Source organism: Gluconacetobacter tumulisoli, assembly GCF_014174155.1.
Classification (GTDB): domain Bacteria; phylum Pseudomonadota; class Alphaproteobacteria; order Acetobacterales; family Acetobacteraceae; genus Gluconacetobacter; species Gluconacetobacter tumulisoli.
In genome coordinates this window covers 57,672-284,539 of sequence record NZ_JABEQM010000004.1, presented here as the reverse complement: position 1 = coordinate 284,539, position 226,868 = coordinate 57,672, and the positions used below count along the sequence as shown (strand labels likewise).

General features: G+C 67.2%; 208 protein-coding genes, 3 tRNA genes, 3 pseudogenes and 1 riboswitch (2 of these 215 cut by a window edge). Of the genes and pseudogenes, 142 read left to right on the top strand and 72 right to left on the bottom strand.

The window, feature by feature from the left end; genetic code table 11:
- Both glyS and HLH28_RS07320 read right to left on the bottom strand, forming a co-directional pair.
- Nucleotides 1-1,315, bottom strand: partial view of a glycine--tRNA ligase subunit beta gene (gene glyS, locus HLH28_RS07325; RefSeq protein ID WP_182956792.1) — the 5' portion only. It extends 746 nt beyond the left edge of the window; 1,315 of the gene's 2,061 nt are visible here — the first part of the coding sequence; the start codon lies at nt 1,313-1,315; its stop codon lies beyond the left edge, outside the window.
- Between the two features lie 5 nt (nt 1,316-1,320).
- Entirely contained in the window at nt 1,321-2,214 is an 894-nt protein-coding gene (locus HLH28_RS07320) for a glycine--tRNA ligase subunit alpha (protein ID WP_182956789.1), read from the bottom strand.
- Between the two features lie 204 nt (nt 2,215-2,418).
- On the opposite strand from HLH28_RS07320, the gene HLH28_RS07315 reads away from it, so the two are divergent.
- The 4 genes from HLH28_RS07315 (at nt 2,419) to HLH28_RS07300 (ending at nt 5,244) form a co-directional block, all read left to right on the top strand.
- Nucleotides 2,419-3,153 carry a DUF2076 domain-containing protein gene (locus HLH28_RS07315; RefSeq protein ID WP_182956786.1) on the top strand — a complete coding sequence of 245 codons (735 nt, stop codon included), beginning with the start codon at nt 2,419-2,421 and terminating at the stop codon, nt 3,151-3,153.
- 308 nt (nt 3,154-3,461) lie between these two features.
- Nucleotides 3,462-3,821 carry a YidB family protein gene (locus HLH28_RS07310; RefSeq protein ID WP_182956781.1) on the top strand — a complete coding sequence of 120 codons (360 nt, stop codon included), beginning with the start codon at nt 3,462-3,464 and terminating at the stop codon, nt 3,819-3,821.
- Between the two features lie 202 nt (nt 3,822-4,023).
- Nucleotides 4,024-4,833: a transglutaminase-like domain-containing protein gene (locus HLH28_RS07305; protein WP_182956779.1), complete on the top strand. Its 810-nt coding sequence runs from the start codon at nt 4,024-4,026 to the stop codon at nt 4,831-4,833.
- A gap of 204 nt (nt 4,834-5,037) precedes the next feature.
- On the top strand, nt 5,038-5,244 hold the full coding sequence (locus HLH28_RS07300) for a cold-shock protein (protein ID WP_182944745.1): 207 nt from the start codon (nt 5,038-5,040) through the stop codon (nt 5,242-5,244).
- 75 nt (nt 5,245-5,319) lie between these two features.
- Here the strand turns inward: HLH28_RS07300 and HLH28_RS07295 are convergent.
- Nucleotides 5,320-6,226, bottom strand: a pseudogene (locus tag HLH28_RS07295) (LysR family transcriptional regulator).
- A gap of 130 nt (nt 6,227-6,356) precedes the next feature.
- On the opposite strand from HLH28_RS07295, the gene HLH28_RS07290 reads away from it, so the two are divergent.
- Nucleotides 6,357-7,397, top strand: a complete 1,041-nt coding sequence (locus HLH28_RS07290) for an aromatic ring-hydroxylating oxygenase subunit alpha (protein WP_182956776.1) — start codon at nt 6,357-6,359, stop codon at nt 7,395-7,397.
- A 7-nt stretch (nt 7,398-7,404) separates the two neighbouring features.
- Nucleotides 7,405-8,361 carry a PDR/VanB family oxidoreductase gene (locus HLH28_RS07285; RefSeq protein WP_182956773.1) on the top strand — a complete coding sequence of 319 codons (957 nt, stop codon included), beginning with the start codon at nt 7,405-7,407 and terminating at the stop codon, nt 8,359-8,361.
- Nucleotides 8,362-8,550: 189 nt separating this feature from the next.
- Here HLH28_RS07285 and HLH28_RS07280 read toward each other — a convergent pair.
- The 5 genes from HLH28_RS07280 to ssb all read right to left on the bottom strand — a co-directional run bounded on the left by HLH28_RS07280 (nt 8,551) and on the right by ssb (nt 13,244).
- Nucleotides 8,551-8,626: transfer RNA gene (locus tag HLH28_RS07280), tRNA-Lys, on the bottom strand.
- Between the two features lie 62 nt (nt 8,627-8,688).
- A complete protein-coding gene (locus HLH28_RS07275; RefSeq protein ID WP_182956770.1) occupies nt 8,689-9,174 on the bottom strand; it encodes a peptidylprolyl isomerase in 486 nt (161 codons plus the stop codon).
- A gap of 58 nt (nt 9,175-9,232) precedes the next feature.
- Complete coding sequence (gene coaD / locus HLH28_RS07270) at nt 9,233-9,742, bottom strand: pantetheine-phosphate adenylyltransferase (RefSeq protein WP_182956767.1); 510 nt, start codon at nt 9,740-9,742, stop codon at nt 9,233-9,235.
- Nucleotides 9,735-12,536, bottom strand: coding sequence for a DNA gyrase subunit A (gyrA, locus tag HLH28_RS07265; RefSeq protein ID WP_182956764.1), 2,802 nt, complete (start codon nt 12,534-12,536; stop codon nt 9,735-9,737). Before gyrA ends, coaD begins: the two co-directional genes overlap by 8 nt.
- 171 nt (nt 12,537-12,707) lie before the next feature.
- Nucleotides 12,708-13,244, bottom strand: coding sequence for a single-stranded DNA-binding protein (gene ssb / locus HLH28_RS07260; RefSeq protein ID WP_182956761.1), 537 nt, complete (start codon nt 13,242-13,244; stop codon nt 12,708-12,710).
- Nucleotides 13,245-13,540: 296 nt separating this feature from the next.
- Here ssb and uvrA point away from each other — a divergent pair, with 296 nt between their 5' ends.
- From uvrA to speE, 3 genes are all read left to right on the top strand, one after another.
- Nucleotides 13,541-16,462, top strand: coding sequence for an excinuclease ABC subunit UvrA (uvrA, locus tag HLH28_RS07255; RefSeq protein ID WP_182956758.1), 2,922 nt, complete (start codon nt 13,541-13,543; stop codon nt 16,460-16,462).
- A gap of 200 nt (nt 16,463-16,662) precedes the next feature.
- Nucleotides 16,663-17,124, top strand: coding sequence for an adenosylmethionine decarboxylase (gene speD, locus HLH28_RS07250; RefSeq protein ID WP_182956754.1), 462 nt, complete (start codon nt 16,663-16,665; stop codon nt 17,122-17,124).
- 95 nt (nt 17,125-17,219) lie between these two features.
- Nucleotides 17,220-18,092 (top strand): polyamine aminopropyltransferase, encoded by an 873-nt coding sequence (gene speE / locus HLH28_RS07245; RefSeq protein ID WP_182956751.1) that lies wholly within the window; start codon nt 17,220-17,222, stop codon nt 18,090-18,092.
- Between the two features lie 63 nt (nt 18,093-18,155).
- Here speE and HLH28_RS07240 read toward each other — a convergent pair whose 3' ends face one another.
- On the bottom strand, nt 18,156-18,467 hold the full coding sequence (locus HLH28_RS07240; RefSeq protein WP_182956748.1) for a putative quinol monooxygenase: 312 nt from the start codon (nt 18,465-18,467) through the stop codon (nt 18,156-18,158).
- A 149-nt stretch (nt 18,468-18,616) separates the two neighbouring features.
- Nucleotides 18,617-18,704: riboswitch (glycine riboswitch) on the top strand.
- Nucleotides 18,705-18,881: 177 nt separating this feature from the next.
- Here HLH28_RS07240 and gcvT point away from each other — a divergent pair.
- The 9 genes from gcvT to HLH28_RS07195 all read left to right on the top strand — a co-directional run bounded on the left by gcvT (nt 18,882) and on the right by HLH28_RS07195 (nt 28,348).
- Entirely contained in the window at nt 18,882-20,015 is a 1,134-nt protein-coding gene (gene gcvT, locus HLH28_RS07235) for a glycine cleavage system aminomethyltransferase GcvT (RefSeq protein ID WP_182956745.1), read from the top strand.
- A gap of 23 nt (nt 20,016-20,038) precedes the next feature.
- Nucleotides 20,039-20,404 (top strand): glycine cleavage system protein GcvH, encoded by a 366-nt coding sequence (gcvH, locus tag HLH28_RS07230; protein ID WP_182956741.1) that lies wholly within the window; start codon nt 20,039-20,041, stop codon nt 20,402-20,404.
- 37 nt (nt 20,405-20,441) lie between these two features.
- Nucleotides 20,442-23,324, top strand: a complete 2,883-nt coding sequence (gene gcvP, locus HLH28_RS07225) for an aminomethyl-transferring glycine dehydrogenase (protein ID WP_338029675.1) — start codon at nt 20,442-20,444, stop codon at nt 23,322-23,324.
- Nucleotides 23,325-23,535: 211 nt separating this feature from the next.
- Nucleotides 23,536-24,813: an FAD-dependent oxidoreductase gene (locus tag HLH28_RS07220; RefSeq protein ID WP_182956734.1), complete on the top strand. Its 1,278-nt coding sequence runs from the start codon at nt 23,536-23,538 to the stop codon at nt 24,811-24,813.
- 226 nt (nt 24,814-25,039) lie between these two features.
- Nucleotides 25,040-25,234 carry a hypothetical protein gene (locus HLH28_RS07215; protein ID WP_182956731.1) on the top strand — a complete coding sequence of 65 codons (195 nt, stop codon included), beginning with the start codon at nt 25,040-25,042 and terminating at the stop codon, nt 25,232-25,234.
- Nucleotides 25,235-25,325: 91 nt separating this feature from the next.
- Nucleotides 25,326-26,360, top strand: a complete 1,035-nt coding sequence (locus HLH28_RS07210; RefSeq protein ID WP_246395743.1) for an ABC transporter substrate-binding protein — start codon at nt 25,326-25,328, stop codon at nt 26,358-26,360.
- A gap of 2 nt (nt 26,361-26,362) precedes the next feature.
- Nucleotides 26,363-27,379 carry a FecCD family ABC transporter permease gene (locus HLH28_RS07205; RefSeq protein WP_338029679.1) on the top strand — a complete coding sequence of 339 codons (1,017 nt, stop codon included), beginning with the start codon at nt 26,363-26,365 and terminating at the stop codon, nt 27,377-27,379.
- On the top strand, nt 27,367-28,098 hold the full coding sequence (locus HLH28_RS07200; RefSeq protein ID WP_182956728.1) for an ABC transporter ATP-binding protein: 732 nt from the start codon (nt 27,367-27,369) through the stop codon (nt 28,096-28,098). The genes HLH28_RS07205 and HLH28_RS07200 overlap by 13 nt, the downstream gene beginning before the upstream one ends.
- Before the next feature lie 55 nt (nt 28,099-28,153).
- Nucleotides 28,154-28,348, top strand: a complete 195-nt coding sequence (locus HLH28_RS07195) for a hypothetical protein (protein ID WP_182956724.1) — start codon at nt 28,154-28,156, stop codon at nt 28,346-28,348.
- A 124-nt stretch (nt 28,349-28,472) separates the two neighbouring features.
- Here the strand turns inward: HLH28_RS07195 and HLH28_RS07190 are convergent, their stop codons facing one another.
- The 3 genes from HLH28_RS07190 to HLH28_RS07180 form a co-directional block, all read right to left on the bottom strand.
- Complete coding sequence (locus HLH28_RS07190) at nt 28,473-28,835, bottom strand: hypothetical protein (protein WP_408869824.1); 363 nt, start codon at nt 28,833-28,835, stop codon at nt 28,473-28,475.
- A gap of 115 nt (nt 28,836-28,950) precedes the next feature.
- Complete coding sequence (locus HLH28_RS07185) at nt 28,951-30,813, bottom strand: hypothetical protein (RefSeq protein ID WP_182956720.1); 1,863 nt, start codon at nt 30,811-30,813, stop codon at nt 28,951-28,953.
- Nucleotides 30,814-30,948: 135 nt separating this feature from the next.
- Entirely contained in the window at nt 30,949-31,614 is a 666-nt protein-coding gene (locus HLH28_RS07180; protein WP_182956717.1) for a class I SAM-dependent methyltransferase, read from the bottom strand.
- A 128-nt stretch (nt 31,615-31,742) separates the two neighbouring features.
- Between HLH28_RS07180 and HLH28_RS07175 the strand changes: the two genes are divergently transcribed.
- From HLH28_RS07175 to ftsY, 4 genes are read left to right on the top strand one after another with little or no spacing between them, the layout of a single operon-like run.
- Complete coding sequence (locus HLH28_RS07175; protein WP_182956713.1) at nt 31,743-32,144, top strand: VOC family protein; 402 nt, start codon at nt 31,743-31,745, stop codon at nt 32,142-32,144.
- Between the two features lie 56 nt (nt 32,145-32,200).
- The gene (dapF, locus tag HLH28_RS07170) at nt 32,201-33,025 is read left to right on the top strand and encodes a diaminopimelate epimerase (protein WP_182956711.1); all 825 of its coding nucleotides are present in this window, start codon (nt 32,201-32,203) and stop codon (nt 33,023-33,025) included.
- Nucleotides 33,022-34,266, top strand: coding sequence for a tRNA (N(6)-L-threonylcarbamoyladenosine(37)-C(2))-methylthiotransferase MtaB (mtaB, locus tag HLH28_RS07165; protein WP_182956708.1), 1,245 nt, complete (start codon nt 33,022-33,024; stop codon nt 34,264-34,266). Before dapF ends, mtaB begins: the two co-directional genes overlap by 4 nt.
- A gap of 1 nt (nt 34,267) precedes the next feature.
- Nucleotides 34,268-35,245, top strand: a complete 978-nt coding sequence (gene ftsY, locus HLH28_RS07160) for a signal recognition particle-docking protein FtsY (protein WP_182956705.1) — start codon at nt 34,268-34,270, stop codon at nt 35,243-35,245.
- Nucleotides 35,246-35,428: 183 nt separating this feature from the next.
- On the opposite strand, the gene HLH28_RS07155 is transcribed toward ftsY, so the two are convergent.
- From HLH28_RS07155 to HLH28_RS07145, 3 genes are read right to left on the bottom strand one after another with little or no spacing between them, the layout of a single operon-like run.
- Nucleotides 35,429-36,652 carry a phosphoglycerate kinase gene (locus HLH28_RS07155; protein ID WP_182956702.1) on the bottom strand — a complete coding sequence of 408 codons (1,224 nt, stop codon included), beginning with the start codon at nt 36,650-36,652 and terminating at the stop codon, nt 35,429-35,431.
- Nucleotides 36,652-37,671 carry a type I glyceraldehyde-3-phosphate dehydrogenase gene (gene gap, locus HLH28_RS07150; protein ID WP_182956699.1) on the bottom strand — a complete coding sequence of 340 codons (1,020 nt, stop codon included), beginning with the start codon at nt 37,669-37,671 and terminating at the stop codon, nt 36,652-36,654. The genes HLH28_RS07155 and gap overlap by 1 nt, the downstream gene beginning before the upstream one ends.
- A gap of 22 nt (nt 37,672-37,693) precedes the next feature.
- Nucleotides 37,694-39,817, bottom strand: coding sequence for a transketolase-like TK C-terminal-containing protein (locus tag HLH28_RS07145; protein WP_182956695.1), 2,124 nt, complete (start codon nt 39,815-39,817; stop codon nt 37,694-37,696).
- A 148-nt stretch (nt 39,818-39,965) separates the two neighbouring features.
- Between HLH28_RS07145 and HLH28_RS07140 the strand changes: the two genes are divergently transcribed.
- Together HLH28_RS07140 and hemA are read left to right on the top strand one after the other, a co-directional pair.
- A complete protein-coding gene (locus HLH28_RS07140; RefSeq protein WP_182956692.1) occupies nt 39,966-40,430 on the top strand; it encodes a hypothetical protein in 465 nt (154 codons plus the stop codon).
- A gap of 110 nt (nt 40,431-40,540) precedes the next feature.
- Nucleotides 40,541-41,800 (top strand): 5-aminolevulinate synthase, encoded by a 1,260-nt coding sequence (hemA, locus tag HLH28_RS07135; RefSeq protein WP_182956687.1) that lies wholly within the window; start codon nt 40,541-40,543, stop codon nt 41,798-41,800.
- A 44-nt stretch (nt 41,801-41,844) separates the two neighbouring features.
- Here hemA and HLH28_RS07130 read toward each other — a convergent pair whose 3' ends face one another.
- Complete coding sequence (locus tag HLH28_RS07130; RefSeq protein ID WP_408869828.1) at nt 41,845-42,618, bottom strand: DsbA family protein; 774 nt, start codon at nt 42,616-42,618, stop codon at nt 41,845-41,847.
- A 299-nt stretch (nt 42,619-42,917) separates the two neighbouring features.
- Between HLH28_RS07130 and HLH28_RS07125 the strand changes: the two genes are divergently transcribed.
- The 5 genes from HLH28_RS07125 to coaA all read left to right on the top strand — a co-directional run bounded on the left by HLH28_RS07125 (nt 42,918) and on the right by coaA (nt 48,530).
- Complete coding sequence (locus HLH28_RS07125) at nt 42,918-44,354, top strand: gamma-glutamyltransferase (protein ID WP_246395741.1); 1,437 nt, start codon at nt 42,918-42,920, stop codon at nt 44,352-44,354.
- Nucleotides 44,355-44,471: 117 nt separating this feature from the next.
- Complete coding sequence (gene recA, locus HLH28_RS07120) at nt 44,472-45,527, top strand: recombinase RecA (RefSeq protein ID WP_182956681.1); 1,056 nt, start codon at nt 44,472-44,474, stop codon at nt 45,525-45,527.
- A gap of 12 nt (nt 45,528-45,539) precedes the next feature.
- Nucleotides 45,540-45,986 carry a hypothetical protein gene (locus HLH28_RS07115; protein ID WP_246395739.1) on the top strand — a complete coding sequence of 149 codons (447 nt, stop codon included), beginning with the start codon at nt 45,540-45,542 and terminating at the stop codon, nt 45,984-45,986.
- Between the two features lie 174 nt (nt 45,987-46,160).
- Nucleotides 46,161-47,288, top strand: a complete 1,128-nt coding sequence (locus HLH28_RS07110) for an SMP-30/gluconolactonase/LRE family protein (protein WP_182956678.1) — start codon at nt 46,161-46,163, stop codon at nt 47,286-47,288.
- A 270-nt stretch (nt 47,289-47,558) separates the two neighbouring features.
- On the top strand, nt 47,559-48,530 hold the full coding sequence (coaA, locus tag HLH28_RS07105; protein WP_182956676.1) for a type I pantothenate kinase: 972 nt from the start codon (nt 47,559-47,561) through the stop codon (nt 48,528-48,530).
- Nucleotides 48,531-48,604: 74 nt separating this feature from the next.
- Here coaA and HLH28_RS07100 read toward each other — a convergent pair whose 3' ends face one another.
- Nucleotides 48,605-49,750, bottom strand: a complete 1,146-nt coding sequence (locus HLH28_RS07100; RefSeq protein ID WP_182956673.1) for a lactonase family protein — start codon at nt 49,748-49,750, stop codon at nt 48,605-48,607.
- A gap of 247 nt (nt 49,751-49,997) precedes the next feature.
- The gene (locus tag HLH28_RS07095; protein ID WP_182956670.1) at nt 49,998-53,312 is read right to left on the bottom strand and encodes a glycosyltransferase; all 3,315 of its coding nucleotides are present in this window, start codon (nt 53,310-53,312) and stop codon (nt 49,998-50,000) included.
- Nucleotides 53,313-53,535: 223 nt separating this feature from the next.
- Here HLH28_RS07095 and HLH28_RS07090 point away from each other — a divergent pair, with 223 nt between their 5' ends.
- Nucleotides 53,536-54,645, top strand: coding sequence for an anhydro-N-acetylmuramic acid kinase (locus HLH28_RS07090; protein WP_182956667.1), 1,110 nt, complete (start codon nt 53,536-53,538; stop codon nt 54,643-54,645).
- Nucleotides 54,646-54,684: 39 nt separating this feature from the next.
- Here HLH28_RS07090 and HLH28_RS07085 read toward each other — a convergent pair.
- Nucleotides 54,685-55,258: pseudogene (locus tag HLH28_RS07085) on the bottom strand (ferritin-like domain-containing protein).
- Nucleotides 55,259-55,388: 130 nt separating this feature from the next.
- Between HLH28_RS07085 and HLH28_RS07080 the strand changes: the two are divergent.
- A complete protein-coding gene (locus tag HLH28_RS07080; RefSeq protein ID WP_182956664.1) occupies nt 55,389-56,582 on the top strand; it encodes an MFS transporter in 1,194 nt (397 codons plus the stop codon).
- A gap of 24 nt (nt 56,583-56,606) precedes the next feature.
- Here HLH28_RS07080 and HLH28_RS07075 read toward each other — a convergent pair whose 3' ends face one another.
- On the bottom strand, nt 56,607-57,644 hold the full coding sequence (locus HLH28_RS07075) for a glycosyltransferase family 4 protein (protein ID WP_182956660.1): 1,038 nt from the start codon (nt 57,642-57,644) through the stop codon (nt 56,607-56,609).
- A gap of 272 nt (nt 57,645-57,916) precedes the next feature.
- On the opposite strand from HLH28_RS07075, the gene HLH28_RS07070 reads away from it, so the two are divergent.
- Together HLH28_RS07070 and HLH28_RS07065 are read left to right on the top strand one after the other, a co-directional pair.
- Nucleotides 57,917-59,716 carry an ABC transporter ATP-binding protein gene (locus tag HLH28_RS07070; protein WP_182956916.1) on the top strand — a complete coding sequence of 600 codons (1,800 nt, stop codon included), beginning with the start codon at nt 57,917-57,919 and terminating at the stop codon, nt 59,714-59,716.
- A 77-nt stretch (nt 59,717-59,793) separates the two neighbouring features.
- On the top strand, nt 59,794-60,507 hold the full coding sequence (locus HLH28_RS07065; protein WP_182956657.1) for a GntR family transcriptional regulator: 714 nt from the start codon (nt 59,794-59,796) through the stop codon (nt 60,505-60,507).
- Nucleotides 60,508-60,555: 48 nt separating this feature from the next.
- On the opposite strand, the gene minE is transcribed toward HLH28_RS07065, so the two are convergent.
- The 3 genes from minE to minC form a co-directional block, all read right to left on the bottom strand.
- The gene (minE, locus tag HLH28_RS07060) at nt 60,556-60,864 is read right to left on the bottom strand and encodes a cell division topological specificity factor MinE (RefSeq protein ID WP_182956654.1); all 309 of its coding nucleotides are present in this window, start codon (nt 60,862-60,864) and stop codon (nt 60,556-60,558) included.
- Nucleotides 60,861-61,676, bottom strand: a complete 816-nt coding sequence (minD, locus tag HLH28_RS07055) for a septum site-determining protein MinD (RefSeq protein WP_182956652.1) — start codon at nt 61,674-61,676, stop codon at nt 60,861-60,863. Before minD ends, minE begins: the two co-directional genes overlap by 4 nt.
- A gap of 122 nt (nt 61,677-61,798) precedes the next feature.
- Nucleotides 61,799-62,518 (bottom strand): septum site-determining protein MinC, encoded by a 720-nt coding sequence (gene minC, locus HLH28_RS07050; RefSeq protein ID WP_182956649.1) that lies wholly within the window; start codon nt 62,516-62,518, stop codon nt 61,799-61,801.
- Nucleotides 62,519-62,837: 319 nt separating this feature from the next.
- Between minC and fzlA the strand changes: the two genes are divergently transcribed.
- From fzlA to HLH28_RS07005, 9 genes are all read left to right on the top strand, one after another.
- On the top strand, nt 62,838-63,506 hold the full coding sequence (fzlA, locus tag HLH28_RS07045) for an FtsZ-binding protein FzlA (RefSeq protein WP_182956646.1): 669 nt from the start codon (nt 62,838-62,840) through the stop codon (nt 63,504-63,506).
- Nucleotides 63,507-63,513: 7 nt separating this feature from the next.
- Nucleotides 63,514-64,710: a BaiN/RdsA family NAD(P)/FAD-dependent oxidoreductase gene (locus HLH28_RS07040; RefSeq protein ID WP_338029674.1), complete on the top strand. Its 1,197-nt coding sequence runs from the start codon at nt 63,514-63,516 to the stop codon at nt 64,708-64,710.
- 49 nt (nt 64,711-64,759) lie between these two features.
- Nucleotides 64,760-65,512, top strand: a complete 753-nt coding sequence (locus HLH28_RS07035; RefSeq protein WP_182956641.1) for an SDR family oxidoreductase — start codon at nt 64,760-64,762, stop codon at nt 65,510-65,512.
- 59 nt (nt 65,513-65,571) lie between these two features.
- Nucleotides 65,572-65,823 (top strand): hypothetical protein, encoded by a 252-nt coding sequence (locus tag HLH28_RS07030; protein WP_182956638.1) that lies wholly within the window; start codon nt 65,572-65,574, stop codon nt 65,821-65,823.
- Between the two features lie 75 nt (nt 65,824-65,898).
- The gene (locus HLH28_RS07025) at nt 65,899-67,275 is read left to right on the top strand and encodes a replication-associated recombination protein A (RefSeq protein ID WP_182956636.1); all 1,377 of its coding nucleotides are present in this window, start codon (nt 65,899-65,901) and stop codon (nt 67,273-67,275) included.
- A complete protein-coding gene (locus HLH28_RS07020) occupies nt 67,272-68,249 on the top strand; it encodes an RluA family pseudouridine synthase (protein ID WP_182956633.1) in 978 nt (325 codons plus the stop codon). The genes HLH28_RS07025 and HLH28_RS07020 overlap by 4 nt, the downstream gene beginning before the upstream one ends.
- 312 nt (nt 68,250-68,561) lie before the next feature.
- The gene (locus HLH28_RS07015; protein ID WP_182956630.1) at nt 68,562-71,027 is read left to right on the top strand and encodes an AsmA family protein; all 2,466 of its coding nucleotides are present in this window, start codon (nt 68,562-68,564) and stop codon (nt 71,025-71,027) included.
- Nucleotides 71,024-71,773, top strand: coding sequence for an ATP12 family chaperone protein (locus HLH28_RS07010; RefSeq protein ID WP_182956627.1), 750 nt, complete (start codon nt 71,024-71,026; stop codon nt 71,771-71,773). Before HLH28_RS07015 ends, HLH28_RS07010 begins: the two co-directional genes overlap by 4 nt.
- Before the next feature lie 182 nt (nt 71,774-71,955).
- Nucleotides 71,956-72,141 carry a hypothetical protein gene (locus HLH28_RS07005; protein WP_182956622.1) on the top strand — a complete coding sequence of 62 codons (186 nt, stop codon included), beginning with the start codon at nt 71,956-71,958 and terminating at the stop codon, nt 72,139-72,141.
- A gap of 195 nt (nt 72,142-72,336) precedes the next feature.
- Here HLH28_RS07005 and ispF read toward each other — a convergent pair whose 3' ends face one another.
- Nucleotides 72,337-73,491, bottom strand: a complete 1,155-nt coding sequence (gene ispF / locus HLH28_RS07000) for a 2-C-methyl-D-erythritol 2,4-cyclodiphosphate synthase (protein ID WP_182956619.1) — start codon at nt 73,489-73,491, stop codon at nt 72,337-72,339.
- Nucleotides 73,492-73,713: 222 nt separating this feature from the next.
- On the opposite strand from ispF, the gene dusB reads away from it, so the two are divergent.
- The 10 genes from dusB to ligD (HLH28_RS06950) all read left to right on the top strand — a co-directional run bounded on the left by dusB (nt 73,714) and on the right by ligD (HLH28_RS06950) (nt 87,668).
- Nucleotides 73,714-74,772, top strand: coding sequence for a tRNA dihydrouridine synthase DusB (gene dusB, locus HLH28_RS06995; RefSeq protein WP_182956616.1), 1,059 nt, complete (start codon nt 73,714-73,716; stop codon nt 74,770-74,772).
- Between the two features lie 5 nt (nt 74,773-74,777).
- A complete protein-coding gene (locus HLH28_RS06990; protein ID WP_408869827.1) occupies nt 74,778-75,905 on the top strand; it encodes a two-component system sensor histidine kinase NtrB in 1,128 nt (375 codons plus the stop codon).
- Between the two features lie 113 nt (nt 75,906-76,018).
- Nucleotides 76,019-77,467, top strand: a complete 1,449-nt coding sequence (gene ntrC / locus HLH28_RS06985) for a nitrogen regulation protein NR(I) (protein ID WP_182956613.1) — start codon at nt 76,019-76,021, stop codon at nt 77,465-77,467.
- Nucleotides 77,468-77,490: 23 nt separating this feature from the next.
- Nucleotides 77,491-79,746: a sensor histidine kinase NtrY-like gene (locus HLH28_RS06980; protein ID WP_182956609.1), complete on the top strand. Its 2,256-nt coding sequence runs from the start codon at nt 77,491-77,493 to the stop codon at nt 79,744-79,746.
- Nucleotides 79,736-81,127 (top strand): nitrogen assimilation response regulator NtrX, encoded by a 1,392-nt coding sequence (gene ntrX, locus HLH28_RS06975; protein ID WP_182956606.1) that lies wholly within the window; start codon nt 79,736-79,738, stop codon nt 81,125-81,127. The genes HLH28_RS06980 and ntrX overlap by 11 nt, the downstream gene beginning before the upstream one ends.
- Before the next feature lie 116 nt (nt 81,128-81,243).
- Nucleotides 81,244-81,540: an RNA chaperone Hfq gene (hfq, locus tag HLH28_RS06970; RefSeq protein ID WP_182956603.1), complete on the top strand. Its 297-nt coding sequence runs from the start codon at nt 81,244-81,246 to the stop codon at nt 81,538-81,540.
- 7 nt (nt 81,541-81,547) lie between these two features.
- Nucleotides 81,548-82,834: a GTPase HflX gene (gene hflX / locus HLH28_RS06965; protein WP_182956600.1), complete on the top strand. Its 1,287-nt coding sequence runs from the start codon at nt 81,548-81,550 to the stop codon at nt 82,832-82,834.
- 85 nt (nt 82,835-82,919) lie between these two features.
- Nucleotides 82,920-83,756, top strand: a complete 837-nt coding sequence (locus tag HLH28_RS06960; RefSeq protein WP_182956596.1) for an inositol monophosphatase family protein — start codon at nt 82,920-82,922, stop codon at nt 83,754-83,756.
- 542 nt (nt 83,757-84,298) lie between these two features.
- Nucleotides 84,299-85,141, top strand: coding sequence for a non-homologous end joining protein Ku (ku, locus tag HLH28_RS06955; protein ID WP_182956592.1), 843 nt, complete (start codon nt 84,299-84,301; stop codon nt 85,139-85,141).
- Nucleotides 85,142-85,145: 4 nt separating this feature from the next.
- On the top strand, nt 85,146-87,668 hold the full coding sequence (ligD, locus tag HLH28_RS06950; protein ID WP_182956589.1) for a DNA ligase D: 2,523 nt from the start codon (nt 85,146-85,148) through the stop codon (nt 87,666-87,668).
- Between the two features lie 33 nt (nt 87,669-87,701).
- Here the strand turns inward: ligD (HLH28_RS06950) and ku (HLH28_RS06945) are convergent, their stop codons facing one another.
- The 3 genes from ku (HLH28_RS06945) to mazG all read right to left on the bottom strand — a co-directional run bounded on the left by ku (HLH28_RS06945) (nt 87,702) and on the right by mazG (nt 90,417).
- A complete protein-coding gene (gene ku / locus HLH28_RS06945) occupies nt 87,702-88,502 on the bottom strand; it encodes a non-homologous end joining protein Ku (RefSeq protein WP_182956585.1) in 801 nt (266 codons plus the stop codon).
- 107 nt (nt 88,503-88,609) lie between these two features.
- A complete protein-coding gene (locus HLH28_RS06940; protein ID WP_182956582.1) occupies nt 88,610-89,551 on the bottom strand; it encodes a purple acid phosphatase family protein in 942 nt (313 codons plus the stop codon).
- Between the two features lie 80 nt (nt 89,552-89,631).
- On the bottom strand, nt 89,632-90,417 hold the full coding sequence (gene mazG / locus HLH28_RS06935) for a nucleoside triphosphate pyrophosphohydrolase (RefSeq protein WP_182956579.1): 786 nt from the start codon (nt 90,415-90,417) through the stop codon (nt 89,632-89,634).
- 154 nt (nt 90,418-90,571) lie between these two features.
- On the opposite strand from mazG, the gene argC reads away from it, so the two are divergent.
- The 5 genes from argC (at nt 90,572) to HLH28_RS06910 (ending at nt 95,470) form a co-directional block, all read left to right on the top strand.
- On the top strand, nt 90,572-91,513 hold the full coding sequence (gene argC, locus HLH28_RS06930; RefSeq protein WP_182956576.1) for an N-acetyl-gamma-glutamyl-phosphate reductase: 942 nt from the start codon (nt 90,572-90,574) through the stop codon (nt 91,511-91,513).
- A gap of 47 nt (nt 91,514-91,560) precedes the next feature.
- Nucleotides 91,561-91,644: transfer RNA gene (locus HLH28_RS06925), tRNA-Leu, on the top strand.
- Between the two features lie 17 nt (nt 91,645-91,661).
- A complete protein-coding gene (locus tag HLH28_RS06920) occupies nt 91,662-92,843 on the top strand; it encodes a phosphoserine transaminase (RefSeq protein ID WP_182956908.1) in 1,182 nt (393 codons plus the stop codon).
- Nucleotides 92,844-92,920: 77 nt separating this feature from the next.
- Nucleotides 92,921-94,066 (top strand): ATP phosphoribosyltransferase regulatory subunit, encoded by a 1,146-nt coding sequence (locus HLH28_RS06915; protein WP_182956573.1) that lies wholly within the window; start codon nt 92,921-92,923, stop codon nt 94,064-94,066.
- Between the two features lie 114 nt (nt 94,067-94,180).
- Nucleotides 94,181-95,470, top strand: coding sequence for an adenylosuccinate synthase (locus HLH28_RS06910; RefSeq protein ID WP_182956571.1), 1,290 nt, complete (start codon nt 94,181-94,183; stop codon nt 95,468-95,470).
- A gap of 100 nt (nt 95,471-95,570) precedes the next feature.
- Here HLH28_RS06910 and rpoH read toward each other — a convergent pair whose 3' ends face one another.
- Both rpoH and HLH28_RS06900 read right to left on the bottom strand, forming a co-directional pair.
- The gene (rpoH, locus tag HLH28_RS06905) at nt 95,571-96,458 is read right to left on the bottom strand and encodes an RNA polymerase sigma factor RpoH (protein ID WP_182956568.1); all 888 of its coding nucleotides are present in this window, start codon (nt 96,456-96,458) and stop codon (nt 95,571-95,573) included.
- 251 nt (nt 96,459-96,709) lie between these two features.
- Nucleotides 96,710-97,681: an RluA family pseudouridine synthase gene (locus tag HLH28_RS06900; protein WP_182956565.1), complete on the bottom strand. Its 972-nt coding sequence runs from the start codon at nt 97,679-97,681 to the stop codon at nt 96,710-96,712.
- Nucleotides 97,682-97,729: 48 nt separating this feature from the next.
- On the opposite strand from HLH28_RS06900, the gene HLH28_RS06895 reads away from it, so the two are divergent.
- Both HLH28_RS06895 and HLH28_RS06890 read left to right on the top strand, forming a co-directional pair.
- Nucleotides 97,730-98,080: a hypothetical protein gene (locus HLH28_RS06895; protein WP_182956563.1), complete on the top strand. Its 351-nt coding sequence runs from the start codon at nt 97,730-97,732 to the stop codon at nt 98,078-98,080.
- 216 nt (nt 98,081-98,296) lie between these two features.
- Nucleotides 98,297-98,372: transfer RNA gene (locus tag HLH28_RS06890), tRNA-Glu, on the top strand.
- A 157-nt stretch (nt 98,373-98,529) separates the two neighbouring features.
- Here HLH28_RS06890 and HLH28_RS06885 read toward each other — a convergent pair.
- The gene (locus HLH28_RS06885; RefSeq protein WP_182956560.1) at nt 98,530-99,498 is read right to left on the bottom strand and encodes a glycosyltransferase; all 969 of its coding nucleotides are present in this window, start codon (nt 99,496-99,498) and stop codon (nt 98,530-98,532) included.
- Between the two features lie 187 nt (nt 99,499-99,685).
- Between HLH28_RS06885 and HLH28_RS06880 the strand changes: the two genes are divergently transcribed.
- A complete protein-coding gene (locus HLH28_RS06880) occupies nt 99,686-100,828 on the top strand; it encodes a glycosyltransferase (RefSeq protein WP_182956557.1) in 1,143 nt (380 codons plus the stop codon).
- A gap of 9 nt (nt 100,829-100,837) precedes the next feature.
- Here the strand turns inward: HLH28_RS06880 and HLH28_RS06875 are convergent, their stop codons facing one another.
- The 4 genes from HLH28_RS06875 to HLH28_RS06860 all read right to left on the bottom strand — a co-directional run bounded on the left by HLH28_RS06875 (nt 100,838) and on the right by HLH28_RS06860 (nt 106,505).
- Nucleotides 100,838-102,133, bottom strand: a complete 1,296-nt coding sequence (locus HLH28_RS06875) for a polysaccharide biosynthesis protein (protein WP_182956553.1) — start codon at nt 102,131-102,133, stop codon at nt 100,838-100,840.
- A 117-nt stretch (nt 102,134-102,250) separates the two neighbouring features.
- A complete protein-coding gene (locus tag HLH28_RS06870; RefSeq protein WP_246395772.1) occupies nt 102,251-103,750 on the bottom strand; it encodes an efflux transporter outer membrane subunit in 1,500 nt (499 codons plus the stop codon).
- Nucleotides 103,751-103,814: 64 nt separating this feature from the next.
- Nucleotides 103,815-104,891 carry an HlyD family secretion protein gene (locus HLH28_RS06865; RefSeq protein ID WP_182956547.1) on the bottom strand — a complete coding sequence of 359 codons (1,077 nt, stop codon included), beginning with the start codon at nt 104,889-104,891 and terminating at the stop codon, nt 103,815-103,817.
- A 21-nt stretch (nt 104,892-104,912) separates the two neighbouring features.
- Nucleotides 104,913-106,505, bottom strand: a complete 1,593-nt coding sequence (locus HLH28_RS06860; RefSeq protein ID WP_246395737.1) for an MFS transporter — start codon at nt 106,503-106,505, stop codon at nt 104,913-104,915.
- 220 nt (nt 106,506-106,725) lie between these two features.
- Here HLH28_RS06860 and HLH28_RS06855 point away from each other — a divergent pair, with 220 nt between their 5' ends.
- The 4 genes from HLH28_RS06855 to HLH28_RS06840 all read left to right on the top strand — a co-directional run bounded on the left by HLH28_RS06855 (nt 106,726) and on the right by HLH28_RS06840 (nt 111,720).
- On the top strand, nt 106,726-107,682 hold the full coding sequence (locus tag HLH28_RS06855) for a LysR family transcriptional regulator (RefSeq protein ID WP_182956542.1): 957 nt from the start codon (nt 106,726-106,728) through the stop codon (nt 107,680-107,682).
- A 147-nt stretch (nt 107,683-107,829) separates the two neighbouring features.
- Nucleotides 107,830-109,176, top strand: coding sequence for an MFS transporter (locus tag HLH28_RS06850; protein WP_220789965.1), 1,347 nt, complete (start codon nt 107,830-107,832; stop codon nt 109,174-109,176).
- A gap of 232 nt (nt 109,177-109,408) precedes the next feature.
- Nucleotides 109,409-110,521, top strand: a complete 1,113-nt coding sequence (locus tag HLH28_RS06845) for a TauD/TfdA family dioxygenase (protein ID WP_182956539.1) — start codon at nt 109,409-109,411, stop codon at nt 110,519-110,521.
- A gap of 80 nt (nt 110,522-110,601) precedes the next feature.
- Nucleotides 110,602-111,720 (top strand): site-2 protease family protein, encoded by a 1,119-nt coding sequence (locus HLH28_RS06840; RefSeq protein WP_182956535.1) that lies wholly within the window; start codon nt 110,602-110,604, stop codon nt 111,718-111,720.
- Between the two features lie 17 nt (nt 111,721-111,737).
- Here HLH28_RS06840 and ligD (HLH28_RS06835) read toward each other — a convergent pair whose 3' ends face one another.
- Nucleotides 111,738-112,607: a non-homologous end-joining DNA ligase gene (gene ligD, locus HLH28_RS06835; RefSeq protein ID WP_338029673.1), complete on the bottom strand. Its 870-nt coding sequence runs from the start codon at nt 112,605-112,607 to the stop codon at nt 111,738-111,740.
- 36 nt (nt 112,608-112,643) lie between these two features.
- The gene (locus HLH28_RS06830; protein ID WP_182956532.1) at nt 112,644-114,047 is read right to left on the bottom strand and encodes a GGDEF domain-containing protein; all 1,404 of its coding nucleotides are present in this window, start codon (nt 114,045-114,047) and stop codon (nt 112,644-112,646) included.
- A 351-nt stretch (nt 114,048-114,398) separates the two neighbouring features.
- Here HLH28_RS06830 and HLH28_RS06825 point away from each other — a divergent pair, with 351 nt between their 5' ends.
- The 10 genes from HLH28_RS06825 to HLH28_RS06780 all read left to right on the top strand — a co-directional run bounded on the left by HLH28_RS06825 (nt 114,399) and on the right by HLH28_RS06780 (nt 125,596).
- Entirely contained in the window at nt 114,399-115,760 is a 1,362-nt protein-coding gene (locus HLH28_RS06825; RefSeq protein WP_182956529.1) for an NCS2 family permease, read from the top strand.
- A complete protein-coding gene (locus HLH28_RS06820; RefSeq protein ID WP_182956526.1) occupies nt 115,757-116,425 on the top strand; it encodes a hypothetical protein in 669 nt (222 codons plus the stop codon). Before HLH28_RS06825 ends, HLH28_RS06820 begins: the two co-directional genes overlap by 4 nt.
- Nucleotides 116,426-116,464: 39 nt before the next feature.
- Nucleotides 116,465-116,923, top strand: a complete 459-nt coding sequence (locus HLH28_RS06815; protein ID WP_182956523.1) for a cupin domain-containing protein — start codon at nt 116,465-116,467, stop codon at nt 116,921-116,923.
- On the top strand, nt 116,920-117,567 hold the full coding sequence (locus HLH28_RS06810) for an NUDIX hydrolase N-terminal domain-containing protein (RefSeq protein WP_182956519.1): 648 nt from the start codon (nt 116,920-116,922) through the stop codon (nt 117,565-117,567). The genes HLH28_RS06815 and HLH28_RS06810 overlap by 4 nt, the downstream gene beginning before the upstream one ends.
- 99 nt (nt 117,568-117,666) lie before the next feature.
- Nucleotides 117,667-119,559 (top strand): molecular chaperone HtpG, encoded by a 1,893-nt coding sequence (htpG, locus tag HLH28_RS06805; RefSeq protein WP_182956516.1) that lies wholly within the window; start codon nt 117,667-117,669, stop codon nt 119,557-119,559.
- A gap of 132 nt (nt 119,560-119,691) precedes the next feature.
- Nucleotides 119,692-120,792: an S-methyl-5-thioribose-1-phosphate isomerase gene (mtnA, locus tag HLH28_RS06800; protein ID WP_182956513.1), complete on the top strand. Its 1,101-nt coding sequence runs from the start codon at nt 119,692-119,694 to the stop codon at nt 120,790-120,792.
- Nucleotides 120,793-120,928: 136 nt separating this feature from the next.
- Complete coding sequence (aspS, locus tag HLH28_RS06795; protein ID WP_182956511.1) at nt 120,929-122,728, top strand: aspartate--tRNA ligase; 1,800 nt, start codon at nt 120,929-120,931, stop codon at nt 122,726-122,728.
- A gap of 50 nt (nt 122,729-122,778) precedes the next feature.
- Nucleotides 122,779-123,642, top strand: a complete 864-nt coding sequence (locus tag HLH28_RS06790) for a cell envelope integrity EipB family protein (RefSeq protein WP_246395736.1) — start codon at nt 122,779-122,781, stop codon at nt 123,640-123,642.
- Between the two features lie 41 nt (nt 123,643-123,683).
- On the top strand, nt 123,684-125,087 hold the full coding sequence (locus HLH28_RS06785) for an amino acid permease (RefSeq protein WP_246395735.1): 1,404 nt from the start codon (nt 123,684-123,686) through the stop codon (nt 125,085-125,087).
- 149 nt (nt 125,088-125,236) lie between these two features.
- Nucleotides 125,237-125,596, top strand: coding sequence for a YXWGXW repeat-containing protein (locus tag HLH28_RS06780; protein ID WP_182956508.1), 360 nt, complete (start codon nt 125,237-125,239; stop codon nt 125,594-125,596).
- Between the two features lie 52 nt (nt 125,597-125,648).
- Here the strand turns inward: HLH28_RS06780 and HLH28_RS06775 are convergent, their stop codons facing one another.
- Together HLH28_RS06775 and HLH28_RS06770 are read right to left on the bottom strand one after the other, a co-directional pair.
- Nucleotides 125,649-126,425, bottom strand: coding sequence for an exodeoxyribonuclease III (locus tag HLH28_RS06775; protein ID WP_182956503.1), 777 nt, complete (start codon nt 126,423-126,425; stop codon nt 125,649-125,651).
- On the bottom strand, nt 126,425-126,781 hold the full coding sequence (locus HLH28_RS06770; protein WP_246395734.1) for a HesB/IscA family protein: 357 nt from the start codon (nt 126,779-126,781) through the stop codon (nt 126,425-126,427). The genes HLH28_RS06775 and HLH28_RS06770 overlap by 1 nt, the downstream gene beginning before the upstream one ends.
- Nucleotides 126,782-126,910: 129 nt before the next feature.
- Between HLH28_RS06770 and HLH28_RS06765 the strand changes: the two genes are divergently transcribed.
- From HLH28_RS06765 to serS, 8 genes are all read left to right on the top strand, one after another.
- Nucleotides 126,911-128,068 carry a deoxyguanosinetriphosphate triphosphohydrolase gene (locus HLH28_RS06765; RefSeq protein WP_182956496.1) on the top strand — a complete coding sequence of 386 codons (1,158 nt, stop codon included), beginning with the start codon at nt 126,911-126,913 and terminating at the stop codon, nt 128,066-128,068.
- A gap of 61 nt (nt 128,069-128,129) precedes the next feature.
- Complete coding sequence (gene argS, locus HLH28_RS06760; protein ID WP_182956491.1) at nt 128,130-129,923, top strand: arginine--tRNA ligase; 1,794 nt, start codon at nt 128,130-128,132, stop codon at nt 129,921-129,923.
- Nucleotides 129,920-130,804 (top strand): SPOR domain-containing protein, encoded by an 885-nt coding sequence (locus HLH28_RS06755; RefSeq protein ID WP_182956487.1) that lies wholly within the window; start codon nt 129,920-129,922, stop codon nt 130,802-130,804. The genes argS and HLH28_RS06755 overlap by 4 nt, the downstream gene beginning before the upstream one ends.
- Nucleotides 130,805-130,907: 103 nt before the next feature.
- Nucleotides 130,908-131,708, top strand: a complete 801-nt coding sequence (locus tag HLH28_RS06750; protein WP_182956890.1) for a segregation and condensation protein A — start codon at nt 130,908-130,910, stop codon at nt 131,706-131,708.
- Nucleotides 131,705-132,403 carry an SMC-Scp complex subunit ScpB gene (gene scpB / locus HLH28_RS06745; RefSeq protein WP_246395733.1) on the top strand — a complete coding sequence of 233 codons (699 nt, stop codon included), beginning with the start codon at nt 131,705-131,707 and terminating at the stop codon, nt 132,401-132,403. Before HLH28_RS06750 ends, scpB begins: the two co-directional genes overlap by 4 nt.
- Nucleotides 132,404-132,494: 91 nt before the next feature.
- Nucleotides 132,495-133,085 carry a Sec-independent protein translocase protein TatB gene (gene tatB / locus HLH28_RS06740; RefSeq protein ID WP_182956484.1) on the top strand — a complete coding sequence of 197 codons (591 nt, stop codon included), beginning with the start codon at nt 132,495-132,497 and terminating at the stop codon, nt 133,083-133,085.
- A gap of 12 nt (nt 133,086-133,097) precedes the next feature.
- On the top strand, nt 133,098-133,916 hold the full coding sequence (gene tatC, locus HLH28_RS06735; RefSeq protein WP_182956480.1) for a twin-arginine translocase subunit TatC: 819 nt from the start codon (nt 133,098-133,100) through the stop codon (nt 133,914-133,916).
- Nucleotides 133,916-135,190 (top strand): serine--tRNA ligase, encoded by a 1,275-nt coding sequence (gene serS, locus HLH28_RS06730; RefSeq protein WP_182956477.1) that lies wholly within the window; start codon nt 133,916-133,918, stop codon nt 135,188-135,190. The genes tatC and serS overlap by 1 nt, the downstream gene beginning before the upstream one ends.
- A 4-nt stretch (nt 135,191-135,194) precedes the next feature.
- On the opposite strand, the gene HLH28_RS06725 is transcribed toward serS, so the two are convergent.
- Nucleotides 135,195-137,546, bottom strand: a complete 2,352-nt coding sequence (locus HLH28_RS06725; RefSeq protein ID WP_182956474.1) for a helicase-related protein — start codon at nt 137,544-137,546, stop codon at nt 135,195-135,197.
- Between the two features lie 241 nt (nt 137,547-137,787).
- On the opposite strand from HLH28_RS06725, the gene HLH28_RS06720 reads away from it, so the two are divergent.
- Both HLH28_RS06720 and gorA read left to right on the top strand, forming a co-directional pair.
- Nucleotides 137,788-138,666 carry a ferredoxin--NADP reductase gene (locus HLH28_RS06720; protein ID WP_182956471.1) on the top strand — a complete coding sequence of 293 codons (879 nt, stop codon included), beginning with the start codon at nt 137,788-137,790 and terminating at the stop codon, nt 138,664-138,666.
- A gap of 26 nt (nt 138,667-138,692) precedes the next feature.
- Nucleotides 138,693-140,093 carry a glutathione-disulfide reductase gene (gorA, locus tag HLH28_RS06715; RefSeq protein WP_182956468.1) on the top strand — a complete coding sequence of 467 codons (1,401 nt, stop codon included), beginning with the start codon at nt 138,693-138,695 and terminating at the stop codon, nt 140,091-140,093.
- A gap of 69 nt (nt 140,094-140,162) precedes the next feature.
- Here gorA and HLH28_RS06710 read toward each other — a convergent pair whose 3' ends face one another.
- Nucleotides 140,163-140,540, bottom strand: a complete 378-nt coding sequence (locus HLH28_RS06710) for a hypothetical protein (protein WP_182956887.1) — start codon at nt 140,538-140,540, stop codon at nt 140,163-140,165.
- 327 nt (nt 140,541-140,867) lie between these two features.
- Here HLH28_RS06710 and HLH28_RS06705 point away from each other — a divergent pair, with 327 nt between their 5' ends.
- From HLH28_RS06705 to HLH28_RS06675, 7 genes are all read left to right on the top strand, one after another.
- Nucleotides 140,868-142,283: a class II 3-deoxy-7-phosphoheptulonate synthase gene (locus HLH28_RS06705; RefSeq protein ID WP_182956464.1), complete on the top strand. Its 1,416-nt coding sequence runs from the start codon at nt 140,868-140,870 to the stop codon at nt 142,281-142,283.
- 21 nt (nt 142,284-142,304) lie between these two features.
- Nucleotides 142,305-143,516, top strand: coding sequence for a nicotinate phosphoribosyltransferase (locus tag HLH28_RS06700; protein WP_182956461.1), 1,212 nt, complete (start codon nt 142,305-142,307; stop codon nt 143,514-143,516).
- 16 nt (nt 143,517-143,532) lie between these two features.
- Complete coding sequence (locus HLH28_RS06695; protein ID WP_182956458.1) at nt 143,533-143,901, top strand: hypothetical protein; 369 nt, start codon at nt 143,533-143,535, stop codon at nt 143,899-143,901.
- A gap of 83 nt (nt 143,902-143,984) precedes the next feature.
- A complete protein-coding gene (gene gltX, locus HLH28_RS06690) occupies nt 143,985-145,316 on the top strand; it encodes a glutamate--tRNA ligase (RefSeq protein ID WP_182956455.1) in 1,332 nt (443 codons plus the stop codon).
- Complete coding sequence (arsC, locus tag HLH28_RS06685) at nt 145,313-145,663, top strand: arsenate reductase (glutaredoxin) (RefSeq protein WP_182956451.1); 351 nt, start codon at nt 145,313-145,315, stop codon at nt 145,661-145,663. Before gltX ends, arsC begins: the two co-directional genes overlap by 4 nt.
- An 88-nt stretch (nt 145,664-145,751) precedes the next feature.
- Entirely contained in the window at nt 145,752-146,981 is a 1,230-nt protein-coding gene (locus HLH28_RS06680; protein WP_182956448.1) for a glycosyltransferase, read from the top strand.
- On the top strand, nt 146,978-148,276 hold the full coding sequence (locus HLH28_RS06675; RefSeq protein ID WP_182956445.1) for a condensation domain-containing protein: 1,299 nt from the start codon (nt 146,978-146,980) through the stop codon (nt 148,274-148,276). The genes HLH28_RS06680 and HLH28_RS06675 overlap by 4 nt, the downstream gene beginning before the upstream one ends.
- Nucleotides 148,277-148,326: 50 nt before the next feature.
- Here the strand turns inward: HLH28_RS06675 and HLH28_RS06670 are convergent, their stop codons facing one another.
- Both HLH28_RS06670 and cysS read right to left on the bottom strand, forming a co-directional pair.
- Nucleotides 148,327-149,103: an RNA methyltransferase gene (locus HLH28_RS06670; RefSeq protein ID WP_182956442.1), complete on the bottom strand. Its 777-nt coding sequence runs from the start codon at nt 149,101-149,103 to the stop codon at nt 148,327-148,329.
- Complete coding sequence (gene cysS / locus HLH28_RS06665; protein ID WP_182956438.1) at nt 149,100-150,461, bottom strand: cysteine--tRNA ligase; 1,362 nt, start codon at nt 150,459-150,461, stop codon at nt 149,100-149,102. The genes HLH28_RS06670 and cysS overlap by 4 nt, the downstream gene beginning before the upstream one ends.
- A 147-nt stretch (nt 150,462-150,608) precedes the next feature.
- Between cysS and HLH28_RS06660 the strand changes: the two genes are divergently transcribed.
- A complete protein-coding gene (locus HLH28_RS06660; RefSeq protein ID WP_182956435.1) occupies nt 150,609-152,006 on the top strand; it encodes an MATE family efflux transporter in 1,398 nt (465 codons plus the stop codon).
- Here the strand turns inward: HLH28_RS06660 and HLH28_RS06655 are convergent.
- From HLH28_RS06655 to rpsD, 3 genes are all read right to left on the bottom strand, one after another.
- A complete protein-coding gene (locus tag HLH28_RS06655; protein WP_182956432.1) occupies nt 151,975-152,721 on the bottom strand; it encodes a sulfotransferase family 2 domain-containing protein in 747 nt (248 codons plus the stop codon). The genes HLH28_RS06660 and HLH28_RS06655 overlap by 32 nt on opposite strands.
- Nucleotides 152,722-152,860: 139 nt before the next feature.
- Nucleotides 152,861-154,432: a peptide chain release factor 3 gene (locus tag HLH28_RS06650; protein ID WP_182956429.1), complete on the bottom strand. Its 1,572-nt coding sequence runs from the start codon at nt 154,430-154,432 to the stop codon at nt 152,861-152,863.
- 97 nt (nt 154,433-154,529) lie between these two features.
- Entirely contained in the window at nt 154,530-155,147 is a 618-nt protein-coding gene (rpsD, locus tag HLH28_RS06645) for a 30S ribosomal protein S4 (protein WP_182940289.1), read from the bottom strand.
- 343 nt (nt 155,148-155,490) lie between these two features.
- Here rpsD and HLH28_RS06640 point away from each other — a divergent pair, with 343 nt between their 5' ends.
- A complete protein-coding gene (locus tag HLH28_RS06640) occupies nt 155,491-156,045 on the top strand; it encodes an HdeD family acid-resistance protein (RefSeq protein WP_182956426.1) in 555 nt (184 codons plus the stop codon).
- A gap of 61 nt (nt 156,046-156,106) precedes the next feature.
- Here the strand turns inward: HLH28_RS06640 and HLH28_RS06635 are convergent, their stop codons facing one another.
- Complete coding sequence (locus HLH28_RS06635; RefSeq protein ID WP_246395732.1) at nt 156,107-156,763, bottom strand: NADPH-dependent F420 reductase; 657 nt, start codon at nt 156,761-156,763, stop codon at nt 156,107-156,109.
- Nucleotides 156,764-156,834: 71 nt separating this feature from the next.
- Nucleotides 156,835-157,440 (bottom strand): cupin domain-containing protein, encoded by a 606-nt coding sequence (locus tag HLH28_RS06630; protein ID WP_182956420.1) that lies wholly within the window; start codon nt 157,438-157,440, stop codon nt 156,835-156,837.
- A 214-nt stretch (nt 157,441-157,654) separates the two neighbouring features.
- Here HLH28_RS06630 and HLH28_RS06625 point away from each other — a divergent pair, with 214 nt between their 5' ends.
- A complete protein-coding gene (locus tag HLH28_RS06625; protein WP_182956417.1) occupies nt 157,655-157,792 on the top strand; it encodes a hypothetical protein in 138 nt (45 codons plus the stop codon).
- Here HLH28_RS06625 and HLH28_RS06620 read toward each other — a convergent pair whose 3' ends face one another.
- The 5 genes from HLH28_RS06620 to alaS form a co-directional block, all read right to left on the bottom strand.
- On the bottom strand, nt 157,793-158,464 hold the full coding sequence (locus HLH28_RS06620) for an NUDIX hydrolase (RefSeq protein WP_182956414.1): 672 nt from the start codon (nt 158,462-158,464) through the stop codon (nt 157,793-157,795). It lies immediately after the preceding gene.
- Nucleotides 158,465-158,489: 25 nt separating this feature from the next.
- A complete protein-coding gene (locus HLH28_RS06615; RefSeq protein WP_182956411.1) occupies nt 158,490-159,452 on the bottom strand; it encodes an aldo/keto reductase in 963 nt (320 codons plus the stop codon).
- Nucleotides 159,453-159,530: 78 nt separating this feature from the next.
- Entirely contained in the window at nt 159,531-160,406 is an 876-nt protein-coding gene (locus HLH28_RS06610) for an endonuclease/exonuclease/phosphatase family protein (RefSeq protein WP_408869823.1), read from the bottom strand.
- Between the two features lie 12 nt (nt 160,407-160,418).
- The gene (locus tag HLH28_RS06605) at nt 160,419-161,114 is read right to left on the bottom strand and encodes a carbonic anhydrase (RefSeq protein WP_182956409.1); all 696 of its coding nucleotides are present in this window, start codon (nt 161,112-161,114) and stop codon (nt 160,419-160,421) included.
- Nucleotides 161,115-161,338: 224 nt separating this feature from the next.
- Nucleotides 161,339-163,990: an alanine--tRNA ligase gene (gene alaS / locus HLH28_RS06600; protein ID WP_182956406.1), complete on the bottom strand. Its 2,652-nt coding sequence runs from the start codon at nt 163,988-163,990 to the stop codon at nt 161,339-161,341.
- 159 nt (nt 163,991-164,149) lie between these two features.
- Between alaS and tenA the strand changes: the two genes are divergently transcribed.
- Complete coding sequence (gene tenA / locus HLH28_RS06595; RefSeq protein ID WP_182956403.1) at nt 164,150-164,854, top strand: thiaminase II; 705 nt, start codon at nt 164,150-164,152, stop codon at nt 164,852-164,854.
- Here the strand turns inward: tenA and HLH28_RS06590 are convergent.
- From HLH28_RS06590 to aroB, 3 genes are all read right to left on the bottom strand, one after another.
- Entirely contained in the window at nt 164,770-165,333 is a 564-nt protein-coding gene (locus HLH28_RS06590; RefSeq protein WP_182956400.1) for a GtrA family protein, read from the bottom strand. The two genes, tenA and HLH28_RS06590, sit on opposite strands and share 85 nt — an antisense overlap.
- Before the next feature lie 189 nt (nt 165,334-165,522).
- Nucleotides 165,523-166,647, bottom strand: coding sequence for an OmpA family protein (locus HLH28_RS06585; protein ID WP_182956397.1), 1,125 nt, complete (start codon nt 166,645-166,647; stop codon nt 165,523-165,525).
- Between the two features lie 311 nt (nt 166,648-166,958).
- Complete coding sequence (gene aroB, locus HLH28_RS06580; RefSeq protein ID WP_182956394.1) at nt 166,959-168,719, bottom strand: 3-dehydroquinate synthase; 1,761 nt, start codon at nt 168,717-168,719, stop codon at nt 166,959-166,961.
- A gap of 104 nt (nt 168,720-168,823) precedes the next feature.
- Here aroB and HLH28_RS06575 point away from each other — a divergent pair, with 104 nt between their 5' ends.
- The 3 genes from HLH28_RS06575 (at nt 168,824) to HLH28_RS06565 (ending at nt 170,929) form a co-directional block, all read left to right on the top strand.
- On the top strand, nt 168,824-168,967 hold the full coding sequence (locus HLH28_RS06575) for a hypothetical protein (protein WP_182956391.1): 144 nt from the start codon (nt 168,824-168,826) through the stop codon (nt 168,965-168,967).
- Entirely contained in the window at nt 168,964-169,890 is a 927-nt protein-coding gene (locus HLH28_RS06570) for a tyrosine recombinase (RefSeq protein ID WP_182956388.1), read from the top strand. Before HLH28_RS06575 ends, HLH28_RS06570 begins: the two co-directional genes overlap by 4 nt.
- Before the next feature lie 82 nt (nt 169,891-169,972).
- Complete coding sequence (locus HLH28_RS06565; RefSeq protein ID WP_182956880.1) at nt 169,973-170,929, top strand: acetyl-CoA carboxylase carboxyltransferase subunit alpha; 957 nt, start codon at nt 169,973-169,975, stop codon at nt 170,927-170,929.
- A 163-nt stretch (nt 170,930-171,092) separates the two neighbouring features.
- Here HLH28_RS06565 and HLH28_RS06560 read toward each other — a convergent pair whose 3' ends face one another.
- Nucleotides 171,093-171,848, bottom strand: a complete 756-nt coding sequence (locus HLH28_RS06560) for a competence/damage-inducible protein A (protein ID WP_182956384.1) — start codon at nt 171,846-171,848, stop codon at nt 171,093-171,095.
- Between the two features lie 74 nt (nt 171,849-171,922).
- Here HLH28_RS06560 and HLH28_RS06555 point away from each other — a divergent pair, with 74 nt between their 5' ends.
- On the top strand, nt 171,923-172,831 hold the full coding sequence (locus tag HLH28_RS06555) for an SMP-30/gluconolactonase/LRE family protein (RefSeq protein ID WP_182956877.1): 909 nt from the start codon (nt 171,923-171,925) through the stop codon (nt 172,829-172,831).
- 38 nt (nt 172,832-172,869) lie between these two features.
- Here the strand turns inward: HLH28_RS06555 and mutT are convergent, their stop codons facing one another.
- The 3 genes from mutT to HLH28_RS06540 form a co-directional block, all read right to left on the bottom strand.
- Complete coding sequence (gene mutT / locus HLH28_RS18235) at nt 172,870-173,883, bottom strand: 8-oxo-dGTP diphosphatase MutT (protein ID WP_182956381.1); 1,014 nt, start codon at nt 173,881-173,883, stop codon at nt 172,870-172,872.
- Between the two features lie 16 nt (nt 173,884-173,899).
- On the bottom strand, nt 173,900-174,985 hold the full coding sequence (locus tag HLH28_RS06545; protein ID WP_182956378.1) for an aromatic ring-hydroxylating oxygenase subunit alpha: 1,086 nt from the start codon (nt 174,983-174,985) through the stop codon (nt 173,900-173,902).
- Between the two features lie 266 nt (nt 174,986-175,251).
- Nucleotides 175,252-176,124 (bottom strand): ATP-binding protein, encoded by an 873-nt coding sequence (locus HLH28_RS06540; protein ID WP_182956374.1) that lies wholly within the window; start codon nt 176,122-176,124, stop codon nt 175,252-175,254.
- Between the two features lie 147 nt (nt 176,125-176,271).
- Here HLH28_RS06540 and yajC point away from each other — a divergent pair, with 147 nt between their 5' ends.
- The 7 genes from yajC to HLH28_RS06505 all read left to right on the top strand — a co-directional run bounded on the left by yajC (nt 176,272) and on the right by HLH28_RS06505 (nt 182,784).
- Nucleotides 176,272-176,652, top strand: coding sequence for a preprotein translocase subunit YajC (gene yajC / locus HLH28_RS06535; RefSeq protein ID WP_182956371.1), 381 nt, complete (start codon nt 176,272-176,274; stop codon nt 176,650-176,652).
- Between the two features lie 201 nt (nt 176,653-176,853).
- A complete protein-coding gene (locus HLH28_RS06530) occupies nt 176,854-177,639 on the top strand; it encodes an IclR family transcriptional regulator (RefSeq protein WP_182956368.1) in 786 nt (261 codons plus the stop codon).
- Complete coding sequence (locus tag HLH28_RS06525; RefSeq protein WP_182956365.1) at nt 177,623-178,639, top strand: 2-dehydro-3-deoxygalactonokinase; 1,017 nt, start codon at nt 177,623-177,625, stop codon at nt 178,637-178,639. Before HLH28_RS06530 ends, HLH28_RS06525 begins: the two co-directional genes overlap by 17 nt.
- The gene (locus tag HLH28_RS06520) at nt 178,636-179,262 is read left to right on the top strand and encodes a 2-dehydro-3-deoxy-6-phosphogalactonate aldolase (protein WP_182956362.1); all 627 of its coding nucleotides are present in this window, start codon (nt 178,636-178,638) and stop codon (nt 179,260-179,262) included. The genes HLH28_RS06525 and HLH28_RS06520 overlap by 4 nt, the downstream gene beginning before the upstream one ends.
- Before the next feature lie 40 nt (nt 179,263-179,302).
- Nucleotides 179,303-180,451 carry a galactonate dehydratase gene (gene dgoD / locus HLH28_RS06515; protein ID WP_182956358.1) on the top strand — a complete coding sequence of 383 codons (1,149 nt, stop codon included), beginning with the start codon at nt 179,303-179,305 and terminating at the stop codon, nt 180,449-180,451.
- Nucleotides 180,445-181,233 (top strand): SDR family NAD(P)-dependent oxidoreductase, encoded by a 789-nt coding sequence (locus HLH28_RS06510; RefSeq protein ID WP_182956355.1) that lies wholly within the window; start codon nt 180,445-180,447, stop codon nt 181,231-181,233. Before dgoD ends, HLH28_RS06510 begins: the two co-directional genes overlap by 7 nt.
- A gap of 150 nt (nt 181,234-181,383) precedes the next feature.
- The gene (locus HLH28_RS06505) at nt 181,384-182,784 is read left to right on the top strand and encodes a sugar porter family MFS transporter (protein ID WP_246395731.1); all 1,401 of its coding nucleotides are present in this window, start codon (nt 181,384-181,386) and stop codon (nt 182,782-182,784) included.
- Nucleotides 182,785-182,790: 6 nt separating this feature from the next.
- Here the strand turns inward: HLH28_RS06505 and HLH28_RS17890 are convergent.
- Nucleotides 182,791-183,072 (bottom strand): annotated as a pseudogene (locus HLH28_RS17890) (GNAT family N-acetyltransferase); the annotation flags it as partial.
- 304 nt (nt 183,073-183,376) lie between these two features.
- Complete coding sequence (locus tag HLH28_RS06495; protein WP_182956350.1) at nt 183,377-183,985, bottom strand: superoxide dismutase; 609 nt, start codon at nt 183,983-183,985, stop codon at nt 183,377-183,379.
- 133 nt (nt 183,986-184,118) lie between these two features.
- Between HLH28_RS06495 and HLH28_RS06490 the strand changes: the two genes are divergently transcribed.
- A complete protein-coding gene (locus HLH28_RS06490; protein ID WP_182956347.1) occupies nt 184,119-184,997 on the top strand; it encodes a phytoene/squalene synthase family protein in 879 nt (292 codons plus the stop codon).
- Between the two features lie 60 nt (nt 184,998-185,057).
- Here HLH28_RS06490 and HLH28_RS06485 read toward each other — a convergent pair whose 3' ends face one another.
- Complete coding sequence (locus tag HLH28_RS06485; protein WP_182956344.1) at nt 185,058-185,933, bottom strand: NAD(P)-dependent oxidoreductase; 876 nt, start codon at nt 185,931-185,933, stop codon at nt 185,058-185,060.
- Nucleotides 185,934-186,059: 126 nt separating this feature from the next.
- Here HLH28_RS06485 and msrP point away from each other — a divergent pair, with 126 nt between their 5' ends.
- The 4 genes from msrP (at nt 186,060) to HLH28_RS06465 (ending at nt 190,708) form a co-directional block, all read left to right on the top strand.
- On the top strand, nt 186,060-187,019 hold the full coding sequence (gene msrP, locus HLH28_RS06480; protein WP_182956341.1) for a protein-methionine-sulfoxide reductase catalytic subunit MsrP: 960 nt from the start codon (nt 186,060-186,062) through the stop codon (nt 187,017-187,019).
- 2 nt (nt 187,020-187,021) lie between these two features.
- Nucleotides 187,022-187,663, top strand: coding sequence for a protein-methionine-sulfoxide reductase heme-binding subunit MsrQ (msrQ, locus tag HLH28_RS06475; RefSeq protein ID WP_182956338.1), 642 nt, complete (start codon nt 187,022-187,024; stop codon nt 187,661-187,663).
- A gap of 70 nt (nt 187,664-187,733) precedes the next feature.
- Nucleotides 187,734-188,663 (top strand): bifunctional enoyl-CoA hydratase/phosphate acetyltransferase, encoded by a 930-nt coding sequence (locus HLH28_RS06470; protein ID WP_182956334.1) that lies wholly within the window; start codon nt 187,734-187,736, stop codon nt 188,661-188,663.
- A 548-nt stretch (nt 188,664-189,211) separates the two neighbouring features.
- A complete protein-coding gene (locus tag HLH28_RS06465) occupies nt 189,212-190,708 on the top strand; it encodes a malate:quinone oxidoreductase (RefSeq protein WP_182956331.1) in 1,497 nt (498 codons plus the stop codon).
- Nucleotides 190,709-190,881: 173 nt separating this feature from the next.
- On the opposite strand, the gene HLH28_RS06460 is transcribed toward HLH28_RS06465, so the two are convergent.
- Entirely contained in the window at nt 190,882-191,493 is a 612-nt protein-coding gene (locus tag HLH28_RS06460) for a LabA-like NYN domain-containing protein (protein WP_182956327.1), read from the bottom strand.
- 240 nt (nt 191,494-191,733) lie between these two features.
- On the opposite strand from HLH28_RS06460, the gene folK reads away from it, so the two are divergent.
- The 20 genes from folK to gloA all read left to right on the top strand — a co-directional run bounded on the left by folK (nt 191,734) and on the right by gloA (nt 211,269).
- Complete coding sequence (gene folK / locus HLH28_RS06455; RefSeq protein WP_182956324.1) at nt 191,734-192,231, top strand: 2-amino-4-hydroxy-6-hydroxymethyldihydropteridine diphosphokinase; 498 nt, start codon at nt 191,734-191,736, stop codon at nt 192,229-192,231.
- A 94-nt stretch (nt 192,232-192,325) separates the two neighbouring features.
- The gene (gene rpoZ, locus HLH28_RS06450) at nt 192,326-192,721 is read left to right on the top strand and encodes a DNA-directed RNA polymerase subunit omega (RefSeq protein ID WP_182956321.1); all 396 of its coding nucleotides are present in this window, start codon (nt 192,326-192,328) and stop codon (nt 192,719-192,721) included.
- 130 nt (nt 192,722-192,851) lie between these two features.
- On the top strand, nt 192,852-195,107 hold the full coding sequence (locus HLH28_RS06445) for a RelA/SpoT family protein (protein WP_408869826.1): 2,256 nt from the start codon (nt 192,852-192,854) through the stop codon (nt 195,105-195,107).
- Between the two features lie 34 nt (nt 195,108-195,141).
- The gene (gene acpS / locus HLH28_RS06440; protein ID WP_182956318.1) at nt 195,142-195,549 is read left to right on the top strand and encodes a holo-ACP synthase; all 408 of its coding nucleotides are present in this window, start codon (nt 195,142-195,144) and stop codon (nt 195,547-195,549) included.
- A 133-nt stretch (nt 195,550-195,682) separates the two neighbouring features.
- Nucleotides 195,683-196,495 (top strand): signal peptidase I, encoded by an 813-nt coding sequence (lepB, locus tag HLH28_RS06435; RefSeq protein WP_182956315.1) that lies wholly within the window; start codon nt 195,683-195,685, stop codon nt 196,493-196,495.
- The gene (rnc, locus tag HLH28_RS06430) at nt 196,492-197,232 is read left to right on the top strand and encodes a ribonuclease III (protein ID WP_182956311.1); all 741 of its coding nucleotides are present in this window, start codon (nt 196,492-196,494) and stop codon (nt 197,230-197,232) included. Before lepB ends, rnc begins: the two co-directional genes overlap by 4 nt.
- Nucleotides 197,233-197,303: 71 nt before the next feature.
- Nucleotides 197,304-198,197 carry a GTPase Era gene (gene era, locus HLH28_RS06425; protein ID WP_182956308.1) on the top strand — a complete coding sequence of 298 codons (894 nt, stop codon included), beginning with the start codon at nt 197,304-197,306 and terminating at the stop codon, nt 198,195-198,197.
- Between the two features lie 130 nt (nt 198,198-198,327).
- Nucleotides 198,328-199,068, top strand: a complete 741-nt coding sequence (gene pyrH, locus HLH28_RS06420; protein ID WP_182956305.1) for a UMP kinase — start codon at nt 198,328-198,330, stop codon at nt 199,066-199,068.
- A 78-nt stretch (nt 199,069-199,146) separates the two neighbouring features.
- On the top strand, nt 199,147-199,713 hold the full coding sequence (gene frr, locus HLH28_RS06415; RefSeq protein WP_182956302.1) for a ribosome recycling factor: 567 nt from the start codon (nt 199,147-199,149) through the stop codon (nt 199,711-199,713).
- A gap of 142 nt (nt 199,714-199,855) precedes the next feature.
- Nucleotides 199,856-200,533 (top strand): polyprenyl diphosphate synthase, encoded by a 678-nt coding sequence (gene uppS / locus HLH28_RS06410; protein WP_246395758.1) that lies wholly within the window; start codon nt 199,856-199,858, stop codon nt 200,531-200,533.
- Nucleotides 200,514-201,449, top strand: a complete 936-nt coding sequence (locus HLH28_RS06405) for a phosphatidate cytidylyltransferase (protein ID WP_338029678.1) — start codon at nt 200,514-200,516, stop codon at nt 201,447-201,449. The genes uppS and HLH28_RS06405 overlap by 20 nt, the downstream gene beginning before the upstream one ends.
- A gap of 36 nt (nt 201,450-201,485) precedes the next feature.
- The gene (gene dxr / locus HLH28_RS06400; RefSeq protein WP_182956296.1) at nt 201,486-202,643 is read left to right on the top strand and encodes a 1-deoxy-D-xylulose-5-phosphate reductoisomerase; all 1,158 of its coding nucleotides are present in this window, start codon (nt 201,486-201,488) and stop codon (nt 202,641-202,643) included.
- Between the two features lie 49 nt (nt 202,644-202,692).
- Entirely contained in the window at nt 202,693-203,796 is a 1,104-nt protein-coding gene (gene rseP, locus HLH28_RS06395) for an RIP metalloprotease RseP (protein WP_182956292.1), read from the top strand.
- Between the two features lie 256 nt (nt 203,797-204,052).
- Nucleotides 204,053-206,383, top strand: a complete 2,331-nt coding sequence (gene bamA / locus HLH28_RS06390) for an outer membrane protein assembly factor BamA (protein ID WP_408869822.1) — start codon at nt 204,053-204,055, stop codon at nt 206,381-206,383.
- A gap of 7 nt (nt 206,384-206,390) precedes the next feature.
- Entirely contained in the window at nt 206,391-207,281 is an 891-nt protein-coding gene (locus HLH28_RS06385; RefSeq protein ID WP_182956285.1) for an OmpH family outer membrane protein, read from the top strand.
- A 15-nt stretch (nt 207,282-207,296) separates the two neighbouring features.
- The gene (lpxD, locus tag HLH28_RS06380) at nt 207,297-208,370 is read left to right on the top strand and encodes a UDP-3-O-(3-hydroxymyristoyl)glucosamine N-acyltransferase (protein ID WP_182956282.1); all 1,074 of its coding nucleotides are present in this window, start codon (nt 207,297-207,299) and stop codon (nt 208,368-208,370) included.
- Between the two features lie 92 nt (nt 208,371-208,462).
- On the top strand, nt 208,463-208,948 hold the full coding sequence (fabZ, locus tag HLH28_RS06375; RefSeq protein WP_182956279.1) for a 3-hydroxyacyl-ACP dehydratase FabZ: 486 nt from the start codon (nt 208,463-208,465) through the stop codon (nt 208,946-208,948).
- 96 nt (nt 208,949-209,044) lie between these two features.
- Complete coding sequence (gene lpxA, locus HLH28_RS06370) at nt 209,045-209,917, top strand: acyl-ACP--UDP-N-acetylglucosamine O-acyltransferase (protein WP_246395729.1); 873 nt, start codon at nt 209,045-209,047, stop codon at nt 209,915-209,917.
- Nucleotides 209,918-209,927: 10 nt separating this feature from the next.
- Nucleotides 209,928-210,824, top strand: a complete 897-nt coding sequence (locus HLH28_RS06365) for an LpxI family protein (RefSeq protein WP_182956274.1) — start codon at nt 209,928-209,930, stop codon at nt 210,822-210,824.
- 55 nt (nt 210,825-210,879) lie between these two features.
- Complete coding sequence (gene gloA / locus HLH28_RS06360; RefSeq protein ID WP_182956271.1) at nt 210,880-211,269, top strand: lactoylglutathione lyase; 390 nt, start codon at nt 210,880-210,882, stop codon at nt 211,267-211,269.
- Nucleotides 211,270-211,280: 11 nt separating this feature from the next.
- Here the strand turns inward: gloA and HLH28_RS06355 are convergent, their stop codons facing one another.
- Nucleotides 211,281-211,511 carry a hypothetical protein gene (locus tag HLH28_RS06355; RefSeq protein WP_182956958.1) on the bottom strand — a complete coding sequence of 77 codons (231 nt, stop codon included), beginning with the start codon at nt 211,509-211,511 and terminating at the stop codon, nt 211,281-211,283.
- A 202-nt stretch (nt 211,512-211,713) separates the two neighbouring features.
- Between HLH28_RS06355 and rpmH the strand changes: the two genes are divergently transcribed.
- The 9 genes from rpmH (at nt 211,714) to HLH28_RS06310 (ending at nt 218,766) form a co-directional block, all read left to right on the top strand.
- Complete coding sequence (rpmH, locus tag HLH28_RS06350) at nt 211,714-211,848, top strand: 50S ribosomal protein L34 (RefSeq protein WP_012553083.1); 135 nt, start codon at nt 211,714-211,716, stop codon at nt 211,846-211,848.
- Between the two features lie 65 nt (nt 211,849-211,913).
- Complete coding sequence (rnpA, locus tag HLH28_RS06345; RefSeq protein WP_182956268.1) at nt 211,914-212,264, top strand: ribonuclease P protein component; 351 nt, start codon at nt 211,914-211,916, stop codon at nt 212,262-212,264.
- Nucleotides 212,261-212,533 (top strand): membrane protein insertion efficiency factor YidD, encoded by a 273-nt coding sequence (yidD, locus tag HLH28_RS06340; protein WP_182956265.1) that lies wholly within the window; start codon nt 212,261-212,263, stop codon nt 212,531-212,533. The genes rnpA and yidD overlap by 4 nt, the downstream gene beginning before the upstream one ends.
- A 21-nt stretch (nt 212,534-212,554) precedes the next feature.
- A complete protein-coding gene (gene yidC, locus HLH28_RS06335; protein WP_182956262.1) occupies nt 212,555-214,321 on the top strand; it encodes a membrane protein insertase YidC in 1,767 nt (588 codons plus the stop codon).
- 12 nt (nt 214,322-214,333) lie between these two features.
- Complete coding sequence (yihA, locus tag HLH28_RS06330) at nt 214,334-215,005, top strand: ribosome biogenesis GTP-binding protein YihA/YsxC (protein WP_182956259.1); 672 nt, start codon at nt 214,334-214,336, stop codon at nt 215,003-215,005.
- 58 nt (nt 215,006-215,063) lie between these two features.
- Nucleotides 215,064-215,969 (top strand): acetylglutamate kinase, encoded by a 906-nt coding sequence (argB, locus tag HLH28_RS06325; protein WP_182956256.1) that lies wholly within the window; start codon nt 215,064-215,066, stop codon nt 215,967-215,969.
- 156 nt (nt 215,970-216,125) lie between these two features.
- Nucleotides 216,126-216,974 carry a 2,3,4,5-tetrahydropyridine-2,6-dicarboxylate N-succinyltransferase gene (gene dapD, locus HLH28_RS06320; RefSeq protein WP_182956253.1) on the top strand — a complete coding sequence of 283 codons (849 nt, stop codon included), beginning with the start codon at nt 216,126-216,128 and terminating at the stop codon, nt 216,972-216,974.
- Between the two features lie 11 nt (nt 216,975-216,985).
- Complete coding sequence (dapE, locus tag HLH28_RS06315) at nt 216,986-218,131, top strand: succinyl-diaminopimelate desuccinylase (RefSeq protein WP_182956250.1); 1,146 nt, start codon at nt 216,986-216,988, stop codon at nt 218,129-218,131.
- Between the two features lie 62 nt (nt 218,132-218,193).
- Complete coding sequence (locus tag HLH28_RS06310) at nt 218,194-218,766, top strand: hypothetical protein (RefSeq protein WP_246395728.1); 573 nt, start codon at nt 218,194-218,196, stop codon at nt 218,764-218,766.
- 85 nt (nt 218,767-218,851) lie between these two features.
- Here the strand turns inward: HLH28_RS06310 and truA are convergent, their stop codons facing one another.
- The 3 genes from truA to def are packed head-to-tail and all read right to left on the bottom strand — an operon-like array spanning nt 218,852 to nt 221,113.
- Nucleotides 218,852-219,619, bottom strand: coding sequence for a tRNA pseudouridine(38-40) synthase TruA (gene truA, locus HLH28_RS06305; protein WP_182956863.1), 768 nt, complete (start codon nt 219,617-219,619; stop codon nt 218,852-218,854).
- A gap of 14 nt (nt 219,620-219,633) precedes the next feature.
- Nucleotides 219,634-220,557 carry a methionyl-tRNA formyltransferase gene (fmt, locus tag HLH28_RS06300; protein ID WP_182956247.1) on the bottom strand — a complete coding sequence of 308 codons (924 nt, stop codon included), beginning with the start codon at nt 220,555-220,557 and terminating at the stop codon, nt 219,634-219,636.
- Between the two features lie 16 nt (nt 220,558-220,573).
- Complete coding sequence (def, locus tag HLH28_RS06295; RefSeq protein ID WP_182956244.1) at nt 220,574-221,113, bottom strand: peptide deformylase; 540 nt, start codon at nt 221,111-221,113, stop codon at nt 220,574-220,576.
- A gap of 185 nt (nt 221,114-221,298) precedes the next feature.
- On the opposite strand from def, the gene HLH28_RS06290 reads away from it, so the two are divergent.
- Entirely contained in the window at nt 221,299-221,787 is a 489-nt protein-coding gene (locus HLH28_RS06290) for an Hsp20 family protein (RefSeq protein WP_182956241.1), read from the top strand.
- A gap of 98 nt (nt 221,788-221,885) precedes the next feature.
- A complete protein-coding gene (locus HLH28_RS06285; RefSeq protein WP_182940351.1) occupies nt 221,886-222,149 on the top strand; it encodes a DUF1150 family protein in 264 nt (87 codons plus the stop codon).
- 96 nt (nt 222,150-222,245) lie between these two features.
- Here the strand turns inward: HLH28_RS06285 and hpf are convergent, their stop codons facing one another.
- The 5 genes from hpf to lptC form a co-directional block, all read right to left on the bottom strand.
- Complete coding sequence (hpf, locus tag HLH28_RS06280; protein ID WP_182956238.1) at nt 222,246-222,833, bottom strand: ribosome hibernation-promoting factor, HPF/YfiA family; 588 nt, start codon at nt 222,831-222,833, stop codon at nt 222,246-222,248.
- Nucleotides 222,834-222,917: 84 nt separating this feature from the next.
- Nucleotides 222,918-224,369: an RNA polymerase factor sigma-54 gene (gene rpoN / locus HLH28_RS06275; protein ID WP_182956235.1), complete on the bottom strand. Its 1,452-nt coding sequence runs from the start codon at nt 224,367-224,369 to the stop codon at nt 222,918-222,920.
- Between the two features lie 11 nt (nt 224,370-224,380).
- Entirely contained in the window at nt 224,381-225,178 is a 798-nt protein-coding gene (lptB, locus tag HLH28_RS06270) for an LPS export ABC transporter ATP-binding protein (protein ID WP_182956232.1), read from the bottom strand.
- Nucleotides 225,175-226,155 (bottom strand): LptA/OstA family protein, encoded by a 981-nt coding sequence (locus HLH28_RS06265; protein WP_182956229.1) that lies wholly within the window; start codon nt 226,153-226,155, stop codon nt 225,175-225,177. Before HLH28_RS06265 ends, lptB begins: the two co-directional genes overlap by 4 nt.
- A protein-coding gene (gene lptC, locus HLH28_RS06260; protein WP_182956226.1) for an LPS export ABC transporter periplasmic protein LptC crosses the window boundary here: on the bottom strand, nt 226,152-226,868 show its 3' portion. It continues 69 nt past the right edge of the window; only the last 717 of its 786 coding nucleotides appear in the window; its start codon lies off the right edge, out of view; its stop codon occupies nt 226,152-226,154. Before lptC ends, HLH28_RS06265 begins: the two co-directional genes overlap by 4 nt.

Sequence of the window (226,868 nt, the reverse complement as noted above, 5' to 3'; positions counted from 1 at the left end):
GGGCCGTTGGCACGCCGTCGGTCTGGCCGCGCGGCATGTAATGCTCGGCCACCGCATTGGCGACGTCGGCGGCTTCGCCGTCATGCCGGGCGTAGTAGGCCCCCATCACCCCCTGCAATTCGGGGAATTCGCCGACCATGCCGGTGGTCAGGTCGGCCTTGGCCAGCAGGGCCGCGCGTTCCGCCTGCGCCGGGTCCGCGCCTACCATCGGGGCCAGCAGGCCCGCCAGGCGGATGATACGCGCCACCCGTGCGCCCTGGCTGCCCAGGGCGGCATGGAAGGTGACGGCGTCCAGCGCCGGCACGCGGCTGGCCAGCGTGCGCGACCGGTCCAGGTCCCAGAAATGGCGTGCATCGGCGAAGCGGGCGCGCAGTACCCGTTCATTCCCCGCGATCGTCAGCGCGCCGCCGTCCGCCGGCAGCAGGTTGGCGACGAAGGCGAAGCGCGGGGCGGCGCTGCCGTCGTCGTTGCGCAGCGCGAAATAGCGCTGGTTGACGCGCATCGACACCTGCATGACCTCGGCCGGCAGGTCCATGAACGCGGCGTCGATGCGGCCCAGGAAGGGCACCGGCCATTCGGTCAGGCCCGCGACCTCGTCCACCAGGCCGGGGTCGGCCGCGACGCTCAGCCCTTCTTCGGCGGCCAGGCGTGCGACGCCCTCGGCGATCAGCGTCCGGCGTTCGGCGGCATCGGCCAGCACCTGCCGATCGCGCAGGCCCGCCTGCCATGCGGCGGCATTTTCGGGCGCGAAGGGGGCAGGGGCGGTAAAGCGATGGCCTTCGCTGAGCCGGTCGGCACGCAGGCCGTGGCCGTTATCCTCGCCCTCGGCCAGGGTGAAATCGACGATCTGCCCGTCCAACAGGCATAGGATGCGGCGCAGCGGCCGGACCCAGGTGAAGGCGCTCCCCTGGCCCCAGCGCATGGATTTGGGCCATGGAAAGCGGCGCAGCAGCGGCGGCAGGATCTCGGCGATGCGGGTCGCGGCCTCGACGGGCGGCAACGTGCGGTTCAGCACCCAGAATCCACCCTCCAGCACCAGATCGTCCCGTGTCACGCCGTGCTTGCGGGTGAAGCCGTCCAGCGCCCTGTCCGGCGCGCCCTCGCGCGGGCCGCGTTCGGCGATCGTGGTGCCCGGCACCATGGCGTCCAGCGTCAGCGTCAGGGCGATGCGGCGCGGGCCGGAAAAACCAGTGGCGGCGCACGGGTTCAGGGGCGCCAGGGCCTCGCCGACCAGGCGGACCAAATCCTCGGCCGCGCGGGTCTGCATGCGCGCGGGAATTTCTTCCGAGAGGAGTTCGAGCAGAAGTTCGGGCATGGTCCTTATTCCTCGCCCGCCAGCCACGCTTCGCAGCAGCGTTTCGCCAGCGTGCGCACGCGCCCGATATAGGAGGCGCGTTCGCTGACGCTGATGACGCCGCGCGCGTCCAGCAGGTTGAACAGATGGCTGGCCTTCAGGCACTGGTCGTAGGCGGGCTGGGCGATCCCGTGTTCCACCAGCGCGATGGCCTCGCGTTCGGCGTCGATGAAATGGCGGTGCAGCATGTCGGTGTCCGCCAGCTCGAAATTATGGCGCGAATAATCGCGCTCGGCGCGCAGGAAGACGTCACCGTAGATCAGGCCCTGCCCGTTGAAATCGAGGTCGTAGACATTCTCGATCCCCTGCACGTACATCGCCAGCCGTTCCAGCCCGTAGGTCAGTTCGGTCGACGGCAGGACGGTCGGGATGCCGCCCACCTGCTGGAAATAGGTGAACTGCGTCACCTCCATCCCGTCGCACCAGACCTCCCAGCCCAGGCCCCAGGCCCCGATGGTCGGGTTTTCCCAATCGTCCTCGACGAAGCGGATATCGTGTTCCATCGGGTCGATGCCGATGGCGCGATAGCTGTCCAGCAGCAGCTTCTGGCTCTCCTCCGGCGTCGGCTTCAGCAGCACCTGGTACTGGTAGTAATGCTGGAGCCGGTTCGGATTCTCGCCATAGCGTCCGTCGGACGGACGGCGGCAGGGCTGGACGTACGCCGCCTTCCACGGACGCGCGCCTAGGGCGCGCAGCGTGGTGTGGGGGGACAACGTCCCGGCGCCGACCTCGGTATCGTAGGGTTGCAGGATCGCGCAGCCCTGTTCCGACCAGAATTGATGCAGCTTCAGGATCAGCGCCTGAAACGACAGGGGGCGCGTGGCGCGGGAGATGGAACAGGGCGCTGGGGCCGGGACCATGGAAAGGATGCTCCGGTAGGCGGATAGGGAAGACATGCCGGCCGGCGGCATGCGCAAGGCGGGCGCACCATACAGGCATGGCGCCGCGATCGGAAGGCGGCGCCCGCGCGGACGTCGGGATCATTCCGACGGGCGGGCTTGCGGAATTCATGCCCGCACGCCACATCCATGGTTGGTTACCTTGTCGGAGACAGGACGGAAACGATGAATACCGAGGAACGCGACCTGATCACGAAGTTCGTTGCCCGTGTCGGCGGCGCGCCGCAGGGGGGATTCGGCAGCGTGCCCGCGACGACGCCCAACCTGCCGCCGATCGATCCGGAGGCCGACCAGTATATCGCGCAGATGTACCAGCAATATCCCGAGGCCCGGTATCGCGTCACTCAGATGGCGGTGGTGCAGGAGGCGGCCTTGGTCGCGGCGCAGAATCGCATCCAGCAGTTGCAGTGGCAATTGCAGCAGGCGCAACAGGCCTTGCAGGCGCAGCAGACGCAGCAGCGGCCTGCCGGCGGCGGATTGTTCGGCGGCCTGTTCGGCGGCGGCCAGCGTCCGCAGGGCGCCCCGCCGCCCGGCTGGGGCGGGCAGCAGGCGGCTCCGCCGCCGCCCCAGCCTGCCTATCCGCAGGGCATGCAGCCGGGCATGTTTCCGGCGCGCGGCAGCGGCTTCCTGGGATCGGCGCTGACCACGGCGGCCGGTGTCGCGGGCGGCATGATGGTGGGCAACGCGCTGACCGACCTGTTCAGCGGGCATCATGACGCAGGCTTCGGCGGGGGTTTTGGCGGTGGTGAAACCGTCGTCAACAACAATTACGGTGGGGCACCGTCGGCCGATCCGTTCGGCGGCGCGGGAACGGATGTCGATCCCGGGTTCGACGCCGGTGGCGACGGCGGGGGCGGCTTCGGTGGTGACTGGGGCGGTGGCGGGGACGACAATTTCTGATTTCCTCGGCGCGCCGGAAGACGGAAGGGCGGTCCTGCGGGCCGCCCTTTTTCGTTGGGGGCAGCAGGCGTCACACATTGCCGTGAGGCGCCATATGACCAATTGATGTGTCTAATGAATGAGTGTTATTCAGAACTCGGCCACCAAGGCCAATTCCTCTGTGTCGTCTCATCCGCGGGAAACCGGGACCTTCGGGTCCCGGTTTTTCCGTTTTTGAATGCCGCACACGTTGGTGATCCGTGGGAACGAAACCTGGTCCCGCACGCTTAATGGACTGTTCCGCAATGCCACATTGATGGAGGCGAACGATGTCGATCACCAATTCAGCGACCAGCCTGGGCGATTTCCTGACCGGTGCGAAATACGATCATTCCGGCCTGGTCAGTGCGATCCACGAATATCTCGACAATATCCGGCGCGAAAGCGGCCTGAACGGCTTTGCCGAACGGGCGGCGGCGGCGGGGTATGGCGATATCGTCGCCCGGTGGAAGGCAGACGACAAGGCCGGTCCGATGACCGAGGACATGGTCCGGCGCCTGATCGCCCAGCCGGACCTGGATTGGTTCGCCGAGCAGACGGGCCTGTCGGGGCCGGCCGTGGTGCAGATCCTGGCACGTCAGCTTCCGATTGTGATCTACAAGCGCGCCCACGCCGTCAGCCCGCACTGAGGCCAGCCGGCACGGCGCCTGGCGGCGGCGGGCGAGCGATCCGCCATAGCCGTGCGCGGTGCGGCGTGGCAGGGTAGGGCCGTTCGGATCGTTTCTGATCGGTTCGGATTTTCTGGCGGGGTGCCCAGCGCACGTCGCCGTCAGCCCCCGGACGGATCGTGTGGCTGTCGTCGCGCCCCGTCCGGACACCGGGGAGAGAGGCATGCTGATACGCGCCGGCTACGATATCGCACTGACGGTTCAATCCCCCACGCCATTGGTACTGATGCTGGAGGTTCATCCGGATCGGGAACCCGATCTGATGACGCCGCAGATCCCGGTGTTCGATCCGCCCGTGCCGGCGCAGCGCTATCTCGACGGCTTCGGCAATCGCTGCACGCGGGTGATCGCACCCGGCGGGACGTTGCGGACGACCATGTCCTTCCTGATCGCCGACAGCGGCCTACCCGACCGGCAGATGCCCATGGCGCGCGAGGTGCCGGTCGGAGACCTGCCGACCGATTGCCTGGTCTTCCTGCTGGGCAGTCGCTATTGCGAGACCGACCTGCTTTCGCAGACCGCGTGGTCCCTGTTCGGCCATCTCCTGCCGGGCTGGAGCCGGGTGCAGGCGATCGTCGATTTCGTGCATCATCACATTCGTTTCGACTACGGCCTGGCCCGGGCGACGCGCTCGGCGTACGAGGCCTATAACGAGCGCGTGGGCGTATGCCGCGATTTCGCGCATCTGGCGGTGACGCTGTGTCGCTGCATGAATATCCCGGCGCGGTATTGCACCGGTTATCTGGGCGATATCGGGATTCCGCCGGTTGACGATCCGATGGATTTTTCCGCGTGGTTCGAGGTCTGGCTGGACGGGCAGTGGTTCACCTTCGACGCGCGTCACAATAAGCCACGGATCGGCCGGATCGTCATGGCGCGCGGGCGCGACGCCACGGACGTGGCGCTGACGACGTCGTTCGGACCGGCGATCCTGTCCGGATTTACCGTGACGACCTATGAGGAGACGTACTGACGGCGGGCGGGCGATGTCGCTTGCCTTCCATTAAGTTCGTGCATTTCCGGCCGTGAGGATCTATAGACCGCTCTCGGCTGGACTTTTCAGCCACGGGCAAGATTTCATAGTAGCCGCACCCGCGACATTCTGGCGTCTCCGAAAAAAGAAAAGTCTCGATCCCGCGTATTTTCGCGCGGGAGCCGGTTATCAAGGAGACCTGTCATGGCTACAGGCACAGTCAAGTGGTTCAACGCCCAGAAGGGTTTCGGATTTATTCAGCCGACTGACGGCGCGAGCGATGTGTTCGTGCATATCTCGGCGGTCGAGCAGGCCGGGCTGCGCGGTCTGAACGAAGGTCAGACCCTCAGCTACGAACTGGAAACGGGGCGGAGCGGCAAAGTGTCCGCCACCAACCTCCGGGTCGGCTGAGACAAAAAAGGGCACCGTAAGGTGCCCTTTTTCATTGGGGGAATACGGTAGCCGCGAGAGGCATGCCGCCACGCCTTAATAGGCGTGTTCCAGAAAAATCTTCTCTATCTCCAGTATGACGAGACGTGCGGCGCCCGAAATCTGCCGGGAACGATCAAGGCAGAGCGCGAGCGTCAGCGGTGAAAGAGTCCTGTTCGCGATGGGCGTGAAAGCCAGCTCCTGCTTTTTTGACTTCGTCCAGCACATCCAGATAGCTGAGTATGCCGATGCCGACACCCGAGGAAACGAGGGATTTGATCATCTGGATATTGTCGGCTGATGCGACGGCCTGTGGCTTGATGTCGGTTTCGATCTCCAGCAGATCGAGCTGGCGCCGCAGCGCCAACGGGGACGCGGGAACAACCATGGGAAATTCGGCGCAAAGGCTGAATCGCGCCTCCTTTTGCAGGGTGATGGGATGGCCGGGCAGGCTGATGAAGCCCACGGGAAAGGTTGCGTGGGCGTGGACGATCAGTTCCCGGCTGGTCCCCGGGTCGAGCTGAAGGGCAAAATCCGCAGCACCATCCATGAGAAGCGCGCCGATGTCCCTGGTATTGCGGACCAGGACGCGAATGACGATGCCGGGATGCGTCTCGCGCAGTTGCGCCATCAGGTGCGGAATGAAGCCTTTCGTCAGCGCGTCGGGGATCAGCAGGTCGACCTGGCCGCGGCGCAGGCCCTTAAGATCGTCGATTTGCACGCGCAGGTTATCGAGGTCGCGTGTCCACCGTCTTGCCGCGGTCAGGAACAGTTCGCCGGTCGCGGTAAGCCTTAGGCCGGTCGGCAGGCGTTCGAATAACGGCGTCCCCAGTGTCTGTTCGCCCTGCAGCAATTGCCGATCGATCGCTGAGGCGGCGATCCGCAATTCGTCCGACGCCTTGCGGATCGAACCATGGTGCGCCACCGCCATGAAATAGCGGAGGAAACGCGCGAAGACGGGCATATGCGGTGCTCTCTTTTTGCGAACGCATAAAACTGATTTATGATATATCCGAGAACGCATTGACTATGAAATTGTCTGGAGATCCGGGGGCGCCAAGACGCGTCACCGCTTCTTATTCAGGACTCCAGAAATGTCCGAAACGCTCGATAGGCCGGCTGGCCTGCCCAGGAATTGCACCTTCGAGCCTGCCGACTGGCATATATTGGCCCGTCATTGGTACCCTGTCGCCCTGGCGCGGGAGGTCGGGAGCAAGCCGCTCGGCGCGGTGCTGCTGGACGAACCTCTGGTCGTCTATCGGGCGGGCGACGATGTCGTCATCGCCCAGGATCTGTGCCCGCACCGCGGCGTGCCGCTCAGCCTGGGATCGGGCGATGGTCAGACGATCGCCTGCGCGTATCACGGCTTCCGTTTCGGCGCGGACGGACGGTGCGTTCGCGTGCCGGCGCATCCGGACAATGCCATTCCGAAAAAACTGAACCTGCGAACCTATCCGGTGGTCGAGCGCTACGGCCTGGTCTGGACCTGCCTGCGTCCAGAGGGTGACGTGGATATTCCGGCCATGCCGCATTGGGATGAACCGGAATTCCAGCAGATCACCTGTCCCTGGATCGAGATCAACGGATTTGCCGGACGCCAGCTCGAAGGTTTCCTGGACGTCGCCCATTTTGCCTTCGTCCATACGGCCACGTTCGCCGACCCGGACAATCCGGTCGTGCCGCCCTACCTGCCCCGGATGACCGAAAAGGGGTTCGAAGTCGAATATCGCAGCTTCGTCGGGAATTATCCGATTGGCATGACGGACAAGGGGCGGCCCGGCTTCGAGTGGCTGCGCCATTTCCGCACGCATCTGCCGTTTACCGCGACACTGGAAATCCATTTCCCCAATGAGGGACGCCTGGTGATCATGAACGCGGCCGCGCCGGTGTCCGCCCGGGTCACGCGTCTGTTCGCGCCGATCTGCCGGAATTTCGACAAGGACCTGCCGGTTCAGGATGTCTACGACTTCAATCGCCGCGTTTTCGAGGAGGACAAGGCCATCGTGGAATCGCAGAAGCCGGAGTGCCTGCCGCTCGATCCCACGATGGAGGCGCATGTCATGGCCGACCGGAGTTCGATCGCCTACCGCCGTGGCCTGCGAAACATGGGTCTCAGCCGCTTCTTCATCGCGTGAGGCCGCCATGTCGATCGCCATGTTTCCGACCATTGCGTGCGAGATCGCACCCGAAGGGACCGATTGCCTGCGTTTGACCCTGGTTGCGCCGGACGGGAAGCCGCTGCCAGCCTTCTCGCCGGGCGCCCATATCGACGTGCTGACGCCGGCAGGTCTGACGCGGCAATATTCCTTATGCGGTTCGCCGCATGATACGGCCTGGTACGAGATCTGCGTAAAGCGGGAAAGCACTTCACGCGGCGGTTCCCGCTCCCTGCATGAGGGTGTGAAACCGGGCGCGGTACTCATGATTTCGGCGCCACGCAACGCGTTCCCATTGCCTGAGGCATCGCGGCATATCCTGATCGCGGGCGGAATCGGCATCACGCCCCTGATTCCCATGGTCCGTGACCTGAGCGCCCGCGGGCGATCGTTTGCATTCCACTATTATGCCTCCCGCCCCGCAGAAGCGCCGTTCCTGACGGAGTTTCGTGCCGGCGCGTTCGGTCCAGGGGCGAGCCTGCGCGCCAGTTTTGCCGACCATCCGCCGGCCGGCCTTGAGAGCGCCGATCCGGCCGATGCGATCATGCTGTGCGGTCCGACCGGGTTCATGGCGGCCGTGCGAACTCGTGCCCTCTTCCATGGCTGGCGGGCCGAGCAGATCCATTGCGAACATTTCCAGCCGCCTGTCGATCTTCCGGCCCATCAGGGCGGCGACGAAGCTTTCGCGGTCCGGCTGGCCCGCTCGGGTCGCGTCCTCGAAGTCGGGGCGGACGAGAGCATTGCCGAGGCGCTCCTGGCGCAGGGTGTGTCAGTCGATCTGTCCTGCGAGCAGGGCATGTGCGGCGCGTGCCTTATGCCATTGCTGGACGGCGAGGCCGATCATCGCGACAGCGTACAGGGCGATGGGGAGAAGGCACGGAACGTGCAGATCGCCCTATGCTGTTCCCGGGCGAAAAGTGCCTGCCTTGTCCTCGATCTTTAGGGCCCCATGCATCTCGCCGATGAAGGCCTGCCCTGGCTGCGTCTCGGCGGCGACAATTTACCTGCTTGGAATCTTTCCGGTAAATCGTGTTTTACCAGAAATCGACAGGCCACCGATGGCACCCGGGGATCCATTGTCCGGTCCCGTGTCGGTCTGCAAGCTGGTTGCTATTATATGGAATTTTTCGAATGGTGAGCCGGGTGGGACTCGAACCCACGACCATTCGATTAAAAGTCGAATGCTCTACCGGCTGAGCTACCGGCTCACCGAAGCCGCATGTGCGGTGCGGCTTCGGGTAATGGCTTCAGAGGTTCAAGTCAACCTCTATCAGGCCGTGACGGGGCGCATGCTGATGATGCGGTCGGGGTCCTGGACCACGCCGCTCTGGCCGGCGCCGCGCTTGATCTGGTCGATATGCTCCATGCCCTCGATCACCTGGCCGACGATCGTGTACTGACCGTCGAGATGGGGGGAGGGCTCGAACATGATGAAGAACTGGCTGTTCGCGCTGTCCGGGTTCATCGTGCGGGCCATGCCGACCGTGCCGCGCTCGAACTTGGCCGCGCGCGTGAATTCGGCCTTCAGGTCGGGCAAGTGGCTGCCGCTGGTGCCGGTGCCGGTCGGATCGCCGCCCTGCGCCATGAAGCCGTGGATGACGCGGTGGAAGGGCGTGTTGTCATAGAAGCCTTCGGCCGCCAGGGTACGAATCCGCTCGGCGGCCAGGGGGGCCACGTCCGGCCGCAGGCGGATGACGACCCGGCCCGTCTTCAGTTCCAGGGCGATCAGGTCGGCCTTGTTTTCGGTATCAGACATTGTTCATGTTCCAGTGCTAAAGCGTATGGCGCGGCGCGCAACGCCGGACGCCGTGCTGTTATCCCCCAAGCCGCGTCAGTACATGGCGGCGCGTGAACGGGGGAACGAATCCGGCGATGTCGCCACCCATGCGGGCGACTTCCTTCACCAGCCGCGACGAGATGTACTGGCTCCGCTCATTGGCCATCAGGAAGATGGTCTCGATATCCGGGGCCAGGTGATGGTTCATGCCGAACATCTGCATCTCGTAGTCGAAATCCGCCACGACGCGCAAACCGCGCACGATCACCGTGGCGCCCTGGCCGCGTGCGGCATCGATCAGCAGGTTGCCGAACCCGACGACCTCGATCGTCGTGCCCGTGCGCCGGACAGTCTTGCGTACCTCGGTCGTCACGCACAGGACGCGCTCTTCCAGCGACAGCAGAGGCTGCTTGCCGATGTTCTCGGCCACCCCGATCACCAGTCGGTCGACCAGCCGCGCCGCACGTTCGATAATGTCCAGGTGACCGTTGGTCACCGGGTCGAACGTGCCGGGATAGAACCCCGTGCGCGGCCCGGCGTCAGGCATCGGGGGCGTCCGATGCTGCGCCCGGGACGTCGGCGCCGTCGTCACCCTCATCCTCGTCCGATCCGTCATCCATGACCGGGAAAACGCTGGTCACGCTTTCGGTCGTGTCCAGACGGAACAGCGTCACTCCGCTGGCCTGGCGCGACATGACGCGGATCTGGTCCACCGGGACGCGGATCAGGCGGCCAGCGTCGGTGACCAGCATCACGTCCGTGCCGTTGATGACCGGCAGCGTGGCCACGACCTCGTTTCCGCGCTTGCCGGACGTGAAGGTCATGTTCGCGATGCCCTGGCCGCCGCGCCCGGTCACGCGATAATCATAGGCCGACGACCGCCGGCCGAAGCCCGCGTTGCTGACGGTCAGGAGAATTTCCTCCGCGATTTCCAGGTCCGCGAACCGTTCGGCGTCGATGGTCGCATCGGTGGGCACCGCTTCCTCGTCCGAGGCCTCCGCAACGGTGTCCTCGGCGTCCTCGCCGGCCTGCAGCGCCGCGTTTTCCGCACGGCGCCGGGCGTTTGCCATGCGCAGGTAGGACGCGCGTTCCTCGACCGTCGCCTCGACATGGTTCAGGACGCACAGGCTGTTGACCTCATCCCCTTCGGCCAGGCGGATACCGCGCACGCCCGAACTGTCACGCCCGGCGAAGACGCGCAGCGTATCGTCGGTGATCTGGAAGCGGATGCAGCGGGCATTGCGCGTGGCCAGGAACACGTCCTGTCCGTCGCGGCAGGTGGCGACGCCGATCAGGCGGTCGTCCTCGTCCAGCTTCATGGCGATCAGGCCGGATGAGCGGATATTGCGGAAATCGCTCAGCCGGTTGCGCCGTACGTTGCCGGTCGCGGTGGCGAAGACCAGATGCAGATTTTCCCACAGGCTCTCGTCCTGCGGCAGGGGTAGGACTGCGGTGATCGAATCGCCGCCCAGGTCCGGCAGCAAATTGATCAGGGCCCGCCCCTTGGCCGTCGGACTGGCTTCCGGCAGGCGCCAGACCTTCTCGCGATAGGCCTTGCCGCCGGATGAGAAGAACAGGACCCATTGGTGGGTGTGCGCGTTGAACGACCGCACGACGATGTCGTCCCCGCGCCGGCCGGCGGCGGTGCGGCCGCGGCCGCCGCGATTCTGGGCCCGGAAGACATCCAGCGGCGTGCGCTTGATGAAGCCCTCGCGGGTAATGGTCACGACCATCTGTCCGGGTTCGATCAGGCTTTCGTCCGTCTGGTCCCCGGCATAATCCGCGATTTCGGTCATGCGCGGCGATGCCAGTTCGGCGCGGATCGCCGTCAGTTCCTCGCGCATCACCTCCAGACGGCGCGGACGGCTGGCGATGATGTCCAGCAGTTCGTTGATCCGGGTCGCCACATCGGACAGTTCCTGCTGGATCTTCTCGCGCTCCAGCCCGGTCAGGCGCTGCAGGCGCAGTTCCAGGATGCCGCGGGCCTGGGCCTCGGTCAGGTGCACCTTGCCGCCCGAAACGACATTGCCCTCGTCATGGATCAGCGCCAGCAGGGGTTCGACGTCGGCGGCGTCCCACGCGGTGGTCATCAGCGATTCGCGCGCCGTGGCGGCGTCCGGGGCGGCGCGGATCAGCGCGATGACCGCATCGATATTGGCGACCGCGATCACCAGGCCCACCAGCAGGTGGCCCCGGTCGCGCGCCTTGTTCAGGTCGTGGCGCGCCCGGCGCAGGATGACTTCCTCGCGGAAGACCAGGAAGGCCTCCAGGACGTCCTTCAGCCCCATCAGACGCGGCTTGCCGTTATCCAGCGCCAGCATGTTGACGCCGAACGAGGTCTGGAGCTGCGTGAAGCGGTACAGGTGATTCAGCACCACTTCGGGCGTCGCGTCGCGCTTGATCTCGATGACGATGCGCATGCCCGACCGGTCGCTTTCGTCGCGGATGTCGGAAATGCCCTCGATCTGCTTGGCACGCACCAGTTCGGCGATGCGTTCCTGCAGGGTCGATTTGTTCACCTGGTAGGGGATTTCGGTGATGACGATGGCCTGCCGGTCGCGGCGCAGGTCCTCGATCTCGGCACGGGCGCGGATAAGGACGGACCCACGGCCGGTCTCGAACGCGCTGCGGATGCCGGCGCGGCCCAGGATGATGCCGCCGGTCGGGAAATCCGGTCCCGGCACGATCTGCATCAACTCGTCCAGCGTCATGTCCGGCCGGGCGATCAGTGCCAGCGTCGCGTCGATGATTTCGCCGGGATTGTGGGGCGGGATGTTGGTCGCCATGCCGACCGCGATGCCCGACGCCCCGTTGATCAGCAGGTTGGGGAAGGCCGCCGGCAGGATCTTGGGTTCCTGCTCGCTCTCGTCATAGTTCGGCTGGAAATCGACGGTGTCGCGGTCGATATCGTCCAGCAGGAACGACGCCGCCTTGGCCAGCCGGGCCTCGGTGTATCGCATGGCGGCGGGGGAATCGCCGTCGACCGATCCGAAATTGCCCTGTCCGTCGATCAGCTTGACCCGCATCGACCAGAACTGCGCCATCCGGACCATGGCGTCGTAAATCGAGGAATCGCCGTGCGGATGGTATTTACCCATCACGTCACCGACCGCGCGGGCCGACTTGCGATAAGGCTTGTCGTGGGTGAACCCGCTTTCACGCATCGAATAGAGGATGCGCCGATGCACCGGTTTCAGGCCGTCCCGCACGTCCGGCAGGGCGCGGCTGACGATGACCGACATCGCGTAAGCGAGGTAGGAGGAGCGCATTTCCTCCTCGATCGTCACCGGAATCATGTCGGAAGGTGCCGGCGGCTGCGGCGGATCGGGTATTTCGGTCAAGGCATATCCGTCATGTCAAAATCACCCTCGTGTTCCCCGTATCGGCGGACACGGATGGCGGAAAACTGGTGCGGGGCCGATTGCTGGCGCGCGACGCGACCCTAGCACGGCTTGCCGTCGGCAGAGAAATCGCGCGGCCGGCAGGCCGGCCGTCGCGGCGCCGGAAATTGATCAGAACGGAATTTCGTCGTCCAGGTCGCTGCTGCCGCCGTGCGGCGCGTCCCAGCCACCGGACGACGGGCCGCCAGCGGGGGCGCCGCCCTGGCTGCCGCCGCGACCGCCGCCGATCTGGCGCGGGGCGGACGGGGCCGAATAGCCGCCACCACCGCCCATGTCGTCGCCGGCGTCACCGCCGCGGTTGCTGTCCAGCAGCACCAAGTCGCCGCGGAAGCGGTCGACCACGACCTCGGTCGTATAGCGCTCCTGCCCGGACTGGTCCGTCCATTTGCGGGTCTGCAGCGAACCTTCCAGATAGATCTTGCGTCCCTTGCGCAGGAAACGCTCGGCCACGTCGGCGATGCGATCGTTGAAGATGACCACGCGATGCCATTCGGTCCGTTCCCGCCGTTCGCCGGACGCGCGGTCGTTCCACGTGTCGCTGGTCGCAAGCGTCAGGGAGACGATCTTGGCGCCATTCTGGCTGTTCCTGACCTCGGGGTCCTTGCCCAGATTGCCTACGAGAATGACCTTGTTGACGCTACCCGCCATAGTACTTGTCCTGCCGCTGTCCGGTATGGAGTCGCGTCCCGTCGGGTCGCGCCCATGGAATAAAGGCCGTCCGCCCGGATCGGTGCATGGGCGGACGGGGCTGAACCGCCATGGTAACCCAAATGCGTGGCCGAGGATACCTGTCCCTGTCGCGTCATCTGGCGTCCCCGGCGTCGCGACCCGCCGGGTGATGCATTTTTCCGGGGCGGCGGATCTTGGCGGCGGGCGCGGAACAGGTCAGAACAGAGTATGAACAGAACGCGCCGGGCGCGTACGGAAAGCGGAGAGCGGACATCATGGATACCCCATCCAGGCCGGTGCCGGGCGTGCCCACGTCGCAGTCGATCCGGGTGCGCGGGGCGCGGGCGCACAACCTGAAGAACATCGACGTCGATATCCCGCGCGATGCGCTGACGGTCGTGACCGGCCTGTCGGGATCGGGGAAATCGTCCCTGGCCTTCGACACGATCTATGCCGAGGGGCAGCGGCGCTATGTCGAAAGCCTGTCGGCCTATGCGCGGCAGTTCCTGGAACTGATGGGCAAGCCCGACATGGATTCGATCGAAGGCCTGTCGCCGGCGATTTCCATCGAACAGAAGACGACGTCGAAGAACCCGCGTTCCACCGTCGGCACGATCACCGAAATCCATGACTACATGCGCCTGCTGTGGGCGCGGGCCGGCGTGCCCTATTCCCCCGCGACCGGCCTGCCGATCGAGGCGCAGACCGTCAGCCAGATGGTCGATCGCGTCATGGCGCTACCCGAAGGCACGCGCCTGATCCTGCTGGCCCCGGTGATCCGCGACCGCAAGGGCGAATGCCGCAAGGAACTGGCCGAACTGCAGCGCAAGGGCTTTACCCGCGTCAAGGTCGACGGCACCCTCTACGAGATCGCCGAGGTCCCGGACCTGAACCGCAAGCTGCGTCACACGGTCGAGGCCGTGGTGGATCGCGTGGTCGTCAAGCCGGGGCTGGAATCCCGCCTGGCCGACAGTTTCGAGACCGCCCTGGCCCTGTCCGACGGCCTGGTCTACGCCGAGGAGGTCGTGCGCGGCGAAGGCGCCGAGCCGCCGCCGCATATCGTCTTCTCGTCGCGCTTCGCCTGCCCGATCAGCGGCTTCACGCTGGAGGAGATCGAGCCGCGCCTGTTCTCGTTCAACGCCCCGCAGGGCGCGTGTCCGGCCTGCGACGGAATCGGGACCGAGACGTTCTTCGACCCGCATCTGATTGTGCCCGACGAATCGCTGTCGCTGGCAGGGGCGGCGATCGCCCCGTGGCGCAGCAGCCAGAGTCCGTACTACCAGCAGACCCTGGAAAGCCTGGCCGCCCATTACGCGGTGCGGATGGATACGCCCTGGCGCGATCTGCCGCAGGGGGTGCGCGACGTGATCCTGGAGGGCGGCAAGGACGAGGTCACGTTCCTCTATCGCGACGGCAAGCGGTCCTATGGCCTGACCAAGCCGTTCGAGGGCGTGGTGACCAACCTGCGCCGGCGCATGACGGAAACCGACAGCGTCTGGGTGCGCGAGGAACTGTCGCGCTACCAGTCCGACAAGCCGTGCCATGTCTGCCACGGCGCGCGCCTGCGGCCCGAGGCGCTGTCGGTGCGCGTCGCCGGATCGGACATCGCCACGGCGTCGGACCTGCCGATCCGCCGGGCGCTGGACTGGTTCGGCACGGTGGAAGCGACGCTGACGCCCCAGCGGGCCGAAATCGCCCGGCGGATCCTGCGCGAAATCCTCGACCGGCTGCGCTTCCTGGACGATGTCGGGCTGGATTACCTGACGCTGTCGCGCGGATCGGCGACCCTGTCGGGCGGGGAAAGCCAGCGTATCCGGCTGGCCAGCCAGATCGGTTCCGGCCTGACCGGCGTGCTGTACGTGCTCGACGAGCCTTCGATCGGATTGCACCAGCGCGACAACGAACGGCTGCTGGTGACGCTGGACCGGCTGAAACGGCTGGGGAACACGCTGATCGTCGTGGAACATGACGAGGACGCGATCCGCGCCGCCGACTGGCTGATCGACATGGGGCCGGGGGCAGGGGTCAACGGCGGACATGTCGTGGCCATCGGCACCCCGGCCGAGGTCGCTGCGAATCCGGCCAGCCTGACCGGGGATTACCTGTCGGGCCGGCGCCGGATCGCGGTGCCGGCGCAGCGGCGCCCCATCGATCCGGCGCGCACCCTGGTGCTGGAGGGCGCGGCCGGCAACAATCTGAAGGATGTGACCGCGCATTTTCCGCTGGGCACCTTCACCTGCGTGACCGGCGTTTCGGGCGGGGGCAAGTCGACGCTGGTGATCGACACGCTGTACAAGGCGCTGTCGCGGCAATTGATGGGTTCGGGACAGAATCCCGCGCCCTATCGCCGGATCGCGGGGCTGGACCTGCTGGACAAGATCATCGACATCGACCAGTCGCCGATCGGCCGCACGCCGCGCTCCAACCCCGCGACCTATACCGACCTGTTCGCACCGATCCGCGACTGGTTCGCCGAACTGCCGGAAAGCAAGGCCCGGGGCTACAAGCCCGGCCGATTCTCGTTCAACGTCAAGGGCGGACGGTGCGAGGCCTGCCAGGGCGACGGCGTGCTGAAGATCGAGATGCACTTTCTGCCGGACGTGTTCGTGACCTGCGATACCTGCAAGGGCGCGCGCTATAACCGCGAGACGCTGGACGTGAAGTTCCGCGGCAAATCCATCGCTGACGTGCTGGCCATGACGGTGGACGAGGCCCTGCCGTATTTCTCGGCCGTGCCGCGCATCCGCGACCGGCTGGCGATCCTGCAGCAGGTGGGGCTGGGCTATGTGGCACTGGGCCAGCAGGCGACCACCCTGTCGGGCGGCGAGGCGCAGCGCGTCAAGCTGTCCAAGGAACTGGCCCGCCGTGCCACGGGGCGCACCCTGTACATCCTCGATGAACCGACGACAGGCCTGCATACCGAGGATGTGCGCAAGTTGCTGGAGGTGCTGCATGCCCTGGTCGACCAGGGCAACACCGTGGTGGTGATCGAACATAATCTGGAGGTCATCAAGACCGCCGACTGGGTGCTGGACATGGGGCCGGAAGGCGGCGACGGCGGCGGGCGCATCGTTGCCGAGGGCACGCCCGAGGACATCGCCGCCTGCCCGGACAGCCATACCGGGCGCTTCCTGCGGCCCCTGCTGGCAGATGTCGCCCCCGCGCCGAAAAAGCGCGGGCGGCGGGCCCGCGCCTGACGCGGGATCCGGCCCGTCGTGCCCCGGGCGCGGCGGCCGGGTCCGTGTCCCGGATCCGTGTCATGGAAAATACATAAAAATCTTTACCCCCGAACCGCCGAAAACACTTGCGCCAGCAAGGCTGTGGCCTTATCAGCGGCCCCCTTGGCCCAAGGGGGCGATCCCGCCCAACAGGCTGTCTACTGGTTTGGGGGTACGTGATGAACGCACTTGCTCAGCTGGGGATGGTCTCGGAACTCCCGAGCAATAACCAGATGTCCTCTTCTCCTTCCTCCTCCACCGAGGAACGGACGGATTATTTCGTCGAGAAAGACGGGATGAAGTTTGCGGGAACGCATCTTCTCGTCGATCTTTGGGAGGCCCGGAATCTGGATGATCCGGCGCAGATCGACCGCACCCTGTGCGAGGCGGCGGTGACGGCCGGGGCCACGATCCTGCATAGCCATTTCCATCATTTCTCGCCCAACGGCGGGGTGTCGGGCGTCGTCGTGCTGGCCGAGAGCCACATTTCGATCCACACATGGCCCGAACGCGATTTTGCCGCCGTGGATATCTTCATGTGCGGCGCGTGCGATCCGCACCTTGCGATCCCGGTGATGCAGCGTCTGTTCCAGGCGGGCCGGGTGGTCGTCGACGAACAGCGTCGCGGCCGGGTCGGCTGACGGGCCGGGATGGCGCCCACGGACGCCGTCCGCATGACCCCGGGGGCCGGATCCGTCCGGCCTCTTTTTTTATGTACGCGCAGGGAGAACAGGCAATGACCGACGCGTGGATCGGCGAAACCCTCTATGACGGCTGGCAGCAGCGCTTCCGGGTGCGCCAGGAACTGGCACGCACGAAAAGTGCCTTCCAGGATATCGTGGTTTTCGAAAGCGAGACGCACGGCCGCGTCCTCGTCCTGGACGGCGTGATCCAGATTACCGAGGGCGACGAGTTCGTCTACCAGGAGATGCTGACGCACGTGCCCCTGCTGGCGCATGGCGACGCGCGCAGCGTGCTGATCATCGGCGCAGGCGATGGCGGCGTGCTGCGCCGCGTGCTGCAGCATCGCGGCGTAACCCGCGCGGTGATGGTGGAAATCGACGGCGAGGTCATCGACCTGTCCAAGCGTTTCCTACCCGGCATCGCAGGCGATGCGTGGACCGATCCCCGGGCCGAGGTGATCGTCGGCGACGGCATCGATTACGTCGCGCGCGCCGAAACGGCGTCGGTGGATGTGATCATCGTCGACAGCACCGATCCGATCGGCGTGGGTGAGGTCCTGTTCACCGATTCGTTCTACGAACATTGCGCGCGGATCCTGACCCCGAACGGCATCGTCGTGAATCAGTGCGGCGTGCCCTTCATGCAGGCCGATGAACTGCGCGAGACCAGCCTGCGTCGCGCCCGGTTCTTCCCGCATGTCTCGGCCTATGTCGCGGCGGTGCCGACCTATGTCGGCGGATTCATGACCCTGGGTGTCGCGGCGAAGGGCGGGAACCCGGCCGTTCATCCGGTCGAAACGATTCGTGCGCGCGCCGAGGCCGCCGGCATCCTGGGGACCACCGGCTACTGGACGCCGGAAATCCATGCCGGGGCGTTCAACCTGCCGCCCTATATCGCCCGGAACCTGCCGATCGCCGGGGCGTGATCGCGCGCACATGACTGCGGCCGGGGCGCCATTCGTGGCGTCCCGGCCTCCATCTCGTTCCGGTCATCCCAGCGGGGCGTGCCGCGCCAGCATGCGCACCTGGACCTTGCGGATCTTCAGGTCCGCAAGGCCGTCAGCGAAAACCTTGTAATGCGGCGTGGCCAGATGCGCGTCGAATGCCGCCTGGTCGGCATAGATTTCGAACAGGACGACGCGATTCGCCTCGCCGTCGGGCAGAAGCACGTCGAAACGTTCGCATCCGGGTTCATCGGCCACGGAATGCGCGCTGTCATAGGCGCAGATTTCCAGAAATCTGTCGTGGGTTTCGGGCGTCGTCTCGAATTCCGCGATAATGGTCAGGGGGCGTGCGTCCATGGTCGGCATCCTTCGCTGTTCCGGTGACCTGTCCGCCCCAGACTAGCGATATGCCGACATGCGATCCAGCATCGGATGGCCCACACGAAGGGGCGTCGACCGACTGCCGGATCAATTGACTTGATCGCAAGACATGTGCCAAGCATCAGAACGCTGAAGCGGGAGAGACCGGCGAGAGCCGGCGCCGAAGGAGCAACCGCCCCGGAAACTCTCAGGCCAAAGGACCGCTCGGCATGGACTTCTGGAGAGAGGCGCCCTGAGCGTCCGCCGACGGGATAGCGATCTCAGGCACAGCGACAGAAGGGGCATTCGGATCCAATGATGGATTCAGGAGGCTCTGTTCATGTCACGCGGTTCGTCTTTCCGATTTTCCCTCTCCCCGACAGACCGGCCGCTCGCGGCGCGGAGGGACGCATGAACGCGCCCCTGATGCGCACGCCGCTGCATGACCTGCATCTGTCGCTGGGCGCGCGCATGGTGCCCTTCGCAGGGTATGAAATGCCCGTACAGTATCGCGCCGGGGTGATGGCCGAACACCAGCATACCCGCGCCGCCGCCGGCCTGTTCGACGTGTCCCATATGGGGCAGGTCCGCCTGCGCGCCCGCTCGGGCCGGGTCGGGGACGCGGCCCTGGCGCTGGAACGCCTGGTGCCCGCCGACATGCTGTCGCTGAAGCCGGGACGGCAGCGGTATGCGCTGCTGACCGATTCGCAGGGCGGCATCATCGACGATCTGATGGTGTCGCGCCTGGATGACGCGCTGCTGCTGGTCGTCAATGCGGCCTGCAAGGACGGCGATCTGGCGCATATCGCGGCCGGCGTGCAGGACGCCTGCACGGTCGAGGCACTGTCCAACCGCGCGCTGATCGCGCTTCAGGGCCCCACCGCCGGCGCAGTGCTGGCCGGCCTGGCCCCGCGTGCGGCGGACATGCGTTTCATGGACGTGGCGGAATTCGACGTGGCCGGCGTGCCCTGCATCGCCTCGCGCTCGGGCTATACCGGCGAGGACGGGTTCGAACTGGGCATGCCCTCGGACGGCGCGGTCTGCGTGGCCGAGGCGCTGCTGGCGCAGGAGGGCGTCGCCCCGGCGGGCCTGGGCGCGCGCGACAGCCTGCGGCTGGAGGCAGGCCTGTGCCTGTATGGTTCGGATATCGATCTGGGCACGTCGCCCGTCGAGGCCGCGCTGGACTGGTCGATCCAGAAAAGCCGTCGTGCCGGCGGGGCGCGGGCAGGGGGATTCCCCGGCGCCGACGTCGTTCTGGCGCAGTTGCGCGACGGCACGTCCCGTCACCGGGTCGGCATCGCGGTCGATGGCCGCGCGCCGGTGCGCGGCGGGGCGCGCCTGTTCGCCGATGCGGACGGCAGCCTGCCGGTAGGGGCGGTGACCTCGGGCGCGTTCGGACCGACGGTCGGGGCGCCGGTCGCCATGGGCTATGTCGGCGCCGCGCATGCGGCGGCCGGAACCGCCTTGTTCGCGGAACTCCGGGGAAAGTTCGTACCGGTCACGGTGGCGGCGCTGCCGTTCGTGGCGCCGGGATTCAAGCGTTGATCTGATAGGGTGGAGTTGAGACAATGACCGTATATTACACGAAGGATCACGAATGGCTGCGTGTCGAGGGTGACGTCGCGGTCGTCGGCATCACGAACCACGCCGCCGAGGAACTGGGCGAACTGGTGTTCGTCGAGGCCAAGGACGCAGGCACCGAGGTCGCGCAGGGCGACAGTGTCGCGGTCGTCGAATCGGTCAAGGCCGCATCCGACATCTACGCGCCGGTGTCGGGCGAGGTCGTGGGCTTCAACACCGCGCTGGCCGACGACCCGTCGCTGGTGAACCGCGAAGCCGAGGCCGAAGGCTGGATCCTGAAGATGCGGATCGCCGATGCCGGGCAGCTTGCGTCCCTGCTGGACGCCGACGCCTACGCCGCCCTGATCGGTTGATCCGATTGTTCCTGTTCCTGTCGCGGAGAAGATGATCGTGACGTCCACCTTGCTCTGGCAGGATACCCATCCCGCCGCCGATGCGTTCTGCAAGCGTCATGTCGGACCGGATGACCGCGATGTCGCCGCCATGCTCGGCGTGATCGACGCCGGGTCGCTGGACGAACTGATGGCGCAGACGGTGCCGTCCGCCATCCGCCTGCATGGGGATATGGGGCTGGGCGCCGGCGTGTCCGAGCCCGAGGTGCTACGGCGCCTGCGCGCCATCGCCGGGCGCAACCGGGTCATGATTTCGCTGATCGGGCAAGGCTATTACGGCACCGTGCTGCCCGGCGTCATCCAGCGCAACGTGCTGGAAAACCCGGCCTGGTACACCGCCTATACCCCCTACCAGCCGGAAATCAGCCAGGGCCGGCTGGAAGCGCTGCTGAATTTCCAGACCCTGGTCACCGACCTGACGGGCCTGGATGTCGCGAACGCGTCGCTGCTGGATGAGGCAACGGCGGCGGCCGAGGCAATGGCCCTGGCCCGCCGCGTCGCGCGGTCGAAGGCCGACGGATTTTTCGTCGATGCCGACTGCCACCCGCAGACGCTGGCGGTCCTGCGCACGCGGGCCGAGCCGATGGGCTGGCGCATCATCGTCGGCGACCCCGACATCGATCTGGACCCGGACGCGGTCTTCGGCGCGCTGTTCCAGTATCCGGGGACATCGGGACGCATCCGCGATCCGCGCGCCTGGATCGAACGGCTGCACGCGGCCCAGGCCGTGGTGGCGATGGCGGCCGATCCGCTGGCCCTGACGGTGCTGGAATCACCGGGCGCGCTGGGGGCCGACATCGCCGTCGGTTCGATGCAGCGCTACGGCATGCCGATGGGGGCTGGGGGGCCGCATGCCGCCTACATGGCGGTGCGTGACGCCTTCAAGCGCAACATGCCCGGCCGTCTGGTCGGGGTGTCGATCGACAGCCGGGGCGAACCTGCCTATCGCCTGGCGCTGCAGACGCGCGAGCAGCACATCCGGCGCGAAAAGGCGACATCGAACATCTGCACGGCGCAGGTGCTGCCTGCCGTCATTTCATCCATGTACGCGGTCTATCACGGGCCGGACGGGCTGATCGCCATCGCGCGGCGCATCCATCGCCTGACCGCGATCCTGGCGGCGGGACTGCGCGCCCTGTCGGTGCGGGTGGAAACGGATGCGGTGTTCGATACGCTGACGGTCGCGACCGGCGGCGAATCCACGCTGGTCCGCGATCGGGCCGAGGCCGCGGGAATGAATGTGCGCGTCGTGCATGACGGGCGCGTCGGCATCAGCCTGGACGAAACCACCACGCCGGATATCGTGCGGGCGATCTGGCACTGCTTCTGTCCCGACACGCGACGGGTGGAGGAGATGGAGCGCGCTCTGGCCGCGCCGGCCGACCTGCTGCCGCCCGTGCTGCGGCGGACCGGCACTTTCCTGACCCATCCGGTCTTCCACGCCCATCGGTCGGAAACCGACCTGCTGCGCTATCTGCGTCGCCTGTCGGACCGCGACCTGGCGCTGGATCGGTCGATGATCCCGCTGGGGTCGTGCACGATGAAGCTGAACGCGACCGTCGAGATGATGCCGGTGACGTGGCCCGAATTCTGCGACATCCATCCCTTCGCGCCCGCGGCCCAGCAGGTCGGTTACGCCGAGCTGTTCGCGGACCTGGAACGGATGCTGCGCGCCGTCAGCGGCTATGACGCGATATCGCTGCAACCCAATTCAGGCGCGCAGGGCGAATATGCGGGCCTGCTGGCAATCCGCGGCTATCATCGCGCGCGGGGCGAGGGCACGCGCGACATCTGCCTGATCCCGGCCTCGGCGCATGGGACAAACCCGGCCTCGGCGCAGATGGCGGGCATGCGCGTCGTCGTCGTCGCGTGCGACGGACAGGGCAATGTCGATATTGCGGACCTGAAGGCGAAGATCGCCCAGCATGCCGATCGCCTGGCCGCGATCATGATCACCTATCCGTCGACCCATGGCGTGTTCGAAGAATCGGTGGTCGAAATCTGCGACCTGGTGCATGCGTCCGGCGGACAGGTGTATCTGGATGGTGCGAACATGAACGCGCAGGTCGGGCTGTCCCGGCCCGGGGCGTTCGGCGCCGATGTCAGCCATTTCAACCTGCACAAGACGTTCTGCATCCCGCATGGCGGCGGCGGTCCGGGCATGGGGCCGATCGGCGTGGGGGCGCATCTGGCGCCGTTCCTGCCCGGCCGGCCCGAGGAAGGGGGCGCCAATGCGGTGTCGGCGGCGCCGTTCGGATCGGCGGCGGTCCTGCCGATTTCCTGGATCTACATGGTCCTGATGGGGGATGCCGGGCTGCGCCGCGCCACGGAAATCGCGATCCTGAATTCCAACTATGTCGCGACCCGCCTCGCGGGGCATTACCCGGTGCTGTATCGCGGCACGAACGGGCGCGTGGCGCATGAATGCATCATCGACCTGCGCCCCATCAAGGATGCGACGGGGATCACGGTCGACGATATCGCCAAGCGCCTGATCGACCATGGGTTCCATGCGCCGACCGTCAGCTTCCCGGTGGCCGGCACCTTCATGATCGAACCGACCGAGTCCGAGGGCCGACGCGAACTGGACCGGTTCTGCGATGCGATGATCGCGATCCGGGCCGAGATCGCCGAGGTCGAGGCCGGGACCTTGACTGCCGAGCAGAGCCCGCTGCGCCATGCGCCGCACACGGTCCGCGATCTGACCGATCCGGCGTGGGAACGCGCATATGACCGTCAGCGCGGCTGCCTGCCGGGCGATGTGGCGGCGGCGTCGAAATACTGGTCGCCGGTCAATCGCCTGGACAACGCCTATGGCGATCGCAACCTGGTCTGTTCGTGCCCCGACATGGCCAGCTACGAGGAGGTCGTGGCCGTCTGACGTCCCGCCGGGTCACGGTCCTGTGCCCGGCGGGCCTGTGGTCGTGACCTGCGCCGGGGCCTAGGATGATGCCGATCGTCCGGCCACCCGATGACGGGCCGGACAGTCCATTATCCCCGAAGGAGGGAGGACGTCATGATACGGCCTTTTAATGTTCACGAAATTGTGTTCTCTGCCCGGTTGGGTAACCACCAGCACGGAGAATTGCGGGGTGTCTGACAGATTCCGGTTTGTGGTTGTCGGCGGCGGGATCGCCGGCATGGAAATGGCGACTTATCTGGGCAACACGCTCGGCCGTGCCGGCCTGGCGGATGTCACCCTGATCGACAGCAACTTCTTTCACGTCTGGAAGCCCATGCTGCATGAGTTCGCGGCCGGAACCAGCCCGAACGAACGCAACCGGATCAGCTTCCTCGCCCAGGCCAGCCGGAAATCGTTCAAATTCTGGCCCGGCGCCCTGGCGGGCGTGGATCGCGCCGCCCGTGCGGTCGAACTCGCCCCCCTGCAGGACGCGGACGGCAGCATCCTGCTGGATCAGCGCAGCCTGTCCTATGACGCGCTGATCGTGTCGATCGGCAGCCGGGCCAATGATTTCGGCATGCCCGGCATCGCCGAGCACTGCCATTTCATCGACAATCTGACGGAGGCGGACGCCTTCAACGCCGATTTCCGGTCGCTGGTGCTGCAGGCGATCGGCCAGTCCTCCTCGTTGCAGATCGCCATCGTCGGCGGCGGCGCAACCGGGGTCGAACTGGCGGCGGAACTGCACCGGGCGCTGGATCTGTCGGCCAATTACGGGCTGGGCATGGACCGGGCCGACCTGCACGTGACCTTGCTGGAAGCGGGGCCGCGCATCCTGCCGGCCTTCCCCGAGCCGGTGTCCGAGGAATCGCGCCGGCAACTGGAGGCCCTGGGCATCACCGTCCACACCAGCGCGCAGGTGACGGGCGCGGACGCCGACGGCTTTACCTTGGGCGACGGATCGCGGATCGAGGCGAAGCTGAAGGTCTGGGCGGCCGGGGTGAAGGCGCCTGCCGCCACGGCGCTGTTCAGCGACCTGGAACGGTCGCGGTCCGGGCAGCTTATGGTCCGCCCGACATTGCAGACCACGCTGGACGACAGGATCTTCGCGCTGGGGGATTGTTCGTTCATCGCCGACAAGCCGGTGCCGGCGACGGCCCAGGCGGCCCGGCAGCAGGCGCGGCATCTGTCGCGGCAGATGAAGGGCTGGATCGCCGGGGCGCCCATCGCGCCGTTCCGCTATCGCGACCGGGGGGCCGTGGTCTCGCTGGGCGATTACAACGGGTGGGGCACGCTGGGAAAATACCATTTCGGCGGCGGCCCGTTGCGGGGCCTGTCGGCACGCCTGGGCCACGACATGCTGTATCGCCAGCACCAGATGGAAATCTACGGCCCGGTCCGGGCGCTGGCGGCCTGGGGCGCGGACCAGCTGGACGAATTCGTCCGGCCGTCCGTCCGCCTGGACTGACCTGCCGGACAGGGCTGCCCTGACTGAACCTGTGGCGAAGGGCCGCGGACAGGCGTTCTTCGGACGGCTCCGGTCCCTATGGTCCGGGGCCGTTTGTGTCACTAGATTGCGACTGGCGTCGAATAGGCTTGGGCCCGGCGCGGCAAGCGCCCATGTTCCTCCTGCATCCGGATGAGCCCGCCGCGACTCGTGGCAGACAAGAGGGAGGATCCGGGGGAGGCGTGCAATGTTTCACCTCAGGATGGCGGGGGCCGAACGGCACCGCATCATCGTTCCATGGTCCGCCATGGCCTTGCGCCACGACGAACCGGGTTGGATCGACACCCGTGACCGGATCACGGTCGCTCTGATCTGCTGCGGATTGCTGTCGGCGTTCCTGGTCGACATGGCGATCCTGTATTTTTCGATGTTCCGGCCATAGGCCCGGCATCCCCGGCCTGCTTCCTGCCGGCTCTGGTCGCGTATATATCCAATGGGATATAGATCGTTCCGGATAAAGCTGGGAGGACGGGATGAGGGCGCTGTACCGGACGCTGGCGTTGGTGCTGGTCTCGGGACTGGCCGGTGCCATGCCGGGTCGCGGGCAGGCGCGTACGGTCGTGGACATGGCGGGTCATTCCGTGTCGATTCCCGAACGGCCGGGACGGATCGCGGATCTGTGGTTCGCGCATAATACGCTGACGATCATGCTGGGCGCGGTCGACCGGATCGCGGTCACGGACGATTTGCCGTCGGCGCGGCCGTGGATGTACCGCGTGGCACCCGCCCTGGCGCGGGCGGTGCCGATGGCCGGCCCGGTACCGAACGCCGAAACCCTGCTGGGCGCGGGTGTCGATGTCGCGTTTGTCAGCGCCGGATCCCCCGCCGAATTGCCGCTGCGGCGAATCGGCATGCCGGTCGTCGATGCGGGGTTCACCGACGCGGCGTCGATGATCCGGGCCGTGGACCTGACCGCGGATGTCCTGGGCGACGCCCGGTCGCACGACATGGCCCGTCTCTATGAAGCCACCCTGACGGAGGCGATCCGTCGCGTCCGCACCGCGACCGCGCCTGTCGCGATCACGGACCGGCCCCGGATCCTGCATGTCAAATCCCTGGCGCCGCTGACCGTGGATGGCGCCGACACCATCATCGACGACTGGATTACGATCGCGGGCGGCCGCAACGCGGCGGACGGGATCGTGGGCGTCATGCGCCCGGTCTCGATGGAACAGGTCGCGGCCTGGGATCCGGATGTGCTGATCCTGGGGCCCGATGCGGGGACGTTCGATGACGTGCCCCAGGGCAGCGCTTGGTCGGCGCTGCGCGCCGTGCGCACGGGCCGCGTCTATCGCAACCCCGCAGGGGTCTTTCCCTGGGATCGCTATGGCTGCGAATTCCTGCTCCAGATCCTGTGGACGGCGCAGAAGCTCTATCCCGACCGGTTTCGGGATATCGACATGATGTCGGAAACGACACGATTCTATCACATGTTTTTCGGATACGACCTGACGCCGGCCGAGGCCCGGCGCATCCTGTCGGCCCTGCCGCCCGAGGGAGGACAGTGACCATCCGTGTCTGGCGCGACCGGCTGGGGGTGATCCTGCCGCCCGTCCTGCTGGCCGGACTGGCGATCACGTCGTTAAGGATCGGTCGTTATCCGGTCGGCTTCGGCGATATCGCGTCGGTCCTGCTGGACGATGGAACGGGCATGCCGGTGGAGCGCCAGGCGCTGCTGCACACCATCGTGGTGCAGACGAGGCTGCCGCGCATTGCCGGGGCCATCGTCGTCGGTGCGGCCTTGTCGGTGTCGGGCGCCGGATATCAGGCGGTGTTCCGTAATCCGCTGGTGTCGCCGGGGCTGCTGGGCGTTCTGGCGGGGGCCGGATTCGGCGCGGCGCTGGGCATCGTCGGCGATGTCGGCGCGACCGGGGTGCATGTACTGTCGTTCCTGGGGGGCGGGTTGGCCGTGGCCGCCGGCGTGGGGGTGGCGCGCCTGTTCGATGCAGCGTCGATCCTGATGCTGGTGTTCGGCGGGCTGGTCAGTTCGGCCCTGTTCACCGCATTGCTGTCGTTGCTGAAATATGTCGCCGATCCGGAACGGCAATTGCCCGACATCGTATTCTGGCTGCTGGGCAGCCTGACGCAGGTCGACATGTCCGACCTGCTCACGATCTCGGTTCCGGTGCTGGGCGGGATCGTCCTGCTGTCTCTGTGCGGACGCATGCTGGATGCCCTGGCGATGGGCGATGACGAGGCCCGGACCATGGGCGTTCCCGTCGGCGTACTGCGCTATGGCGTCATCGCCGTGGCGACGGTCCTGTCGGCGCTGACCGTGTCGATCGCGGGCATGATCGGCTGGATCGGGCTGATCGTGCCGCATGTCGCGCGCCTGCTGGCGGGACCGCGCAATACGCGGGTCCTGCCGTTGAGCGCCTGCCTCGGCGGGGCGTTCCTGCTGCTGTGCGACGATCTGGCGCGCAGCATCTCGGCCGAGGAAATTCCCGTGGGTCTGATCGCCGACGTGCTGGGGGTGATGGTGTTCGTTTCGGTCCTGCGCCTGGTGCGGCGGGGATGGGCGGCGTGACGGTGCTGTCGATGGACCGGGTCGGGTTTTCCCGTGACGGACAGCCGATCGTGCAGGACGTGTCCTTCGCTGTCGGAGAGGGCGAGATGATTGCCCTGCTGGGTCCGAACGGCGCGGGCAAGACGACGATCCTGCGACTGCTGCTGCGCCTGCTGCGTCCGGACAAGGGCAAGATCCTGCTGGATGGCCGATCTCTGGCCGGGCTGCGGCGGCGGGACCTGGCGTCGCGCATCGCCTATGTTCCGCAGGGCCATGCCGTCATCTTTCCGTACAAGGTCCGGGACGTCGTCGCGCTGGGACGGTTGGCGGACACGATGTTTTCGCCGGTCGCGTCGGCGGCGGATCGCGCGGCGGCCGACGCGGCGATGGGCCACCTGGCGGTCGGCCATCTGGCCGACCGGTCCTATGCGGCATTGTCGGGTGGCGAACGGCAAGGCGTCCTGATCGCGCGCGCGCTGGCCCAGGGCGCGCGCATCCTGGTGCTGGACGAGCCCGAGACCGGACTGGATTACGGCCAGCAGCGACGCCTGTTCGACCTGCTGCGCCATCTGGCGGCCGAGGGATACGCCATCGTCGCCACCACCCACGATCCGTTGCGGGCGGCACGGACATTCGCGCGCGCGATCCTGCTGCGGCAGGGACGGATCATGGATGACGGACCGGCCGTGACGGTCCTGTCCGAACAATCGATCGCGACCCTTTATGATTTCGACGCCTGAGATCAATCCGCGCCAGGAATGACACGCCGGCAGCACGACGGTCGCCGGATCGTACGTGACACTGGACCTCGGCGCACGCCACCCGTTCCGTCGTTACCTGTCCGGTCATGGCCGGATTCGGGTCGTCACGAACCGGAGCTATCGGGCGTCGGTCCACCCCAGCAGCATCAACGAGGGCGGAGCCGCCACCAACAATGCGTTGGTCTGCCTGCCCCGAATCTGTCATTTCACGCTGGAAGTGGATTTTTAAAACGGTCCTGTCGATGGGGCGGCAGCCCCAGGCTCCGGTACGCCAGGCGGCTGGATTTCAAAGGCGTGCCTTTGACGGGACCGAAGGGCCAAGTCCCTTCCGCCGGGCGGCGAGGTCGACCTGCCTACTCGTTGGTGGGCATGTGCAGGGGCTGCACGCGTACGGCCTTGCCGGTGCGATCGTAATAGACGATGGCGTTTCCCAGCCGTTCGGCGTAGCCGTCGGGCGTGCCCTGCTGCGTCCAGAACAGCAGCCGGTTGGCATCCGCCTGCTCCACCACCTTGTCGCCGACGGGGCGATAGCGGAACTGGCTGAAATCCTTATGGGCGCTCGGGATAGGCGGATGGGCCGCCAGCTGATGCATGGACTGGGTCTTCGACCCTTCCTCGTCGTCATCGGCCAGCGCCGGCGTGGCCCAGGCGGCCAGACAGGCGGACAGCATCAGCCAGCGGAGCAACTTGTCCTGCATGACCGTCTTCTCCTCCATGCCATGTTCCGGTCCGTGGGGAACATCCTCCGTTTTGGCGCGCGACGCAACAGACCAGTCTCCATCGCGCGTCGGGGCAGGCATGACGCGCGATGGGGCCTGGGCGGCAACAGCGTTACTGGAAGGGCAGGTAGCGGAAATCGAAGAAGAGCTGGCTGACGCTGGTGGCGGGGTCGCCGCCGATGCCTTTCCAGATCTGGCGGCGCGAATAGGCCAGCTGCGCACCGGCCTCGACCGTCCCGTAGCGACCCTTGAGGAAGCGCCACCATGCGCCGACGGTCATTTCCTCGACCGCGCGGGTATTGGCCGTGCAGTCGAGGGTCGACAATTCGGTCTCGCAACCCGCGTTGGAATAAAGCGGGTTGCCGTAGCCGTAATTGCCGCCGTCGGCCGAGAAATACCGCTTGCCCGAACGCTGCGTCCCGAAATAGCCATAGACGTCGATCAGCGCGTTGGGGTGGGCGATGATCCCCGCCGTGGCCTGGACGCCGGGCAGCGGCGCCGGCCGTCCGCTTGACGACAGGGTCGCATCCGGCAGCAGGACCGAGCCATATCGGTTGATGCCCACCCCGGCCAGGCCGGCCAGGCGGATTTCGACCTTGTGCGGGATGACCGGCAGGATGGCCGATCCGCCGCCGCCGCCCGCAACGGTGGTGTAATTGTGGCCGACCCCGTTCACGACCACCCGGTCGTGGGGGAATCGCACCACGCCCTCGGCCTCGTAATGACCCCAGGAGGGATCCCAGGCGATCTTGCCGATGATGTCCGGCGCGATTTCGTCGGAATAATTGGTGGTGAATTCGGTCAGGCCGGTCCCGTTCGACCCGATCGTGGCGACACCGCCGTTGGGCAGGGTGACCGAACCGTTATTGTTGGCGAATCCCGTCGTATCATACAGCGTCGCCGGGTTTTCGATCGACAGGCCCAGCCACAGCCGGTGCGCCATCAGGTCCTTCACCAGGCGGATCTGCCATTGCCGGGCCCAGGTCTGGCCGACCAGCATCGCGGCATCGATCGTTTCCGGCAGGCTTTCCTGGCGTGCGACGATGCCCGCCCGTCCCGGTGTCAGCAGGCTCCATGCCTGTCCGGCCAGGAAATGGAAATTGTCGCGGGTGTTGTCGTAGGCCATGTACGCCTGCCGCAGGCGCGGGACATAGGCGTTGCTTTCGTACGGGTTCGTCGTTTCGGCACCCGCGCCGAAATCCGTCTCCACGAAGCCGGAAATGGTGGTGAAGGCGTCGATATTGCCCCGCGCCATCAGCGAGAACCGGCTGAAGCGGGCACTGGCCTCGAAGCTGTCCTGATGGAACCGGGATTCGTTCGGATAGGGCATGTCGGCCCAGTAATTGAACGTCCCCGATGCGATATGCCGGTTTTCAAAGATACCGGCCGTATCGAAGAACCCGCCCAGGATGATCGTGACCGGACCGGCATGGAACACACCGTGATCGCCCAGGGCACCGGCGGCCTGCGCGCCCACGGACTCGCGGGGATGGGGGCCGACCCCGTTTTCGGCGACACGGTTGACCATGTCCTCGTCGCGGTGGGCCACCACGGCCGCAAAGGTGGGACGGTCGTCGATAAGCGGCGGCGGAACGTCCATCGGCCCACGGGAGGCATGTCCGGCGCCCTGGGCCGGGTAGCCTTCGGCCAGCCGCGATCCGGGTGCATTCCATCCATGGTGGGGGGGCTTGCCCGGTTCCTGCCTGACGGCCTCGCGCGCCTGCATCGCGTTGCCCGGGCGGGCGGATTGCAGGTGGGCGCGATGCCGCGCCAGTTCCTGCCGCATGGCCAGCAGGTCTTTCTGCAGTTCCATCTGCTGCCGCTGGATGCGGGCGATCTGGTCCTCCATCGCGTCGATGGCTTCGCCTTCGTCCTGCTGCGCGTGGGCGCGGGACACGGGAACCAGGACGGAGCAGCACAATAACAGGAGCGGCAAGCGTCGTTGAATGGAGGGGTAGGCCGCAAAAATCCGCATGTAGGGGGGCAATCCGGTCCGTATTATCATTGATCTCTCGATCAATATGACAAAACATTTCCGGGTTCCGGGGTAAATGATATTTTCTTTTAAATAAGACGGATTTTGATTATTAAGTATATATAAGAATATTACCTAGTCATTTGTTGAATAAATAGATGCGGCACCGGGCTTGCGCGCCGTGACGGCATAGACCGCGTCGAGCCAGGCCGGGTCGTCGACGGGGGGCTGGACTTCCCCGGTATCGATGAAGACGAAGCCCGCGCGGCCCAGCAGGATGGTCAGCAGGCGGGACCGGTCAGCCCCCTCCAGCGCCTGCCACAGTGCCACCGCCTTGCCGGGCAGCAGACGTTCGGCAAAGGTGAAGACGACGATCCCGCCCGGCCGCAGGACGCGGGCCGCCTCCGCCAGGATCTCCAGCGGGCGCCGCAGATAGGGCGCGGCGTCGCACAGGCACACCGCGTCCAGGCTGTCATCGGGCAGAGGCAGGACGGGGTCCTCGTTCAGGTCCTGGACGATCCGCTGCGTCAGGCGCGGATTGGCGTCCAGCGCCGCCGCATCCAGGCCGATCCCGATGACGGCCTCGCACGAGGTATCCGGCGGCAGGTGGCTGTCGTCGCCGGCCATCAGGTCCAGCACCCACGCCCCCTCGGGCAGGACGGTCTGGTAGAGCGCGGTAACGGCGGCCCGCGCCCCGGCATCCATCAGTGCCCCGGGCGGACGGCCGGCATAGAAACGGGCGTCGGGTTCGGTGCTGGCCGTAGTGAACGCGGCGGGATGGAAGCCATGCTGGTCGGTCATCCTCCGCACATGCGACAGACGGGACGGAAAATCCAGCCCGCTCGTCGGAACGGGAAGGCTGCCTCTTTCCCCTTTGCCGCTGCCGGCTATCATCCGCGCCCCTGACGGAGACGCGAAGGAGCAAGACGATGGCGAAACTGATTCATTCCATGATCCGGGTGCGGGACGAGGCCGCATCCCTTGCTTTCTACGAACAGGCGTTCGGCCTGGCGGTCATCGACCGCCTGGCATTCGACAGCTTTACCCTGATCTATCTGGCGAATGCCGAGCAGACGTTTGAACTGGAACTGACGGTCAATCGCGATCGCGACCGCCCTTACGATCTGGGCGACGGCTACGGCCATCTGGCGGTGTCGGTGGCCGATGTGGACGCCGAGCATGCCCGCCTGACGCAGGCGGGCCTGTCGCCGCTGCCGGTCAAGCAATTGACGCTGGGTGAGCGGGTGGTCGGGCGGTTCTTCTTCATCGCCGATCCAGACGGCTACCGGATCGAGGTGCTGCAGCGGGGGGCGCCGGGTCGTTTCCTCTGACCGGCAGGCGCGCGAGAATTCTCGCGCATTCCACGGCCGTGCCGTATAAGGCGCGCATGATGATCCCCTTCTACAAGATGCACGGGCTGGGCAACGATTTCGTCGTCGTGGACGAACGGACGGAACGTTTCGACCTGACACCCGCGCGGATCGCGGCGCTGTCCGATCGTCATCGCGGGATCGGCTGCGACCAGTTCGTCATCCTGCGTCCCGCCTGCCAGACGGGGGCGGACGTGTTCGTCCGCTTTTTCAATGCGGACGGCAGCGAGTCCGCGGCCTGCGGCAATGCTTCGCGCTGCGTCGCGGCCCTGCTGCGCCAGCAGGGGGGCAGTACCGCCCCCGTGTTGCAGACGCGGGCGGGCCTGCTTGCGGCGCGGATCGACGCGGCGGGAGAGGTGACGGTGGATATGGGCCCCCCGGCCCTGGGCTGGCGCGACGTGCCCCTGGCGCGCGACATCGACACGCTGCATCTGCCGATCGAAGGCGACCCGGCCGCCGCGTCGATGGGCAATCCGCACGTGACCTTCTTCCTGGCCGACGTGCCGGGCCTGGACCCGCGTGAGGACGGACCGATGCTGGAGCGTCATCCGCTGTTTCCCGAACGGGCGAATGTCGGCTTCGCCCGCATCCTGTCGCGCGGGGCGCTGCGCCTGCGCGTGTGGGAACGCGGCAGCGGCCTGACCCTGGCCTGCGGGTCCGGGGCATGCGCCACGGTGGTCAATGCCGTGCGTCGCGGACTGGTGGACCGCACCTGCCGGGTGGACATGGATGGCGGGTCGCTGTCGATCACGTGGCGCGAGGCCGACGGGCATGTGCTGATGACCGGCCCGGCCGTCACCAGCTTCGTCGGCACCGTGGATCTGGACGGCTATCCGTCATGAGCAAGCCCGAGATCCTGACCTTCGGCTGCCGCCTGAACACCTACGAGAGCGAGGTGATGCGCGGGCATGCGGCGGGGCTGGACGATGTCGTCATCGTCAATACCTGCGCCGTGACGGCCGAGGCCGAGCGCCAGGCGCGGCAGGCGATCCGTCGCGCCCATCGCGACCGGCCGGACGCCCGGATCGTCGTGACCGGCTGCGCCGCGCAGATCGACCCGGCGCGCTGGTCGGCGCTGCCGGGCGTCACCCGCGTCCTGGGCAATCGCGAAAAGCTGGAGGCGGCAAGCTGGACCTCTGCGGCGATGACGGGTGGCGACGCGGTGTCCGACATCATGGCGGCGACCGAGACCGTCCCGCATCTGGTGACCGAATTCGCCGGCCGGACACGCGCCTTCGTCGAGGTGCAGCAGGGGTGCGACCATCGCTGCACCTTCTGCATCATCCCGTTCGGGCGGGGGCCGTCGCGATCCGTGCCGGTCGGCGCGGTGGTGGAGCAGGTCCGCGCCCTGGTCGCCTCGGGCTATCGTGAAATCGTGCTGACGGGCGTGGACATCACCTCGTGGGGCGGGGACCTGCCGGGGCAGCCGGCACTGGGCCAGCTCTGCCGCCGGGTGCTGGCCCTGGTCCCGGAACTGGAGCGCCTGCGCCTGTCCTCGGTCGATCCGGTGGAAATCGATGACGATCTGTGGCGTCTGCTGGAGCATGAGCGGCGGTTCATGCCCTATCTGCATCTGTCGCTGCAGGCCGGGTCGGACATGGTGCTGAAGCGCATGAAGCGCCGGCACCTGGTGGACGATGTGGTGCGCGTCATCGACCGGGCCCGCACCTGCCGCCCCGACATCGGCATCGGCGCCGACGTGATCGCGGGCTTCCCGACCGAGACTGACGTGCTGTTCGACGAAACCCTGGATTTCGTGCGGTCCCAGCGTCTGCCGTACCTGCATGTCTTCCCCTACAGCGAACGGCCCGGAACCCCCGCGGCCCGCATGCCCGCGGTGGCGGTGGCGCTGCGGAAAGAGCGCGCCGCCCGCCTGCGCGCGGCCGGGCAGGCGGCGGCGGCCGAGTACCATGCCGGACTGCTGGGCCGAACCTTGCGCGTGCTGCTGGAAACCGCGACCAGCGGCCATTCCGAGGAATTCGCGCCGGTGCGGCTGGCCGGCACGCCGGCCGAGGCCGGGCAGATCCTGACCGTGCGGGCGACGGCGGTTGACGAAAACGGGCTGGTGGCGGAAACCCTCTGACATGGCACTCGGTTTTTTATCCCGCCTGAAGGCAGGATTGTCCCGCTCGACGCAGAAGCTCGGCGGCGGCATCGCGGCGGTGTTCACGCGCCGCAAGCTGGACGACGCGGCACTGGAGGAGCTGGAAGATCTGCTGATCTCGGCGGATCTCGGCCCGGCGGTTGCCGCGCGCATCATCGAATCGTTCCGCAGTTCGCGCTTCGGCAAGGAGGTCACGGATGACGAAATCCGCGACGCCCTGTCCACCGAAATCGCGCGGGTGCTGGAACCGGTGGCGGTGCCCTTCGTCCCCGACCCCGCGCGCAAGCCGCATGTGGTGCTGGTCGTCGGTGTCAACGGCACCGGCAAGACGACGACCATCGGCAAGATGGCCCGCTATTACGGCGAGCAGGGACTGCGGGTGATGATGGTGGCGGGCGATACGTTCCGCGCCGCCGCCGTCGAGCAGCTCCAGGTCTGGGGCCAGCGCGTCGGCGTTCCGGTCATCGCCGGGGCGCCGAACGCGGACGCGGCCGGCCTGGCGTTCGAGGCGCTGAAGCGCGCGCAGGCCGAAGGCGCGGACCTGCTGCTGATCGACACCGCCGGCCGCCTGCACAATAAGGGCGCGCTGATGGAGGAACTGGCCAAGATCATCCGCGTCATGCGCAAGTTCGACGAAACCGCGCCCCATTCGGTGCTGCTGGTCCTGGACGCCACGACCGGGCAGAACGCGATCGAGCAGGTGCGGGTGTTCAAGGAACTGGTGAACGTCACGGGGCTGGTGGTGACGAAGCTGGATGGATCCGCACGGGGCGGCATCGTCGTCGCGCTGGCCGATGCGTATGGCCTGCCGGTTCACGCCGTGGGCGTGGGCGAACAGGCGGAAGATCTGCGACCGTTCTCGGCCGAGGCGTTCGCGCGCGGCCTGGTGGGCGATTCGGTGCGCCTGAGCGCGCACGACGAAGCCGCCGGGGGCGAGGGCGAGCAGGGCGAAGTCTGAGATACAAGGTCGGGCGCTGCCCGAACCCGGCAGGGGCCGAGGCCCCTGGGCCCCGATCATGGATTAAATGGCAGGGTTTTCCAAAGGGCCAAGCCTTTGGCGGGATTCAGGGCGGCGTCCTGAGGCATGCCGCCGAAGGGGCGGATCGCGTGTGAATGCGATCCGCCCCCGGTCCCGCATCCGTCAGAGCGGCAGGATACGTTCCGACAGTTCGCCCAGCGCCTGGATGCCGGGCAGCGTCTTGCCTTCCAGCCACTCCAGGAACGCGCCGCCGGCGGTCGAGATATAGGTCATCTGGTCCGCGACCCCGGCATGGCGCAGCGCGGATACGGTGTCGCCGCCGCCCGCGACGCTGGTCAGCTGCCCGGCCTGGGTCCGCCGCGCCACTTCGGCCGCCAGTTCGTTCGTCGCGGTGTCGAAGGGGTGGAGTTCGAACGCGCCCAGCGGCCCGTTCCAGACCAGTGTCTTCAGCCCGATGATCTTTTCGGTCAGCAGCTTGACCGTTTCCGGCCCGGCGTCCAGTACCATTGAATCGGCGGGGATGGCATCGACCGGCACGGTTTTGGTCGGCGGGTCGGCCCGGAATTCGGTCGCCGTCACGGCGTCCACCGGCAGGACGATCTCGCATCCCCGTTCCGTCGCGCGGGCCATGATCGCGCGCGCGGTGTCGTGCATGTCCGCTTCCTGCAGCGACTTGCCGACATCGACCCCCTTCGCCGCGAGGAAGGTATTGGCCATCGCCCCGCCGACGATCAGGACGTCGACCTTGTCCAGCAGGTTGCCGATCAGGTCCAGCTTGGTCGAGATCTTGGCGCCGCCCACGATCGCGCCGACCGGGTGGGCCGGATTTTCCAGCGCGACGTTCAGGGCGTTCAGTTCGGCTTCCATCAGTCGTCCGGCGAAGGATGGCAGGAAGCGGGCCACGCCCTCGGTCGAGGCATGGGCGCGGTGGGCGGCGGAAAACGCGTCATTGACGTAATCGTCCGCCAGGCCGGCCAGCGCCTTCGACAGGTCGGGGTCGTTCTTTTCCTCGCCGGCATGGAAACGCGTGTTTTCCAGCACCAGCACGTCCCCGTCCTTCAGCGCGGCGACGGCGGCCTCGGCCACCGGGCCGATGCAGTCGTCGGCGAACGCCACCGGCCGGCCAAGCGTCTTGCCCAGGGCGGCCGCGATCGGGGCCAGGGACATCTCCGGCACGCGCTTGCCCTTGGGGCGGTCGAAATGGCTGACGACGATGACCCGCGCCCCCTTGTCCGCCAGTTCGCGGATGGTGGGGGCCAGACGCTCGATCCGGGTCAGGTCCGTGATATGCCCGTCGCGCACGGGCACGTTCAGGTCGGCGCGCAGCAGGACCTTGCGTCCTGCCGCGTTCAGCGTGTCGAGCGTCTTGAACGAAAGGCTGGCCATTACAGCGATCCGAAGAGGGCGGCGGTGTCCGACATCCGGTTGGAGAAGCCCCATTCGTTGTCGTACCAGCTGCAGATCCGCACCAGCTTGCCGCCATCGACCAGCGCCGTTTCCGTCGCGTCGAAGGTCGAGGACGCGAGGGTGTGGTTGAAGTCGGTGCTGACCAGCGGTTCGGTGTTGTACGCTAGGATGCCCTTCAGCGGGCCCTCGGACGCGGCCTTCAGCATCGCTGCATTGACTTCCTCGACCGAGGCCGGGGCACGCGCCGGCACGAAATCGAGCGAGACGAGCGAGACGTTGGGCGTCGGTACGCGGATGGCGGTGCCGTCCAGCTTGCCCTTCAGGTGCGGCAGTACCAGGCCGACCGCGCGGGCGGCGCCGGTGGAGGTCGGGATGATGTTCATCGCCGCCGCGCGGGCGCGGCGCGGATCCTTGTGCAGCGTGTCCACCGTGCGCTGGTCACCGGTATAGGAATGGATGGTGACCATGTAGCCGCGTTCGATCCCGAACGTCTCGTCCAGCACCTTGGCGACGGGCGCCAGGCAGTTGGTGGTGCAGGAGGCGTTGGAAATCACGGTCATGTCGCTGGTCAGCGTGTCGTGGTTCACGCCGTAGACGATGGTGGCGTCCACATGCGTCCCGGGGGCCGAGATGATGACCTTGCGCGCGCCGGCCTCGATCAGGTGGGCCGCCTTTTCCTTGGTGGTGAAGCGGCCGGTGCATTCCATGGCCACGTCGACGCCGTCGAAGGGCACCTTGGTCGGGTCGGCCTCGGCCGACACGGCGAGCGTGTAGGTGCGGCCGTTGGCTGCGATGACGATCGAATTGCCTTCGACGCGTACCTCGGCGGGGAAACGGCCGTGGATGCTGTCATAGCTCAGCAGGTGGGCGTTGTCGGCGACGCTGCCCAGATCGTTGATGGCGACGGGCTCCACGTCGGTGCGCCCGCTTTCGATGATTCCGCGCAGGACAAGGCGACCGATGCGGCCGAAACCATTAATCGCGACTTTGACAGCCATTCTATTTCTCTCCCGTGTGAATTCAGCTACGGATCGTCGGCCGTTGTGGGACGGCGCCCCCGGCTAGGGACCGTACGCGGCCGCCTCCAGCTTTCTGCCCGGACGGCGACGGAAAGTCACGTCCCGTCTCATGGACAAGGCGTCGCGCGGTGTCACGGATCCGTTCGGCGGTGATGCCCAGTCGGCGATAGAGTTCGCTGGACGGCGCGGTTTCGCCGAATCCCTCCATGCCGATGAACACGCCGTCGGGGCCCAGCCAGCGGTCCCATCCGAATCCCGACGCGGCCTCGATCCCGATCCGGGGCGCATGCCCCAGCACATGGTCGCGGTATGCCGCGTCCTGCATGCTGAACAATTCCCAGCAGGGCAGCGACACCAGGGCGGCATGGATCCCGTCGCGCACCAGGTGATGCAGGGCCTGCCGGGCGATCGCGACCTCGCTGCCCGTGGCGATCAATGTCACCTGGCGCGGCCCACGTGCCTCCTCCAGGACGTATCCGCCGCGAACGCCGGTGCCACCGGCACCACGCGGGCGGCGGGGACGCGCGTCGGCGGCCCCCGGCGTCCGCGCGTCGTCCGCCAGGACGGGGCAGAGCGTCATCAGGCTGGGCCCCTCGGTTCGGCGCAGCGCCAGTTCCCAGCATTCCATCGTCTCCCTCCGGTCTGCGGGGCGGAATACCGCGACATTGGGCATCGCCCGCAGGCTGGCCAACTGCTCCACCGGCAGCCACCCTGCGCCGTCTGGACCCAGCGCCAGCCCGTCGTCGGTCAGAAGATAGATGACCTGCCGTCGCATCATCGCGGCGAAACGCAGCGCCGGACGCATGCGGTCGACCGCGACGAACGTCGTTGCCCCGCACGGGATCAGGCCGCCATGCAGCGCGATGCCGTTCAGCAGCGCGGCCAGGCCATGCACGCGCGTGCCGCAATCGGGCGCGGCCTCGCCCCGGCGGGCCGCGCCCGTCAGGTCGATGCCCCGGCGGGAGGTCAGGCACAGCAGTTCCGGGATCAGGTCGCGCAGGATGTCCAGTCCCTGCCGCGCGTGCGCCAGCGTCGTATCCGCGGTTTCGCCACCCGAATGGGGGGCGGGCAGCGTCGGCGCACGTGGACGGCTGGCCCGCAGGGGGGCCGGTTGCAGCGTCGCGGTATGCAGGGGCGCGCCCTGCGTCTGCCAAGACCGCACCCAGTCCTCGCGCCAGAAGGCGGGCAGGCGGCCCTGGGTCGTGCGTTCGAATTCCGACCGATGCCGATGCTTGGCCAGGCGGCGCAGCCAGGACCGGCGCGCCGATGCCCCCCGCCGCGCCGTGGGCGCCCACAGCAGGGTCGACAGGTCGCCCTCCAGGCCGGAACCGGTCGTTGCGGGCGGTGCCGCCGGCGTCACGGTGCAGGCGACGATGCAGGGCTTGCGCGCACGCAACGTGGCCGACAGGGCGGCATGGACGGCGTCCGGGTCCTCGGCCGCCACCGTGCGGACCGACCAGCCGGAGGCGGCATAGCGGCCGAGCGTGTCCTCGGCCTCCATCTCGTCCTGGGGGGCGATCTCGAACAGGACGGTAACCCGGTCCAGGGCCATCCGCCCGGCCAGCACCGCGGATTCCAGGGCGACGCCGGTGGACAGTTCCGTCCCGCAGGACAGGACCCAGATCCGGTGATTGACGATCGACCGCCCGAACCGCGCGGCCATGTGCCGTTCGGCCAGCGCCATGCCGACTGCGGCGCCCAGGCCCTGGCCGCTGGGGCCGAACGCCATTTCGACGGCGGGATGGGTGCCGTATTCCACCAGGGCTTCGCCGGGTGCCGCCGTCTGTCCTGCCAGGCGCATCATCGCCTGCAGCAGCAGCCGGTGGCGGGTGGACGACACGACGAAGCGGTCGCGGTCCGGCCAGTCGGCGCAGGCGGGATCGAAACGCAGGAACTGGTTCCACAGGACGCAGGTCGGGGTCGCCATCGCGCTGGCCTGAGCGGCGGCGGCGGGGTCGGGACCGGCCGCGCGGATGAAGGCCTGCACCGCGTCGCGCAGGGCATGGATGGTCAGGGCATTGATGGTCTGGGCCTGGGCGGGCCGTCGCGTGCGTGGCGGGGCGGCATCCGGCGTGGCCCTTCCGTCGGGGGCCGACGGAAGAATGTCGGTCTGGGTGGTTTCCATCCGTCGGCCTGCCTTTCGTCGGTATCGTAATCCGGCCACCGACGACGAAAGAGGTATCCCGATGGCTATAGGAGTGTGGGCGGCGGCCCGCAAGTTGCAGCGTAAACGCTCTTGCCCCGTGCGACGGATGCTGTAACCGTGCGTCGCCATGTCCATCCGTTGTCGTCCCGACCCGATTGTGCTTGCCGCGTCCATGGCGGGCGCCCTGTGCCTGGCGGGATGCGACCTGGTGGACCAGCGGACCTTCGACCCGCATGCCAGCCGCCCCCCCGTGCCGTACGTGCCGCCTGCCCCGCCCGGACGGCCACCCGTTCCGCCGCTGGTCGAGATCCCGGCCGGCACGCCGCCCGGGCAATGGCAGCCGGCCCTGAAAGGGGCGGTGGCGCGGGCGCTGGCGCTGAAGGCCAATGTCCTGTTCCAGGTCAGGGTGCTGGTCCCGGCCGGCCCGACGCCCCAGCAGGAAGGCACAGCCCTTGGCCATCTGGCGGCCACCGACGGGCAGGCGGTCGCTGCGGCGATCGTCTCGGACGGGGCGTCGCCCTCGCAGGTGGAAATAACCGCTATGTCGGATTCGTCGGTGACCGTCGGCGTAATCCGGGTGTATGTGCGATGAACCGAACCGACATCCGCCTGACGGAAGCGGGCGAACCGTAACGGCGACGGCCGTGGGGGCGGGGAATTCTGGAACCCGGTCCCGCGCGGCTGCCGCAGGAGAATTCGAGAGTGGCCAGTATCGACGCAGGCGGACACCCTTTCTACCGGTTCTGCCGAACAGCGCTGGAAGATATCCGCAGGCAGGGCCGTTATCGTCAGTTCACCCCCCTGGCGCGCCAGGCTGACAATTACCCGCTCTATGACCAGGCCGACCCGGTGGTCCAGCCGCCCGAGGGGCGGGAGGTCGTAGTCTGGTCCGCAAACGACTATCTGGGCATGGGTGTCGACCCCGCGGTCGCCGAGGCTGCGATCGCGGCGATCCGCGCGCATGGTGCCGGCGCCGGCGGCACGCGCAACATTGCCGGCACCAGCCCGCTGCACGCGGAACTGGAGGCCGAACTGGCCAGCCTGCACGGCAAGGAGGCCGGGCTTCTGTTCGTTTCGGGCTATGTCTCGAACCAGGCCAGCCTGCAGACCATCCTGACCAGCATGCCCGGCTGGATCTGCTTTTCCGACCGCCAGAACCATGCGTCGATGATCGCCGGCATCAAGGGCGCGCGCGGGTCGTCCTGCGTGATCTTCGAACATAACGACCTGGCGGACCTGGAGGCGAAGCTGGCGGCCGCGCCGAAGGACGCGCCGAAACTGGTCGCGTTCGAAAGCGTCTATTCCATGGACGGCGATATTTCCGATATCGCGGCAACCTGCGCACTGGCGCGGAAATACGGCGCCATGACCTATCTGGACGAGGTCCATGCCGTCGGCCTGTACGGCGCGCAGGGCGGCGGCGTATCGGAACGCGACGGCGTCGCCGATCAGGTCGACATCATCGAAGGGACGCTGGCCAAGGGATTCGGCGTCCATGGCGGCTATGTCACCGGGTCGGTCGAACTGATCGATTATCTGCGATGCGCGGCGTCGGGATTCATCTTCACGACGTCGCTGCCGCCATCGGTCGTGGCGGCAGCGCTGGCCAGTGTCCGGCTGGTCCGCAAGGACGGCTGGCGGCGCGAGAAGATGTTCGAGCGGGTCGAGGCGTTCCGGGCCCGCCTGCGCGCGGCGGGCGTGCCGTTCATGCAGACGCCCAGCCATATCGTGCCGATCCCGGTCGGCGACGCCGACCGGTGTACCGAGATCAGCCGCCGCCTGCTGTCGGAATACGGGCTGTATGCGACGCCGATCAATTACCCGACCGTGCCGCGCGGCACCGAGCGGCTGCGCCTGACGCCCGGCCCGTTCCATACCGACGCGATGATGGACGAGATGGTGGCCGCCCTGGCGACGTTGCTGGATGTTTCGGTGAACCGTAAGGTCCACGCGGCGGCCTGATGGGCGGCCGTGGGGCCGGGGCGGCGGGCCTCCCCGGTCGTGCCTCAGCCCTTGCGGACCTTGGCGATCGCGGCCTTCAAATCGCTCAGTTCGACGGCGCCGGGGATGACGTAGCGGGCATCGAAGATGAAGGTCGGCGTGCCTTCCAGGTTGATCGCCCCGGCCAGTGTCGTATTGGCGCGCAGGGTCGCGGCGACGGTGGACCCGGCCATGTCGGTCGCCAGACGGTCGGGATCCAGCCCGGCCTGCGCCGCCAGGACGCGGATCCGCGCGCTGTCGGGCTTCGCGCTATCCGTCATTACGGCGCGCTGCATGCGGAAATAGGCGTCCTGACCGCCTTGCAGGGACGCGGCGACGATGGCCTGCGCGGCAAGGGTGCTGGCCGGCCCCAGGACCGGTACGATCTTTTCCAGGATACGCACGTTCCGGTCTTCGTGGACCAGGCGGTCCAGGTCAGGCAGGACCTTCCGGCAGTAGGGGCAACGCGGATCATAGAATTCAACCACCGTCGTGCTGCCATGTGGGTCGCCCAGGATGGCGTCCGTGGCGGCGGGCGTGCTCAGCGCCGCCCGGTTCGCCGTCAGGGCGTCGCGGGTCGATGCCTGCTGCTGCGCCTCCGCCCCCGCGCGAAGGGCGGTGATGGCGTCGGCCAGGATGGACGGGTCGGTCTTGAGGGCGGTCCTGACGATGGCCACGATCTCCTGCCGCTGGGCGTCGGTGAAGCTGCCGGCATCGGCGGCCCGGGCGGCCCCGCTGGTGCCCGTCAGCCCTGCCGCCAGCATCGCGGCGGACAGGGCCCATCCCCGCCAGGAGGGCATGCGGGCAGGGGTGGCGGTGGCAAGGCGGGAATGCGGCAAGGATATGCTCCGGTTGGCGGATCGGATGTCCGCCGTCTGTAAAGCAGAACATCCCGGGGCGGAAGGGCGACGTCCCGGCAGGCCCCCTCCCGGGTTGTCACGCCGGAACGCCATGCGGGGATGTCCCGTGTTGCCGCCGTTCCCGAAGACCGCTAATCCCGAAGGGCCCGGTGGTTCGCCTCGGGGCCGGAACGGTGGCTATGGAGAATTTGTGCGTGCGTGAGCGTCCCCTGAATCCCCCTGTCCGCCGATATGGGGCCATGTTGGCGTCGACCGTCCTGGCGGCCGCGCTGGCCGGCTGCGGAACATCGCCGGTCAAGACGGTCAGCACGACGCTGTTCGGCGGAGCGAACTCGCCCTATCTCAGCGGATATATCGGCAATGTGGTGGCAGACGAACCCCAGGCGGCCATGGTCGCACGGGATGTGCTCGCCCGCGGTGGCAATGCCGCCGACGCCGCCGCGGCGTTGGGCATGTCCCTGGCCGTCACCCTGCCGTCGCGGGCGTCGATGGGGGCCGGCGGCGCATGCCTGGCCTACCGTCCGGGCGACACGCAGGGCGGACGGGCCTTCCTGTTCACGCCGGTTGCGGGGGCCACGGCGGCGAATGCGGGGGCGGCAGCCGGGGGCGAACGGGTGGACCGGCCGGCGGCGGTGCCGATGCTGGCGCGTGGCCTCTATCTGATGCACCTGCGCTATGGCAGCGTGGAATTCGGGGAAACCCTGTCCCCGGCGCTGGGCCTTGCGCGGAACGGCATGACCGTCAGCCGGGGCCTGGCGAACGATCTGGCGGCCGTGGAGGCGCCCTTGCTGGCCGATCCCGGTGCGCGGGCGCTGTTCAGCCGCAATGACGGCAGGATCCTGACCGAGGGTGATACGCTGGTTCAATCCCACCTGGCCGGCGTGCTGGAGCAGATCCGCAGCGTGGGCGTGGGCGATTTGTATAATGGCGCACTGGCGGCTTCCTTCGTCGCGGGCAGCCAGGCGGCGGGTGGCGGGCTGGTGTCCGCGGACCTGCGCGGCGCGGTCCCGGCCGAAACGCAGCCGCTGACCGTCATTTCCCGCGGGACAACCGTGGCCTTCCTGCCGCCGCCGGCCGATGGCGGGCTGGGCAGCGCCGTGGCCTATCGCGCCCTGTCCGCCGGCGGGCAGGCCGGGCAGGTGGGGCAGGCGACGGTCGCGGCCTGGCGCGCCCGCGCGGCCGAAGCGCATGATGCCGACGATTTGGTCGCCCAGGCGCAGGCCGTGCTGGAATCCGGAAACGTCCCCGGGGGCGGTACCCTGCCGCATCTGCCGGCCTCGACATCGTTTGCGGTGGTCGACCGCCATGGGGGCGCGGTCGCCTGCGCCCTGACGATGGACAATCTGTTCGGGACCGGTCGCCTGGCCGGCAGCACCGGCATCGTCATCGCGGCGTCGCCCCAGCGCCTGCCGCGCCCGCTGCTGACCGCGGCGATCGCCAGCCAGGGCCGGGGGTTCCGCGCGGCGGTGACCGGGTCCGGGCAGAACGATGCCGCCGATGCGGTGGCGGCGGAACTGCAGCAGGTGCTGGCCGGGCAGGATCCCGGGGCGCGGCCAGTCACGGCCAATGGCCGCATCAACGCGATTTCCTGCCCGAACGGCCTGCCGGGCGGCGAGGGAAGCTGCGTGGGCGGAACCGACGCGCGGGGGTCCGGCCTGGCCGTGGGATCCGAGTGACGGGGCTGCGTGCCGCTTGTGGATGATCATGTTTTGTTCTAGATTTTCGAGGCCGGCCTTGCACACTTGGGATGCACAGGATTCGGATATTCACGGCATTGGAATGGGGTAAGGGCGATGGCGCAGGCACCGGGCATGGACAAGAGCAAGGCGCTTGAGGGCGCCCTGAGCCAGATCGAACGGGCGTTCGGCAAGGGGTCGGTCATGCGCCTGGGGGAACGCCCCAACGAACAGGCCGACGTCATTTCGTCCGGGTCGCTGGGCCTGGATATCGCGTTGGGAATCGGCGGCCTGCCGCGGGGCCGCATCGTCGAGATCTATGGTCCCGAAAGCTCCGGCAAGACGACGCTGGCCCTGCACGCCATCGCCGAGGCACAGAAAAAGGGCGGCACCTGCGCCTTTATCGATGCCGAACATGCGCTGGACCCCGGATATGCGCGCAAGCTGGGTGTCGATGTCGACAATCTGCTGATCAGCCAGCCGGATGCCGGTGAACAGGCGCTGGAGATCGCGGACACCCTGGTGCGTTCCGGGGCGATCGACGTGTTGGTCGTGGACAGCGTGGCGGCCCTGGTGCCGCGGGCGGAACTGGAAGGCGACATGGGCGACAGCCATGTCGGCCTGCATGCGCGCCTGATGAGCCAGGCGCTGCGCAAGCTGACGGGCACGGTGTCGCGGTCCAACACCATGATGATCTTCCTGAACCAGATCCGCCTGAAGATCGGCGTGATGTTCGGCAGTCCGGAAACGACGACGGGCGGCAATGCCCTGAAATTCTATGCCTCGGTCCGGATGGACATCCGGCGGATCGGGTCGATCAAGGACAAGGACGAGGTCGTCGGCAACCAGACCCGGGTGAAGGTCGTCAAGAACAAGATGGCCCCCCCGTTCCGGCAGGTCGAATTCGACATCATGTATGGCGAAGGGATCAGCAAGATGGGCGAACTGGTCGACCTGGGTGTCAAGGCGGGCATCGTCGAGAAATCGGGCGCCTGGTTCTCCTACGACAGCCAGCGGATCGGGCAGGGGCGTGAAAACGCCAAGCAGTTCCTGCGCACCCATCCGGAGATGGCCGCCGATATCGAACGTCGTGTCCGCGAACAGGCCGGTGTGGTCGCCGAGGCGATGCTGGTGGCGCCCGGCGAACAGGATCTGGCCGACGCCGCCGAGTGATCGGGCCTGCGCATGTCCGGTAGAAGACGCTCCGTTCGCACGGGCGCCCTGACGGGCCTGCGCTTCGGCAGCGTCTCCGGGTTCCGTCCGGTCGTGGGGGTGCTGCTTTGCCTGGGGGCCTGCACGGTTCACCGGCCGGATGGGGATTCGATCGACATTCCACCGCCGGGGCTGGCCTCCGCCGCCGGCGATGATGCCGGTGACGCGCCGTCCACCGGCGGGGACAACGGTGCTTCCGGGGGCAGGGGGGCGTCTTCGCCCGGTGCCATGGCGGCGCGGCAGCCGGATTATCAGCCGCTGCCGGATGCGCCGGCGATGCAGCTGATTTCATCCGGATACGATCCCAACGCCAGCGACGACGATGCCGATCAGAAAAATGACGGCAAGCATTATGTCATCCCCGACACGCAGGTCAGCTACGGCCGTCATTCCGGTGGGCAATCGGGATATGGCCATTAGACGGCCATCCCGGGCCATGCCTTCGCAAGGCGACGACGCAGCCCTGCGGGTCTGATCGATCCGGTCCGATCACGACATGTTCGAGGATTGCCGTGCGACGGCGTGACGGTCTTGTTCCTGAGCCGGCCCGGTGTCTATCGTTACGCGACGTAACTGCAGGAAGGCGGAAGCAGCATGATGGGCCGTGCCGTCAGGATTTTCATTCTCGGCAGCCTTGCCGCCGTTTCCTTTGCCCTGCCGTGGCGGGCGTCGGCGGCATCCCCGTCGCCCCCGCCACCGACCCTGCAACTGGTCGCCAGTACGGATACGCACACCTGGAACGGCGTCGCCGTTGCCAATGATGGCCGTATCTTCGTCAATTTTCCAAGCTGGGTCGAACGGACCCCCGGCGTCGCGGTGCTGGATGCCCATGGCGTGCCGGTTCCCTATCCCGGCGTCGGATGGAACAGCTGGTCGCCCGGACAACCGGCGGCGGAGCATTTCGTATCGGTCAATTCACTCTATATCGACCGGGGGGAAAACCATCTGTGGGTCACGGACCCGGCGACGCCGCATTTCGCGGCGATCGTGGAGGGCGGTCCGAAGCTGGTCGAGATTGATCTGGCGACCGACAAGGTGGTCCATGTCTATCATTTCGACGATCATGTCGCGCCGCACGACAGCTATCTGAACGATATCCGCATTGTCGGCCGCCATGTCTTCGTCACTGAATCCGGAACAGGTGCGATCCTGGTGCTGGATCGCGATACGGGCGCCATCCGCCGCCTGCTGGCTGACACTCCCCTGACGAAGGCCGATCCGTCGATCGTGCCGCATGTCGATGGCCGTCCCCTGGTCGGCGCCGACGGCAAGGCGCCCCGGATCAATGCCGATCAGATCGAACTGTCTGCCGATCGCCGCACCTTGTTCTTCATGTCGCCATTCGGTCCCAATTTATATCGGGTCGCGGTATCGGATCTGCTGGATACGGCATTGTCCGAGGCAGAACTGGAACGGCGCGTGCGGGTGGACCGTCATGTCCCCCCTGTCGGGGGCCTGGTCATGGACAGCCACGATACGCTGTACCTGTCCGAGATCGAGACTCACTCCATCCATGCCGAGGATCCGCACGGCCGCACCTTGTGGCGGCTGACCGATCCGCGCCTGGACTGGCCGGACGCCTATTCGATCACACCCGATGGAATGGTGTATCTGGCCGTGGCGCAGGTGGATCGTCTTCCGGCATTTCATGGCGGGACCGACGGCCGGCATCCCCCCTACCTGCTGTTCCGGTTCCATCCCGGCCAGGCCGGTCCGCGATGACGGAGGGCTGACGCATGCCTGCACGATGTACCCCGCCGGTCGACGTGCCAGTCACGTCTATGTCAGCATCCCGGGATTTTATGGCGGTTGGCCGCCATTCGCGCGGCATGCCGACAGCCGGGCCGGCGGGGCCGCCACTGGATTGACGCCCGGGATGGTGTTACGCCGCCTGAGAACGCGAAAATAATACTGGAACGCGCCTTCCGGAGGAACGGAAACATGGCAGGTCAGGCGACACGGGGCGACGGTTTTCCGTCCCGGCGATAGAGAATGGCTTCAGATCCCCCGCACTGGGGCCAGAGCGTGTTCCGTGAGAGTGAGACGGCGGTGCCATATCTGACCTTTTCGCGGTCGGAATGGGCAGCACTGCGTGCGAATGTGCCGCTTTCATTGTCCGAGGACGAGATCGCGGTCCTGCGGGGCCGGAACGAGCCGGTATCGCTGTCCGACATTACCGAGATCTACCTGCCGCTGTCGCGTCTGCTGAACCTGCACGTAACGGCGCTGCGCAGCCTGAACAGCATGGTGGAAAGTGCGTTCCTGGGTTGTCCCCGCATCACGGTGCCGTTCATCATCGGCATCGCCGGCAGCGTCGGCGTGGGCAAGAGCACGTTTGCCCGCTTGCTGCAGGCGGTTCTCTCGCGCTGGCCCGATCATCCTCGGGTCGATTTGGTGACCACCGACGGGTTCCTCCTGCCGACGCGCGAGTTGGAGGAACGCGACCTCATGCAGCGCAAGGGCTTTCCCGAAAGCTACGACCTGCGCCGGATGATCTCTTTCCTGGCGGCGGCGAAGGCAGGGGAACGCCATCTGGAGGTCCCCTATTACTCGCACGACGCCTACGATATCGTGCCGGATCGCTTTCAGGTCGTCGACCGGCCCGACATCCTGATTTTCGAAGGGCTGAACGTGCTGCAGACCGGCAGCGACCGGTCCGCCGTGGCGTCGGATTTCTTCGATTTCTCGATCTATCTCGACGCCGCGACGGCGGATATCGAATCGTGGTACGTGGATCGCTTCCTGCTGCTGCAACGGACGGCATTCCGCAAGCCGACCTCTTATTTCCACCATTACCGTGACCTTCCGCCGGCCGAGGCGGAAGCCGTGGCCCGAAGGATCTGGAGCCGGATCAACCTTCCGAACCTGGAGGCCAATATCCTGCCGACGCGGGAGCGCGCGCGGCTGATCGTGCGCAAGGAACGGTCGCACGCGGTCGGTGAGGTCCGGCTACGCCACCTCTGAAAGGGCGTTGAAAACGCATTTGGCGGCTGCCGGGACAGGGAATCCTGTCCCGGCAGCCGTTGTTCCGGCCTGGATCAGCGTTGCCGCTCGATATCCGCGCCCCCGCCCGGCAGTGGGGCGTCGCCCTTGACCGCAAGCGTGGTGCCATCCCAGGACAGGGTGCGCAACATCCGGTCCATGACCCCCTGGACTAGGATGGACTTGCCGTCCGGTGCGAAGATCAGGCCCTGCGGCCAGAGCGTGCCCGGCGCCTGCGCCAGCTGGGCCAGGTGGCCGTCGGCCAGCGAAAGCACGGTCACGATCCCCCGATCATGATAAAGCGGCGATGTCGGCAGGACGGCGGACCCGTTCTGGGACACGACGGCGACGAAGCGGCCGTCGGGCGAGATATCCAGTCCCTCGGGTGCGTTCGGCACGACGATGCGCTGGATCTCGCGGATCGGCGACGCCGTCAGGTCCAGCACGGACAGGGCACCGGGCAGACCCTCGCCATGGCCCAGGATGCCCATGACGGCGTAATGCCCGTCACGGGTCAGCCGGATGTTCCACGGGCCGGGCTTGATATCGAGCGGCTGCGGATCGACGGTGATCGTGTCGCCGTCGATATGCAGGACGAAGACCTTGTCCCCCTTCCACAGGCTGACCAGCGCACGCTTGCCGTCCGGGGTGATCGCCACGCCGCCGGGAAAGCCGGCCGCCACGGGCAGCGGGATGATCTTCCGGTCGCTGAGCTTGCGTCCGTCGAAACGGAACCAGGTCAGGACGCCCCCCGCGCCATTGGCGACCAGCACGTGCTTCTGGTCCGGCGTGATGCGCAATGTGGTGGTGCCGGGGGCGGACTGGACCTGCTGGATCACGCGGGGCTTCGGCCCGGACAGGTCGACGACGCTGATGCGGTCGTCGGGAACGATCTTGTCATGCGCCGGATCGGCCTTCGTCGCCGAGGAGACCAGCGCGATCTTGCCGTCCGGCGTCAGTTCCAGGCCGGTCGGCGGTCCGACGACGCTGACCGGCACGGCGACGCTGGAGCGGACCGCCCACACCCCGTTGGATCCCTGGTCCAGGACCGACAGCGTATCGGGCTTCAGCGGCTTGGGCAGGACCTGCACCCCGTTTTGCAGGATGGAGTGGGCATCGTTGGCCGAAACGACGGTTTCGGCATGCGCGGCGGTGGCCAGCGCCATCGAGACGCAGAACGTGGACAGGACCCTGAGACGCATTGTTCACCTTGCAGACGTATTTATTTACATTCACCCGAATTGATATCCGACGGACATCGGGAATGAAATTGGGTAAACTTAATTTTATCTGAATAGGATTTCTAGAATTTATATCTTAATGTGAACGCGAAACAAGAAATTATGTAGTATTAATCGGCGTATTTTGTCGAATATTATTTTGAAATTGTCTGTATGACTATTTTGTTCGATCTATATTTTTCTTTGCGGTGATCGAGTAACACGATCATCATCGCATATGTGCCAGAACGCCATTCAGGACGTCGGCAAGTCTGTCCCGGTAGGAATCGGGACCGTTTTCCTGCATCAGGCGACGCAGCGCGCCATTCCGGACGGTCGTCCACAAGGCGGGATCGTCGTGAAGGGCCACGATCGCCGCGGCGAAGGATCGGGGATCGCCGGTGCCGCCGGATACGATCTCCTGCCCATCCGTCCACCCCGTCTGGGTGCACAGCAGATCGGTGGCGACGATGGGCAGGCCGTAGGACGCGGCCTCATGGATCTTGTAGGGCATGCCCCCGGCAAAGCGGGTCGGGGCGACGAAAACCCGATGCTGGTCGTAGAGCGGGGCCGGATCGTCCACCGGCCCCAGGAACCTGACACGGCTGTTGCCGGCAAATGCGCTGAAATGGACCGTGGGGCCGACATGGCCCGCCACCGACAGATGGAACGTCGCCGGCAGCAATGGCAGGACCTGCGTCACGAACCAGTCCAGGCTGTCGTAATTCGGCGATCCCATGTCATGAATGGCGCCGAGGAACAGCATGTCCTTCCGCTCGCTCCAGCGCCTCATGGTTGGCCGGGGCGTGATCATGTGACCCAGGATCGAGATATTTTCGAACCCCGCCTGCCGCGCCAGGTCGGCGTCGTACGCGTTGACCGTGACGATCTGCTGGCAGAAATAGGCACAGGCCAGCTCGGCGCGCAGGGCATCCTGCAAGGGGGGCGGGGGTGGCAGGCCCAGCACGCGCGCGCGCGCGGCGGTGCGGGGGGCGGCGATGCATTCGGTGTCCAGGATGAACCCGTTGACCGGCAGGTCGGCCGATGTCGCGGCCAGCACGGGCAGAAGGCGATCCAGATTATGGGTCCGGCCGACCCATGTCAGGTCGTAGTAGCGCGACCGGCCCCGAACGAAATCGGCCAGCATATCGATGTTGCGGTCGTGCAGGACCTCCACGCTGTCTGGAAAGTCCCGATAAATTCCGGCCAGGCTGGACGGGAACGCGCTGATCGGAAAAATGGTGACGTGGTAACCCAGATCCACCATCACGCGTATGATGTCGTTCGAGCGGACATAGCCCGACCCCAGATGGCGCAGCGGGATCCTGTCTTCGATATACAGGATCCTCCGGCGATCCTGGCGGGTGGTGCGGGCGAACACGGCGTTTTCGTCGTTGCGCGGGTAGCAGTAACGCAGGATATCACGATGTTTCCCGGCGAAGACACGATGGTTGCGGACCATCAGGCCATGGGAAAAGGCGGCGTCCGATGATCCGTATTCAAGGTGGCGGACGACGATCGCCGGATCGTAGACGGTCCGGTATCCGACCTTGCGCATGCGTACGCACAAATCGACTTCTTCGTAATACGCCGGGGAGAACGCGGGGTCGAAACCGCCCATGGCGCGAAGGACATCGCTGCGGACCATCAGGAACGCGCCCGAGCAGTAATCGACATCGCGGACGAAATTCGCCTCTGGAACGCCCGGTTCCCGGTCGCGTAGATATCCGGCCGTCGTTCCGTCGCGCCAGATGATCGAACCCGCTTCTTGCAGAACGCCGTTTGTACGGAACAGTTTTGCGCCGACCGCGCCGATATCGGGCGCCGAGATCAGCCGGCGCAGTGCGCGTTCGATGGCCTGATGCCCCAGCGTCAGGTCGTTGTTCAGGAACAGGGTGGCGGGCGCGGCGACATGGCGCAACGCCGCGTTGCAGGCATCGACATAGCCGATATTCTGCGGAAACCGGATACATGTCGCGCCGGTCAGGAATCGTTCGATATGGATCGTATCGTCGTTCGACCCGGAATCCACGACGATCAGGTCGATATTGCCCGGCCATCCGGCACGCACCGAGGACAGTGCCTGCAATGTCAGCGCGAAATGATTGCGGACCACGACGATCACGCTTATATCCGGGGCGCCGCGAGGCGTGAAATCGATGGGTTCGCGCGCATGCAGAAGGATCGCGTCCCGCGCCGCCTGGCGAAACGCGGCCTTGGTCTGGTCTTCGTCCGGACGCGTGGCCGGCGGGGTGCACTGGTCATGTGGGCCGGTCGCCAGCCAGTGCCGGAAGACGTCCAGGTATCGGCCGGATTCCAGATCGTCGCGAACCGTCGGGGATGCGAGATGCGCCCGCAAATCGACGTCTTCGTGCGGGCGCCGGCATTCGCCCAGCCCGTATTTCAGGAAATGCTCGTAGCCCGAACGGAACATCCCGCGATTCAGCGCATCGTCGACGTCGCCGTGCGCGATCCGGTAATATTGTTCGGAAAACCATGGGCCGGCATGGAAGAGTGTCGGCGTCGGGTTGGCCAGGTAATGATGCAGGGCGCAGGAATAGGATCCGGTGGCAATCTGTGCCCCGACTTCGGGATAGGTTTTCAGATACCAGATCGCATCGAAGCAGATCGAGGTCGTAACCGCCGGCGGGACCCGGGGCAGGCGGCCCATGACATGATGGAACGGCCCGTTTCCTCCGACGGATTGGCCGTCGAAGCCGCCATCCGACACGAAGGCCGGGTCGAACAGCCAATGGCCGGACTTCCCCGCACGATCCCCTTCAGCCAGGTAATGATCATAGCCATTGCGATAGCCGCGCGCGGCGAGGGTCGCCTGACACAGGCCGGGATCACGCTCCAGATAATAGGCCTCATCAAATAGCCAGTGCGGCGATCTTTCGTGAAAACCCGAGCCCAGGTAATGGACGAATCCGCTCGGGACAACGTCGTTCGCAATGGCGTCGGCGATGTCGGGATAACGGGTCCGGTACCAGGACTCGTCGAAGAACCGGTTCGGCGAGTGGCCCAGGCCGATGCCGAAATCCCGAAAATAGGCGGTTACGTCGGCACACCCCAGGAAGGTCATCTGCTCGGCGACGAAGGGATAGGCGGCCAGGTACCAGGCGGGATCGAACCTGTACCAGGCGGGCCGGCGACCCGGGCCGCCGGCGTCATCTTCCCGTTCGGCTCCTTCCCGTTCGGCCGATGCCAGGGCGTGCCGGATGTCCGCCAGGGTGCACCCTGCGCCGGCCGCCCGGACGGCCAGGGCCAGGATCGGCGCCGTGACCGTCGGCGCGACGCGCATGTCGTCAATCGGCAGGACCATGTCGGCCCGGCGCCCGGATCCGGTTTCCACGTCCAGACGGAAATGGTCGACCAGGTAGGTCAGCCGCACTTCCATCGGCTGGGCGCAGGCCCGGGCGAGGCTCCGCGTGGTCGCCTCCGCCACGACCATTCCGGTGCCGTTCGCCAGCAGCAGGCGGGCGATGCCAAGCAGCAGCCCCCCGAGGTCATGGAGCGTATCGGACGGAGAATCGACGTTCATGTTGTCGGAAGCTGGCTTGATATGCGTTTTGTCGCCGATCCGACGCGTGTTTCAGGCCGGCTTTTCAGGGGCATTCGTCTGCATACGGGGAAAATGGCGGGAGGCTCCTGACCGGGCGGGCGAAACGGAAGCCCAGCCTATCGGCGACGTGCTTAATGTTTGGTTATCCATGCCGCTGGGATAGCGTGTCGGCACGATTCGGTACCGGTGACGAGGGGACGGGATGATCAGGGCAATCGGTTTGATGAGCGGCACGGCGTTGGACGGGGTCGATGCCGCCTGCATCGAGACCGACGGCGAGACGATTCGTGCCGCCGGCCCGGCGATCACCATTCCCTATCCGGCGCCCCTGCGCCGCCGCCTGCGGGACATGCTGGACCGTGCCGCCGGCCTGTCGTCCGACGATGCCGACCTGCGCGCGGTCGAACGCGATATGACCCGCCAGCATGTCGAGGCCGTGCGTGCGTTGCGGTGTGACGCGGATCTGGTGGGATTCCATGGCCAAACGATCCTGCATCGGCCGGAAGAAGGGCGGACATGGCAGATCGGGGACGCGGCCCTGCTGTCAGAAGAAACCGGCCTGCCGGTTGTCTACGATTTCCGTAGCGCCGACATGGCGGCCGGCGGCGAGGGCGCGCCGCTGGTCCCCCTGTTCCACGCGGCGCTGACGCGGGAGATTCCCCGGCCGATCGCCATTCTCAATATCGGCGGGGTCGCGAACGTCTCGCTGATCGGCGAGGACGGTGCGCTGGTCGCATGTGACACCGGGCCTGGCAATGCGTTGCTGGACGACTGGGCGCTGCGCCATACCGGCGTTCCATACGACCGCGACGGCATGCTGGCGCGGGCGGGCCAGGTCGACCACGCCGCCCTGGCCCGCCTGATGGGGGATCCGTTCTTCGTGCGGGAAGCGCCGAAATCGCTCGATCGCCTGGCGTTCCACCGGGGGCTGGAGGCGTTATCGGGCCTGTCCGCCGCCGATGGGGCGGCCACGCTTGCGGCCTTTACGGTGTGGGCGGTGGCCAGCCTGCCGCTTCCGTTCCAGCCCCGCCAGTGGCTGGTCTGTGGCGGCGGGCGTCACAATCCGATCCTGATGGAGGGATTGCGGGACCGTCTGGCCGCGCCCGTCACGCCGGTCGAGGTCGTCGGGTGGAACGGCGACGCGCTGGAGGCCCAGTGTTTCGGCTTCCTCGCGGTTCGCAGCATACGCGGCCTGCCCCTGTCCGGCCCGGGGACCACGGGTGCGCGCAGTCCCGTAACGGGCGGGCGGCTGGCGGCGCGCGGCGTGCCGGACGCGGCGATGCGGATGCTGGCCCGGTGGCGGGCCGCCTGACGGCCATCGGCCGGGACGGGACGATCGCCCGCCGGACGGTCAGGACAGGAATGGCCGGCCTTCATGCGCGATCAGCAGGTCGTGCATGTCGGTCGCATGTTCCTCCTCTTCGGCAAGGATTCCCTCCAGCATGATGCGCGTGGTCGGATCCCGGTCGCCGAAGAAGCGGATCAGTTCCTGGTAATGTTCGATGACCAGTCGCTCCGCCACCAGGTTCTGGCGGACCATTTCGACCAGATTTCCGCCGTCGCCATATTCGCTGGCGGCGCGCGTCGCCAACCCTTCGGGGTTGAAGTCGGGGACCCCGCCAAGCTGGTCGATCCGTTTGGCGGCGGCCATCATGTGGGCGCGTTCTTCCTTGGCATGGGTCGCGAATTCCGCCCCGACAGCTTTCGCTGTTGATGCCGGCCACGGCGATCGAATGCATCGTGTAGCGCAGGACGCAGACCAGTTCGGTCGCCACGACGGTCTGCAACAGGTCGATGGTCGTCTGCACGTCGCCTTCATAGGCAGGGGTGACCGCCCCTTTTTCGAGGGATGCCCGGGCGCGGGCGCGCAAGGTCTCCACATCCGTCAAGAATGTATTGTTCGTCGTATCGAACGCTTTTGCCATCGGTGGTGCTCCGGCTGGATCGGGTTTCGATATCGGGTCAACGACCATACGCCATCCGCGGTTGCAGGGGCGGCCGTGGCGTGCGCCTCCGGCTTTTGCCGCGCGCCATCTTGTCGGATACGCTGGGGGAATGAACATGCCGCCGCCCGTCCCGACGCCCTCTGGCCTGGTCATCCGCCTGATCGCGTGCGCGGCCGGCATGGTCGTGGCGAATATCTATTACGCCCAGCCCCTGATCGCGCTGATCGGTCCGGATATCGGGCTGCCGCCCGCCTGGCAGGGCAGCGTCGTCATGCTGACCCAGCTTGGCTATGGATGCGGGATGATCGGCCTGGTGTCCCTGGCCGATATCGTTGAAAATCGTCGGCTGGTGCTGGTCTCGCTGGGCTGCCTGTGCGTGGCCCTGCTGGGCTCGGCGCTGTCGTCGTCGGCCGTCATGTTCCTGGCGATGGCATTCGTCGTCGGAATATTCGCCACCGCGACGCAGGTCCTGGTGCCGCTGGCGTCGCATCTGTCGGCGGAACGCGATCGCGGCCGGGTGGTCGGCACCGTCATGGGCGGGCTGATCGGCGGCATCATGCTGGCTCGTCCGTTTGCCAGCATCCTGGCCGCGCATGCCGGCTGGCATGCGGTGTTCGTGGCATCGTGCGGCATGATGCTGGTCCTGATGGTCGCGCTGGGCCGGAAACTGCCGCGACGCCAGCCGGTTCACGACGGCCTGACATATGGGCATATCCTGGGGTCCCTGGGCGGGCTGCTGGCGCACACGCCGCTGCTGCGTTTGCGGGCATTCTACCAGGGGGCGGCATTCGCGGCGTTCAACATGTTCTGGACGGCGGTGCCGCTGCTGCTGGCTGGCCCGTCGTTCGGCCTGGGCCAGATCGGGATCGCGCTGTTCGCCCTGGCCGGGGCGGGCGGGGCGCTGGCGGCGCCGGTGGCGGGGCGCCTGGCGGACCGGGGATTGACCGACCGGGCCACGACCGGGGCGATGCTGATGATCGCGGGGGCGTTCGCGATGACCGGACTGGCCCTGGCCTGGCGGTCGCTGGTCCTGCTCGCGCTTGCCGCGATCGTGCTGGATGCCGGCGTGCAGACCAACCAGGTTATCAGCATGCGGGCGATCTACATGCTGCGGCCCGAGGTACGGGGCCGGCTGAACGCCCTGTTCATGACCATCGTCTTCCTGTCGGGCGCGGCGGGATCGGTTTCGGCCGCCGCCCTGTTCCACGGGTCAGGCTGGTCCGCCGTCGCCCTGGCGGGCGCCGGCCTGGCGGCGATGGCCCTGGTGCGCCAGGTCATCGCCGGGGAAACCTTCCGCCGCTGACATCCCGTTCCGGACGCCCGCCTTTCAGCGGGCGGCGGCCTTTTGCTCGATCAACATGCGATAGACGTCGAGATAGTCCTCGGCCATGCGCCGGGCGGTGAAGCGTTCCTCGAACCGCTGGCGGATTCGCGTCGAGTTCATCTCCGGCAGGCGGGCGCAGGCGGCGACGGCTTCCTGCTCGTCGTCGACGATCAGGCCGGTCAGGCCGTCTTCCAGCACCTCTGGCACCGATCCGCGCCGGAAGGCCACCACAGGCGTGCCGCAGGCCATGGCTTCGATCATCACCAGGCCGAACGGCTCCGGCCAGTCGATGGGCATCAGCAGCGCCTGGGCACCCGACAGGAAGGCGGGCTTCTGCTGGTCGTTGATCTCGCCGATCAGCTCCACCCCGTCGCCCAGCATCGGCCGGATCTCATGATCGAAATAATCGGCGTCCACCTTGTCGATCTTGGCGGCGATCTTCAGCTTGACGCCCAGCGCGCGGGCGATGCGGATTGCCTTGTCTACGCCTTTTTCCGGGCAGATCCTGCCCAGGAAGGCGAAATAATCGCGCGGTCCGGGCTGCGGCGTCAGCAGCGTCGCCGGCAGGCCGTGCAGCACCGTGCGGACATAATGCGCCTGCGGCAGCGGCAGGCGCTGGTTGTCCGAGATCGAGACGATCGGCACATGGGGGAACGCGGTGAAAACGGGCTGCAATTCCATCAGGTCCAGCCGGCCATGCATGGTGGTCAGCATCGGCGTGGGCTGGCGGCTGAAATGGGTGAAGGGCCAGTAGTCCATATGGAAATGAAGAATGTCGAACTGATCCGTCACCCGCGCCACCTGCTCCATCATCAGCATGTGCGGCGCGATCGGATCGCGGATCGCGGGATCCAGGCGCAACGCCTGCGGCCAGCAGGCGTTGAGGCGGGCGGAGGTCACGCTGTCGCCGCTGGCGAACAGCGTCACGTCATGGCCCATGGCCGTCAGTTCCTCGGTCAGGAAGGACACGACGCGTTCGGTCCCGCCATACAGCTTGGGGGGAACGGCTTCATGGAGGGGCGCGACCTGGGCGATACGCATGGGGCAGTTCACTTCTTTCTTCCGCGTGAAAGGGGCAGGGGATGCTACCGTGCGACCGGGAAACGGCAATTCGATGGCCGCGTGGCCGGGACAGTGATCCGGGTTACTGGTAAACGGGGTTGGAAAGACCCCGTTCCGTCATCAACGAGGCGTCGGCCGGGGTGAAGTCTATCTTTCTTCCCCTTGATCCGGATAGATAACAGGGTCAAGGCGTGGAATTTCCCGACATCCACCATGACGGGACCGGCGGGCAGCAGAGAGGGCAGCCGATTTTGGCGAGCGATATCCAGAGCACCATTTCCGACGACCAACTGGTCCGCTATCTGGACCGGCCGCTGTCCTTTGTCTTTCGGTACGTGCGGCGTCATGCCGGCCAGCATGTCCTGATCTTCCTTTCGGTCGCGGTGGCGGTCGCCTGCACGGTCGGGGCAACCTACGCTACCCGCTTTCTCGTCGATACCATGACCGCTCATACGGCGGGAGACATGGCGGCGGTATGGCGGGCGGTCGCGATTCTGGTGGTCGTGATCGCGTTCGACAATATGTCGTGGCGGGTTGCGGGCTGGTTCGCGACCTATGCGTTCGTCGCGATCACCGGCGATGTCCGTCGCGACCTGTTTCGCTACCTGACGGCGCATTCGGCGTCCTATTTCGCGGACCGGATGCCCGGCGCGATGGCGACGCGCATCTCGACGTCCGCCATCTCGATCTTCACCCTGGAAAACCTGGCGGCGTGGAACGTGCTGCCGCCCTGCCTGAACGTGGCCCTGTCGATCGGGCTGATGGTGACGATCAGCCCGCTGATGGCGGGGGTGATCGTCACGCTGTCGGCCGGCCTGTGCGTCCTGATGTTCCGCATGGCGGCCGGCGGCAGGGGCCTGCACCAGCGCTATGCGTCCGAGGCGTCCCGCGTCGATGGCGAAATGCTGGACATCATAAATAATGTGGCGCTGGTCCGCTCGTTCGGCATGACGCATTACGAACGCCTCCGCCTGGCAGAGACGATGCGCCAGGAAATGGGGGCCCGGGGCACGTCGCTGCGCTACATGGAAAAGCTGCGCCTGGTCCACGCGGTGCTGACGGCGGTCCTGACGGCCGGCCTGCTGGTCTGGGTGGTCATGCTGTGGCACCTGGGGCAGGCCAGCATCGGCGATGTCGTCATGGTCACGAATCTGGGCTTCATGATCTTGCACGGCACCCGTGACTTGGCGGTGGCGCTGGTCGAGACGATCCAGCATATCGCCCGCCTGGACGAAGCGCTGTCGGCCATTCTGGTGCCGCACGAAATGGTCGATTCGCCCGACGCGCGGACGTTTCCCGGCCCGTCGCGGGGCGAGGTGGCATTTCGCGACGTGACGTTCGCCTATCCCGGCGCGCGCCCGGTGCTGGCGCATTTCGAACTGGTGATCGAGGCCGGGTCCCGTGTCGGGCTGGTCGGGCGGTCCGGTTCGGGCAAGAGCACGATCCTGGCCCTGATCCAGCGCCTGCGATACGTGCAGGGAGGCGCCATCGAGATCGACGGGATCGACATCCGCGACCTGGACGAGGACAGCCTGCGATCCAGCATGTCGGTCGTGCCGCAGGACGTGTCGATGCTGCGGCGCTCGATCCTGGAGAATATCCGCTATGGCCGGCCGGACGCGACGGACGACGAAGTCTTCGCCGCCGCCGCCGCCGCCGGTTGCCGTGATTTCATCCAGATGATGCCCGAGGGGTTCCAGACCGAGGTCGGCGACCGGGGCGTGAAGCTGTCGGGCGGCCAGCGCCAGCGCATAGCCATCGCGCGGGCCTTCCTGCGCAACGCACCCATCCTGATCCTGGACGAGGCAACCAGCGCCCTGGACAGCGAGAGCGAGCAGCATGTCCAGGAGGCGCTGGACCGGCTGAAGGTCGGTCGGACGGTGATCGCGGTCGCCCATCGCCTGTCCACCCTGCGCGATTTCGACCGGATCGTCGTCATGGACCAGGGCCGGATCGTGCAGGACGGCCCCGTCGGCGTGCTGGAACGCAGCGAGGGACCGTATCGCGATTTCCTGGAACGTCAGTCCATGATCGTCGAAAGCGCGTTATAGGCCGCGCGCGTCGCGCGCCGTCTTCGGCGGGATATCCTGCCCTGTACAGCTCATAGATCCACAGGCATAGCACACGTATGGCATCAGCAGGCAGGATCCGGCGCGGCCCTCGGTCGGCGGGCGCAGCGAACGAACGGGACGAGGATGGAGGGCGGCGGGCCCTGAGTGTCGACGCCTACAACCACGTCCGTACCGCGCTGATCCGCAGCCGCTATCGCATGGGGCAGAGGCTGGTGCTGCGGCCTTTGGCTGCCGAACTGGGGCTGAGTCCGACCCCGGTGCGCGAGGCATTGCTGCGCCTGGTTTCGGAACAGGCGCTGGAGCTGAACGATCGGAACACGGCCGTGGTGCCCGACATCACGCAGGCGAGCTTCCTGGAAATCCACAATCTGCGCGTCGATCTGGAAAGCCGGCTGGTGCAGGCGGCGGCATTGCGCGCGACCACGGCGGAAATCGACGCATTGAGCACGCTGAACGATTTGTTCCTGGCGGCCTGCGAACGCCATGACGAAGGCAGCATGGCGGCCTGCAACGCCGATTTTCACGCCCTGCTGTCCAACATTGCGGACCTTCCGCTGACGGCCAACATCCTGCGCAGCCTGTGGGCGCGCGTCGGACCGATCTATGCGCTTGCGCGGACGGGGCCGCCGCCGCGCGCGCCGGGCGTGCCCCACCCGCATGACGAATTGCTGGTGGCCCTGCGCGCCCGCAACCCGGAAGAGGCCCGACAGGCGCTGGTGCGCGATTTCGAATATGCGCGCAAATGGATCGAGCCGCTTCTGCCCGTGTGAAAGGCCAGACTCGCTGAATTCGGACAGGAATTCAGCGAGGGATACAGGTCAATCGGCCGCTGCGGCGGTATCGGGGGCCAGGCTGGGCTTTGCGCCCGGCTTGCCCTTCAGTTCGGGAACCTCGATGTCGATTTCCAGCATCGAGACCCCGGCGCCGCGGTCCATCTTCACCTGGACCTTGTCCTGGTCGACGGAAATATGCCGCTTGATGACCTCCAGGATTTCCTCATGCAGCTTGGCCAGCAGGTCGGACTGGCCCTCGCCGGTCGCCCGTTCGTGGGCCAGCAGGATCTGGAGGCGGTCGCGCGCGACCGGGGCGGAGGTCTTGCGTCCGAAGAGGGATGCCAGGAAACTCATGCGACACTCCGCTTGAACAGCCAGTCGAACAGGCCCTTGCGTTCGCTCGGGACGCTGATGTCCAGCTTCTCGCCCTCCAGGCGGCGCACCGCCTCGAAATAGGCGCGGGCCGGGGCACTGCTGGGATTCGACAGGGTGACCGGGGTGCCGAGATTGGATGCCCGCAGCACTTCCTCGCTCTCCGGGACGATGCCCAGCAGCGGGATGGAGAGGATTTCCAGCACGTCCTCGGTCCGCAGCATCTCGCCCCGCGCGGCGCGGGCCGGATCGTAGCGCGTCAGCAGCAGATGCTTGTTGATCTTCTCGCCCTTCTTGGCGCGCTCGGTGGTGCTGTCGAGCATGCCGATGATGCGATCGCTGTCGCGCACCGAAGAGACCTCGGGGTTGGTCACGACCACCGCCTCGTCGGCGTGATACATCGCCAGCTGCGCGCCGCGCTCGATCCCGGCCGGGCTGTCGCAGATGACCCAGTCGAACTTCTCGCGCAGTTCGTCCATCACGCGGGCCACGCCTTCGGGCGTCAGCGCGTCCTTGTCGCGGGTCTGGGAGGCCGGGAGAATGGACAGGGTTTCGACCCGCTTGTCGCGGATCAGCGCCTGGGCCAGCTTGGCGTCGCCCTGCACGACGTTGATAAGGTCGAAAACGACGCGCCGTTCCGCCCCCATGACCAGATCGAGGTTGCGCAGGCCGACGTCGAAATCGACGACGACGACGTTTTTCCCCGTCTGCGCCAGTGCCGCGCCGAGGGCGGCGGTCGATGTCGTCTTGCCGACTCCGCCCTTTCCGGATGTGACAACCAGCACCTTCGCCATACGTCTATATCCTCTGTCTGGATTCGCTGCTCTGCAGCGTCCTGTGTGTGATTCTAGTGGCGGAGTTATGGCGTCCGCAACGGGAAAGCGGAGGCCGCGCCGGGCGCCGCCGGTCCGCCCCGCTAGTCCAGCGCCCGGACGACGATGGTGTCGTCCTCCAGCAGCGCCTGCACCGGCCGGCCGGTCAGGGCCGGATCGATTTCCTCGGCGATCATGTAGTAGCCGTCGATCGCGACGAGTTCCGCCTTCATGACGGTCGCGAAGATCCGCGCCCCGGCCTGCCCGCCCATGCCGGCGATCGCCCGCCCGCGCAAGGTCCCGTAGACATGGACCGACCCGCCGGCCGAGATCTCGGCGCCCGAGGCAACCGATCCGATGACGATCACGTCTCCGTCAGGGTGGAGGATCGACTGGCCGGACCGCACGGGGCGCTCGACGATCAGCGCTCCGGCCGGGACGGCGGGTTGCGGGACGAGGGTGTCGCCGGCCTCCTCTTCCTCCGGGATCGCGACGGCGCCCGATGCCCGGCCGCCCTCGAAGCTGTTGGGCCAGTCCCATCCGGCAAGGGCGGGCCATGACCGGTCGCCGCCCTCGATCCCGATGACTCGCACGCCGCGTTCCAGCAAGGCGGGGTAGAAGCCGGCCAGCCCCTCGGCGTCGGCGGACAGCAGGCCGAGATCGAGGATGATCGGCTTGCCGACGAAAAAGGAGGGCGAGCGGGCGATCTGGGCATCCAGGCCCCGCAACCAGTCGTCCAGCCCGGCCTCGGGTGACAGGACCAGCGCCAGGAAGGAACGGCCGCGGGCTCGGATACGGGGCAGCGGGCGGGAGTCGTCTGACAAGGCGTGACGGACTTTCGGTCTGCGGAGGAAGCGGTCCGTTCCAGCTACCGTGAGATGCCGGCCCTGTCGAGCCAAAGTGGCCGTTTAAGGCTCGGTCCGCAGCGATCGGATCCGTGTTTCCGGTGCGTCTCGGCGGGCGGCCATCAAGGCCGCCCCGCTCCGATACGCGGAAACACATGCCGGGCGTGCCGCGCTGCGCGGCATTCCGATTGGCGGACCGGCTTTTAAACGGCCTCCCATGGGCGCCGGATGGACGAATTCTGCCGCCCGGTGCAGGGACCTCTTGGCGAAGCGGGGGGCGATGCAATAAAGCGATGGGATGCGTATTCTCTATCATCTTCCGCTGTCGCCCGCATGCCGCAAGGTCCGTCTTGTGCTGGGCGAGAAGCGCCTGCCGTTCGAATTGATGATGGAACGGGTGTGGGAGCGTCGTCCCGACTATCTGGCCGCCAATCCGGCGGGAACCGTGCCGTTGCTGGTCGAGGAAAACGGCCTGTCGATCCCCAATTCCTCCGTCATCTGCGAGTATCTGGAGGAAGCCTATCCCGACACCCCGCTGCTGGGCCGCACCCTGGCCGAGCGGGTGGAGGTCCGGCGGCTGGTAGCCTGGTTCGACGAAAAATTCGCCGCCGAGGTCACGCAGAACCTGCTGTACGAAAAGGTGATGAAGCGGATTTCCGGTCGCGGCAACCCCGACGGCAATGCCCTGCGCGCGGGATACGCCAACATCCGTTATCACCTGTCCTATATCGACTGGCTGGCGGAAACGCGGAAATGGCTGGCCGGTGGATCGCTGTCGCTGGCGGATTTCGCGGCGGCGGCGCATTTCTCGTCGCTGGATTTCATCAATGACGTCGACTGGTCCAAGGCCCCGGCGGCCAAGGACTGGTATGCGCGCATCAAGTCCCGGCCGTGCTTCCGGTCGCTGCTGAACGACCGGGTGACGGGAATCGTGCCGCCGGATCATTACGCCGACCTCGATTTCTGATCCGCGCGTGACCCGACCGACGGAAACCGACGTCATCGTCCTTGGCGCCGGGGCGGCGGGGCTGATGGCCGCGCTGACGGCCGGCCAGCAGGGGCGGCGTGTCATCGTGCTGGATCACGCGGCGGAGGCCGGGCGAAAGATCCTGATTTCCGGCGGTGGCCGCTGCAATTTCACCAACCGCGATACCGATGCGGGATGTTTCCTGTCGGGCAATCCGCATTTCGCGAAATCCGCGCTGGCCCGTTTTCGGCCGGCCGACATCCTGGCCCTGATCGAGCGTCACGGCATCGCCTGGCATGAAAAGACGCTGGGCCAGCTGTTCTGCGACGGATCGGCGCGGGCCGTCGTCGAGATGCTGCGCGCGGAATGCGATGCCGGTTCGGTGGACCTGCGCCTGTCGCACCGCATCACCGGGGTGACGAAGGCCGATCGCTTCGCCGTTGCAACCGATCGGGGGACGTTCGATGCCCCGGCGCTGGTGCTGGCGACGGGCGGACTGTCGATCCCGAAGATGGGGGCGACCGGCCTGTCCCACGACATCGCGCGGCAGTTCGGCCTGCGCGTGACGCCGACCGCGCCTGCCCTGGTGCCGCTGACCTTCGATGCGGCAACCGGCGCGTGGATGCGCGACCTGGCCGGGGTGTCGGTGGAGGTCGAGGCCCGATGCGGCCGTGCCCGCTTCCGCGAAGCCATGTTGTTCACCCATCGCGGCCTGTCGGGCCCGGCCATCCTGCAGGCGTCCTCGTACTGGCGGGCCGGGGAGGATTTGTGCCTGGATCTGCTGCCCGGACGCGATGCGGCGGCCCTGCTGCGCGCGGCCAAGCGGCAGCGGTCACGGATAGAAGGGCAGACCATGCTGGGCGCGCTGCTGCCGCAACGCCTTGCGCAGATGCTGGCGGCGCACCACCTGCCTGATGGCCCGGTCGGCGAGATGCCGGATGCGGCGCTGAACCGTCTGGGCCAGCTTCTGTCGCGCTGGATCCTGACGCCCGCGGGAACCGAAGGGTTTGCCAAGGCCGAGGTCACGCGCGGCGGGATCGACACCCGGGACCTGTCCTCCGCCACGATGGAGGCGCGGGGGGTGCCGGGCCTCTATGCGGTGGGCGAGGCCGTGGATGTGACGGGATGGCTCGGCGGTTACAATTTCCAGTGGGCCTGGGCCAGCGGTCACGCGGCGGGGCGGGCGCTCGCAGGCGGGGGCTGATGCCCGGTGGGGCGGCAGGGCCGGACAACGGATATGGAAAGGACACGCCATGTCGACGAACGGGACGGATCGCGTCGCCCTGGTCACGGGCGCCGTGCGGGGCATCGGGCTGGAAACCGCACGGCAACTGGGCCGGTTGGGCATCCATGTGCTGGTCGCGGGCCGAAGGGCCGCCCAGGCGGAAGAGATCGCGGCGCAGTTGCGCGGCGAGGGCCTGTCGGCCGAGGGACTGCTGCTGGACATCGTGGATGACGTTCAGCAGATCGCCGCCAGGGACCATATCGCCGCGACGTTCGGCAGGCTGGACATCCTGGTGAACAATGCCGGCGTCCTGCTGGACAGGGGCGCGGACGGCGAGGTGCCCCCACCATCGGCGACCCCGATGGCGGTGCTGCGCGGGACGTTCGATGTCAACGTGTTTGCGACCGTGCAGGTCACGCAGACCCTGCTGCCGCTGATCCTGAAGGCGCCGGCCGGCCGGATCGTCAACCTATCCAGCATCCTGGGATCGCTGACGCTGCACAGCCACCCGGCCTCGTCGATCTACGGCAAGCTGACCCTGGCCTATGATATGTCCAAGACCGCGCTGAACGCCTTTACGGTGCATCTGGCGCATGAATTGCGGGACACGGCGGTGAAGGTCAATTCCGCCCATCCGGGCTGGGTCCGGACCGGCATGGGGGGCGAGCAGGCGCCGCTGGACGTGGCCGAGGGCGCGCGGACCAGCGTCCGCCTGGCAACCCTGCCTGAAGACGGACCGACGGGCGGCTTCTTCCATCTGGACCAGGAACTTCCCTGGTAGGCAACTGGGCGAACGGCCCGGCCGTTCCTTTTCCACCGCTATCGGGAAGGAGGTTCATCATGGGCGCACATCCGGCGACCCTGCGCCGCGCGGCGGCGCTGCTGCTGATCGGGGGGCTGGCCATCCTGCCCGCGGGATGCCAGGGCGTGGCCCAGGCCTACCAGCCACCGGGGCCGCCCGGCCCGGTGGCCGGGTACGGCTATACCTGCAAGGCGGGGGTATATACCTGCCGACTGCCGTACCAGGCGCCTCTGGGCGCGCCGTGCAGTTGTCCCGGCCTGGGGGCGCCTTCGTACGGAAACGTGCATTAGCGTGTCCGGATTTTCCGTCGGGACGACCGGCATGGTATCTGATGGGCGTCACGGGACACGGATAGGCGCAAGAACATGGCAGGCAGGCACGAGAACGCGGGCGGCGGGGATCTGTTCGGCGATCCCGCGCCGGCAGCGCGGACAACCGGCCACGCACCGCATCGTCGCGGCGGGACCGCCCCGGCACGAACCCAGCCCCTGGCCGACCGGCTGCGTCCGGCGTCGCTGGATGACGTGGTCGGGCAGGACCATCTGCTGGGCCCCGACGGCGCCCTGCGCCGGATGCTGGAACGCGGGTCTCTGGCCAGCCTGATCCTGTGGGGCGGCCCTGGCGTCGGCAAGACGACCATCGCGCGCCTGCTGGCCGATGCGGCGGGATTGCGTTTCATGCAGTTGTCGGCCGTCTTCTCGGGCGTCGCGGACCTGAAACGCGCGTTCGACGACGCCCGTCGCCTGGCTGAAAGCGGCAAGGGGACGCTGCTGTTCGTCGACGAGATCCATCGCTTCAATCGCGCGCAGCAGGACGGCTTCCTACCCGTGGTCGAGGACGGGACCGTCGTGCTGGTGGGTGCGACCACCGAAAATCCATCCTTCGCGCTGAACGGCGCGCTGCTGTCGCGCTGCCAGGTACTGGTGCTGCGCCGGCTGGACGACCCGGCGCTGGAACGCCTGCTGGCCCGGGCCGAGGCCGAATCCGGGCGGACCCTGCCGCTGACACCCGACGGCCGGGCGACCCTGCGCGCCATGGCCGACGGGGACGGGCGGTACCTGCTGAACATGGTGGAACAGGTGCTGGCGGTGCGCACCGACCAGCCGCTGGATGCGCAGGGCCTGTCCGGCCTGCTGGCCCGTCGCGCCGTCCTGTACGACAAGGACCGCGAGGAACATTACAACCTGATTTCCGCGCTGCATAAGTCGTTGCGCGGATCGGACCCGGACGCCGCGCTGTACTGGTTCGCGCGGATGCTGGAAGGCGGCGAGGATCCGCGCTACATCGCCCGCCGCCTGACCCGCTTCGCTGCCGAGGACGTGGGCATGGCCGATCCGCAGGCGCTGCCGCTGGCCGTGGCGGCATGGGAAACGTACGAGCGCCTGGGCTCGCCCGAGGGCGAACTGGCGCTGGCGCAACTGGTGGTCCATCTGGGGACGGCGCCGAAATCGAATGCCGTCTATACCGCCTACAAGGCCGCGCGGCGACTGGCGAAATCGACCGGCAGCCTGATGCCACCGGCCCATATCCTCAATGCGCCGACCAACCTGATGAAGGATCTGGGCTACGGCCGGGGATATGAGTACGACCACGATTCGGACGAAGGATTTTCCGGCCAGAACTATTTTCCCGACGGCATGCGGCGCGAGGCGCTCTATCGTCCGACCGACCGGGGATATGAACGCGACATCGCGCGACGGCTGGACAGTTGGGCCAGACTGCGGGAAAGCCGTGGGTCATGAGTGTTGTGACCCTGACCGTCAGCGAGGACGAGGCCGATATCCGCCTCGATCGCTGGTTCCGCCGCCATTATCCCCACCTGACGCAAGGGGCCCTGCAGAAGCTGTGCCGTACCGGCCAGGTGCGGGTGGACGGCAAGCGTGCCGAGACCTCGACCCGCCTGGCCCCCGGGCAGGCGGTGCGCGTTCCCCCGATCCCCGACGCCAGCCGTCCCGCGCCCGCCCCGCGCAAGGAGCTGGACGAACGCCTGCTGCGCGAGATCCGCGGCATGGTCGTCTATACCGACGACCAGGTGATCGTGCTGAACAAGCCCGCCGGCCTGCCGGTGCAGGGCGGCCCGGGCATCACCCATCATGTCGATGCGATGCTGGACGGGCTGAAGGCGCAGGATGACGATCCGCGTCCCCGGCTGGTGCACCGGATCGACCGCGACACGTCGGGGCTGCTGCTGCTGGCGCGGACGCCGGGCGTGGCGGCGAAGCTGGCCGCGGCGTTCCGGGGCCGGGACGTGAAGAAGACCTACTGGGCGGTCGTCGTCGGACGGCCGTCCCCGGCGTCGGGGGTGATCGACCAGCCCCTGGCCCGGCTGGGGGTCGGCCCCGGGGCGTTGACCGTCGTGGCGTCGCGCAAGGACGATGACGCGGCCTACGCCCTGTCGGAATATGAGGTAATGGATGCCGCCGGCCGCAAGCTGTCCTGGCTGGCCCTGTCGCCGCTGACCGGCCGCACGCATCAGCTGCGCGTGCATTGCGAGGCGCTGGGAACGCCGATTCTGGGCGATCCGAAATATGGCGGCGACGCCGCCCACCCCGAGGGATTCGTCGACCGGCTGCACCTGCACGCCCGCACGCTCGACCTGCCGCATCCGGCGGGCGGACGTCTGGTCGTGTCGGCCGAACTGCCGGCCCATATGCGCGAGACGTTCCGGCAACTGGGATTCAGCCCGGGCGCCACCGCATCGCCCCGGCGGAGCTGAGACCGGCGAGCGCAATGACACGGTGGGGCGAGGCGGGTCGGGCGTTGCCCGATCCCGCCGGCGCCTGGGGCCCTGGACCCCGATCATGGATCAACGGACTGGTTTTCCAGAGGCTACCGGCCTTTGGCGGTTTCAGGGCGAGGCCCTGAGAGGCAGTTTTAAAATGCGCCCTGTTGGCGATCCGACACGCTTTTTCCGCGCTTCGGGGCGGGCGGCCATCAAGGCCGCTTCGCTGCGATGCTTGAAAGATCACGCCGGGCGGCCCGCGGAAGACGGGCATGATTTTTGGGCGCGGCGAACGGAGGGCACGGCATGACACGCACCGGCACGACACGAAGCGGGCGGGGACGGAAATGGCTGCTGCTGTCGGGGGCGGCGCTGGTCGTCGTGGCCGGCGGCGCGGCCCTGGCGGCGCGGCTGCTGATCGATCCCGAGGCCTTGCGGCAGCAGGCGATCGTGGCGGTACGGCACCAGACCGGGCGTGCCCTGCGCCTGGGCGCGATCGATGTGCGGATCATGCCCTATCCTTCGGTCTCGATCCGCGATTTCGGCCTGTCCGACATGGCGGGCGGGGCGCGGGCCGAAATGCTGACCGCGGCCGGGCTCGACGCGCGCGTGGCCCTGCTGCCGCTGCTGCATCACGAAATCCGGCTGGAGGATGTGCACCTGACCCGTCCGGACCTGCTGGTCGAGCGCACGGCGGACGGACGCGCCAACTGGCAGATGACCCCGGGACCGGATACCAGGCCGTCGGGGCCGGCCGGGTCGTCGTCCTCCACGCGCTGGCGGGTGCGGATCGGCAGTGCGCGGGTCCAGGACGCGGTGCTGGCGTGGGACGACCGGCAGGGCCATGCGACGGGCAAGGCCGCGCTGGACCATGTCGTGCTCGACGGGCTGACCGGCAGCGCACCGTCCCTCGACGTGCTGGGCCATCGCGCGGGCGATGGCGGCGCGTCCTTTACCCTGACGGGGCATGTCGGTGCCCTGGCGTCGATGCAGGGCGCGGATGCATGGCCCGTTCATCTGGCGGCGGCGGCCCTGGCCGACGGCAGGGCGACGGGGTCGGTTACCCTGGACGGGACCCTGGCCGATCCGGCGCGGCTGCGCGGATATGACGTGGCGGTGCGGGGCACGGCGGGACGACTGGCCGACCTGGACCGGCTGTTTCCCCATGCCGCCCTGCCGGATGTCCGCGACATCGATCTGTCGGCACAAATCGTCGACATGGCCTCGGGCGACGGCCCGTCGATTCCGGGCCTGCGCATGCTGCACCTGCGGACGGGACCCGCCGATGCCGGACGGCTCGCGGCGGGATTGCGGCTGGTCCACCTGGCAGTCGACGCCCCGACCCCGGCCGACCACGTCGCGGTGCAGGCGGATGGCACCTTCGGCGAGCACGCGTTTCAACTGCACGGCACGCTGGGCACGTTGTCCGAGACACTGGGTGCGTGGCGCAGCCGTATGGCGTCGGGCGTGCCGGTCGACCTCGTGCTCGATTCGGATGGCGGCACCGCGCATCTGGGCGGCAGCCTGGGCGGCGGGCAGTCCGCCCTTGATGTCCACGCCACGGCGGCCCGTCTGGCGTTGCCGGGCGGCCAGGTCTTGGACCGCCTGACGGCCGATACCCACGTGGCCCTGCAAGGCGGCGAGATTGTCCTGCTTTCCGGCCTGCGGCTGGATGCCGCCCAGCTGGTATTGTCCGGCGAGGCACAGTTCGCGCGTCATGGCGGAACAGGGGGCGTGCCCCTGCTGACCGGACGCCTGCATGCGGATCGGCTCGACCTTGATGCCCTGCGGGGCGGGCAACCTGCATCGTCCCCCCCAACGCCGTCTTCAACGCCCACCGGGACGGCGGCGCCTGCCCCCGGACCCGATACCATGCCGGCGGCGGCGGGACCGGACGAAACGATCCTGCCGTTCGACCGCCTGCACCTGCTGGATGCCGATTTCGATCTTTCGGCGGCGCAATTCCGGCTGGGGGGGGACGATTACCATGATGCGCTGGCCCATGTGGTCCTGCGCGGCGGGCGACTGGTCATCGATCCGATGCGGGCCGACGGCGCCGATCGGCACCTGGACGGCCGGCTGAGCATCGATGCGTCGGGGGATGTACCCCGCCTGTCCGGCACGGTGGGATCGCTGGTGCTGCCGGCCGAATGGGCGGCCCTGCGCGTCGGCATTCCCCAAGCCCTGCACGGGCCCGTGCAACTGGTCGGCACGCTGGATGCACAGGGACGCACGCGGGGTGCGTTGCGGGCGTCCCTGACCGGGCATCTGGGCGTATCGCTGGTCAATGGCACCATCGACGGCGCGGCACTCGGGCGGCTGGTCGGGCCGGCGGCGGGGGCCGGGGAAGGGGCATCGGCCGGCCTGCGGTGCCTGGGGATTCACATGGCGCTGGGCGGTGGCCGCGCGACGCTGGATACGATCGGGCTGCAGACCTATCGCCTGTCGGTGACGGGACATGGAACGGTCGGGCTGGCCGGGCAGGACCTGGATCTACATCTGCTGCCGCAGTTGCTGATCGGTTCGACGGGGGCCGCGATGCCGGTCGCGGTGGGCGGGACGTTGCAGGCCCCGCGCACGCGGCTGGATCCTGCCGGGCCGGGCGGGCGATACAGCCTGACCCTCGGCCCGTCCGCGGGCGTTGCCGATCCCTGTCCGGCCACCTTGCAGGCCGCTCGGGAAGGCCAGCCGGGCCCGGCGCCCGGTCCGGCCCCGAAAATGCACGCGCCCAAGGCCCTCGACTTCCTGCGCGGCCTGGGGATTCTGCGATGAGTGCGACAGCGGACAACGGCACGGCCGGTCGCCGCCGGTTCTGGACCGACGCCGAGGCCGTGGTGCTGGAAGACGGATTCGGCATCCGGCTGGACGGCCGGCCGGTCCGCCTGCCCGGCGGGACGGTGCTGCGCGTGGGTAGCCATGCGCTGGCCCGCGCGCTGGCTGACGAATGGCAGGCGGCCGGCGGCGGGAAGGGGGGGCTGTTCACCCCCGCCGACCTGCCCCTGACGCGAATTGCCGGCACGATGCTGGAGCGGATTGCCCCGGATCGGTCGGGAACCGTGAAGACCCTTGCTGGTTATGCGGAAGGAGACCTGCTTTGCTATCGCGTGCGTGCGCCGTCCCTTCTGGTGGCGCGCCAGCGGGCGGAATGGGATCCGTGGCTGGATTGGCTGCGGGCGCGGCATGGAATCGCGCTGGCCGTGACCGAGGGCGTGATGCCGATCGCCCAGCCGGCGGAAGCCATGGCCGGCCTGCGCGCGGTACTGGAGTCGGTTTCCGACGGTGTCCTGGCGGCACTGGGGGTCGCGGTGCCGGCGCTGGGCAGCCTCGTGCTTGGCCTAGCTCTGGCCGAGGGTGCATTGGCCGGCGAACAGGCCACCGCCTGCGCCACGCTGGACGAGCGCACGCAGATGGAATTGTGGGGCCAGGACGCCCAGCAGGCCGAACGCCTGGAGGCTTTGGGACGCGATGTGGAGGAAGCCGCCCTGTTCCTGCGGCTGCTGTCGGCGCCGGGACCCTGAACTCGCGGGCTCGCAGGACGTTACGGGTGGGATTGGCGCATGACGTTCTGCGCAGTCATCGATCCGCCACAAATGGCCGGCAGGTTCGGTTTTGCGTTCCGATACGGAGCCGAACACTTCGTTACAGGGGTTCGGTGTAGAGGAACGCCAAGGAGACATACCGGATAAGGCAGGAGCACATCATGGCCTCGATCGACTGGCGTCCGATATCCGAAACGTCCGGCTTCGCCGAAGCCGGTGGAATGGCGCGTTCGTCGGGACGCAGGCTGCGTCAGCGGGTGGCCCATGTGGTTGCGACCTGCGCTATGGGGGCCTGGGTCCTGCTGGCGGTGGTGCCGGTCGTCGTGGTGATCATGGCAATCGGCTGAGGCCACCTTCAAGGCGGCTGGACCGAGATCCGACGCGCCTTTCCCGGGCTTCGGTGCTCATGGCCGCGAAGGCCGCTTCGCCCCTATGCCCGCAAACACATATCGGGCACGCCGGTGCGCGGCATTCCCATTCCTGCGGCCATGTCCGATTTTAGGACAATTTCTGATTGCCCGGCCCAAAGTCAGGGCCGGGGATCACGGGACCAGAACGGTGGCGCTGGCGGTGCAGGCGATGCCTTCCTCGCGTCCCGTGAAGCCCAGGCGCTCGGACGTCGTCGCCTTGACCGAGATCCGGTCGATCCCGACCTGCAGCAGGTCGGCCAGGCGCTGGCGCATCGCTTCGGAATGCGGGCCGATCTTGGGCCGTTCGCAGATCAGGGTGACGTCGGCATTGACCAGCATGCCCCCGCGCGCCCGGATGCGTTCGCCGGCATGGACCAGGAAGCGCGCGCTGTCGGCGTCCTTCCATTCGTTCTGGCTGGGCGGGAAATGGCGGCCGATGTCGCCTTCGGCCAGCGCGCCGTAGATCGCGTCGCACAGGGCATGGATGCCCACGTCCGCGTCGGAATGACCGGCCAGGCCGCGATCGTACGGCACGGTGATCCCGCACAGGATCAGCGGACGGTTTTCGGCAAAGGCGTGGACATCGTAGCCGACCCCTGTGCGCGGCAGCAATGTCGGGCCGATCAGGCGTTCCAGGCGCACGAGATCCTCCTCGTAAGTCAGCTTGATATTGTCTTCCGCCCCGGCGACCAGCGCCACGTCGTGCCCGGCGGCCTCCAGCAGCGCGGCATCGTCGGTCGCATCCGTCGTGACGGCGCCCCGGTGAAGGTCGCGCAGAAGGGCGAAACGGAACCCCTGGGGCGTCTGGGCGCGGTACAGATCGTCGCGCGGCACGGTGCCGGCGATCACGCCATCGCGCCCCCGCTTGATGGTGTCGGCGACCGGGACGGCAGGAATGGCGCCGGGATGCCGCCCCAGGGCCGCGATCACGCCCCGGGTCACCTCGGCCGGGACATAGGGACGGGCGCCGTCATGGATCAGGACGAGATCGGGACGTTCGGCGGCCGGCAGGCGATCCAGCGCCTCCAGCCCCGCGCGCACGCTGTCCTGCCGGGTCGCGCCGCCGGGGACGGTGGGCAGGACGTCCAGCCCGGCCAGGGCCTCGGCCAGCGACGCGACGTCGCCGACCGGCTGAAGCATGTCGACATGCGGGACAAGGGCGTCCGCCGCATGGCGAATGATGGGCCGGCCGCCGAGCGTCAGATACTGCTTGGCGACTGGGGATGCCGTCGTGGCGCTGTAACGGCGGCCCACGCCCGCGGCAAGAAGGATGGCTGCAACACGCATGGCCGGAGCAATGCGGCGCGGACATCCCGGCGTCAAGCGCCAGAACGGTGTCCGTTTCCCGAATTCTTCATTCCCCCCCCGGCGCGCCGGGCAGCCATCGCGATTGCGTGACGGCGAAAGACCATATATTCTGCTTAAATCCTGAGCATCCATGCTGGATTTTCGCTCATCCCCGGTGCGCCGGGCTCGAAACCGACGACCGAAACGGAAGTAATGCCGACCATGTCGCCAGAGTTGTTGCGTCCTGTCGATCTGGGTGGGGGGGTGGTGCTGCGCACCCCGGTCATCCTTGCCCCGATGTCCGGGGTGACGGACCTGCCGTTCCGCCGGCTGGCCCGACGGCTGGGTGCCGGCCTGGTGGTGTCGGAAATGATCGCGTCATGGGCGATGGTCCGGGAAAACCAGGCGACCCTGCGCATGGCCGAGGTCGCCGACGACGGCCCGAACGCGGTGCAGCTCGCGGGATGCGAGCCCGAGGCGATGGCCCGGGCGGCGCGGATCGCCGTCGATCGCGGCGCCGACATGATCGACATCAATTTCGGTTGCCCGGTGAAGAAGGTCGCCGTGGGCCAGCAGGCCGGATCCGCCCTGATGCGCGACGAGGCGCTGGCCGGTCGCCTGCTGGAGGCCGTGGTGCGCGCGGTGGACGTGCCCGTCACACTGAAGATGCGCATGGGCTGGGACCATGCCAGCCTGAACGCCCCCGTCCTGGCCCGCATCGCCGAGGGGACGGGCATCCGCATGATCACCGTCCATGGTCGCACGCGCCAGCAATTCTACAACGGCACTGCGGACTGGTCGTTCGTCCGGCGGGTAAAGGAGGCGGTGTCGCTGCCGGTCATCGTCAACGGCGATATCCTGACGGTGGACGACGCGCGCCAGGCGCTTGCACTGTCGGGCGCCGACGGGGTGATGATCGGTCGCGGCTGCTACGGCCGGCCATGGTTCCTGGCGCAGGTCGGGCGGGCGCTGACCACCGGCGAGATCGTGCCCGACCCCGACCTGGTGACGGAAAAGGCGATCGTCCTGGAACATTACGACCTGATGCTGACGCATTTCGGCGTCCATCCGGGCCTGCGCCTGGCCCGCAAGCATGTCGCCTGGTACTCCGCCGGGCTGCCCGATTCCGCCGGATTCCGCGCCGCCATCAACCGGGTGGATACGGTCGAGGCGGCGATCGGGATGATCGATGCGTTCTATGACCGGCATATCGCCGCCGGTTCGGCAAGGGAGCGGCGTGGCCCCGCGGCGGGCGGCCGGGAGGCCGCCGAGGCCGCGTGAGTACCATGATCCTGCATCGCGATGACGACGCGCCCGCGCTGGCGGCGCGGGTGGGCATGCCCGACGGCGCGGCGTTGCTGGACGCCCTGCCGATGCCGGTCGTCCTGGTGGGGGCCGGCCATCGCATCCGCTATGTCAACAGCGCGGCCGAACCGTTCTTCGGCGTGTCCAGCCCGCATCTGGTGCAGATGCGCCTGACCGACATCCTGGCTGGCGATCATCCGGTCTTCCTGCTGGTCGAACAGGTCCGGCGCGACGGGGTGACCATCGCGGAGCACGAACTGACGCTGGAAGGGCCCCGGCTGCGCCGTGCGGGCATCACCGTGCAGGGAACGCTGGTGACCGAAGAGCCGGATTCGGTGCTGCTGACGTTCCACGATTCCTCGGCCGCGCGGACGCTGGACCGCCAGCTGACATTCCGCTCGGCCGCGCGCAGCGTATCCGGCATGGCGGCGATCCTGGCGCATGAGGTGAAGAATCCGCTGTCCGGCATCCGGGGGGCGGCGCAGCTTCTGGAAAGTTCGGTGGGGGAGACCGACCGGGAACTGGCGGTCCTGATCCGCGACGAGGCCGACCGGATCCGCGATCTGGTCGAGCGGATGGAAATGTTCAGCGACAAGCCGATCGAGCGTCGGCCGGTGAACATCCATCGGGTGCTGGAACGGGTTCGCCTGCTGGCGCAGCAGGGATTCGCCGCCAATATCCGCATCGTCGAGGAATACGATCCCTCGCTGCCGCCGGTCTGGGGCAACCGGGACCAGCTGGTCCAGGTGCTTCTGAACCTGGTCAAGAACGCGGCCGAGGCCATCGCGTCGGAGGGCGAGGGGACGATCACCCTGGGAACCAGCTATCGTCACGGGGTCCGCCTGGCGGTGCCGGGCATGGAACAGCGGGTGGAATTGCCGTTGGTGGTGTCGGTGCGCGATACCGGGCCGGGCATCCCCGACAGCATCCGCCCCCATCTGTTCGAACCGTTCCTGACGACCAAGGCCGGCGGCAGCGGCCTGGGGCTGGCCTTGGCGGGCAAGATCATCGGGGATCATGGCGGCGTGATCGAAATCGACAGCCAGCCGGGCCGGACCGAGGTACTGCTGCACCTGCCGGTCGTGGCCGAGGGAAAAGACACGACCTGACAACCTATCCGGGCCCTTCCTGTCCCCCGTTCCCGGGCGGGACCATCACAGATGGCGCATGGTCGGAGCTTTCCGTCCGTTCAGGCCGTTTCGACGTAAGAGATTGACCCCGCATGCCGTTGCCGACCGTTCTCGTCGCCGATGACGACCGTTCCATCCGCACCGTCCTGAGCCAGGCTCTGGGACGCGCGGGGTATCAGGTGCGTACCACCGCCAACGCGGCGACCCTGTGGCAATGGGTGGAGGAAGGCGAGGGCGACCTGGTCATCACCGACGTCGTCATGCCCGACGAGAACGGCCTGGACCTGATCCCCCGCATCAAGCGGGCGCGGCCGGACCTGCGCGTCGTGGTCATGAGCGCGCAATCCACGCTGATGACCGCCGTCAAGGCGACGCAACGGGGGGCATTCGAATATCTGCCCAAGCCCTTCGACCTGAAGGAATTGCTGTCGGTGGTCGAACGCGCCCTGGCGTCGCCGGCCAGCGCGCTGCCCAAGGCCCCGCCGCCGGACACGGACGAACGGATGCCGCTGATCGGGCGGTCCATGGCGATGCAGGACATCTACCGGATCATCGCCCGGCTGACGACGTCCGACCTGACGGTCATGATCAATGGCGAGAGCGGGACCGGCAAGGAACTGGTGGCCCGCGCCCTGCATGATTACGGACGGCGGCGCGGCGGCCCGTTCGTGGCCGTCAACATGGCCGCGATCCCGCGCGAACTGATCGAGAGCGAGCTGTTCGGCCACGAACGCGGCGCCTTCACCGGCGCCACCAGCCGCAACCCCGGCCGGTTCGAGCAGGCAGCCGGCGGCAGCCTGTTCCTGGACGAGATCGGGGACATGCCGCCCGAGGCCCAGACGCGCCTGCTGCGCGTCCTGCAGGAAGGCGAATTCACGACGGTCGGCGGCCGCCAGCCGATTCGCGCGAACGTCCGCATCATCGCCGCGACGCATCGCGACCTGCGCCAGGCGATTCGGGCCGGCACGTTCCGCGAGGACCTGTTCTATCGTCTGAATGTCGTACCGATCCGCCTGCCGCCCCTGCGCGAACGGGCCGAGGACATTCCCCTGCTGGCGCGCCATTTCCTCGATTGCAGCCGCGAGGACGGGCTGCCCGCCAAGCTGCTGTCCGACGGGGCGATGGAACGCCTCCAGGCCAGTCGCTGGCCGGGAAACGTGCGGGAACTGGAAAACCTGATGCGTCGGCTGGCGGCGCTGTATCCGCAGGAAACGATCACGGCGGAACTGGTCGATACCGAACTGGCCGAGACCCTGCACGAACAGCCCGGCGATCAGCCCGAAGCGCTGGCGCAGGAACCGCTGGCCGACGCGGTTGCCCGGCATATCCGGCATTTCCTGGCCTCGGGCCAGGACGGCATGCCGCTGCACGACATCTATGACCGCGTGATCGCGGAGGTCGAGCGGCCGTTGATCCAGATGACGCTGGCGGCGACCAGGGGCAACCAGATCAAGGCCGCGGCGATGCTGGGCCTTAATCGCAACACGCTGCGCAAGAAGATCCGGGATCTGGACATTCCGGTGGTGCGGGGGGTCAGCTAGCGTCCATGAGGGCGAGGAATCTCATGCCGCGCTGGCGCGCCCGCAGCCGGGCGACCGGACCGATGCGGCTGCTGCTGGGGGTGCTGGCGCGCCGCGACGTGGCGATCATCCTGGTGGCGCTGGCGCTGTGCTTCGGGGTCGCGACCTTCGTCGTGCTGTCCGGCGGCATGTCGCTGACGCATTATCCGCGCGTGCAGGCGCTGATCTTCCTGCTGAATTTCCTAGTCCTGCTGCTGCTGGCGCTGGCGCTGGCCGAACGCGTCGGCCGGGTGCTGGCCGACCGGCGCAGCGGCCTGGCCGGGGCGCGGCTGCATGTCCGCCTGGTGACGCTGTTCGGCATCGTGGCCGTCGCCCCGACCATCGTGGTGGGGACGTTCGCCGCCGTCTTCTTCCACTACGGCATCCAGATCTGGTTCAGCGACCGGGTGAATACCGCATTGAGCGAGGCATTGCAGGCCTCGCACGGCTATCTTCAGGAACATAACGCCAATATCCGGACCGAGGCGTTCTCGCTCGCCAACTATCTGGCCGGGGCGCAGAACAGCCTTTCGGCGACCGGGTCCGACCTGATGCACGATCCCGAGGCGCTGGACCAGATCCTGGATTCCCAGGCGACCCTGCGCGGCCTGGACGAGGCGGTGATCTACGATCCGCTGACGCATACCATCGTGGCATCAGGCGGGTTGATGAGCCGCACGGGCGACATGCAGGCCTTGCCGCCGCCGTCGGCGACGATGATGGCGCGCACCAACGAGATCGCGATTCTCGATTCACCGGACGAAAAGACGGTGCGCGCGGTGATCTCGCTGGGCGACACGCCGTCGCTGATGCTGGTGATCACCCGGCCGGTGGATCCGGTGATCCTGGACCATATGCACAAGACCGAGCGCGTGGTTGCCGATTACCAGCGGCTGAACCGCAACCGGTCGAAGATCCAGTTCACCTTCGTTCTGATCTTCGCGCTGGTGGCCGTGCTGGTGCTGTCGGCGGCGGTGCTGGTGGGGCTGGTGCTGGCCAACCAGATCGTCCGGCCGCTCGGCCTGCTGATCCTGGCGTCCGAACGGATCAGCGACGGCGACCTGAAGGTCCGCGTGCCCGAGGGCGAGCGCGACGACGAGGTATCGAGCCTGTCGCGGGCCTTCAATCACATGACCGACCAGCTTTCGAGCCAGCGGTCCGAACTGATGGTGGCCTACAGCCAGATCAACGAGCGCCGCCGCTTCACCGAGGCCGTCCTGTCCGGGGTTTCGGCCGGCGTGATCGGCCTGGACGCCCAGCAGGTGATCGAACTGCCGAATCGGGCGGCGGGCGTTCTGTTGCAGAAGGATCTGGCGGCGGCGGTCGGGCGGCATCTGGTCGATGTGGTCCCGGAATTCGGCCCCATGCTGGACGAGACCGCGCGGACCCCCGACCGCGTCTGGACCGGCGAGGTCCAGGTGGGCGCCGGCGCGCGGGCCTGCACCTTGCTGGTGCGGATCGGGGCGGAGGCGCGGGGCGTCTCGCCCGACGGCTACGTCGTGACGTTCGACGACATCACGGCCTTGCAGGCGGCGCAGCGCAAGGCGGCCTGGGCCGATGTCGCGCGTCGCATCGCGCACGAGATCAAGAATCCCCTGACCCCCATCCAGCTCGCCGCCGAGCGTCTGAAGCGGCGCTTCCTGCGCGAAATCACGTCCGATCCCGAAACCTTCGCCCAGTGCGCGGACACCATCGTCCGCCATGTCGGCGACATCGGGCGGATGGTCGATGAATTTTCAGCGTTTGCCCGCATGCCGCAGCCGATCATCCGCCCCGAGGATCTGTCGCGAATCGTGCGCGAGGCCCTGATCCTGCAGCGTGCCGCCCACCCCGAAATCCGTTACGAGACCGAGCTGCCGGACCATGGGCCGGTGGTGTCGTGCGACAGGCGCCTGATCGGTCAGGCCCTGACCAATTTGTTGCAGAATGCGGCTGACGCCATTGCAATGGTTCCAAAAGACGGGGATGCTGCGAAGGTCCCGGTCGGCCCGACGGGGACGGTCCGGATTGTCTTGCACGTCGACGGGACGGCTGCGCACCTCTCGGTGTCCGACGACGGCGTCGGGCTGCCCGAGGAAGACCGGCAGCGACTGACCGAGCCGTATGTGACCCATAAACCGAAAGGAACCGGCCTGGGTCTCGCGATCGTCAAGAAAATTCTGGAAGATCATGGGGGTAGCATCCGTCTGGACGACCGGTCGGACGGTAGGGGAGCGGTTTCGATCTTGATACTGCCTATAAAGGACGACCATGGGGCATGAAATCCTGATCGTCGATGATGAGCCGGATATCCGGCTGCTTATCGAGGGTATTCTTCGGGACGAAGGCTACGAGACCCGTCTGGCGGGGGATTCGGATTCGGCGATCAGCGCGTTTCGGGCCCGCAGACCCTCCCTGGTCATACTCGACGTCTGGCTCCAGGGATCGCGGCTGGACGGGTTGGGCATCCTCCAGGCCATCCAGGGGGAGGAACCGGCCGTCCCCACGATCATGATTTCGGGTCACGGCACGATCGAGACCGCGGTCGCGGCGCTGCAGCACGGCGCGTATGACTTCATCGAAAAACCGTTCCAGTCCGACCGGCTGTTGCTTGTGGTGCGGCGCGCGCTGGAGGCTTCGCGCCTCGCACGGGAAAACGCCGAGCTGCGCCTGCGCGCGGGACCCGAGGCGGTCCTGTTCGGCGACAGTTCGGTGATCGCGGGGGTCCGCAGCCAGATCGAGCGCGTGGCGCCCAGCGGGTCGCGCGTGCTGATCTCCGGCGCCGCCGGGTCGGGCAAGGAGGTCGCAGGCCGCATGATCCACGCCCGGTCCCGCCGGGCGGAGGGGCCGTTCATCGCCCTGAACTGCGCCACCCTGGCCCCGGGACGGTTCGAGGAGGAATTGTTCGGGATCGAGGGCGCGGCCGACGGCGCGGGCCGGCGGACCGGCGTTCTGGAACGCGCCCACGGCGGCACCCTGCTGCTGGACGAGGTCTCGGACATGCCGATCGAGACCCAGGGCAAGATCGTGCGGGCCTTGCAGGACCAGAGCTTCGAACGCGTGGGCGGATCGACGCGGGTGAAGGTCGACGTCCGCGTGCTGGCCGCGACGAATCGGGATCTGCAGGAAGCCATCGCGGCCGGCCGCTTCCGCGAGGATCTGTACTACCGTCTGGCGGTGGTGCCGCTGCGCGTGCCCAGCCTGCGGGAACGGCGCGAGGACATTCCAGGCCTGGCGCGCCTGTTCCTGCATCGCGCGGCGGAAAATGCCGGCCTGCCGCTGCGGGAACTGTCGGGCGACGCCATTGCGGCACTGCAGAGCTACGACTGGCCGGGCAACGCGCGTGAACTGCGCAATCTGATGGAACGGCTTCTGATCATGATGCCGGGCAACGGATCCGACCCGATCCGGGCGGAGATGCTGCCGCCGTCGGTGGGTCAGGGCGCGCCGGCCTTGCTGAAATTTGATCCGGCCGCCGACGTCATGGGACTGCCGCTGCGCGAGGCGCGGGATCTGTTCGAAACCCAGTATCTTCAGGCCCAATTGCTGCGTTTCGGGGGAAATATCAGCCGGACGGCCGGATTTGTCGGGATGGAGCGCAGCGCCCTGCACCGCAAGCTCAAGCAGCTGGGCGTGACGTCGGAGGATCGGGGCGGCGGATGAGGTTTTGCCCCGGGCGTAAGGGCCTGCTAGACAGTGCCGATCAAATACGCACGGCTTGGAACGGGATGGCTATCGCGGCGCCCGGACCCGCCCATAGAAAAAAGTAAGGCCCTACCGTGGCAAAAGAACCGACACAGAATGTTCAGGACGTGTTCCTCAACCATGTCCGACGGTCGAAGACGCCGGTTACCGTTTTTCTCGTCAACGGCGTGAAGCTCCAGGGCATCATCACCTGGTTCGATAATTTCTCCGTGCTGCTGCGTCGCGACGGCCATACGCAGCTTGTCTACAAGCACGCGATCAGCACCGTGATGCCCGCCACCCCGGTGGTCCTGTTCGAACCGTCGCGCGGTGACGATTCGGTCGTGGACCTGGCGGAAAAAGACATGGCGGGTGACAACGATATCCTCTGAGAGCCGCATGGAGCAGTCCGCCACGCGGGCGGCGGTCATCCTGCCGTGGGAACGGCCTGACCGCCAGGACGAGGTCCGAGCCGCCGAAGCCCGGTTGGAAGAGGCGGTGGGCCTTGCCGCGTCGATCGGCCTGGTCATCGTTCGCAAGGCGGTCCTGCTGCTGCGCGCACGGCGCCCGGCCACCCTTCTGGGCAGCGGGCAGCTTGAATCGCTGCGCGTAGCGGTTCAGGAGGATCGAGTCGCCGTCGTCATCATCGATTCGCGCCTGACGCCGGTGCAGCAGCGGAACCTGGAGCGGGCGCTGGGCTGCAAGGTCATCGACCGGACGGCCCTGATCCTGGATATTTTCGGCGAGCGCGCGGCGACGAAGGAAGGATCGCTTCAGGTCGAACTGGCGCATCTGGAATACCAGCGCAGCCGCCTGGTGCGAACCTGGACGCATCTGGAACGCCAGCGCGGCGGTTTCGGATTCCTCGGCGGCCCCGGCGAAACGCAGATCGAGGCCGATCGCCGCATGATCGGCGATCGCATCGTCCGCCTGAAGCGCGAGCTGGAGCAGGTGCGGCGCACCCGCGGGCTGCATCGCGCGGCACGGCGCCGGGTGCCGTTTCCGGTCGTGGCCCTGGTGGGATACACCAACGCGGGAAAATCGACCCTGTTCAATGCCCTGACCGGGGCCGCCGTCTTTGCCCAGGATCAACTGTTCGCCACGCTGGATCCGACGATGCGCGGCATCCGCCTGCCGTCCGGGCGCCGGATCATCCTGTCCGATACCGTGGGATTCATCAGCGACCTGCCGACCGAACTGGTTGCCGCCTTCCGTGCGACGCTGGAGGAAGTGGCCGAGGCCGACATCATCCTGCATGTCCGCGATATCTCCCACCCCGACAGCGCGGCGCAGCGCGCCGATGTCGAGGACGTGCTGGAAGGCATGGCCCGCAGCGGCACGCTGGAGGAGGAATGGCGTGCGCGAGTGGTCGAGGTCCAGAACAAGGCCGATCTGATCGGTGGCCGCGAGGCCGTTCATGCGCGCGAAGGCAGCGTGGTCATTTCCGCCATCACCGGCGAGGGCCTGCCCGAATTGCTGTCGGCAATCGACACGCGCCTGACCGAGGCCATGGAAACCGTGCATTATACGCTTCCGGTAGGCGATGGTGCGCTGCTGGCATGGCTCTACGCCCATGGCGAGATCACCGAACGCCAGGACAGCGAGACCGAAATCATGGTAACCGCCCGCCTGCTGCCGGCCGATCGGGCGCGCTTTGATCTTCAGAATGCGGAGCGCGGCAGGTAGGGCGGCCCTGGCAGGTCGGGCCGCCTGATCGCGCGCCGATCCCCGGGACGGCGGATCCCGGAGTGACGGGAGGCGGAGAATGACGATGACGGTCCCTGTTTCGGTCGATGGCATGCGTACGGTGCTGGAGATCATGCGTGGCGCGGCGTCCCGGCAGATCATGCCGCGCTTCCGGCAACTCGACTCCGCAAGCATTCGGTGCAAGAGCAGCCCGCTGGACGTCGTGACCGACGCCGACGAGGCCGCAGAGCGCGAGATCGCCGCCGCCCTGCGTCACCTGTCGCCCGGCGCGGTGGTGATCGGGGAGGAGGCCGCATGCGCCCGGCCCGACCTGCTGGATGCATTGGGCGCGGCGGACCTGGCCTATGTGATCGATCCGATCGACGGCACCGCGAATTACGCGGCCGGCGTGCCGCTGTTCGGGGTGATGGTGTCGGTGGTGGTCCGGGGCGAGGTCGCGGGTGCGGCGATTCTCGATCCGGTCTGTAACGTGGCGGCCCTGGCCGTGCGGGGCGAGGGGGCGTGGCTGGCCGGTGCCGATGGAGCGGAACGCGCATTGTCGGTGGCCCCGCCCGTGGCGGCCAAGGCGATGTCCGGCAATGCGTCCTGGCGGTACCTGAATCCCGAGATTCGTGACACCGTGACGCACAATCTGCCCCGGGTCATGGGATCGTGGGATTTCCGCTGCGCGGCGCATGAATATCTGATGATCGCGGACGCCAAGTGCCATTTCCTGCTGTTCAACCGCACCCTGCCCTGGGACCATCTGGCGGGGTGGCTGATCCATCGCGAGGCCGGGGGCTATTGCGCGCATTTCGACGGATCGCCCTATCGCGCGACGGACCGCGAGGGCGGCCTGCTCTACGCCCCGGATCGGGACAGCTGGCAGGATCTGTACGACCTGCTGATGGATCGGGGCTGAGCCTCCCTCCCGCACCGTTGTCCCGGCCGGTCTGGCCAATGATTTTCCCCGTGCCTGAGCAACCAATCCCCCTGGCAGGCGTCAGGATTCCCAAGGTCGGGCCTTGTCCGAACCCACCAGAGTCCGAGGCTACGGCCCCCGGGTGATGGATAACGAATTGGTTTCCAAAGGCCTGTGGCCTTTGGCGGGTCTCAGGACAGGGCCCTGAGTGGGAGACTGAATGATGCGTCTGATGACGACGATGCCGAGTGTCGCTCTTTGCCTGGCGCTTGCGGCGCTATCTGTCCCGGCGAATGCCCAGAGCTCGGGTACGGAACCATCGGGCAGCGTGACCGTGCCCCCCGATGCCGGCCATACCACGGGCCCCGATACGTTGGAACGCACGTTGCCCTCTTCGCGACAGCAGGCCGAGCCGGGCCCTGGTTCGACCCCGAACAAGCCTGCGCAGCCATCGCCCAGGAAGCCGGTCGACCGGAAAACCTGTCCCGACGCACGGAAGGACAAATCGGGGCACTGTCCGGGGTAGGGGGTACGTTTGGGTCATGACGCCGCGCGCCAACTGGAAGGGCCTGCTACGGGTTGGTGAACTGGTCTGCCCGGTGGCCCTCTACACGGCTGTCTTGACGTCCGAACGCATTGCCCTGCATATCCTCAATCGTGCCACCGGCCATCGTGTGCAACGGCATTTCGTGGACGAGGAGACCGGCCAGCCGGTGGAGCGGGACGATCAGGTCAAGGGATACGAAATCGGCGTCGGCGACTATGTGATACTGGAACCCGACGAAATCGCCGCCGCCGTGCCCGAAAGCGACAGAATGCTCACGGTGTCGGCGTTCATTGCCTGCCGCGAGATCGACGACATCTATCTCGACCGTTCGTATTACCTCGCGGCCGGACGCGGCGCCGAAACCTCGGACGAGGAAAGCGTCTATCCGCTGATCCGCGACGCGATGCGGGACATGAAGGTGGCGGCGCTGGCGCGGACCGTGCTCTTCCGCCGCCTCCGGACGCTGCTGGTCCGGCCCCATGGGACGGGGCTGATCGCGTCCACCCTTCATTTCGATTATGAGGTCCGCTCGGTGGACGAGGCGTTCCAGGACATTCCGGGGGGCGGGCTGAAGGACGAGATGATCGATCTCGCCCGGCACATCATCGGGACGCGGACGGGACATTTCGATCCGGCGGCGTTCGATGATCGCTACGAAGGCGCGCTGGCCGAACTGGTCCGGGCAAAGAGCGAAGGGCGCAGGATCGAGGCTCCGTCCCGGCCGGCACGCGGCACGGTCGTCGATTTGATGGAGGCCCTGCGGGCGAGCGCGGGACAGAAAACGCCGCCGGGCCGGCCATCCGGCGGACGGTCGGGGGCGCGCCGAAAGGCCGGCTGAATCCATGGCGCTCCAAACTTACCGCAAGAAGCGCGACTTCCGCGTCACGGCAGAGCCCCGGGGAGGGGTGGCTGCGGCGGAAGGGCACCTGTTTGTCGTCCAGAAACATGCGGCGCGCCGTCTGCACTACGATTTCCGCCTGGAAGTGGATGGCGTGCTCAAAAGCTGGGCCGTGACGAAAGGCCCGAGTCTGGTCCCGGCCGAGAAACGTCTTGCCGTGCATGTCGAGGATCATCCCCTGGAATATGGAGATTTCGAAGGGACGATTCCCCAGGGCCAATATGGCGGCGGCACCGTCGAATTGTGGGATCGCGGGACCTGGACCCCTCTTCATGACGTGGCCGAGGGACTGGCGAAAGGTCATCTGGATTTCGACCTGCAGGGCGAAAAACTGCACGGACGATGGCACCTCGTCCGAATGGCGGCCCGGCCGCGTGAGAAGCGGGACAACTGGTTGCTGATCAAGGGGGACGACGAGGCCGCCCGTACGGAGGCGGACCCCGATATTCTCGAGGAACGGCCGGATTCGGTGAAGACCGGCCGGTCCCTCGACGACATCACGGCGGATCGCCCCCCGGCCCGCCGACGGACCAGGACCGCGGCCGGGACCGCATCCCCCAGGCCCGACCCGGCCCTGGCCGAAGGGCCTGGGTCCTTGACCCGGGTCAAGGGCGCCGCAGCCGTGCCGATGCCGCCCTTCGTCGCACCGGCACTGGCGACCCTGGTACCCCGGGCGCCGGGTGGCCGACGCTGGATCCATGAAATCAAGCTCGACGGCTATCGCCTGCTCGCCCGGATCGCGGAACGGCACGTCCAACTGTTGACCCGCAGTGGTCTCGACTGGACGACGCGGTTCGGCCCCGGGGTCATCGACATGCTGTCGGCCCTTCCGCTGGACGACGCCCTGATCGACGGCGAACTGGTGGTGGAGAACGCGAACGGCGTATCCGATTTTTCCGCCCTGCAGGAAGATCTTGCTTCCGATCGGACGGACCGGTTCGTCTTCTATGCGTTCGACCTGCTGCATCTGGACGGGTACGACCTGCGGGGTGCCCCACTGATGGCCCGGAAGGAGATCCTGCGCCGTCTTGTCCCGGCGGAGGACGGCCCGCTGCGGTTCAGCAGCCACTACGACCAGGCGGGCGATCTGGTATTCCACCATGCCTGCCGACTGAGCCTGGAGGGTGTCGTCTCGAAGCTGCGGGATGCGCCTTATCGTTCGGGCCGGGGCAGGGACTGGGTAAAATCGAAATGCTCCGCCCGGCAGGAATTCGTGATCGGTGGCTATGTTCCCTCCACGGTCTCGAAGACGGCGATCGGCTCGCTCGTACTCGGGGTCTACGATGGTGGCGGGCTGCGTCATGTCGGACGGGTCGGAACCGGCTTCACCGCCGCGCTGGCGCGGGATCTGTTCCGCCGGCTGGACCCGGCGGCCGTTGCGAAGAGCCCGTTCGTCGGCAAACTGACCGCCGACGAGGCGCGGGGAGTACGCTATGTGCGTCCCGAACTGGTGGCCGAAATCGAATTCCGGGCATGGACGGCCGACGGACATCTGCGTCACGCGTCCTTCCGCGGCATCCGCGAGGACAAGCCAGCCACCGAGATCGTCCGGGAAGTCGAAACCCCCGACGTCGAGCCCCCGCCGCCGCAACGCCGCATTGTGAACCTGACCCATCCCGACCGGCTGTACTGGCCGGATTCGGGGGTGACGAAGGAAGGGCTGGCCGATTATTACGCCGATGTCTGGCGCTATATCGCCCCCTTCATCGTCGATCGTCCGCTGGCGTTGCTACGCTGCCCGGACGGCATATCGGGCCAGACATTCTTTCAGAAAAATCTCTGGAAAGGGGCCAGCCCCGGGATCGTGGCGCTGGACGACCCCGCCGCCGGCGACGGTGGGAAGCTGATCGGCATTCATGACTTCGACGGGTTGATGGGCCTGGTCCAGGCCGCGACGCTGGAGATCCATCCCTGGGGGGCGTCCTGCCGGGATTGGGAGCGGCCGGATATGATCGTGATGGATCTGGATCCGGGCGAGGACGTACCCTGGACCGCACTGATCGACGCGGCGCAGGAAGTCCGCCGGCGGCTGGAGGCCACCGGCCTGGCGGCTTTCGTCAAAACCTCGGGCGGCAAGGGCCTGCATGTCGTAACACCCCTCGTGCCCCGCGCGGACTGGGCCACGGTCAAGGGTTTCACCAGGGGACTGGCACAGGCCATGGCGTCCGACAGCCCCGACCGTTATGTGGCGACCATCACGAAGGCCCGGCGGCGGGGACGGATCCTGGTCGATTACCTGCGCAACCAGCGTGGCGCGACGGCCGTCGCACCTTATTCGACCCGCGCCCGGCCCGGCGCGCCGGTGTCCATGCCCCTGGCCTGGGACGAACTCGGGCCGGGGATCGGACCGGCGCATTTCACGCTGGCCACGGCCCCGGCGCGCCTGGCCGCCCTGGATGCCGATCCCTGGGAGGGGTTCCGGCAGGACGCCCGGCCGCTGGAGGCCGCGCCGCCCGATACGGACTGAGGCCGCGGCCCAAGGCCGCCGAATGCCCCTGTTCTACCGCCGGCCTTTCGTTTCGGATTCCAGGCTGGCCCGCAGCGCGTCCATGATGTTGACGATCCGGCCCGGGGCGGGGATTTCGACGCGGGATTTTCGCGGCCGCTTGCGGGCCTTTTTCCTGGCTTCGATGATGTCCAGAAGGCGCTCCTGCACCGGATCGGTGACCATCTCCGGCGCCCAAGGGACCTTCTGTCGATCGATCAGTTCCCGGAGCAGTTTCATTTCGGGTCCGTTCCATTCGTCCGTGCCGCCATCCGCGAAATAATCGGCGGCATCGCGGACCTCGTTTCCGAAATGCAGGGTCCACAGCACGATGCCCTTGCCCCGGGCTTCCAGCAGGACGGCCCGTTCCCGGCGATACATCACCAGGCGGGAGATCCCGACCGTGCCGGTCGCCACAAGGGCGGCCTGGATGACCCTGTATGCCTCCTCCCCGATCTCGTCGTCGGGCACCAGGAAATGCGGGGCGTCGTACCAGATCCAGCCGACACTGTCCGCGGGCACGAAGGTTTCGATGTCGATCGTATGCGTGCTGTCCAGCGCGACGGCATCCAGTTCGTCGTCTTCCAGCATCACATAGCCATCCTCGCCCCGCGGATAGCCCATGACCTGCGCGTCATCCTCGACGGGGGCGCCGGTTTGGGCATCGACATACTGGCTCACCAGCCGATGGCCGGTGTTCCGGTTGATCGTGTGGAAGCGAACCTTTTCGCTTTCCGTCGTCGCGGGCGTCATGGCCACCGGGCAGGTGACGAGCGAGAGCTTCAGATACCCTTTCCAGAAAGGTCGCTGCACCATCGCCTGGAGCCCTCGCTTCGGGGAAACCGCATGGGCGGACTTGCCTTGTCACGAACGTGCGCGCCACCTCCCGGTTTCCCGCCCATGCCGCGGTCGGGGGGATGGTGTCAGGCGGTTCGGGGAATCTGCCGCCCGAACAGTCGGTTTCCGGCCAGGCCCACAAAAGCGAAATCGAAGCTGTCGCGCGTCATGGCGACGGTCATGAAACCGTGCTGTTCCGGGGCGGTGAACCCACCGCGTTGCGCGACGCCGACCGGGTCGATCCGGGAACCGGCGCCATTGTTGATGTAATGGATCCCGTCCCTTTCGATATATTGCAGGTTGTGGATGTGGCCGTTCACATAGATCGTGACGCGGTGACGTTTCAGCAAAGGCGGGATCGCGGCGATCAGTTCCGGTTCGTCGAACCGTCCTTCCGCCGTATAGACGGGATGGTGGCCGACCACGATCTTCCAGTCCGCATCCGACGTCGCAAGCCCCTGTTCCAGCCACCGCAACTGCGTGGCGGTATCCTGGCCGTCGATCCGCACCTTGGTGCCGCGATACCGGCTGATGAAGGGGTTGGTATCGATATAGAAGAAATCGGCGGTGCTACCGTCGGCCAGCTGGTCGCGCATGACGTAATAGCGCGCCGGCAGGTACCACCGGCTGTCGACGGCCTGGCCGTATTTCAACTGGGCGTCCACGTCGCCACGATAATCGTGGTTGCCCAGGATGACGCGCCAGCGGGATTTGAGGCTGTCAGCGGTATAGATATCCTCGAACGAGGTGCGCCATTGCGGATCGTCGACCGATGTCACGCCGTCGTCGTAGAAATTATCGCCGACCGACACGGTATAGAGGCTGCCATGGTCCGCCGCGACGCGGCCCATCCGTTCGCCCAGGGCGGTCTGTTCGTAATGGCCCCGCCGTCCCCAATCCCCGATCATGACGAAATTATGCGTCCTGGCACGCGCCGCGGCGGGGATTGTCCGCGCGACAAGACCGGACGCGGCGGCGCCAGCCGCGGTGACCAGCAGCGTCCGGCGGGTCAGAAGAGGGGGCGTCATGTCCGGGGGAGCCTCGTTCGCAAGGGGGAGGGAATCAGAAATCGTCGGGGGAACATATTGTCCCGGCGCGTCGCCGCGTGTCACGGGGCTTCGCGTTCGCGGCGCTTGACCGCCTGCCAGCCGGCTTCCATCTCCGCCAGCGTTGCGTCCGGCAGGGTCCGGCCCTGGCCGGCCAGATCCTGCTCCACGGCGGTGAAGCGGCGGGTGAATTTGGCATTGGCCTGGCGCAGGCAGTCTTCGGGATCGAGGTCCAGCTTGCGTGCCAGCGTCGCCACGGTGAACAGCACGTCGCCCAGTTCATCGGCGATGCGCGCGCGGTCGCCGGAGACGAGTTCGACCTTCAGCTCCGCGATTTCCTCGTCCACCTTGTCGGCGACCTCGGCCGCCGTGGCCCAGTCGAACCCGACCCGGGCGGCCCGGGCCGACAGCTTGCGCGCACGCAGCAGCGCCGGCAGGCCCAGGGGAATGCCGGCCAAGGCGCCGTTGTCCTGCCGGCTCAGCCGTTCCTGCGCCTTGCCGTCTTCCCACTGGCCGGGACGCAGCGGGGTGTCGCCGAACACATGGGGATGGCGGCGGATCATCTTGTCGCCGATCATCGTGGCCACGGTCGCGAAATCGAACCAGCCCGCTTCCTCGGCCATGCGGGCGTGATAGGCGACCTGCAGCAGCAGGTCGCCCAGTTCGTCCGGCAGGGCCGTCCAATCCTCGCGCGCGATGGTGTCGGCGACCTCGTAGGCCTCCTCGATCGCATAAGGGGCGATCGAGGCGAAATCCTGCTCCCGGTCCCAGGGGCAGCCGTCATTCGGGTCGCGCAGGCGGGCCATGATTTCGATCAGGCGCTGAATCGCCTGGGCGGCATCGGACATCGCGGGGGGCTCCGGTCTGGAAGAAGGGAGCTGGCAGGGTAGGGCCAACCGGCCGTTCTGTCATGGCGTTCATCCATGTCTTGGTTCCGCGCGGCCCACGGGATTATAGTCCGCCGCGATCCCGCACGACGGGTCATGCGAGGCGGACGGATCAATGGACGGACAGGCGACGGTTTTCATCGATGGCGAGGCCGGGACGACGGGGCTTGGCATTCGCGAGCGCCTGCGCGGCCTGCCGGTGACGGTCCGATCCATCGCCGCCGAACATCGCAAGGACCCGTCCGCCCGCCGCGACATGATGGAATCGGTGGATATCGTGGTCCTGTGCCTGCCGGACGCCGCGTCGCGCGACGCGGCCGGAATGGTCGAATCCATCGCGCAGGCGGGCGGCCGGGCGCCGCGGATCCTGGATGCCAGCACCGCCTTTCGCGTGGATCCGGATTGGGTCTACGGCTTTCCCGAAATGGGAAACGGGCAGGCGGACGCCATCCGGACGTCGCGCCGGGTTTCCAACCCGGGATGCTATCCGACGGGGGCGATCGGATTGTTGCGGCCGCTGGTCCTGGCCGGGGTAATGTCCCCCGACCATCCCGTCACGATCAACGCCGTCAGCGGCTATAGCGGTGGCGGCCGCACGATGATCGAGGCGCACGAACGCGACGGCGGCCCGGCCTTCGATTTGTACGGCCTGACCCTGGAACATAAGCATGTTCCCGAAATCACGCGGTATTCCGGCCTGTCGCGGGTTCCGGTCTTCGTGCCGTCGGTGGGGCATTTCCCGCAGGGGATGATCGTGTCGATCCCGCTGCATCTGGACATGCTGGCCGACCATCCGACCGGCGCCGATCTGCGGACGGTGCTGGCGGCGTTCTACGCCGAATCCAGCCTGGTCAGCGTCGAGGACGCCGGCCCGGGTCTGGTCGCCGATACGCTGGCGGGCACCGACCGGATGGAACTGCGCGTGCATGCCAACGACGCCCGGCGCCAGGCCGTCCTGACCGCGCGCCTGGACAATCTGGGCAAGGGGGCGTCGGGGGCGGCGATCCAGAATATCGCGCTGATGCTGGGTCTCGCGCCATCGGCAGGACAGGCGTAGCGGCCGATTGCCAGTTTCCCCTGTTTGCTGATAAGCAGTGCCCCCAGGCGAGAGTGACGGAACGGTAGACGTAGTCGGCTCAAAATCGACCGCCGCAAGGCATAGGGGTTCGAGTCCCCTCTCTCGTACCATCAATTCCGGACAGATGATGCTTTCTCTTTCCCCCGACACGATCGCGAAGCCGGGCGTGCGGCCCGGCAATCCCTGCTTTTCCTCCGGCCCCTGCGCCAAGCGCCCGGGCTGGTCGCTGGATGCGCTGTCGGGGGCGCTGCTCGGCCGGTCCCACCGCGCGCCGGACGGACGGGCGCGGCTGAACGAGGTCATCACGCGATCCCGTGCCGTTCTGGGCATGCCCGATGACTGGCGGCTGGGCATCGTTCCCGCCTCCGACACCGGGGCGGTGGAGATGGTGCTGTGGTCGCTGATCGGCGAACGGCCGGTCGACGTGCTGGCGTTCGAAAGCTTTTCCGCGACCTGGGCCGACGACATCATGGCGCAGTTGCGCCCCCCCGGCGCCCGGGTGCTGGCGGCCGGGTACGGCAGCCTGCCCGACCTGGGGCAGGTGGACTGGTCGCACGACGTGGTGCTGGCATGGAACGGCACGACGTCGGGCGTGCGGATCCCTGACGGATCCGCCATCCCGGCGGATCGCGACGGGCTGGTGATCTGCGACGCGACCTCCGCCGCGTTCGCGATGGACCTGCCGTGGGACAAGCTGGATATCGTGACCTGGTCCTGGCAGAAGGTCCTGGGGGGCGAGGCCGCGCACGGCATGTTGGCCCTGTCGCCCCGCGCCGTGCGCCGGCTGGAGGAAACGTCGCCGCCGCGCGCCCTGCCCAAGATTTTCCGCCTGACCTCCAAGGGCAAGCTGATCGAGGGGATCTTCCGCGGCGACACGATCAACACGCCGTCGATGCTGTGCGTCGAGGACGCGCTGGACGGGCTCCGCTGGGCCGAGGCGATCGGCGGCCTGCCGGCACTGATCGCGCGCAGCCAGGCCAACCTGGCGGCCGTGGCGGGCTGGGTCGCGCGGTCGGACTGGGCGGCGTTCCTGGCGCGGAACGCGGCCGAACGGTCAAGTACGTCGATCTGCCTGACCATCGTCGCCCCCTGGTTCCGCGCGCTGGCCGACGCCGACCAGGCAAAGGCGGCCAAGCGGATCGTCGCGGTGCTGGAGGCCGAGGGCGTGGCGCTGGATATCGGCAGCTATCGCGACGCGCCGCCCGGGCTGCGCCTGTGGGGTGGCGCCACGGTCGAAACGGCGGACCTGCAGGCGCTGCTGCCGTGGCTGGATTGGGCCGAGGCCCAGGTTCGCGCCGAATACGCATAATGCCGGGGCCGGCCGATCCGGCCCCGGCCGGCACTGCGGGCATGACGGATGGCCGCGACGATGATATAGGCGCGCGCATGACGGACGATCCGCCTCCCAACCCCGCCCTGCTGCCGGCAGGTTTTGTCGACCTGCTGCCTTCCGACGCCGAGGCCGAGGCCGCCGGCATGGAAGACCTGATGCGGGTCTTCGCGGCCCATGGCTACAGCCGGGTCAAGCCGCCGCTGCTGGAGTTCGAGGACACGCTGCTGTCCGGGTCCGGCGCGGCGGTGGCCGAGCAGGCGTTCCGCCTGATGGATCCTGATACGCGGCGGATGATGGCGCTGCGTCCCGACATCACGCCGCAGATCGCGCGAATCGCGGCCACGCGCCTGGCGGATGCGCCGCGCCCGCTGCGCCTGTCCTATGCCGGGCTGTGCGTCGTGGCCAGCGGGGGGGCGCGGGAAAGCGATCGCCAGATTTCACAGGCGGGAATCGAACTGATCGGCCCGGATTCGCCCGAGGCCGACGCCGAAATCGTCGCCCTGGGCGCGGAAGGGCTGGCGACGCTGGGCGTGCCGGGTGTGTCGTTCGACCTGACGATGCCGCCGCTGGCGCCCGCGCTGATGTCGGAAATCGATTATTCGCCTGCCGAGCGGCTGGCGCTGATGCGCGCGCTGGACCGCAAGGACGCGGCCGCGGTGGCGCGCCTGGCCGGCGGCCTGGCCCCGGTGCTGACCGAATTGCTGCATGCCGCGGGTCCGGCCGATCGCGCGCTGGCAGTGCTGGGGGGGCTGGATTTGCCGCCTGCCGTCCGGCTGCTCAGCGACCGGCTGGCGGCGACGGTGGCGGCGATCACGGCCAGGGTGCCGGATATCCGCCTGACGGTCGATCCGATCGAATTCCGCGGCTGGCAGTATCATACGGGCGTGTGTGTCACCGTCTATGCCCGGGGACAGCATCAGGAACTGGGCCGGGGCGGACGCTACCGGTCGAACGACGACGAACCGGCCTGCGGCCTGACCCTGCGGCCCGAAGCCCTGCTGCGCGCGGCGCCGGCCCGGGCGGGGCGGATTCGGGTCTTCCTGCCGGTGGATGCCGCCCCCGAACTGGGCCGCCGCCTGCGCCAGGACGGGTACGCCACCGTCGATGCGCTGGGCCCGGTGGCCGATCCGGCGGCCGAGGCGCGACGCCTGGGATGCGCGATGCTGGCCCGTGGGGACGGAATCGTGGCGCTCGACTGACGCGCCTGATAAGTCAGGCGGCACGAGGGGGGCTGGTCCCGCCCGGTCCTTTATCCAGTTTACCCGGCGGCCATGATGCACGGCCCGGACGGGCAGCATTTCAAGGAGCACATCATGTCCAACGTCACCGTGATCGGCGCCCAGTGGGGCGACGAGGGGAAGGGCAAGATCGTCGACTGGCTGGCCAGTCGCGCAGACATCGTCGTGCGGTTCCAGGGCGGGCACAACGCCGGCCATACCCTGGTGGTGGGCGACCAGACCTACAAGCTGTCGCTGCTGCCGTCCGGCCTGGTGCGGGGCAAGATGGGCGTGATCGGCAATGGCGTCGTCGTGGACCCCGAGGCCCTGTTGGCCGAAATCGATCGCGTCACCGCACAGGGGCTGGAGGTCACGCCCCGCACGCTGCGCATCGCCGAGAACGTGCCGCTGATCCTGCCGGTGCATGGCGCCATCGACCGCGCGCGCGAGGCCGCGCGCGGCGACCGCAAGATCGGCACGACCGGACGCGGCATCGGCCCGGCCTATGAGGACAAGGTGGCCCGCCGCGCCATCCGCCTGTGCGACCTGGCCGAGCCCGAGACGCTGGACTGGAAGCTGGACGAACTGCTGCTGCACCACAACACGCTGCTGGCGGGCCTGGGGGCGGACACCTTCACCAAGGACGCCCTGCTGGCGCATCTGAACGTGCTGGCGCCACGGGTCCTGCCCTTCATGGACACGGTGTGGGAATTGCTGGACGACAGCAGCCGGGCCGGCCGCAAGATCCTGTTCGAAGGCGCGCAGGCCGTGATGCTGGATGTCGATCACGGCACCTATCCGTTCGTCACCAGTTCCAACACCATCGCCGCCAACGCCGCGACGGGCAGCGGTGTCGGGCCGGGGACGGTCGGTTTCGTGCTGGGGATCGCCAAGGCCTATTCCACCCGCGTGGGCGAGGGGCCGTTCCCCACCGAACTGCATGACGACATGGGCCGCACGCTGGGCGAGCGCGGCCATGAATTCGGCACCGTCACGGGCCGTCCGCGCCGCTGCGGCTGGTTCGACGCCATGCTGGTGCGTCGCGCGGTGCGCGTGGGCGGCGTCAACGGCCTGGCGCTGACCAAGCTGGACGTGCTGGACGGACTTCCTGAACTGCGGATCTGCACGGGATACGAGCTGGACGGCCAGGAGATCCGCCATTTCCCCTCCGCCCCGGCGGCGCAGGCTCGGGTGAAGCCGGTCTATGAGACGCTGGAGGGCTGGAGCGGCACGACCTATGGCGCCCGGTCATGGGCCGACCTGCCGGCCCAGGCGATCAAATACGTCCGCCGGATCGAGGAACTGGTCGAGGCCCCGGTGACCCTGCTGTCCACCAGCCCGGAACGCGACGACACCATCCTGATGCGCGACCCGTTCGAAAACTGAAACCGCGCGGCCGGGCGGAGGGCGAAGGCCCCCGCCCGGCGGCCGCTACAGGCGGCGGCGTCTTCTTCGGACGAGGGGGCGAGACCTCATCCGAAAGGACTTATCCGGCCTGATGGGCCTCGCGATGGGCCTCGACTTCCGCCTTCATGGCGGCCTGGACCTTCTCGAACGCCCGAACCTCGATCTGGCGCACGCGCTCGCGCGAGATGTTGTAGGTGTGGGACAGTTCTTCCAGCGTCGCCGGTTCGTCCTTCAGCCGGCGCTCGGTCAGGATATGGCGCTCGCGGTCGTTGAGCGTCTTCAGCGCATTGTCCAGCAGCGCCTTGCGGCCGCTGAATTCCTCGCTGTCGGCCAGGGTCTGTTCCTGGTTGTCGTGCTCGTCGACCAGCCAATCCTGCCATTCGCCTTCGCTGTCGGCGCGCAGGGGGGCGTTCAGGCTGTGATCCGGCGCCGAAAGGCGACGGTTCATGTTGATGACGTCCTGTTCCGGCACGCCCAGCGACGCGGCGATCTTGTTCACCTGTTCGGGTTGCAGGTCGCCATCGTCGATGGCCTGCATCTGCCCTTTCAGGCGGCGCAGGTTGAAGAACAGCTTCTTCTGGGCGGCGGTCGTGCCCATCTTCACCAGCGACCAGCTATGCAGGATATATTCCTGGATGGCCGCGCGGATCCACCACATCGCATAGGTCGCAAGCCGGAAGCCGCGATCGGGATCGAAGCGGCGGACCGCCTGCATCATTCCGATGTTGCCTTCGCTGATCAGTTCGCCCAGCGGCAGGCCGTAGCCGCGATAGCCCATGGCGATCTTGGCAACCAGGCGCAGATGGGAGGTGACGAGCGCGTGGGCAGCGTTGGTGTCGCCCTTGTCCTTCCAGCTACGGGACAGGCGCTGCTCCTCCTCGGGGGAGAGCATGGGGAATTTACGGATGTCCTGAAGGTACCTTGACAGGTTGGTTTCAGGACCAACATTGAGAACGGAAGAGGCCATGGGATCGGACTCCTTTTCCGGGGGGTGTCATGCTGTCCCCGGGGATGTCCTACGGCACATCCGTCAGAGGGTTTCATGGACCCGCCCCATTGGCGCGTGGATGGACTTCACGTCCCCGCGAGGCACCCCCATCATGGGCCGCATCCTCGCGAGACGTCCATTCCGGCGGTCGCGTCACCCGCCGGACAACTCCCGAACCTAATGACGGGTCGGTTGACCGTCAAGCAAACTCCCCAAAAACTGCCTTAAAACTAAGCAATCTTTTCCAGAAGCGTTTGAAAATCGTCCGGGGGCGGGGTCTCGAACAGCATGGATTCGCCGGTCCCGGGGTGGACGAATCCCAGCCGCGCGGCATGCAGGGCCTGACGGGGAAAATCCAGCGCGGCACGGCGCGCCTCGTCGGGCAGGCCCCGCGACGCGGCAGGAATCCGGCGCAGATAGACCGGATCGCCCAGCAGGGGATGCCCGGCGGTGGAGAAATGCACGCGGATCTGGTGCGTGCGTCCCGTGGCCAGGCGGCATTCCACATAACTGGCCGCCCCATGGAAGGTCTGCAGCGTCCGGTAATGGGTCAGCGCGTGCTTCCCCCCGCCATGGTGAACCACCGACATGCGCTTGCGGTCGCGCCTGTCGCGGCCGATCGCGCCTTCGAACGATCCGGCAGCCGGCGCCAGGATGCCCCATGACAGGGCCAGGTAGGTGCGGTCGATGTCGCGCGCCGCAAAGGCCGCCGACAGGGCGGTATGGGCGCGTTCGGTCTTGGCCACCACCATGACGCCCGATGTGTCCTTGTCCAGCCGGTGCACGATCCCGGGCCGACGTTCTCCCCCTATGCCGGTCAGGCTGTCGCCGCAATGCGCCAGCAGGGCGTTGACCAGGGTCCCGTCCTCGTTGCCGGGGGCGGGGTGGACGACCAGACCCGCGGGCTTGTCCAGAACGATCAGGTCCGAATCCTCGTGCAGGATGACGAACGGGATCGCCTGCGCCACCGGGGTGGCGGGGATTGCCGGCGGTTGCCTTATCTCATAACACATGCCCGCCCGGACCGGGTCGGACGGTTCGCGCAGGGGAACGCCCGCGCGCGACACGTGACCGCCTTCCATCAGTGCCTTGACGCGGGACCGCGACAGCGTGCCGATGGCGTCGGCCAGGAAACGGTCGGTACGCTGGCCGGCGTGCTCGGCGCCGGCGGTCAGGAAAACGGGCTGCGTGTCGTCGGTCATGCGCGGCTCTTAACGGAAAACGACGTCGGTCGGAAACGGAAAGCAATCATGAACGGACAGGGATCGAAGGCGCTTCTGGCGGCCGTCATTTTCATGGGGGTGTTGCTGGCGGTCGGTTCGCTGGTCCTGGTGGGCGTGCTGGTGCACCGCATCTCGCATCCCCGGCATGACGTCGTGGCGTCCGGTGCGACGCCGGCGCCGGTCGTCCCGGCGCCCCCGATGTCGGGCGATTACGGAAATCTCGTCCTGGATGAACCCGCCGGCACCCGCATCACGGGCATGACGCGGCAGGCCGATACGCTGCTGGCGATTTCCCTTTCGGGCGGGGGGGGCGACCGAATCGTCCTGTGGGATCTCCCGCATGGTCGCATTGCCGGGCGCGTGCGCCTGACCCCCTGAGAGTCCGTTCGAAAATACCTTTTACCGGCGACCCGAGCTCGAAAACATGCACCAGGGGCGGTCGAAGGACCGCGCTCGCTCGCCAGCCCCATCTGTAGAAGGGCTCTGAAAACGCTCCCGGAAAACGGCCGGCGAAAAATATCGGTCGGGAGCATTTTCTCGTGTCGGGACGGGTTGCGTCCCGCCGCATGATGACCTAGAAGCTGCCTCGTCCACGTCCCGTTCGTCTAGAGGCCTAGGACACCGCCCTTTCACGGCGGTAACACGGGTTCGAATCCCGTACGGGACGCCATTGATTTTCAATGAAAATCAGGCACAGGCTTTCTCCTGCTCCGGACCGGGGCAGGACAGGGCGCCCTCGGCGGCGCGCCCAGTCAGCCCTGCGGGGATCAGGTTCCTGCTCTTCTCCGTCCGGACCGCAGGCGGCCCGAACGGAGGGCCGGCCGAGGTTACGCCACGTCCGGCAGGTCGCGGATGCACGAACAGACAAGCGCGCTATAGAGCTGGTGATCGCGATGATCGCGCACGTAACGCGGCGTGATCTGCGCGACCCGGGATTTGGTGCGGACCGATGCATACCAGTGCACCACCCGCGTTTCGGGCAGCAGGACATTCTCCGGCTGCACGCTGCGGCTGTTGCAGAAGAGATGTTCGGAAATGACAGGCGGCATCGGATAGAAAACCCGCGGCGGGTATATCGTCAGATCACCCAGCCCGCCCTGGGCAACCAGATGCTGGAGCATGTGCGGGCCCAGTGCGAAGGGGCGCGTCCGACACGTCGGGGGCAACAACGGCATCGCGCGGAGATAGGCCTCGAACAGTGGCGCACGGGCCTCCCCGCCCATCACCGCGTTGTTGAGGCCGAGGGAATAGAAATTCTCGATTCTCCGGAACGCCTTCCAGCCCTGCGGCATCTTGCGCAGCAGCCTGCGCACGACGGACAGGCCCATGTGCCGCACCCGGACGATGGGCGAGCGCGAGGTACGCACGCATTGCGGCCATACGATGAATTCGGTGCCGACGAACTGACGGACCTCCAGCAGGGGTCGGAACGACGCGGTCGTGATCGTATCCAGGTCGAGATAGATGCCGCCCCGCAGATAAAGAATGGCGACCCGCAGCATATCCGCCCGCATCACCGGACTGCCGAGACTGCGATACAGCGCGACCAGTTCGCCATCGATTCCCGTTTCCTGCTCCACCTCGGCCAGGCAGGCGATGGGGTCGAGTCGCGACAACCGCACGCGGGGGGCCTGTTCGAGCGCACGGCGCTCGGGGCCGTCATCCAGCGCGTCGGTGTGATGCAGGATGATCTCGGGCATCTCGCTGCGTTCGGCCGCCGACAGGATAGCGAAGACATAGGCCCAGGGAAGGCTGGTGCCGATCCAGCAGAAATGCACGCGGGAAGGTATGGTCATGACGTCCGGCTTGTGTGGCGGGGACACGCCCCAGGAAGTGGCAACCGTCCAGGCATCACGACCGCCGGCCCCGGGGATGCGAGGGAGACGCGACGAGGCGCCCGGAAGCGGGTGATGGCCGCGACGATCCGGCGGATGCGCTACTATCCCCCCCAGCGGACGGATGTCCACACCAGCAGAGGCTTGCATGCGCGAAATCGTCCTGTTCCGTCAGAACCTGTTCCGGATATCCGAGACGTTCATAACCCAGCAGGCCCAGGCGATGCGCCGGTACGCGCCTCTGTACGTCGGACGGCTACGGTACGGCGACGGGCCGCCGGATGCATCGTCGCGCGTACTGCGCGACCTGTGGCGGCGCGCGGCCATGGCGCGCATCGGCGCGCAGATGCTGACACGCGATCCCGCGCCCTACCTGCGCCTGCTCGGCGACCGCCGGCCGGCCCTGGTCCACGCCCATTTCGGGGTGGACGGGGTCTATGCCCTGCCGCTCGCCCGCAGGCTGGGCGTTCCGCTGGTGACCATGTTCCACGGGTTCGACGCCACCCTGTCGACCGCCGCCTTCCTGGGTTCGCCCGCCTGGATGAATTATCCGCTGTTTCGCCGGACGCTGGCGCGGCAAGGGCAGTTGTTCCTGTGCACGTCCGCCTACATCCGCGCGCGGGTGCTGGCGATGGGTTTTCCGGCGGCGCGGACGCGGGTGCATTATATCGGCGTGGATTGCGGGGCGATCCGGCCACGCGACCCGCAGGAGGAAACGCCGACCATCCTGCATGTCGCGCGCCTGGTGGAAATGAAGGGCACGGAATATCTTCTTCGTGCCTTCGCGATGCTGGCGCCCGTCCATCCGGCGCAGCGGCTGCTGATCATCGGGGACGGGCCGCTGCGCGGCAGGCTGGAGGCGCTGGCCCGTGCGCTGGGCATCGGTGGGCAGGTCACCTTTCTCGGCGCGCAGCCTTATGCGCGGGTGCTGCAGGCGATGCGGGCGGCGACGATGCTGGTACTGCCGAGCGTCTATACGACGACCGGCCGGGTGGAAGGGCTGGGCATGGTCCTGCTGGAGGCCGCGGCGACCGGCGTCCCCGTGGTCGGGTCACGGGTCGGTGGCATCCCCGAAGGCATGGTGGAAGGGGAGACAGGGCTGCTGGCGCCCGAGCGGGATGCCGAGGCCCTGGCCGCGCGGATGCGCGAGGTGCTGGACGACCGCGACAGGCGGGCCGCCATGGGGGCCCGGGCGCGCGCCTTCGTCACCGCGCAGTTCGACCTGCACCGGCAGACGGCGGGCCTGGAGACATTCTACGACGAACTGATCGACAGGGGTGTCGGGGCGTAACGACGCCGGTCAGGTCCGGCCGAGGCGGAAGTAAGGAACCAGCCGGGTCGCCAGCACCAGCCCCTCGGCCAGCAGCGTCGCCAGGCCCGCGCCCTCCACGCCCTGGAAGCGGGCCAGGCCGTACAAGGCGGGCAACGACAGCAGCGTCACGGCAACCCGGCCGACGAAGAGCTGCTGTGCGCGGCCCAGCGAGGTCAGCAGGGGTTCCAGCGGAACGTCCCACAGATCGAGGATCGCCGCCGTCGTCAGCAGCAGCAGCAGCGTCAGGCTGTCGGGCCGATGGATCGCCAGCAGCGTGCGGAACAGCCACGGTCCCACGGTTGCCGCGACGATCAGCGCAAGGATGGAAAAGCCGCCCAGGGCCTGGAAGATGCGGCGTGTCACCCGCCGCAGCGCGGACCAGTCCTTCTGGTCGCGCAGGCGGATCAATTCGGGGTACAGGGCCGGTGTCATCAACTGGGCGGGCTGGGACAGGCCGTCGCAGACCTGCCAGGTTACGTGGTATATGGCGGCGGCTTCCGGCCCGATGGCGGCGCCGATCAGCAGCACGCCCACACGCGTGGCGAGCGTGGCGACGGCCTGGTTGCCGCTGGCCGACAGGGTCAATCGCCAGATTCCCTCCGCCGTGGACAGCCAGCGGGCACCGACGACGCGGAATCCTTCCAGGCTGGGCGTGTGGCGGATGGCGCGCCAGGCCAGGATGTGATCCACCGCGAAGGATGCGAAGGTCGCCGCGTACCAGATCAGCAGAAACGCCGCGATACCCCAGTGCAGGCACAGCCCGAGCAGTGCACCGGTCAGTCGCACCATCCCCAGCGCCACGTTCGCCACCGCCGATTGCCGGAACCGGTTGGTCAGGCGCAACGTGCCGATGGCGCAGTTCGCGTTCATGAACAGGATGGACGTCATGTAGAACAGCGCCATCCCGCCATAGGAAGGCGGCCAGCCGAGCCTGGGACCGAACCAGACCACGCAGGGCACCGCCAGCCCCAGCCCGACCGTGGCCCCCAGCCCGTCCAGCATGAAGCAATGGCGCAGCAGGGCCTGGAACGCGTGCCGCTCGCCCTGCGCGAACAATGCGTTGCCGTAATGCAGCAGCGGCTGCCACGACTGGAAGCGGGTACCTGCCGCGAACGATCCCGCGCAGGCATGGATCAGCAGCAGCGCCCCGTAATCGCCGAGGCCAAGCGCCCGAACGGCCAGCGCGGTACTGGCAAAGCCCAGTATGCCGGCCATCACCTTGCCGCCGAGCAGATATCCGGTATTGCGGAAAATCCGCGCGACCAGGCCTTCGGTATTGCTCACGGGCGAGCCGCGCGCCACGACCTGTCGGTATTTCGCATTTCAATCCTTGCTGAAGGCATCAGTCGCCGTGATACGCTGGCGACCGGGCGGCCACAAGGGCGCCCCGTGCCCCGGGCCCTAACCGTGCCGGAAGGTGGAATCCGGAAGTGTGGCCTGCCAGCCGCCGCCCAGCGCGCGATAGAGGCGCGCCACGGCGGTGGAGATATCGGCGGTGGCCTGCACAAGCTGGCTCTGCGTCGACAGCAGCAGGTTCTGCATCGTCAGCACATTCAGGAAATCCGCCGATCCTTCCGAATATTGTCGCTGGGCGATGTCGACGGCGATACGGTTTTCATCCACCGCCTCGCGCAGGCGGTCGCGCTGGCGCTGTGCGGCCGTGAAATCGGCCATGGCGTCGTCGATCTCATGCCAGGCGTTCAGGACGGTGCGCTGGTACTGGATCGCGGCCTCCTTCTGCTGCGCCTTGCGCAGGCGCAATTGTCCGATCAGCCGTCCACCTTCGAAGATCGGCAGGGTCGCCGTCGGCCCGAACCCGTACTGGCGCGACGCCCAGCTACCCAGTCCGCTGAATTGCAGGGCCTGGATATCCAGGCTACCGGTCAGTGTGATGCGCGGATAGAAATCGGCGATGGCGACGCCGACGCTGGCGGTGGCCAGGTGCAGCCGGTCCTCGGCCGCGCGGATGTCCGGCCGCCGCTGCGCCAGTTCCGAGGGCATGCCCACCGGGATCGTCGCGGGCACCGGCGGAATGTCCCGTGGCGGCCCCAGGCGGGCGGACAACGCGCCCGGCGCCTGCGCGATCAGGAAGCTCAGCGCGTTGATCAGGTGGATTTCCTGGTCGTGCAGGACGGGAAGGCGGGATTCGAAACTGTGATACTGGGCGCGGGAATCCGCGACATCCAGGCGCGTCGACGTGCCCTCGCGAAAGCGCAGTTCCGATAGACGCACGCTGCGGCTGGAGATATCCAGATTCTGCTGCACGATGGCGGTCTGGGCCTGTATGCTGCGCAGCTCGATGTAATCGCGCGCGGTTTCGGCCATCAACGCGACCAGGACGTCGCGGCGCATATCCGCGACGGTGTTCATGGCGGCATCGGCGGCCTCGACCTGGCGACGGACATGGCCCCACAGGTCGACTTCCCATGACGCGTTCAGCCCGTATTGCGGCAGGTTGAAACCCGGTACGCCCGCCTGTCCCGGCAGATAGGTGGGCCCGAAGCCCGGCGTGCCGCTGGCGATCTTGCCAGCCCCTTCCTGTTCCAGCGTTCCCAGCAGGCCCAGCACGCCGTTGGGGCTGGCGCGTTCGCGGGCATAGGATGCGTTGGCCTCGGCGTGCGGGAACTGCGCGGCACCGGCGATGCGCCGTTCGGCCCGGCTTTCGGCGAAGCGGGTGGAGGCGATGCGCAGGTCCAGGTTGGCCGCGACGACCTCCTGCTCCAGGCTCGTCAGGATCGGGTCGCCGTACAGCGTCCACCACCGGGGATCGGCCTCGGCATCGACGGTCCGGCTGGCAGGGGCGGCGTCGTGGCGGCTCCATGTCGCGGGTGCGCCGGCGTCGGGCTTGCGGAAGTCCGGGCCGACCGTGCAGGCGCCCAGCAGCAGGGCCGCCCCGGTCATGACCGGCAGCCCGAACCCGGCGGCGGGGCGCCGGGGGAAAGACCATCTGTTCATGTCCCGGTCCTCAGCGCCACGCATAGCGATCGTCGGTGGCGTGCGGCCCGTCGGCCTTCGATCCGGTATCGATCTCGACCTCGACCGACATGCCGACGCGGACCTTCGCCGCCAGGGGCTGGCCGGGATCGAAGACGACCTTGACGGGAATGCGCTGCACCACCTTGGTGAAATTGCCGGTGGCGTTGTCGGGCTGGATCGCGGCAAAGGCGACACCGCTGGCCGGCGCCAGGCTGTCGACATGGGCGTGCAGCGCCTGGCCGGGGAAGGTGTCGACCCACACGGTCGCGCGCTGGCCGGGCTGCACGTGCGTCAACTGGGTTTCCTGGAAATTGGCCAGCACGTAGGACAATTGCGTCGGCACCACCGCCAGCAGCGCTGTGCCCGGATGCACATAGGCGCCCACGCGCACCCCGCGTTCGCCCACCACGCCATCGACCGGCGCCGGAATGGTGCAGTAGGACAGGTTCAGTTCGGCCTGACGCTGCATGCCCTCGGCGCGGGTCAGGGCGCCCTGCGCGCGGGTGATCTGGGCCTTCAGTACCGCCACCTGCTGGATGGCGGCATCGACGGCGGCCTGGTCGCGCGCGCGCGTCGCGACAGCCTCGCGTTCGTGGGCGTCGGCGCCCTGCTGCTGTTCGATCGTCGCGGCGCCGCCGGCCGACAGGTTGCGATAGCGCCGTTCGTTCTGCTGGGCGAAGGTCAGGGCGGCGTCGTCGGCCAGCACGGTCGCGCGGGCGCTGCTGATCGTGGCGTCCTGGCGGGCCAGTTCGGCCGTCAGGTTGGCGATGTCGCCGCGGGCGATCGCGACATTGCCGCGCGCGATATCCAGTGCCGCGCGGTAATCGTCATCCTCGATATGCGCCAGTTCCTCGCCGCGGCGGACATGTTCGTTATCCTCGGCCGTCACCCGGTCGATACGGCCGGCAATCTTGGGCGCGACGGCGGTGAAATCGGCGGTGACATACGCGTCGTTGGTCGTTTCATGCACGCCGTCGCCCGAGACCAGGCGGTCCCCGGTCCAGGCGAGTCCGACGAGCACGACGGCGGTCCCGCCGGCGATGAGCAGAGGTTTCCGGTAAGGCATCGGTGCAGGATTCCCCAGGCGCTATCGCGCCGGTGCAGTAGTGGAGGGGGCAGGTGCGGAAGGTACGCGGGGCGGGTAGACCCGTTCGGGTAGGATGGCCGTCAGCACCACATAGAAGACGCAGATCCACATCATGATGAAATAGATGTCCGCCAGCGCGAGGACGAGCGACTGTTCATGCAGGTAGGTGTGGAAGATCTGCTGCGCGTTGCGGGCCAGGTGCCCCGCGTCGGGCGAGGTTGCGGCGATCTGCGATCCGATCGGGTCGCCCTGTCCCGCCAGCGCCGTGCGCTGGTTGCCGTTATGGTCCAGCAGCATGACGGAATGATATTGTTCCCGACGCCGCAACAGGATTTCGAACAGGGCGGCAGCCACGGCGTTGGCCATGCCCTTGAGCATGTTGACCATGCCCGAGATGAACGGCCCATCCGCCGGACCCAGCCCCATGGTCGCCAGCACCAGCGTCGGGATCACCACCATGGGCTGTCCGAAGATCTGCAGGACCTGCAGCGCGTAGAAATTGTCCCGCACCCAGTCCGGCGTCAGCCATGTGCCCAGCCAGCAGGCCAGGCCCAGGCACGACATGCCGAACGCCAGGACATAGCGGCAATCGACCGCGCGTATGTTGCACAATGCCGCGGTGACCGGCAGCAGGATCAGTTGCGGCAGCGCGACGACCAGGGCGATCGGCGCCGTCTGGATCGGGCGGTATCCCCGGACCTCCGCCAGGTAGGTCGACGGGATCGCCATCAGGATGCCGCACAGCACCAGGGCCGCGACCAGCGTCAGCATCGACATGGCGATGTTGCGGTTGCCCCAGAACTGGATGCGGAAAAACGGGGTATGATGGAACCATTCATGCACCAGGAAGCCCAGGAACAGCCCCCCGCCCCAGAAGGTCAGGTGCGTGATCAGTGGCGAGCGGAACCAGTCCAGCCGGTCGCCCTGATACAGGACGGTGACCACGCAGCAGATCGCCGGCACGCCCAGCAGGAAGCCCTTCCAGTTGAAATTGCGGAAGCGCGCCAGGCCGTGCGGGTCGCGGGGCAGGCCGTAGGCCATCATCCCGATGGCCACGGCGCACAGGGGCAGGGCTTCCCAATACAGCCAGCGCCAGCCGACATGCTCGAACCACAGCGCCTCCAGCGGACCGCCCAGGTTGGGGCCGAAGGTCGCGCTCATGGCATAAGCGCCGATGCCGAAGACGCGGATCTGCGCCGGCAGGTATTTCAGCATCACCGTCATCAGGATTGGCGGCAGGCAGCCGGCACTCAGCCCCTGGGCCGCGCGCAGCAGGCACAGCGACAGCATGTCGGGCATGAAGGGGGCCGGGATGGCCAGCAGGCCCAGCGCCGCCGTCATGAAGATCGCGAACCGGTAGATCGAGAACGTGACGTAGAACCACGGGGTGAACGCCATCGCCGCGATGTTGAACGCCTCGTAGACCGAAATGAACCAGGTGCCTTCGTCGCGGCCGATATGCATGGCCCCGCGGATGTCCGACAGCCCGATCTCGGTAATATGCTCGTTGAATCCCGCGATGTGCACCGCCAGCAGCACGCCCAGCAGGCCGATCGCGGTCCGCATCCCGAACGGCGGAATATAGGACGGCATCGATGGGGCCGCCGAAACGGATATGGCCGGCGGGGATGGTGCGTCGGAAAGTGGGGGATGGGTGTCCATGGATCGGGGCTCTGCGATTGGAGGGGGATTTTCCTCGCGGCGGGCCATGAGCCGGAACCCACAATATCTCGAATGGATGATTTCGGTTTCCGGATAGGTCGGGCATGATGATTTCATTCCCCGAGATTCCGAATCCGGAAGGACAGGACCGTTGGCCCGGCAGTACGACCTCGATCTCCTGCGCTATCTCCATGTGCTGGTCGAGGAACAGAGCGTGTCCGCTGCCGCCCGGCGGATGAACGTCAGCGAACCGACCATGAGCCGTCAGCTCGGCAAGTTGCGCGAGACGTTCGGCGACCCGATCCTGGTGCAGTCGGGCCGCCGGATGGTGGCGACGTCCTATGCCGCGCGCATCCGCGAACGGGTCCAGAGGCTGGTGCACGATGCCGATCGCCTGCACGAAGACCGCGAAACGCTCGATTTCACGAACCTGGCGCCGCGTTTCACCATTCGTGCGAATGATCTGTTCGTCGGCGGGTTCGCGGCCGAACTGACCAACCTGCTGCGGGCGGACTGTCCGAACTGCGACGTCCGGTTCTCGCCGGAAAATGACGAACATGTCGGCGACGCCCTGCGCGGCGAGACGATCGATCTGTATATCGGCGCGACGGACGAGATGCGGCCGGAAATCCGGCGCCAGACCCTGTTCACCATGTCGATCCGCGGGCTGGTCCGGCGCGGCCATCCCATCCTGTCCGAAGGGGTCACGCCCGAAAGCCTGGTGCGCTACGACCACATCGGCATCTCGCGCAGGGGGGTGCGGACCGGCCCGATCGACACGATCCTGGAGGAACAGTACGGCCTCAGGCGCCGCGTCGTCCTGGTGGTGCCGACCTATTACGCGATGATCGAGAGCATCCGCGAGACCGACATGATCCTGCCGCTGCCGGATATCGTGATCGACCGCCTGCCGGTAAAACTCATCCGCCTGGTACCTTTCGATTTTCCCTTCGCCCTGCGTCCCGTCGACGCGTTCCAGGCCTGGCATCCCCGCCGGGACGCCGATCCGGTGCATCGCTGGTTGCGGGACGCCGTCTTCCGCGTGACGCGCAGAAAGGCCCGCAGCACGGCGAGACAGAAGGCCTGGGCACGCAGCACCGGCGATTGAGGCGCCGGCGAAACGCGTCCGCCGGTTCGCCGGTCCGACGGCACGGCTGCCGGCAGCCCGACCGGTCGCTATGGCCATTTCTTCCGCGCAATGGCACACTCGTTTCGGTCGCGCAGCGGCCGCGAATGACGCGAGGATATGCATGCGGTGCCGGATTCCGGATTGGTCGTGTCGATGGAGCCCGTGATCACCGTTCCGGGCGACGCCGCCCCGACCCGCGGCGGCGGCGGGTCCGCGACGCAAGGGGACATATCGTTCGGGACGGTGGCGATGGGATGTTCCATCGGTACCTTCATCGAATGGTTCGATTATGCATCGTATGGCTATCTGGCCGAGACGATCGCACGCGTGTTCTTTCCGTCCACCGACCGGCATGCCGGATTGATGGCGACCTATGCGATCTTCGCCCTGTCCTTCGTGCTGCGGCCGGTCGGCGGCGTCATGTGGGGGCATATCGGCGACCGGCTGGGCCGGCGCGTCGCGCTGAGCCTGTCGATCGGTGCGATGTCGGTGGCGACGGCCCTGATTGCGTTACTGCCCGGTTACGGGCGGATCGGGATGGCCGGGCCGGTCGCGCTGCTGGTGCTGCGGATGGTCCAGGGATTTTCCTCGTCGGGGGAATATGCCGGTGCGTCGACCATCCTGATGGAACATGCGCCCCCCGGGAAATGCGGCCTTGCCACGGCCCTGGTCCCGGCCAGCGAGGCACTGGGGCTTCTGACCGGGGCGCTGATGGTCGCGGCACTGTCCGGCGGATTGACGGACACGCAGATGCAGGACTGGGGCTGGCGCATTCCCTTCCTGTTCGGTGCGCCGCTCGGCGTGGTTGCGTGGCTGTTCCGCGGCCGCCTGGCCGAGACGCTGCATGGCGTGGCCGAGGCCGAGCGCCAGGACGTGCCGATCCTGGTCCTGCTGCGCGACTACCGGCCCCATCTTCTGCTGGGGCTGGGGATTTCGGCACTGGATGCGATCGGTTTCTATTTCATCCTGAATTTCATGCCGGTCTTCATCTCGACCGCCGGCGTGCTGTCCAGCCACATGGCGACGGTGGTCCAGACCGTGCTGCTGGCGGCCTTCATCCCGGCGGTCTTCGCCATGGGCGTGCTGTCCGACCGGGTGGGACGACGGCCGATGCTGCTGCTGGCGTCGATCCTGTTCGTGGTGCTGACCATTCCCCTGCTGTGGCTGCTGGGACGCAGCAGCTTCCTGGGCGTCGTCGCCATCGAACTGGCGTTCGGCGGCATGCTGGCGATCAACGAGGGCACGTTGCCCGGTTTCCTGACCGAACTGTTCCCCCGCCATGCGCGCTACAGCGGTTTCGCCCTGGTCTTCAACATCGCCAACGCGGCGCTGGGCGGCACCGCGCCGTTCGTGATGACCTGGATCATGCAGGTCTCGGGCTCGCCGGTCGTGCCCGGGGTGTGGCTGGTCTCGGTGGCGGCGGCCGCGGTGGCCTGCACATTGCTCAGCCGGCGGTTCGCCGCCGTCCGCTGACGGAAAATTCGCTGATGGAAAAAAAGCGGGGCCGGCCGGGAAAGCCTTGCGGCCGCGCCATGCCGTCCCGTATCGTCCGGGGCATGGAATTCCGTATCGCATGCAGGGTCTGGACGGGTCGCATGCGGCGGGTCGGCGTGCGCAAGCCCATGGCATGGTGGCCCCCGCCGGGCCGGTAGGATCGACGTCTTTCCGCCCGTAATGCCATTTCATACCGAACGGACTTTCCGTCATGACATCCGTCGTCCTTACCGAAGGGGCCGAGGCGCTTGCACTGCGCTGGCCCGACGGCAGCGTCGCAACCTGCCCTTATGTCTGGTTGCGCGATAACTGCCCCTCCGTCCTGCATCCCCAGACGCGGGAGAGGATGTTCGACCTGCTGTCCATCCCGTCCGATCCCCGTCCGCGCCACGTCGCCCTGGCCGACGGGCAACTGGTCGTCACCTGGGCCGGCGAGGACCATGTCAGCCGTTTCCCGCTCGACTGGCTGGCGCGGCACCGGCCCGGCATCCGCCCGGCCGATCCGGCCGACATCGCGCGCGTGTCGTGGAAGGGGGATTTCCGGATCCCGCGCCACGACGCGGCGGCAATCCTGTCCGACGACGGGGCGCTGGCGGCATGGATGACCGACCTTGCCCGGTCCGGACTGGCGATCGTGGGCGGCGTCGCCGACAAGGTCGGGGCCGGCAGTACCCTGGCCGAACGGATCGGCTTCCTGCGCCGCACGAATTTCGGCACGACGTTCGAGGTCGTCAGCCGCCCCGATCCGAACAACCTGGCCTATACGGCGGAACATCTGCCGCTGCATACCGACCTGCCGAACCAGGAAATCCCGCCCGGCTTCCAGTTCCTGCATTGCCTGTCCAACGCGGCGGAGGGCGGGCGTTCGCTATTCGCCGACGGGGTCGCCATCGCCGAGGACCTGCGCGCGGCGGATCCCGAAGCCTTCCAGTTGCTCTGTACGGTGCCGATTCCCTTCCGTTTTCACGATGCCGAGGCCGATATCGCCGTCCATCGGCCGGTGCTGACGCTGGATGACGCCGGGGCGGTCTGCGAAATTCGCTACAACGCGCATATCGCGGGGGTGTTCGACATGCCGCCGCAGGTCATGGCGCCCTATTACCGGGCCTATCGGGCCTTCATGACGCGGACGCGGCAGGATCGCTTCGTGCTGTCGCTGAAACTGGCGGCAGGGGACATGGTGTCGTTCGACAATCGCAGAACCCTGCATGGGCGGGAGCGTTTTCATCCCGGCACCGGCTTTCGGCATCTTCACGGATGCTACGTCGATCGGGGCGAGTTCGAAAGCCGCCTGAGGCTGCTGGCCCGCGATCGGGGCGCCTGACCGGCCGGACGAACCCCGGGCATCCCGGCGCGTTTGCGGGATGCCACCCCATGCGGGGCGGCATCCCACCGGAGGACAACATGACGTGGTCAATCCCGTTGGGTCGCGTGTACGGCACCGTCGTGCGCGTACATGTGACGTTCCTGCTCCTGCTGCTGTGGATTGCAGTCATCGATGCCGGGCAGGGCGGCCTGCCCGCGGCGGGGCGAGGCGTGCTGTTCGTCCTTCTGGTCTTCGTCTGCATCGTCATGCATGAATTCGGTCACGTGTTGGCCGCGCGGCGCTTTGGCGTGACGACGCCGGACATCACCCTGCTGCCGATCGGCGGCGTCGCACGCCTGTCGCGCATTCCCGAACAGCCGGGGCAGGAGCTGATCATCGCCCTGGCGGGGCCCGCGGTGACCCTGGTCATCGCGGCGGTCCTGTTCGCGGCGACCGGGACGCGCCCGACCCTGCTGGCCGTCGATACCGGCGGATCGGTCCAGGGGATGATGGGCCGGCTGGCATCGGTCAATCTGTTCCTGCTGCTGTTCAACTTGATTCCGGCCTTTCCCATGGACGGCGGGCGGGCGCTGCGCGCGCTGTTGGGCTATCGCATGGGATTCGTGCGGGCGACCCAGATCGCCGCGTCGGTGGGGCAGGGGTTTGCGTTTCTGCTGGGGTTCCTGGGACTGGTTGCGAACCCGATCCTGCTGTTCATTGCCTTCTTCGTCTATCTGGGCGCTGCTGCCGAGGCCCATACGGTCCAGCTTCGCCAGGTGGCGCAGGGGATGATCGTGGGGGAATCGATGATGACCCGCTTCGAGACCCTGCCGCTGGACGCCAGCCTGGACGACGCGGTACGGGCGCTGATCCGCACGGCCCAGCATGTCTTTCCGGTCGTTGACGGGACGGGGCGGCTGCAGGGGGTCCTGACGCAGGCGACGCTGGTCCAGCGGGCGCAGGTCGATGGTCCCGCCATCGTCGTGGCCGACCTGATGACCCCGGGCATTCCCGCCATCCATCCCTATCAGCCCCTGGGGGACGCCCTGCGCCTGTTGCAGGACGGCAGCCTGCCGGCGGTGGCGGTGACCGACGGCACCGACCGGCTGGTCGGTCTGGTCACCTCCGAGACGATCGGCGAAGTCATGCTGACCCATGGCGTGCGCCGGTCCCGGGGCGCCGCCGGGGCCGGGCGGCCGGGACCGGTGGCCTCGTGACGGGTGGCCGCATGATGTCAGCCCGGCAGTGCGCGTGACGTGGCGTGGAAACCGGCCCAGGGGTCGGAGGCACGCCGCGCCAGGTAGGCCGGCGTATTCATGATCGTGAAATCGCCCGGGACCGCACCCGACGCCAGATCCGACCACGACAGCGGCATGGACACCTGCGCGCCGGGCCGCGCGCGGGGCGAATAGGGGGCGACGGCTGTCGCCGTGCGCTGGTTGCGCAGGTAATCGATCAGGATCCTGCCGTGCCGCCGGGCCTTGCTGATGGTCGAGACATAACGTCCGGGATCGTCATGGGCCATCGCATCGGCCAGTGCGTGCGCGAACGCCCGGACGGCGGCCCAGTCCGCCTGGGGGCGAAGCGGCGCCACCACATGCAGTCCGCGGCCGCCGGATGTCTTGACGAACGCCGCTAGGCCGGCACGGTCCAGCCGGTCCCGGACGTCGACCGCCGCGTCGCATACGGCACTCCAGCCCACGTCGTCGCCGGGGTCGAGGTCCATGACGATGCGATCCGGATGCTCCAGGTCCGCCAGGGGTGCGTTCCAGACGTGGACTTCCAGGACGGCCGAATGGATCAGCTCCACCAGTCCGTCGAGGTCGCTGATCGCGATCAGGGGGCGGCCCGGGTCGCCGGCGGGGTCGACGGCGGATTGGATATGCGGGCGCATGCCCTTCCAGGGGTGGCGCTGGAAGAACGAATCGCCGGTCACGCCGTCGGGACAGCGCAGCACCGTCAGCGGCCGGTCTGTCACATGGGGTTCCATCCAGCGCCAGACCGCGCGGCCGTACTCGGCAAGGTCTCCCTTCGTGACCCGTTCGTCAGGCCAGTACAGGCGATCGGCGTGCGTCGTGTCGTCGGGCATGTCGGACTCCGTCACGATGGCGGTTCCATCGTCCCGGGCAGGGGCGGCCGCCTACAGCGCTGGGACTGACGCTTCGCGGTTTACGCCTGCGACCTCGACGCGGTTCCGTCCGTTTTTCTTGGCCTGGTAAAGGGCGGCGTCGGCGGCCTTCAGCAGATGTTCGTAATCGGGATGGCCGGAATAGAGGGCGCCCCCGATCGACACCGTCACCTGGGTGGTGCTGCCGTCGAGAAGGGTGATGGGCATTTCCTCGATCTGCTGGCGCAGGCGCTCGGCGGTCTGAACCATCTGATTCTGGTCGGTATCGCCCAGAATCAGAAGGAATTCCTCGCCGCCATAGCGGAAGATCATGTCGCTCAGCCGGCTGCTTTCCTCCAGCACCTGGGCCACCGCCCGCAGCACGGAATCGCCTGCGGCATGCCCATGGGCGTCGTTGACGCGCTTGAAATGATCGACATCGAGGAACAGGACGCTCAACGGACGACCGGTCTGGCTGGCGACGCGCAGTTCGTATGCCATGATCGAAGGCAGGAAGCGGCGATTCAACGCGCGGGTCAGCGGGTCTTCGACGTCGTTGCTGCTTCGGCCGCTGCGGAACATGACCTCGAGACTGTTCAGAATCTCGGTCACGCCGGCATGCAGGGCGGACAGGGCCGCAGAAATATCCCGCCCCGCCTGCATGTCGTTGGAAATCGTCGGCAGCAACTGGTCGTCCACGCGCGCGATCAGGTTCGTCAGATGGGCGACGATGTCCGTGCCCTCGAACAGCAGGCCCACCTTGTAGGTGACCCACAGCCCGAATTCCGAACGGGACAGGCGCATCGTCGCAAGGTCTTCCGGCGTCTTCGCGACATAGATCGAACGCAGGACGTTATAGCTCCAGGCCATCAACGTGGCCTTCTGGGCCTCGCCTTCGCGCGACAGGTCCTGGTTCAGGGCGAAGAGGCGGTACGCGGTATCGGTCGAATTCGCCCGCTCCCGATGGCGCCAGTAGGACAGCGAGATCAGGCCCTGCGCCGCCGACAGGGCATTCGCCACATAGATGACGGCGTCGGTGAACTGCTCGTGCGACAGTTCTTCCTCACCCAGATGCTGGATCAGCTTGCGCTGGATCAGCGAGATGCCTTCGGACACCAGATGAAGGGGGATTGCCGCGCGGGCATGGAAGCGGCCGATATGGCGCTGGGCCTCGACCAGGCGGGTGGGGTTCTGCGGAAGCGCGGAAAACAGCTCCGCCAGCCAGCGGGCCAGGGTGCCGCGCAGCCGGTTCGTCGTCTCGGCATCCGCGAGGAAGCGTTGCCCTTCGGGGTGAACGGAAAAATGATCGTAGAACGTCGAGACCAGAAGGGGGCTTAGGCGGTGGACCAGCGCATGGGCGCGCTGGCGCGTAACATCCGAAACGTCCGCGAAGACGTTCTTCAGTTCCGCGTCGCCGTCATGGGCCGAGGGTGTCATGGTTGGTTCCGATCATCCACATTCCGCGGGGAAAACGATCCGGGACACCAGGGACATCCGCGTAAAGTCCGAACGGGCACCACGCTTTCCTGATTCTCCGGCGTGCAGGGGCGCCTCTGCCCGCTGGAAATTCATATACGAAGACAGGCATCAAGTAAAACTTTAGAGAGAATTCTGCCTCGTGTCCGGTCCCGATCGGGATATGGGGAATGCGGTGGCGGACGTCCAGCGGGATTCCGGATCGGTTCCGATACGTCCCTTGCGTCATGTCGGAACCGGTAGGAAAGTCCCGTCGCCGACCGGCGGCATATCGGATGCGCCGGTTCGGGACAATCCGGGGGAATGTGATCGTTGACGCAGCAAGTGGGGCGCCCGGGCGGGTGGATCGACCGCTATTTTCACGTGACGCGACGAGGGTCGACCCTGGGGCGGGAACTGGTCGCGGGACTGACCACGTTCGGGGCCATGGCGTATATCATGATCGTCAATCCGGCGATCATGGCGCTGGCCGGGCTGGGGCGCCACGACATGATCATGACGACGATCGCGGCCGCGGTCTGCGGATCGCTGCTGATGGCGCTGACGGCGAACCTGCCGATCGCGCTGGCCCCGGCCATGAGCAGCAACCTGGTCTTCGCCCAGATCGTGGTGGCGCAGATGGGAATCGCGCCGGCCGTCGCCTTTACCATGGTTCTGATCGGCGGAACGGCCTTCGTCGCCCTGTCGCTGACGCACTGGCGGCAACGGATCGTGCTGGGCTTCCCGGCCCCGGTGCGGAACGGCATCCATTGCGCGATCGGCGCCTTCATCGCCCATATCGGGATGATCAGCGGCGGCCTGGCGGTCAAGGGAGGGCAGGGGTTCAGCTTCGGATCGCTGCATGATCCCGCCGTGCTGCTGTGCCTGGCGGGCGTCGTCCTGGCGGCGGCGCTGCAGATGCTGCGCGTCCCCGCGAGCATGCTGGTGTCGATCGTGGTACTGACCGTCGCCGGATGCTTCGTCCCGACACCGGGTGGCGGCACGGTCACCCGTCTGCCGTCGACGTGGCTGGAATGGCCGCATTATCCGACCGGCATGCTGCTGTCCTTCGATTTCCACGGCTTCCTGTCGCATATCGGGGTCGTCCTGCCGGTGACGTTATATTTCTTCCTGGGCGATTTCTTCGACGCCACGGGAACGATGATGGCGATCACCCGGCGGGCCGGCCTGACGGTCGAGGACGGCCAGCCCGTGCTGGGCCGCGCCGCCTTCGCCGCCGACGGGGCGGCCAGCGTCATCGGGTCGGTTCTGGGGACCTCCACCGTGTCGGCCTATCTGGAATCGCTGGTGGGGGTCGAGGCCGGGGGCCGCACCGGGCTGGTCGGGGTTACGGTGGCGGTGCTGTTCCTGCTGTCGTCCTTCCTGTGGCCCATCATCACCGCCGTGCCGGCGGTGGCGACCGCGCCGGTGCTGATCCTGGTCGGTCTGGGCATGCTGTCGGACATGGGCCGGATGGATCTCTCCGACTCCGGGGGGCTACTGGCGCCGCTGCTGATGATCCTGGTCACGGTCATGACCGGCAACTTCATGGTCAGTCTTGCGCTGGGGCTGCTGCTTTACACCGCGCTGGCGATCGCGGGGCGCCGCTGGGCGGATCTGACGCCGATCCTGCTGTTTCTCGACGTCGTATTCGTCATCTACCTGGTGTTGGCCACCAATATGGGGGACGCATGATCCTGCGGCGCGGACTGGCCCTGCTGCTGCTGACGGCCATGCTGGCATCGGCGGGTGGGGCAGGTGCGGCGGACTGGCCCGACACCGGCGCATCGCGCAAGGAACTCCAGACCCTGATCGACATGCTGGATGACCGGTTGCTGCGTCAGCCCAGCGCCACCCTGACGCTGGAGGAATGGTGCCGCACCCATGATCTGGCGCCCGTCGCCCACGTCGTGGCGCACCGCGTCCGGGGGGTGGAGAAGACGCCGACGCCGATCCAGCGACAGGCCCTGGACGTCGCCGCCCGTGAACAGGTCCGCTATCGCCGGGTGGATTTGACCTGCGGCGACCGGGTGCTGTCGGTCGCCGACAATTGGTACGTGCCCGGGCGCCTGACGCCGGACATGAACGCGGCCCTGGATCACAGCGACGTCGCTTTCGGCCACGCCGTGGCGGCACTGCATTTCACGCGGCGCACGCTGGAAAGCACGCGCCTGTGGTCGCCGCTGCGCGTGAGGCAGGCGGGGGCTCCGGCCCCACGCTCCGGCCCGGGGGTAATCCGGCCGCCGGCGGCGATCCTGCGGCACCGCGCGGTCCTGTATCGCCAGGATGGCGTGCCGTTCAGCGAGGTGGTGGAAACCTATACCGGCGCGATGCTGGACTTTCCGCCGCCGTCGCGCTGACATCCGTTGCCCCCGACCATGAAGAAGGACGATCCCGCCATGACCGGTCCGACCCTGGATTTGCGCGACCCTGGCCTGCCGGCCGGGGCGGTCCGTGACGCGCTGGCGCTGTCCCCGCACCCCGAGGGCGGCTGGTATCGCGAACTGTGGCGCGACAGCCCGCCCGGCGGCGGGCGTGGCGCGGCCACGACCATTCAGTTCCTGCTGACCGAAGGCGAACGGTCGCACTGGCACCGGGTGGACGCCGCCGAGATCTGGTGCTGGCAGGGTGGCACGCCGCTATGCCTGCGCATCGCGGCGGAGGCAGGGATGGAGCGTACGATCGTCCTGGGCCCGCGTCCCGAGGCGGGGGAGGTGCTTCAGGCCGTCGTTCCGGCCCATGCGTGGCAGGCGGCCGAAAGTCTGGGGGGCTGGAGCCTGGTCGGCTGTATCGTGGCCCCGGCCTTCCTGTTCGAGACTTTCGAACTGGCGCCCCCCGGCTGGATACCCGGATCGTGACCGATATACCGACGTCCGGCGAACCGGACTGGCTGGTCTGGACGCGCGAGATCCAGGCCATCGCCCAGACCGGCCTGGCCTTCACGCGCGATCCCTATGACCGGGAACGCTACGAGATGCTGCGGGGCCTGGCCGCCCGCATGCTGGCCGAACGGACTGGCGCCCCGGCGGCATGGATCGAAACCCTGTTCGCCGGCGAGGGCGGATACGCGACGCCCAAGATCGACGTGCGGGCCGCGGTGTTCGACGACTGGCGGCGCATCCTGATGGTGCGTGAGGTTCTGGACGGCGGACGCTGGACGCTGCCCGGTGGCTGGGCGGACGTGAACATCACGCCGGCGGACAGCGCGGTGAAGGAAGTGCGCGAGGAAAGCGGTTACGAGGTCCGCGTGCGCAAGCTGGCGGCGCTGTGGGACCGGACGCGGCAGGGCCACCCGGCCCAGATGTTTTCCTGCGCCAAGCTGTTCTATCTGTGCGACCTGGTGGGCGGCGCCGCCGCGACCAGCCTGGAGACGTCGGAGGTCGGCTGGTTCGCCGAGGACGAGATCCCCGCCGACCTGTCGGTGGGGCGGGTTCTGCCGTCGCAGGTCCGCCGCATGTTCGCCCATGCGCATGCACCATCCCTGCAGACCGATTTCGAATGATGCGCCGGCCCGATCTGCGTGGGTCAGGCCATTGAAATCGTGTCTTTCGTGACACATATCCATCCGACGGTTTTTTTTGCGGAAGGGAGAGACGCATACATGGTCGATCAGGTTGCGGGGCAGGACGGCGCGGCCCCGGCGGGAGAGGAACATGCGTTCAGCGCGGAGGTCGGGCGTCTGCTCGACCTCGTGGTCCATGCCCTGTATTCCGAGCGTGAGATCTTCCTGCGCGAACTGGTTGCCAACGCGGCCGATGCGACGGACCGCCGCAGGTTCGAGGCGCTGACCGATGCCGCCCGCACCCTGCCCGAGGACGCAAAGGTCCGCATCGATCCCGACAAGGACGCCCGTCGCCTGACCATCAGCGATGATGGCGCGGGCATGAGCAAGGACGAACTGGCCCGGAACCTGGGCACGATCGCACGGTCCGGCACCCGCGCGTTCGGCCAGGAACTGGACAGCCGGAAGCCCGAGGACCTGCCCAAGGACCGGCCCAGCCTGATCGGGCAGTTCGGCGTCGGATTCTACGCCGCCTTCATGGTGGCCGACCATGTCGATGTCGTGTCGCGCCGCGCCGGCAGCGACGAGGCCTGGCGCTGGTCCTCGGACGGCAAGGGCGGCTTCACCCTCAGCCCCGCAACGCGCGAGCGGCCGGGCACCGACATCATCCTGCATATCAAGGAAGACGCGGACGAGTTCCTGGATGCCTGGCGCCTGGAAGCGATCGTGCGCAAATGGGCCGACCACATCGTCTGGCCGATCACCATCCGGCGTGATGGCGAGGAGGCGCCGGCCAATGTCGGGACCGCCCTGTGGCGCAAGCCGCGTTCCGAGGTCACCGAAGACCAGCTGAACGATTTCTACCGGCATGTCAGCCACAATTTCGATACGCCTTGGGCGACGCTGCACTGGCACGCCGAAGGCACGATCGATTTCACCGCCCTGCTGTTCATCCCCGGCAGCCGCCCCTTCGAATTCGGCGAGCAGGTGCGCGAGAGCCGCGTGCGCCTGCATGTCCGGCGCATGTTCATCACCGACGATGCCGGCCTGCTGCCGTCGTGGCTGCGTTTCGTGCAGGGCGTGGTGGACACCGAGGATCTGCCTCTTAACGTCTCGCGCGAAATGCTGCAGGCCACCCCGGTCCTGGCCCGCATCCGCAAGGCGGTGACCAACCGCGTGCTGAACGAATTGCGCAACCGGGCGAAGGATGCCGAATCCTATGCCGGGTTCTGGGAGAATTTCGGCCCGGTGCTGAAGGAAGGGGTCTGGGACGATGCGGAATATCGCACCGACCTGGCCGGCCTGGCGCGGTTCCGGTCCAGCGCGGTCGGAGGCTGGACGACGCTGGCCGAATACGTCTCGCGCCTGAAGGACGGGCAAGAGGCGATCTATTACCTGACCGGCGACAATCCCGACACGCTGCCGGCCTCGCCGCAGCTGGAAGGCTTCCGGGCGCGGGGGATCGAGGTGCTGCTGCTGTCCGATCCGGTGGATTCCTTCTGGCCGGAACGCCTGGGCACCTTCGAAGGCAAGGCGCTGCGCAGCGTCAGCCAGGGCCATGCCGACCTGGAGAAATTCCCGACTTCCGACGAGGAAACGGGCCCCCGCGCCGATCTGGACGTCCTGCTTCCGGCGCTGAAGACGGCGCTGGGGGATGCGGTGTCCGACGTGCGGGGAACGAACCGCCTGGTCGGCAGCGCCGTTGTACTGTCGGCGGCGGGGCAGGGGCCCGACCTGCAGCTTCAGCGCCTGCTGCGGCGCAGCGGGCAGGCAGTGCCCGACCTGGCCCCGGTGCTGGAGGTCAATGCCGCACATCCGCTGGTCCGCGACCTGGCGGCCCGCGTGGCGCGTGGCGAATCGGTGACGGATATTGCCCTGATCCTGCTGGACATCGCCCGGATCCAGGATGGCGAAAGCCCGAAGGACCCGGCCGGTTTCGCCAGCCGCCTGACCGCCAGCCTGACGCACGCGTCGGACGCCACCGCGTCCTGATCCGGCGACCGCCCCTGCCGCATGTCGGCGGCGGGGGCGGTGCGGGTCGCGGGACGTGGTTCGGACTTGAAACGTCGGGATGCCGGTGCTTCCTTGCGCCGCTTCCCCCACTCCGCATCGGACTCGCACGCCATGAAGATCGGTAACGTACCCTATCGCAGCGTCTGGGTGGACCAGGATGACGGCTGGTCGATCCATATCTTCGACCAGACCCGCCTGCCGTGGGACCTGGACGTCCTGCGTCTGACGGAGCTGGACCAGGTGGCGCATGCCATCCGCACCATGCAGGTCCGTGGCGCGCCGCTGATCGGCGCGGTGGCGGCCTATGGCCTGGCGCTGGCGTTGCGGGTCGATGCCGCTGACGCGGCGATGGAACGCGACGCGGCGCTGCTGGCCGCGACCCGTCCCACCGCGATCAACCTGCGCTGGGCCATCGAACGCATGCTGGACCGTCTGCGCCCCCTGGCGCCGGCCGAACGCGTCGCCGCCGCCTATGACGAGGCCGGGCGGATCTGCGACGAGGACGCGGCCCAGAACGAATCCATCGGCTGCCACGGCCTGTCCCTGATCGAGGAGATCGCGGCCCGGCGCGGCGAGGGCAAACCGGTCAATATCCTGACCCATTGCAATGCCGGCTGGATCGCCACCGTCGACTGGGGAACGGCGCTGGCGCCGATCTACATGGCCCATGATCGTGGGCTGAACGTCCATGTCTGGGTGGATGAAACCCGGCCGCGCAACCAGGGCGCCGCGCTGACGGCGTGGGAACTGGGCAGCCACGGCGTGCCGCATACGGTCGTGGCGGACAATGCCGGCGGCCATCTGATGCAGCATCATGCCGTCGACCTGGTGATCGTCGGCACCGACCGCGTCACGCGCACGGGCGACGTGGCGAACAAGATCGGCACCTATCTGAAGGCGCTGGCGGCACGCGACAACGGTGTGCCGTTCTGGGTCGCCCTACCGTCGACGACCATCGACTGGCGGGTGCGCGACGGGCTGACCGAGATCCCGATCGAGGAGCGCAGCGGCGCCGAGGTCACGGCGATCACCGGCCGGACCGCGGCCGGCCGGATCGAGACGGTGCACCTGACGCCGCCGGGCAGCCAGGCGGCCAATCCGGCCTTCGACGTCACCCCGGCACGGCTGGTCACCGGCCTGATCACCGAACGCGGCTGCTGCGAGGCGACCGAGGCCGGGCTGGCCGCGCTGTTCCCCGAACACGCGGACTGACGCCGCGCGACGGCCGGGAGGCACGGCAGGGCAGCCCGCCCTTGACAGGGGCGGCCCCGGTCGGCTTCCTCCGCCTTCGACCGGACGGGCGCGCGTCGCCCGTTCCAGCCCGCTTTTGGTGACACAGGACGAGATCATGCATCCCTATCGTACCCATAGCTGCGCCGCCCTTCGGGCCAGCGACGCCGGGCAGACCGCCCGCCTCTCCGGCTGGGTGCACAGCAAGCGCGATCATGGCGGACTGCTGTTCATCGATTTGCGCGATCATTTCGGCATCACCCAGATCGTGATCCCGGCGGGTTCGCCGGTGCTGGAAACCGTCGAGCGCATCCGGGTCGAGAGCGTGCTGACCATCACCGGCGAAGTCGTGCTGCGCGACGGCGCGACGAAGAATCCGAACCTGCCGACCGGCGAGATCGAACTGCGCGCGCAGTCGGTGGATATCCAGTCGGCGGCCGACGTGCTGCCGTTCCAGGTCGCGGGGCATGAGCATTACCCCGAGGATCTGCGCCTGACCTACCGCTACATCGATTTGCGGCGCGACAAGGTCCATCGCAACATGATGCTGCGCGCGCAGGTGATCGCCAGCCTGCGCCGCCGCATGACCGAACAGGGATTCGTGGAATTCCAGACCCCGATCCTGACCGCCTCGTCGCCCGAGGGCGCGCGCGACTTCCTGGTTCCGGCGCGGATGCATCCCGGCAAGTTCTACGCACTGCCCCAGGCGCCGCAGCAGTTCAAGCAGCTGGCCATGGTCGCGGGATTCGACCGGTATTTCCAGATCGCTCCCTGCTTCCGGGACGAGGCCGCGCGTGCAGACCGCTCGCCGGGCGAATTCTACCAGCTTGATTTCGAAATGGCGTTCGCGACCCAGGAAGACGTGTTCGCGACGCTGGAGCCGGTGATGGAAGGCGTGTTCCGCGAATTCGGCGGCGGCCGCACCGTCAGCGCCGCGCCGTTCGAGCGCATTCCCTACGCCACCGCCATGGCGCTGTACGGCAGCGACAAGCCCGACCTGCGCAACCCCCTGCTGCTGAGCGACGTGACCGAGGCGTTCGCCGAGTCCGGATTCGGCCTGTTCGCGAAGATCGTGGCCGGCGGTGGCGAGGTGCGTGCGATTCCCGCGCCCGGCGCGGGCGATCGTCCGCGCGCCTTCTATGACAAGCTGAACGCCTGGGCGCGCGAGGCCGGAGCTGGCGGCCTAGGCTACATCGTCTTCGACGAGGAGGGCGGCAAGGGCCCGATCGCCAAGAACCTGGAACCCGCCCGCGTCGCCGCGATCCGCGAGAAGACGGGCCTGAAGGCGGGCGACGCGGTGTTCTTCGCCGCCGGCAGCGGCGACGATGTCGTGAAATTCTCGGGCCTGGTGCGGACGCGAATCGCGACCGAACTGGACCTGATCGAAAAGGATGCGTTCCGCTTCTGCTGGATCACCGACTTCCCGATGTACGAGCGGAACGAGGAAACCGGCCTGATCGATTTCTCGCACAACCCGTTCTCGATGCCGCAGGGCGGGCTGGAGGCGCTGAACAGCCAGGACCCGCTGACGATCACCGCCTATCAGTACGACATCGTCTGCAACGGCGTGGAACTGTCGTCGGGCGCGATCCGCAACCACCGGCCGGAAGTGATGATCCGCGCCTTCGAGATCGCGGGTTATCCCGAATCCGAGGTCGAGGCCCGGTTCGGCGGCATGCTCAACGCCTTCCGTTACGGCGCGCCGCCGCATGGCGGTTCGGCGCCCGGCGTGGACCGGATGGTCATGCTGCTGGCCGACGAGCCCAATATCCGCGAGGTCATCCTGTTCCCGCTCAACCAGCAGGGCGAGGACCTGATGATGGGCGCGCCGGCCCCCGTTCCGCCGGCACGGCTGAAGGAGCTGTCGCTGGCGCTGGACCTGCCGCGCCCCAAGCCGGGCGCGACGATCAAGGGATAACGGGCTGGCCTGGCGGTTCGGGGTATTGTTTCGTTGCGCGAACCGCCCCGATGCGTTCTGCTGACGCGATGAAATGGTGGTCCATTCCCTTCGGGATCCCGGCGCGGGTCTGCATGGCCGTCGCGGCGGGGCCATGTCTTGCGGCCGGCCTGCTGTCCGGGGGGGCGGCCGCCCATGCGGCGATGCCGCCCGTGGTGCTGGCCGGCCATCACGCGATCTATGACCTGACCCTGGAATCGGTCGGCGGCGGCGATACGGTCGCGGCCAGCGGCACGATGAGTTTTGCCGTGACCGATGCCTGCACCGCCTGGTCGACGCAGCAGAAACTGCGCCTGCAGACGGTCTCGCGTTCCGGGGGGACAACGGACCTGGTGTCCGACTACGCCACGCTGGAAGCCAAGGATGGGCATCATCTGGTCTTCCGCACCGTCCAGACCTCGAACGGCGCGCCGGTCACCCAGGTCGGGGGCGAGGCCACGATGGCGGCCTCGGGCGGTGAAATCCGCTATAGCCAGCCGGCCGGGCGCGTCATGCCGCTGCCGGCCGGGACACTGTTCCCGATGGCGCATACCGCGGCGATCGTCCGCGCCGCAGAGGCCGGCGAGACATCGATCGCGCCACTGCTGTTCGACGGCACCGGGGCCGACGGTCCGCAATATACCTATGTCATGATGATGGGCTGGACGGCACCCCCGTCCGACAGCCCCTTCGCCGCCCTGTCCCGCCTGTCGTCGGGACGGGTGCATGTGGCGTTCTATACGCCGTCGTCGCACGACATGCGCCCCGATTACGCGATCGGTATGCGCTATTTCGCGAACGGTGTTTCGGACCGGCTTGACATGGATTTCGGAGATTTCCGCATGCGAGGAACATTGCGCAGCTTCACCCCCGCCCCGGAGACCCACCGGTGCTGAACGGAGGGTCCGCGCAGGGGGTGGCTTTGGCCCAGGGGGATATGGCCCGGGACGATATGGTGCCGGGTGACGGCGCATCGGATGACGGGGCCGCGACGGGCGCCGGCCTGGCTCATTCGCTGCGCAGCCGCCATGTCTCGATGATCGCGATCGGCGGCATGATCGGCGCGGGCCTGTTCGTGAATACGTCGGTGATGATCCAGGGGGCAGGGCCGCTGGTGCTGCTGTCCTATGTCCTGGCCGGGCTGATCGTCTTCATGGTCATGCGTATGCTAGGCGAAATGGCGATCGACCGTCCGGAAGCGGGGTCGTTCGTGGGCCACGTCCGGCGCGGGCTGGGGGCACGGGCGGCCTTCGTCACCGGCTGGTCGTACTGGCTGTTCTGGGTGGTGGTGGCCTCGGTCGAGGCGAAGGCGGCCGCGCTGATCGTCGCGCCGATGCTGAATTGCCCGCAATTGCCGGTCGCACTTGCGCTGATCGGGGCGATGATGGGCGTCAACATGTTCTCGGTCCGGGGATATGGCGAGTTCGAATTCTGGTTCTCGCTGATGAAGATCACGGCGATCGGGCTGTTTTCCATCATCGCCGGCCTGGCGCTGTTCGGCATGCTCGGCCCGTCCTTCGGCGGCACGGTCGCCCATCTGTGGGACCAGGGCGGTTTCATGCCGCACGGTTTCAGCGCGTCGCTGTCGCTGCTGCCGGCGATCCTGTTCACCTTCGCGGGGGCCGAGATCGCGACCGTCGCGGCGGCGGAAACCGACAATCCGGGACGGAACATCGTCCAGGCGATCCGCACCGTCGTGATCCGCGTCATGCTGTTCTACCTGTGTTCGCTGGGCGTCATCCTGTGCCTGGTGCCCTGGAACCAGATCCAGCCGGGACATTCCCCGTTCCTGGAAGTCCTGCACCGGATCGGCATCCCAGGGGCCGAGGGGGCGATGACGGTCGTGGTGCTGGTCGCCATCGCCTCGTGCCTGAATTCCACGCTTTACGTCACGTCGCGCATCCTGTTCGAGATGGCGGCCCATGGCGACGCCCCGCGCTGGCTGGTCCAGACCGGGCCCAGCGGCACGCCGCGCCGGGCGATTTCGATGGGGGCGGCGGTCGCGGCGCTGCTGACGGTCGTGGCCGCGACCTTCCCCGGCGAGGTCTTCGGCTTTCTGCTGAATGCGTCGGGCGCGGTGATCCTGTTCGATTACCTGATGGTGGTGTTCGCCCATATCAATCTGCGCCATCGGATGCACCGCGCGGGACAGAGCCCGGCCTTTCCCATGCTGCTGTTCCCCTACCTATCCTGGCTGACGGTCGGCGCCATCCTGCTGGTGATGGTCACGATGATGCTGACGCCCGACACCCGGATCCAGATCGAACTGGGGACTGTGACCCTGATGCTGATCCTGGCGCTGGGCATGGTGACGCAGCGTCGCCGGGACGGCGCAGGCTGACCTGTCCGGGGACGGCGCAGACTGACGGAATTGCGTTACACGCAGCCACATTTCGCCATTCCGCCGCCACGATGATCGGCGCACACTGTCATCGACGGTGCGGGACGGAGGTTCGCCCTGTCCCGCCCGCATGCAGGAGGCTTTCTATCATGACGAGGCAAAGTGTCCGCCGCGCCCTTCTGGCGCTGGGCATTGTCGCAGGCACCGGCCTGGCGGGGTACGACATGTCACCCGCCCAGGCCCAGCCCTATCCGGGCGGAAATTACCGCTATGGGCCGAGCCAGCCGGGCTGGGCGCCCCCACCGCCGCCGGCCGCGCGGTACGAGGTCGTGCCGCCCCCACGCGGGCCGGGCTGGGTCTGGCAGCGGGGCGTCTGGGACTGGGGTCGCGGCGGCTATGCCTGGGTGCCGGGGCGTTATGTTCGCTATGGCGGTCGTGGCGGCTGGGGTCCCGGCCGCTGGGAACGCCGCGGACCGCGCTGGGTCTGGATCCGTCCGGGCTGGCGCTGATCGCGCCCGAAACCTGGGCCGACGGTCGGGGATCTCGCGGCGTGAAAACGCCCTACGGGTCCTCGATCGTCACGATCAGGGGCACATGGTCCGACGGCTGGGCCCGCCCGCGTTCGTCGCGGTCCGGCTGGGCGGCCAGCAGCCGCTCGGCCACCCGCGGCGACAGCAGCGCGTGGTCAATCCGCAGCCCTGAATCGCGGGGCCATGCGCCGGCCTGATAATCCCAGAATGTGTAATGCCGCCCATGCGGATGCAGGGCGCGCATCGCGTCCGTCAGGCCCAGCCATACCAGGCGCCGGAATGCGGCGCGGGTTTCGGGGCGCAGCAGGGCGTCGGTCGGCGGCAGGGCCCCGGGCGCGCAATCCTCATCGGTCGGGCAGACATTATAATCCCCGGCCAGGATGAAATCGGTGCCGGCATCCAGCAGGGCGCGCGCATGCAGCGCCAGCGCCTCCATGAAGGCCAGCTTGGCGGCGTAGCCGACGCTGCCGCCCGAATTGCCGTTGGGCAGGTACAGGTTGCCGAACACCAGGCCGGCGGCCCTGACCTCGACATAGCGGGCCTGCGGGTCCTCGTCGTCCAGGAAGGGCAGGCCCCGCGTCGTGACCTCGAAGGGCAGGCGGCTCAGGATCGCGACGCCGTTATAGCTCTTCTGCCCGACGACGACGCTGTCATAGCCCGCTTCGCGAAACGCCTCGGCCGGAAAGGCCGCGCTTTCGCACTTGATTTCCTGCAGGCCGAGCAGATCGGGCTTTTCCCTCTCCAGCCAGTCCAGGACGTGCTGCTGGCGCTGGCGGATGGAATTGACGTTCCAGGAGGCGATTTTCATCAGTCGATGGAAAAACTGGTGCCGCAGCCGCAGGACGAGGTCGCATTGGGGTTGCGTACGGTGAAATGCGCCCCCATCAGCGAATCGGTGAAATGCAGTTCCGCCCCCGCCAGCAGGTCCAGGCTGGCCGGATCGACCAGAACGCGCGCGCGGCCCGCCGGAATCACCGTGTCGTCCGCGCGGGTGTCGGCATCCAGGGCGAAGCTGTACTGGAACCCGTTGCATCCGCCCGCCAGCACCGCCACGCGCAGGCCCTGCGCGCCGGGTCCGTGGGCGCCGGGCTGGGACGCGACGATATCCTCCAGCCGGCTGGCGGCCTGGGGCGAAACGCTGAAACCGGGGGGGGGCATGTCCATTCGGATCACCATCGTCGGTCCCGCCGGGACCAGGGCATGCTGGCCTTGCGGCGCGGGGCGGGTTATCGACGGGGGCGTGCCGGGCCCGTTCAATGCCGGCGCCGCCGCCCGTGCGGGATGGGGATATATATGAGCATCGCACCGTACGCTGTCCAGACCGGCACCGCTCGGGGTCGCCTGTACCCCGAGCCCGAGGCCCCGACCCGCACGCCCTGGCAGCGGGACCGCGACCGCGTCCTGCATTCGGCGGGCTTCCGGACCCTGCAATACAAGACGCAGGTCTTCGTCAATCACGAGGGCGATTTCTTCCGCACGCGCCTGACCCATTCGCTGGAGGTCGCCCAGATCGCCCGTTCGATCGCCCGTCGCCTGGGGGTGGACGAGGACCTGACCGAAACGCTGGCCCTGGCGCACGATCTGGGCCACACGCCCTTCGGCCATGCCGGCGAGGACGCGCTGGCGGCCGCGATGCGCGACTGGGGCGGGTTCGACCACAATACCCAGACCCTGCGCCAGGTGACCAAGCTGGAACGGCGGTATTTCGCGTTCGACGGCCTGAACCTGACGTGGGAGACCCTGGAAGGCCTGGTGAAGCATAACGGGCCGGTCGACCATCCGACGGGCTATGTCGCGGATTACGCGGACCGGCTGGGGCTGGACCTGGGGGAATATGCTCCGGTCGAGGCGCAGGTGGCGGCGATGTCCGACGACATCGCCTATCACGCCCATGATTTGGATGACGGGCTGCGGGCCGGATTGCTGCATCTGTCCGATCTGGTGGACCTGCCGGTCGTGGGCCAGGCCCTGGCCGAGGTCCGGGGCCTTGCCGGGGCCGCCGACCTGGATGTCGACGCCCGCCTGCGGCACGAGACGATCCGGCGGGTCATCAATGCGCTGGCGATGGACCTGACCAACCAGACACGGCGTAATCTGGACCGGCTGGCCCCGGCCTCGGCCGACGACGTGCGCCGCGCGGACGGGCCGGTTGTGGCGTACAGCCCGGCCATGGCCCGCGACAACGGGGCGATCCGAACCTTTCTCTATGCCCGGCTGTATCGCCACTGGCGTGTGAACCGGATGACGCGCAAGGCGCGGATGGCGGTCGAATCGATCTTCGCGATCCTGGCGCAGGACGTGTCCCTGCTGCCCGACGGATGGCGCCAGCAGGCCCAGGCCACCGACCCGACCGGTGCGCGCCGGATCGTGGCGGATTATATAGCCGGGATGACGGATCGATTCGCGATGGAGGAACATCGACGGTTGACGGATCTGTCCGTGCCGGGCTGAAACGCCCAATCATTCTTCGCTCCCGTTCCTTGTTCGTCGGCATTTTGGGAAACCGCATCGCATGTCAGACAGCCTCTTCGTCCGCTATCTCTCGCATGTGCAGGAGGCCGTGCGGCGCATCGTGCCCGACCTGCCGGACGAGGTCGCGGCCCGCGTGGAACTGACGCCCACCCGCGACGCGGCCCACGGCGACATGGCGACCAACGCGGCCCTGCTGGTGGCGAAGATCGCCCGTCGCCGTCCGGCCGAGATCGCGGCCGAACTGGCAGCGGCGCTGGTCGCGGTGCCCGGCATCGCAAGGGCCGAGCCCGCGGGGCCGGGCTTCGTCAACCTGACGCTGGACGCGGGAATCCTGCGGTCGGTCGTGTCGGACGTCCTGCGGGCGGGGGAATCGTACGGCGATGCCGCGATCGGGCAGGGTGTCCGGGTGAATGTCGAATATGTCTCGGCCAATCCGACGGGGCCGATGCATGTCGGCCATTGCCGTGGCGCGGTCGTGGGCGACGCGCTGGCCAACCTGCTGCTGAAGGCCGGGTACGACGTCACCAAGGAATATTACATCAACGACGCCGGCGCGCAGGTCTCGGCCCTCGCCTGGGCGGCCTACTGGCGCTACCTGCAGGCCATCGGCACCCCGATGGACGAGGAGGCGTTCGCTGCCCTGGTCCCCGGCGGCATCCAGTACGGCGGCGACTACCTGGTGCCGGTCGGCCAGGCGTTGGCCGAACTGCACGGCACCGGCCTTGCGGGCGCAGGGGCGGTGGCCGCCCCGGTCGATGTGTGGTTCGCCACCGTGAAATCCTTTACCGTCGCCGAGATGATGCGGATGATCCGCGAAGATCTCGAGGCGCTGGGCGTGCGTCACGACGTCTTCACCAGCGAGGCGCGGATCCTGGCCGACGGCCTGACCGACCGGGCGATCGGCCGCCTGGACGCGCTGGGGCTGCTATATGAAGGCGTTCTGGAACCGCCGAAGGGCAAGCTGCCCGAGGATTGGGAGGCCCGGCCCCAGACCCTGTTCCGTTCGACCGCCTTCGGCGACGACGTCGATCGTCCGCTGCGCAAGTCGGACGGATCGAACACCTATTTCGCCAACGACATCGGCTATCACGACGACAAGATCCGCCGCGGCGCGGACGTTCTGATCGATGTCTGGGGCGCCGATCACGGGGGGTATGTCACCCGGATGAAAGCGGCGGTGCGGGCGCTGGCGGGCGAGGCCGGCAAGCCCGACCTGGACGTTCTTCTGTGCCAGATCGTGCGGATCGTCCGGGATGGCCAGCCGGTGCGCATGTCCAAGCGCGCGGGCACCTTCGTCACCCTGCGCGACCTGATCGACGAGGTCGGGCGCGACGCCGTCCGCTTCACGATGCTGACGCGCAAGGCCGACGCCCAGATGGAATTCGACCTGGACCAGGTGGTGGCCCAGACGCGCGACAATCCGGTCTTCTACGTCCAGTATGCCCATGCGCGCTGCCGCTCGGTCCTGCGCGCGGCGCAGGAGATGCTGGGGACGGACGCGGTCACGCCGGTGGCGCTGGCCGAGGTGCCGCTGGACGGGCTGGAATCGGATGCCGAACTGGCGCTGCTGCGCCGCATGGCCCAGTGGCCGCGCACGATCGAAGGCGCGGCCCAGGCGAAGGAACCGCACCGGATCGCGTTCTATCTCGGCGAACTGGCGGGGGATTTCCATACGCTGTGGAATCGCGGCCGCGATGATGCGACATTGCGATTCCTGCAGGAAGACGATCCGCAGGCCACGCGGACGAAACTGGCGATGGTGGAAGCGACGGCGACGGTGATCCGCTCGGGTCTCTCCGTGCTGGGCGTGGAGCCGGTCGAGGAAATGCGATGACAGATTCGGATCCTTCGGATCGCGATCCTTATGCGGAACGTCTGAGCCGCGCGCGCGAACGCATGAGCGCCGATTACGACGACGAGCCGCCGGCCCGCACCCGTTCCCCGTCGCCCGGCTACAGGGCCACCGGGATCCTGCACGGATTTCTGGGATCCGACCCCGCGACGCGGCGTCTGGCCTATGGCGCGGCAGGGCTGGGCGGTCTGCTGGTGCTGGCCATTGGCGGCTGGGCCCTGATGGGGCATCAGCCGTCCGGCATACCCGTCCTGGGACCGCCCCCCGGGCCGGTGCGTGTCAGGCCGATCGATCCGGGCGGAATGCAGGTTCTCGGCGCGGATGCGCCGACGGGCGATGACGGGGCCGTTGCGCGCCTGGCCCCCGGGCCGGAACAGCCGCGTCCCGACGCGCTGGCCGAACAATATGGGGCTCCGCCGTCCAGCGACACGCCGCCTGCGGCGCCAGGTCCCGCGCCCACCGCGCAGCCCGCGCCTCCGTCGCCGGCGGCGTCCGCCCCGGCAGCGGCGCCGCAGGCACCGGTCGCCGCAACGCCATCCGCCCCCGTCGCGCCGGCGCAGCCGGCCACCCCGGCACCCACCCCGCCTGTCGCGGCCGCTCCGGCCGTGCCGGAGGGTGGGAAATACGGCGTTCAGCTGGCCGCCCTCGATTCGCAGGAGGCCGCGCAGAAGGAATGGGCGCGTCTGGTCCATCAATATCCGGACCTGTTCGCCAGCCGCACCCCGATCGTCGAGCGGACGGAACGCGGCGGCGCGGTCTTCTTCCGCCTGCGCACGCGCGGGTTCGCCAGCATCGCCCAGGCAACGTCGTTCTGCGAACATGTGCGCCTGAACGGCCTGGCCTGCACCCTGGCCGGATTCTGAGGCGACGGCGTTCGTGACGGAAGGGCAGGGAACGGCACAAGGGGCAGGCGGGACCGAGGTATCGGGCGAGGGGCCGGGCCTGCCGGAGGGCCTGACCTCGCCCATGCTGCATCTGGACGGATTCGACGGCCCGCTGGACCTGTTGCTGGACCTCGCCCGCGCGCAGAAAGTCGATCTTGCGCGGATTTCGATCCTGCGTCTGGTCGAACAATACCTGGCGATCGTCGAATCGGCCCGGCGCATCAGGCTGGAACTGGCGGCCGACTGGCTGGTGATGGCGGCGTGGCTGGCCTGGCTGAAGTCGCGGCTGCTGCTGCCGGCCGAGGAAAGCGAGGCGGTCGACGCCGAGGAAGCCGCCGGCCTGCTGCAGGCGCGGCTTCTGGAACTGGCGCGGATCGGGCAGGCGGCGGAATGGTTGGCGGCGCGGCCGCAACTGGGCCGTGACGTCTTCCCCCGTGGCGCGCGTGAGGATCTGACGGAAATCGACCGTTCGGGCCTGGCGCTGGACCTGCCGCAATTGATGGGCGCCTACATGGCGGCGATGCGGCGCACCGCGCGCAAGCGGGTCTACCAGCCACGGCGCCTGCTGTTCTGGACGGTCCAGGATGCGCTGTCGCGGCTGCAGCGTCTGCTGGGCGCGGATACCGTGCCGGGCTGGTGCGACCTGGATGTCTTCCTGCCGCAGGCGGGACCCGGCATCGATGCGGCCGACGAGGCGGAACGCGTGCGGCTGCGCCGGGCGGCGATGGCGGGGACGCTGATCGCGGGGCTGGAAATGGCGCGGAACGGTGCCATCGAACTGCGCCAGGACGAGCAGTTCGGCCGGATCATGCTGCGCCCCAGCGACGCGGCGACCGGTGTCGCCAACGACCGGGACATGGACAGGATGGACGCGGCGGAATGACGGACGATACCCCGAACGTGACCGATCTTTTCCCCGGGGACGAGTCCGCGGCGTCGTCGGCCATCGGCAGCGATGCGGTCCGGCTGGTCGAGGCGCTGATCTTCGCCAGTCCCGATCCGGTTTCCGAACGCGCCATCGCCGACCTGCTGGAGGCCCAGGGCGAGATCCCGGCGGATGTCGAGGACCTGGCCGCGCATGTGCGCGGGGTGATCGACGCGGTCGTGGCGCTGTATGCCGGACGGGGCGTCGCCCCGGTGCTGATCGCGGGCGGCTGGCAGTTCCGCACGGCGGCGGATCTGGCGCCGCGCCTGACCCGGGTCCTGCATCGTCCCCGGCGGCTGGCGCGCGCCACGATGGAAACCCTGGCCATCGTGGCCTATCACCAGCCCTGCACCCGCGCGGAAATCGAGGAAATTCGCGGCGTATCGCTCAGCCAGCAGGTGCTGGACACGCTTCTGGAGGCTGCCCTGATCGTCCCGCGGGGCCGCAAGGAGGTGCCGGGCCGGCCGATCCTGTGGGGGACGTCGCCCGATTTCCTGCGTCATTTCGGGCTGCGCGACCTGCGCGACCTGCCTCGGCGCGAGGAATTGCTGGTCGACGTGCCGGACAATTCGGCCCCGCGTGAACGCGCCGCCCCGGCGCCGATGGCGGACGGCGGCACGGACAGGGCGGTTTCCGACACGCCTTCGCCGTGATAGGTGTCCATCCCGTTTTCGTGTTACCCGACGCCGCCTGACGTCCGCCGTCGCGGGTATCGTCCGGCAGGGCAGGAGGCCCTGGGCCACCATGTTTGATTTCGCCTGGTCTGAAATGGCCCTGATCGGTGTCGTCGGCCTGCTGCTGATCGGACCCAAGGACATGCCGGTGGCGATCCGCACCGTCACCGGCCTGATCAAGAAGGGTCGGAAGCTGGCGGCGGAATTCCAGTCCCATGTGGACGAGATGGTGCGCGACGCCGACCTGACCCAGGCACGCGACCAGATGAACCGCATGCGCCGGTTCAACGTCCGCAACCAGATCATGAAGGCGATCGACGGCGATGGGACGATCCGGCGAACCCTCGACGAATCGCCGCTGGAATCCGCGGGCGAACCGCACCGGACCTCGATTCCCGACAGCACGCCGCTCAACAGCTCGCCCGCCTTCGACCCGGGTGGCCTGCACGAGTACGGCTATGCCACGCCGGTGGCTTCATACGCCGAAACCGCGTTTCCCCCGGTTGCCGACGATGTGCCGCCGCCCGCGCTGCTGCCGCCGTCGGTCGGGCGGCGCCTGGCGGGCGAGCGCGCGCGCCTGCGGCCGCCGGCCTTCCTGCCGCCGGTGCGGGTGATGCATGGCGCGCGACGCGTTTCGGCCACGCATCCGGCCGAAGGCTGAGGCCCGAACGCGATGGACCAACGCAAGCCCGGAGACACGGTTCTGAACGACGATCCGATCAACGACCAGCCGATGCCCCTGCTGGAACATCTGGTCGAGCTGCGCCGCCGCCTGCTGTGGTCGACGGTCACGTTCGCCCTGTGCTTCCTGCTGTGCTACCATTTTTCGGCGCGGATCTACCTGTTCCTGGCCCGTCCGCTGGGTGACCTGATGCGCCAGCAGGGCGAACAGCCGCATCTGATCTATACCGCGCTGTACGAGGCGTTCTTCACCTATATCAAGGTCGCGGTCTTCGGCGCGGCCTTCCTGTCCTTCCCGATGGTGGCGGTGCAGGCGTGGATGTTCGTCGCCCCCGGCCTGTATCGCAGCGAAAAGCGCGCCTTCCTGCCCTTCCTGGTCGCGACGCCGGTGATGTTCGTCCTGGGGGCGGCGCTGGCCTATTATTTCGTCTTCCCCTTCGCCTGGAAATTCTTCCTGTCGTTCCAGACCGCCGACGGGCAGGACGGCCTGCAGATCCAGCTTCAGGCCAAGGTGTCGGAATATCTGGCGCTGGTGATGAAGCTGATCATGGCGTTCGGCGTCGCGTTCGAACTGCCGGTCGTGCTGACCCTGCTGGCGAAGGTGGGGATCGTGACGTCGGCCTCGCTGAAGCGGGTGCGGCGCTATGCCTATGTCGGCGCGTTCGTCGCCGCCGCGATCCTGACGCCGCCGGACGTGATCACCCAGACCGGCCTGGCGGTGCCGCTGATCGGCCTGTACGAAATTTCCATTTTCTGCGCCCGCCTGGTCGAACCCCGGCGGCCGGACGATGATGAAGCGGAGCAAAACTGATGCACGACCTTCGCGCCCTGCGCGCCGATCCTGCCGCCTTCGACGCGGCGCTGGCCCGTCGGGGCGAGGAAGCGGTGGCCGATCGGGTGGTCCGCCTGGACGAGGAACGGCGCTTCGCCGTGACCGCGTTGCAGGAAAAGCAGGCCCGTCGCAAATCCCTGTCCCGCGAAATCGCCACCCTGCGCCGCGCCGGTGACGACACCAGCGAACTGGAGGCCGAGGGCGCGCGCCTGCGCGACGAGATGGAAGGGCTGGAAATCCAGTCCCGCGAGCTTGAGGCCGAAATCCGCGACATCCTGGTCGTGCTGCCGAACCGGCTGGACGCATCGGTGCCGGACGGCGCGGACGAGGCCGGCAATATGGTCGTGCACCAGGTCGGCCAGCGCCGGTATTTCGCCTTCGAACCCCGCGAGCATTATGCGCTGGGCGAGGCGCTGGGCCTGATGGATTTCGACACCGCGTCCAAGCTGTCGGGCGCGCGGTTCGTCGTGCTGCGCGGCGCGCTGGCGCGCATGGAACGCGCGCTGGGCCAGTTCATGCTGGACCTGCACACGCAGGAAAACGGCTACACCGAGACGGTGGTGCCGGTCCTGGTGAACGAGGCGGCGATGTTCGGCACCGACAAGCTGCCGAAGTTCGCCGACCAGTCCTTCCGGACCGAGGACGGGCGGTGGCTGATCCCCACGGCCGAGGTGCCGCTGACGGCCAGCGTGTCCGGCGACATCCTGCCGGCCGCCAGCCTGCCGCGGCGGCTGGTCGCGCTGTCCTCCTGCTTCCGCAGCGAGGCCGGGGCGGCCGGGCGCGACACGCGCGGCATGTTGCGCCAGCATCAGTTCCAGAAGGTGGAGATGGTGTCGATCACCACCGCCGAGGACAGCGACGCCGAGCACGAGCGGATGACGCGCTGCGCCGAAACGGTGCTGGAACGGCTGGACATCCCGTACCGCCGGATGCTGCTGTGCGCCGGCGACACTGGGTTCGGGGCGGCGAAGACCTTCGACCTCGAAGCCTGGCTGCCGGGCCAGCAGGCATGGCGCGAAATCTCCTCCTGCTCCACCACCCGCGATTTCCAGGCGCGGCGGATGAACGCGCGCGTCCGCCCGGCCGACGGCGGGGCGCCGGTGTTCGCCCATACGCTGAACGGGTCGGGCCTGGCCGTCGGCCGGACCCTGATCGCGGTGATGGAAAACTACCAGAACGCAGACGGCAGCATCACCATCCCGCAGGCCCTGCGCCCCTACATGGGCGGGCTGGACGTCGTTCGCGCCGCGTAGGGGCTCAGGATCGCGCGCGGGCGGCGCGGGGGTTTTCGCGGGCGCGGCTGCTCTGCTGGCGCAGGACGTCCTCGATCCAGTCGTTCAGCCGCGCGGTCGCGTCCTCGGCGTCCTCGCGCGCCAGATAGGTGTCGGGGAAGCGCAGGGACAGCCACCGCCAGGCCACCAGCCGCTTGTGGCGCTTCTCGGCGCGTTCCAGTTCCACGCGTTCCGCCCGGTCGGCCGGGGGCAGGCGGCCCGGCCCCGGCGGGACGACAGGCCGCCCGGCGGCATGGTCGGCCGCCCAATGGACCAGGCGCTGGATGCCGTTGTCGCGGTCGTCCACGGGACACATCGCATAAACCCAGCGCTGCGCAAGGCTCAGGCCCGTCACGCCTTCCAGCGCCGTCGCGATGGCGAAGGCCTGTTCCATGTTGGCCAGGCGATAGTTCGGGTCGTCGCGGCGCAGGACCGCGCGGCGGATACGGGCCAGGACGCCGAACAGGCTTTCGGACCCGATTTCGGCGGCGACCGCCTGGATGATGTCGGCGTCCGGCTGCACCTGCGGGCGCAGGTCGGTCAGCTCGGCCGGCGGTGCGGCCAGCATCGTGCGGACGAAGGACGAACTGCCCGCGCCGGCCAGCACGGCGACGATCCCCTGTTCATGCTTGCCGTAGCGTCCGGCGCGGCCTCCGATCTGCTTGACCTCCTGCGCGTTCAGGTCGCGCGTCTGCGTGCCGTCGAACTTGCGCAGGGCGGTGAAGATGACCCGGCGGATCGTCAGGTTCAGGCCCATGCCGATCGCGTCGGTCGCGATCAGGATATCGGCCGCGCCGCTGTTGAAGCGCTGAGCCTCGGCGCGTCGGACCTCGGGGCTCAACGCGCCATAGACCACGGCCACGCGGCGCCCGCGCGCCAGCAGGGCCGCGCGCAGGTCCAGCACCTCGCGCCGGGAAAAGGCGATCAGCGCATCGTGCGGGCGCAGGTCCTGCAGCCGCACCGGGTCGGGGGCGGTCACCAGCGGCCCCTTGCGTTCCAGATGGACCTCGTCCAGCGGGTCGCCGCACAGTTCGGCGATCCGGCGGACCATGGGAATGCAATCCGGCGCACCCAGCACGAACAGGTGCCGCGCCGGCGCGCCCATGATGGCGGCGGTCCAGGCCGCACCCCGGTCGGGGTCGGTCAGCATCTGGGCCTCGTCGATGACGGCGACGTCGACCGGGTTGTGCAGGGGGCACATCTCCACCGTCGCGGCCAGGTGCCGGCTGCCGGGGATGTCGATCCGTTCCTCGCCGGTGGCAAGCGATGTCGGGACGCCGCGCGCGGTCAGCGCCTCGCGGAATTCATGGGCCAGCAGGCGCAGCGGGGCCAGCGCCATGCCGCTCTCGGCGCGGGCCAGGGCGTCCAGCGCGGTATGGGACTTGCCGCTGTTGGTCGGACCGGTAACCAGGGTGATCCGCCGCTTCAGCGCCCGGGCGGTCTTGAAATGCGCGGCATAGCGATCCAGCGCGGCCACGCGGGCGATGACGGCATTGCCGACCTTGCGGGTGCCCGCGTCCGGGACCAGGGGCGCGCCCGGGGCCTGGCCGTCTCCCCGCCAGTGCGGCAGCTGCGTCCGCAGCGCGATCAGTTCGCGCGGGTCGAATTCCCAGCGTTCGGTGCCGTTCTTCTGCGGCACGCGCCGGGCGACCGGCAGGCGGTTTTCCGCGATCCAGCGCAGCGCCTCGTTCTGCGAGCAATGCAGCAGGCGCGGCACCTCGGCGAAGGGGACCAGGCTTGCTTCCCATTCGCGCAGGCGGCGGACTTCCTCGCGACGGCGGGTGCGGGCCGCCTGCTCGATGCTGTCCTGTTCCTGCTTGCGGACATCGGCCGTCCGCCGGACGGATTCGACGAATCCTCCCTCCGGCGCCAGGTCGAAGGCGACGGCGATGGCACGGGACAGGTCCTCGGTCCCGGCGGGGGACAGGACGCGGCCGGTGCCGTCGAACAGGTCGGCGCGGATCGTCTCCAGCACCGCGTCGGGGGTCGCGGCAGTGGCGCGCAGGCGGGCATGGATGACCGGGGCCAGGGCGCGCAGCAGGCGGTCGTCGTCGGGCTGGGGGTCGTCGACGGTGGCGGCCGCGGCCTCGGTATCCGCACGGGTAACCCAGACCTGGCCCTTGCGGCGCGTCAGGTCCATAAGGCGCGATCCCCACGGCTTGCGCCGGATGGCGCACAAGGCCGCGCGGAACGTCGCCTCGTCCACATGGTCCTGTCCCGGCGACAGGGCGCGGGCGACCGTGCGCTCCAGCTTCGGCAGTTCGCGGGTCTCGACGGTCAGGCCGGTCGCCGCGATGGCGGCGTCGACGGCAGTACGGGCGGGTGAATCGGATGTCATATGTGGTATGTGCGCCATCCTGCGCGCGGGAACAATCATCGCGTGCGCGCGCCGCCGGCGGCCAGGCCGGCGGGCACGGGCGACGATATGACCTGTCCCGCGCTCAACCCCCGGATGACGGATTTGTGCTGGCATCGGCGGCTTGGGGCGCTTAAACATCTCTCCCTCTTGCACGAACGGGGCGTCCGCCACGGGTCGTGGCCTTCTGTGAATCCCTGACCTGCCGGGAGAATGCGACGTCATGTCCGATACGTTGACCATGCCAGCCACCGAGACCGTCCCCAGCGGTCTGGAGCCCGTCGCGGGCGAGGCCGGCGTGTATCATCTTGCCGCGCCGACCAAGACCTACGGCCATCTGAACGCCGAAACGGTGCTGACCGTCCATCACTGGACGGACCGGCTGTTCACGTTCACGACCACCCGCGACGCCGGCCTGCGGTTCGAGAACGGCCAGTTCGCGATGATCGGCATCGAGGTCGAGGGCAAGCCCCTGCTGCGCGCCTACAGCATTGCCAGCGCCAATTACGAGGACCAGATGGAATTCCTGTCCATCGCGGTTCCCGACGGCCCGCTGACGTCGCGCCTGCGCCACGTCAAGCCCGGCGACAAGGTCCTGATCGGGCGCAAGCCGACCGGCACGCTGCTGCTGGACAATCTGCGCCCGGGCCGGAACCTGTATTTCCTGTCCACCGGCACCGGCCTCGCCCCGTTCATGAGCCTGATCAAGGACCCGGCGGTGTACGAGCGTTTCGACCGCGTGATCCTGAGCCATACGGTGCGCATTTCCGGCGAACTGGCGTATGCCAACCATATCCGCCACGAACTGCCGCAGCACGAATTCCTGGGCGAGGACGTGTCGGGCAAGCTGTTGTACTACCCCGCCGTGACGCGCGAGCCGTTCGCCGTCACCGACCGGATCACCAAGCTGATCGAATCCGGCAAGATCTTCGCCGACCTGGAGATCCCGGAACTGGATCCGGAGCATGACCGCGTCATGATCTGCGGCTCGCCCGAGATGCTGGCGGATACCGAGGCGATGCTGGTTGCCCGTGGCTTCGACGAGGGCAACAATTCCAACCCCGGCGCCTATGTCGTCGAAAAGGCGTTCGCCGAACGCTGATAGCCCGTGCGGATGGGGATGGCCTGATGGCGTATGATTTCGACCTGTTCGTAATCGGGGCGGGTTCCGGTGGCGTGCGCTGCGCGCGGATCGCCGCCGGGCACGGCGCGCGGGTGGCGGTTGCCGAAAGCCGGCACTGGGGCGGAACCTGCGTCAACCTGGGCTGCGTCCCCAAGAAGCTGATGGTCCAGGCCAGCGAGTACGGCGATCTGGCCGAGGACAGCCACGGGTTCGGTTGGGATACGGCGCGGGGTCATCACGACTGGGCGGCCCTGATCGCCGCCAAGGATCGCGAGATCGCACGGCTGAACGGCATCTATGTCTCGATGCTGGAAAAGACGGACGTGACCCTGTTCACCGGCGCCGCACGGTTCGAGGATCCGCACACCCTGCTGATCGGGCCGGGGCCGCTGGATCCCGAGGCCCCGGTCCGCCGCGTGACGGCCGAACGGATCGTGATCGCCACCGGTTCGACCCCCGACCTGCCGGAGATCGAGGGAATCGGATATGCGATTTCCTCGGACCAGGCATTTCACCTCGAAACCCGGCCGCAGCATGTGTGCATCGTGGGTGGCGGCTATATCGGCATCGAATTCGCGGGCATCTTCCAGGGGCTGGGGTCATCGGTCGACCTGGTATACCGACAGGACCTGCCGCTGCGCGGTTTCGACCAGGACATGCGCGCCGGCATCCGCGACGCCATCGACGCCCGGGGTATCCGCCAGCATGCCGGACGCTCCCCGACGGCGGTCGCTCCCCGGTCCGGGGGTGGCTATGTGGTCCATCTGGACGATGGCGGGCGGATCGCGGCCGATTGCGTGTTCTTCGCCACCGGTCGCCGGCCCAAGATCGACGGGCTGGGTCTGGAACATACCGGCGTCCGCACCACCGGCGGCGGGCGGATCGTCGTCGATGCGACGGGCGAGACCGATGCGCCTGGGATCTACGCCATCGGTGACGTTACCAACCGCGACAACCTGACCCCCGTGGCGATCGCCGAGGGGCACAGCCTGGCCGACCGCCTGTTCGGCAAGGGCCATCCCCGCGACTGGTCGCTGGGGACGACGCCCAAGGCCGTGTTCTTCTCTCCGCCTCTTGCCACCGTGGGACTGACGGAGGAAGAGGCCGCCCGCGACGGCGCGGTGGACATCTATCTCGCGCGATTTACGCCAATGCGTCACACGCTCAGCGGCCGGGCACGGCGCACGATCATGAAGCTGGTGGTCGACCAGCACAGCCAGAAGGTCGTGGGCGCGCACATGATCGGCGACGACGCGCCGGAAATGATGCAGGGCCTGGCCATCGCGGTGACAGCCGGCCTGTCCAAGCACGATTTCGACCGGACCGTGGGCATTCACCCGACCTCGGCCGAGGAATTCGTCACGATGCGCACCCGCACCCGCGTTACCGAACGGCAGACCGACTGAAACCCGCGCGATTGAAAACCGTGTGACCGGGCGGCATCGCCCGGCCGCATCCGGCTCGGCGTCGGGACGTCAGCGCGGCGTGACCCAGCCGTTGCCGGTGGAATCGCCAAGCTGGCCCTGGCCGTAGGGGCCGCTGCCCTGGTACGCGCTGCCGAAGCGCGACAGGTCGCTGCCGGTGACGGCGTCGCGATGCACGTTGGCTTCATGGTCGGGGTCGGGGCCATGATTCAGTTCCATCGACGGCGCGTCCTGGTAGCCGGGCGGCAGGTTCCGGCGGCCCTTGACCGTCATCTGGTCGCCGCTGCGGGCCTCGACCCCTTCTTCGGGACCGGACGAAGGCGCCTGGGCGGTCGTGGTCGAATTGTCTCCCGGCGCCGCCATGGCGGTGCCGCCGACCAGGCAGAGGCCGGCGGCCGCTATCACCAGGCCCGTGCGAAGCATGGCCATCATGCGTAATCCTTCTGTTCGCTTTGCATCCAGCATGTCATGCGCGGCGTCCTGCGTTAAGGCGTCCTGACGCAAATCGTCCATGCACCTTGTGGAAGATATGTCGGCGATCCCATGAAAATGCGAGGCGCGAAACGCACTTTCGGGCCGGCGGGCGCGGGCAGGGGCCGTTCACGCACGATCCCTTTGCGTCGGGTAGGGTTTTTCGACATAAAGGCGGCCCCCTGTATGAAGGTCCGGCCGGCGGGGTGCGGACCAGGGGACAATGGCGGCTGACGGCGGGCAGGACGCCGCAGCCGGACAGCCAGAGGAAATTAGGATCCGACCATGAGTGCGACGCACACACACGACAGCTCTTCCCGGCAGGCCTGGACGCCGGAGAGCTGGCGGTCGTTTCCCATCCGACAGGTGCCGGATTATCCCGACGCGGCGGCGTTGCGCGCGGTCGAGGAACGGCTGCGCCGCTATCCGCCCCTGGTCTTCGCGGGCGAGGCCCGGCGGCTGAAGGCCAACCTGGCGCTGGCGGCCCAGGGCCGCGCGTTCGTCCTGCAGGGCGGGGCGTGCGCCGAAAGCTTCGGCGAATTCACGGCCGACATCGTCCGCGACACGTTCCGCGTGCTGCTGCAGATGGCGGTGGTGCTGACGTTCGGCGCGAAGGTTCCGGTCGTGAAGATCGGCCGCATGGCAGGCCAGTACGCCAAGCCCCGCTCGTCGGACACCGAGACCGTCGGCGGCGTCACGCTGCCGTCCTATCGGGGCGACATCGTCAACGGCCCGGACTTCACCGTCGCGGCACGGATCCCCGACCCGCTGCGCATGGAAACCGGCTATTTCCAGTCGGCGGGGGTGATGAACCTGCTGCGCGCCTTTGCCGGCGGCGGCTATGCCAACCTGCATCAGGTCCATCGCTGGAACCTGGGCTTTGTCGAGCGTTCGCCGCTGGCCAAGCGCTACGGCGTCCTGGCCGAGCGGATCGACGAGACCTTGGCCTTCATGGCCGCGTGCGGCGTGACGGGCGCCACGACGCGCCAGATGGACGAAACCGAATTCTACACCTCGCACGAGGCGCTGCTGCTGCCGTACGAGCAGGCGCTGACCCGGATCGATTCGACGTCGGGCGAATGGTACGACTGCTCGGCCCATTTCGTCTGGATCGGCGATCGCACCCGCCAGCCGGACGGGGCGCATGTCGAATTCCTGCGTGGCGTGCGCAACCCGATCGGCATCAAGGTCGGCCCGACAACCACGATCGCGGATCTGGAACGCCTGCTGGACATCCTCAATCCGCAGGACGAGGCCGGCCGGATCTCGCTGATCTCGCGCATGGGGGCCGAGGGCGTGCAGAAGCACCTGCCACCGCTGCTGCGCCAGGTGATGGCTTCGGGGCGCACGGTCACGTGGTTGTGCGATCCCATGCACGGCAACACGATTTCGACCGTCAACAAGATCAAGACCCGGTCGTTCGAGGCCATTCTGTCCGAGATTCGCGGGTTTTTCGACGTGTTCGAGGCCGAAGGCGCGTTCCCCGGCGGCGTGCATGTCGAGATGACCGGACAGAACGTCACCGAGTGCGTGGGGGGTGCGCACCGCTTGACGGAAGCCGATCTTGGTGAACGCTATGAAACGTTCTGCGATCCCCGCCTGAATGCGGAGCAGTCGCTGGAGATGGCATTCCTGCTGGCCGAGGAACTGACGGCGCGCCTGCGTGGCACACCGGCGACGGAGGGCATGGAGGCCGCATAAGAAAAATCCCACGGAGGAACGATGTCCGCAGCAGATACCGGTGGAGCCTGGCCCGCCGCAGGCGCCTTCGGGCCGACCCAGGCCCTGGATGACGGGACGATCCGGTCGCGGACCGATGCCTATTTCAACCGGACGCGGGACATCGTGACCCGCTTCGGCGACCGGCAGGTGACCTACGCCCTGTTCATCCGCCGTCCGGTCATCTCCGCCCCCCGGCTGATGACCGAATGGCTGGACGGCGTGGCGCGGGAACGCCGGATCACGCTGTCGTACGACATCATGTTCCCCGAGGGCACATGGGCCGGCGCGGGCGAACCTCTGGTCTATATCACCGGGTCCTTCGCCGCCCTTGCGGACCTGGAAACCCTGCTGCTGCAGAAACTGGGACCACCCTGCGTCGCCGCGCACAACGCCTACCAGATGGCGATGGCCCTGCCGCGGGCGCGGTTCATGGCGATGGAGGCCCGTCATTGCGCGGGCTTCGAAATGCAGGAACAGATGGCCTATGCCGCCTCGGTCGGCAGCCGGGCGGCGCAGCGCGAGGGCGCGGTGGGCTTCATCGGCGGCGCGAACGACGCGACGGCGGGGTTCTTCGGCGACGGACGGGGTCTGGGCACCATGCCGCACGCGCTGGTCGGTTATGCCGGCTCCACCCTGCGCGCGGCCGAGATGTTCTATTCGACCTATCCCGAGGCCGACCTGGTGGTCCTAGTCGATTATTTCGGCCGGGAGATCACCGACGCGCTGGAGGTCTGCCGCGCTTTTCCGGACCTGGCCGCCGCCGGGCGGGTCGGCGTCCGGCTGGACACGCATGGGGGGCGGTTCCTGGAAGGGCTGGATCCCCAGCTGTCCTACGCGGCGCTGGAGCGCAACACGCCCGGCACTATCCGGCGCTATCGCTCCGAAACCGAATTGCGCCACCTGGTGGGCACGGGCGTATCGGCTGCCGCCGTCTGGCGCATGCGCGAGGCGCTGGACGAGGCCGGGTTCCCCAAGGTGCGCATCATCGTTTCGTCCGGCTTCAGCGTGGAAAAATGCCTGGCCATGGCGGACGCCCATGCCCCGATCGATCTGGTGGGGACCGGGTCGTTCATCCCCGACCGGTGGTCCGAAACCTACGCCACCGCCGATGTCGTATCCTATGACGGCGACGCACGGGTGAAAATCGGACGCGAATTCCTGCTGCGCAAGGCGCGCGACCGGGTGGTTCCGGTACGCAGCCACGCATCGTGACACGAAAGAGCTGCATTTGACGGAATCCCTTTTTGCGCCCGAGGGCGGTTGGCGGGTCAGGATCCTGGACCTGTCCGGCGGGGCCGAGGACAATATCGTCGAGGAGGTCGGCGGCTTCCCCGACCTGATCCACGCCAATGCCTTCGCCCGCGCCTATGTGCGCGACAGCGTCGAACGCTGCCGCGTCCCCGGGGCGTCGCCCCGCGACGTGCTGTCGGCATGGTTCGCCTTCGGCGAGGACGCCGAGGTGCTCGATTCGGGTGAAAACGGCTGGCGTTCGGCGAACGAGCTGGACGATTTCACCGCCCATGCGGCGTCGGACATGGAACGTGACTGGCGCGCGCTCGACCCCCGCCGCGACCAGGAGGACGAGCCCGAGGAATAGTCCCGCGCCACGTCGGCGATTCCCGCGCCGATGCGGGCGCACATGGCTGGTCTTTCGGGCCGCCCCGACGCATATAAGGCGGCATGAAACTCCGCTTTGCGCCCAGCCCGACGGGCCTGATCCATGTTGGCAATGCCCGGCAGGCGATTGCCAACGCCCTGTTCGCCCGCCGCCACGGCGGCACGTTCCTGCTGCGGATCGACGATACCGATCGCGAGCGTTCGCGTGAGGAATATGTCGAGGCCCTGCGCAGCGACCTCGTCTGGATGGGAATCGGCTGGGATGAATGCGTCCGGCAATCGGACCGACTGGACCGCTACGCGCTGGCGATCGAACGCCTGAAGGCGTCCGGCCGCCTGTATCCGTGTTTCGAGAGCGAGCAGGAACTGGCCGCCAAGCGCGAAGCCCGGATTCGCATGCGCAAGCCCCCGATCTATGACCGGGCGATGCTGCGCATGACGCCGGAACAGCGCGCGCAGGCCGAGGCGAACGGCAAGATTCCGTATTGGCGCTTCCGCCTGTCGGACAGCATCGTGACCTGGAACGACCTGGTGATGGGGCGTTCGCAGGTCAAGCTGACCGCGATCTCCGACCCGGTTCTGGTGCGGGCCGACGGCACGGTGCTGTACACGCTGGCTTCGGTCGTCGACGATATCGAGACCGGCATCACCCATGTGGTCCGCGGCGAGGATCATGTGACGAATACCGGGGTGCAGATCGACATCGCCCAGGCGCTGGGCGCGCGGCCCGACCGCTTCGCGTTCGCACATCTGCCGCTGTTGCTGGACGAGGCCGGGGGCAAGCTGTCGAAGCGTTTCGACGGGCTGTCGATCCGTGCCCTGCGCCAGGACGGGATCGAACCCGAGGCCGTGGTATCCTACCTGGCGCGGCTGGGCAGCGCGGATGATCCGGCCCCGATGTCGATGGACGACCTGGCCGCCGCGTACGACCTCGGCCGCGTGTCGCGGTCCGCGGCGCGGTTCGACATGCGCCAGCTTCTGGCGCTGAACCGCAAGATCATGCACCAGACACCCTTCGAGGCGGTACGTGCCCGCCTGCCCGACGGCGCGACGGAGGCCTTCTGGCTCGCCGTCAGGGGCAATGTCGACATGATTTCCGAACTGCGCCACTGGTGGGACGTCGTCGCGGGCACGATCGTCCCCCCGGTTCTGGACGATGAAAGGGAGTACCTGCTGCAGGCCCTGGCGGCACTGCCCGACGAACCGTGGGACGCGCAAACGTGGAAGGGCTGGACGACGGCCCTGCGCGATGCGACCGGCCGGACCGGCAAGACAGTCTTCCATCCGCTGCGCCTGGCCCTGACCGGCGAGGAGAAGGGGCCGGAGATGCGCGACCTGCTTCCCCTGATGGGTCGTGCGCGCGTGGCCGAACGCCTCCGGATCGCCGCACGGTGAGCGAGGTCACGATCTGGCACAATCCACGCTGCAGCACGTCGCGCAAGGTGCTCGACCTGCTGCGCGCGGAAGGGATCGAGCCGGCGATCGTCTTCTACCTCCAGACGCCGCCGGACCGGGCCACGCTGGCCGATGCGATCGCACGGGCCGGGCTCTCGGTCCGTGACGCGATCCGCACCAGGGAAGCCGCCTATGGGGAACGGGGACTGGACGATCCGGCGCTGGACGACGCGGCGTTGCTGGATGCGATGCTGGCCGAACCGGTCCTGATCAACCGGCCCTTCGTGATGACCCCGAAAGGGGTACGCCTGTGCCGCCCGGTCGAGCGGGTGCGCGACATTCTCTGACGATCCGGCGGGTTCGTTATTTCATTGTTTCCCGCCATGGCGCTGTGCTCATATCGCCTGTGCAATGGGGCGCAAGCGGGCGAAGGCAGTGCGGCAATCCTATCATTTCGTCGTCCTGCCGATCGGTGCGCTGGGCGATTTTCTTCCGGCGGCCGGGCTGGCCCGGGAACTGGCGGCACGGGGACACGATGTCGACCTGATGGCCCAGGCGGCTTTCGCGTCGCACAGGCCGGGTGGTGGTGTCCGCTTCAGGACGTTCGGCCGGCAGGACGACTTCGAACGCGACATCGCCAACATGCGCGTCCTGGACCGGCAGCAGCCGGTTCTCTACGAAGCCCTGATCGCGCCGACCATCCTGCCGCATCGCCAGGCGATCGAAACCGCGATCCGGACGGGAACCAAGCCGGTTGTCGTGCTGTCGGCGGTGCATGCGGTGGGCGCGCTATGGGCTGCCCGGTGCCTGGGGGCGCAGGCGATCGGCATGGTGACCACGCCGCCCTACATGATCGGATACCAGAACCCGAATCCGGTGGCGGACTCCGTGATGCGCGCGGCATTCCGTGGCTGCGGCCTGCGGGACCTGCCGCCGCCTGTCCAGGATAGCGCGCGGTTATTCTGGGGCGACTTCATCATGACCTACGACGCGTTCCTGGAACTGTTCCCGACGTGGCTGGATACCGTGCCGATTCAGCGTGACGCGCGGCATATCCCGGGCACGTTTCCCGGCGGCAGCAGCGACATCGCCGTTCCCGAGGTCGAGGCGTTCGCGCTGGACGGTCCGGCGCCATGGATCTTCTTTCCCGGATCCTCGGGCATGCTCAACGTCGTCTGCCGCGATTTCCGCAGCGTGGTCGCCGAATATGCGCACCTTACCGGCCGGCGTTGCATCCTGATCGACCGGGCGCTGGACGTGCCATTCCAGGCGGTATCGGACAATCTGGTGGCCACTCCCTGCACGGACATGAACCGCCTGCTGCCCCTGGCACGCGGGATCCTGCATCATGGCGGGATCGGCATCATGTCGCAGTCCCTGGCGGCCGGCCTGCCGCAGGTCGTCGTGCCCGTGGGATTCGACCAGCCGGCAAATGCCCAGTGGCTGGAGGACAGGGGCGTCGCCGTCACGACCATGCCGGCCGCCCTGTCCGCGTCGCATCTGGTCGAACTGGTGGCCGAGGCCGAGGCCCTGGCGCCAGGACCGGCGCGGGACCTGGCCCGGCGCCTGAAGCGCGAGGGTGGAACGGGCGGCCTGGTCGATATGCTGCTGGACCGCCTGGACGGTCATGTGCCCGCGTCCGGGATGGAATGGAGCGTGGCGTGACCGATACGGGTGCGGTCGCCCCATCCCACGCCGGGCGTCTTCCTCTGACCATGCGGGACCGTGCCCTGCTGCCGCGCTTCTATACCCGCTTCGGTCCGTCGGGATCGACGCCGCACACCAACCTGGTCTATGGCACGGTGATCCGGGGGGTGGTCGATGTGGACGCCCTGAGGTCCGCCGTCAGCCGGGTGGTCGAGGCCAACCCCGAACTGCGGGCCTTTTATTCCGGTCCCAATGAGGATCCGGCGAAATATTCCGCGTCGTCGGACGTGCCCTTCCATTTCGAGGATTGTCGCGGCGACTGGGTCGCGTTCAAGGCGGCGGTGCGCGCGGCGATCGCGCATCCGTTCAGCCTGACCGATTATCCGCTGATCCGCGTGACGCTGGTACGCCGCGCGCCCGCGCGATTCGTCTTCATCCTGTGCGCCCATCACCTGGCGGTCGACGGGTGGTCGATCGTGATGTTCCTGCGCGCGATCTCCCGGCTGTACCAGGTGGACGCGCCGGCCTCGCGACCGGCCGTCAACGTGCCGGACTATCTGCGCGACCGCCAAGCTTACCTTGAATCCGATGCCGCCAGCGCCGATACCGCCCGGGCGCTGGCATGGCTGGCCCCGGCGGTCCCGGCCCTGCGCCCGACGCAGCCGACGCCGTTTCCATCGCCCGAGGAAGTCCATCGCCTGGTCCGCCTGGACCGGCAGGCCGTCCGGCAGGCGTGCCAGACGCTGGGCCTGAGCGTGACCGACCTGCATCGCGTCCTGTTCGTTCTGGTCCAGCATGCCATCACCGGCCTGGACGAACTGGGCTTCAGCGAAGCCCATCCCAACCGGCCGCCGGAAGGGGCGGGCCTGTACGGCTTCCTGTCCGACGATCATCTGGTCCGCGTGACGATCCGGCCGGGCGACACCGTCCGCGATCTGGTCGATGCCGTGAAGCGGGGATTGGATCACGCCCGGGATTACGCGGGGCTGCCGGCGGCCACGTTGCTGCGGCGGCTGTATGACGGGCCGCCCTTGCCGCGATTCCATTTCAATCCGTTCGGGGTCGGGGCGAACGCATTACGGCTGGGGGGATTGTCCATCCGCCATTTCAAGACGATGAAGGCCTTCGCGCAGACGGACCTGACCTTCGTGTCCCTGAATGCGGATTTCGCCTTCATCGCCATGGCGCGGCCCGAAATCGACGGCTACGACATCGATGCGGTCGCCACCTGCCTGCGACGGGCGCTGGCGATGCTGGCCGACCCTACGCGCCCGCTGTCCCATGGGTTGCTGCGCTCGGGTTGGGCCAGCTGACCGCAGGGTGAAAACGGGGGTGCCTGTCAGGACCTGCCAGGACCGGCGTGTCAGGATTGGCGGGATTTGCGCCCGCGCGCCAGTTCGGTGACCACGCCGTGCAGCGTGCGCAGTTCCTGTTCGGTCACTTCGCCGCGGGTGAAGAAATGGCGCAGGTTGCGGACCATGCCCGCACGTTTCTGTTCGTTGCGCAGGAAACCGCACTCGTCCAAGTCATCGATCAGATGGCGCATGAAATTGTCCAGCTCGCCCTTGGTGGCCACATGGGTTTCATTGGTCATCAGCGTGCGGGGCGGGGTGGCGTCGGCGGCCATCCACCATTCATAGGCCATGATCATGACCGCCTGCGCCAGGTTCAGCGACATGAAGGCTGGATTGAGCGGATAGCGGATCAACGCGTCCGCCCGCGCCATGTCTTCGTTGTCCAGGCCGGCGCGCTCGGGACCGAACAGCAGACCGGTCCGCAATCCGCGTACGCTCGCCTGCCGCAATTCGGCGGCGCCCCCCCGCGCGGTCAGGACGGTCTTGACGATGTGGCGCGGGCGCGGGCAGGTCGCAAGGACATGGTGCAGGTCTGCGATCGCATCGTCGACGGTGTCATGCACCGTGGCGGCTTCCAGGATGCGATCGGCGCCGGACGCCGAACGCCAGGCCCGTTCCTGTGGCCAGCCGTCGCGGGGTGCCACCAGGCGCAGGTGGAACAGGCCGCCATTGGCCATCGCGCGTGCCGTGGTGCCGATATTCTCGGCCATCTGCGGACGAACCAGGATGACGACCGGGCTGTTGCCGATGGGCGCGATGTCGGCGCCCCCGTCACGACCGGTCATGCGCGCCTCCAGGTCGTGCCTGCGGCGCTGTCTTCCAGCACGATGCCCCGCTCGGCCAGCTCGGCGCGGATGGCGTCGGCGCGGGCGAAGTCACGGGCCTTGCGCGCGGCCAGCCGGTCGGCGATCAGCGCGTCGATGGCGGCGGAATCGACGTCCGCACCGGCGCGGAACCAGTCGTCCGGCGTCTGTTGCAGCACACCGATCATCCGGCCGGCCACCCGCAATCCGGTCGCGGCCCCGGTGTCGCCCGCCAGCGCGCGGTCGGCCAGGGCATGCATTTCGGCCAGCACGCGGGGGGTGTTCAGATCGTCGCACAGGGCCGCCAGGACCGGTTCCGGCAACGGGCCCTGCATGTCGGCGGGAACGTCGCCCAGCGCGCGATAGAACCGGTCCAGAGTCTGTTTCGCCTCTGCCAGTCCGGCCCGCGTGAAATTAAGAACCGAGCGGTACTGGGCATGCAGCAGCAGCAGGCGCAGCGCCTCGGCCGGCGTATCGCGCAGCACGTCGCGGACGGTCAGGAAATTGCCCAGCGACTTGGACATCTTTTCCCCGTCCACCAGCAGCATGGCGTTGTGCAGCCAGTGGTTGGCGAAGCGTCCGTGCGGAAAGCAGCACTGGCTCTGCGCCAGTTCGTTCTCGTGATGCGGGAACAGAAGGTCGGATCCGCCGCCATGGATATCGAAACTCTCGCCCAGGTAGCGGTGCGACATCGCCGAGCATTCGATATGCCAGCCGGGGCGGCCGCGTCCCCATGGGCTCTCCCAGCCCGGCAGATCGGGTTCCGAAGGTTTCCACAGCACGAAATCACCGGCCTCGCGCTTGTAGGGGGCGATTTCGACACGGGCGCCGGCCAGCAGATCGTCCGGACTGCGCCCGGATAGCGCGCCATAGGCGGCGAAGCTGTCGACCGCGAACAGGACATGGCCCTGTGCCTCGTAGGCGTGGCCACCGGCGATCAGGCGCCCGATCATGTCCAGCATTTCGCCGATATGATGCGTGGCGCGCGGCTCCACATCCGGCGGCAACATCCCGATCGCGGCCAGGTCCTCGTGAAAATCGCGGATGGTGCGCGCGGTCAGGGCGTCGATCGGCTCGCCGTTCTCGCGGGCGCGGGCATTGATCTTGTCGTCGACGTCGGTGATGTTGCGCACGTAGGTCACGCGCGGGTACAGATGGCGCAGTACCCGCACCAGGATGTCCGCCGTGACCATGGCGCGCAGATTGCCGATATGCGCCAGGTCGTAGACCGTCGGCCCGCAGAAATACACCCGCACATTCCCCGGATCGAGGGGAACGAACGGAACGATCTTGCGGCTTCTGCTGTCGTGCAGGTTGAGGTGCGGCATCGTGTCGGACATGATCGCGCCTAGATGCGACACCGGCGGGGCGGACGCAACACCCTTGTTCGCGCGGTGCGGCGCATTGCGCGGGAAGGGGGCGATTCCCGGTCATCCCTCGGATCGCTCATCTGGCCATCGGGCGCCCGATCTGCTCTGGATGCCGGCATGCATGTCCCGGTATCCCCTCCGTCCGAAATACGCCTGCTGCTGCGCATCGCGGGGCCGATCGCCTTGGCGCAGATCGCCCAGATGGTCATGGGGGTAACGGACAGCGTCCTGCTGGGGGGGCTGGGCGCCGATGCGCTGGCGGTCGGCGGCCTGTCCACCACCCTGTTCTTTACCGTCGTCGCCATGCTGCAGGCGACACTGGGCGCGGGCGGTGTGCTGATCGCCCAGGCGGTCGGACGGGGCGACAGGACGGACATCGCGCCCATCCATACGATGCTGCTGGTGCTGGCGCTGCTGCTGTGCGCGCCCTGCCTGTTCATCCTGGTCCAGGCCGGGCCGTTGCTGCGCCTGATGCATGAACCGGACTCGGTCGTCGGGCCGGTGACGGCGTTCGTGCATATCCTGATGTGGGGGGTGCCGCCGGCGCTGCTGGGAACGGGCGTCGTCAATGTCGTCGTGCCGGCGCTGGACGCGCAGGGGATCCTGCTGCGGGTGATGCCGGTCGTCGCCCTGGCCAACGGCCTGCTGAACGCCGCGCTGATCCATGGCCTGTGGGGCCTGCCGCGCCTGGGCCTGACGGGTTCGGCGCTGGCGACGGTCCTGACGATGTGGGGGGCGGCATTCGTCCTGCTGGTCGCGGTGCATGGACGGCCGCATCTGCGTGGTGTGCTATGGCCATGGCGCATCCGGCCGGGAATGATGCGGCTTCTGCTGCGTCTCGGCCTGCCGATGATGGCGGCGGCGGGGGCCGAGATGATGCTGTTCGAGGTCACGGGCCTGCAGGCCGCCCTGTTCGGCACACACGCCTTGGCGGCGCACCAGGTGGTGCTGAGCCTGACGTCCCTGACATATATGGCGACCATGGCGCTGGGCCAGGCGGCGAATGTCCGTGTCGCCTTCTGGACAGGGGCGGGCCAATCGGCACGTGCGCGACATGCGGCGCGGGTCGCTGTCGGGACGGGCATGGCCGTGATGGGGACGGTGGGCTGCCTGATCTACCTGTTCCGTGCCCGGATCGTGGCCTTCTACCTGGACCCGACCGTCGCCTCCAATCAGGAAAGCGTCGGAATCGCGATGACCGGCCTGCTGGTGGCGGCCATCTTCCAGATCGCGGACGGGACGCAGGCGGTGCTGGGTGGCGTGCTGCGGGGGCGCGGCGACGCGTTCGTCCCGATGATGCTGGCGGTCGTCGGCTACTGGGGGGTGGGCTTCCCCCTGGCGAGCTGGCTGGCGTTCCGCTGGTCGATGGGCATCATCGGGTTATGGAGCGGCATTGCCATCGCCCTGGTCGCGGTGTCGGTCCTGCTGGGGGGACGGGCGGCCTGGTCGCTGGGCGATCGATGGGCAGGCGCCCGGCGTCCCGCTACGTCCGACGTGCCAGCGTCCCGGCCATGAGGTCGTAATCGCATCGGTACAGGTCGCGGATACGCTGTTCCTGTTCGCAGGTCGGGGTCTGCCGCCGGCGGGGGCCTTCGTTCAGGAACGGGAAATGGACGTCCCCAAGGCCCGGGATGAGGCGACCCGCCTGCCCGAGATCGTGCAGGGGGATCAGGTGATCGACCGCCACGCGACCGTCGCGGTCGGTCACGTACCAGGATTGCGGACGAAAGAAATGGTCCATCTGGTAGGGGCTTCGCGCCTGCTCGACATGGGTCAGCGCATCATCCAGCGATTTGAACTTCATATATTGCGCCCGGAACGGGGCGGCGACCTGCCGGTGCTGGCCGCCGCCGCATCGGGCAAAGCCGAAGGCGGAGATGAAACGCTCGACGGGATCACGCAGAATCGCGAAGCTGGGCATGGTGCGGACCAGGTCCGGCGCGGCGTGCAGGTACGAACGAATGCTTTCATGCCGCAGTTCGCGCCCATACAGCGCGACCGAGACCGACGTGCCGGCATTCTTCGGCACATGGATAAACAGGATGCCCCGCTGTCGGATCGCGGCCAGGCGCCGCCTACGCTTGGCGCCGGCCGGCAGGCGCACGCCCAGATCCCCGGCGCGTTCGTGCAGGTCGCCGACCAGACGCAGGCCCAGCGGTCGCACCAGACGCTCGGCGACCCCCTTGGTCGCGCGATCATGCGATACGTAATGTGGCTGGACGATATCCATGTTCGGGGTCCCCGCAACAGCGCCAGTGCGCCGCTTCCAGGACACCCTTACGGCCTGCATTCAGGGTCGAACAACCGGCCAGAGGCGAACGAAACGCTATCTTACCGGCCACTTACACTTCGTTACCCGGGCCGGACCGTTATCGCGTCTCGACGCCAATCTGCTTGATATCGTGGAATGCCAGGTCGGGGTTCATCTCGGTCGTCCGGCGCATCATGAACGCGGAGCTGGCCAGCAGGACCGGATCGCCATCGATGTCGTCGGCCATGGCGGATCGGTTGGCGGCAGCGAACAAATCCAGCTTCGTCCGGTCCCCGGTGACCCAGCGGGCCAGGGAAAAGGGCGTTGATTCGAAACCGATCGCAACGCCGTACTCGCCGCCTAGCCGCGCCTGAAGCACGTCCAGCTGCAGCGTGCCGACAACGCCCACGATCGGCGGCGCGCCGTCTTGCGGACGAAACAGCTGCACTACGCCTTCCTCGGCCAGTTCGGTCAGGGCCTGCCGCAGCTTCTTGGCCTTCATCGCGTCGTCCAGGCGGACGCGGCGCAGGATTTCCGGTGCGAAATACGGCACACCGGTAAAGCGCAGGTCCTCGCCCTCGGTCAGGGTGTCGCCGATGCGCAGCGTGCCGTGGTTGGGAATGCCGACCACGTCGCCGGCGAAGGCTTCCTCGGCCAGCTGCCGGTCGCGGGCGAAGAAGAATTGCGGGGTATGCAGGGCGAACTGCTTGCCGATGCGCACATGCTTCAGCCGCATCCCGCGTTCCAGCCGGCCCGAGCAGATGCGCGCGAACGCCATGCGGTCGCGATGGTTGGGGTCCATGTTGGCCTGGATCTTGAAAACCAGCGCCGTCAGGCCGGTTTCGTCGGCGCGCACGACGCGGCTTTCGGTCGCCTGGTCGCGGGGCGGCGGCCCGAAGGCCACCAGCGCGTCCAGCAGGTCGGTCACGCCGATTTCCTTCATCGCGCTGCCGAAGAAGACGGGGGTCAGATGCCCGGCATTGAAGCTGTCCCGATCGAATTCCGGCAGGGCGGCCTCGGCCAGCTCCAGGTCTTCGCCCAGTTGGACCATGCGCGGGTCGGACTGCTCCAGGGGCGTCGGGACATGCAGGCTGCGCGAACGCAGATCGTAGGTGCCGACGAAATTCGCCGCCCGGCCCACGGGCCATGTCGCCGGTGCGGTGTCCAGTGCCAGCGCCGAGGAAATCTCGTCCAGCAGGGTGAAGGGATCCTGCGCCTCGCGGTCCATCTTGTTGATGAAGGTCACGATGGGAATGTCGCGCAGGCGGCAGATCTCGAACAGCTTGCGCGTCCGGTCCTCGATCCCCTTGGCGGCGTCGATGACCATGACCGCGGAATCGACCGCCGTGAGGGTACGATACGTATCTTCCGAGAAATCCTCGTGGCCCGGCGTGTCCAGCAGGTTGAAGATACAGCCGCCATATTCGAACGTCATGACCGAGGTCACGACCGAAATGCCGCGATCTCGCTCGATGCCCATCCAGTCCGACCGGGTGCGGCGACGTTCGCCCTTGGCGCGGACATTGCCCGCAAGCTGAATGGCGCCGCCCGCCCGCAGGATGCGTTCGGTCAGCGTCGTCTTGCCCGCGTCGGGATGCGAGATGATGGCGAACGTCCGCCGCCGGGCGATCTCCCGGCAGATGGTGGCGGCGAGGGCGGTGGCGGGCTCGGCGTTCACGGGCAGGTCCATTTATACAGCGGTGACGGCGGGGTCCAAAAACACGGACGCCGGGCGCGGAGGGTCTCCCCCGCGCCCGGCGCCACGTTTGTCCGTTTCCGGACCGGGATCAGCGCGAGTAGAACTCGATGACCAGGTTCGGTTCCATCTGGACCGGGTAGGGGACGTCCGACAGCTTCGGCGCGCGCAGGAAGCGGCCCTTCATCTGGCGGTGATCGACTTCCATATATTCCGGAACGTCGCGCTCGCCGCTCTGCGAGGCGTCGAGGATGATGGCGAGCTGCTTGGACTTCTCGCGGACCTCGATCACGTCGTCGTCACGGACGATGTAGGACGGGATGTTCACCTTGCGGCCGTTGACCGTGATATGACCATGGCTGACGAACTGGCGGGCGGCAAACGGCGTCATCGCGAACTTGAGGCGATAGACCACCGCATCCAGCCGGCGCTCCAGCAGGTCGATCAGGTTCTCGGAGGTGTCGCCCTTGCGGCGGACTGCCTCGTCGTAATACTTGCGGAACTGCTTCTCGCTGATGTTGCCGTAGTAGCCCTTCAGCTTCTGCTTGGCCATCAGCTGCACCGAGAAGTCGGACGGCTTCTGCTTGCGGCGCTGGCCATGCTGGCCGGGGCCGTATTCGCGCTTGTTGACCGGGGACTTTGCACGGCCCCACAGGTTCACGCCAAGGCGGCGATTGATTTTGTACTTGCTCTCGAGGCGCTTGCTCATCGCGCGCTGTCTTCCATATTCGACATGACATATGGACGACCCTGGGGCCGCGTCATCGTCATATATTGCACCGGTAGGCCCTGTTCCGCATGAACAGGACGGGCGCGACCCGTATTACCGGCGCCGGGGAGCAACACCCGTGCTGGCACCGGCCGGTTCGTCCACGTTCCCGGCAATGCGGGGGCGTATAGGCGCAAGCAGGCGCGTATGTCAATCGCGGGCCTTCGTTCCCGTCGCGGGTTTCCGCCAGCCGGCATGGCGGATGCGTCGCGAATGCCGATGTCGCCCGGGTCGGTCGTCCCCTATAGTCCGGGCTGTTCATCAAGGGAAACAAGGGGGATCCATGGCCACTCCGTTCACGCAACGCTGGGGATTGTTCGTCCTGCTGGGACTGGTTTCCATCGCGCTGGGCATCGTCGCATGGGTCGATGCGATTTCCGTCACGCTGGCCAGCACAATCATTATCGGCCTCCTGCTGGTCATCGCCGGCGCGGCACAACTGTTCCATGCCTTCGCCGTGCGGGACTGGGGCGGATTTGCCCTGTCGCTGCTGGGCGGGCTGCTCTACATCGCCGGCGGCGTTCTGCTGATGAAGGAACCGGTCAGCGGGTCCATCGTGCTGACGGTATTCGTGTCGGTCTGCCTGATCGTGTCGGGGACCATGCGCATGATTATCGCGGCCCGCCACCGCGAACTGAACGGATGGTGGCTCGTCCTGGGGGGCGGCCTGATCAGCCTGCTGGTCGGGGCGTGCCTGTACCTGACCTTGCCGTGGTCGGGATTGTGGCTGATCGGCACCTTCATCGCGGTGGAACTGATCGCGGCGGGCGTGGGCTGGATCCAGTTCGGCCTGGCCCTGCGGCAGTCGCAAATCCTGTCAGGACCGCCGACGATCTGAAGACCGCCGCCAGAGGCGCGATCGGATCGGCCCGATCGCGCCTTTCTTCTTCAGGCTGCCGTCATGATGGCAGCCCCAGCCGGCGGCGTAATTCCGGGGCCGTCAAATCGGCCTCGAATCCCGGGGCACCGGGCTGGAACAGGCGGGCCGCCGACAGGGGGCCGGCCGCGACGGGATCGAACCCCGCGTCGCGGATCAGGCCCGCGACGATGCGGGTCGCGGCCGGATCGTCACCGGCGAAGGGAATCCCCAGCAGCGGCGGCGTCCGGTGCGCCTCGGCGTCGATCGTGCTCATGTCCTCGGAATTGAAGGCCCTTACGACATGCGCGCCGGGAAAGAAGGACTGGGTGGTGACGCCCGCGCCCTGCTCGCGCGCCTGGCGCGCCACGTCCCCGTCGCGCCACGGGTAGGGATTGCAGGCGTCGATGACGATTTTACCGGCAAGCGCGGCATGCAGCGCGGCGCCGATCGCCGGCAGCGCACCATAGGGAACCGCCAGCAGTACGACGTCCCCGAATCGGGCCGCCTGTTGCGGGGTGCCGGCCTGGGCCAGCGGACCCAGTCCTGTGGCGACCGACCGGGCCCCCGCGATCTCGCGGGCCGAGAACATGACTGGATGTCCCGCCCGGACCCACAGGCCGCCCAGCGTGCTGCCGACATGCCCGGCGCCGATCGTGCCGATCCGCAGGGGGGCGTCGGCGCGTGCTGCGACGGGCATCAAAAGGGCAGACAATCCGCCCAGCAGGGTACGGCGTCGAAGGCGTGAAATCGTATCGGTCATCTCGTCCGTCAGGTCTGGTGCCACAGGGCGGGGAGGGAGCCGTCGGCCCCGGCGACCGGGTCGCTGGCCGGGAAGGGAACATGATTCATGCGCGCCAGGGCGTCGGCCGGCAAGGCGCCGCGCTGCAGGTCGAAATCCTGGCCGGGCGGATAGGCCCCGACCACCAGGAACGCATCGTCGGAGCCCAGATTGCGATGTCCGGTGCCGGCGGGCAGGACAACGACGTCCCCGGCGCTGACGTCGACGATGCGTCCCCCCGGTCCGCCCAGCATCAGACGGGCCGAACCCGAGGCGACGCCCAGGACTTCATGCGCCGTGGAATGATAATGGTGGAAGGTATAGACACCCCATCGCCACCGGGGCGGCCACCCGTTCGCGGTGAAGAGGTCCTCGAACCCCGCCGCCGGGTCATCGGGGCGCAGGGCAACCGCGTTGCGATAGTACAGCACCGGCAGGTGGTCGTTGTTCGGAACCCAGTCATTGCGGGGCAGCATGAAGGATTCGATGTCATGCCCACCGGTTCGGCCGGCGGCATGGACCTGATGACCCGTCAGGGAGAGGCCGATGCCGGCAAGGAAGGTCTGGAAGGCGCGTCGGGATACGGTCACGTCCATTCTCCTGCAACGGCGATGAACAGGGTGCGCAGTATGTCCGCGCGATTTCGACATCAGCCAGTGAAAACCAGTTTAGGATCGTTTCACCTGTGTCAGGGTGGACGATCCGGACACGATCCCGTCACATGGCGGCAGATCGTATTTTCCGGCCTTTTCGTATCGTTCGTCCGAAGGGTATGCAGGAAATGGATATTGAGGATTTTCAGGGGGGCGCATGCCTGAAATCGTGACTCCGCCGCAGCAGGCCCCACTGAGGGACGTGTTTCAGCTGATGGGGGCGGTCCTGTTCGTGATCGTCATGCTGGGCGTCGGCTGGCATGCCGCCCATTATTCGGGCGTCTGGCCGGCCTGATCACATCAGGAACAGGCGTGCGCCGGGCAGCAGGTCCGCCCGCGCCGTCCATTCGGCCTCCCGGCCGCGGGGAACGACGGCGAGCGCGTCGTACTCGCCATTGCCTGTCTCCTTCCAGTGGTGACGGACGTCGGCGAAAGGCAGGTCCGTGCTCAGGCGAATACCGATATCGACGATGCGGGTGCCGGGGTGGCGTACCGCGCGAAAGGGGCCGTGAACCGTCAGCAGGGCGGGTGGCAGGCCCAGTTCTTCCTCGGCTTCCGCCAGGATCTGCCGGTTGAGGTCGACATCGTCCTCGCCCAGGCGGGATTCAACGCTGCCGGCGGGTGGAGTGTGCCAGCATCCTGCCAGATAGGTGCTGCCGGCCTCGCGCCGGCCCAATACCGTGCCGTCGGGGGTGTGCAGTACGCCATTGACCGCCAGGGGGTTCAGCCGCAGCACCTTGAACAGTTCGGGCTGGGTCATCTGGGCGAGGACACGGCGATATTCGCTCCAATGTCCGGCGATGCGCCCGGCCCGTACCTGCTCGGCGGTAAAGACGCGTCCATTGAAGAGGCGGGGCTGCAGGGCCAGGCGCGCTTGCCAGATCGCCTCGATCCGGGCATCGATTTCAGGCGGCAGGGTCGGCATCGGCCGTACGGTCTGCACGGTCAGGCCGGGCAGAAGGGCCACGGACGGCCATCGGACGGGGGGCGCTTCAGACGGCATGGGATGGCAGCACGACCGCGATCGCGTCCAGTTCGGCGGCCGACAGGGGACGGGCAGCGGCGGCGGCATTGGCCAGGACCTGCGCGGGCCGGGTGGCCCCGGCGATGACCGAGCCCACCACGTCGTGGGCCAGCAGCCATCCGAACGCGAGTTCGGTCAGGGTCCGGCCATGCGTTTCGGCGACGACGGCCAGTCCTTCCAGCACTGTCCAGTTCCTGTCGGTCAGGTAGCGGTCGCGCAAATGAGTCCATGCGCCAAGGCGGCTGCCTTCGGGCGGTGGGGTGTCGCGGTGGTATTTGCCGGTCAGCACACCGCTGGCCAGCGGAAAATAGGGCAGCAGGCCCAGCCCGAAATGCCGCATCGCCGGGATCAGGTCGCGCTCGGCATCGCGCGCCAGCAGCGACAGTTCGTCCTGGCAGGAAATGAAACCGGCGACCCCGGCCGCCCGCGCCACGTGCTGCGCATCGGCGACCTGCCAGGCGGGAAAATTGGAACAGCCGGCATACAGGATTTTGCCGTCGCGGATCAAATCGTCCAGCGCGCGCAGCGTTTCCTCGATCGGGGTTGCCGGGTCCGGGGTATGGACCTGGTAGAGATCGATTCGGTCGGTGCACAGGCGCCGCAGGCTGGCCTCGACGGCGTCGCGGATATATCGGCGGGATGCGCCCTGCTTGCGGCCCTCGGCGTCCATCGGCATGCCGAATTTCGTCGCCAGCATGATATCGTTGCGGCGCGGACCCAGGATGGCGCCCAGCGCCTCTTCCGATGCGCCGTAATGGGCTTCACGCCGGCCATAGACATCGGCCACGTCGAACAGGGTGATGCCGCTGTCCAGAGCCTGATGTACCACGGCGCGGGATGCCTCCAGGTCGATGCGGCCGCCCAGATTGTTGCAGCCCAGCCCGACGGCCGAGACGCTCAGGCCGGAACGGCCGAGATGTCGCTGTTCCATCCGATGATGTCCTTTCCGGTCCCGTTCCGTCCCTGCCCACGATAGCTTGCCGGCGTGCGGGACGTCACGGTGCCGACCTTAGGGCATCTCCAGGCGAACCGACACCGGGCAATGGTCGGACAGGTGCCGCGCGCGGGATGGGTCCTGTTCATCATAGGTCAGGACCCGCAGGCTGTCGGTGTGCAGCCAGGTCCGCGCCTGGTTGCCCAGCAGCAGATGGTCGATGAAATACGCGCCGCCCCAGCAGGGGGAGGCCCGTCCCGCCGTCACCAGGGTTAGCGGTCCGTCATCCTGCAGCGCCCGCATGAAGGGATCGGTCGGGGTCAGTTCGCGATTGAAATCGCCCATGACCACGAACGGCACGCCTTCGTCCTGCCGTTCCGTGATCCAGTCGCGCAGGACGGCCATCTGCCGGTCCAGGGTCCGGCAGGCCGGCCGCCGGTCGGCTGGCGGCGCGTCGCGGCACCCGGCCTTCAAATGGACGACCAGGATGCGGAGGATGGCCGTGCCGTCCCCGATCGTGACGTCCACGCCGGCGCGCAAATGGTGTGGCGCATCGGGGGGATAGACGTCCAGTGCCGTCAGGTCGGGGTGGCGCTGGATCGTCAGGCCGGGTGCGACCGCCAGGCCGCTATGCTGCACCACATGGTCGGCGGCCATCACGATCCGGTAGCGCCCCGGCGGGAACAGCCGCGCTGCCAGCGCGGCGGAATCCACTTCCTCGAACCCGACCAGATCCGCGTCCAGACGCGTCGCATAGGCCGCAAGCCGGCGCAGATCCTCATGATCGCGCGGACGCACGTCGCTGGGCAGGGCGGGGTCGCCCGCCGGACGATCGGTCAGCCAGTCCAGGTTCCAGGTTGAGATCTTGATCGTCCGGGACTGGGCCGCCGGAACGGAGCAGAACGCCAGGATCCCCGCACAGAGAAGCCGGGTGCGGAAAAGCCGGCGCACTGTCCGTCCGGATTACGCCGCCGGCGCTGGGGCCTCGGGCGTGTTCTGCAGGCGGGCGATGGCCTCGTCGACATGGATGGTGTGGCGGGTGGTCTCGTCCAGGATAGCGACCTCGCCGCTGGCGATGTCGTAGAACCAGCCCTGGAGGATCAGTTCGTTGCGTGCCAGGGCCGCCGCCACCGCCGGATGCGTGCGCAGATGCGCGATCTGCAGCAGGACGTTCTGCTCGGCCAGGCTCCGCACGGATTCCGGGCCGGCATCGGTGGCCTGCAATGCGCCGGCGACCGCGCGCGCGGCCTCGGCATTGCGCAGCCACGATGCCACGGTGGGCATCCTGCTCAGCTTGGCCGGGTCGTCCAGCAGTGCCTTCATCGCCCCGCAATCGGAATGGCCGCAGACAATGATGTGCGACACGCCCAGCGCCAGAACCGCATATTCGATGGCCGACGACACGCCGCCCAGCATTTCGCCGTAGGCGGGAACGATGTTGCCGATATTGCGCAGGACGAACAGGTCGCCCGGCTGGGTCTGCGTGATCATGCTGGGATTCACGCGGCTGTCGGCACAGGCGATGAACAGCGTGTCCGGGGATTGCTGGCCGGCCAGCCCGGCGAACAGCTCGCGGTTCTGCGGGAAGACCTCGGAATTGAATTTTTCCACGCCCTGCAGAAGCTCGATCAGTGTCGTCTTGGCTTTGGTGTCGGCCATGGGTGTTCCTGTATTCCGAGGTGAAAATCGTGCCCCTTCGACCTCCACGACTGGTGGAGCGACGGCATGATCCGTGTTTTTCAAGACTAGCACGTTAACGGATGTCGGAAATACGAAGTTCCGCCAGATCGGTCGCGGGACATACTATGTCAGTGATGCGACGTGATTTGAAAGGCGGCCGTTACCACCCGCCCCCCCCCGGAAAGAGGGGCGGGGTTGGTGGGTCAGGCCGCGGAGAGCGTGCCGAGGGCGGTGCGAACGGCATCCAGGCCCGCTTCGGCCCGGGCGATGTCGGGGCCGCCGGCCTGCGCCATGTCGCGACGTCCGCCGCCGCCCTTGCCGCCCATGGCGGCGCTGGCCAGGCGGACCAGCTCGACCGCATCCAGGCGATCGGCCAGATCGTCCGTTACCGCCACGACCAGGCTGCCCTTGCCATCGGCAGTGGAGACCAGCGCCACGACGCCGGATCCGACCTGCTTGCGCAGGGCGTCGGCCAGTGGTTTCAGTTCCCGGGCCGGCAGGTCGCCGACATTGCGGGCGATCAGGCCCACGCCGCCGATCGTCTCGGTCGCGGTGGCGCCGTCCCCGCCGCTGGCCAGCTTGCGCTGCAGGTCGGAGACAAGACGTTCCATCGTCTTGCGTTCTTCCAGGATCACCGCCAGTCGCTCCGGCGCCTCGGCCGCCGAGACACGCAGCATCGCGGCCATCTGCTCCAGGCGCTGTTCGGTTGCCACGGCCGCCTGTTCGGCCGCCTTGCCGGTCACGGCCTCGATCCGGCGGATACCGGCGGATACGCCGCCTTCCGACGTGATGCGGAACAGGCCGATATCGCCCGTGCGGCCGACATGGGTGCCGCCGCACAGTTCGATGGACCAGGCGGGACGATCGTCCTCCGGGGCGCCCATGAACACCACGCGGACCTCGTCGCCATATTTTTCGCCGAACAGGGCCATGGCGCCTTGGGCGACGGCCTCCTCCTGCGACATCGGGCGGGTGGTGACCGGGCTGTTCTCGCGGATGCGGGCATTCACCTCGGCCTCGATGTCCGCGATTTCCTCGGGCGTGATCGGCCGGGGCTGGCTGATGTCGAAGCGCAGGCGATCCGGCGCATTCAGGCTGCCCTTCTGCGCGACGTGGGTGCCCAGGCGGCGGCGCAGGGCCTCATGCAGCAGGTGGGTGGCCGAATGATGGGCGCGGATGGCGCTGCGGCGGTCATGGTCCACGGTGGCGGTGACGGCCTGTCCGACGCGGACCGTGCCCTCGACCACCGTGCCGTAATGGATCAGCAGGTCGCCCAGGCGCTTCTGCGTGTCGGTCACGGCGATGCGCAGGCCTGGTGCGGTGATCAGGCCGGTATCGCCCACCTGTCCGCCGCTTTCGCCATAGAACGGCGTCTGGTTCAGCAGCAGCGCGACCTCGGCGCCCGGCCCGGCCTCGGTCACCGACAGGCCGCCGCTGACGATGGCCTGGATCTCGGCGTCCGCCTGTTCGGTGGTGTAGCCAAGGAATTCGCTGGCGCCGAAGCGGTCACGGGGCTCGAACCACACGGTTTCGGTCGCGGTGTCGCCCGAACCGGACCAGGCGGCGCGCGCACGCGCGCGCTGCACCTGCATTGCCTGGTCGAAGCCCGCGACATCGACCGCATGGCTGCTGCCGCGCAGGGCATCCTGCGTCAGGTCCAGCGGGAATCCGAACGTGTCGTACAGCTTGAACGCCACCTCGCCCGGCAGGGGCTGGCCATCGCCCAGATGCGCGGTTTCGTCGGCCAGCAGCGCCAGCCCGCGATCGAGCATCGCCTTGAACCGTTCCTCCTCGCCGCGCATCGTTTCGCGGATCAGGGCCTCGGCCTGCACCAGTTCGGGGTAGGCGGCGCCCATCTGGCGCACCAGCGTGGGCACCAGCTTGTGGAACACCGTTTCGCGGGTACCCATCATGTGCAGGTGGCGCATGGCCCGGCGCATGATGCGACGCAGGACGTAGCCGCGGCCGTCCTTGGCGGGCAGTACGCCGTCGGCGATCAGGAACGAGGTGGAGCGCAGATGGTCGGCGACTACCCGATGGCTGGAGCGGAACGGCCCGTCCGGATCCTGTCCCGTCGCCTCGGCCGAGGCCAGAATCAGCGCGCGGAAGGTATCCGTGTCGTAATTGTCGCGCTTGCCCTGCATGATCGCGGCGAAGCGTTCCAGCCCCATGCCGGTGTCGATCGACGGGCGGGGCAGGGGGGAGCGCACACCCGGCGGATCCTCGAAGAACTGCATGAACACCAGGTTCCAGATCTCGACGAACCGGTCGCCATCCTCGTCGGGCGAGCCAGGGGGGCCGCCGGGAACGTCGGGTCCATGGTCATAGAAGATCTCGGAGCACGGGCCACAGGGGCCGGTGTCGCCCATGCGCCAGAAATTGTCCGATGTTCCGATGCGGATGATCCGATCGTCGGGCAGGCCGGCGATCTTGCGCCACAGGGCCGCGGCTTCCTCGTCGTCGGCATAGACGGTGATCAGAAGCCTGTCGCGCGACAGGCCGAAATTGCGGGTAATCAGCGTCCAGGCATACTCGATCGCCTCGGGCTTGAAATAATCCCCGAATGAGAAATTGCCCATCATCTCGAAGAACGTGTGATGGCGGGCAGTGTAGCCGACGTTGTCCAGGTCGTTATGCTTCCCGCCGGCCCGCACGACCTTCTGCGCGGTCGTGGCGCGCGCATAGGGTCGGGTTTCCTGGCCGGTAAACACGTTCTTGAACTGGACCATTCCCGCATTGGTGAACAGCAGGGTCGGGTCGTTCCGCGGCACAAGAGAGGACGAGGGAACGATCTGATGACCGTTCGCCGCGAAATAGTCGAGAAAAGCCGCGCGGATATCGTTGGTTGTGGACATGGCGGGAGACAGACGATCCTGTAATGGAGGAAATCGGAGACCTCGGTCCCCTTCACCTAGCGCAGGGCGCGCGCCGCAGGAAGAGTAGAGCCGCGCGCGGCGGTCGAATCGGCCGCCCGGCCGGGCGCGCGCCGGTCAAGAATATGGAGGAAGACGATCATGACATGGACGGCGGAACGGCATTGGCCCGTACTGGCACAGGGGCTGGCGGGCCGGCTGCGGCGCGACAGCGCCGGGGACTGGGACCGGTTCATTCATCACCCCTTCGTGCGCAGCCTGGCGGACGGCACCCTGCCGGAGGAGGAGTTCCGGCGCTTCCTGGTGCAGGATTACCTGTATCTGATCCAGTATGCACGCGCCTATGCCCTGGCCATCTACAAGGGCGCCACCCTGGAGGACATGCGCAGCGCCTCGGCCATCGTGACCGGACTGCTGGATACCGAACTGGCGCTGCATATCGCCTATTGCGCGTCGTGGGGCCTGACCGAGGCCGACATGCAGGGCCAGCCGGAATCGCTGGAACTGCTCGCCTATACGCGCTTCATCCTCGATCGGGCACAGACCGGCGACCTGCTGGACCTGATCGTGACGTTGGCGCCGTGCCTGATCGGATATGGCGAGATCGGCGCGCGATTGCATGCCGACCCCGCGACCCGGCGCGAGGGCAATCCCTACTGGCCGTGGATCGCGCTTTATAGCGGTGAAAAATTCACCGGCTTCGTCGAGGCCGGAATCCGCACCCTGGATACGCTGGGCGCGCGTTACGGGGCGGACGCCCGCTATCCGATGCTGCTATCCGAATTTCGCACGTCCGTCAGGCTGGAGGCGGCGTTCTGGCTGGCGGGACAGTCCGGCCCGCTGTGATACGGTGCCAGGTCGGTGGCCTGGTGGCGAAACACCAGGCGCCGGCTGAGGTTGAAATTGGCGAACATCCCCGCAAGCGAGCCTGCCGCCAACGCCAGAAAGGGTATGGCCCGGCACAGCGGCACCGTTACGAACAGGGTAAAGACCGTGCCCCGGTTCAGGGCGAACCCGCAGGAATTCGCCATCAGGAACCGGAACCACTGGACCAGCGTCCCGTCCGCGTGCCGCACGTGGCGGAACGTCCAGTGCCGGTTCATCAGCCAGTTCATCGTCGCGGCGACGAAATAGGCCACCAGCGTCGCCCCCGCCAGCCCCAGGATCGGACGGCTGGCATAGAGCGTCAGGGTATCCCACATCAGGCCGAAGCCACCCACGATTCCGAATTTCAGGAACTGGGCGATGCGCGTTCGCGAATCCGGTGACGCGATCGCGCGGGGCACCGGTTCGCTTGCGACATGGCTGGATGGAGGGTCGGACAAGACGGGAACCCTGCTGATGTGGAACGGAACCGAGAAGCTGCTTTCAGGATGGGTCTGCCGACGATTCGACGCCCGCGCGACATACCCGTTTTCAAACGCAGTCTGTTAACGACACGAGAATTATGGACAAAAAAAGGGGACGCCCGAAGGCATCCCCTTTTTTTCGTTCCCGAACGGGCGCGACGGAGATCAGTGCAGGATGATCTCGACGCGACGGTTCTGCGGCTCGCGGGTGTTGGGACCCGTCGGGACCAGCGGATGCTGCTCGCCATAGCCATGGATGTCGATCGCGTTGGCCGGCACGCCGTCACGGATCAGTTCGGCCTTCACGCTCTGGGCGCGGCGGACGGACAGACCCATGTTGTACTTCTCACCACGCGCGCCCGGATGGGCGGCGGAGTTGTCGGTGTAGCCGTTGACCTCGATGCGGGTCGTCTGGACGTGGGTGGAAGCCTGGGCGGCCTCGGCCACGATTTCACGCGCGCGGGCCGTCAGGTCCGAACGATCCCAGTCGAAGAACACCAGGTAGGTACGGGCCGGCGTCGGGGCGGGCGGCACGACAACCGGGGCCGGCGGCGGCGGCGGCGGGGCCGTGTTGAACGCGTAACGCAGACCCAGGATGAACTGGTGGTTGAAGCGGTCGTCGAAGTTCACGTTGCCCGTGCGACGGCCACCCGCGCCATACGACGTCTGGTTGTAGGAGCCCGAGCTGAACGTCTGGCCGATCATGCGGTACTGGGCCGTGATCTGCAGGCCGGGGACGTTCGGGACGTCATAGGCCGCACCGACGATGCCCTGGTAGGCAAAGCCACCGTTCGTGCCGCCCAGGCGGGTCGTGGCGCCGTTCACGTAGTTCGTGGTGGTCGGGTTGTAATGCTGCCACAGATAACCGGCACCGACACCGACGAACGGCGTGATGGGTACATCCACCCCGAACTGCTTCAGGTCGATGTCGTACAGGACGTTGACAAGCCCGCCATAGGACTGGTCGCTGCCGTTGGTCGAACCGGGCGTGGCGGTGCCGCCACGGTGGTTGATCTGCGAATAGTTGTAGACGCCCTCGACCTCGGCGCGCAGGCCGTTGCCGAAGCCCCAGCCGACGGCGCCGAAGCCGGTGTAGCCGTCATGGTGGCGCAGCGTCGACGAGCTGGACTGTCCAGCCACCGGATCGTTGGAGAAGTGGCCATGCTGGCTCTGCACCAGGTTGTAGCCGGCGCCCAGATCCACATACGGACCAGTAATGATGGTGGCGTTTGCGGCGACAGGTGCAGCTGCCATCAGCGTGGTGGCGAGTAATGCCGTGCGGAGACGCATTATTTTCGTCCTCTTGATCATCCGTTCGAGCGACCGTCAAACCATAGACGGTCAGCCTCAGCGTGATGCTTAACCCCCTATAGATCTTTCGGTTCCGGATTAGGAACCCATCCGTTGGCAGAGCAGCCATTACCATTATGCTGCGTGTTGAAAAAGCAACAGTTTGTTCCGGGACGATTATGGATCGGAAGAGGTCCGTTTCGCCTCCGATACCTCGAAACCCGAACGATTGGGGGAACGAGTATTGCGGAGATGTCGCATGGCGTGAAGTAATGAAGACACATGTGTTCCAGCCGCCACAGGGAGGCGTGCTAAGGAGCACACGATTCCGTGATCAGAACCTCCCGGACAAGGTCGTCGGGGACGTCGCGGCAGGTGAATGCGTGCCCGATCCCGCGGGCCAGGACGAAGGACAGGCGTCCGTCGCGCATCTTCTTGTCCCGCTGCATGTGTCCGATCAATGTTTCGGCCGAAAACACATGTCCAAGGTCGGATATCCGCGCAGGCATGCCCAGCCGGTCCAGATGAGTGGTGATACGGTCGAGGTCGGCCTGGGTACAGAACCCCATGCGGACCGAGGTCAGGAAGGCCAGGCGCAGGCCGATCGATACCGCTTCGCCATGCAGCAGGCGTCCGTCATAGCCCAGCTCGGCCTCCAGCGCGTGACCGAACGTGTGGCCCAGGTTCAGAAGGGCGCGGCCGTCGGACTTCTTTTCCTCGCGTTCGTCATCTCCGACGATTCGGGCCTTGAAGGCGCAGGCCAGGCGGACGGCCTCGGCCTGGGTGTCGGGGTCGCCGTCCAGGACCGCCTGTCCATGGGCCTCGCACCAATCGAACAGGGCGGCGTCGCCGATCAGGCCGGCCTTGACGATTTCTGCATAGCCCGCGCGGATTTCGCGCAGCGGCAGGGTCGCCAGGGCCGACGTATCGGCCAGGACCGCGACGGGCTGGTGGAAAGCACCCAGCAGATTCTTGCCGAACGGGGTATTGATGCCCGTCTTGCCGCCCACGGACGAATCGACCTGCGACAGCAGGGTGGTCGGGATCTGCGCGAACGGCAGACCGCGCAGGGTCGTCGCCGCCGCGAATCCGGCCAGGTCGCCGACCACGCCGCCGCCCAGGGCGATGACCGTGGTTCCGCGTTCCACCGCCAGCTCCAGCAGGGTGTTCGTCACGCGTTCGTATTCCGTAATCGTCTTCGATCCCTCGCCGGGGGGGACGGTGATCGTGTCGGCGTGAATCCCGGCTTCGGCCAGTCCCTCCAGCAGGCGGGGAAGGTGCAGACCCGCGACGGTGTCGTCCGTGACGATCACCACGCGCTTCTGCCGCAGGACGGGGGTCAGAAGCATGCCGGCATGCCGGATAAGGTCCGCACCGATGGTGACGTCGTACTGCCAGCGTTCCAGCCTGACCGGGACGATCCGCGGCTGCTGCGCCAGGGTCAGGGCGCTGATGACGTTGCCGGCGCTTTGGTCCACGTTCTCGTCTCCACAATCCACGATAAGGTCGGCTTCGGCATAGACCGGATGCCGGATTTCCATGAGTCCGGCGAGAATTTCGCGCGGGTTGCCCTGGTTCAGCAGGGGGCGATGGGTGCGCCCCTGCACGCGACGGACCAGGACTGGCAGGTCGCAGCGCAGCCACACCGACGTCGCGTGCTCGCGGATGACGGCGCGGGTGGCGGGGTCCATGAAGGCGCCCCCGCCGGTCGCCAGGACCAGCGGATGACCGTCGAGGATCCGCCGGATGACCCGCTGCTCGCCCTTGCGGAATTCCGCCTCGCCATAATTGGCGAACAGGTCGGCGATGGAGCAGCCGGCCGCGCGCTCGATCTCCACGTCCGCGTCGACGAAAGGCATGCCCAGCCTCTGCGCGACCCTGCGCCCGATCGTCGTCTTGCCGGCCCCCATCAGGCCCACCAGGACGATGCTGCGCCGGGTCGGGCCCTCGGCGCGATGCTGGTCGGCATGTTCCACCGCATCCAGATCAATCGGGAAGAACGGATCATCCCTGCCGTCGAGGGGGGGGGCGGCAGGCAAACGTGGGGCAGGCGGGTCGATCGGGCGTGACATGATCGTCAACCTAACATACAGCGAAGGCGGCAAGCCATGTCGGTTCGTGGACGAATGGTTCCGGCCGCAGGCGGAGAGCGTGTTTCGCGTTATGAGGGGCCGTCATGCAGCGCATCCTATTGGTTCTTCTGGGCGTCGTCGTCCTTGTGATGGCGGGGGGATTCGTCTCCATGGGCGCGTTCCCGCCGCCCGCCCCGGTTCAGCCGGTCCACAAGGACGTTCCGTCGGATCGTTTCGCCCATCCGTGAGCGGCGCGCACGCCGAAGCGTTTCTCGAGATGTTGGCCGCCGAACGGGGCGCCGCGCCGAATACGCTGAAGGCCTATGCGCGGGATCTGGACGATTTCGCCGCGCATGCGCGCCTGGGCGGCCGGGGCATCCATGACGCAGATCCCGGCCTGCTGCGGGATTATATGGCGGGTCTGGCCCGCGGGGGCCTGTCGCCCAGGACCCAGGCCCGGCGCCTGTCCTGCCTGAAGCAGTTTCATCTGTTCCTGGCGCGCGAAGGGGTAAGGCCGGACAATCCGGCCGACCTGCTCGACGCCCCCCGCCTTGCCCCCCCCCTGCCACGTTTCCTGTCCGAATCGGAGGTCGAGGCCCTGTTGGCGGCCTGCGCGCCCGGAACGGATTCGGGAATGCCCGAAGCGCGCCGATGGCTGGTCGCCCGCGCGGCGCTGGAGATGCTCTACGCCTCCGGCCTGCGGATTTCCGAATTGCTGGCCCTGCCGCGTCGCAGTCTGGCGGGGGCGGCGCAGATGCTGCTGGTGCGCGGCAAGGGGGGACGGGAACGAGTCGTGCCGCTGTCCGCCGCCGCCCGCGGAGCGGCCGAGGCGCTGGCCGCCCACGACCGGGCGCTGGGCAGTCCCTACCTGTTTCCCGGCCGCGATCCCCGTCGGCCGCTGACCCGTCAGGGATTCGACCGGATCCTGCACGATGTCGGGCTGCGCGCCGGCCTGGATCCCGAACGGCTGTCGCCCCACGTGCTGCGCCACTCCTTCGCGACGCACATGCTGGCCCGCGGCGCCGACCTGCGGGCGCTGCAGGTCCTGCTGGGCCACGCGGACATCGCGACCACCCAGATCTATACCCATGTGCTGGCCGAACGGTTGCGTCAGGCGATGGAGGCGCACCATCCGCTGGGTCGGGCCGCATCCGGGAAAGAAACGGCGTGATTTATCGGTAAAACCCGTTCCGGGGGGCGCTTTCCCTGCGGAAGGTGCTTGGCAGGAAATGTGGCTGTGCTATCCGCACGGCATGCGCCAGTTTCTAGATTTCGAAAAGTCGGTCGCCGAGCTTGAGAACAAGATCGACGAGCTTCGCAAGATGTCCGGGCCCGACGGAATCAACATCGCCGAGGAAATCGCCCGGCTGACCGACAAGTCGGACAAGCAGCTTCGTGCGGCCTACGCCAAGCTGACCCCATGGCAGAAGGTGCAGGTCGCCCGCCATGCCCAGCGCCCGCACGCGGTGGATTACATCCATGCGCTGGTGAACGATTTCACGCCGCTGGCCGGCGACCGCCTGTTCGCCGAGGACAAGGCCGTGATCGGCGGTATCGGGCGGTTCGGCGACCAACCGGTCGTCGTGATCGGGACCGAGCGCGGCTCGGACCTGGAAACCCGTCTGCAGCATAATTTCGGCATGGCCCGGCCCGAGGGCTATCGCAAGGCCCAGCGCCTGATGAAGCTGGCGGTCCGGTTCGGCATGCCGATCCTGACCTTCATCGACACGTCCGGCGCATGGCCCGGGATCGATGCCGAGGCGCGCGGCCAGGCCGAGGCCATCGCCCGTTCCATCGATGTCTGTCTGTCCGCGCCCGTCCCGGTGATCGCCACCGTGATCGGCGAGGGCGGTTCCGGCGGTGCGGTGGCGCTGGGGGCCGGCGACCGGGTCATGATGCTGGAGCATGCGATCTACTCGGTCATTTCGCCCGAGGCCTGTGCGTCGATCCTGTGGCGCGATCCCAAGCAGGCGACGAGCGCCGCCGATGCGCTGAAGCTGACGGCCCAGGACCTGCTGCAACTGGGCCTGATCGACCGTATCATCCCCGAACCGCTGGGTGGGGCGCAGCGCGATCCGGCGGCGGCGATCCGATCGGTCGGCGATGCGATCGCGGCCGACCTTCCCGCGCTTCTGGCGCGCGAACCCGCCGTGCTGGTCGCCCAGCGGCGGGAGAAATTCCTGGCCATGGGACGCGACGGACTGACCTGAGAGGGTCTGGTTTAAAAATCGCCCTGCTGACGATCCGACGATCGTTGCCTGCGCGTCGGTATCCCCGGCCGAAAAGGCCGCTTCGCGAATTCTTGGTCAACGGAACGAATTTTCGACCAGCTTTCGAGACCGCGCGCGATCTGCCTATCCGGCTGTCCTGCCGTCAGGCGGGCGGCTCGCCCTCGACCGGCGTGAAGCCCAGGGTTTCGATCAGGTCGTGGACCGCGCCGGCTGCCTGGCGTACGATGTCGGGGTCCAGACCCTTGCTTACCAGGGCGACGCCGCGCCGTCCGTCGGGACGGCGGAACGGGTAGGACCCGAGATCGACCTGCCCGTACTGCGACTGGATGTTCGACAGCCCGTCGGCCAGTGTGCCTTCGTACAGGCCCAGCGCGTACCAGCTGATGGACGTGACGGGCGTGCCGCGTTTCAGGCCTGGTGCCAGTTCCTCGAACATCGCGCGCATGATGCGTGGAACACCGGCCATCACATGCACATTGCCGATGCTGAAGCCCGGGGCGACCGACACCGGATTGCGGATCGGCACGGCGCCTTCGGGCAGCGTCGCCATGCGCTGCCGGGCGGCGTTGAATTCGCCGGGGGAAAAATGGGCCTCCAGCAGGCGGAATGATTCGGGATGGATCGTCCATGGCACGCCGAACGCCTCGGCGATGCAAGGCGCGGTAATGTCGTCGTGGGTCGGCCCGATACCGCCGGTGGTAAAGACATGGTCGAACCGCGCCCGGACGTCGCACACGGTATTTATGATGGTATCGCGGATATCGGGGATCACCCGGACTTCCATCAGGGAAATGCCGAGCTCTGCCAGGCGGCGGGCGATATATTGTACGTTCACGTCCTGGGTACGGCCCGAAAGAATTTCGTTGCCGATCACCAGGATGCAGGCTGTCGGGTTCATGAACGGATTCCACATTTGCGCTAGAATCGCATTATGACCCTGAAGGACCGTCCGGGCCAGAGAGGAGAGCCATGATGTTGAAGGGACCGATCTGCGGCGCACCGCGCTGCGTGTGGGATCTGCGCGCCACCTTGGGCGAGGGCCCGGTTTGGGCCGAAGCCGAGCAGGCCCTGTATTTCGTCGATATCGTCGGCCGGGCGATCCATCGCTATCGTCCCGAAAGCGGCGAGACGACAAGCTGGGCCGCGCCCGACCGGCCCGGCTTCCTGGTGCCGTCGAACGACGGCACGTTCCTGTGCGGGCTGAAGGACGGGCTTCACCGTTTCGACCCCGCCAGCGGCCGGTTCAGCCTCGATACGCTGGTCGAACCCGAACTGCCGGGAAACCGGATCAACGACGGACATGTCGATGGTGCCGGCCGCCTGTGGTTCGGCACGATGCACGATGCCGAAACCGACCCGACAGGCTCGCTTTATTCCGTGACGCAAAGGGAAGACGGCCTGCATGTCCATCGCGAGGACGAAGGCTATATCGTCAGCAACGGTCCGGCGCTCTCGCCGGACGGACGGACCTTGTACCACAACCATTCGCCGGCGCAGATCGTCTATGCCTTCGATGTGGGGGCCGGCGGTGCGCTGTCGAATCGTCGTGTCTTCGCCACCCTGGACGATGGCTATCCGGACGGAATCGCGGTCGACAGCGCCGGATTCCTGTGGATCGGCGTATGGGGCGGCGGACGGATCGAGCGACTGGCGCCGGACGGGACGACGCTCGACCCGATTCCGCTGCCGGCGCGGCATGTGACGAAGGTCGCGTTCGGCGGTCCGGATTACCGCACCGTCTTCGTCACGACCGCGCGCAACGGCCTGTCGCTGGACCAGCTCCGGGCCGAACCGCTGACCGGCGGGCTGTTCTCCTTCGGCAGCAGCATTCCCGGGCAGCGGCAGGCGGTCTTTCCCCTGGCCCGATCGATCGTCCTTTAGGGGCGCAGGGGAAGACGCGTTCCGTCGCGTGCCGCCGATCAGATCAGGTCGCGCAGCAGGGGGATCAGCGGCAGGTCGGCCTCGGGCATCGGGTAGTCCGACAGGGCCTCTGCCCGGACCCAGGCCAGGGTCTGCCCCTCGCGCGGGCGGGGCGCGTTCTTCCACCGCCGACAGACATAGACGGGCATCAGAAGGTGGAAATGCCCGTAATCATGCGAAACGAACGTATAGGGCGCAAGGCACGACCGTGCGACGTCCAGCCCCAGTTCCTCGTCCAGTTCGCGGACCAGCGCGGCCTCGGGCGTCTCGCCGGGTTCGACCTTGCCGCCGGGAAACTCCCATAGTCCGGCCATCGGCTTGCCTTCCGGCCGCCGGGCCAGCAGGATCCGGCCGTCGGTATCGATCAACGCCACCGCCGCGACCAGCACGATTTTTTTCTGTCCTGCCGGATCATGATCGGCGGGTTTCGCGGGGGCATCCGCCAACAGGTCGGCACGGGTCGCCTCGAATAGCAGAACCGGATGCTCCCCACCGCGAGAGACGAACTCCTGCCGCCCGGTTCCGGATTCGCGAAAACCGATCCGGCGCAAAACGGCGATCGAGGCCGGATTGTCATGGGCGACCGCTGCCGCCATCCGTTCGATCGGCAGGTTGGCCAGGGCCCATCGCGCGATCCGCCCCACCGTGGTGGTGGCGACCTTGCGATTCCAGTACGGCCGTCCGATCCAGTATCCGACCGTGCCGGATCGCGTCACCGGATCGATCTGCACCCCGATGCAGCCGATCAGCGATTCGGGGGCGTCCGAATCGGGATGGGTGATCGCGAAATGATACGCTGCCCCTCGCCGCGACAGATCCTGGGTCGAGGCGATCCATTCATCCGTCAGGCCGCGCGGATAGGGAAACGGCACCCGACTGAGCATGCGGATGACGCTCCAGTCGTTGACCAGGCGATGCATCGCGCCGGCGTCCGACGGCAGCAACGCCCGCAGCCGATAGGGGCCGGCCTCCAGCGCCGGGGTGGCCCAGCCGCTTTCCATCTCGATCGTCATGCGGGCAGGGCGGGGTTCAGGGTCCGACCCCCGCAGGGATGCCGCAGCGCGCCAGCAATGCGCGCAGATTCTGGATCACCGGGAAGACTTCCTGGTTGTGGTCGCCGCCCAGTTCGTTCCATGCCGCCTGTTCCAGTTCCACGATCTCGCGGTCCTCGCGGAAAATCCGCTCGGTGAACGCGACCAGGAACGGCCACGCGGCATCCAGCAGGCCGGGGATCTTCGGGCGTTTGATCGACAGCAGACCGAATACCCGGTTCGTCAGTTCCTCGGCATCCTGGGGTACGTAGACGATCCACAGGTCCATGACCGGATCCTCGCCCTCGGACTGGATCTTCAGGGTCTGGTAAGGGTACTCGGTGCGGATCGTCATGACGTCGCGATGGGCGTATTTCGCGCTGTTGTCGCGCTTCTGCCCGAACACCAGGGCCTCGCCGATCGGCTGCTTGCCGCCGGTGCGGGCGAAGGTGTAGCGCGCCTCGATCATGCCGGGGCCGCTGTCCTGTCCCAGGAAGCGCGGCTTCATCTGGCCCATCTGCTTCATGTGCATGAACTGATGGTTCATATCCATCAGGTTCTCATGCATGAAGCTGTAATGGCATTTGACGTGCCGGCCGAACCGGCGGGTCTTGTAGGCCGCATTCGCGGTCTGGGCCAGGCGGGGCAGGGGCGTGGACTCGGCCTTCGCAGCGTCGCCGGGGAAGACGAAGATCAGGCCGTCCTGTTCGCGGCAGGGATAGGTCCGCACGCCGTTGGGCAGCTTGCCCTTGCCCAGGTAAGGCACGTCGATGCAGCGTCCCGACCGGCCATAGGCCCAGCCGTGATAGCAGCATTGGACCGACTGCCCAGTCACCTGCCCCTTGCTGAGGGGAACCTGGCGATGGGCGCAGCGGTCTTCCAGTGCGAAGACGTCACCCTCCTTCGGCCGGATCAGCGCGATCGGCTGGCCGGCATAGCGGACGCCGATGGTCTTGCCGGGCTTCAGTTCACGTGACCAGGCCACGGGATACCAGAAATCGGGATTGGAGCGGATCCGGCGGAGGTCCCCTGCGGGGGTCAGTCCGGAAGGAGGCATGCTGTCCGTCGAAAGGATCTGGTTCATCGTCTCTCTTGTATTCAGGCCTTCGCAGCCGTCATGTCGTGGCCTGATGGGCTTGGACCAGCAGACCACAGGCGTCGGGACTGTGTCGACAACACATCGTATTAAAGGGCGATCCCTGTCGATTGCACAATTTTTTCATTTCATTGCTGGACGGGCGTCGCAGGACGGCGGCGCCGGGCCGAAAGTCCTGCCACCATCCAGCTTGAAGGGCCAGCTTGAACGCGGAATGTCCCCGTCGGCCTTGATCCGTATCAATGATCCGCCGGTCACGACCGGGGGGACAACTCGGCGGTCAGGTTCTCGATGAACTGGAAGGCGACGCGGCCGGACCGGCCGCCGCGCGCGACGGACCAGGCATTGGCCCGTTGCGCCAGTTCGGCGTCGTCGACCAGCAGGTGACGCGCGCGGGCATAGGCCCGGACCATGTCCAGGAACACGTCCTGGGGACAGTTATGAAAGCCGATCCACAGTCCGAACCGGTCCGAGAGCGAGACCTTTTCCTCCACCGCCTCGGAGGGGTTGATGGCGGTCGATCGTTCGTTGTCGATCATGTCGCGCGGCATCAGGTGCCGGCGATTCGATGTTGCGTAGAACAGGACGTTGTCCGGCCGGCCGGAAATGCCGCCGTCCAGAACGGATTTCAGCGCCTTGTAATCCGCATCCTCGCTTTCGAAGGACAGATCGTCGCAGAAGACGACGAAACGGCGCGGACTGGTGCGCAGCAGGGCCAGCAGGTCGGGCAGCGTGGCCAGGTCCTCGCGCTGGATCTCGATCAGGACCAGGCGCCCCTGGCCGGGCGGCGCCGGTTGCCCGTCGACCAGGTTGGCGCGCGCATGGGCGGCCTTGACCAGCGACGACTTGCCCATCCCGCGCGCGCCCCACAGCATGGCGTTGTTGGCCGGCAGCCCGCGCGCGAAATGCAGCGTGTTGTCCAGGACCAGCTTGCATTGCATGGCCACGCCCTGCAGGAGGTCGATATCGACATGCGCGACGTGCTGGACCGGGGTCAGGCGGCCCAGGGCGGGATGCCAGACGAAGGCGTCGGCGGCATCCAGGCCCGCCAGCGTGGGGGGCGGGGGCGACAGCCGTTCCAGCGCGGCGGCGATCCGGTCGAGGGCGGGCAGCAGGTCGGAATCCATCGTCGGTCCTGTTCCAAGGCGGTGTCATGGGCCCGGAGCGCGGCGGGCCGATGCGAAAGCGAACCGACGCCTTGACGGGAAACAGGCGAAAACTATGGTCCACCTCCGCAGCCCGCAACCCAATAATGACCGCCGGAACCGCACCACATGACCCTTTTTTCCGACTTCCTGATCACACCGGCCTACGCCCAGACCGCAGGAGGCGAGGGCGGATTTCTGAGCGCCGGCGGACTGATGACGGTCCTGCCCTATGTCGCGATGTTCGTTATCTTCTATTTCATCCTGATCCGGCCGCAGCAGCAGAAGCAGAAGCAGCTTCGCGCCCAGCTTTCGGCCCTGCGACGGGGCGACCGGGTGCTGACGGCCGGCGGGATCATCGCCGTCGTCCAGAAGGTCCGCGACGATTCGAATGAGGTCGAGGTCGAGATCGCACCGAACGTGCGCGTCACCGTCCTGCGCGAGACGATCGGGTCGGTCGTCAGCAGCAGCGCCAAGCCTGCAAACGACACCGGCGCCAAGGCCGGCTGACACCCGTCTCGCCGATCCCGGAGAGTTGATAGACGCCCGGCCACCGCCCGACAGGGACGATGGCCGGGCGTCTTGCGTTCCCGGGCCCGGAAAACGGGCAAAACCCGCGTTGGATGGTTTATAACCCATAATATGGGTTATAGATCCGTATATTGAGTTTTCCATGGATTTCCCCTACCGATCCGGGTGGGAGAGGGATTCATGGATGCCAGGATCGCAAAGCCTGCCGCCCCCAGCGGAACGCAGGCATTGGAACGCGGAATCGCGATCATCGACGCCGTCGATGGCGGCCACCGCACACTGTCCGCCATCGCGGGCGCGACGGGATGCACCCGCAGCACGACCCAGAGAATCGCCAGTTCCCTGGTCCGCCTGGACTGGCTGCGGCTGAATGCGGACGGCACGTATCGCCTGGGCCAGCGCCTGGCGGCACTGGGGGCCCGTGCCCGGGACGACACGTCGCTGGCCGAGCAGGCCAGACCGGTGACCGAACGGCTGGGCGCGGAAACGCGCGACACCGTACATCTGGGCATCCGTTCCGGCGCGGACGTTCTGTATCTGGACAAGATCCCCGGCCAGAGGGGGCTGGAGATGCGCTCGCGGGTCGGGCAACGCATGAACTTGGCCCTGACCGGGATCGGGCGCGCCCTGATGCTGGATCTGGACGAGGTCGAATGGCGCCATCTGTACGACGCCGCCCGGCCCCCGGCGGCCGGAGACGCCGGCTGGCCGGCCTGGCTTGCACGCATGCGGGAATATCGCGCGGCGGACTGCGTCTTTGACCTGGAGGACAACGAGGTGGGAATCCGCTGCGTCGCGGTCCCGGTCCGCGATCGCGGGGGGCGGATCCTGGCGGCGTTGAGCGTCGCCAGCGCCACGCCCTACCTGTCGCCCGAACGGATGCGGACGTTGGCCCCGGTCGTGCGCCGGGCGGCGGACGACCTGTCGATCAGACTGGGAGGAAGCACCCATGTTACGGCGGCATGAGACGGACGAGGCAGTACCCCCCGAAGGCGGGGCGCTGATCGGCATAGATTGGGGAACGTCGTCCCTGCGGGCGTGGCGCATGTCGGCCTCGGGGCTGGTGCTGGATGAGGCGCAGGCCCCCTGGGGCATCCTGAACCTGCCGGACGGCGGATATCCTGCGGCCCTGACGGCGCTGCTGTCCAACTGGCCCGACGCGGCCGGCCTGCCGCTGATCGCCTGCGGCATGGTCGGCAGTGCGAATGGATGGCGGGAGGTCCCGTATGTCGATTGCCCGGCCGACGGTGCATCGCTGGCCCGCGCGCTGGCTCGTCCGGACACGGCGGCCGGCGTTACGGGTGCTCCTGGTATCGTGCCCGGGGTGCGGCAGCGCCATCCGCTGCCCGATGTCATGCGGGGCGAGGAAACGCAGATCGTGGGCGCGCTGGCGCTGCATTCCGGCCTGGCGGCGGATTCGACGCTGATCCTGCCGGGAACCCATTCCAAATGGGCACGCGTGCAGGACGGCCGGATCATGGGGTTCGCGACCGCGATGACGGGCGAATTGTTCGCCGTGCTGTCCCGGCACAGCATCCTGGGCCGCCCGGCGGACGGTGCCCCCGCCGTCACCGAGGACGAGGCCCGCGACGCTTTCCGTCGTGGCGTGCTGGCCGCGGCGGCGTCCCGCCAGGGCGTGGCCCCGCTGCTGTTTTCCGCGCGCGCCCTGTTCCTGGGCGGGGGGATCGGCGCCGCGGCGACGCGGGACTATCTGTCCGGCCTGCTGGTGGGGGACGAAGTTCGGGCGGGCTTGGCCGACCGGCCGGGTGCGCCGCTGACGATACTGGTGGGCGAGGAACGGCTGTGCGGCCTGTATGCCCGCGCGTTCGACATCCTGGGCGCCCCGGTGCCCCAGTCGGTGGGCAATACCGCCCCGGCGGGGCTGTACCAAATCGCCGTGGAGGCCGGCTACGTGGTCCCGGCGACTCAGCCGCCCCCGGGGCGCGAGGAAGGAAGACAGACATGACGACATTCGATGACGCCCTGGCCGGCTGTCCGCTGGTCGCGATCCTGCGCGGCGTGACGCCGGACGAGGTGCTGGCGGTCGGCGACGCGCTGGTCGGGGCCGGATTCCGCATTATCGAGGTACCGATGAACTCGCCGCACCCCCTGCGCAGCATCCGCCTGCTGCAGGACCGGTTCGGCGACAACGTCCTGATCGGCGCGGGCACGGTGACGTCGCCCGACATGGTGGCGCAGGTCGCCGAGACCGGTGGCCGGCTGATCGTCATGCCGCACGGCGATGTCGCGGTCATTCGCGCGGCCCGTGCGGCCGGGCTGTACTGCACCCCCGGCGTGGCCACCCCGACCGAGGGCTTTGCCGCCCTGGCGGCCGGCGCCACGGCGTTGAAGATGTTTCCCGCCGAACAGCTCGGCCCGCCGACATTGGCGGCCTGGCGCAGCGTCTTTCCCGCCGGCACCCGCTTCATCCCCGTGGGCGGGGTGACCCCGGACACCATGGGGCCGTTCCTGGATGCCGGGGCGGCGGGATTCGGCCTGGGATCGGCGCTGTATCGGGCAGGCCGGTCGGCGCGGGAGGTCGGGGTTGCCGCGCGCCAGTTCGTCGATGCCCTGGCGCGCGGGCGATAGCGCCACCGGTTGCAAGAATAAGAACAGGACGGAAACGGTCATGAAGATCACGAAGCTGACGACGTTCCAGGTTCCGCCACGGTGGTTGTTCCTGAAGATAGAAACCGACGAAGGGATCTCCGGCTGGGGCGAACCGGTGGTGGAAGGCCGGGCTGACACGGTCGCCGCCGCCGTCGCGGAACTGGCGGATTACCTGATCGGCAGGGATCCGTTCCAGATCGAGGACCACTGGACGGTCATGTATCGCGGCGGCTTCTATCGCGGCGGCGCGGTGCATATGAGCGCGATCGCCGGCATCGACCAGGCCCTGTGGGACATCAAGGGGCGCGCGTTCAATGTTCCCGTCTACGAATTGCTGGGCGGCCGGTGCCGCGACCGGATCCGCGTCTATTCCTGGATCGGTGGCGACCGGCCGGCCGATACGGCGCGGGCGGTGCGCGCGGTGGTCGATCGCGGCTTCACCGCGATCAAGATGAACGCGACCGAAGAACTGCAATATGTCGACAGCCACGCCAAGATCGACGATGTGATCGCCCGCGTCGCCGCGATCCGCGAGGAAGCCGGTCCGTACCTGGGCATCGGCGTGGATTTCCATGGCCGGGTACACAAGCCGATGGCCAAGGTCCTGGCCAAGGAACTGGAGCCGTTCGACCTGATGTTCATCGAGGAACCGGTCCTGAGCGAGCATCTGGAGGACCTGCCCGAAATCACCAAGCATACCTCCATCCCCATCGCCCTGGGCGAACGCCTGTTTTCGCGGTGGGATTTCAAGCGGGTGCTGGAACAGGGCTGCGTGGATATCATCCAGCCCGATCCGTCGCATTCCGGCGGCATTACCGAAACCCGCAAGATCGCGGCGATGGCCGAGGCCTATGACGTCGCGGTGGCGCTGCATTGTCCGCTGGGGCCGATCGCGCTGGCGGCGAACCTGCAGCTGGACGCGCTCTGCTACAATGCCTTCATCCAGGAGCAGAGCCTGGGCATTCATTACAACAAGACCAACGACCTGCTGGACTATATCGTCGATCCCGACGTTTTCGCCTATCGCGACGGGCATGTGGATATTCCATCGGGCCCCGGCCTGGGGATCGAGATCAACGAGGACTATGTCCGTGCCCGCGCCGCCGAGGGGCATCGATGGCGCAATCCGGTCTGGCGCCATCGTGACGGGTCGTTCGCGGAATGGTGACGCAGTCCTCTGGGGAGGGGGCGATCTTCGCGAGATATCCCAGCCTGTCGGGACGATCCGTCCTGGTGACGGGGGGCGCGACCGGCATCGGCGCGGCGCTGGTGCGCGCCTTTGCCGGGCAGGGCGCGCATGTCGCCTTCCTCGACCTCGATATGTCCGCGGGAACCGCGCTGGCCGAGGATTTGCGCGGCGAAGGGCGGCAGGTCCTGTTCATGCCGTGCGACGTCACCGATATCCGCGCCTTGCGTGAGGCCGTCGATCTGGCGCGTACGGCGCATGGACCGATCGAGATCCTTCTGAACAATGCCGCCAACGATACGCGCCACACGCTGGAGGAAGTCGATCCGGCGATGTGGGACCGGCTGTCCGCCGTCAATATCCGCGCCCAGTTCTTCGCCGCCCAGGCAGTGGCGGGCGACATGCGGGCATTGGGGCGGGGGAGCATCATCTGCCTCGGTTCCATCGGATGGGTGCTGAAAAACAGCGGCTATCCGGTCTATGCGACGGCGAAGGCGGCGGTGCAGGGTCTGGTGAATGCGCTGGCGCGGGAACTGGGCGGGGACAGGATCCGCGTCAACGGGCTGATGCCCGGCTGGGTGATGACCGAACGGCAGAAAAAGCTGTGGCTGACGCCCGAAGGCGAGCGCGATATCGAGCGGGGCCAATGCCTGCCCGGACGGGTGGAACCCGAGGACATCGCCCGCATGGCCCTGTTCCTGGCCGCCGACGACAGCCGCATGTGCACCGGTCAGCATTTCATCGTCGATGGCGGATGGGTATAGGTCTGGCGTCGCCAATATGGCGGTTTTCCGCCAAAGTCGCGGGGGGTTCCGAACTTCGGCCGGTCCGGGCCGTTACAATTGCCCAGGGGGCAAGACAGGGAACGTGACATGGGCGGGTACGGACATGCCGCGACAATGGAGGCCGGCCACATGAGTAAACCGGTGACGGGCCGTGCCCGGCTGGTTGCCGGACTGGCGGCCGTGGCCGGATTGATGTTCGGATTGGATATCGGCGTGATATCGGGCGCGCTGGGCCTGATCGCGCAGGAATTCGACGCGACCCAGCTTCAGCAGGAATGGATCGTGGCGTCGATGATGGTGGGCGCGTCGGCCGGCGTGCTTGTCGCGGCGCGGCTGTCCTTCGTCTGGGGGCGGAAGCGGACGCTGGTGATCGGGGCGGTGCTGTTCGTCGCCGGGTCCGTGCTCTGTGCCCTGTCCGGTTCGATTGGCATGCTGATCGCGGCGCGGGTCGTCCTGGGCCTGGCGATCGGCATTTCGACGTTCACCGCCCCGCTTTATATTTCCGAAATTGCCGATGCGCAGCACCGTGGGGCCATGGTGTCGGTCTATCAGTTGATGATCACCATCGGCATCCTGCTGGCCTTCATCTCGGACGCCCTGTTTTCCTATTTCGATGCCTGGCGATGGATGCTGGGCGTCGTCGCCTTCCCCGGTGTCGTCTACCTGATGGGGGCCGCCTTCCTGCCGGCCAGTCCACGATGGCTGATGATGCGGGGACGCCGGGACGCCGCCCGGCGGGCCTTGCTGGAACTGCGCGGCCAGGCGCGCGGGGTTAGCCGGGAACTGGCCGAAATCGACGCACAGTTGGGCGGTCATACCCGCGGATGGGCCCTGTTTCGCGACAACCGCAATTTTCGCCGATCGGTCTGCCTGGGAATCCTGCTGCAATGCATCCAGCAATTCACCGGCATGAACGTGGTGATGTACTACGCGCCGCGCATCTTCGGGCTGGCCGGGTTCACCGACCACGCCCGCCTGTGGGGCACCGCGTCGGTCGGCGTGGTGAACATGCTGGCGACGTTCCTCGCTATCGGCCTGGTCGATCGCTGGGGGCGGCGGCCGATGCTGGTCTGCGGTCTGCTGGTCATGAGCGCGGGCATGGCGATGCTGGGGGTCATGATCCGCATGGGGGCCGACCCGGGAATGCAGCAGGCCATGGCGGTCGGCGTGCTGCTGTGCTTCGTCGCGGGCTTTGCCTTTTCGGCCGGACCGCTGGTCTGGGTCCTGTGTTCCGAGATCCAGCCGCTGCGGGGCCGGGATTTCGGCCTGGCCTGTTCCACCACCACGAACTGGATCGCCAACATGATCGTCGGTTCGACATTCCTGACGCTGCTGGACCATCTGGGCCAGGCCCAGACATTCTGGCTCTATGCCGTGCTGAATGCGTTTTTCGTCGTCCTGGTGCTGCTGTTCGTGCCGGAGACCAAGGGCCTGAGCCTGGAGCGGATCGAACGGGATCTGATGGCCGGCAGGCGCCTGCGCGATATCGGGCGGGAGAGCATGCCCGTGGGCAGTCGGCCTGGGGCGTGAAGCCCTTCACCGTCCGCCGAGCGTCTTGCGGAAGAATATGACGCGTTCCGTTTCCTGGAACTTCATCGCCTTGTGAAAAAGATGACTGCCTCGATTTTCCAATTCGGCGTCCGACGCCAGTTCGAGGCATCCCAGCGACCGTGCCCAGTCTTCGACCGCCCGGAGCAACAGCGACGCGACGCCGCGCTTGCTTGCGTCATGGCGGACATAGATTCCTTCCAGGAATACGACCGTAGACGTCTCGCAACCATTCACGTAATCACGCCTCAGCGCGGCCTCGGCGAAACCTACGGCGGTGTTTGCCGTGTCCCGGTCGTAAACGCGGCGCCATGTCCGGGTTGGCCCGCCAGGAGGTCGGCGCTGTCCTTCCTATGTGTGGACAGGCTGTCGCCGGGCCATAATTCCCGGCGCAGGCGAACCATTCGTCCAGATCTTCGGAGCGACAGCGCAGAATCTCCATGATCCGATCTTATCGCCGGGGTAGGTGTTCGCAACGGGACGCAAGAAGGCGTACATCAAAAAAACCCGGCCGCGATGGCCGGGTTTCCGATCGTCCGGGCAGTCCGCGTGGCCATGCGGCCGCGCGCGGGCCTCAGGCGGCCTTGAGCTGCGCCTCGGCGAACTCGTAGTTCGCCAGCTTGTCCAGGTAGTTGGTGGTGTAGTCCGGGCGACGGTTGCGGAAATCCAGGTAGTAGGAATGTTCCCACACATCCAGGCCCAGCAGCACCGTGCCCTGGCCCTCGGCCAGAGGGTTGGAACCATTGGCGGTCTTGGTGACCTTCAGCTTGCCGTCGGAAGCGAGGACGAGCCACGCCCAGCCCGAGCCGAACTGCGTCGTCGCGGCGGTCTTGAAGGTGGCCTTGAAGTCGTCGACGCTGCCGAAATCCTCGGTCAGCTTCGCGGCCAGGGCATCGGGGATCGCGCCGCCGGTGGGCGACAGGTTCTGCCAGAACAGGATGTGGTTCCAGTGCTGGCCCGCATTGTTGAACACCGGTGCCGACGCCGCGTCGCCCTTCACCGCCAGGATGATCTCCTCGAGCGACTTGCCCTGCAATTCGGGCTTGGATTCGACGAAGCCGTTCAGTGCCGTGACATACGCTTGGTGGTGCTTGCCGTGGTGCAGCTCCAGCGTTTCCTGGCACATGCCGCGCGCCGCCAGCGCGTTGGTCTGGTACGGAAGAGTGGGCAATTCGAAAGCCATGAACGTTCTCCTTGGAATTGCAGGGGCGGAAACCGCCGCCCGTCCAGAGCTATGGGCGGAGGGGAAATGCGTCAAGTGACGGACGCATGACCGCGTTCTTGTGCGTTCGTCGCGCACGCGGCATGTCGATGCGATGACCAGCCCCCCGACCTGTCCCGTCCCCCGTTCCACGCCCCGCGAAAGCGATGGGCGAGCAGGCGCGTCGGGCCTGTCCGTCTGCGGCGATATCGCCCGGCGGTCCGACCCGGATCGTTTCTTCTGTTCCCTGTTCCTGCCGCCTGTCCTGCGGGAAGACGCGTTCACCGTGATCGCGTTCAATCACGAATCCGTTCGTGCGGTGACGGGAACCCAGTCGCGGTCGGTCGCCGGGCCGCTGGCGGGGATGATCCGCCTGCAATGGTGGCGCGAGATCGTCGAGGGTGCCCCCCATCCCCACGAGGTCGCCGCCCCCCTGCGTGACCTGATCGCACGGGGCCGGGTGGATCGGGGGACCTTGCTGGGCATTCTCGACGCGCGTGAGGCGGAACTGGAAGGGCTGACCGACCGCGACGCCTGGTGCCGGGCGATGCTGTGCGGCGCGGGCGGCGTTCAGCGTGCGATCGCCGAGGCCGCCGGCCTGCAGGACGAGGACGCCCTGAAGGGAATAGCCTTGCGGGGCGCGGCCTTCGGGATGGGTGGATTGCTGCGTCATCTGGATGCGGTACTGCAGGGCGGCCGTTGCCCGTTGCCCGAGGATGCGCTGAACGCGTCAGGCCTGTCGCGCGACGGGGTGCGGGATGGTGTCGATCCGGTGCGCCTGGGGCCGCTGCGTGACCTGGTGCGGCAGGAAGGACTGGCCCTGCTGCGTGCGGGCAGGGCCGCGAACCTGCCCCGCGTGGCGCGGGGCGCGGCCCTGCCCGGGGTGCTGGCGCGGCGCGACCTGGCCCGCGACGCCGGGGCAGGGGGCGACGCGACGCGCGGGGTGGGGGATCGGCTGGCAGTCCTGTGGGCGGCCCTGACCGGGAAGGTCTGAGGGCTGCTTCAAAAATCTGCCTGCAGCGAGAGCGTCTTTTGAAACGGCCTCTGTGGGCGGTCAGGGTGTGTTGGCGACGGTATTTTCCATGACGGCGAACAGCGCCGAGTAATCCTCGTCCGGATGCAGCCGGCGCGTCAGCGACAGAAGCTGCGTGGTGGCCGCCATCGTCGGCAGGGCGGCTTCCATCCGCGCGGCGTCGGTCATCAGCAGCCGCATGTCCTTCTGCATCAGGCGGGTCGGGAATTGCGGGCTGAAATCGCCGACATGCGCGGCCTTCAGCTTGCGCTTGTGGTGCGGCGAGATGACGGCCACCGAATCCAGCGCATCGAACAGCAGGTCACGGTCCAGCCCGGCGGCCAGGCCATAGGTCACGCCCTCCGCCACCGCGGCGAGGCCCGCGCCCATGATGCCGTTGACGATCAGTTTCAGCTTCGACCCGCTGCCGGACGGGCCGGCATGGAGTGTCGCCTTGCCGATGACGTCGAAGATCGGCTGCGCACGGGCCACGTCGGCGGCGGCGCCACCGACCAGCACGACCAGGGCGCCGGCCTCGGCCTCGGGCGTGCTGCCGGATACCGGGGCGTCCAGCGCGGTGATGCCGCGCGCCTTGGCCGCCTCCGCCAGTTGCAGCGATGCCTCGGGCGAGACGGAACTGGTGTTGATCAGAAGGGACCCGGCCTTCATGCCGGCCAGCGCGCCGTCGTCGCCATACATTGATGCGGCCAGCGCCTCGTCATCGGGCACGCAGGCGATGACGGTTCCGGACGCCGCTGCCAGTGCCTGCGCGGTCGGCAGGAAGCGGACGCTGCCGTCCCCGCCCTTGCCGGAGGGGGTATAGGCAACGATCTGGTAGCCGGCGGCGACGAGGTTATGGCCCATCCGGCTGGCCATGGCGCCGAATCCGACGAAGCCGAGGGGTGACAAATCGCTCATGATGCCGATCCTTCCTGTCTTCGGTGTATCGCGCGTACAGTGCAGGACCGGGGTGGCGATGTCACGCCGGGGACGAAGGCGGCGCATCGGGCGTCGGGCCGCGCGGCAGGCAGGGGTTATCGGTTCATGAGCATCTTTCGCTATCCCCGCCCGTCGGCCTCGGAAATCACGCCCCGATCGGCGTGGCTGTCGCGGCGCGGCCTGCTGGCCACCGGCCTGGCCGGGGCGATCGTGCCGCCCGGCCTCATGCGGCCGGCCCCGGCGCGGGCGGCGGCGCTGGCCGCCCGGCCCGACGCCCAATTCGGCGGGGGGCTGACGCCGACCCCGTTCCAGGACGTCACGCACTACAACAATTTCTATGAATTCGGTCTGGAGAAAACCGACCCGGCGGAGCGCTCGGGCGGATTCCATCCGCACCCCTGGACCGTGCGGGTCGACGGGCTGGTCGCAAATCCCCGCACCTACGACATCGACGCGCTGCTGGCCCGCCCGTTGCAGGAACGGCTGTACCGGATGCGTTGTGTCGAGGCCTGGTCGATGGTCATTCCATGGATCGGCTTCCCGCTGGCCGAGTTGCTGAAGGAGGTGGAACCCCTGGGCAGCGCGAAATACGTGGCTTTCGAATCCGTCGTCCGTCCGTCTGAAATGCCGGGCCAGGACGGCGTGCTGCCGGTGCTGGATTGGCCGTACGTGGAAGGATTGCGCCTGGACGAGGCCCTGCATCCCCTCACGATCCTGGCGGTGGGCCTGTATGGCCAGACGCTGCCGAACCAGAACGGCGCGCCGATCCGGCTCGTGGTACCGTGGAAATACGGGTTCAAGGGCGTGAAATCCGTGGTCCGCATCCGCCTGACGGATACCCGGCCGCCGACTTCATGGAATCTTCGCGCCCCGGACGAGTACGGATTCTATGCCAACGTCAATCCCGAGGTCGACCATCCGCGCTGGAGCCAGGCAACCGAGCGGCCGATCGGCGCGCGCGGCGGCTTTTTCGGCGCGGCGCGCAAGCCGACCCTGCCGTTCAACGGCTATGGCGAGCAGGTGGCCTCCCTGTATGCCGGCATGAACCTGCGCCGCGATTTCTGACGATGACGGCGCGGACGGACAGGCGAGACCAGCCGGCCCGCAAATGGCGGTCGTCGGTCGGGATTCTTCGGGTCTTGCTGTATGCCGTGGGGCTGGTCCCGGCGGCGGCGACCTTCGCGATGGGGCTGGCGAACCGGCTGGGCCCCGACCCCGTGAATGTCTTCGAACGCACGCTGGGCCTGTGGGCCATCCGATTCCTGATCCTGTCGCTGTGCGTGACACCCTTGCGTGAACTGACCGGGGTCAGCCTGCTGCGCTATCGGCGGGCGCTGGGATTGCTGGCGTTCTGGTACGCGCTGTTCCATGTCACGGTCTATGTCGGCCTCGACCAGGGGTTCGACGGTGCGGTGCTGCTGGCCGACATCACGCGGCGGCCCTTCGTCATCATGGGGATGGCGGCGTTCCTGATCGTGACGGTTCTGGCCGCCACGTCGAACGCATGGTCCATCCGGCGTCTGGGCCGGCGCTGGCGGGCCGTGCATCGGATGGTCTATCTAGCCGGGCTGTGCGCGGCGGTACATTTCATCCTGTCCTTCAAGCTGCTGCGCGCCGAGCCGTTGCTCTATGCCGTCGTCATGGCGCTGCTGCTGCTCTATCGCCTGCTGCCGGATGCGATCCGGCGTCGGCGCCTCGCACAAAGATGATGCGCGGGGCGGTCGGGGGAACGTGGCATGAGGGTGTGGTCCGTCTTGCAATTCCAGCCCGGTTGTTCCGATGCCGTCCTCACCTGTTTTCGATGAAATGCTTGCCGGCCTCGCTGATGGGCCGCCCGTGCCGGCCGCGGTCGTTCACCCTTGCAGCATCCCCTCGCTGGAGGCCGCCGTGGGGCTGCAGCAAAAGGGGATCGTCCAGCCTGTCCTGGTCGGTCCGGTGGCCGCCATCCGCGATATTGCGCGATCGGCGTCGATCGACCTGTCCGGCTGCAGCCTGATCGAGGCCGGAGACGAACGGACGGCCGCGTCCCGTGGCGCGGCGCTGGCGCGAGAGGGCGCGGTCGGGATCCTGATGAAAGGATCGCTGCATTCCAGCGTGTTCCTGCGCGAAATCGGACATCATGATTCCGGCCTGCGGACGGACCGGCGCATGAGCCATGTCTTCGTCCTGGATGTGCCGTCCTGGCCGCGCCTGCTGCTGCTGACGGACGGGGCGGTGAATATCGCGCCGGACCTGCCGGCGCGGCGGGATATCGTGCAGAACGCGATCGACCTTGCCCATGTGATCGGCATTGCCCGGCCCCGGGTCGCGATCCTGTCGGCGATCGAAACGGTCAATCCCGACCTGCCGTCCACGCTGGATGCCGCCCTCCTGGCCAAGATGGCGGAACGGGGACAGATCTCGGGCGGGGTGGTGGACGGGCCGCTGGCGCTGGACAACGCGCTCAGTATCGAGGCCGCGCACTGCAAGGGCGTGCAGTCGCCGGTCGCAGGACAGGCCGATATCCTGGTCGTTCCGGACCTGGAGGCCGGAAACATGCTGGCCAAGCAGATGATTTTCATGGGCGGAGCCTCGGCCGCCGGCATCGTGCTGGGCGCGCGCGTGCCCGTCGTGCTGACCAGCCGCGCCGATTCGGTGCGTACACGGATCCTGTCCGGCATGCTGGCGGCGACCATGTCCCGGGCGGGCGCGATGCCAGCCGCCCCATAGACGCCACCATGCAGGACGGATGCGATGGCGCAGGGCTCTGGCGCCCGCGGCGTGGTGATGGCACATGATGCTTGGCGATGCGAAAACCGTTTGCCAGCCATGCGTGTCCAGAATGTTTCACAGGGCGTCGGATCGGCAAGAGTTCTTTAAGAAATCGAAGACCTTGAAAGAAAGATACTGAATCTCGGCGGTGCCTCCAATGCTGCCCCTAGATGGGTTCCACTGGCCATGCGACGGTGCGGGAACCGTTTCCCTCGCGGAGAGATGATGCGCCGGAATGGAGATCGGAATGGCATGAGGATGGGGCGTTCCGGCGAACCAGGCAGGGCTGGGAAGGGTATGGCTGTACTGTTCCGTTTTCGGGAAAAGCGGTTGACCCGCATCGATGCTGTTCCGCCAGGTCGGGACGAAGCCCGGACCATCCCCTGCCGGCGGACCATGCCGGACAGGAGAACCATCCCGTCGGGGACCGAAGCCGCCGCCGGGAGTCCGGCTGGCCCGATTGCAGTGACAGACGCCAGCATGCCGATGTCGTTCCGGAGAAGATCATGACCTCGAATACGACCCGAACCGATTCTGCCTATGACGTCGTCCTGATCGGTGGCGGGGTAATGAGCGCGACATTGGGTGCGCTGCTGAAATTACTTCAGCCCGACTGGTCGATCGGCCTGTTCGGGCGCCTAGGCGACGTGGCGCAGGAGAGTTCCAATGCCTGGAACAATGCCGGCACCGGGCATGCGGCGCTGTGCGAACTGAACTACACCCCCGAACGTGCCGACGGCACGATCGATATTTCCAAGGCGGTGGGCGTCAACGAGGCTTTTCAGGTCTCGCGCCAGTTCTGGGCCTATCTGGTCGAAGCCGGGGTAATTGCCTCGCCGCGTGAATTCCTCAATCCCATTCCGCATATGAGCTTCGTCTGGGGCGCCGAGAATGGCGATTACCTCCGTCGTCGCCATGACGCGCTGAAGGACCACCCGCTCTTTGCGGGCATGCGCTTTTCGACCGATCCGGCGCAGTTGAAGCAATGGATGCCGCTGGTGATGGAGGGCCGGACGGCGGGCACCCCGCTGGCCGCCACCTGGATCGCGTCGGGGACCGATGTCAATTTCGGCGCGCTGACGCATCTTCTGGTCCATTTCCTGACGCAGCAATCCGGTTTTGACCTCAAGCTGGGGCATGAGGTCGAGGATCTGACCCGCGATGCGTCCGGTGGCTGGCGCGTGTCGGTCCGCGATCAGTCGACCGGGAACACGATGTCGGTCGGCGCGCGGTTCGTCTTCATCGGCGCGGGTGGCGGGGCGCTGCCGCTGCTGCAGAAGACCGGCATTCCCGAGGCCAGGGGCATCGGCGGGTTTCCGGTCAGCGGCCAGTTCCTGCGCTGCACGAATCCCGACATCGCCGCCCGCCATCATGCCAAGGTCTACGGCAAGGCTTCGGTCGGTGCGCCGCCGATGTCGGTGCCGCATCTCGATACGCGTGTCATCGACGGCAAGGCCGGCCTGCTGTTCGGTCCCTATGCCGGATTCTCGACCAAATTCCTAAAGCAGGGGTCCCTGTGGGACCTGCCGCGTTCGATTCGCATGGACAATATCGGCGCCATGCTGGCCGTGGCACGCGACAACATGGCCCTGACCAAATATTTGATCCAGCAGGTCATGCAATCCAGCCAGGCCCGCCTGGCGGCGCTGCGCGATTTCGTGCCGACCGCACGGGCCGAGGATTGGGAACTGATCGTTGCCGGCCAGCGCGTCCAGGTCATCAAGAAGGATGCGAAGAAGGGGGGCGTGCTTCAGTTCGGGACCGAGGTCATCACCGGTGCGAACGGTTCGGTGGCAGCCCTGCTGGGTGCGTCGCCCGGGGCGTCCACCGCCGTGCCGATCATGCTGACGGTCATCCGCAAATGCTTTGCCGGCGAACTGCCGAGATGGGAACCCAAGCTGAAGGAAATGATCCCCTCGTTCGGCGGGATGCTGGCCGATCGGCCGGAACTCTGCGCCCATGTCCATGACTGGACCACGCGGGTGCTGCAACTGGAAGGCTGAACGCCGCCAAATAGAAGGGGCCGCCTGTCAGTCGGCGTGGCAGGCGATCCCGCGGTGGGCAGCCCGGGGCCGGCGGGTGGCCTGCCAAGGCTGGACTGTCAGATGCAGTTCTCAGAGTGGTATATTGGACGAACCGTGTGATTCGCCCGTAGACTGGCTCCTTGAACCGCCTCTCAGTCGCTGTGGTCGAGTTCGCTCAACTGGTCTGCCGGATGGCGGACGGGATTCTGCTGCTGGCGGACCGTTCTGGATTCGGCCTGCCGGCGGGTGAACTGGGGCGCGATGTCGGCCAGGTCGATGAACTGGTCGGCCTGACGCCGCAAATCGTCGCCGATCAGGGGCGGCGTGGTGCGGACCGAGGAAATGACCGACGTGCGCACGCCCTGCCGCTGAACCGATTCAAGAAGGCGCCGGAAATCCGCATCGCCGCTGAACAGGACCGCATGGTCGATTTTGGAGGCCATCTCCATCATGTCGACCGCGAGTTCGATATCCATGCTGCCCTTGACCCGTCTGCGGCCATTCTGGTCGACGAATTCGCGGGCCGTCTTGGTGACCAGGAAATATCCGTTATAGACCAGCCAGTCTGTCAGCGGTTTAAGCGGAGAATATTCCTCGCTCTCCAAGATCGCCGAATAATAATAGGCGCGGATCACGTGGCATTTGGATCGAAAAAAAGCGAGAAGATTGCGATAATCGACATCGAAGCCCAGGTGACGGGATGCCGAATACAGGCTGGCACCGTCGATGAAGAGGCATACGCGTTCGTTGGGTTGAAAAAACATGCGCCCTGATCCCTGAAACGTCCTGAAGCCCGCATCGCGATGCGCGGCACGTCTGTTACGTAACCGTTTCACCTTTCCGACAGAACGATAAAGGCGTCCGCGCAAAATTGGTATGGCAGAAGTTGCCATGTCCGCAGTTTTATGGCTGAAAAAAATCGAAAAAACAGGGACAAACCGTTCGGCGTCGTGCCTCCGGCGGCTGTTGATGATGTACTGAACCGTACGGAGCCTGGATTAAGGATGATCTTGATTGCAATAGGGGCCAATCTGCCGGGCCCGGCAGGAGAGGGGCCGTTGCACACCTGCCGATGGGCGGTGGAGCAGATCGCCGCGATACCGGGCGTCACTGTCGAAATGATATCCCACTGGTATGAGAGCGCGCCGGTGCCCCCGTCCGGGCAGCCCCCCTACATCAACGGTGTCGTCCGGGCGGCAGGGGCGATTTCGCCCGAAACCCTGCTGGCGGCCCTGCAGGAGATCGAGGCACGGGCCGGGCGGGTGCGCACGGTGGTGAATGCGGCGCGTCCCCTGGACCTGGATATCGTGGCGATGGGGACATGCGTGCGGGCGACGCCGGACCCGATCCTGCCGCACCCCCGTGCGGAGGCGCGGGCGTTCGTTCTCCTGCCCTTGCGCGACGTGGCGCCGGGATGGCGCGACCCGCGTTCGGGCCGGTCGATGGACGAGCTGATAGCGGGCGTCTCCGACCAGGCGATCCACCGCCTTGCATCGTCCTGACGTGGTTCCGGACCGGCCCGAAGCTTGCTTTTTCGGGTCGTGATGGTTAAAGATGGTTTTTTGCAACTGACACTTTATACCGGAGGCTGGCCTCATGGCTCGCGTTACCGTCGAAGACTGCGTTGAACGGGTTCCCAACCGATTCGAGCTCGTTTTGCTCGCGGCGCAGCGCGCACGTAACCTGTCGCGGGGCGAGGAACTGACGGTCGATCGCGACAACGACAAGAACCCTGTCGTCGCCCTGCGCGAGATCGCGGACCAGACCATCGGGCTGGAACAGATCCGCGGTGACCTCGTCCGCTCCCTGGCCCGTGCGCCCGAGCCCGAGCCCGCCGATGAGGAGGTCATGGACCTGATCCCGACCGAGCAGAACATCTTCGGCCTCCAGGACGTCTCCCCCGAGGAGGAAGCCGGCCACGGCGCCGGCATGTCCGCCGAGGAGCTCGAGGCCGCGATCGAGGCCGAACTGGGCGGCCGCGCCCGGCGGTAAGCCCATGGGGCGAAAGGTGGCGGATCCTTCTGGTCCTGGAGATGCTCTCGTCGCCGGTCGGGCGGCGCCCCTTTCGCCTGTGACTCTTCCCGACCTGCCGGTCTCGGCCGATCTCGTCGAGGTCGGCGGAATACTTCCCGACGCTTCGATTTCCACGGGTCCGGCCCCGGACAAGGCGCCCGTTGCCACTCGGGCGATTTCCTGCGACGGCCTGTTGCGCCGGATCCGGACCTATGATCCGGACGCGGACCTGGATCTGATCCGCCGCGCCTTCGATGTCGCGCGGCAGGCCCACGCGGGGCAGGCGCGTGACAACGGCGATCCCTACATCACCCATCCCCTGGCGGTCGCCAGCATCCTCGCCGGCTTCCACCTGGACATGCCATCGATCGCAACAGCCCTGCTGCACGATACGATCGAGGATACCGGCGTCACCCACGAGCGGCTGCGCGTCGAATTCGGACCGACGATAGCAGATCTGGTGGATGGCGTTACCAAGCTGACGCGGCTGGAGCTTCAGTCCGACCGGACCAAGCAGGCGGAAAATTTCCGCAAGCTGGTTCTCGCGATGTCCAAGGACATCCGGGTGCTGATCGTCAAGCTGGCGGACCGGCTGCACAACATGCGGACGCTGCATTATGTGCAGCGCCTGGATCGCCGCCAGCGCATCGCGCGCGAAACCATGGAAATCTATGCGCCCCTGGCCGGGCGCATCGGTATGGACAAGGTCAAGAGCGAACTCCAGGACCTGTCCTTCGTCGAGCTGGAGCCCGAAGCCAGCGCCACGATCCGTGCCCGCCTGAATTACCTGCGCGGGCAGGGCGCGGACGTGATCGAGGAGGTCCGGCGCGAACTGACCCAGCTGTGCCGCGATGCCGGGCTGGGCGAGGTCGAAGTGACAGGGCGGGAAAAATCGCCCTTCTCGATCTGGGAGAAGATGCAGAAGCGCAATGTCGCGTTCGAGCAACTCTCCGACATCATGGCCTTCCGGATCATCGTGCCGACGCGCGAGGCCTGCTATATCGCCCTGGGCGCGGTCCATGCCGCCTATCCGGTCATTGTCGGGCGATTCAAGGATTATATCTCCACGCCCAAGGCCAACGGATATCAGAGCCTGCATACCGGTGTGACCCTGCGTCATCCGCGCAACCAGAAGATCGAAGTGCAGATCCGTACGGCCGAAATGCACGACATCGCCGAGAACGGCGTGGCGTCGCACTGGTTGTACAAGCAGGTCCCGGGCGTCAGCGAGGATGCGGCGCGGGTCGTGACCGGCCTGCGCTGGGTGCAGGACCTGCTGGATATCCTCGAAGATTCGGCGGCTCCGGACGAATTCCTCGAGAACACGAAGCTGGAACTCTATCAGGACCAGGTGTTCTGCTTCACGCCCAAGGGGCAGCTGATTCCCCTGCCGCGCGGGGCCACGCCGGTCGATTTCGCCTATGCGGTGCACAGCCAGGTCGGCGATACCTGCGTGGGGGCGCGGATCAACGGCCGGCTGATGCCGTTGCGGCACGAATTGCAGAACGGCGACCAGGTCGAGATCATGACCGCGCGCGGCGGCACCCCGTCGCCGTCGTGGGAACGTTTCGTCGTCACCGGCAAGGCGCGGGCGCGGATCAGGCGCCATGTCGCCGCCCAGCAGCGCGAGGCGAATATCGATGGCGGCCGCGCGGCCTTGGCCAAGGCCTTCCGGCAGGAAGGGGTCGACGGATCGGAAAAGGTGCTGGAAAGCATTCTGCCCGACCTGAAGCAGGCATCGGTCGAGGATCTGTATGTCGCCGTCGGCAACGGGAATATCGGCCCGCGCGACGTGGTCCACGCGGCCTATCCGGAACTGCGGCAGACACCGCGCGCCCCGCGCATGGTGCCGGGCATTCCCATGCGCGCACCGTCGCGCACCGGCAGCCGGCCCAAGGCCGGCGGCGGCATGGCACTGGCCGGGATCGGCCCCGGAATCGCCGTGCATTTCGCGGGCTGCTGCCACCCCTTGCCGGGGGACCGGATCGTGGGAATCGTCGCCACGGGTAAGGGAATCACCATCCATACGGCCGGATGCCAGACGCTGGAGAGCTTCGCCGCCACGCCGGAACGCTTCATGGATGTCGACTGGGATTACGACCTGATCGGCCGGGGTGCGACGGAACCGCATGTCGGGCGCCTGACCGTCATCGCGGCGAACGAATCCTCGGTGCTGGCAACCCTGACCAACACGGCGTCGAAGCACGACGGAACGGTCGTCAATTTGCGGATCGTCAACCGTCAGCTCGACTTCATGGAGATCCTGGCCGATATCGAGGTCCGCGACCTGCGGCATCTGTCCTCGGTCATCGCATCGCTACGGGCGGCCAACGGCATCATACAGGTGGAGCGTGCGAAGGGATGACGCGCGCCGGATCACCGTTGCCGGAGCGCGGCAGATGCTGATCGGGATCGGTTCCGATCTGTGCGACATCAGGCGGGTCGCGCGCGTGCTGGAACGGCATGGCGAACGATTCCTGCACCGCGTATTCACCGACGCCGAAATCCGTCGCGCCCAGCGGCGTCATGGCGATGCGCGCCTCGGGGCATATGCCAAGCGATGGGCGGCGAAGGAGGCCTGTGCCAAGGCGCTGGGCACAGGCTTCGCGCGCGGGGTTTTTCATCGCGATCTCGGCGTGGACAACCTGCCGGGCGGCCAGCCTGTCATGATCCTGACCGGCGGCGCCCGGATCCGCCTGGACGAACTCGTGCCCGTGGGGCAGCAGGCACGGCTGCTGCTGACGATGACGGACGAATATCCCTACGCCTTCGCTCAGGTCATGATCGAAGCTGGTCCCGCGGCATAGGGTGGGGATAGTATCGGCGGGCCTTGCGCGCTTGACAGGGGAATGTCCCCTCGGCTTCATCCGCGGGCTCTGCCGTCCGGCCCGGTATTCCCTCCGGCCCGGTTCCCCTTATCCGGATTTAGACACCTGACCCATGGATGACCAGCGCAAGACCAATTCCTCCTCCCTGCCGGCGGGGGGCGCCGTGCCGGCCCTGCGGGGGGCGTGGGACCTGATCCGGACCATCCTCGTCGCGGGCGTGCTGGCCGTGGGGGTGCGCACGGTGCTGTTCGAACCGTTCAACATCCCGTCCGGCTCGATGATTCCGACGCTTCAGGTGGGCGATTACCTGTGGGTCGCAAAATACAGCTACGGCTATTCCCATTTCTCGCTGCCGCGATCGCCCGACCTGTTCAGCGGGCGGATCCTGGGGCGGATGCCGCATCGGGGCGACGTCGCAGTGTTCCGTTTTACCAAGGACACGTCCATAGACTATATCAAACGGATCGTGGGCCTGCCGGGCGACCGCATCCAGGTCCGTGACGGCGAGTTGTACCTGAACGACACGCTGGTGCCGCGCGTGGCCGAGGGCGATTACGTGGCGGTGGATGAACATCGCACCAGCATGGAAGGCCAGCGCTACCGCGAGATGCTGCCCGGCAGCGGCGGGCACGGCCCGGTCGCGCACGATATTCTGAAGCTGACGAACGAGGGTTTCCAGAACGATACCCCTGTCTATGTGGTGCCGGCGGGTTATTTCTTCGCCATGGGTGACAACCGCGACGACAGCGCGGACAGCCGCTTCATGGGCGACGATCCGGAGGATCTGGGATTCGTGCCGATGGAAAACCTGATCGGCCAGGCGAAATGGATCTTCCTGTCGGTGGACGCCCGCTATCCGGTATGGGAATTCTGGATGTGGCCGACCGAAATACGCTGGGCCCGCCTGTTCATGGGGGTGAAATGAACGACAGCGCGCCGGATGGCGGTGGCGATCTGCTCTCGGCCGTGCAGGCCCGCATCGGCTATCGCTTTCGCCGGTCCGACCTGCTGCGTGAAGCCCTGACCCATCGTTCGGCGGCCCATCAGCGTAATGGCGGGGTCGCGCGGCGCGCCCGCCAGCCCGCCGCCCGCCGCGGCGTCGGTTCGAACGAACGCCTGGAATTCATCGGCGACCGGGTCCTGGGCCTGCTGATGGCGGAATGGCTGCTGGAACGCTTTCCCGACGAACAGGAAGGTGCGCTGGGGCCGCGCCATGCCCATCTGGTGTCCCGTCCGGTCCTGGCCGGGATTGCCGAGGCGATGGAACTGCCGCAGGCGCTTGACGTGGCCGAGCACGAGGCCCGGGCCGGCGTGCGGCAGATGGCGAACGTCCTGGCCGACGCGGTAGAGGCGATCCTGGGGGCAGTCTATCTGGATGGCGGGCTGGAACCCGCGCGGGGCTTCGTGCGCGGGGCCTGGAACGACGCCATCGTGGCGCAGGCCCAGCCGCCCAAGGATCCCAAGACCGCGTTGCAGGAATGGGTCCTGGCGCGGGGACTGCCCCTGCCGTCCTACCGGACGGTGCAGGTCGACGGTCCGTCGCATGCGCCGCGCTTCGTCATCGCGGTGACGGCGGCCGGCCTGTCGGCCGAAGGTGTGGCCGGCAGCAAGCGCGTGGCCGAAAGCGCCGCCGCCGCCGACCTGCTGCGACAGTTCGGATAACAGACAGTTTTGACGGAAATGGCCCGGGCAGGACGGTTCCACCGGACGCCCCGCCAGAAGGAACAAGTGACATGACAACCCGCTGCGGCTTCGTGGCCATCGTCGGGGCGCCGAACGCCGGAAAATCGACGCTGCTGAACCGGATGGCTGGCGCGAAGCTGTCCATCGTCAGCCCCAAGGCCCAGACGACCCGCTTTCGCGTGCTCGGCATCCTGATGCGCGGGACCAGCCAGATCCTGCTGGTCGACACCCCCGGCATCTTCCAGCCCCGGCGCAAGCTGGACCGCGCGATGGTCGCGGCCGCCTGGACGGGGTCTGAGGACGCGGACATCACCCTGCTTCTGGTCGATGCCCGTCGCGGCGTAACCGAATCGCTTCGCGCGATCGTCGAACAACTGGCGAAGTCGAGGCGCAAGGTCTGGCTGGTGCTGAACAAGACCGACCTGGTGGATCGGCAGGCCCTGCTGCCGCTGACTGCCGAATTGTCGACGCTGTTGCCCGTGGACCATGTCTTCATGGTCAGCGCCCGATCCGGCGACGGTGTCGAGGACCTGCTGAAGGCCCTGGCCGAAGCCCTGCCGCCCGGGCCCTATCTGTATCCAGAGGATGACCTGACGGACCTGCCCGACCGGCTGCTGGCGGCCGAATTGGTACGGGAGCAGATTTTCCTGCAGACACACGAAGAAGTGCCCTATGCCGCGACGGCCGAGACCGAGACCTACCGCGAACAGCCGGACGGATCGGTTCGCATCGAGGTCACGATCTATGTCGCGCGGGCTGGCCACAAGGCAATCCTGATCGGGGAAAAGGGCAGCCGGATCCGGGAGATCGGGGAAAAGGCGCGCAAGGATCTTTCGCGTCTCCTGGGCCGGACGTGCCATCTGTTCCTGAACGTGAAGGAACGCGCAGGCTGGGACGAGGAACGGGCGCGGCTGCGCGCCATCGGCCTGGACGACGCCTCCTGATGCAGGGGGACGGATGGGGCGATCACCGTGCTTGTGACGTGCCCCAACCGGATATAAGAGGGTCTTCACGGGTGAGGTCCCAATCTGGATTTCCCTTGTGTTCATTCATCTTCCTGTTCCCGGGGGCCCCATGACAGATCAAGCACCAGACTCGGCCCTCGGCTATCGGCGCGTCCTGCTGAAGGTGTCGGGCGAGGCCCTGATGGGTGACGGCGCGTACGGCATCGATCCCAACATGGTCGACACCATCGCCGCCGACGTGGCCGAGGTCGCGCGTTCGGGCGTCGAAGTCTGCCTGGTGATCGGCGGCGGCAATATCTTTCGCGGCGTCGCGGCCGCGGCCCGCGGCATGGACCGGGCGCAGGGCGATTATGCGGGCATGCTGGCGACCGTCATCAATGCGCTGATGGTGCAGAACGCCCTGGAACGCCATGGGGTGCCGACCCGCGTGATGTCGGCGATCCACATGTCCTCGGTGGCCGAGCCCTATATCCGCCGCCGGGCGGTGCGTCATATGGAAAAGGGCCGCGTCGTCATCTTCGCCGCCGGGACCGGAAACCCGTTCTTCACCACCGACACGGCCGCCGCCCTGCGGGCCGCGGAAATGGACTGCAACGCCCTGCTGAAGGGAACGCAGGTTGACGGCGTCTATTCGGCGGATCCGCGCAAGGATCCGAACGCGACGCGCTATGACAGGCTGACCTACCTGGATGTCCTGGCCAAGGACCTGCATGTGATGGATGCCGCCGCCATCAGCCTGGCGCGGGAGAATCGCCTGCCGATCGTGGTGTTCAACATTCATGCGCCTGGCGCGTTCCCGCAGGTGATGCGGGGCGAGGGGCTGTTTACCCGAATCGTCGAAGCGGACTGAGCGCGCCGGCAACGCCGGACATCGTGATTGGATTGGGTGGCCGCAGGCGCGTCGCCCGTTGCGTATGGGAGGGCCATTGTGGCTGCTGATCAGAAGACATTGCTGGAGGATTTGACGCGTCGCATGGACGGCGCCTTGGAAAGCCTGCGCCGGGATTTCGCGGGCCTGCGCTCGGGCCGGGCCAGCCCCGCGCTGCTGGAGCCGGTGCGTGTCGAGGCCTATGGCGGCGAGGTGCCGTTGACGCAGGTCGGCTCGATCGCGGTGCCCGAGGCGCGGATGCTGACGGTGCAGGTCTGGGACCGGTCCCTGGTCGGCGCGGTGGAACGGGCGATCCGCGATGGTGGCCTGGGGCTGAACCCGGCGGCGGACGGGCAGACCGTGCGTGTTCCCATCCCGCAGCTGACGGCGGAACGCCGCAGCGAACTGGCCCGCACCGCTGGAAAATATTCCGAAAACGCCAAGATCGCGGTGCGCGGCGTGCGTCGTGACGGCATGGACCAGACGAAGGCGTACGAAAAGAAGACCGAGATCAGCCAGGACGATGTGAAGGTCTGGTCCGAGGCGATCCAGAAGCTGACGGACCAGTATGTGAAGCGGATCGACGAGATGCTCGCGGACAAGGAACGCGAGATCAAGCAGGTCTGACGCGGCCGTGACCGTCAGTTCCCCCCCCGGTCGCCTGACCGGGGATGGCATCCCGGGGGCAAATTCCGTCGCGGGTCCGACCGTTACCGATCTGGATCGCAATCGCATCGCGCGCGTCCTGCCGGCGCATGTGGCGGTGATCATGGATGGGAACGGACGCTGGGCCGCGGCGCGGGGCCTGCCGCGCGTCGCAGGGCATCGCGCGGGGGCCGAGGCCGTTCGCCGGTGTATCCGTGCGGCGATCACGCGCGGGGTCGGCTGCCTGACATTATATGCGTTCTCCTCGGAAAACTGGCGGCGCACGCCCGACGAGGTCGCCGATCTGACGGCGCTGCTGCGGTATTACCTGCGGCACAAGGTCGCCGAACTGTGTCGCGAAGGCGTGCGCATCCGGGTTATCGGCGACCTGTCCCGTTTCGATCCCGACGTGCGGAACGAGGCCCGCCGGGCCGAGGAGCAGACGGCCGGCAATACGACGCTGACCCTGGTACTGGCGCTGTCCTACGGGGGGCGTGCGGACATCGTGCAGGCGGCCCAGCGGCTGGCCTTTGCGGCGCGCAGCGGCGCCATCGACCCTGCCGAACTGGATGAAACCCTGTTCAGCCGGTTCCTGCTGACGGCCGATATTCCCGATCCCGACCTGATCATCCGCACCAGCGGCGAATGTCGCCTGTCGAATTTCCTATTGTGGCAGTCGGCTTATGCGGAACTGATCTTCATCGAGACGCTCTGGCCCGATTTCGACGCGTGTCATTTCGATGCCGCGCTGGAAACATTCGCCCGTCGTGAAAGGCGTTTCGGTGCCCGCCCTGCCGTCTGATCCCGTCGTGGTCCCTCCTCAGTCCCGGCCGGGACGCAATTGGAAGGATCTGCGCGCCCGTCTGGCCTCGGCGGCGGTGCTGGTGCCCGTGGCGGGGCTGTGCGTCTGGGCCGGGGGCATTGCGTATGCGGTCCTGATTCTGTTGGCCATGGCCGGCATGGCGCAGGAATGGGGGCGGCTGTTCGCCCTGTATCCGACGCGCTGGCGCGGCGTGCTGTACCTGCTCTGGCCGCTGGCGACGGGGGCTGCGGCGCTGGGCGGGCACTGGCGCGGGGCGTTCGCGGTGATGGCGGGCGGTTTCGTCTTCGGCCCGGCATTGTGGGCGGGGCAGGTAGTCATCGGATGTGCGGGCGTATCGCTGCTGTGGCTGCGGAACATGACGGTTCCCGGCGCGGGCGTGGTGCTGTTCGTCGTCACCTGCGTCGTCGTCAGCGACAGCGGTGCCTATCTGGTCGGGCGCCTTCTGGGTGGTCCGAAGCTCGCCCCCGCCATTTCGCCGGCCAAGACCTGGTCGGGGTCGATCGGTGGCCTGGTCCTTGCGATGCTGGCCGGAACGGCCGTGTTCGCATTGGTGTCGAGCGGGTTGCCCGGCAGCCGTTGGCCCGACGACTGGTGGCGCGGCATGCTGTTCGGCGGCCTGACCGCCGTCGCCGCCCAGATCGGCGACCTGGCGGAAAGCGCGCTGAAGCGTGCGCGCGGCGTGAAGGATTCCGGCGCGCTGATCCCCGGCCATGGCGGGTTGCTGGACCGGTTCGACGGCCTCCTGGTCGCGGCGCCGGTGGCTGCCTTGCTGTCGCTGGGGGCGGCGGGCGGTGCCGCATTCTGGTATGTGACGCCATCGGGCCTGGTTTCGGCCCTGCTGGCGATTCCAGGGGGGCAGCCCGGACCGGTCGCCACCGGATCGCGCGGGTCTTAGACGCATCGTCGCTTACCGATCAGGGAATAGGAAAGCATGAAGAAAGTCACCGTTCTAGGCAGTACCGGCAGTATCGGCTGCTCCACGGTCGATTTGCTGCGGCAGGCGCCGGAGCGGTTCCAGGTCGCGGCCCTGGTCGGCGGCACCAATGTGGTCCGCCTGGCCGAGCAGGCGCGCGCGCTGGGTGCCGCGCATGCGGTGATCGCCGATGCGGCACGGCTGCCGGAATTGCGGGCCCTGCTGGACGGGACGAATATCGACGTGTCCGGCGGCCGGCAGGCGGTGATCGACGCGGCGGCGCTGCCGGTCGACTGGACCATGGCGGCCATCACCGGCGCCATCGGGCTGGAACCCACCCTGGCCGCCGTCCGCAATGGCGGATCGGTCGCGCTGGCGAACAAGGAGGCGCTGGTCTGCGCCGGCGACGTCATGCTGCGTGCGGTGCGCGACGCGGGGGCGACCCTTCTGCCGGTCGATTCGGAACATAACGCGATCTTCCAGTCCTTGGCCGACCGGCAGGTCGACGGGATCGAGAAGATCGTCCTGACGGCCTCCGGTGGGCCCTTCCGTCGCGCCACCCTGGCCGAAATGGAGAAGGCGACGCCCGAAGCCGCCCTGCGACATCCGACCTGGACGATGGGCGCCAAGATCACCATCGATTCGGCGACGATGTTCAACAAGGGGCTGGAGGTGATCGAAGCCGCGCGGTTGTTCGACCTGACCGAGGACCGGATCGGCGTCGTCGTGCATCCGCAATCGGTGGTGCATGGCATGGTGCAGTACACGGACGGCAGTATCGTGGCGCAGCTCGGCTCGGCCGACATGCGCATTCCCATTGCCCACACGCTGGCCTGGCCCCGTCGCATGGCGACGACGTCGCCCCGCCTGGACCTGGCCGCCCTGGGCCGGATGGATTTCGAAGAGCCCGACGAAGCCCGCTTTCCCGCCCTGCGCCTGGCGCGCGAGTCCTTGCGTGCCGGGGGCGCCGTCCCCACTATCCTTTCCGCGGCGAATGAGATTGCGGTCGAGGCCTTCCTGGCAGGCGCGATCGGTTTCCTCGATATCGCGCGGGTGGTGGAGGACGTGATGCAGGCCATCGGGCATCAGGCGGCCGACACACTGGAGGCCGTGCTGCGATGGGACGAGGAAGCACGCCGCGCCGCCCGGCTGCGCACGGCGTCCCGCGCGGCCTGATCCGCGCCGGATAGGCCGGACGACCATCATCAGGAGATAGCCCGTCATTATGCCCGATCTGATTCGGACCGTTCTTGCCTTTGCCCTGGTACTGGGGGTTCTGGTCTTCATCCATGAACTCGGCCACTATCTTGCCGCGCGCTGGCGCGGGGTGCATGTCGAGGTCTTTTCGATCGGGTTCGGCCGGCCGCTGCTGCGGTGGCATGACAAGGTCGGCACCGAATGGCGCCTGTGCCCGGTTCCCTTGGGCGGATATGTGAAGCCGCACGGCTTCGAGGGGCCCGAGGACGCAACGCCAGAGCAGATGGCGGCGTGGCAGCCGGGCCGCACCTTCCATGACAAGCCCGTGCTGTCCCGCGCCATCGTGATCGTGGCCGGGCCGGTCTTCAATTTCCTGCTGGCCATCGTCCTGTTCGCCGGGCTGTTCGCCGTCAGCGGCCGTCCCGAGATCCGCAACGTGGTGGGTCAGGTGGTCGCCGGCAGTGCGGCCGCGAATGCGGGAATCCGGCCCGACGACGTCATCGTGCGGATCGGCGACCGGGCGGTGGCCAATGTCGCCGACATTCAGTCCCGAATCGCGGCCGAACCAGGGGCGACGACCGCCATTACCGTCCATCGGGCCGGCCGGGATATCGACCTGCCGGTGACGATCGGCGCCGTCACGGATCAGTCTGGCAACCGGAGCGGGCAGCTGGGCGTGATGTTCACCGCCACCGTCGGTCAGCCGCTGTCGTTGCCGCGGGCGATCATCTCGGCGGTGGACGAGACGTGGCACCTGTCGGTCCAGACGCTGGCCGGACTGTGGCAGATGATCACCGGGCAGCACAGCGCCAAGGATCTGGGCGGCCCGCTGCGGATCGCCCAGATGTCCGGGCAGGTTGCCCAGTACGGGGTGGCGAGCCTGGTATCCTTCATGGCGCTGCTGTCGATCAATCTGGGCCTGATCAATCTGTTCCCGATCCCGGTGCTGGATGGTGGGCGGCTGGTTTTCTACGCCCTGGAGGCCATTCTGGGCCGGCCGGTGTCCCGCCGGGTCCGTGATGTCAGTTTCCAGGCCGGTTTTGCGGTGATCGCGGGCCTGTTCCTTTTTTCGACTTTCAATGACCTGTCACATTTCGGTCTGTTTCGGTGGGTCGCTTCCCTGACCGGATGATGCCATCATCGGAACCGCACTAGAGGTGCTTGCGTGACGGGGTGGATTTCGGATACGTCCGCCAAGCGGGTATCATCGACAGCGGGCCATGCCGAATCCATTCGCGCGGGTGTATGTCGAGTCTGCGGAGCGTCTGGTTTGGGGGAAGCCGATTTTGTCGAGTAAACGTTCAGCGCTGCTTGCGTCGGTTTGTCTCGTACCCGTTTTTCTTGCCGGAACCGCCGAGGCGCAGGACGGCCCGAAACCGCGTTCCGGTATGGCCGCACGCCGTGCGGCGCCCGTCCATGCGCCCACCGGCGGCATGATCGAATCCATCGATATCAAGGGCAACGACCGGATCGAGACCAGCACGGTCCTGTCTTACATGGTTGTTCAGCCGGGCGATCCGTTCAATCAGGACCAGCTCGACCGTTCGCTCAAGACCCTGTATGCGACCGGCCTGTTCAAGGACGTGACGCTGCATCGCGCGGGCAATGTCCTGCAGGTGCGCCTGGTCGAAAATCCGATCGTCAACCGAATCGTGTTCGAAGGCAATCACGCGGCCAAGGACGAGGACCTGCGCAAGGTCATCTCGCTGCGGCCCCGCGCCGTGTTCTCGACACAGATCACGGCGGCCGACCGCCAGAAGATCCTGGGCGTGTATGCCGAGAAGGCGCGCTATGCGGCTACGGTGACGCCGCAGATCATCCGCCTGTCCCATAACCGCGTCGACGTGGTCTTCCAGATCAACGAGGCGCAGCAGACGCTGATCAAGAAGATCTCGTTCGTCGGCAACCATGCGTTCAGCGAGGCCCGGCTGGCGCAGGTCGTGTCCTCGAAGGAGACGGCGTGGTACCGGTTCTTCGCCTCGTCCGACGAGTATAATCCCGAACGCATCAGATACGACGCCGAGCTGCTGCGCCGCTTCTACCTGCGCAACGGCTTCGTCGATTTCCAGGTCCGCAATCAGACCGGTGAACTGTCACCCGACCGCAAGTCGTTCTACGTCACCTTCACGATGGAGGAGGGCGCGCGGTACCGTCTGGGCAGGATGAACATCCGTTCGTCGTTGAAGCATGTCAGCGCGGCGTCCCTGCGCAAATATATCGAGCTGTTCGCCCATCAATGGTACGATGGCTCCGCCGTTCAGCATAACGCGACGGACATGGAGGAAATCCTCCAGGCGCACGGCCATCCGTTCGCCATGGTGCGTCCGGAAATCGCGCGGAATCCGGAAAAGCGGATCGTCGACCTGCTGTTCGATGTCAGCGAGGGACCCCGCGTTTATGTCGAACGCATCGACATCAACGGCAATACGATCACCCAGGACAAGGTCATCCGGCGCCAGTTGCCGATGGCCGAGGGCGATCCGTACACCCCGGCCGATCGGAAATATGCCAAGGCGATCCTGCAGGATCTTGGCTTCTTCAGTTCGGTCTCGCTGGACCAGTCCCCGGGATCGGCGCCGGATCGCGTGAACGTTTCGGCCAACGTGGTCGAGAAGCCGACCGGCGAATTCTCGCTGGGTGGCGGCTATTCGACCGACGTCGGCATCCTGGGCAATATCGGCCTGAAGCAGCACAATCTTCTGGGGTCGGGCGTCGACGCCGGCATTTCCGGCACGATGGCCTATTACCAGCGCCAGGCGGATATCTCGGTCAGCGATCCGTATTTTCTGAACCGCAACCTGGTAGCGGGCGTCGATATCTTCGCGATCGAGAACAACTACCAGACCTATCAGAACTATTCCGAGGGACGGTACGGCATCAGCCTGCGCATGGGATATGCCTACAACAACCACCTGTCGCAGTCCTGGAGCTATACGCTGACGGATCGAAACGTCGACAATGCCTACAGCGACGCCTCATGGTACGTTCTGGACCAGACGGGCTGGTCGCTGCTGTCGCAGCTCAGCACCACGCTGACCTATGATACGCGCGACAACCGGATGCAGCCGCACAGCGGGTATGTCGTGCGTCTGGGTGGCGATTTCGCCGGTCTGGGCGGGAATGAGAAATATGTCCGCGGCAAGGTCGACGTGGCCTATTACATTCCGCTCGACGATCTGATGGGCAATCATGACTGGACGGTCGCCTTGACCGGCGGCGCCGGCGAACTGGCGAACTGGGGCGGCGGACGCAGCGACATCATCGACAATTTCTATCTGGGCGGTAATACGCTGCGGGGCTTCCTCGATGGCGGTGCCGGGCCGCGCACCATGGGTATTCCGGCCTATACCTATAACGGCGTGACCTATCCGATGCATTCCCAGGAGGATTTCATCGGTGGCCGGTTCCTCTACACCGCGTCGGCGACGGTGAATTTCCCGATGCCGCTGGGTGCGGACATGGGTATTCGCGGACGCTATTTCGTGGACGCGGGCGGACTGGACGGCCTGCGCGTGAAGAACCGCTATACCTCCCTGAACGACATGCCGCGCTATACCCCGGTCTATGGCGATACGCTGACGCCGCGTGTCAGCACCGGTGTCGGCTTCTCATGGAAAAGCCCGTTCGGCTTGATCAACATCGATCTGGGTATTCCGGTCCTGAAGCAGAAACATGACCGGACCCAGTTGCTCCGCTTTGGCTTCGGCCAGCAATTTTGAGGTGACAATGCTTCGTTCCCGTGGCGTATCCGCGCTGCTCGCTGCCGTTGTGCTGTCCTGCGCCGATCTTGTCTCGACCGGCGCCTTTGCGCAGGCGGCTGGATCGTCGGGTGGAAATGCCGGCTGGTTCGTGCCCAAGACCGCCCAGCCGGCCGCCGGTGGCGGGGCACCGCGTTCCGCCCCCCGCGCTGCGCCGGCGCCCGTGCCGCTGCCCGCGGCGCCCGCCGACAGCGATGAGGCCCAGTCCCAGACTCCGCCTGTCCTGCCGCTGCCGCCGGTTCCGGCTTCGCCCGATATTCCGCGCGGCGTGGCCCCGCCCTCGCCGGTGATCGGGGTTATCAGCGTGCCTGACGTGATGCGTCTGTCCACGGCAGCGCAGGAAGCCGAGCGCGTGCTGGGTGCCCGTCGCGACGAACTGTCCCGCGACGCGCAGAAGGAGCAGGCCGGCTGGCGTGACGAACAGCAGAAGCTGCAGGCCCAGGCCAAGAACATGGCTTCGGACCAGATCCAGCTGCGTGAACGTCATCTGCAGGAGCGCGTGATCGCCGCCCAGCGCGATTTCCGCAACCGCAATCGGATCATCCAGGAAGCGGCCCAGGTCTCTCTGGGCCAGATCGAACGCGAACTGGTGCAGATCATCCGCCAGGTCGCGGCCAGCCGGGGCATGAACCTGGTCCTGCATCGTGAACAGGTGGCCTTGAGCCAGGATGGACTGGACATCACGCAGCAGGTCGCGAACCAGTTGAACACGGTGCTGCCGACGGTATTCATCCCGGCCGCGAACGTCGATCCGGAAGTGCTGGCAAAGTCCGGTACCATGCCGACGACGGCTGATGCCGACCGCCAGCAGGCCGCCCCGGCTGCGGCTGCCCCGCCTGCCGCCGCGCCGCACCGGTAAGCGGCGCGCCTTCTGATGGACAGGCAGGAATCCGCCCTGCCGGGCGACCGGCGGTTTTTCGAGCGGAGCGGGCCGTTTCCGATCCAGGTCCTGGCCGACTGCGCGGGGGCCAGGATCGAGAGCGGGGGCGCCGACGTGGCGGACACTGCCCGGTACGTCGGCATTGCGCCGCTTCAGTCCGCCGGCCCGCAGGAAGTCAGCTTTCTGGACAACCGGCGCTATGCGCCCTTGCTGGAACAGACGAAGGCGGGGGTGGTGATCCTGTCCCCGGCGTTTGTCGACAAGCTGCCACCGGGCACGATCGGGCTGGTGTCGCAGACGCCCTACCTGGCCTGGGCCAGGGTCGCCAGCCTGTTCCACCCGCTGCCGGCGGTCGTGCCGGGCATTCATCCGACGGCCGTCATCGGCGCGGGCACCATCATCGACCCGACGGCGCAGATCGGCCCGTTCGTCGTGCTGGGCGCCGACGTCCAAGTCGGGGCGGGCACCCGTATCGACGCCCATGTCGTCATCGGCGATGGGGTCAGGATCGGCGCCTGGTGCCGGCTGGGAAGCCATGTGTGCGTATCGCATGCCATTCTCGGTGATCGCGTGACCCTGCTGACCGGGGCGCGGATCGGGCAGGAGGGCTTCGGCTTTGCCGTGGGGCCGGATGGCTTCGAGACGGTTCCGCAATTGGGGCGCGTGGTGTTGGAGGACGGGGTGGAGGTCGGCGCCAACTCGACCATCGACCGGGGGTCATCTCAGGATACGGTGATCGGGGCAGGCTCACGCCTCGACAATCTGGTGCAGATTGGCCATAATACGCGCCTTGGACGATGCTGCATCGTGGTGTCCCAGGCAGGGATCTCCGGTTCCACCGAACTGGGTGATTTCGTCACGGTGGCGGCTCAGGCCGGTCTGATCGGCCACATTCGCATTGGTTCCAAGGCCCGGATCGGTGCGCAATGCGGGGTGATGTCGGACGTGGAGGCCGGGGCTGACGTGATCGGCAGCCCCGCAATGCCCTTTCGGGAGTTTTTCCGGAACGTGGCGGTCTTGCGGCGCCTGGCGAAGAAGGCGTCGCAAAACGGGGGGGGAGAGGCCTGAAGCTCCAGGCCCCCGGAATTCAACCGGGACAGGCGGGCGGACGGTCACAGGAATGACGTGCCCCGCTATCCCGAGCAAGATGGTTGGACGACGTGGATAAAGAAGTAGAGGTTCCTCCGGCGGGCGACGGCCCCATCTGCATCGAGGCGATCGATGTCATGCGGATCATGGAGGCGATCCCCCATCGCTATCCGTTCCTGATGATCGACCGGATGGTTGACATCGTCCTCGGCACGTCCGCCGTCGGGATCAAGAACGTCACCGCGACCGAGCCGCATTTCCAGGGGCATTTTCCCGCGCGTCCTGTCATGCCGGGCGTGCTGATCATCGAGGCGATGGCCCAGACGGCGGCGACGCTGGTGGTGCTGACGCTGGGAAAGGCGTTCGAGGGCAAGCTGGTCTATTTCATGACCGTCGACGGGGCGAAGTTCCGACGTCCGGTCGGACCGGGCGACCAGTTGAAGATCCATGTCGAAAAAGAGCGCAGCCGAGGCAACGTCTGGAAATTCAAAGGCGTTGCACGGGTCGACGGCGTGTCGGTGGCCGAGGCCACATTCAGCGCGATGATCATGGGGTAAATGGGCGCGCGGGCTGGCGGGACGATGGATCCCGAGGCCTGCTGACGCCCCATTCCCGGCCCCGGCGGGGCCGAGGCGGTTCTGGGAGAGAACGTATTGACCGATGTGGCAGGATTGGACGCCGGGCTGAGGGCCGCCGAGATTCATCCCTCGTCCATTGTGGCGGACGGGGCGCGGATCGGTCGGGGGGTCAGGATCGGCCCGTGGTGTTCAATCGGACCCGATGTGGTGATCGAGGACGGGGTCCAGCTGATCGCCAATGTCATCATCGACGGCACGACGCGGATCGGACAGGGGGTCGTATGCTATCCCTTCACCACGGTGGGCATGGCGCCGCAGGACCTCAAATATCGGGGTGAACCCACGCGCTGCGTCATCGGGGCGGGGACCGTCATCCGGGAAAACGTGACCATCCACCGCGGCACGGCCACCGGCAGCGGCCTGACCCAGGTCGGCGACAATTGCCTGATCATGGCCAATTCCCATGTCGCGCACGACTGCACCCTGGGAAATGGGGTGATCATCGTGAACAACGTCGTCATGGGCGGGCATGTGACCATCGGCGATCATGCCCGGATCATGGGTTCGGCAGCGCTGCATCAATTCGTGCGGATCGGTCGTGCGGCGCTGGTGGGCGGTGTCTGTGGGGTCGAGGCGGATGTTATTCCCTACGGCAGCGTTCTGGGCAATCGCGCCAGGCTGGTGGGCCTGCACTGGATCTGGTTGAAGCGCAATGGCGTGCAGTCGGACGAGATGCATCGCCTGCGACGGGCGTTCCGTGCGTTGTATCCCCGCAGCATGGACGACGAATCCACGGCATTCAGCCTGCGCCTCGCAGCTGTGCGGGCGGAGTACGGCGGGGATGCCAAGGTGGATGAAATCCTGGCATTCATCGAGGCACCCAGTCGTCGCGGCCTGGTACGCGTTGCCGGAGGCGGTGCGGGGCTGATCGAAAGCGACGGTGTCTAGGCGGCGCTGAATGGCGGCCGGCGGAGACGATGGCGGACGGAGCCGCGAGGGCAGGCCGGTCCTGTCGGGTGATTGCATCGGAATTCTCGCCGGTGGCGGTCCGTTGCCGGGTCAGGTCGCGCGTTCGGTCCAGACGCTGGGCCTGCGCCCGTTTATCATTGGATTCCAGGATTTTGCCGACCCCGCGGTGATCGGCCCATGGCCGCATCGCTATATCCGGCTGGCGGCCGCCGGCGAAATCCTGTCCTGCCTGCGGACCGAGGGCTGCCGCGACCTGGTACTGATCGGCCCGGTCCGGCGGCCGTCCTTTTCCGACCTGCGGCCTGACGCCACCGGCGCGCGGATTCTTGCGCGGATCGGCCGGGCGCTGTTTTCCGGGGATGACGGCCTGCTGGCCGCGATCGTGCGGGTTCTGGGCGAGGAAGGATTTGCGGTCCACGGCGCCCATGAATTCCTCGCCGGTTCGGTCGGGCGGCATGGCGTGATGGGGGACGTGCGTCCTGATTTGGGGGCGGAATCCGATATCCGGCGTGGCCGCATGGTTGTCGAGGCCATCGGGCGCCTGGATATCGGACAGGGATGCGTGGTGCAGGACGGCCTGGTCCTGGCGGTAGAGGCCATGGAAGGCACGGACCGCATGTTGCAGCGCGCGGGCGAGTGTCGCCAGCCCGGTCGCCCTGGGGGCGTCCTGGTCAAAATGCTCAAGCCCGGGCAGGATCGCCGGGCGGATCTTCCGACGATCGGACCGGATACCGTCCAGCGGGCGGCGGCGGTCGGGCTGCGGGGAATTGCCTTCCAGGCCGGCGCGACATTATTGACCGATCCGACGGCCTGCGTGACGGCGGCCGATACCGCCGGCCTGTTCCTGGTCGGCATTTCCGCCGGGGACGGCAAGAAACTGTTTTGACGGCGGAGTCGCACACGATCCATCGTCATATGTTTTTTTGAACGGGAGAATCGAGATGGGTTCATATCTGCACACGATGGTCCGGGTCCGGAATCTCGAAGCCAGCATTGCCTTCTATGCGTTGCTGGGCATGCACGAATTGCGGCGCAAGGAGGTCCCCGAGGGCAAATATACCCTGGTTTTCATCGGGTACGCCGATAACGCGGCGGGGCAGGCGGAAATCGAACTGACTTATAATTGGGGCCAGGACGACGGATATGAAGTCGGTACGGGATTCGGACATTTCGCCGTCGGCGTGCCCGATGTGGCGGGGATGGTCGAGGCCGTTCGTACCGGGGGCGGAAAGGTCACGCGCGAGGCGGGCCCGGTGAAGTTCGGAACCACCGTGATCGCCTTCGTCGAGGATCCGGACGGCTACAAGATTGAACTGATCCAACGGGACTGATCGCTGCCGCGTCAGCCGGGTTCCGGCTGGGGGACAAGGTCCTTCAGCCGTCCGACGGCCTGTTCCACGGCGTTCAGGATGCACTCCGCCGCGTCGCGGACCTGCGGGTCGGGATGGGTGGTCAGCTTGTCGGCCATCAGGACCGCCGGGGACAGCAATCCGCGCACGTCATGCAGCACGCGCCTGGTCCGATGCGCCCCCGCGCTGGATTCGGCGTCGTTCGATTCGGTCTTGTCCGTCATGCGTCACATCCGGCGTCATGCGCGGGAAAGGTAGAATTTGACCGTGTATCATGGCCTGTCATGGCGGGGGTGTCTTCCACGTTGACGCCTTGGGAAACGGGCAGTATAAGGCGCGCCTCAAGTCGGGTGCCGTCAGGTCGCCCGGATATGTCGTGGATTTAGTCCGCGATGAAATTATTGCTGTCAATCGGGGAGTGCCGTCGTGAAGCGCACGTATCAACCGTCTAAGCTGGTCCGCAAGCGCCGTCACGGCTTTCGCGCACGTATGGAAACCGTTGGTGGTCGCAAGGTGATCGCCAATCGTCGCGCCAAGGGCCGCAAGCGCCTGTCCGCCTGATTGTCAGGTCTGTCATGTCCCCGGATCGCGATCCGGGGCATTGATGTTGCAGGGGGCTGCTGACAGTGGCCGACCGGTCCGTCCGTCTCAAGAAACGGTCTGAGTTCCTGCGGGTTGCCGCCCGAGGGCGGAAGGTACCCTCTCCCGGACTTGTGCTCCAGGCCCTGGGCCGGGAAGATTCCGATCCGGCGAGGGTCGGCTTTACCGTGACAAAAAAGGTCGGAAACGCGGTTGTGCGCAATCGGGCGCGCCGTCGCCTGCGCGAGGCCGTGCGCGCCGTGGAGCGGGAAGAACCCCTGCTCGGTGTCGACCTTGTCCTGATCGGTCGCGGCGGCACGGGCGACCGCGCATTTGCCGCGCTGGTCGGCGACCTGCGGCGGGCCTTGCGCAAGGCCGGCGTGCGGGAGGGGGGATGACATCGCCCCGGACCGTCGTGGCCTGGCCGCTGATCGGGGCGATTCGCCTCTATCAGTGGATCTTCCGGCCGGTTCTCGGTCCCAATTGCCGATTCGTCCCGTCCTGCAGCGATTATGCCCTGGAGGCCCTGCGTCGGCATGGCGTCCTGCGTGGCGTGATTCTGGCGGGGTGGCGGATCTTGCGTTGCAATCCGTGGAATATCGGCGGATACGATCCCGTGCCCTCCGGGGAGCGCCCGCGCGCCTCCTGCTGTTCTTCCCATAGATAACGAGAGTCTGGCTGGTCGCTGATGGATACCAAGCGTTTTATCGTGGCGACGCTGCTGTCCGCCCTGGTTCTGGTTGGCTTCGAATATTTCATGCCGAAGCAGAGCCATCAGGAGGTCGCGCAGCAGGCCGGCCGGACCGACCGGCAGACCCCGCCGGCGAATGGCGTCCCCTCGGGCGCACCGCTTGCCGGCCTGAGTTCGCAGCCCGTCGCGGTGCCGTCGCCGCAGGCCGAGACCCGGCTGCCGATCGACGCGCCGAAGGTCAGCGGGTCCATCGACCTGCTCGGCGCGCGCCTGGATGACATGGTTCTCCGCGACTATCACGAGACCGTCCAGAAGGGCAGCCCGCAGGTCCGGATCCTGGAAACCGCGCATGACCCGCAGCCCAATTACGTGGAAATCGGCTGGATGAACCTGCCGGGCGGCCAGGTGCGGGTGCCGGATGCCCAGACGGTATGGAGCAGCGATTCCCCGAAGCTGACCGCCGATCATCCGGTGACGCTGTCCTGGGACAACGGGCAGGGTGTGACGTTCCGGATCGTGGTCTCGATCGACGCCAACTACATGTTCGGAATCGAGCAGCAGGTCAGCAACCAGACCGGCCAGCCGCTGTCGCTCTATCCCTTTGCCCGTGTCGACCGGGCCTATACGCCGACCGAGACCGGTGGCTACCTGGTGCATGAGGGACCGATTTCGGTCATCGACGGGCGGCTTGACGAAAGCTCCTACAAGACGCTGCGCACGGGGGCGACCCCGCCCGGCAATACGTCGTGGAGCAAGCCCGGGCAGGGCGGCTGGGCCGGCATCACCGACAAATACTGGCTGACGGCCGTGATCCCGCAGCAGGACATGGCCGTGACGGGCAGCTACGGCTACCAGGCCAATGGCGGGGCGGGCATCTATCAGGTCGGTTTCATCGCGCAGGCGGCGACGGTAGTGGCGCCCGGTGCGACGTCCACGACCAGCAGCCATGTCTTCGCCGGCGCCAAGGAAGTCAATCTGCTGGAACGCTACGAATCCAGCCTGCACATCCCCGATTTCTGGAAGGCCGTCGATTTCGGATGGTTCGCCTTCCTGACGCGTCCGATCTTCTATGTGCTGGACTGGCTGAATACGCTTCTGGGCAATTTCGGCCTGGCGTTGATGGCGTTCACCCTGCTGGTCAAGGCGCTGTTCTTCCCGCTGGCGACGCGTCAGTTCCGCTCGATGGGCAAGATGCGCCAGCTGCAGCCCAAGGTTAAGGCCCTCCGGGAGCGTTACAAGGACGACCAGATGGCCATGAACCAGCAGATGATGGCGCTGTACAAGGCCGAAGGCGTGAACCCGGCCAGCGGCTGCCTGCCGATGGTGGTGCAGATCCCCGTTTTCTGGTGTCTCTACAAGGATTTGTACATCACCATCGAAATGCGGCACGCGCCGTTCTTCGGCTGGATCCATGACCTGTCTGCACCGGACCTGACCAACCTGTTCAACCTATTCGGCCTGATCCCGTGGGATCCGACGGTATTGTCGCCCTTCCTGCAACTGGGTATCTGGCCGATCCTGTTCGGCGGGACGATGTATGTGCAGCAGAAGCTGAACCCGGCGGCGGTGGACCCCGCGCAGCAGCGCATGTTCCAGCTGATGCCAGTACTGTTTACGTTCTTCATGGCGCGGCAGCCCTCGGGACTGGTCATCTATTATTGCTGGAACAACCTGCTGACGATGGCGCAGCAACTGCTGATCCAGCACCGGATGAAGGGCGAGATCGAGAAGGTCCCCGCCATCCCGGCCGCCGGACGGAAGTGAGCGCCTGACCGCATGTCGGATTTCCAAGCAAGCCCCCGTACGCCCGAGGAACAGGAGGCACTGGTCGAGGCCGGACGCCTGCTGTTCGCCGGTGCCTGCGACTTCGTATTCGGTGCCCAGAAGCTGGAGCAGGTGCCTCCGCCCAACCTGCCGGAGATCGCTTTCGCCGGCCGGTCGAATGTCGGCAAGTCCAGCCTGATCAATGCCCTGACCGGACGGAAGGCGCTGGCCCGCGCGTCGTCCGAGCCCGGACGTACCAAGCAGTTGAATTTCTTCGACTTCCCTGGACGGCTGACCCTGGTGGACATGCCTGGCTATGGGTATGCGAAGGCTGCGAAGGATGTGAAGGAAGACTGGCAGGGCATGATGTTCTCGTTCCTGCGCGGACGGCCGACCCTGCAGCGCGTCATCCTGCTTCTGGATTCGCGGATCGAGGTCAAGGAATCCGACCGCGAGATCATGAAGCTGCTGAACCGCGCGGCGGTGACCTTCCAGATCGTGCTGACCAAGTGCGACGGGCTGAAGCCCGGCCCGCTGGCGGCCAAATGCGCCCAGGCCACCGAACTCGCCCGTCAGCACGCCGCCGCCTTTCCCGACATTATCGCCACCAGCAGCGACAGCGGGCTGGGCATCCCGGAACTGCGCGCCGAACTGGCCGCCCTGGCCCTGCCGCCGGCAGGTTGAGCAGCGGCGCGATCCCCCACAGGGCAAGCCCGATCATGAGGAAGACAGGCACGATCCGATGACCGACATCGCACAGACCGTGAAGGACGCGCAGGAACGGGCCGCCGTTCTGGCCCAGGCGCTTCCCTATCTTCGCCGCTATGCCGGCGACACGCTGGTGGTCAAGTATGGCGGCCATGCCATGGTCGACGATTCGCTGTCGAATGCCTTCGGCCATGATATCGCCCTGCTGAAGCTGGTGGGCGTCAATCCGGTGGTGGTCCATGGCGGCGGCCCGCAGATCAGCGCCATGCTGCAGCGGCTGCAGATCAAATCGACCTTCGTGGACGGCCTCCGCGTCACCGACGCCGCCATGGTCGACGTGATCGAGATGGTCCTGGCCGGCAAGGTGAACAAGCAGGTCGCGGGCCTGATCAACCGGGCCGGGGCGCTGGCCGTCGGGATTTCCGGCAAGGATGGCGGGTTGATCACGGCCCGGCGCCTGCAACGCACGGTCCGTGACGCCGATAGCCAGATCGAGCGGGTCCTTGACCTGGGATTTGTCGGCGAACCGGTCCAGATCGATCCGCGCGTGCTGTACGCGCTATCCGGTTCGGGCCTGATCCCCGTCATCGCCCCGGTAGGCTGCGGCGAGGACGGCGAGACCTACAATATCAATGCCGATACCGCGGCCGGCGCCATCGCCGGGGCCGTGCATGCGACGCGCCTGCTGATGCTGACCGACGTGCCGGGCGTCCTGGACGAAAACGGCACGCTGATCCCCGAATTGACGGCCGAGGAAGCGCGTCGCGGCATTGCCAGCGGCATGATCAGCGGCGGCATGATTCCCAAGGTCGAAACCTGCCTGGAGGCCGTGCGCGCGGGGGCCCGGGCAGCAGTGATCCTGGACGGACGCGTGCCCCATGCCTGCCTGCTGGAACTGTTCACCGAGGCCGGCCCGGGTACCCTGATTCGCGGGGAGTAGGGCCCGATCGCGCGGGGGGACAAGACCGTCGCACGCGCCACGGTGCCCGGCCGAGATGCGTTGACAGTGCGGGGCTTCCTTCGCATGGTCCCGCGACATGATGATAATGCGACGTGGCCGCAAGGCCACCGCCACCACCGACAGGATTGCCAGAAGATGACCGACCAGAGCCTCCAGAGCCGTATCGAGGCCGTGTGGGAGCGGCGCGATACGCTGTCTTCCGCGACGACCGGAGAAGATCGGGAGGTCGTCGAGATCGCGCTGGCGGGGCTGGATGCCGGCGAATTGCGGGTCGCGGCTCCGGGGAGTGCCGGCTGGGTAGTGAACGAATGGCTGAAGAAGGCGGTGCTGCTGTCCTTCCGGCTGAATGACAGCCACCTGATGGCGGGTGGCGGGGCCGGCGCACCGTCCTTCGACAAGGTGCCGCTGAAGTTCGACGGCTGGGATGAGGCGCGCTTCGCCCAGGCCGGCTTCCGTGCCGTTCCGGGCGCCATCGTGCGCCGGTCGGCCTATATCGCGCCCGGCGTGGTGTTGATGCCCAGCTTCGTCAATGCCGGCGCACGTGTCGAAAGCGGCACGATGGTCGACACCTGGGTCACGATCGGAAGCTGCGCGCAGATCGGCCGCAACTGCCATATCAGCGGCGGCGTCGGCATCGGCGGCGTGCTGGAACCCCTGCAGGCCGCGCCGGTGGTCATCGAGGACGATTGCTTCATCGGCGCCCGTTCGGAAGTGGCCGAGGGCGTGATCGTCGAGCGGGGCAGTGTGCTGTCGATGGGGGTGTTCATCGGCGCCTCGACCAAGATTGTCGACCGTGCGACCGGCGAAGTGTTCGTGGGCCGGGTGCCGGCCTATTCGGTCGTCGTCCCCGGCACCCTGCCGCCACGCCAGGCAACGTCCGCCGACGGCGCGCCGCTGCCCGCGCTGGCCTGCGCGGTGATCGTCAAGCGGGTGGACGAGCGCACGCGGTCCAAGACCTCGATCAACGAATTGCTGCGGGATTGACCGGGGCGGCGATGCAGCGGCGCGAGTCCGCCACCCTGCCGCTGGCGCGCGACCTGATCCGCGCGCCATCGGTGACGCCGGATGACGGCGGGGCGATCGGCGTCCTGGCCACGGCCTTGCGGGGGCTGGGCTTCGACATTGTCGATTTGCCGTTTGGCGAAGGTGCCGCGCGCACGCCCAATTTATTTGCCCGGTTGGGCCGGGGTGCCCCCCATCTGTGTTTCGCAGGCCATACCGATGTCGTCCCGGCGGGCGAACACGGCTGGACCAGCGGCCCGTTCGACGCGGCGATCCGCGACGGCCGGTTGTACGGCCGCGGGGCATGCGACATGAAGGGCGGGATTGCCGCCTTCGTCGGTGCGATCGGTCGCTACCTGTCCGACGGGCAGCCCCTGGCGGGGTCGATCAGCCTGCTGATCACCGGGGACGAGGAAGGCCCCGCCACCAACGGCACCGTCCGGGTGCTGGAATGGATGCGCGATAACGGCCAGATCCCCGATTTCTGCCTGGTGGGCGAACCGACCAATCCGGAACGTCTGGGCGACGTCATCAAGATCGGACGCCGCGGCAGCCTGAACGCCCGGATCGTCGTGCCCGGTATCCAGGGACATGTGGCGTACCCCCATCGCGCCGACAATCCTGTCCATCGCCTGCTGGCGATCCTGGCGGAGTTGACAGCCGCGCCTCTGGATGACGGGACCGATTGGTTCGAAGCGTCCAGCCTGCAGGTCACCAGCGTCGATGTGGGCAACCCCGCTACCAACGTGATCCCGGGACGGGCGGAGGCGCGGCTGAACATCCGGTTCAACGATCTGCACACCGGCCAGGGGCTGGCGGACTGGATCGCATCCGTCTGCCGCACCCATGCCCCGACGGCGGAGGCGGATGTCCGGATCAGCGGCGAGGCCTTCCTGACCCAGCCGACCCCGGAAGTCGACATGCTGGTCGCGGCGATTCGCACGGTGACGGGCCGGGAGCCGCGGCTGGACACCGGGGGAGGGACCTCCGACGCCCGCTTCATCAGCCGCTGTTGCCCGGTTGCGGAATTCGGCCTGGTGGGCGCCAGCATGCACAAGGTCGACGAACATGCGTCCGTCACCGACCTCGAGGAACTGACGGACATCTATGCGTCCTTTCTAGAAAGGCTGATGGGATAATGCAGGGACGCAGATTGCCGCAGGGATCGCTGCCCGGCGGGGCCGGAAACATCTTTCGGGGCATGTTGCTTCTGGGCCGGGGACGGCGCGACGGGATGACCTGCTTCGGCGCCACGCCGGATGGCGTGCTGACCGCCCTGGCGCCGCGGATCGCCCTGTGGCTGGTGGGCGGCCTGCTGACCATCGCCCAATCCCCGGGCGGCCTGAGCGGTACCAAGGTCGCATTCTCGCTCTGCCTGGTCCTGGCACCTGCGGTCGTGACCCATTTCCTGGCGCGGCTATGGGGCCGGGAATCCTTGTGGCCCCGATATATCACGGCGGCGTTGTGGTGCGACTGGCTGGTCCTGTTCGTCATGCTGGTCTCGGTCGCATTGCTGGCCGTGATTCTGCCCGCGGGCACGAATGCGCTGAATGCGGCATTGCTGTTGAACGGCATCGTGCTGGGATATAATCTGTGGCTGACATGGTTCGTGGCGCGGGTCGGGCTGGCCCTGGGGGTATGGCGCGCGATCCTGGTCGTGATCGCCGTGGCGTCCGCCGTCCTGGGCCTGGGTGAAATATCGGCCTTGCTGCCGCCGCACTACGCGCCGTGGCAGGATTTCCTGGCCCTGCCGCCTACCCATGGCGTGCGATAAATAAGTCGGGCCTTGCCCGAACCCGCCAGGACCTGAGGCCCTGGACCCCGATCATTCCATCAGATGGGGCCCGGGGGGTATGCGGTCAGGTCGCGAAGGGGTCGGGGTCGTAGCCGACCGCCGTCAGGTACAGCCCGTCGGGCGGCGAGGTCGGCCCGGCCGCCCGGCGATCGCAGGCCGCCAACGCGTCGCCCACCCGCTCGGGCGACCAGCTGCCTTCGCCGACCAGTTTCAGCGTGCCCACCATGTTGCGGACCTGATGGTGCAGGAACGACCGGGCCTCGGCGACGATGATGATGTCTTCGCCCAGTCGCGACACGTCCAGGCGATCCAGCGTGCGGAGGGGGCTCTTGGCCTGGCAGGCGCTGGCGCGGAAGGACGTGAAATCGTGCCGCCCCAGCAGATATCGTGCCGCACGACCCATTGCGTCGGCGTCCAGGGGGCGCTTGACCAGCCAGACCCGTCCGTCATCCAGCGCCGGCCGGCTGCGGCGGTTCAGGATCCGATAGCGATAGGCCCGGCGGACGGCCGAAAACCGGGCGTTCCACGACAAATCGACCGGACAGGCGTCAAGCACCACCACCGGGTGCGGCTTCATGTGAAAATTCAGCGCATCGCGAACAACCGATTTACTCAGCCTCAACGCGGCGGGAAAATCCAGGTGCGCGACCTGGCCGGTGGCGTGCACGCCGGCGTCGGTCCTGCCGGCGGTGATACTGTCGACCGTTCGGCCGGACGCCAGGCGGGACGCACCCTCTTCCAGTACCTGCTGGACCGACAGGCCCGTCTTCTGCCGCTGCCAGCCGACGAAGTCGTGCCCGTCATATTCGATGCGTACGGCCCAGCGCTGGATGGGGGTAGGGTCGTTCACGTGCCAAGCCGCGTACCGATGGGAACGGCCTGGCCGCGCAGAAACGCGTCGGCATCCATCATGCCGCGCCCGGGGCGCTGGATGCGCGTGATCCGCAGCGTGCCCCGTCCGCACGCGATCGCCAGTGCGGTGTCGAGGACCGTGCCGGCGGGGATATCTGCAGGTGCCTCGGCGGTACCCATCTCGGCGGCGCCGATCTTCAGGACGACGCCGTCCAGTGTCGTGAAACTGCCGGGCCAGGGGGTCATGGCGCGGATCTGGCGGTCGATCGCCGCGGCGTCATGATCCCAGGCGACGCGGCCGTCCTCGCGGGTCAGCCGGGCGGCATAGGTCACGCCGTCCTCGGGCTGGGGGTGGGGGGCGATCGACGGATCGGTCAGGGCGGATATGACCAGCCGGGCTCCCATCGCGGCCAGATCGTCATGCAGGCTGGTCGCTGTTGTGCGATCCGTCAGGGCGATATGCTCGGACAGCAGCATGGCGCCGGTGTCCAGGCCTTCGTCCATCTGCATGATGGTCACGCCGCTTTCGCTGTCGCCGGCCAGGATAGCGGCCTGGATCGGGGCGGCCCCGCGCCAGCGCGGCAACAGGCTGGCATGGATGTTCAGGCATCCGCGCCGGGGGGCCTGCAGCATCGCGCCAGGCAGGATCAGCCCATAGGCCGCGACGACTGCCGCATCCAGCTCCAGCGACCTGAAGAATTCATGTTCGGCGACGTTGGTCCGCAGGCGGGTCGGAACCCGTACCGGCAGGCCCAGCGCCTCGGCCGCGTTGTGGACCGGGGAGGGCCGTACAGCCTGGCCGCGCCCCGCCGGCCGGGGCGGCTGGCTGTAGACTGCCGCGATCTCATGCCCCGCTGCATGCAGGGCGGACAAGGCGGGAACGGCGAAATCCGGAGTTCCCATGAAAGCCAGACGCATGCGCACCCCTCCTGCTTCAGCGCTTCTGCCGCTGTTCCTTGGCCAGGCGTCGCATGATCATGTTGCGCTTGAGGGTGGAAAGGTGATCGACGAAGAGGATCCCGTCCAGATGGTCGATCTCATGCTGGATACAGGTGGCCAGCAATCCGTCCGCCTCGATTTCCCGCTCCGCGCCATCGGGCGTGCGAAAGCGGACGCGGACTTTTTCCGGCCTGATGACGTCCGCATACTGGTTCGGCAACGACAGGCACCCTTCCTCGCGCGAGGCGAGAGTTTCGGACTCCGCCACGATCTCGGGGTTGATCAGCACCATCGGGTCGCGCTGCTCCTCCTCGCCCAAGTCGACGATGGCGAAGCGCAGGCCCATGCCGACCTGCGGCGCGGCCAGGCCAATGCCCGGCGCCTGGTACATGGCGGAAAACATGCGCGGCAGGATTTCGCGCAGGGTGGCTGTGTCCTCGGGCCGGACCAGACGCGTCTTCTGGCGCAGGATCGCCTGGGGCGCGACGAGGATGGGCATCGGAATGGCGGCGGCGATGGCATCACGGTCAATCATGCAGGCGATGTAGCGAGAGCATGGCGCCTGCGCCAGTCCGCACATGCGGGAAAATGGCGCGGTGAGCGTCATCCCGGGCGAAAACGACCGCTCCCTTGCGAAAACGACATGGTGTCCCATATCATCGTGCATGCGGGTGCCATGATGGGCCCGTATGATTGTCTCGCTCGGTTGAGGAGGCCTGCGTGTCGGGAAGACTTTTCGCATCCCCCATGTTTCTTGGTTTCGACCATCTGGAACAAATGCTGGAACGCGCGTCCAAGGGAACTTCGGACGGCTATCCGCCCTATAACATCGAACAGATCAGCCCGACGGCGCTGCGGATCACGCTGGCGGTCGCAGGCTTCGTGATGGATGATCTGCAGATCACGCAGGAAGACAACCAGTTGGTGATCCGGGGCCGGCAAACCGACGATTCCCAAGGACGGATCTTCCTGCATCGCGGTATCGCCGCCCGCCAGTTCCAGAAGGCCTTCGTGCTGGCCGAGGGGATCGAGGTCGGCAGCGCCTGGCTTGATAACGGGCTGCTGCATATCGACCTTCTCCGTCCGGAGCCCGAGGTCAGGGTCCGGCGGATCGAGATCACCCAGGGGCGCGGCGGCCTGGGCGTCAGCGAGATCGGCGTGCCCAAGCAGCGCGCCCCGCGTGTGGTGCGCGTGATCGAGGAAGAATGACCGAGCAGAGTGACCGACCGGTCGCGCGGGGTCGCGGCCATAACGGGACGGGGACATCGCCACATGGCGGGATGGTCCGGTCCGGAGGTTCCTAAATCATGAGAATTACGACCCAGAACGGCCGGGTGGTACTGCAACCGGATCAGGCGCAGCTTCCCGGCGACGTCCGTCACCTGACGGACACCCAGCTTCTGTCGCTTGGCGTATCGCGGGTGGCGTATATCAAGGCTGTCGTGATCGAGGGGCAGGATGTCTTCGCCATCCACGCCGCCGACGGCACGCCGATGGCCCTGACCGACGACCAGGATACGGCGATCGAAGCAATCCTGCAGCATGAAATGGTGCCCGCGCTGGTACACTAACGGTTCATGCACTGAGCGGCCTGGTACCCCCGGGGGAGATCTCCCCGGGGCGCCGGCGCGGATTTCTCCGCGTCGACATGGCGGGTTCCGCCGTAATCAGGCGGGGCTGGGGTCCAGCCATCCGATATTACCGTCTTCGCGGCGGTAGATGACGTTGATCTGGTCGCTGGTGCTGTTGCGGAACATCAACAGCGTGCAGGCGGCCAGGTCCAGGCGCATGACCGCCTCGCTGACGCTCAATGTCGCGATTTCGGCGACACGTTCCGCGACGATCGTGGCATGGGGGCCGGTTTCTTCGGCAGTCGTGTCGTCCTGCATCCGGCCGGTATCGGCGGGGCGCAGGATATAGCTGCGCCCGACCTCGGGCGATTTCCGGCGGGGCAGGGCGCGCAGATGGTCGTTCACCCGGCCACGATAGCGCCGTAGCCGGCGTGCCATATGCTCGGCCGCGTCATCGAACGCGCCATGGGCGTCGCCGGCCTCGCCTTCCCCGCGCAGGGTCAGCCCCGGGGCGGCATGAAGATTGATATCGCAGGTGAAAAAAGATCGGGCGCGACTGAACGTGACCTGGGCATCCAGTGCCCGGCCGAAATATTTGTCGGCAAGATGGTCGAGATGGGCAGTGACCCTGTGTTTCAGGGCGTCGGAGAGATCGATCTGCTTTCCAGCGACACTGATCTGCATGTGACATCACTCCTTGCATGGAGGAAGCGTCCAGAGCCGGGGGACCACGCCGGCGGCCATTCTGCCGAGGCCGTCCGTCGGGCGTCAGGCCCTGAAAGCCTTTTCCCGTTTTCTCTGCACTGAGCTCGGTATCTTCAGCGCATCCCGGTATTTGGCCACGGTTCGGCGGGCGATGTCTATTCCTTCGTCACGCAGCAGGTTCACGATTGCATCGTCGGACAGGACGGCGTCCCCCATCTCGGCGGCGACCAGTGCGCGGATGCGATGACGGATGGCCTCGGCGCTGTGGCTGTCGCCGGACAGGCCTGGTATGGCGGTGCTGAAGAAATATTTCAGCTCGAAGATCCCACGCGGCGTGGCGATGTACTTATGGGCGGTCACCCGGCTGACGGTGCTTTCGTGCAGGGCGACGGCATCCGCGATGTTACGCAGGCCCAGCGGGCGCAGATGGCCGACGCCATGTTCCAGGAACGCGTCCTGCCGCCGCATGATCGCCGTCGCCACCCGGATGATCGTGTCCGCCCGCTGCTGCAGCGCGCGCACCAGCCAGTTGGCGCTGGCCAGCCGTTCGTTCAGGAACCTGCGCTCCTCGCGTCCCGCCCGTAGCGTGATCCTGGTGCCCAGCGCCGAATTGACCACCACGCGCGGCGTCGTTTCGGGGTTGAGTTCCAGGAACCAGTCCCCGTCCGGTGCGGGAGACATCAGCACGTCGGGGACGATCGCCGCCGCAGGGGGATGATCGGTATCGCGTCCCGGATAGGGGGACAGCGTCCGCAATTCTGCGATCATGTCGGCCAGGTCGTCGGCATCGACACCGCAGATCGCCTGCAACCGGCGCATGTCGCGGCGTGCCACCAGATCCAGATGCCGCAGCAGCGCGGCCATGGCGGGATCGAGGCGACCGCGTTCGCGCAATTGCGCGGCGAAACACTCGCCCACATCGTGCGCGAACAGACCCGTCGGCTCGAAGCGCATCATCGCCTGGCGAACGCGCTCCACCCGTTCGGAGGTGGTTCCAAGCGACAGGGCCGTCGCTGCGTTCGTGACAGGCAGGCGCCCCGCCTCGTCCAGCAACGTGATGAGATGGGCACCAATCAGCCGGTCCCCCGCATCGAATGGGGACAGGCGCAGCTGTTCGGCCAGCCGGTCGGCCAGCGACGGGGGTGGGCAGGCCAGCATGTTCGGATCACGGCCGGATTGGGGACCGTCATCATGCGCGGGACGAACATCGTACGTTCGGCGACCTTGCATCCGCCAGGAGGCGGAAAAGGCGGCGCCTTCGTCGATCGCGCCGGACGCGAACGGGGCGGATCGGATGCCGGGATGGGAGCCGGTCGCCTGGATAATATCGTCAGGCCCCGACGGATCGTCCGGACGATCGCCGACTTCCAGCAGCGGATTGCGCTCCAGCTCAGTCTCGATGAAGGAGCACGCATCCAGGTTGGACAATTGCAGAAGCAGGATGGCCTGCCGCAATTGCGGCGTCATGACCAGAGACTGGGCCTGCCGCAGCGCCAGCTTGGGGCCGATCGCCATGATACCGGGGATCAGAGAGAGAAGTTTTCCCCGAGATAGACCCGGCGAACATCTTCGTTGGCGACGATTTCTTCCGGGCGGCCTTCCATCAGGACCTGGCCGCTATGCATGATATATGCTCGGTCGATGACTTCCAGCGTCTCGCGCACGTTGTGGTCGGTGATCAGAACGCCGATTCCACGGTCCTTGAGGTGCGATACCAGGTCACGGATTTCGCCCACGGCGATCGGGTCGATGCCGGCCAGCGGCTCATCCAGCAGGATATAGTGCGGCTGGCTGGCCAGGGCCCGGGCGATTTCCAGGCGTCGCCGCTCACCCCCCGAGAGGGCCAGCGATGGGGCCCGCCGCAGGTGAGAGATGCCGAATTCCCCCAGCAGCCCGTCCAGCAGCGCCTCGCGCCGGTCGGGATCGGCTTCCACGACCTCCAGCGCCGCCATGATGTTCTGCTCGACATTCAGGCCGCGAAAGATGCTGGCTTCCTGCGGCAGGTAGCCGATGCCCAGCCGGGCCCGGCGATACATCGGCAGTTGCGTGATGTTGGTGCCGTCCAGCGTAATGGTGCCGGTATCCGGCTGCACCAGTCCGACGATCATGTAGAAGCTGGTGGTCTTGCCTGCGCCGTTGGGGCCCAGCAGGCCGACGGCCTCGCCCCGATGGACCTGGATCGACACGTTCCGGACCACCGGGCGCTTCTTGTACGTCTTGCCGATTCCACTGGCGATCAGGCCAGGCGAGGCGGCTGCCGCATCGTCGGCCTGGGCGGGCAGCGCATGCGCGTCGCCGGCCAGGTCATACGGAATGTCGTTCATCGGCCCGGTCCCCCGGTACTGCCCGCTTCGTTGGGAACGACCAGCCCGCTGACACGCCCGCCGGGCCGTTCGGTCATCGTGGCGATTCCGGTATGCATGTTCACGATTGCGGCGGCTCCGTTGATCTGGTTCTGGCCCCGTGTGATGTGGACATTGCCGACGATCCGCGCAATCCCGGTGTCGGGCACATATACACCCCGGTCGCCGGTCACCGTCTCGGTCTGGGTGCGGACGAAGACGTGACCGAATGCGTTTACTTTTTCCAGCTTGCCCGAGCTGGTCAATGGATCCGATCCGGGTTTCGCCGGCGTGGGGGCTGGGGCAGGGGTTGCCGCCGGCTGTGACGGCGCGCTGTATCCCACCAGCACGTCGGCCCGGATCTGGCGTCCGTCATTGGTGGTGACCAGCGCATCCCCCCGTCCGATCGAGACGCGGGTCTGGGAATAATATTCCATCGAATCCCGCGCTGTCAGCACGTCCTGGGGCGTGACCAGTTTCAGGGCATGGCCCGTCATGACAAGGACCGCCTGGTCGATGTCGTAGATCGCCTTGTCGCCCCAGGCCTGGTCGGTGTCGGTGAAGATGTGGACATGGCCCATGGCCATCAGCCGGTAGACTTCGTTCGACCCGGAATCGGCGCCACCCGGCCCCTGGGCAGCCTGCCCCTGCGCGCCCGGGGCCGGTGGGGGCGTCGCCGAGTCGGACGCGGAGCCTCCGGCGGGGGCCGCCTTCTTGCGGTAGAAGGCGATCAGCCGGTCGCCCGTCACCGTCACATTGCCACGTACCGCCTGCGCCCGGTCATAGGCGGTCACCGTCTGGGCCTTCTGGTCCCAATCGAATCCCCCGGCGGCGGTCACCGTGATCTGCCCGCCATGCGACAGGTCGATCGCCTGGGCCCGCGCCGGACCGGCCGGCAGGACGCAGGCCACGAGGCCGCCGAGCAGGAACGCGGCGGCGACCTTGGGGAGGGCGGTCATCGGGGGGGCTCCGTCGTGGGGGGATGGGCGTGGGCGTCGTCATTCAGGACCAGCCGTCCGGGACCGCGGAACTGGCCGATCCCTTCATGCTGGGACAGCAGGAAGCCCTGGGCGTCCAGGACGCCGAACGGACCTTCGGCATGGACCCATTGGTCGGAGGCGACAATGCCCTGCTTCAGGTTCATGTCGGCGGTGGGGCCGTTCATGATCACGCCATCCGCGCGGTAGAGCACCACGTCGTGCATCAGGTCCAGCAATTGTTCGTGCTGCATGTACACGCCATTATTCGCCCGGATCATGACCCAGTCGGTGGCCGACATCAGGGTGTCGGCGGTCGGACCGGTCAGGTTGATCCGGTCGGAAGAGATCTGCTGGGCCTGTTCGGCGGTGATCATGTAGGGCCGCCCGTGATCGTCCAGGCCGCGATAGGTCGCGCCGAGCATGTTCCCGCTTTCGACATGCAGGCTCTCCATTTCCTGGAGCGCGTTGCGCTGGGCGTTCATCAGGCGGTCGATGGCGGGCCATGCGGCGATCGATCCCAGCAGCACCAGCGCGGTCGCCGGCAGCGCCCATTTCGCCCAGCGCACCAGTTTGCGCCGCCGGGCGATGGTGGTCGGGTCGGGGATGTGGCGGGTCTTGGCCGGCTGCCGATGCAGGGCGCTGCGCTGGCGTGCCATGTCCGCCGCCGATCGGGCGAAATCGTCACGCTGCGG

Excerpts from the sequence above, each read along its gene's own strand:
- HLH28_RS07320 (WP_182956789.1), bottom strand. The coding sequence starts at position 2,214 with ATGGTCCCGGCCCCAGCGCCCTGTTCCATCTCCCGCGCCACGCGCCCC.
- HLH28_RS07315 (WP_182956786.1), top strand. The coding sequence starts at position 2,419 with ATGAATACCGAGGAACGCGACCTGATCACGAAGTTCGTTGCCCGTGTC.
- HLH28_RS07310 (WP_182956781.1), top strand. The coding sequence starts at position 3,462 with ATGTCGATCACCAATTCAGCGACCAGCCTGGGCGATTTCCTGACCGGT.
- HLH28_RS07305 (WP_182956779.1), top strand. The coding sequence starts at position 4,024 with ATGCTGATACGCGCCGGCTACGATATCGCACTGACGGTTCAATCCCCC.
- HLH28_RS07300 (WP_182944745.1), top strand. The coding sequence starts at position 5,038 with ATGGCTACAGGCACAGTCAAGTGGTTCAACGCCCAGAAGGGTTTCGGA.
- HLH28_RS07290 (WP_182956776.1), top strand. The coding sequence starts at position 6,357 with ATGTCCGAAACGCTCGATAGGCCGGCTGGCCTGCCCAGGAATTGCACC.
- HLH28_RS07285 (WP_182956773.1), top strand. The coding sequence starts at position 7,405 with ATGTCGATCGCCATGTTTCCGACCATTGCGTGCGAGATCGCACCCGAA.
- HLH28_RS07275 (WP_182956770.1), bottom strand. The coding sequence starts at position 9,174 with ATGTCTGATACCGAAAACAAGGCCGACCTGATCGCCCTGGAACTGAAG.
- coaD (WP_182956767.1), bottom strand. The coding sequence starts at position 9,742 with ATGCCTGACGCCGGGCCGCGCACGGGGTTCTATCCCGGCACGTTCGAC.
- ssb (WP_182956761.1), bottom strand. The coding sequence starts at position 13,244 with ATGGCGGGTAGCGTCAACAAGGTCATTCTCGTAGGCAATCTGGGCAAG.
- uvrA (WP_182956758.1), top strand. The coding sequence starts at position 13,541 with ATGGATACCCCATCCAGGCCGGTGCCGGGCGTGCCCACGTCGCAGTCG.
- speD (WP_182956754.1), top strand. The coding sequence starts at position 16,663 with ATGAACGCACTTGCTCAGCTGGGGATGGTCTCGGAACTCCCGAGCAAT.
- speE (WP_182956751.1), top strand. The coding sequence starts at position 17,220 with ATGACCGACGCGTGGATCGGCGAAACCCTCTATGACGGCTGGCAGCAG.
- HLH28_RS07240 (WP_182956748.1), bottom strand. The coding sequence starts at position 18,467 with ATGGACGCACGCCCCCTGACCATTATCGCGGAATTCGAGACGACGCCC.
- gcvT (WP_182956745.1), top strand. The coding sequence starts at position 18,882 with ATGAACGCGCCCCTGATGCGCACGCCGCTGCATGACCTGCATCTGTCG.
- gcvH (WP_182956741.1), top strand. The coding sequence starts at position 20,039 with ATGACCGTATATTACACGAAGGATCACGAATGGCTGCGTGTCGAGGGT.
- HLH28_RS07215 (WP_182956731.1), top strand. The coding sequence starts at position 25,040 with ATGTTTCACCTCAGGATGGCGGGGGCCGAACGGCACCGCATCATCGTT.
- HLH28_RS07210 (WP_246395743.1), top strand. The coding sequence starts at position 25,326 with ATGAGGGCGCTGTACCGGACGCTGGCGTTGGTGCTGGTCTCGGGACTG.
- HLH28_RS07200 (WP_182956728.1), top strand. The coding sequence starts at position 27,367 with ATGGGCGGCGTGACGGTGCTGTCGATGGACCGGGTCGGGTTTTCCCGT.
- HLH28_RS07190 (WP_408869824.1), bottom strand. The coding sequence starts at position 28,835 with ATGGAGGAGAAGACGGTCATGCAGGACAAGTTGCTCCGCTGGCTGATG.
- HLH28_RS07185 (WP_182956720.1), bottom strand. The coding sequence starts at position 30,813 with ATGCGGATTTTTGCGGCCTACCCCTCCATTCAACGACGCTTGCCGCTC.
- HLH28_RS07180 (WP_182956717.1), bottom strand. The coding sequence starts at position 31,614 with ATGACCGACCAGCATGGCTTCCATCCCGCCGCGTTCACTACGGCCAGC.
- HLH28_RS07175 (WP_182956713.1), top strand. The coding sequence starts at position 31,743 with ATGGCGAAACTGATTCATTCCATGATCCGGGTGCGGGACGAGGCCGCA.
- dapF (WP_182956711.1), top strand. The coding sequence starts at position 32,201 with ATGATGATCCCCTTCTACAAGATGCACGGGCTGGGCAACGATTTCGTC.
- mtaB (WP_182956708.1), top strand. The coding sequence starts at position 33,022 with ATGAGCAAGCCCGAGATCCTGACCTTCGGCTGCCGCCTGAACACCTAC.
- ftsY (WP_182956705.1), top strand. The coding sequence starts at position 34,268 with ATGGCACTCGGTTTTTTATCCCGCCTGAAGGCAGGATTGTCCCGCTCG.
- HLH28_RS07155 (WP_182956702.1), bottom strand. The coding sequence starts at position 36,652 with ATGGCCAGCCTTTCGTTCAAGACGCTCGACACGCTGAACGCGGCAGGA.
- gap (WP_182956699.1), bottom strand. The coding sequence starts at position 37,671 with ATGGCTGTCAAAGTCGCGATTAATGGTTTCGGCCGCATCGGTCGCCTT.
- HLH28_RS07145 (WP_182956695.1), bottom strand. The coding sequence starts at position 39,817 with ATGGAAACCACCCAGACCGACATTCTTCCGTCGGCCCCCGACGGAAGG.
- HLH28_RS07140 (WP_182956692.1), top strand. The coding sequence starts at position 39,966 with ATGTCCATCCGTTGTCGTCCCGACCCGATTGTGCTTGCCGCGTCCATG.
- HLH28_RS07130 (WP_408869828.1), bottom strand. The coding sequence starts at position 42,618 with ATGCCCTCCTGGCGGGGATGGGCCCTGTCCGCCGCGATGCTGGCGGCA.
- HLH28_RS07125 (WP_246395741.1), top strand. The coding sequence starts at position 42,918 with ATGTTGGCGTCGACCGTCCTGGCGGCCGCGCTGGCCGGCTGCGGAACA.
- recA (WP_182956681.1), top strand. The coding sequence starts at position 44,472 with ATGGCGCAGGCACCGGGCATGGACAAGAGCAAGGCGCTTGAGGGCGCC.
- HLH28_RS07115 (WP_246395739.1), top strand. The coding sequence starts at position 45,540 with ATGTCCGGTAGAAGACGCTCCGTTCGCACGGGCGCCCTGACGGGCCTG.
- HLH28_RS07110 (WP_182956678.1), top strand. The coding sequence starts at position 46,161 with ATGATGGGCCGTGCCGTCAGGATTTTCATTCTCGGCAGCCTTGCCGCC.
- coaA (WP_182956676.1), top strand. The coding sequence starts at position 47,559 with ATGGCTTCAGATCCCCCGCACTGGGGCCAGAGCGTGTTCCGTGAGAGT.
- HLH28_RS07100 (WP_182956673.1), bottom strand. The coding sequence starts at position 49,750 with ATGCGTCTCAGGGTCCTGTCCACGTTCTGCGTCTCGATGGCGCTGGCC.
- HLH28_RS07095 (WP_182956670.1), bottom strand. The coding sequence starts at position 53,312 with ATGAACGTCGATTCTCCGTCCGATACGCTCCATGACCTCGGGGGGCTG.
- HLH28_RS07090 (WP_182956667.1), top strand. The coding sequence starts at position 53,536 with ATGATCAGGGCAATCGGTTTGATGAGCGGCACGGCGTTGGACGGGGTC.
- HLH28_RS07080 (WP_182956664.1), top strand. The coding sequence starts at position 55,389 with ATGAACATGCCGCCGCCCGTCCCGACGCCCTCTGGCCTGGTCATCCGC.
- HLH28_RS07075 (WP_182956660.1), bottom strand. The coding sequence starts at position 57,644 with ATGCGTATCGCCCAGGTCGCGCCCCTCCATGAAGCCGTTCCCCCCAAG.
- HLH28_RS07065 (WP_182956657.1), top strand. The coding sequence starts at position 59,794 with ATGGCATCAGCAGGCAGGATCCGGCGCGGCCCTCGGTCGGCGGGCGCA.
- minE (WP_182956654.1), bottom strand. The coding sequence starts at position 60,864 with ATGAGTTTCCTGGCATCCCTCTTCGGACGCAAGACCTCCGCCCCGGTC.
- minD (WP_182956652.1), bottom strand. The coding sequence starts at position 61,676 with ATGGCGAAGGTGCTGGTTGTCACATCCGGAAAGGGCGGAGTCGGCAAG.
- fzlA (WP_182956646.1), top strand. The coding sequence starts at position 62,838 with ATGCGTATTCTCTATCATCTTCCGCTGTCGCCCGCATGCCGCAAGGTC.
- HLH28_RS07035 (WP_182956641.1), top strand. The coding sequence starts at position 64,760 with ATGTCGACGAACGGGACGGATCGCGTCGCCCTGGTCACGGGCGCCGTG.
- HLH28_RS07030 (WP_182956638.1), top strand. The coding sequence starts at position 65,572 with ATGGGCGCACATCCGGCGACCCTGCGCCGCGCGGCGGCGCTGCTGCTG.
- HLH28_RS07025 (WP_182956636.1), top strand. The coding sequence starts at position 65,899 with ATGGCAGGCAGGCACGAGAACGCGGGCGGCGGGGATCTGTTCGGCGAT.
- HLH28_RS07020 (WP_182956633.1), top strand. The coding sequence starts at position 67,272 with ATGAGTGTTGTGACCCTGACCGTCAGCGAGGACGAGGCCGATATCCGC.
- HLH28_RS07015 (WP_182956630.1), top strand. The coding sequence starts at position 68,562 with ATGACACGCACCGGCACGACACGAAGCGGGCGGGGACGGAAATGGCTG.
- HLH28_RS07010 (WP_182956627.1), top strand. The coding sequence starts at position 71,024 with ATGAGTGCGACAGCGGACAACGGCACGGCCGGTCGCCGCCGGTTCTGG.
- HLH28_RS07005 (WP_182956622.1), top strand. The coding sequence starts at position 71,956 with ATGGCCTCGATCGACTGGCGTCCGATATCCGAAACGTCCGGCTTCGCC.
- ispF (WP_182956619.1), bottom strand. The coding sequence starts at position 73,491 with ATGCGTGTTGCAGCCATCCTTCTTGCCGCGGGCGTGGGCCGCCGTTAC.
- dusB (WP_182956616.1), top strand. The coding sequence starts at position 73,714 with ATGTCGCCAGAGTTGTTGCGTCCTGTCGATCTGGGTGGGGGGGTGGTG.
- HLH28_RS06990 (WP_408869827.1), top strand. The coding sequence starts at position 74,778 with ATGATCCTGCATCGCGATGACGACGCGCCCGCGCTGGCGGCGCGGGTG.
- ntrC (WP_182956613.1), top strand. The coding sequence starts at position 76,019 with ATGCCGTTGCCGACCGTTCTCGTCGCCGATGACGACCGTTCCATCCGC.
- HLH28_RS06980 (WP_182956609.1), top strand. The coding sequence starts at position 77,491 with ATGCCGCGCTGGCGCGCCCGCAGCCGGGCGACCGGACCGATGCGGCTG.
- ntrX (WP_182956606.1), top strand. The coding sequence starts at position 79,736 with ATGGGGCATGAAATCCTGATCGTCGATGATGAGCCGGATATCCGGCTG.
- hflX (WP_182956600.1), top strand. The coding sequence starts at position 81,548 with ATGGAGCAGTCCGCCACGCGGGCGGCGGTCATCCTGCCGTGGGAACGG.
- HLH28_RS06960 (WP_182956596.1), top strand. The coding sequence starts at position 82,920 with ATGACGGTCCCTGTTTCGGTCGATGGCATGCGTACGGTGCTGGAGATC.
- ku (WP_182956592.1), top strand. The coding sequence starts at position 84,299 with ATGACGCCGCGCGCCAACTGGAAGGGCCTGCTACGGGTTGGTGAACTG.
- ligD (WP_182956589.1), top strand. The coding sequence starts at position 85,146 with ATGGCGCTCCAAACTTACCGCAAGAAGCGCGACTTCCGCGTCACGGCA.
- ku (WP_182956585.1), bottom strand. The coding sequence starts at position 88,502 with ATGGTGCAGCGACCTTTCTGGAAAGGGTATCTGAAGCTCTCGCTCGTC.
- HLH28_RS06940 (WP_182956582.1), bottom strand. The coding sequence starts at position 89,551 with ATGACGCCCCCTCTTCTGACCCGCCGGACGCTGCTGGTCACCGCGGCT.
- mazG (WP_182956579.1), bottom strand. The coding sequence starts at position 90,417 with ATGTCCGATGCCGCCCAGGCGATTCAGCGCCTGATCGAAATCATGGCC.
- argC (WP_182956576.1), top strand. The coding sequence starts at position 90,572 with ATGGACGGACAGGCGACGGTTTTCATCGATGGCGAGGCCGGGACGACG.
- HLH28_RS06920 (WP_182956908.1), top strand. The coding sequence starts at position 91,662 with ATGCTTTCTCTTTCCCCCGACACGATCGCGAAGCCGGGCGTGCGGCCC.
- HLH28_RS06915 (WP_182956573.1), top strand. The coding sequence starts at position 92,921 with ATGACGGACGATCCGCCTCCCAACCCCGCCCTGCTGCCGGCAGGTTTT.
- HLH28_RS06910 (WP_182956571.1), top strand. The coding sequence starts at position 94,181 with ATGTCCAACGTCACCGTGATCGGCGCCCAGTGGGGCGACGAGGGGAAG.
- rpoH (WP_182956568.1), bottom strand. The coding sequence starts at position 96,458 with ATGGCCTCTTCCGTTCTCAATGTTGGTCCTGAAACCAACCTGTCAAGG.
- HLH28_RS06900 (WP_182956565.1), bottom strand. The coding sequence starts at position 97,681 with ATGACCGACGACACGCAGCCCGTTTTCCTGACCGCCGGCGCCGAGCAC.
- HLH28_RS06895 (WP_182956563.1), top strand. The coding sequence starts at position 97,730 with ATGAACGGACAGGGATCGAAGGCGCTTCTGGCGGCCGTCATTTTCATG.
- HLH28_RS06885 (WP_182956560.1), bottom strand. The coding sequence starts at position 99,498 with ATGACCATACCTTCCCGCGTGCATTTCTGCTGGATCGGCACCAGCCTT.
- HLH28_RS06880 (WP_182956557.1), top strand. The coding sequence starts at position 99,686 with ATGCGCGAAATCGTCCTGTTCCGTCAGAACCTGTTCCGGATATCCGAG.
- HLH28_RS06870 (WP_246395772.1), bottom strand. The coding sequence starts at position 103,750 with ATGACCGGGGCGGCCCTGCTGCTGGGCGCCTGCACGGTCGGCCCGGAC.
- HLH28_RS06865 (WP_182956547.1), bottom strand. The coding sequence starts at position 104,891 with ATGCCTTACCGGAAACCTCTGCTCATCGCCGGCGGGACCGCCGTCGTG.
- HLH28_RS06860 (WP_246395737.1), bottom strand. The coding sequence starts at position 106,505 with ATGCCGTCCTATATTCCGCCGTTCGGGATGCGGACCGCGATCGGCCTG.
- HLH28_RS06845 (WP_182956539.1), top strand. The coding sequence starts at position 109,409 with ATGACATCCGTCGTCCTTACCGAAGGGGCCGAGGCGCTTGCACTGCGC.
- HLH28_RS06840 (WP_182956535.1), top strand. The coding sequence starts at position 110,602 with ATGACGTGGTCAATCCCGTTGGGTCGCGTGTACGGCACCGTCGTGCGC.
- HLH28_RS06830 (WP_182956532.1), bottom strand. The coding sequence starts at position 114,047 with ATGACACCCTCGGCCCATGACGGCGACGCGGAACTGAAGAACGTCTTC.
- HLH28_RS06820 (WP_182956526.1), top strand. The coding sequence starts at position 115,757 with ATGATCCTGCGGCGCGGACTGGCCCTGCTGCTGCTGACGGCCATGCTG.
- HLH28_RS06815 (WP_182956523.1), top strand. The coding sequence starts at position 116,465 with ATGACCGGTCCGACCCTGGATTTGCGCGACCCTGGCCTGCCGGCCGGG.
- htpG (WP_182956516.1), top strand. The coding sequence starts at position 117,667 with ATGGTCGATCAGGTTGCGGGGCAGGACGGCGCGGCCCCGGCGGGAGAG.
- mtnA (WP_182956513.1), top strand. The coding sequence starts at position 119,692 with ATGAAGATCGGTAACGTACCCTATCGCAGCGTCTGGGTGGACCAGGAT.
- aspS (WP_182956511.1), top strand. The coding sequence starts at position 120,929 with ATGCATCCCTATCGTACCCATAGCTGCGCCGCCCTTCGGGCCAGCGAC.
- HLH28_RS06790 (WP_246395736.1), top strand. The coding sequence starts at position 122,779 with ATGCGTTCTGCTGACGCGATGAAATGGTGGTCCATTCCCTTCGGGATC.
- HLH28_RS06785 (WP_246395735.1), top strand. The coding sequence starts at position 123,684 with ATGGCCCGGGACGATATGGTGCCGGGTGACGGCGCATCGGATGACGGG.
- HLH28_RS06780 (WP_182956508.1), top strand. The coding sequence starts at position 125,237 with ATGACGAGGCAAAGTGTCCGCCGCGCCCTTCTGGCGCTGGGCATTGTC.
- HLH28_RS06775 (WP_182956503.1), bottom strand. The coding sequence starts at position 126,425 with ATGAAAATCGCCTCCTGGAACGTCAATTCCATCCGCCAGCGCCAGCAG.
- HLH28_RS06770 (WP_246395734.1), bottom strand. The coding sequence starts at position 126,781 with ATGGACATGCCCCCCCCCGGTTTCAGCGTTTCGCCCCAGGCCGCCAGC.
- HLH28_RS06765 (WP_182956496.1), top strand. The coding sequence starts at position 126,911 with ATGAGCATCGCACCGTACGCTGTCCAGACCGGCACCGCTCGGGGTCGC.
- argS (WP_182956491.1), top strand. The coding sequence starts at position 128,130 with ATGTCAGACAGCCTCTTCGTCCGCTATCTCTCGCATGTGCAGGAGGCC.
- HLH28_RS06755 (WP_182956487.1), top strand. The coding sequence starts at position 129,920 with ATGACAGATTCGGATCCTTCGGATCGCGATCCTTATGCGGAACGTCTG.
- HLH28_RS06750 (WP_182956890.1), top strand. The coding sequence starts at position 130,908 with ATGCTGCATCTGGACGGATTCGACGGCCCGCTGGACCTGTTGCTGGAC.
- scpB (WP_246395733.1), top strand. The coding sequence starts at position 131,705 with ATGACGGACGATACCCCGAACGTGACCGATCTTTTCCCCGGGGACGAG.
- tatB (WP_182956484.1), top strand. The coding sequence starts at position 132,495 with ATGTTTGATTTCGCCTGGTCTGAAATGGCCCTGATCGGTGTCGTCGGC.
- tatC (WP_182956480.1), top strand. The coding sequence starts at position 133,098 with ATGGACCAACGCAAGCCCGGAGACACGGTTCTGAACGACGATCCGATC.
- serS (WP_182956477.1), top strand. The coding sequence starts at position 133,916 with ATGCACGACCTTCGCGCCCTGCGCGCCGATCCTGCCGCCTTCGACGCG.
- HLH28_RS06725 (WP_182956474.1), bottom strand. The coding sequence starts at position 137,546 with ATGACATCCGATTCACCCGCCCGTACTGCCGTCGACGCCGCCATCGCG.
- HLH28_RS06720 (WP_182956471.1), top strand. The coding sequence starts at position 137,788 with ATGTCCGATACGTTGACCATGCCAGCCACCGAGACCGTCCCCAGCGGT.
- gorA (WP_182956468.1), top strand. The coding sequence starts at position 138,693 with ATGGCGTATGATTTCGACCTGTTCGTAATCGGGGCGGGTTCCGGTGGC.
- HLH28_RS06710 (WP_182956887.1), bottom strand. The coding sequence starts at position 140,540 with ATGGCCATGCTTCGCACGGGCCTGGTGATAGCGGCCGCCGGCCTCTGC.
- HLH28_RS06705 (WP_182956464.1), top strand. The coding sequence starts at position 140,868 with ATGAGTGCGACGCACACACACGACAGCTCTTCCCGGCAGGCCTGGACG.
- HLH28_RS06700 (WP_182956461.1), top strand. The coding sequence starts at position 142,305 with ATGTCCGCAGCAGATACCGGTGGAGCCTGGCCCGCCGCAGGCGCCTTC.
- gltX (WP_182956455.1), top strand. The coding sequence starts at position 143,985 with ATGAAACTCCGCTTTGCGCCCAGCCCGACGGGCCTGATCCATGTTGGC.
- HLH28_RS06670 (WP_182956442.1), bottom strand. The coding sequence starts at position 149,103 with ATGACCGGTCGTGACGGGGGCGCCGACATCGCGCCCATCGGCAACAGC.
- cysS (WP_182956438.1), bottom strand. The coding sequence starts at position 150,461 with ATGTCCGACACGATGCCGCACCTCAACCTGCACGACAGCAGAAGCCGC.
- HLH28_RS06660 (WP_182956435.1), top strand. The coding sequence starts at position 150,609 with ATGCATGTCCCGGTATCCCCTCCGTCCGAAATACGCCTGCTGCTGCGC.
- HLH28_RS06655 (WP_182956432.1), bottom strand. The coding sequence starts at position 152,721 with ATGGATATCGTCCAGCCACATTACGTATCGCATGATCGCGCGACCAAG.
- HLH28_RS06650 (WP_182956429.1), bottom strand. The coding sequence starts at position 154,432 with ATGGACCTGCCCGTGAACGCCGAGCCCGCCACCGCCCTCGCCGCCACC.
- rpsD (WP_182940289.1), bottom strand. The coding sequence starts at position 155,147 with ATGAGCAAGCGCCTCGAGAGCAAGTACAAAATCAATCGCCGCCTTGGC.
- HLH28_RS06640 (WP_182956426.1), top strand. The coding sequence starts at position 155,491 with ATGGCCACTCCGTTCACGCAACGCTGGGGATTGTTCGTCCTGCTGGGA.
- HLH28_RS06635 (WP_246395732.1), bottom strand. The coding sequence starts at position 156,763 with ATGCCCGTCGCAGCACGCGCCGACGCCCCCCTGCGGATCGGCACGATC.
- HLH28_RS06630 (WP_182956420.1), bottom strand. The coding sequence starts at position 157,440 with ATGGACGTGACCGTATCCCGACGCGCCTTCCAGACCTTCCTTGCCGGC.
- HLH28_RS06625 (WP_182956417.1), top strand. The coding sequence starts at position 157,655 with ATGCCTGAAATCGTGACTCCGCCGCAGCAGGCCCCACTGAGGGACGTG.
- HLH28_RS06615 (WP_182956411.1), bottom strand. The coding sequence starts at position 159,452 with ATGGAACAGCGACATCTCGGCCGTTCCGGCCTGAGCGTCTCGGCCGTC.
- HLH28_RS06605 (WP_182956409.1), bottom strand. The coding sequence starts at position 161,114 with ATGGCCGACACCAAAGCCAAGACGACACTGATCGAGCTTCTGCAGGGC.
- alaS (WP_182956406.1), bottom strand. The coding sequence starts at position 163,990 with ATGTCCACAACCAACGATATCCGCGCGGCTTTTCTCGACTATTTCGCG.
- tenA (WP_182956403.1), top strand. The coding sequence starts at position 164,150 with ATGACATGGACGGCGGAACGGCATTGGCCCGTACTGGCACAGGGGCTG.
- HLH28_RS06585 (WP_182956397.1), bottom strand. The coding sequence starts at position 166,647 with ATGCGTCTCCGCACGGCATTACTCGCCACCACGCTGATGGCAGCTGCA.
- aroB (WP_182956394.1), bottom strand. The coding sequence starts at position 168,719 with ATGTCACGCCCGATCGACCCGCCTGCCCCACGTTTGCCTGCCGCCCCC.
- HLH28_RS06575 (WP_182956391.1), top strand. The coding sequence starts at position 168,824 with ATGCAGCGCATCCTATTGGTTCTTCTGGGCGTCGTCGTCCTTGTGATG.
- HLH28_RS06565 (WP_182956880.1), top strand. The coding sequence starts at position 169,973 with ATGCGCCAGTTTCTAGATTTCGAAAAGTCGGTCGCCGAGCTTGAGAAC.
- HLH28_RS06560 (WP_182956384.1), bottom strand. The coding sequence starts at position 171,848 with ATGAACCCGACAGCCTGCATCCTGGTGATCGGCAACGAAATTCTTTCG.
- HLH28_RS06555 (WP_182956877.1), top strand. The coding sequence starts at position 171,923 with ATGTTGAAGGGACCGATCTGCGGCGCACCGCGCTGCGTGTGGGATCTG.
- mutT (WP_182956381.1), bottom strand. The coding sequence starts at position 173,883 with ATGACGATCGAGATGGAAAGCGGCTGGGCCACCCCGGCGCTGGAGGCC.
- HLH28_RS06545 (WP_182956378.1), bottom strand. The coding sequence starts at position 174,985 with ATGAACCAGATCCTTTCGACGGACAGCATGCCTCCTTCCGGACTGACC.
- HLH28_RS06540 (WP_182956374.1), bottom strand. The coding sequence starts at position 176,124 with ATGGATTCCGACCTGCTGCCCGCCCTCGACCGGATCGCCGCCGCGCTG.
- yajC (WP_182956371.1), top strand. The coding sequence starts at position 176,272 with ATGACCCTTTTTTCCGACTTCCTGATCACACCGGCCTACGCCCAGACC.
- HLH28_RS06530 (WP_182956368.1), top strand. The coding sequence starts at position 176,854 with ATGGATGCCAGGATCGCAAAGCCTGCCGCCCCCAGCGGAACGCAGGCA.
- HLH28_RS06525 (WP_182956365.1), top strand. The coding sequence starts at position 177,623 with ATGTTACGGCGGCATGAGACGGACGAGGCAGTACCCCCCGAAGGCGGG.
- HLH28_RS06520 (WP_182956362.1), top strand. The coding sequence starts at position 178,636 with ATGACGACATTCGATGACGCCCTGGCCGGCTGTCCGCTGGTCGCGATC.
- dgoD (WP_182956358.1), top strand. The coding sequence starts at position 179,303 with ATGAAGATCACGAAGCTGACGACGTTCCAGGTTCCGCCACGGTGGTTG.
- HLH28_RS06510 (WP_182956355.1), top strand. The coding sequence starts at position 180,445 with ATGGTGACGCAGTCCTCTGGGGAGGGGGCGATCTTCGCGAGATATCCC.
- HLH28_RS06505 (WP_246395731.1), top strand. The coding sequence starts at position 181,384 with ATGAGTAAACCGGTGACGGGCCGTGCCCGGCTGGTTGCCGGACTGGCG.
- HLH28_RS06495 (WP_182956350.1), bottom strand. The coding sequence starts at position 183,985 with ATGGCTTTCGAATTGCCCACTCTTCCGTACCAGACCAACGCGCTGGCG.
- HLH28_RS06490 (WP_182956347.1), top strand. The coding sequence starts at position 184,119 with ATGACCAGCCCCCCGACCTGTCCCGTCCCCCGTTCCACGCCCCGCGAA.
- HLH28_RS06485 (WP_182956344.1), bottom strand. The coding sequence starts at position 185,933 with ATGAGCGATTTGTCACCCCTCGGCTTCGTCGGATTCGGCGCCATGGCC.
- msrP (WP_182956341.1), top strand. The coding sequence starts at position 186,060 with ATGAGCATCTTTCGCTATCCCCGCCCGTCGGCCTCGGAAATCACGCCC.
- msrQ (WP_182956338.1), top strand. The coding sequence starts at position 187,022 with ATGACGGCGCGGACGGACAGGCGAGACCAGCCGGCCCGCAAATGGCGG.
- HLH28_RS06470 (WP_182956334.1), top strand. The coding sequence starts at position 187,734 with ATGCCGTCCTCACCTGTTTTCGATGAAATGCTTGCCGGCCTCGCTGAT.
- HLH28_RS06465 (WP_182956331.1), top strand. The coding sequence starts at position 189,212 with ATGACCTCGAATACGACCCGAACCGATTCTGCCTATGACGTCGTCCTG.
- HLH28_RS06460 (WP_182956327.1), bottom strand. The coding sequence starts at position 191,493 with ATGTTTTTTCAACCCAACGAACGCGTATGCCTCTTCATCGACGGTGCC.
- folK (WP_182956324.1), top strand. The coding sequence starts at position 191,734 with ATGATCTTGATTGCAATAGGGGCCAATCTGCCGGGCCCGGCAGGAGAG.
- rpoZ (WP_182956321.1), top strand. The coding sequence starts at position 192,326 with ATGGCTCGCGTTACCGTCGAAGACTGCGTTGAACGGGTTCCCAACCGA.
- acpS (WP_182956318.1), top strand. The coding sequence starts at position 195,142 with ATGCTGATCGGGATCGGTTCCGATCTGTGCGACATCAGGCGGGTCGCG.
- lepB (WP_182956315.1), top strand. The coding sequence starts at position 195,683 with ATGGATGACCAGCGCAAGACCAATTCCTCCTCCCTGCCGGCGGGGGGC.
- rnc (WP_182956311.1), top strand. The coding sequence starts at position 196,492 with ATGAACGACAGCGCGCCGGATGGCGGTGGCGATCTGCTCTCGGCCGTG.
- era (WP_182956308.1), top strand. The coding sequence starts at position 197,304 with ATGACAACCCGCTGCGGCTTCGTGGCCATCGTCGGGGCGCCGAACGCC.
- pyrH (WP_182956305.1), top strand. The coding sequence starts at position 198,328 with ATGACAGATCAAGCACCAGACTCGGCCCTCGGCTATCGGCGCGTCCTG.
- uppS (WP_246395758.1), top strand. The coding sequence starts at position 199,856 with ATGGATGGGAACGGACGCTGGGCCGCGGCGCGGGGCCTGCCGCGCGTC.
- dxr (WP_182956296.1), top strand. The coding sequence starts at position 201,486 with ATGAAGAAAGTCACCGTTCTAGGCAGTACCGGCAGTATCGGCTGCTCC.
- rseP (WP_182956292.1), top strand. The coding sequence starts at position 202,693 with ATGCCCGATCTGATTCGGACCGTTCTTGCCTTTGCCCTGGTACTGGGG.
- bamA (WP_408869822.1), top strand. The coding sequence starts at position 204,053 with ATGGCCGCACGCCGTGCGGCGCCCGTCCATGCGCCCACCGGCGGCATG.
- HLH28_RS06385 (WP_182956285.1), top strand. The coding sequence starts at position 206,391 with ATGCTTCGTTCCCGTGGCGTATCCGCGCTGCTCGCTGCCGTTGTGCTG.
- lpxD (WP_182956282.1), top strand. The coding sequence starts at position 207,297 with ATGGACAGGCAGGAATCCGCCCTGCCGGGCGACCGGCGGTTTTTCGAG.
- HLH28_RS06365 (WP_182956274.1), top strand. The coding sequence starts at position 209,928 with ATGGCGGCCGGCGGAGACGATGGCGGACGGAGCCGCGAGGGCAGGCCG.
- gloA (WP_182956271.1), top strand. The coding sequence starts at position 210,880 with ATGGGTTCATATCTGCACACGATGGTCCGGGTCCGGAATCTCGAAGCC.
- HLH28_RS06355 (WP_182956958.1), bottom strand. The coding sequence starts at position 211,511 with ATGACGGACAAGACCGAATCGAACGACGCCGAATCCAGCGCGGGGGCG.
- yidD (WP_182956265.1), top strand. The coding sequence starts at position 212,261 with ATGACATCGCCCCGGACCGTCGTGGCCTGGCCGCTGATCGGGGCGATT.
- yidC (WP_182956262.1), top strand. The coding sequence starts at position 212,555 with ATGGATACCAAGCGTTTTATCGTGGCGACGCTGCTGTCCGCCCTGGTT.
- yihA (WP_182956259.1), top strand. The coding sequence starts at position 214,334 with ATGTCGGATTTCCAAGCAAGCCCCCGTACGCCCGAGGAACAGGAGGCA.
- argB (WP_182956256.1), top strand. The coding sequence starts at position 215,064 with ATGACCGACATCGCACAGACCGTGAAGGACGCGCAGGAACGGGCCGCC.
- dapD (WP_182956253.1), top strand. The coding sequence starts at position 216,126 with ATGACCGACCAGAGCCTCCAGAGCCGTATCGAGGCCGTGTGGGAGCGG.
- dapE (WP_182956250.1), top strand. The coding sequence starts at position 216,986 with ATGCAGCGGCGCGAGTCCGCCACCCTGCCGCTGGCGCGCGACCTGATC.
- HLH28_RS06310 (WP_246395728.1), top strand. The coding sequence starts at position 218,194 with ATGTTGCTTCTGGGCCGGGGACGGCGCGACGGGATGACCTGCTTCGGC.
- fmt (WP_182956247.1), bottom strand. The coding sequence starts at position 220,557 with ATGCGTCTGGCTTTCATGGGAACTCCGGATTTCGCCGTTCCCGCCTTG.
- def (WP_182956244.1), bottom strand. The coding sequence starts at position 221,113 with ATGATTGACCGTGATGCCATCGCCGCCGCCATTCCGATGCCCATCCTC.
- HLH28_RS06285 (WP_182940351.1), top strand. The coding sequence starts at position 221,886 with ATGAGAATTACGACCCAGAACGGCCGGGTGGTACTGCAACCGGATCAG.
- hpf (WP_182956238.1), bottom strand. The coding sequence starts at position 222,833 with ATGCAGATCAGTGTCGCTGGAAAGCAGATCGATCTCTCCGACGCCCTG.
- rpoN (WP_182956235.1), bottom strand. The coding sequence starts at position 224,369 with ATGGCGATCGGCCCCAAGCTGGCGCTGCGGCAGGCCCAGTCTCTGGTC.
- lptB (WP_182956232.1), bottom strand. The coding sequence starts at position 225,178 with ATGAACGACATTCCGTATGACCTGGCCGGCGACGCGCATGCGCTGCCC.
- HLH28_RS06265 (WP_182956229.1), bottom strand. The coding sequence starts at position 226,155 with ATGACCGCCCTCCCCAAGGTCGCCGCCGCGTTCCTGCTCGGCGGCCTC.